The 223,175-nt window shown below is 64.6% G+C and carries 223 protein-coding genes and 3 tRNA genes (2 of these 226 cut by a window edge); 108 read left to right on the top strand and 118 right to left on the bottom strand.

The annotated features are described in order from the left end of the window. Positions 1-920, bottom strand: partial view of an OmpA family protein gene (locus NX862_RS09570; protein WP_264493681.1) — the start only. It extends 1,012 nt beyond the left edge of the window; 920 of the gene's 1,932 nt are visible here — the first part of the coding sequence; it begins with the start codon at positions 918-920; its stop codon lies off the left edge, out of view. Between the two features lie 35 nt (positions 921-955). Then, complete coding sequence (ubiA, locus tag NX862_RS09575; protein ID WP_264493682.1) at positions 956-1,936, bottom strand: 4-hydroxybenzoate octaprenyltransferase; 981 nt, start codon at positions 1,934-1,936, stop codon at positions 956-958. Positions 1,937-1,957: 21 nt separating this feature from the next. On the opposite strand from ubiA, the gene NX862_RS09580 reads away from it, so the two are divergent. The 4 genes from NX862_RS09580 (at position 1,958) to NX862_RS09595 (ending at position 5,204) form a co-directional block, all read left to right on the top strand. Then, a complete protein-coding gene (locus NX862_RS09580) occupies positions 1,958-2,677 on the top strand; it encodes a 16S rRNA (uracil(1498)-N(3))-methyltransferase (protein WP_264493683.1) in 720 nt (239 codons plus the stop codon). Further along, positions 2,674-3,180 (top strand): hypothetical protein, encoded by a 507-nt coding sequence (locus NX862_RS09585; RefSeq protein ID WP_264493684.1) that lies wholly within the window; start codon positions 2,674-2,676, stop codon positions 3,178-3,180. The genes NX862_RS09580 and NX862_RS09585 overlap by 4 nt, the downstream gene beginning before the upstream one ends. Positions 3,181-3,269: 89 nt before the next feature. Beyond that, entirely contained in the window at positions 3,270-4,616 is a 1,347-nt protein-coding gene (locus NX862_RS09590; RefSeq protein ID WP_264493685.1) for a glutamate--cysteine ligase, read from the top strand. Positions 4,617-4,703: 87 nt separating this feature from the next. After that, positions 4,704-5,204, top strand: coding sequence for a DUF6985 domain-containing protein (locus NX862_RS09595; protein ID WP_264493686.1), 501 nt, complete (start codon positions 4,704-4,706; stop codon positions 5,202-5,204). Between the two features lie 74 nt (positions 5,205-5,278). Here the strand turns inward: NX862_RS09595 and NX862_RS09600 are convergent, their stop codons facing one another. Beyond that, the gene (locus tag NX862_RS09600; RefSeq protein ID WP_264493687.1) at positions 5,279-6,208 is read right to left on the bottom strand and encodes a LysR substrate-binding domain-containing protein; all 930 of its coding nucleotides are present in this window, start codon (positions 6,206-6,208) and stop codon (positions 5,279-5,281) included. A gap of 90 nt (positions 6,209-6,298) precedes the next feature. Here NX862_RS09600 and NX862_RS09605 point away from each other — a divergent pair, with 90 nt between their 5' ends. Further along, positions 6,299-7,855 carry a trimethylamine methyltransferase family protein gene (locus NX862_RS09605; protein ID WP_264493688.1) on the top strand — a complete coding sequence of 519 codons (1,557 nt, stop codon included), beginning with the start codon at positions 6,299-6,301 and terminating at the stop codon, positions 7,853-7,855. Here the strand turns inward: NX862_RS09605 and NX862_RS09610 are convergent. The 7 genes from NX862_RS09610 to NX862_RS09640 form a co-directional block, all read right to left on the bottom strand. Continuing rightward, the gene (locus tag NX862_RS09610; RefSeq protein ID WP_264493689.1) at positions 7,852-8,700 is read right to left on the bottom strand and encodes a PfkB family carbohydrate kinase; all 849 of its coding nucleotides are present in this window, start codon (positions 8,698-8,700) and stop codon (positions 7,852-7,854) included. The genes NX862_RS09605 and NX862_RS09610 overlap by 4 nt on opposite strands. Then, positions 8,700-9,551: a MurR/RpiR family transcriptional regulator gene (locus NX862_RS09615; RefSeq protein ID WP_264493690.1), complete on the bottom strand. Its 852-nt coding sequence runs from the start codon at positions 9,549-9,551 to the stop codon at positions 8,700-8,702. The genes NX862_RS09610 and NX862_RS09615 overlap by 1 nt, the downstream gene beginning before the upstream one ends. Positions 9,552-9,554: 3 nt before the next feature. Further along, entirely contained in the window at positions 9,555-10,490 is a 936-nt protein-coding gene (locus NX862_RS09620; RefSeq protein WP_264493691.1) for an ABC transporter permease, read from the bottom strand. Positions 10,491-10,497: 7 nt separating this feature from the next. Further along, positions 10,498-11,964 carry a sugar ABC transporter ATP-binding protein gene (locus NX862_RS09625; RefSeq protein WP_264493692.1) on the bottom strand — a complete coding sequence of 489 codons (1,467 nt, stop codon included), beginning with the start codon at positions 11,962-11,964 and terminating at the stop codon, positions 10,498-10,500. Positions 11,965-12,016: 52 nt separating this feature from the next. Beyond that, the gene (locus NX862_RS09630) at positions 12,017-13,063 is read right to left on the bottom strand and encodes a sugar ABC transporter substrate-binding protein (protein WP_264493693.1); all 1,047 of its coding nucleotides are present in this window, start codon (positions 13,061-13,063) and stop codon (positions 12,017-12,019) included. A gap of 34 nt (positions 13,064-13,097) precedes the next feature. Beyond that, positions 13,098-14,051 carry a sugar phosphate isomerase/epimerase family protein gene (locus NX862_RS09635; RefSeq protein ID WP_264493694.1) on the bottom strand — a complete coding sequence of 318 codons (954 nt, stop codon included), beginning with the start codon at positions 14,049-14,051 and terminating at the stop codon, positions 13,098-13,100. Positions 14,052-14,139: 88 nt separating this feature from the next. After that, on the bottom strand, positions 14,140-14,892 hold the full coding sequence (locus NX862_RS09640; RefSeq protein ID WP_264493695.1) for a DeoR/GlpR family DNA-binding transcription regulator: 753 nt from the start codon (positions 14,890-14,892) through the stop codon (positions 14,140-14,142). A 127-nt stretch (positions 14,893-15,019) separates the two neighbouring features. Between NX862_RS09640 and glpD the strand changes: the two genes are divergently transcribed. Further along, on the top strand, positions 15,020-16,534 hold the full coding sequence (glpD, locus tag NX862_RS09645) for a glycerol-3-phosphate dehydrogenase (RefSeq protein ID WP_264493696.1): 1,515 nt from the start codon (positions 15,020-15,022) through the stop codon (positions 16,532-16,534). On the opposite strand, the gene NX862_RS09650 is transcribed toward glpD, so the two are convergent. The 6 genes from NX862_RS09650 to NX862_RS09675 all read right to left on the bottom strand — a co-directional run bounded on the left by NX862_RS09650 (position 16,521) and on the right by NX862_RS09675 (position 23,319). Next, entirely contained in the window at positions 16,521-19,025 is a 2,505-nt protein-coding gene (locus NX862_RS09650; RefSeq protein ID WP_264493697.1) for a PAS domain-containing hybrid sensor histidine kinase/response regulator, read from the bottom strand. The two genes, glpD and NX862_RS09650, sit on opposite strands and share 14 nt — an antisense overlap. Positions 19,026-19,066: 41 nt before the next feature. Further along, positions 19,067-19,579, bottom strand: coding sequence for a putative pterin-binding protein (locus NX862_RS09655; RefSeq protein WP_264493698.1), 513 nt, complete (start codon positions 19,577-19,579; stop codon positions 19,067-19,069). 89 nt (positions 19,580-19,668) lie between these two features. Further along, a complete protein-coding gene (locus NX862_RS09660) occupies positions 19,669-20,310 on the bottom strand; it encodes a LuxR C-terminal-related transcriptional regulator (protein WP_264493699.1) in 642 nt (213 codons plus the stop codon). A 42-nt stretch (positions 20,311-20,352) separates the two neighbouring features. Next, entirely contained in the window at positions 20,353-20,964 is a 612-nt protein-coding gene (gene plsY, locus NX862_RS09665; protein WP_264493700.1) for a glycerol-3-phosphate 1-O-acyltransferase PlsY, read from the bottom strand. Position 20,965: 1 nt separating this feature from the next. Continuing rightward, a complete protein-coding gene (pyrC, locus tag NX862_RS09670) occupies positions 20,966-22,228 on the bottom strand; it encodes a dihydroorotase (protein WP_264493701.1) in 1,263 nt (420 codons plus the stop codon). A 128-nt stretch (positions 22,229-22,356) separates the two neighbouring features. Next, entirely contained in the window at positions 22,357-23,319 is a 963-nt protein-coding gene (locus tag NX862_RS09675; RefSeq protein WP_264493702.1) for an aspartate carbamoyltransferase catalytic subunit, read from the bottom strand. A gap of 112 nt (positions 23,320-23,431) precedes the next feature. Here NX862_RS09675 and NX862_RS09680 point away from each other — a divergent pair, with 112 nt between their 5' ends. From NX862_RS09680 to NX862_RS09695, 4 genes are all read left to right on the top strand, one after another. Further along, complete coding sequence (locus NX862_RS09680; RefSeq protein ID WP_264493703.1) at positions 23,432-23,710, top strand: hypothetical protein; 279 nt, start codon at positions 23,432-23,434, stop codon at positions 23,708-23,710. Between the two features lie 58 nt (positions 23,711-23,768). Next, positions 23,769-24,554, top strand: a complete 786-nt coding sequence (locus NX862_RS09685; protein ID WP_264493704.1) for a uracil-DNA glycosylase — start codon at positions 23,769-23,771, stop codon at positions 24,552-24,554. Beyond that, entirely contained in the window at positions 24,551-25,093 is a 543-nt protein-coding gene (moaB, locus tag NX862_RS09690; protein ID WP_264493705.1) for a molybdenum cofactor biosynthesis protein B, read from the top strand. The genes NX862_RS09685 and moaB overlap by 4 nt, the downstream gene beginning before the upstream one ends. A 75-nt stretch (positions 25,094-25,168) precedes the next feature. Then, positions 25,169-25,510: a DUF1127 domain-containing protein gene (locus NX862_RS09695; protein ID WP_264493706.1), complete on the top strand. Its 342-nt coding sequence runs from the start codon at positions 25,169-25,171 to the stop codon at positions 25,508-25,510. A 40-nt stretch (positions 25,511-25,550) separates the two neighbouring features. Here the strand turns inward: NX862_RS09695 and NX862_RS09700 are convergent, their stop codons facing one another. Then, on the bottom strand, positions 25,551-27,947 hold the full coding sequence (locus NX862_RS09700; protein WP_264493707.1) for a beta-glucosidase: 2,397 nt from the start codon (positions 27,945-27,947) through the stop codon (positions 25,551-25,553). 118 nt (positions 27,948-28,065) lie between these two features. Here NX862_RS09700 and deoD point away from each other — a divergent pair, with 118 nt between their 5' ends. Next, positions 28,066-28,767 (top strand): purine-nucleoside phosphorylase, encoded by a 702-nt coding sequence (gene deoD / locus NX862_RS09705; protein WP_264493708.1) that lies wholly within the window; start codon positions 28,066-28,068, stop codon positions 28,765-28,767. Here the strand turns inward: deoD and NX862_RS09710 are convergent. From NX862_RS09710 to ade, 12 genes are all read right to left on the bottom strand, one after another. Continuing rightward, positions 28,760-29,230: a HutD/Ves family protein gene (locus tag NX862_RS09710; RefSeq protein ID WP_264493709.1), complete on the bottom strand. Its 471-nt coding sequence runs from the start codon at positions 29,228-29,230 to the stop codon at positions 28,760-28,762. The genes deoD and NX862_RS09710 overlap by 8 nt on opposite strands. Then, positions 29,227-30,333, bottom strand: coding sequence for a DNA recombination protein RmuC (locus tag NX862_RS09715; RefSeq protein ID WP_264493710.1), 1,107 nt, complete (start codon positions 30,331-30,333; stop codon positions 29,227-29,229). Before NX862_RS09715 ends, NX862_RS09710 begins: the two co-directional genes overlap by 4 nt. Then, positions 30,330-32,135 (bottom strand): DNA mismatch repair endonuclease MutL, encoded by a 1,806-nt coding sequence (mutL, locus tag NX862_RS09720; RefSeq protein WP_264493711.1) that lies wholly within the window; start codon positions 32,133-32,135, stop codon positions 30,330-30,332. Before mutL ends, NX862_RS09715 begins: the two co-directional genes overlap by 4 nt. Before the next feature lie 42 nt (positions 32,136-32,177). After that, complete coding sequence (locus NX862_RS09725; RefSeq protein ID WP_264493712.1) at positions 32,178-33,464, bottom strand: M16 family metallopeptidase; 1,287 nt, start codon at positions 33,462-33,464, stop codon at positions 32,178-32,180. After that, positions 33,461-34,795, bottom strand: a complete 1,335-nt coding sequence (locus NX862_RS09730; protein ID WP_264493713.1) for a M16 family metallopeptidase — start codon at positions 34,793-34,795, stop codon at positions 33,461-33,463. Before NX862_RS09730 ends, NX862_RS09725 begins: the two co-directional genes overlap by 4 nt. 83 nt (positions 34,796-34,878) lie before the next feature. Next, a complete protein-coding gene (locus NX862_RS09735) occupies positions 34,879-35,448 on the bottom strand; it encodes a DUF3035 domain-containing protein (protein WP_264493714.1) in 570 nt (189 codons plus the stop codon). A gap of 27 nt (positions 35,449-35,475) precedes the next feature. Continuing rightward, positions 35,476-35,958, bottom strand: a complete 483-nt coding sequence (lspA, locus tag NX862_RS09740; RefSeq protein WP_264493715.1) for a signal peptidase II — start codon at positions 35,956-35,958, stop codon at positions 35,476-35,478. Position 35,959: 1 nt separating this feature from the next. Then, positions 35,960-37,540 (bottom strand): bifunctional phosphoribosylaminoimidazolecarboxamide formyltransferase/IMP cyclohydrolase, encoded by a 1,581-nt coding sequence (gene purH / locus NX862_RS09745; protein WP_264493716.1) that lies wholly within the window; start codon positions 37,538-37,540, stop codon positions 35,960-35,962. Between the two features lie 20 nt (positions 37,541-37,560). Continuing rightward, positions 37,561-39,225, bottom strand: a complete 1,665-nt coding sequence (locus tag NX862_RS09750; RefSeq protein WP_264493717.1) for a heparinase II/III family protein — start codon at positions 39,223-39,225, stop codon at positions 37,561-37,563. A gap of 46 nt (positions 39,226-39,271) precedes the next feature. After that, on the bottom strand, positions 39,272-40,414 hold the full coding sequence (locus NX862_RS09755; protein ID WP_264493718.1) for a saccharopine dehydrogenase family protein: 1,143 nt from the start codon (positions 40,412-40,414) through the stop codon (positions 39,272-39,274). Between the two features lie 10 nt (positions 40,415-40,424). Then, the gene (locus NX862_RS09760) at positions 40,425-41,471 is read right to left on the bottom strand and encodes a saccharopine dehydrogenase (RefSeq protein WP_264493719.1); all 1,047 of its coding nucleotides are present in this window, start codon (positions 41,469-41,471) and stop codon (positions 40,425-40,427) included. Between the two features lie 262 nt (positions 41,472-41,733). Beyond that, complete coding sequence (gene ade, locus NX862_RS09765) at positions 41,734-43,443, bottom strand: adenine deaminase (protein ID WP_264493720.1); 1,710 nt, start codon at positions 43,441-43,443, stop codon at positions 41,734-41,736. Positions 43,444-43,631: 188 nt separating this feature from the next. Here ade and NX862_RS09770 point away from each other — a divergent pair, with 188 nt between their 5' ends. The 3 genes from NX862_RS09770 to NX862_RS09780 all read left to right on the top strand — a co-directional run bounded on the left by NX862_RS09770 (position 43,632) and on the right by NX862_RS09780 (position 47,207). Then, positions 43,632-44,561 (top strand): DMT family transporter, encoded by a 930-nt coding sequence (locus tag NX862_RS09770; protein ID WP_264493721.1) that lies wholly within the window; start codon positions 43,632-43,634, stop codon positions 44,559-44,561. 58 nt (positions 44,562-44,619) lie between these two features. Beyond that, entirely contained in the window at positions 44,620-46,275 is a 1,656-nt protein-coding gene (gene ettA / locus NX862_RS09775; RefSeq protein WP_264493722.1) for an energy-dependent translational throttle protein EttA, read from the top strand. A 173-nt stretch (positions 46,276-46,448) separates the two neighbouring features. Then, on the top strand, positions 46,449-47,207 hold the full coding sequence (locus tag NX862_RS09780) for a hypothetical protein (RefSeq protein WP_264493723.1): 759 nt from the start codon (positions 46,449-46,451) through the stop codon (positions 47,205-47,207). Positions 47,208-47,219: 12 nt separating this feature from the next. On the opposite strand, the gene NX862_RS09785 is transcribed toward NX862_RS09780, so the two are convergent. Together NX862_RS09785 and NX862_RS09790 are read right to left on the bottom strand one after the other, a co-directional pair. Next, complete coding sequence (locus NX862_RS09785; RefSeq protein ID WP_264493724.1) at positions 47,220-47,966, bottom strand: class II aldolase and adducin N-terminal domain-containing protein; 747 nt, start codon at positions 47,964-47,966, stop codon at positions 47,220-47,222. A 1-nt stretch (position 47,967) separates the two neighbouring features. Further along, positions 47,968-48,849 (bottom strand): alpha/beta hydrolase, encoded by an 882-nt coding sequence (locus NX862_RS09790; RefSeq protein ID WP_264493725.1) that lies wholly within the window; start codon positions 48,847-48,849, stop codon positions 47,968-47,970. Between the two features lie 99 nt (positions 48,850-48,948). Here NX862_RS09790 and NX862_RS09795 point away from each other — a divergent pair, with 99 nt between their 5' ends. Further along, positions 48,949-49,374, top strand: a complete 426-nt coding sequence (locus NX862_RS09795; protein ID WP_264493726.1) for a hypothetical protein — start codon at positions 48,949-48,951, stop codon at positions 49,372-49,374. A 102-nt stretch (positions 49,375-49,476) separates the two neighbouring features. Here NX862_RS09795 and NX862_RS09800 read toward each other — a convergent pair whose 3' ends face one another. Together NX862_RS09800 and NX862_RS09805 are read right to left on the bottom strand one after the other, a co-directional pair. Continuing rightward, positions 49,477-49,683, bottom strand: coding sequence for a cold-shock protein (locus NX862_RS09800; protein WP_168773977.1), 207 nt, complete (start codon positions 49,681-49,683; stop codon positions 49,477-49,479). Positions 49,684-49,839: 156 nt separating this feature from the next. Continuing rightward, entirely contained in the window at positions 49,840-50,073 is a 234-nt protein-coding gene (locus NX862_RS09805; RefSeq protein WP_264493727.1) for an HP1242/YdcH family protein, read from the bottom strand. 95 nt (positions 50,074-50,168) lie between these two features. Here NX862_RS09805 and NX862_RS09810 point away from each other — a divergent pair, with 95 nt between their 5' ends. Continuing rightward, the gene (locus tag NX862_RS09810) at positions 50,169-51,965 is read left to right on the top strand and encodes an ABC transporter ATP-binding protein (RefSeq protein ID WP_264493728.1); all 1,797 of its coding nucleotides are present in this window, start codon (positions 50,169-50,171) and stop codon (positions 51,963-51,965) included. 44 nt (positions 51,966-52,009) lie between these two features. On the opposite strand, the gene NX862_RS09815 is transcribed toward NX862_RS09810, so the two are convergent. Continuing rightward, entirely contained in the window at positions 52,010-53,320 is a 1,311-nt protein-coding gene (locus tag NX862_RS09815; RefSeq protein ID WP_264493729.1) for a class II D-tagatose-bisphosphate aldolase, non-catalytic subunit, read from the bottom strand. A gap of 75 nt (positions 53,321-53,395) precedes the next feature. On the opposite strand from NX862_RS09815, the gene NX862_RS09820 reads away from it, so the two are divergent. Both NX862_RS09820 and NX862_RS09825 read left to right on the top strand, forming a co-directional pair. Then, entirely contained in the window at positions 53,396-54,160 is a 765-nt protein-coding gene (locus NX862_RS09820) for a DeoR/GlpR family DNA-binding transcription regulator (RefSeq protein WP_264493730.1), read from the top strand. Positions 54,161-54,173: 13 nt separating this feature from the next. Beyond that, positions 54,174-55,115, top strand: a complete 942-nt coding sequence (locus NX862_RS09825; RefSeq protein ID WP_264493731.1) for an SIS domain-containing protein — start codon at positions 54,174-54,176, stop codon at positions 55,113-55,115. Between the two features lie 33 nt (positions 55,116-55,148). Here the strand turns inward: NX862_RS09825 and NX862_RS09830 are convergent, their stop codons facing one another. The 5 genes from NX862_RS09830 to NX862_RS09850 all read right to left on the bottom strand — a co-directional run bounded on the left by NX862_RS09830 (position 55,149) and on the right by NX862_RS09850 (position 59,782). Then, complete coding sequence (locus NX862_RS09830) at positions 55,149-55,949, bottom strand: SDR family NAD(P)-dependent oxidoreductase (RefSeq protein ID WP_264493732.1); 801 nt, start codon at positions 55,947-55,949, stop codon at positions 55,149-55,151. Beyond that, on the bottom strand, positions 55,949-56,671 hold the full coding sequence (locus NX862_RS09835) for an SDR family oxidoreductase (RefSeq protein ID WP_264493733.1): 723 nt from the start codon (positions 56,669-56,671) through the stop codon (positions 55,949-55,951). The genes NX862_RS09830 and NX862_RS09835 overlap by 1 nt, the downstream gene beginning before the upstream one ends. Continuing rightward, complete coding sequence (locus NX862_RS09840) at positions 56,668-57,624, bottom strand: tagatose kinase (protein ID WP_264493734.1); 957 nt, start codon at positions 57,622-57,624, stop codon at positions 56,668-56,670. Before NX862_RS09840 ends, NX862_RS09835 begins: the two co-directional genes overlap by 4 nt. 100 nt (positions 57,625-57,724) lie before the next feature. Beyond that, on the bottom strand, positions 57,725-58,834 hold the full coding sequence (locus NX862_RS09845; protein WP_264493735.1) for an ROK family transcriptional regulator: 1,110 nt from the start codon (positions 58,832-58,834) through the stop codon (positions 57,725-57,727). A gap of 63 nt (positions 58,835-58,897) precedes the next feature. Beyond that, the gene (locus NX862_RS09850; RefSeq protein ID WP_264493736.1) at positions 58,898-59,782 is read right to left on the bottom strand and encodes a sugar phosphate isomerase/epimerase family protein; all 885 of its coding nucleotides are present in this window, start codon (positions 59,780-59,782) and stop codon (positions 58,898-58,900) included. Positions 59,783-59,949: 167 nt separating this feature from the next. Between NX862_RS09850 and NX862_RS09855 the strand changes: the two genes are divergently transcribed. The 9 genes from NX862_RS09855 to NX862_RS09895 all read left to right on the top strand — a co-directional run bounded on the left by NX862_RS09855 (position 59,950) and on the right by NX862_RS09895 (position 68,079). Then, the gene (locus NX862_RS09855) at positions 59,950-60,894 is read left to right on the top strand and encodes a helix-turn-helix domain-containing protein (protein WP_264493737.1); all 945 of its coding nucleotides are present in this window, start codon (positions 59,950-59,952) and stop codon (positions 60,892-60,894) included. A 199-nt stretch (positions 60,895-61,093) separates the two neighbouring features. Continuing rightward, a complete protein-coding gene (locus NX862_RS09860) occupies positions 61,094-62,521 on the top strand; it encodes an extracellular solute-binding protein (protein ID WP_264493738.1) in 1,428 nt (475 codons plus the stop codon). Between the two features lie 49 nt (positions 62,522-62,570). Continuing rightward, on the top strand, positions 62,571-63,452 hold the full coding sequence (locus tag NX862_RS09865) for a carbohydrate ABC transporter permease (protein ID WP_264493739.1): 882 nt from the start codon (positions 62,571-62,573) through the stop codon (positions 63,450-63,452). After that, a complete protein-coding gene (locus NX862_RS09870; RefSeq protein WP_264493740.1) occupies positions 63,452-64,282 on the top strand; it encodes a carbohydrate ABC transporter permease in 831 nt (276 codons plus the stop codon). Before NX862_RS09865 ends, NX862_RS09870 begins: the two co-directional genes overlap by 1 nt. A gap of 2 nt (positions 64,283-64,284) precedes the next feature. Next, the gene (locus NX862_RS09875) at positions 64,285-64,464 is read left to right on the top strand and encodes a DUF2160 family membrane protein (protein ID WP_264493741.1); all 180 of its coding nucleotides are present in this window, start codon (positions 64,285-64,287) and stop codon (positions 64,462-64,464) included. Positions 64,465-64,487: 23 nt separating this feature from the next. Next, the gene (locus tag NX862_RS09880) at positions 64,488-65,525 is read left to right on the top strand and encodes an NAD(P)-dependent alcohol dehydrogenase (protein ID WP_264493742.1); all 1,038 of its coding nucleotides are present in this window, start codon (positions 64,488-64,490) and stop codon (positions 65,523-65,525) included. Between the two features lie 9 nt (positions 65,526-65,534). Next, a complete protein-coding gene (locus NX862_RS09885; RefSeq protein WP_264493743.1) occupies positions 65,535-66,590 on the top strand; it encodes an ABC transporter ATP-binding protein in 1,056 nt (351 codons plus the stop codon). 90 nt (positions 66,591-66,680) lie between these two features. Next, positions 66,681-67,403, top strand: coding sequence for an SDR family oxidoreductase (locus NX862_RS09890; RefSeq protein WP_264493744.1), 723 nt, complete (start codon positions 66,681-66,683; stop codon positions 67,401-67,403). 28 nt (positions 67,404-67,431) lie between these two features. Continuing rightward, on the top strand, positions 67,432-68,079 hold the full coding sequence (locus NX862_RS09895) for an HAD-IA family hydrolase (RefSeq protein ID WP_264493745.1): 648 nt from the start codon (positions 67,432-67,434) through the stop codon (positions 68,077-68,079). A gap of 95 nt (positions 68,080-68,174) precedes the next feature. On the opposite strand, the gene betC is transcribed toward NX862_RS09895, so the two are convergent. Then, entirely contained in the window at positions 68,175-69,683 is a 1,509-nt protein-coding gene (gene betC / locus NX862_RS09900) for a choline-sulfatase (protein ID WP_264493746.1), read from the bottom strand. Between the two features lie 165 nt (positions 69,684-69,848). Between betC and NX862_RS09905 the strand changes: the two genes are divergently transcribed. From NX862_RS09905 to NX862_RS09930, 6 genes are all read left to right on the top strand, one after another. Further along, positions 69,849-71,852: a CocE/NonD family hydrolase gene (locus NX862_RS09905; protein ID WP_264493747.1), complete on the top strand. Its 2,004-nt coding sequence runs from the start codon at positions 69,849-69,851 to the stop codon at positions 71,850-71,852. A gap of 100 nt (positions 71,853-71,952) precedes the next feature. Further along, positions 71,953-73,539, top strand: a complete 1,587-nt coding sequence (locus tag NX862_RS09910) for an ABC transporter substrate-binding protein (protein ID WP_264493748.1) — start codon at positions 71,953-71,955, stop codon at positions 73,537-73,539. A 4-nt stretch (positions 73,540-73,543) separates the two neighbouring features. Beyond that, complete coding sequence (locus NX862_RS09915) at positions 73,544-74,500, top strand: ABC transporter permease (RefSeq protein ID WP_264493749.1); 957 nt, start codon at positions 73,544-73,546, stop codon at positions 74,498-74,500. Beyond that, positions 74,497-75,312 carry an ABC transporter permease gene (locus tag NX862_RS09920; protein ID WP_264493750.1) on the top strand — a complete coding sequence of 272 codons (816 nt, stop codon included), beginning with the start codon at positions 74,497-74,499 and terminating at the stop codon, positions 75,310-75,312. The genes NX862_RS09915 and NX862_RS09920 overlap by 4 nt, the downstream gene beginning before the upstream one ends. Positions 75,313-75,319: 7 nt before the next feature. After that, positions 75,320-76,951 carry an ABC transporter ATP-binding protein gene (locus NX862_RS09925; RefSeq protein WP_264493955.1) on the top strand — a complete coding sequence of 544 codons (1,632 nt, stop codon included), beginning with the start codon at positions 75,320-75,322 and terminating at the stop codon, positions 76,949-76,951. 71 nt (positions 76,952-77,022) lie between these two features. Beyond that, a complete protein-coding gene (locus NX862_RS09930; protein ID WP_264493751.1) occupies positions 77,023-77,859 on the top strand; it encodes an alkaline phosphatase family protein in 837 nt (278 codons plus the stop codon). Positions 77,860-77,963: 104 nt separating this feature from the next. Here the strand turns inward: NX862_RS09930 and NX862_RS09935 are convergent, their stop codons facing one another. Next, positions 77,964-79,175, bottom strand: coding sequence for an ROK family transcriptional regulator (locus NX862_RS09935; protein WP_264493752.1), 1,212 nt, complete (start codon positions 79,173-79,175; stop codon positions 77,964-77,966). A gap of 7 nt (positions 79,176-79,182) precedes the next feature. Further along, positions 79,183-79,626: an RbsD/FucU family protein gene (locus tag NX862_RS09940; protein WP_264493753.1), complete on the bottom strand. Its 444-nt coding sequence runs from the start codon at positions 79,624-79,626 to the stop codon at positions 79,183-79,185. Positions 79,627-79,846: 220 nt separating this feature from the next. Here NX862_RS09940 and NX862_RS09945 point away from each other — a divergent pair, with 220 nt between their 5' ends. The 6 genes from NX862_RS09945 (at position 79,847) to dacB (ending at position 85,492) form a co-directional block, all read left to right on the top strand. Further along, positions 79,847-80,857, top strand: coding sequence for a substrate-binding domain-containing protein (locus NX862_RS09945; protein ID WP_264493754.1), 1,011 nt, complete (start codon positions 79,847-79,849; stop codon positions 80,855-80,857). Between the two features lie 92 nt (positions 80,858-80,949). After that, on the top strand, positions 80,950-82,065 hold the full coding sequence (locus tag NX862_RS09950) for an ABC transporter permease (protein ID WP_264493755.1): 1,116 nt from the start codon (positions 80,950-80,952) through the stop codon (positions 82,063-82,065). Between the two features lie 29 nt (positions 82,066-82,094). Continuing rightward, the gene (locus NX862_RS09955; RefSeq protein ID WP_264493956.1) at positions 82,095-82,841 is read left to right on the top strand and encodes an ATP-binding cassette domain-containing protein; all 747 of its coding nucleotides are present in this window, start codon (positions 82,095-82,097) and stop codon (positions 82,839-82,841) included. Next, on the top strand, positions 82,838-83,449 hold the full coding sequence (locus NX862_RS09960; protein ID WP_264493756.1) for a nucleoside triphosphate hydrolase: 612 nt from the start codon (positions 82,838-82,840) through the stop codon (positions 83,447-83,449). Before NX862_RS09955 ends, NX862_RS09960 begins: the two co-directional genes overlap by 4 nt. Positions 83,450-83,510: 61 nt before the next feature. After that, positions 83,511-84,110, top strand: a complete 600-nt coding sequence (locus NX862_RS09965) for a nicotinate-nucleotide adenylyltransferase (protein WP_264493757.1) — start codon at positions 83,511-83,513, stop codon at positions 84,108-84,110. Further along, a complete protein-coding gene (dacB, locus tag NX862_RS09970) occupies positions 84,107-85,492 on the top strand; it encodes a D-alanyl-D-alanine carboxypeptidase/D-alanyl-D-alanine endopeptidase (protein WP_264493758.1) in 1,386 nt (461 codons plus the stop codon). The genes NX862_RS09965 and dacB overlap by 4 nt, the downstream gene beginning before the upstream one ends. A 58-nt stretch (positions 85,493-85,550) precedes the next feature. Here the strand turns inward: dacB and NX862_RS09975 are convergent, their stop codons facing one another. Beyond that, complete coding sequence (locus tag NX862_RS09975) at positions 85,551-85,976, bottom strand: tellurite resistance TerB family protein (protein ID WP_264493759.1); 426 nt, start codon at positions 85,974-85,976, stop codon at positions 85,551-85,553. A gap of 98 nt (positions 85,977-86,074) precedes the next feature. Between NX862_RS09975 and NX862_RS09980 the strand changes: the two genes are divergently transcribed. The 3 genes from NX862_RS09980 (at position 86,075) to smc (ending at position 91,750) form a co-directional block, all read left to right on the top strand. After that, positions 86,075-87,655 (top strand): lysine--tRNA ligase, encoded by a 1,581-nt coding sequence (locus NX862_RS09980; protein ID WP_264493760.1) that lies wholly within the window; start codon positions 86,075-86,077, stop codon positions 87,653-87,655. Positions 87,656-87,742: 87 nt separating this feature from the next. Further along, positions 87,743-88,135 (top strand): DUF4864 domain-containing protein, encoded by a 393-nt coding sequence (locus NX862_RS09985; protein ID WP_264493761.1) that lies wholly within the window; start codon positions 87,743-87,745, stop codon positions 88,133-88,135. Between the two features lie 165 nt (positions 88,136-88,300). After that, positions 88,301-91,750, top strand: a complete 3,450-nt coding sequence (gene smc, locus NX862_RS09990; protein WP_264493762.1) for a chromosome segregation protein SMC — start codon at positions 88,301-88,303, stop codon at positions 91,748-91,750. A 30-nt stretch (positions 91,751-91,780) separates the two neighbouring features. Here smc and NX862_RS09995 read toward each other — a convergent pair whose 3' ends face one another. From NX862_RS09995 to NX862_RS10025, 7 genes are all read right to left on the bottom strand, one after another. After that, a complete protein-coding gene (locus NX862_RS09995; protein ID WP_264493763.1) occupies positions 91,781-92,662 on the bottom strand; it encodes a lysophospholipid acyltransferase family protein in 882 nt (293 codons plus the stop codon). Between the two features lie 15 nt (positions 92,663-92,677). After that, positions 92,678-92,944, bottom strand: coding sequence for an HPr family phosphocarrier protein (locus NX862_RS10000; protein WP_264493764.1), 267 nt, complete (start codon positions 92,942-92,944; stop codon positions 92,678-92,680). Next, complete coding sequence (locus tag NX862_RS10005; protein ID WP_264493765.1) at positions 92,941-93,339, bottom strand: PTS sugar transporter subunit IIA; 399 nt, start codon at positions 93,337-93,339, stop codon at positions 92,941-92,943. The genes NX862_RS10000 and NX862_RS10005 overlap by 4 nt, the downstream gene beginning before the upstream one ends. Then, positions 93,336-94,244 (bottom strand): RNase adapter RapZ, encoded by a 909-nt coding sequence (rapZ, locus tag NX862_RS10010; RefSeq protein WP_264493766.1) that lies wholly within the window; start codon positions 94,242-94,244, stop codon positions 93,336-93,338. Before rapZ ends, NX862_RS10005 begins: the two co-directional genes overlap by 4 nt. Before the next feature lie 7 nt (positions 94,245-94,251). Further along, complete coding sequence (locus NX862_RS10015; RefSeq protein WP_264493767.1) at positions 94,252-94,668, bottom strand: HPr kinase/phosphorylase; 417 nt, start codon at positions 94,666-94,668, stop codon at positions 94,252-94,254. Between the two features lie 100 nt (positions 94,669-94,768). Then, on the bottom strand, positions 94,769-96,466 hold the full coding sequence (locus tag NX862_RS10020; RefSeq protein ID WP_413694550.1) for a sensor N-terminal transmembrane domain-containing protein: 1,698 nt from the start codon (positions 96,464-96,466) through the stop codon (positions 94,769-94,771). 1 nt (position 96,467) lies between these two features. After that, on the bottom strand, positions 96,468-97,169 hold the full coding sequence (locus NX862_RS10025; RefSeq protein ID WP_264493768.1) for a response regulator transcription factor: 702 nt from the start codon (positions 97,167-97,169) through the stop codon (positions 96,468-96,470). A 318-nt stretch (positions 97,170-97,487) separates the two neighbouring features. On the opposite strand from NX862_RS10025, the gene NX862_RS10030 reads away from it, so the two are divergent. Next, on the top strand, positions 97,488-99,080 hold the full coding sequence (locus NX862_RS10030; protein WP_264493769.1) for a phosphoenolpyruvate carboxykinase: 1,593 nt from the start codon (positions 97,488-97,490) through the stop codon (positions 99,078-99,080). Between the two features lie 2 nt (positions 99,081-99,082). On the opposite strand, the gene NX862_RS10035 is transcribed toward NX862_RS10030, so the two are convergent. Beyond that, positions 99,083-100,243, bottom strand: a complete 1,161-nt coding sequence (locus NX862_RS10035; protein WP_264493770.1) for a lytic murein transglycosylase — start codon at positions 100,241-100,243, stop codon at positions 99,083-99,085. Positions 100,244-100,418: 175 nt separating this feature from the next. Here NX862_RS10035 and NX862_RS10040 point away from each other — a divergent pair, with 175 nt between their 5' ends. Next, positions 100,419-100,766: a hypothetical protein gene (locus NX862_RS10040; RefSeq protein ID WP_264493771.1), complete on the top strand. Its 348-nt coding sequence runs from the start codon at positions 100,419-100,421 to the stop codon at positions 100,764-100,766. Here NX862_RS10040 and NX862_RS10045 read toward each other — a convergent pair whose 3' ends face one another. Beyond that, on the bottom strand, positions 100,767-101,915 hold the full coding sequence (locus NX862_RS10045) for a MalY/PatB family protein (protein WP_264493772.1): 1,149 nt from the start codon (positions 101,913-101,915) through the stop codon (positions 100,767-100,769). 186 nt (positions 101,916-102,101) lie between these two features. Between NX862_RS10045 and def (NX862_RS10050) the strand changes: the two genes are divergently transcribed. From def (NX862_RS10050) to fmt, 4 genes are read left to right on the top strand one after another with little or no spacing between them, the layout of a single operon-like run. Further along, positions 102,102-102,617: a peptide deformylase gene (gene def / locus NX862_RS10050; protein ID WP_264493773.1), complete on the top strand. Its 516-nt coding sequence runs from the start codon at positions 102,102-102,104 to the stop codon at positions 102,615-102,617. Next, on the top strand, positions 102,614-103,066 hold the full coding sequence (def, locus tag NX862_RS10055) for a peptide deformylase (RefSeq protein ID WP_319800869.1): 453 nt from the start codon (positions 102,614-102,616) through the stop codon (positions 103,064-103,066). Before def (NX862_RS10050) ends, def (NX862_RS10055) begins: the two co-directional genes overlap by 4 nt. Next, positions 103,063-103,563, top strand: coding sequence for a peptide deformylase (def, locus tag NX862_RS10060; RefSeq protein WP_264493774.1), 501 nt, complete (start codon positions 103,063-103,065; stop codon positions 103,561-103,563). The genes def (NX862_RS10055) and def (NX862_RS10060) overlap by 4 nt, the downstream gene beginning before the upstream one ends. Further along, positions 103,560-104,447: a methionyl-tRNA formyltransferase gene (fmt, locus tag NX862_RS10065; RefSeq protein WP_264493775.1), complete on the top strand. Its 888-nt coding sequence runs from the start codon at positions 103,560-103,562 to the stop codon at positions 104,445-104,447. Before def (NX862_RS10060) ends, fmt begins: the two co-directional genes overlap by 4 nt. On the opposite strand, the gene NX862_RS10070 is transcribed toward fmt, so the two are convergent. After that, positions 104,448-106,394, bottom strand: a complete 1,947-nt coding sequence (locus tag NX862_RS10070) for a methylmalonyl-CoA mutase family protein (RefSeq protein ID WP_264493776.1) — start codon at positions 106,392-106,394, stop codon at positions 104,448-104,450. 129 nt (positions 106,395-106,523) lie between these two features. Here NX862_RS10070 and NX862_RS10075 point away from each other — a divergent pair, with 129 nt between their 5' ends. The 5 genes from NX862_RS10075 (at position 106,524) to NX862_RS10095 (ending at position 111,925) form a co-directional block, all read left to right on the top strand. After that, positions 106,524-107,879, top strand: a complete 1,356-nt coding sequence (locus NX862_RS10075) for a 1-acyl-sn-glycerol-3-phosphate acyltransferase (RefSeq protein WP_264493777.1) — start codon at positions 106,524-106,526, stop codon at positions 107,877-107,879. A gap of 67 nt (positions 107,880-107,946) precedes the next feature. Continuing rightward, a complete protein-coding gene (locus NX862_RS10080) occupies positions 107,947-108,288 on the top strand; it encodes a hypothetical protein (RefSeq protein ID WP_264493778.1) in 342 nt (113 codons plus the stop codon). A gap of 129 nt (positions 108,289-108,417) precedes the next feature. After that, positions 108,418-109,707 carry a crotonyl-CoA carboxylase/reductase gene (gene ccrA / locus NX862_RS10085; protein WP_264493779.1) on the top strand — a complete coding sequence of 430 codons (1,290 nt, stop codon included), beginning with the start codon at positions 108,418-108,420 and terminating at the stop codon, positions 109,705-109,707. A gap of 377 nt (positions 109,708-110,084) precedes the next feature. Next, positions 110,085-111,605: an ATP-dependent DNA helicase gene (locus NX862_RS10090; protein WP_264493780.1), complete on the top strand. Its 1,521-nt coding sequence runs from the start codon at positions 110,085-110,087 to the stop codon at positions 111,603-111,605. An 83-nt stretch (positions 111,606-111,688) separates the two neighbouring features. Beyond that, the gene (locus NX862_RS10095; RefSeq protein ID WP_264493781.1) at positions 111,689-111,925 is read left to right on the top strand and encodes an Lrp/AsnC ligand binding domain-containing protein; all 237 of its coding nucleotides are present in this window, start codon (positions 111,689-111,691) and stop codon (positions 111,923-111,925) included. 80 nt (positions 111,926-112,005) lie between these two features. Here the strand turns inward: NX862_RS10095 and NX862_RS10100 are convergent, their stop codons facing one another. Beyond that, entirely contained in the window at positions 112,006-112,872 is an 867-nt protein-coding gene (locus NX862_RS10100) for a universal stress protein (RefSeq protein WP_264493782.1), read from the bottom strand. Positions 112,873-113,095: 223 nt separating this feature from the next. Here NX862_RS10100 and ccoN point away from each other — a divergent pair, with 223 nt between their 5' ends. The 8 genes from ccoN to ccoS all read left to right on the top strand — a co-directional run bounded on the left by ccoN (position 113,096) and on the right by ccoS (position 121,293). Continuing rightward, positions 113,096-114,703, top strand: a complete 1,608-nt coding sequence (ccoN, locus tag NX862_RS10105; RefSeq protein ID WP_264493783.1) for a cytochrome-c oxidase, cbb3-type subunit I — start codon at positions 113,096-113,098, stop codon at positions 114,701-114,703. A gap of 12 nt (positions 114,704-114,715) precedes the next feature. Beyond that, complete coding sequence (gene ccoO, locus NX862_RS10110; protein WP_264493784.1) at positions 114,716-115,441, top strand: cytochrome-c oxidase, cbb3-type subunit II; 726 nt, start codon at positions 114,716-114,718, stop codon at positions 115,439-115,441. 10 nt (positions 115,442-115,451) lie between these two features. Beyond that, positions 115,452-115,640 carry a cbb3-type cytochrome c oxidase subunit 3 gene (locus NX862_RS10115; protein ID WP_264493785.1) on the top strand — a complete coding sequence of 63 codons (189 nt, stop codon included), beginning with the start codon at positions 115,452-115,454 and terminating at the stop codon, positions 115,638-115,640. A gap of 3 nt (positions 115,641-115,643) precedes the next feature. Further along, complete coding sequence (gene ccoP, locus NX862_RS10120) at positions 115,644-116,582, top strand: cytochrome-c oxidase, cbb3-type subunit III (RefSeq protein ID WP_264493786.1); 939 nt, start codon at positions 115,644-115,646, stop codon at positions 116,580-116,582. 444 nt (positions 116,583-117,026) lie between these two features. Continuing rightward, positions 117,027-118,472, top strand: coding sequence for a cytochrome c oxidase accessory protein CcoG (gene ccoG / locus NX862_RS10125; RefSeq protein ID WP_413694551.1), 1,446 nt, complete (start codon positions 117,027-117,029; stop codon positions 118,470-118,472). Between the two features lies 1 nt (position 118,473). Continuing rightward, positions 118,474-118,947 carry a FixH family protein gene (locus NX862_RS10130; RefSeq protein WP_264493788.1) on the top strand — a complete coding sequence of 158 codons (474 nt, stop codon included), beginning with the start codon at positions 118,474-118,476 and terminating at the stop codon, positions 118,945-118,947. 1 nt (position 118,948) lies between these two features. After that, entirely contained in the window at positions 118,949-121,135 is a 2,187-nt protein-coding gene (locus tag NX862_RS10135) for a heavy metal translocating P-type ATPase (RefSeq protein WP_264493789.1), read from the top strand. Then, positions 121,123-121,293 (top strand): cbb3-type cytochrome oxidase assembly protein CcoS, encoded by a 171-nt coding sequence (gene ccoS, locus NX862_RS10140; protein ID WP_264493790.1) that lies wholly within the window; start codon positions 121,123-121,125, stop codon positions 121,291-121,293. The genes NX862_RS10135 and ccoS overlap by 13 nt, the downstream gene beginning before the upstream one ends. On the opposite strand, the gene NX862_RS10145 is transcribed toward ccoS, so the two are convergent. The 3 genes from NX862_RS10145 to NX862_RS10155 all read right to left on the bottom strand — a co-directional run bounded on the left by NX862_RS10145 (position 121,277) and on the right by NX862_RS10155 (position 124,205). Next, entirely contained in the window at positions 121,277-121,936 is a 660-nt protein-coding gene (locus NX862_RS10145; RefSeq protein ID WP_264493791.1) for a fumarylacetoacetate hydrolase family protein, read from the bottom strand. The genes ccoS and NX862_RS10145 overlap by 17 nt on opposite strands. Then, entirely contained in the window at positions 121,915-123,258 is a 1,344-nt protein-coding gene (locus tag NX862_RS10150) for a D-alanyl-D-alanine carboxypeptidase family protein (protein WP_264493959.1), read from the bottom strand. Before NX862_RS10150 ends, NX862_RS10145 begins: the two co-directional genes overlap by 22 nt. A gap of 251 nt (positions 123,259-123,509) precedes the next feature. Next, positions 123,510-124,205: an HAD family hydrolase gene (locus NX862_RS10155; RefSeq protein ID WP_264493792.1), complete on the bottom strand. Its 696-nt coding sequence runs from the start codon at positions 124,203-124,205 to the stop codon at positions 123,510-123,512. 113 nt (positions 124,206-124,318) lie between these two features. Here NX862_RS10155 and clpS point away from each other — a divergent pair, with 113 nt between their 5' ends. Together clpS and NX862_RS10165 are read left to right on the top strand one after the other, a co-directional pair. After that, positions 124,319-124,642, top strand: a complete 324-nt coding sequence (clpS, locus tag NX862_RS10160) for an ATP-dependent Clp protease adapter ClpS (protein WP_413694553.1) — start codon at positions 124,319-124,321, stop codon at positions 124,640-124,642. After that, entirely contained in the window at positions 124,643-125,608 is a 966-nt protein-coding gene (locus NX862_RS10165; protein ID WP_264493793.1) for a class I SAM-dependent methyltransferase, read from the top strand. It begins immediately after the preceding gene. 2 nt (positions 125,609-125,610) lie between these two features. On the opposite strand, the gene NX862_RS10170 is transcribed toward NX862_RS10165, so the two are convergent. Further along, positions 125,611-125,994 carry a hypothetical protein gene (locus NX862_RS10170; protein WP_264493794.1) on the bottom strand — a complete coding sequence of 128 codons (384 nt, stop codon included), beginning with the start codon at positions 125,992-125,994 and terminating at the stop codon, positions 125,611-125,613. Between the two features lie 121 nt (positions 125,995-126,115). Here NX862_RS10170 and hemF point away from each other — a divergent pair, with 121 nt between their 5' ends. Both hemF and cobS read left to right on the top strand, forming a co-directional pair. Then, a complete protein-coding gene (hemF, locus tag NX862_RS10175) occupies positions 126,116-126,952 on the top strand; it encodes an oxygen-dependent coproporphyrinogen oxidase (protein WP_264493795.1) in 837 nt (278 codons plus the stop codon). Further along, positions 126,943-127,671 (top strand): adenosylcobinamide-GDP ribazoletransferase, encoded by a 729-nt coding sequence (gene cobS, locus NX862_RS10180; protein ID WP_264493796.1) that lies wholly within the window; start codon positions 126,943-126,945, stop codon positions 127,669-127,671. The genes hemF and cobS overlap by 10 nt, the downstream gene beginning before the upstream one ends. Here cobS and NX862_RS10185 read toward each other — a convergent pair. The 3 genes from NX862_RS10185 to NX862_RS10195 are packed head-to-tail and all read right to left on the bottom strand — an operon-like array spanning position 127,660 to position 129,856. Beyond that, complete coding sequence (locus NX862_RS10185) at positions 127,660-128,532, bottom strand: DMT family transporter (RefSeq protein WP_264493797.1); 873 nt, start codon at positions 128,530-128,532, stop codon at positions 127,660-127,662. The two genes, cobS and NX862_RS10185, sit on opposite strands and share 12 nt — an antisense overlap. Further along, entirely contained in the window at positions 128,529-129,557 is a 1,029-nt protein-coding gene (gene hemE / locus NX862_RS10190; protein ID WP_264493798.1) for a uroporphyrinogen decarboxylase, read from the bottom strand. The genes NX862_RS10185 and hemE overlap by 4 nt, the downstream gene beginning before the upstream one ends. A gap of 2 nt (positions 129,558-129,559) precedes the next feature. Beyond that, a complete protein-coding gene (locus NX862_RS10195; RefSeq protein WP_264493799.1) occupies positions 129,560-129,856 on the bottom strand; it encodes a hypothetical protein in 297 nt (98 codons plus the stop codon). Positions 129,857-129,937: 81 nt separating this feature from the next. Here NX862_RS10195 and hemC point away from each other — a divergent pair, with 81 nt between their 5' ends. Next, entirely contained in the window at positions 129,938-130,873 is a 936-nt protein-coding gene (hemC, locus tag NX862_RS10200; RefSeq protein WP_264493800.1) for a hydroxymethylbilane synthase, read from the top strand. Between the two features lie 114 nt (positions 130,874-130,987). Here the strand turns inward: hemC and NX862_RS10205 are convergent, their stop codons facing one another. Next, the gene (locus NX862_RS10205) at positions 130,988-132,154 is read right to left on the bottom strand and encodes an MFS transporter (RefSeq protein WP_264493801.1); all 1,167 of its coding nucleotides are present in this window, start codon (positions 132,152-132,154) and stop codon (positions 130,988-130,990) included. After that, positions 132,147-133,370, bottom strand: a complete 1,224-nt coding sequence (locus NX862_RS10210) for an MFS transporter (RefSeq protein ID WP_264493802.1) — start codon at positions 133,368-133,370, stop codon at positions 132,147-132,149. Before NX862_RS10210 ends, NX862_RS10205 begins: the two co-directional genes overlap by 8 nt. A gap of 155 nt (positions 133,371-133,525) precedes the next feature. Between NX862_RS10210 and NX862_RS10215 the strand changes: the two genes are divergently transcribed. Then, positions 133,526-135,118, top strand: coding sequence for a GMC family oxidoreductase (locus NX862_RS10215; protein WP_264493803.1), 1,593 nt, complete (start codon positions 133,526-133,528; stop codon positions 135,116-135,118). Here NX862_RS10215 and NX862_RS10220 read toward each other — a convergent pair. Then, positions 135,102-136,697, bottom strand: a complete 1,596-nt coding sequence (locus tag NX862_RS10220; protein ID WP_264493804.1) for an alpha-amylase family glycosyl hydrolase — start codon at positions 136,695-136,697, stop codon at positions 135,102-135,104. The two genes, NX862_RS10215 and NX862_RS10220, sit on opposite strands and share 17 nt — an antisense overlap. Positions 136,698-136,869: 172 nt before the next feature. On the opposite strand from NX862_RS10220, the gene NX862_RS10225 reads away from it, so the two are divergent. The 3 genes from NX862_RS10225 to NX862_RS10235 all read left to right on the top strand — a co-directional run bounded on the left by NX862_RS10225 (position 136,870) and on the right by NX862_RS10235 (position 138,386). Continuing rightward, the gene (locus tag NX862_RS10225; protein WP_413694554.1) at positions 136,870-137,625 is read left to right on the top strand and encodes a glycoside hydrolase family 25 protein; all 756 of its coding nucleotides are present in this window, start codon (positions 136,870-136,872) and stop codon (positions 137,623-137,625) included. 105 nt (positions 137,626-137,730) lie between these two features. Continuing rightward, positions 137,731-137,973, top strand: a complete 243-nt coding sequence (locus tag NX862_RS10230; RefSeq protein WP_264493806.1) for a hypothetical protein — start codon at positions 137,731-137,733, stop codon at positions 137,971-137,973. Then, positions 137,973-138,386, top strand: a complete 414-nt coding sequence (locus tag NX862_RS10235; RefSeq protein WP_264493807.1) for a hypothetical protein — start codon at positions 137,973-137,975, stop codon at positions 138,384-138,386. Before NX862_RS10230 ends, NX862_RS10235 begins: the two co-directional genes overlap by 1 nt. Before the next feature lie 240 nt (positions 138,387-138,626). Here the strand turns inward: NX862_RS10235 and NX862_RS10240 are convergent, their stop codons facing one another. The 4 genes from NX862_RS10240 to NX862_RS10255 all read right to left on the bottom strand — a co-directional run bounded on the left by NX862_RS10240 (position 138,627) and on the right by NX862_RS10255 (position 143,431). After that, entirely contained in the window at positions 138,627-141,125 is a 2,499-nt protein-coding gene (locus NX862_RS10240) for a GcvT family protein (protein WP_264493808.1), read from the bottom strand. A gap of 177 nt (positions 141,126-141,302) precedes the next feature. Beyond that, positions 141,303-142,088 (bottom strand): metal ABC transporter permease, encoded by a 786-nt coding sequence (locus NX862_RS10245; protein WP_264493809.1) that lies wholly within the window; start codon positions 142,086-142,088, stop codon positions 141,303-141,305. Then, complete coding sequence (locus NX862_RS10250; RefSeq protein ID WP_264493810.1) at positions 142,078-142,935, bottom strand: metal ABC transporter ATP-binding protein; 858 nt, start codon at positions 142,933-142,935, stop codon at positions 142,078-142,080. The genes NX862_RS10245 and NX862_RS10250 overlap by 11 nt, the downstream gene beginning before the upstream one ends. Beyond that, positions 142,925-143,431, bottom strand: a complete 507-nt coding sequence (locus NX862_RS10255) for a Fur family transcriptional regulator (protein ID WP_264493811.1) — start codon at positions 143,429-143,431, stop codon at positions 142,925-142,927. Before NX862_RS10255 ends, NX862_RS10250 begins: the two co-directional genes overlap by 11 nt. A gap of 75 nt (positions 143,432-143,506) precedes the next feature. On the opposite strand from NX862_RS10255, the gene NX862_RS10260 reads away from it, so the two are divergent. Together NX862_RS10260 and NX862_RS10265 are read left to right on the top strand one after the other, a co-directional pair. Then, positions 143,507-144,340: a zinc ABC transporter substrate-binding protein gene (locus tag NX862_RS10260; RefSeq protein ID WP_264493812.1), complete on the top strand. Its 834-nt coding sequence runs from the start codon at positions 143,507-143,509 to the stop codon at positions 144,338-144,340. Between the two features lie 51 nt (positions 144,341-144,391). Then, the gene (locus tag NX862_RS10265; protein WP_264493813.1) at positions 144,392-145,360 is read left to right on the top strand and encodes an aldose epimerase family protein; all 969 of its coding nucleotides are present in this window, start codon (positions 144,392-144,394) and stop codon (positions 145,358-145,360) included. Positions 145,361-145,621: 261 nt separating this feature from the next. Here the strand turns inward: NX862_RS10265 and NX862_RS10270 are convergent, their stop codons facing one another. From NX862_RS10270 to NX862_RS10290, 5 genes are all read right to left on the bottom strand, one after another. Next, a complete protein-coding gene (locus NX862_RS10270; protein WP_264493814.1) occupies positions 145,622-146,362 on the bottom strand; it encodes a YebC/PmpR family DNA-binding transcriptional regulator in 741 nt (246 codons plus the stop codon). Positions 146,363-146,429: 67 nt separating this feature from the next. After that, positions 146,430-147,146 carry an NYN domain-containing protein gene (locus tag NX862_RS10275; RefSeq protein WP_264493815.1) on the bottom strand — a complete coding sequence of 239 codons (717 nt, stop codon included), beginning with the start codon at positions 147,144-147,146 and terminating at the stop codon, positions 146,430-146,432. 53 nt (positions 147,147-147,199) lie between these two features. After that, on the bottom strand, positions 147,200-148,996 hold the full coding sequence (locus NX862_RS10280; protein WP_264493816.1) for an SLC13 family permease: 1,797 nt from the start codon (positions 148,994-148,996) through the stop codon (positions 147,200-147,202). Positions 148,997-149,074: 78 nt separating this feature from the next. Continuing rightward, positions 149,075-149,962 carry a DMT family transporter gene (locus NX862_RS10285; RefSeq protein WP_264493817.1) on the bottom strand — a complete coding sequence of 296 codons (888 nt, stop codon included), beginning with the start codon at positions 149,960-149,962 and terminating at the stop codon, positions 149,075-149,077. Continuing rightward, entirely contained in the window at positions 149,959-150,768 is an 810-nt protein-coding gene (locus NX862_RS10290; protein WP_264493818.1) for a TIGR00282 family metallophosphoesterase, read from the bottom strand. The genes NX862_RS10285 and NX862_RS10290 overlap by 4 nt, the downstream gene beginning before the upstream one ends. Before the next feature lie 227 nt (positions 150,769-150,995). Here NX862_RS10290 and NX862_RS10295 point away from each other — a divergent pair, with 227 nt between their 5' ends. From NX862_RS10295 to pdeM, 3 genes are all read left to right on the top strand, one after another. Continuing rightward, on the top strand, positions 150,996-153,365 hold the full coding sequence (locus tag NX862_RS10295; protein WP_264493819.1) for a ligase-associated DNA damage response DEXH box helicase: 2,370 nt from the start codon (positions 150,996-150,998) through the stop codon (positions 153,363-153,365). A 102-nt stretch (positions 153,366-153,467) separates the two neighbouring features. Next, positions 153,468-153,758, top strand: coding sequence for a hypothetical protein (locus NX862_RS10300; protein WP_264493820.1), 291 nt, complete (start codon positions 153,468-153,470; stop codon positions 153,756-153,758). Positions 153,759-153,799: 41 nt separating this feature from the next. Further along, a complete protein-coding gene (gene pdeM, locus NX862_RS10305) occupies positions 153,800-154,444 on the top strand; it encodes a ligase-associated DNA damage response endonuclease PdeM (RefSeq protein WP_264493821.1) in 645 nt (214 codons plus the stop codon). Positions 154,445-154,608: 164 nt separating this feature from the next. On the opposite strand, the gene folD is transcribed toward pdeM, so the two are convergent. The 20 genes from folD to fliF form a co-directional block, all read right to left on the bottom strand. Beyond that, positions 154,609-155,493 (bottom strand): bifunctional methylenetetrahydrofolate dehydrogenase/methenyltetrahydrofolate cyclohydrolase FolD, encoded by an 885-nt coding sequence (gene folD, locus NX862_RS10310; protein WP_264493822.1) that lies wholly within the window; start codon positions 155,491-155,493, stop codon positions 154,609-154,611. Between the two features lie 40 nt (positions 155,494-155,533). Then, the gene (locus NX862_RS10315) at positions 155,534-156,409 is read right to left on the bottom strand and encodes a bifunctional 5,10-methylenetetrahydrofolate dehydrogenase/5,10-methenyltetrahydrofolate cyclohydrolase (RefSeq protein WP_264493823.1); all 876 of its coding nucleotides are present in this window, start codon (positions 156,407-156,409) and stop codon (positions 155,534-155,536) included. After that, positions 156,406-156,696, bottom strand: coding sequence for a chorismate mutase (locus NX862_RS10320; RefSeq protein ID WP_264493824.1), 291 nt, complete (start codon positions 156,694-156,696; stop codon positions 156,406-156,408). Before NX862_RS10320 ends, NX862_RS10315 begins: the two co-directional genes overlap by 4 nt. Before the next feature lie 126 nt (positions 156,697-156,822). Continuing rightward, the gene (locus tag NX862_RS10325; RefSeq protein WP_264493825.1) at positions 156,823-158,499 is read right to left on the bottom strand and encodes a formate--tetrahydrofolate ligase; all 1,677 of its coding nucleotides are present in this window, start codon (positions 158,497-158,499) and stop codon (positions 156,823-156,825) included. A gap of 241 nt (positions 158,500-158,740) precedes the next feature. Next, positions 158,741-159,328, bottom strand: coding sequence for an MOSC domain-containing protein (locus NX862_RS10330; RefSeq protein WP_264493826.1), 588 nt, complete (start codon positions 159,326-159,328; stop codon positions 158,741-158,743). A 105-nt stretch (positions 159,329-159,433) separates the two neighbouring features. Then, entirely contained in the window at positions 159,434-160,180 is a 747-nt protein-coding gene (locus tag NX862_RS10335) for a hypothetical protein (RefSeq protein ID WP_264493827.1), read from the bottom strand. A gap of 181 nt (positions 160,181-160,361) precedes the next feature. Further along, entirely contained in the window at positions 160,362-162,251 is a 1,890-nt protein-coding gene (gene ftsH, locus NX862_RS10340) for an ATP-dependent zinc metalloprotease FtsH (RefSeq protein WP_264493828.1), read from the bottom strand. Between the two features lie 78 nt (positions 162,252-162,329). Next, the gene (gene tilS / locus NX862_RS10345) at positions 162,330-163,544 is read right to left on the bottom strand and encodes a tRNA lysidine(34) synthetase TilS (protein ID WP_264493829.1); all 1,215 of its coding nucleotides are present in this window, start codon (positions 163,542-163,544) and stop codon (positions 162,330-162,332) included. Beyond that, a complete protein-coding gene (ybgF, locus tag NX862_RS10350; RefSeq protein ID WP_264493830.1) occupies positions 163,545-164,384 on the bottom strand; it encodes a tol-pal system protein YbgF in 840 nt (279 codons plus the stop codon). Then, positions 164,385-164,939: a peptidoglycan-associated lipoprotein Pal gene (gene pal / locus NX862_RS10355; RefSeq protein WP_264493831.1), complete on the bottom strand. Its 555-nt coding sequence runs from the start codon at positions 164,937-164,939 to the stop codon at positions 164,385-164,387. It lies immediately after the preceding gene. A gap of 78 nt (positions 164,940-165,017) precedes the next feature. Continuing rightward, positions 165,018-166,319: a Tol-Pal system beta propeller repeat protein TolB gene (gene tolB / locus NX862_RS10360; RefSeq protein ID WP_264493832.1), complete on the bottom strand. Its 1,302-nt coding sequence runs from the start codon at positions 166,317-166,319 to the stop codon at positions 165,018-165,020. Between the two features lie 19 nt (positions 166,320-166,338). Beyond that, the gene (gene tolA, locus NX862_RS10365; RefSeq protein WP_264493833.1) at positions 166,339-166,827 is read right to left on the bottom strand and encodes a cell envelope integrity protein TolA; all 489 of its coding nucleotides are present in this window, start codon (positions 166,825-166,827) and stop codon (positions 166,339-166,341) included. Further along, the gene (gene tolA / locus NX862_RS10370) at positions 166,824-168,053 is read right to left on the bottom strand and encodes a cell envelope integrity protein TolA (RefSeq protein WP_264493834.1); all 1,230 of its coding nucleotides are present in this window, start codon (positions 168,051-168,053) and stop codon (positions 166,824-166,826) included. The genes tolA (NX862_RS10365) and tolA (NX862_RS10370) overlap by 4 nt, the downstream gene beginning before the upstream one ends. Positions 168,054-168,058: 5 nt before the next feature. Then, a complete protein-coding gene (gene tolR / locus NX862_RS10375) occupies positions 168,059-168,538 on the bottom strand; it encodes a protein TolR (RefSeq protein ID WP_264493835.1) in 480 nt (159 codons plus the stop codon). 2 nt (positions 168,539-168,540) lie between these two features. Beyond that, complete coding sequence (gene tolQ / locus NX862_RS10380; RefSeq protein WP_264493836.1) at positions 168,541-169,284, bottom strand: protein TolQ; 744 nt, start codon at positions 169,282-169,284, stop codon at positions 168,541-168,543. A gap of 550 nt (positions 169,285-169,834) precedes the next feature. Beyond that, positions 169,835-170,260 carry a tol-pal system-associated acyl-CoA thioesterase gene (ybgC, locus tag NX862_RS10385; protein ID WP_264493837.1) on the bottom strand — a complete coding sequence of 142 codons (426 nt, stop codon included), beginning with the start codon at positions 170,258-170,260 and terminating at the stop codon, positions 169,835-169,837. A 41-nt stretch (positions 170,261-170,301) separates the two neighbouring features. After that, positions 170,302-171,024 carry a flagellar type III secretion system pore protein FliP gene (gene fliP, locus NX862_RS10390; RefSeq protein WP_264493961.1) on the bottom strand — a complete coding sequence of 241 codons (723 nt, stop codon included), beginning with the start codon at positions 171,022-171,024 and terminating at the stop codon, positions 170,302-170,304. 11 nt (positions 171,025-171,035) lie between these two features. Continuing rightward, a complete protein-coding gene (locus NX862_RS10395; RefSeq protein WP_168774118.1) occupies positions 171,036-171,302 on the bottom strand; it encodes a FliM/FliN family flagellar motor switch protein in 267 nt (88 codons plus the stop codon). Continuing rightward, entirely contained in the window at positions 171,295-171,891 is a 597-nt protein-coding gene (locus tag NX862_RS10400) for a flagellar biosynthesis protein (RefSeq protein ID WP_264493838.1), read from the bottom strand. The genes NX862_RS10395 and NX862_RS10400 overlap by 8 nt, the downstream gene beginning before the upstream one ends. Then, positions 171,891-173,498, bottom strand: a complete 1,608-nt coding sequence (gene fliF / locus NX862_RS10405; protein ID WP_264493839.1) for a flagellar basal-body MS-ring/collar protein FliF — start codon at positions 173,496-173,498, stop codon at positions 171,891-171,893. The genes NX862_RS10400 and fliF overlap by 1 nt, the downstream gene beginning before the upstream one ends. 110 nt (positions 173,499-173,608) lie before the next feature. Between fliF and NX862_RS10410 the strand changes: the two genes are divergently transcribed. The 10 genes from NX862_RS10410 to NX862_RS10455 all read left to right on the top strand — a co-directional run bounded on the left by NX862_RS10410 (position 173,609) and on the right by NX862_RS10455 (position 183,439). Next, the gene (locus tag NX862_RS10410; protein WP_264493840.1) at positions 173,609-174,100 is read left to right on the top strand and encodes a flagellar basal body-associated FliL family protein; all 492 of its coding nucleotides are present in this window, start codon (positions 173,609-173,611) and stop codon (positions 174,098-174,100) included. Positions 174,101-174,109: 9 nt separating this feature from the next. After that, a complete protein-coding gene (locus NX862_RS10415) occupies positions 174,110-174,514 on the top strand; it encodes a hypothetical protein (protein WP_264493841.1) in 405 nt (134 codons plus the stop codon). Next, positions 174,511-175,122: a MotE family protein gene (locus NX862_RS10420; RefSeq protein WP_264493842.1), complete on the top strand. Its 612-nt coding sequence runs from the start codon at positions 174,511-174,513 to the stop codon at positions 175,120-175,122. The genes NX862_RS10415 and NX862_RS10420 overlap by 4 nt, the downstream gene beginning before the upstream one ends. An 81-nt stretch (positions 175,123-175,203) precedes the next feature. After that, entirely contained in the window at positions 175,204-176,076 is an 873-nt protein-coding gene (gene motA / locus NX862_RS10425; RefSeq protein WP_264493843.1) for a flagellar motor stator protein MotA, read from the top strand. Continuing rightward, complete coding sequence (locus tag NX862_RS10430; RefSeq protein WP_264493844.1) at positions 176,073-178,442, top strand: hypothetical protein; 2,370 nt, start codon at positions 176,073-176,075, stop codon at positions 178,440-178,442. Before motA ends, NX862_RS10430 begins: the two co-directional genes overlap by 4 nt. A gap of 133 nt (positions 178,443-178,575) precedes the next feature. Then, positions 178,576-179,202 (top strand): lytic transglycosylase domain-containing protein, encoded by a 627-nt coding sequence (locus NX862_RS10435; protein WP_264493845.1) that lies wholly within the window; start codon positions 178,576-178,578, stop codon positions 179,200-179,202. Positions 179,203-179,263: 61 nt separating this feature from the next. Continuing rightward, complete coding sequence (locus tag NX862_RS10440; protein WP_413694555.1) at positions 179,264-181,261, top strand: flagellar biosynthesis protein FlhA; 1,998 nt, start codon at positions 179,264-179,266, stop codon at positions 181,259-181,261. Next, positions 181,258-182,034 (top strand): flagellar biosynthetic protein FliR, encoded by a 777-nt coding sequence (locus NX862_RS10445; protein WP_264493847.1) that lies wholly within the window; start codon positions 181,258-181,260, stop codon positions 182,032-182,034. The genes NX862_RS10440 and NX862_RS10445 overlap by 4 nt, the downstream gene beginning before the upstream one ends. Then, on the top strand, positions 182,031-183,110 hold the full coding sequence (locus tag NX862_RS10450) for an EscU/YscU/HrcU family type III secretion system export apparatus switch protein (protein ID WP_264493848.1): 1,080 nt from the start codon (positions 182,031-182,033) through the stop codon (positions 183,108-183,110). The genes NX862_RS10445 and NX862_RS10450 overlap by 4 nt, the downstream gene beginning before the upstream one ends. Then, the gene (locus NX862_RS10455; RefSeq protein ID WP_264493849.1) at positions 183,107-183,439 is read left to right on the top strand and encodes a hypothetical protein; all 333 of its coding nucleotides are present in this window, start codon (positions 183,107-183,109) and stop codon (positions 183,437-183,439) included. The genes NX862_RS10450 and NX862_RS10455 overlap by 4 nt, the downstream gene beginning before the upstream one ends. On the opposite strand, the gene NX862_RS10460 is transcribed toward NX862_RS10455, so the two are convergent. From NX862_RS10460 to NX862_RS10500, 9 genes are read right to left on the bottom strand one after another with little or no spacing between them, the layout of a single operon-like run. Continuing rightward, entirely contained in the window at positions 183,427-183,915 is a 489-nt protein-coding gene (locus NX862_RS10460; protein ID WP_264493850.1) for a flagellar basal body-associated FliL family protein, read from the bottom strand. The genes NX862_RS10455 and NX862_RS10460 overlap by 13 nt on opposite strands. 2 nt (positions 183,916-183,917) lie before the next feature. Then, on the bottom strand, positions 183,918-184,637 hold the full coding sequence (flgH, locus tag NX862_RS10465; protein ID WP_264493851.1) for a flagellar basal body L-ring protein FlgH: 720 nt from the start codon (positions 184,635-184,637) through the stop codon (positions 183,918-183,920). Further along, positions 184,634-185,065, bottom strand: a complete 432-nt coding sequence (flgA, locus tag NX862_RS10470) for a flagellar basal body P-ring formation chaperone FlgA (RefSeq protein WP_264493852.1) — start codon at positions 185,063-185,065, stop codon at positions 184,634-184,636. Before flgA ends, flgH begins: the two co-directional genes overlap by 4 nt. Beyond that, positions 185,065-185,850 (bottom strand): flagellar basal-body rod protein FlgG, encoded by a 786-nt coding sequence (gene flgG / locus NX862_RS10475; RefSeq protein WP_264493853.1) that lies wholly within the window; start codon positions 185,848-185,850, stop codon positions 185,065-185,067. Before flgG ends, flgA begins: the two co-directional genes overlap by 1 nt. A gap of 9 nt (positions 185,851-185,859) precedes the next feature. After that, complete coding sequence (locus NX862_RS10480) at positions 185,860-186,573, bottom strand: flagellar hook-basal body complex protein (protein WP_264493854.1); 714 nt, start codon at positions 186,571-186,573, stop codon at positions 185,860-185,862. A 1-nt stretch (position 186,574) separates the two neighbouring features. Further along, positions 186,575-186,841 (bottom strand): flagellar biosynthetic protein FliQ, encoded by a 267-nt coding sequence (locus tag NX862_RS10485; RefSeq protein WP_264493855.1) that lies wholly within the window; start codon positions 186,839-186,841, stop codon positions 186,575-186,577. Then, a complete protein-coding gene (gene fliE / locus NX862_RS10490; RefSeq protein ID WP_264493856.1) occupies positions 186,838-187,128 on the bottom strand; it encodes a flagellar hook-basal body complex protein FliE in 291 nt (96 codons plus the stop codon). The genes NX862_RS10485 and fliE overlap by 4 nt, the downstream gene beginning before the upstream one ends. A 6-nt stretch (positions 187,129-187,134) precedes the next feature. Next, on the bottom strand, positions 187,135-187,515 hold the full coding sequence (gene flgC / locus NX862_RS10495; protein ID WP_264493857.1) for a flagellar basal body rod protein FlgC: 381 nt from the start codon (positions 187,513-187,515) through the stop codon (positions 187,135-187,137). Between the two features lie 3 nt (positions 187,516-187,518). After that, on the bottom strand, positions 187,519-187,902 hold the full coding sequence (locus tag NX862_RS10500) for a FlgB family protein (RefSeq protein WP_264493858.1): 384 nt from the start codon (positions 187,900-187,902) through the stop codon (positions 187,519-187,521). A gap of 85 nt (positions 187,903-187,987) precedes the next feature. Between NX862_RS10500 and NX862_RS10505 the strand changes: the two genes are divergently transcribed. Further along, complete coding sequence (locus tag NX862_RS10505; RefSeq protein ID WP_264493859.1) at positions 187,988-189,301, top strand: FliI/YscN family ATPase; 1,314 nt, start codon at positions 187,988-187,990, stop codon at positions 189,299-189,301. Here NX862_RS10505 and NX862_RS10510 read toward each other — a convergent pair. From NX862_RS10510 to NX862_RS10535, 6 genes are all read right to left on the bottom strand, one after another. Then, a complete protein-coding gene (locus NX862_RS10510) occupies positions 189,293-190,090 on the bottom strand; it encodes a DUF1217 domain-containing protein (RefSeq protein WP_264493860.1) in 798 nt (265 codons plus the stop codon). The two genes, NX862_RS10505 and NX862_RS10510, sit on opposite strands and share 9 nt — an antisense overlap. Beyond that, the gene (gene flbT / locus NX862_RS10515) at positions 190,087-190,509 is read right to left on the bottom strand and encodes a flagellar biosynthesis repressor FlbT (RefSeq protein WP_264493861.1); all 423 of its coding nucleotides are present in this window, start codon (positions 190,507-190,509) and stop codon (positions 190,087-190,089) included. Before flbT ends, NX862_RS10510 begins: the two co-directional genes overlap by 4 nt. Next, complete coding sequence (gene flaF, locus NX862_RS10520) at positions 190,506-190,886, bottom strand: flagellar biosynthesis regulator FlaF (RefSeq protein WP_264493862.1); 381 nt, start codon at positions 190,884-190,886, stop codon at positions 190,506-190,508. The genes flbT and flaF overlap by 4 nt, the downstream gene beginning before the upstream one ends. Before the next feature lie 74 nt (positions 190,887-190,960). Beyond that, positions 190,961-192,196, bottom strand: coding sequence for a flagellin N-terminal helical domain-containing protein (locus NX862_RS10525; protein ID WP_264493863.1), 1,236 nt, complete (start codon positions 192,194-192,196; stop codon positions 190,961-190,963). A gap of 211 nt (positions 192,197-192,407) precedes the next feature. After that, positions 192,408-192,740: a hypothetical protein gene (locus NX862_RS10530; protein WP_264493864.1), complete on the bottom strand. Its 333-nt coding sequence runs from the start codon at positions 192,738-192,740 to the stop codon at positions 192,408-192,410. Beyond that, positions 192,724-193,005 (bottom strand): rod-binding protein, encoded by a 282-nt coding sequence (locus tag NX862_RS10535; RefSeq protein ID WP_264493865.1) that lies wholly within the window; start codon positions 193,003-193,005, stop codon positions 192,724-192,726. The genes NX862_RS10530 and NX862_RS10535 overlap by 17 nt, the downstream gene beginning before the upstream one ends. Before the next feature lie 138 nt (positions 193,006-193,143). Here NX862_RS10535 and NX862_RS10540 point away from each other — a divergent pair, with 138 nt between their 5' ends. The 9 genes from NX862_RS10540 (at position 193,144) to NX862_RS10580 (ending at position 201,544) form a co-directional block, all read left to right on the top strand. After that, the gene (locus tag NX862_RS10540) at positions 193,144-196,146 is read left to right on the top strand and encodes a flagellar hook-length control protein FliK (protein ID WP_264493866.1); all 3,003 of its coding nucleotides are present in this window, start codon (positions 193,144-193,146) and stop codon (positions 196,144-196,146) included. A 12-nt stretch (positions 196,147-196,158) separates the two neighbouring features. Beyond that, complete coding sequence (locus NX862_RS10545; RefSeq protein ID WP_264493867.1) at positions 196,159-196,833, top strand: flagellar hook capping FlgD N-terminal domain-containing protein; 675 nt, start codon at positions 196,159-196,161, stop codon at positions 196,831-196,833. 69 nt (positions 196,834-196,902) lie between these two features. Then, positions 196,903-197,517: a ribonuclease D gene (locus NX862_RS10550; RefSeq protein WP_264493868.1), complete on the top strand. Its 615-nt coding sequence runs from the start codon at positions 196,903-196,905 to the stop codon at positions 197,515-197,517. Next, positions 197,498-198,451 (top strand): KpsF/GutQ family sugar-phosphate isomerase, encoded by a 954-nt coding sequence (locus NX862_RS10555; RefSeq protein WP_264493869.1) that lies wholly within the window; start codon positions 197,498-197,500, stop codon positions 198,449-198,451. The genes NX862_RS10550 and NX862_RS10555 overlap by 20 nt, the downstream gene beginning before the upstream one ends. A gap of 40 nt (positions 198,452-198,491) precedes the next feature. Beyond that, complete coding sequence (locus NX862_RS10560) at positions 198,492-199,070, top strand: hypothetical protein (protein ID WP_264493962.1); 579 nt, start codon at positions 198,492-198,494, stop codon at positions 199,068-199,070. A gap of 1 nt (position 199,071) precedes the next feature. Then, on the top strand, positions 199,072-199,554 hold the full coding sequence (locus NX862_RS10565) for an LptA/OstA family protein (protein ID WP_264493870.1): 483 nt from the start codon (positions 199,072-199,074) through the stop codon (positions 199,552-199,554). Beyond that, positions 199,554-200,285 (top strand): LPS export ABC transporter ATP-binding protein, encoded by a 732-nt coding sequence (gene lptB / locus NX862_RS10570; RefSeq protein ID WP_264493871.1) that lies wholly within the window; start codon positions 199,554-199,556, stop codon positions 200,283-200,285. Before NX862_RS10565 ends, lptB begins: the two co-directional genes overlap by 1 nt. Positions 200,286-200,476: 191 nt before the next feature. Next, positions 200,477-201,052: a ribosome hibernation-promoting factor, HPF/YfiA family gene (gene hpf / locus NX862_RS10575; protein ID WP_264493872.1), complete on the top strand. Its 576-nt coding sequence runs from the start codon at positions 200,477-200,479 to the stop codon at positions 201,050-201,052. Between the two features lie 27 nt (positions 201,053-201,079). Continuing rightward, complete coding sequence (locus tag NX862_RS10580) at positions 201,080-201,544, top strand: PTS sugar transporter subunit IIA (RefSeq protein ID WP_264493873.1); 465 nt, start codon at positions 201,080-201,082, stop codon at positions 201,542-201,544. Between the two features lie 16 nt (positions 201,545-201,560). On the opposite strand, the gene ubiB is transcribed toward NX862_RS10580, so the two are convergent. Continuing rightward, entirely contained in the window at positions 201,561-203,075 is a 1,515-nt protein-coding gene (gene ubiB / locus NX862_RS10585; protein WP_264493874.1) for a 2-polyprenylphenol 6-hydroxylase, read from the bottom strand. Beyond that, positions 203,075-203,824, bottom strand: coding sequence for a bifunctional demethylmenaquinone methyltransferase/2-methoxy-6-polyprenyl-1,4-benzoquinol methylase UbiE (gene ubiE, locus NX862_RS10590; RefSeq protein WP_264493875.1), 750 nt, complete (start codon positions 203,822-203,824; stop codon positions 203,075-203,077). Before ubiE ends, ubiB begins: the two co-directional genes overlap by 1 nt. A 70-nt stretch (positions 203,825-203,894) precedes the next feature. Here ubiE and mutM point away from each other — a divergent pair, with 70 nt between their 5' ends. The 9 genes from mutM to NX862_RS10635 all read left to right on the top strand — a co-directional run bounded on the left by mutM (position 203,895) and on the right by NX862_RS10635 (position 211,629). Next, complete coding sequence (gene mutM, locus NX862_RS10595) at positions 203,895-204,764, top strand: bifunctional DNA-formamidopyrimidine glycosylase/DNA-(apurinic or apyrimidinic site) lyase (RefSeq protein WP_264493876.1); 870 nt, start codon at positions 203,895-203,897, stop codon at positions 204,762-204,764. A 2-nt stretch (positions 204,765-204,766) separates the two neighbouring features. Continuing rightward, positions 204,767-205,537 carry an enoyl-CoA hydratase-related protein gene (locus NX862_RS10600; RefSeq protein WP_264493877.1) on the top strand — a complete coding sequence of 257 codons (771 nt, stop codon included), beginning with the start codon at positions 204,767-204,769 and terminating at the stop codon, positions 205,535-205,537. Positions 205,538-205,621: 84 nt separating this feature from the next. Then, complete coding sequence (gene rpsT / locus NX862_RS10605; protein WP_264493878.1) at positions 205,622-205,900, top strand: 30S ribosomal protein S20; 279 nt, start codon at positions 205,622-205,624, stop codon at positions 205,898-205,900. Between the two features lie 513 nt (positions 205,901-206,413). Further along, positions 206,414-207,754 (top strand): chromosomal replication initiator protein DnaA, encoded by a 1,341-nt coding sequence (gene dnaA, locus NX862_RS10610; RefSeq protein ID WP_264493879.1) that lies wholly within the window; start codon positions 206,414-206,416, stop codon positions 207,752-207,754. Between the two features lie 66 nt (positions 207,755-207,820). Next, positions 207,821-208,939, top strand: coding sequence for a DNA polymerase III subunit beta (gene dnaN / locus NX862_RS10615; protein ID WP_264493880.1), 1,119 nt, complete (start codon positions 207,821-207,823; stop codon positions 208,937-208,939). A gap of 64 nt (positions 208,940-209,003) precedes the next feature. Then, positions 209,004-210,071 (top strand): DNA replication/repair protein RecF, encoded by a 1,068-nt coding sequence (gene recF, locus NX862_RS10620; RefSeq protein WP_264493881.1) that lies wholly within the window; start codon positions 209,004-209,006, stop codon positions 210,069-210,071. Beyond that, positions 210,068-210,487 (top strand): VOC family protein, encoded by a 420-nt coding sequence (locus NX862_RS10625; RefSeq protein WP_264493882.1) that lies wholly within the window; start codon positions 210,068-210,070, stop codon positions 210,485-210,487. The genes recF and NX862_RS10625 overlap by 4 nt, the downstream gene beginning before the upstream one ends. Then, positions 210,488-211,006 (top strand): GNAT family N-acetyltransferase, encoded by a 519-nt coding sequence (locus tag NX862_RS10630; RefSeq protein WP_264493883.1) that lies wholly within the window; start codon positions 210,488-210,490, stop codon positions 211,004-211,006. It abuts the gene before it with no gap. Continuing rightward, positions 211,006-211,629, top strand: a complete 624-nt coding sequence (locus NX862_RS10635) for a LysE family translocator (RefSeq protein WP_264493884.1) — start codon at positions 211,006-211,008, stop codon at positions 211,627-211,629. Before NX862_RS10630 ends, NX862_RS10635 begins: the two co-directional genes overlap by 1 nt. Here the strand turns inward: NX862_RS10635 and NX862_RS10640 are convergent. Continuing rightward, positions 211,626-212,255 carry a VPLPA-CTERM sorting domain-containing protein gene (locus NX862_RS10640; RefSeq protein ID WP_264493885.1) on the bottom strand — a complete coding sequence of 210 codons (630 nt, stop codon included), beginning with the start codon at positions 212,253-212,255 and terminating at the stop codon, positions 211,626-211,628. The genes NX862_RS10635 and NX862_RS10640 overlap by 4 nt on opposite strands. Before the next feature lie 160 nt (positions 212,256-212,415). Between NX862_RS10640 and gyrB the strand changes: the two genes are divergently transcribed. Continuing rightward, on the top strand, positions 212,416-214,857 hold the full coding sequence (gene gyrB, locus NX862_RS10645; RefSeq protein ID WP_264493886.1) for a DNA topoisomerase (ATP-hydrolyzing) subunit B: 2,442 nt from the start codon (positions 212,416-212,418) through the stop codon (positions 214,855-214,857). Between the two features lie 71 nt (positions 214,858-214,928). Here the strand turns inward: gyrB and NX862_RS10650 are convergent, their stop codons facing one another. Both NX862_RS10650 and NX862_RS10655 read right to left on the bottom strand, forming a co-directional pair. Next, entirely contained in the window at positions 214,929-215,486 is a 558-nt protein-coding gene (locus NX862_RS10650; RefSeq protein WP_264493887.1) for a dimethylsulfonioproprionate lyase family protein, read from the bottom strand. Further along, positions 215,486-215,561, bottom strand: a tRNA-Arg gene (locus NX862_RS10655). The genes NX862_RS10650 and NX862_RS10655 overlap by 1 nt, the downstream gene beginning before the upstream one ends. Positions 215,562-215,815: 254 nt before the next feature. On the opposite strand from NX862_RS10655, the gene NX862_RS10660 reads away from it, so the two are divergent. Next, positions 215,816-216,841, top strand: coding sequence for a LacI family DNA-binding transcriptional regulator (locus tag NX862_RS10660; protein WP_264493888.1), 1,026 nt, complete (start codon positions 215,816-215,818; stop codon positions 216,839-216,841). A 69-nt stretch (positions 216,842-216,910) separates the two neighbouring features. On the opposite strand, the gene mtaB is transcribed toward NX862_RS10660, so the two are convergent. Both mtaB and dapF read right to left on the bottom strand, forming a co-directional pair. Continuing rightward, positions 216,911-218,161 (bottom strand): tRNA (N(6)-L-threonylcarbamoyladenosine(37)-C(2))-methylthiotransferase MtaB, encoded by a 1,251-nt coding sequence (gene mtaB, locus NX862_RS10665; RefSeq protein ID WP_264493889.1) that lies wholly within the window; start codon positions 218,159-218,161, stop codon positions 216,911-216,913. Beyond that, positions 218,158-218,988, bottom strand: a complete 831-nt coding sequence (dapF, locus tag NX862_RS10670) for a diaminopimelate epimerase (protein WP_264493890.1) — start codon at positions 218,986-218,988, stop codon at positions 218,158-218,160. Before dapF ends, mtaB begins: the two co-directional genes overlap by 4 nt. 109 nt (positions 218,989-219,097) lie before the next feature. Between dapF and NX862_RS10675 the strand changes: the two genes are divergently transcribed. Then, positions 219,098-219,173 (top strand) — tRNA-Lys (locus NX862_RS10675). 147 nt (positions 219,174-219,320) lie between these two features. After that, positions 219,321-219,396, top strand: a tRNA-Lys gene (locus NX862_RS10680). Positions 219,397-219,719: 323 nt separating this feature from the next. Here the strand turns inward: NX862_RS10680 and NX862_RS10685 are convergent. The 3 genes in view from NX862_RS10685 to NX862_RS10695 are tightly spaced (at most 12 nt apart) and all read right to left on the bottom strand, a layout consistent with a single transcriptional unit that may run on beyond the window. Continuing rightward, positions 219,720-220,979: a hypothetical protein gene (locus NX862_RS10685; RefSeq protein ID WP_264493891.1), complete on the bottom strand. Its 1,260-nt coding sequence runs from the start codon at positions 220,977-220,979 to the stop codon at positions 219,720-219,722. Between the two features lie 12 nt (positions 220,980-220,991). Continuing rightward, positions 220,992-222,155 carry a DNA/RNA helicase domain-containing protein gene (locus NX862_RS10690; RefSeq protein ID WP_264493892.1) on the bottom strand — a complete coding sequence of 388 codons (1,164 nt, stop codon included), beginning with the start codon at positions 222,153-222,155 and terminating at the stop codon, positions 220,992-220,994. A gap of 2 nt (positions 222,156-222,157) precedes the next feature. Then, positions 222,158-223,175, bottom strand: the final stretch of a protein-coding gene (locus tag NX862_RS10695) for an Hsp70 family protein (protein ID WP_264493893.1). 1,304 nt of this gene lie beyond the right edge of the window; 1,018 of the gene's 2,322 nt are visible here — the last part of the coding sequence; the start codon falls outside the window, past its right edge — the gene reads right to left on this strand; its stop codon occupies positions 222,158-222,160.

Below are 223,175 nucleotides of genomic sequence, written 5' to 3' on the forward strand. Positions count from 1 at the left end.
TCGGCATCCGAGAAGGTGACTGTTCCGCCGCCCATCGCCTTGACCGCGGTGATCGCCGCCGCCGTCGCCTCGGCCCAGGACGGCGAGGGCACGCCCATGCCGACGGTGCAGGCGGTTTCCAGCCCGGCCGCGGTCAGGATGCGGGCCTTTGCGGCCTCGGTATCGGCGGAACAGGCGTCAAAGCGCGCGCCCCGTGCGTCCAGCACAAAGCGCAGGGTAAAGGGCGTCAGCACCGGGCGCGGCGCCGAAATATCGGTCGTCACCTTTAGCCCCGGGGGGGCGGCGCGCAACAGGGCCGCCTCGAACTGGCGCTTTTCGACTTCGGATTCCGCGATGGCGATGACCGACACACCCTCGGCCGAGACGGAGATTTTCGACCGCGGCAACAGGGTCAGCGCCTGGGTGCCAAAGGCAAAGGCCGCGTCCCAGCCCTCTGGGGCGGCATAGGCGGCGGTTTCCAGCATATCCATCGGCTGACCGGGCAGGGCGCGGGCGGCTTCGGTCAGGGTGTCCTTGTCGGTGCCTTCTGGCAGAAGGCCGATCAGTTGCACCCCCGTATCGCCGCGCAAGATCTCGACCGAAAAGCGCGGGGCCTGGATGACTTCGGGCGGTGTGACCGCGATCTGGCTGTCGATGCGGCTGGGGTCGACGATCTGGCCCACCAGGTTGACGACGGCAAAACGCTGCGCCTCGGTTTGGGCGGTGCCCATCAGGGTCACGGTCAGGCCATCGGTGGCCACCGAGGCCCAGTCATGGCCCGCCGCCACCAGTTTCAGCCGCACGGCGCGTTCCGATGCGGCCTCGATTGCCTGGGACAGGCCCCAGCCCGAGGCCAGCGACACAACGGCGGCAAGGCCGAATCCCGCGACCCCCAGCCAAAGCGGAGAGAGACGGGGAGAGGTGTTCAGAATCTCGGTCATTCCCGCTGCTTAGCCTTGGGGGGGCATGGGATCAATCAAAGCGCGGCGGCGGCGGCAAGAAACAGCGCAACGATCAGCCCGCCATCCCGGCTGGATCGAAAGGCGCGCAGGCAAGAGGCGGGGTCGTCAAGGTTCAGCCGCTGCATCGTCCAGGTCATATGCCAGCCAAAGGCCCAGATGCCCCCCAGCGCCAGCACCAGCTTGATCATGTCGGTCTGCCCCAGCAAAGCCACCAGCACCGCCATCCCCAAAAGCCCCATGGTCAGCCCCATGAAGCCGCGCAGCCAGGTGCGGGTCTTGTCACCAAACAGGCGCGCGGTGGATTTCACCCCGATCAGCGCGTCATCCTCGCGGTCCTGATGGGCATAGATCGTGTCATACCACAGCGTCCAGGTGATCCCCGCCGCATAGAGCAGCACCGGCGCCACCGACAGCGCCCCGCCATGCGCGGCCCAGGCCAAAAGCGCGCCCCAGTTGAAGGCGAGGCCCAGGAAGGCTTGCGGCCACCAGGTAAAGCGTTTGGCAAAGGGATAGATCGCGACCAAGGCCAGCGACGCCACACCCAGCCCAATCGAGGCCCAGTTGTAGCTGAACAGGATCACCGCGCCCAAGGCCGCCTGCACCGCCATCCAGACCAGCGCCCCCCTGACCGTCACCGCGCCCGAGGGCAGCGGGCGGCTGCGCGTCCGCGCCACCTGCGCGTCGATATGGCGGTCGGTGATGTCGTTCCAGGTGCAGCCCGCGCCGCGCATCACAAAGGCGCCTATCCCGCAGGACAGCGCCAGCCACAGGTCCCACAGACGGAACCCATCCACCATCGCGGCCAAAGCGATCCCCCACAGGCAGGGGATGAACAAAAGCCAGGTCCCGATGGGCCGATCCGCCCGCGACAGCCGCAACCAGGGCTTGACCGCCACAGGCGCATACAGGTCGACCCAGTTGTCTTTTGGCGCATCCGAAACTGGGGTTTCTGGAACGGGGGTTTCTGGAACGGGGGCCTCTGGCATTTTCGACATTCCGGACATAGGTTCCCTGACATGACAGAGGCAAAGATCAGGCTGTATCTAGACCAGCCCCTTGCTCCGGGGCAAGCTTTGCCCTTGGGCGAGGCTCAGGCGAATTACCTGTTCAACGTCATGCGGCTTGGGAAAGACGCCTTGGTCAAGGTGTTCAACGGCCGTGACGGTGAATGGCTGGCCCGCGTCGAACATGCGGCCAAAAGGAATGGCATCCTGCGGGCCGAGGTCCAGACCGCGCCCCTGATACCGCCCCCGGACCTGTGGCTGATCTTCGCACCGATCCGCAAGGCGCGCTGCGATTTCATCGTGGAAAAGGCAGTCGAACTGGGTGTGGCGCGGTTGGTGCCGGTGCAGACCCGCTTTACCAACGAACGCTTCCGCGAGGACAAGGCCGAGGCCCATGCCATCGAGGCGGCCGAACAATGCGAGGCGACCTTTGTGCCGCCGGTCGACCGGCTGCAGCCATTCGAGCGCCTTTTGGCCGCCTGGGACCCCGCCCGCCGCATCCTGTGGGCGGATGAGGGGCTGCAGGGCCAGGCCGCGATGCTGGCGGCGGCTCCGGGGCCTTGGGCCGTGCTGATCGGCCCCGAGGGCGGCTTTGCCCCCGAAGAGCGCGACCGCCTGCGCGCCTGTGATTTCGTCACGCCGATTTCTTTGGGCCCGCGTATCCTGCGTGCCGATACGGCGGCGGTGGCGGCCCTGACGCTGTGGCAATCCACCCTGGGAGACTGGCGATGACCCCCGCCCTGAAGCGCCACCGCGAGACCATCGGCGCCATGGCCATCGCCCTTCTGGGGCTTTGGGTCGCGGCCCAGGGCGGGCTGATCCTGATCCCGCTGGGCCTGTTGATCGCGGCCTTGGGCGCGGCTCTGGCCGTCACCGCATGGCGCCGGGCGCGGTTCACCCAAGGCGTCCATGCGCCGGGCATGGTAGAGCTTGACGAGGGCCAGGTGGGCTATCTCTCGCCCGAGATGGGGGGGTATCTGTCGCTGAACGACCTGACGGAAATCCGCCTGATGACGGTGCGCGGCACGCGGATGTGGCGGTTGAAACAGGCCGATGGTCAGGCGCTGCTGATCCCGGTCGATGCGGCGGGGGCGGATCGGCTGTTTGACGCCTTTGCCAACCTGCCGGGGCTGGATACGGCGGCCCTGGTGGCCGCGCTGGACAGCCCGCCGCCCGAAAACCTGGCCGAAGCGCGGGTGATCTGGCGCCGTCAGGCCACGCTTGGCCCGCGATGACCTTTCGTGATGGCAAATTCTCTGGCCTTGACTTGATCGTCTGGTCAATACACCTCTAGCGCCTCAGTTTTGGAAGAAGGTTCTGCCAGATGTCGATTCCTCAATCCGGTGGTGGCACCATCGAAAGCTTCGACCAACTGGCCGAGCTTGTGGCCTCGGGCTGCAAACCGAAATCCGATTGGCGCATCGGCACCGAGCATGAGAAGTTCGGGTTTCTGACCGACACCCATGCGCCGCTGCCCTATGCCGGCGACCGGTCGATCTCGGCCCTGTTTGCCGGGCTTGAGGCGCAGTATGGCTGGCAACCGATGCGCGAGGCGGGCAATATCATCGGCCTGGCGCGGGAAGGGGCGACGATCTCGCTGGAACCCGGCGGCCAGTTCGAGCTTTCGGGCGCGGCGGTTGAAAACCTGAACCAGACCGATGCAGAGTTGCTGAACCACCTTTCGGAGGTGCGCTCGCTGGCCGAGCCTTTGGGCATCGGTTTCATGGGGATCGGCGCCGCACCGGAGTGGAGCGAGGCCACGATGCCGGTCATGCCCAAGGGCCGGTATCGGCTGATGACCGACTATATGGGGCGTGTGGGCACCCATGGCACCCAGATGATGTATCGGACCTGCACGACCCAGGTCAATCTGGACTACAGTTCCGAGGCCGATATGGTCAAAAAGCTGCGGGTGGCGATTGCGCTGCAGCCGGTGGCGACGGCTTTGTTCGCCTCCAGTCCGTTTTTCGACGGGGCGAAGAACGGCCACCAATCCTGGCGTTCGCGCATCTGGCGGGGCTTGGACAATTCGCGCACGGGGATGCTGCCCTTTGCCTTCCAGTCGGGGATGGGCTTTCAGGCCTATGTCGATTGGGTCCTGGATGTGCCGATGTATTTCGTCTACCGCGACGGGAAATATATCAACGCCCTGGGTCAGTCGTTCCGCGATTTCCTTGCGGGCAAGCTGCCCGCGCTTCCGGGCGAAAAGCCCACCCTGTCGGATTGGGCCGACCACATGACCACCGTCTTCCCCGAGGCCCGGGTGAAGAAATACATCGAGATGCGCGGCGCCGATTGCGGAGACGCCGCCCATATCACCGCGCTGCCGGCCTATTGGGTCGGTCTGATGTATGACGATGCGGCGCTGGATGCCGCCTGGGACCTGGTCAAGGCGCTGGACGCCGACCAACGCGAGGCCCTGCGCGTCGCAGCCTCCGTCTCGGGCCTGAAGGCCCAGGTGGACGACGTCAAGCTGATCGACCTGGCCCGCGCCACGGTCGCGCTGTCCCATGCCGGGCTGGCGGCACGGGGCCTGGACGAACAACGCTTCCTCGCGCCGCTGGTGAAGACCCTTGCCAAGGAAGAGACCCAGGCCGACCGCTGGCTGAAGCTTTATGACGGCGAATGGGGCGGGAGCCTGGCGCCGATCTATGAGGCGGCGAGTCTCTAGACGGCTTTGCAGAGGCGGTCAGCCAAACTTTTGCCGGATTGGACATGTTACCTGCCGGAGTTGACCTCTGGCAGAAAGCATTGATCCATGAAGAAACATGATGCCTTGAACCTTCTTGCTTCGGCCAAGAAAGGCGTCCCAAGCAAAACGGTTGATGGAATTGCTGTCCCGTTCCTGGGGGACATCCGTCTGCCGATTACCTTTTTCGCGGAAGACATCGAGCTTGATCTTGCGGCAGATGCGATCGTCGCATTCTGCGCAACCTCTCCTGCAATGCGTGCAACCATCCAGGAGCATTTGTTCAAGGCAGCGCAGAAATCCTTCGAGGACAACGCCTTCGATTTCAAAACCCCACAGGACCAAATCGACGAGTCCTCCGAAAGCTCGGGTCGGTTCACGGGAGCCAAGGTGCCGACCGCCTCTGAGCAAATCTGGCTGCTTGTGGACTTGACCAGCATCCATATCGAACCCAGCTGGAAACATAACAATCAGCATGTCCTGAGGGTCAACGGGGAATGCGCCTGGGATTGCGAACACGGCGTCGAGGTGACGTTTGCCGCGAATGGCAGCCTCGTCGGAGCCAAATAAGGCCCGCTGACGTTCGGTCTGAACGACCGCATTGTCCCGCCCCCCCTTTCATCTGTTCAAAAACATCCCGGAGGTCAGGGGGCAGCGCCCCCTGGGCTTTCCACCGGAGCCTGCGCCAAAAGCCAATCGCGCACTTCCAAAGCCGCCCCGCTCATCACCCGGTCTTTCGGCCAGATGACGTGAAAGCTCTTCCCCGTCACCAAGGCATGATCGGTCAGCCGCACCAGCACCCCCTTGGCCACCAAGCCCTCGACCAGGTGGCGCCATCCCAGCGCCACGCCTTGCCCCTCGATCACCGCTTGGATCACCAGCACATAATCGTTGATCGACAGGCCCTGCGGCACCAGGCGCCGCGCTACGCCGAGCGATCCGAACCAATCCCCCCAAGTCGCGGCCTGGCGGAAGGGCTCTTCCAGGTGGATCAACTGGTGGGCCAAAAGCCCCTCCACCGAGGGCGCCTGATGCCGGGCCGCATAACCCGCGCCGCAGACCGGAAAGATCTCTTCTGGCGCCAAGGGGGCCGCCTGATACTGCGGCCAATCGCGCGCCATGCCCCCGCGCACCCCCAGGGGAATCCCCTCGCCCAAAAGGTCCAGGTCGCGGTCGGCGGTCTGGATGCGCAGATCGACCGCAGGAAGCGCCGCCCGAAAGGCCTCCATCCGCGGCACCATCCAATAGGCGGCAAAGGCAGTCGAACAGGACAGGGTCACATGGCTGCCGCTGGCAGAGGCGCGCAGGCTTTGGGCCGACCGCTGGATATGGCTTAGCCCGATGGTCACATCGGCATGAAAGCGGGCGCCTGCCTCGGAGAGCCGCACCCTCCGGTATTCGCGCAGGAACAGCGCGTGGCCCAACTGCGCCTCCAGCCGCGCCACGGCATAGGACACCGCCGCCTGGGTCATCCCCAGCTCCCGCCCCGCAGCCGAAAAGCTTTGCAGCCGACCCGCGGCCTCGAACACGGTCAGACTGCCCAAAGAGGGCACAAGGCGGCGCAGGGGTTCCATGAACTCAGCTTATCAAGTCGAAAAGAATTTTCCAGCGTTACGGGCCTGCGCCGCGCCCCTATCCTGCGGGGAACTTATCAGGAGGATGCCATGGCGGATATCGTGGAGCCAAAGAGGGCACGTGGCGGCAGGACCCAGCGGCGCGAGGCGCGTGCGGGCTCTCAAGCGGTGCATCGGCCCTATATCGTGCGGGGGATCCCGACCTATGACATCCTGTCCGACGAAAGCCTGACCCGGATCGAGGCCACCGCCGACCGCATCCTGGCCGAAATCGGCATCGAGTTGCGCGACGATCACCCCACGATGGAGCTGTATCGGGCCGCCGGCGCCGAGGTCACGGCCGAATCCGACCGTGTCTGGCGGGTGAAGTTCCCGCCGGGGATGCTGCGCGAGATCCTTGCGTCCGCGCCGCCGGTCTTTACCCAGCATGCCCGGAACCCCGCCGCCAATGTGCTGATTGGCGGGCCGAACGTGGTCTTTGCGCCGTCCTATGGCTCGCCCTTCGTGATGGATATGGACCGCGGGCGGCGTTACGGCACGATTGAGGATTTCCAGAATTTCGTGAAACTGTCGCAAGCCTCTCCCTGGCTGCATCATTCGGGGGGCACGGTCTGCGAGCCGACCGATGTGCCGGTCAACAAGCGACATCTGGACATGGTTTACGCCCATCTGCGCTATTCCGACCGCGGCTTCCTGGGGTCGATCACGGCGCCGGAACGGGCGGCGGACAGCATCGACATGGCGCGCGTGGTCTTTGGTGAGGCCTTCGTGGACCAGAACTGCGTCGTGATGGGGAATTTCAACACAACCTCGCCTTTGGTGATCGACGGCGTGACGGCGGCGGGCATCCGCACCTATGCGGCGGCCAATCAGGGGTCGATCCACTTGCCGTTTCTGTTGGGCGGCGCGGTTGCCCCCCTGACCATCGCGGGCATGGTGGCGCAGGGTCTGGCCGAGTCGATGGCCAGTTGTGCCATCGCCCAACTGACCCGCAAGGGGGCGCCGACGATCTTGGCCTCGTTCTTTTCGTCGATGTCGCTGCGGACCGGCTCACCGACCTTTGGCACGCCAGAGCCCGCGATTGGGTCGCTGGCGATGGGGCAGCTTGCCCGAAGGCTGAACATGCCCCTGCGCTGTGCGGGGAATTTCGCGACCTCGAAACTGCCGGACGGGCAGGCGATGCAGCAGTCGATGATGTCGATGATGTCGGCCATTCAGGGCGGCGCGAATTACGTTTTGCATTCGGCCGGGTTCCTGGATGGGCTTCTGTCGATGTCCTATGAAAAGCATGTGCTGGACACCGATATGTGCGGCGCGCTTCATGCCTATATGGATGGGATGGCCGTGGATGACGACGCCTTGGCGTTTGAGGCCCTGGCGGAACTGGGCCCCGGCAAGCACCTGTTTTCCACCCAACATACCCTGCGCCACTATGAAACCGCCTATTGGGAAAGCGAGATCAACGACGACCGGCCGTTTGAAACCTGGTCGGAACAGGGGGGACTGGACTCGGCCCAACGCGCCAATGCGCGGTGGAAAAAGACCCTGGCCGAGTTTCAGGCGCCGCCGATGGATGTAGCGCTGGACGACGCGCTGAAGGACTTCATCGCGCGCAAGAAATCGACGATGCAGGATATGTGGTATTAGCCGCCGCTGACGTGTTTTGCCGCGGCTTTCGAGGCGGCGCGGCAGGCCGCTTCGAACTCGGCGCCGCGGATCACTTCGGCGGCCAGCGCGCCGATGAACGCATCCCCCGCGCCATGGGTCGAAACGACTTTGACCTTTTCGGCCGCAAAGGCAAAGCTGTGGTCCTGCGCGGTCCAGGCGGCAAGGCCCTGGCCCCCTGCCGTCACCACCACGGTTTCAAAGTCTTTGGCCAGCGCCTCGGCGGCTTCGGCGGCCGAGGACAGGCAGCAGACATGCGGGCCGCCCATCATCTCGGCCTCGACCGCATTGACCACCAGGATATCGACGAGGGCGGCGAAATCGGGCGACAAGGTGCGGGCCGGGGCGGCGTTCAGCAGCACCGGGATGCCACGGGCGCGGGCGGCCTGGGCCACGGCGCGGTTGGCGGGCTCTGGCATCTCGTTTTGCAGGACGACGAGGGCGATATCGTCCCAAAGCGCCGGGTCCTGCGGGACCTGAACCATCAGATTGGCGCCCGACACGATGGTGGCGGCGTAATCGCCCGCGCCGTCCATGATCGCCACCGACATGCCCGACCCCGTGGACACCGTCGCCACAAAGCGGTCATCGACGCCCGCCGTCGTCAGTCCCGCGCGCAGGAACGGCCCGAAATCATCCGCCCCCACCGCCCCCAGCATCCGCGAGGGCACACCGGCCTTCGCCACCGCCACCGCCTGATTGCCGCCCTTGCCGCCGAACTTCGGATACCAGCGCGACCCCACCGCCGTCTCATCGCGGCGTGGCAGATGGTCGGCCTCGACCATGATGTCGTAATGCAGGCTTCCGGCGATCAAGACAGCAGGCATCAGGGTTTCCTTTTCGATTGCACGGCGCGCATGGTGCGGGAAAGCGCCGCCTCGGCGGCCTGACGGTCGCGGGCGGCCACGGTGACGAACAAAGCGTCCAACAGGTTCAACTGGGCGATCCGCGCCGTGGCGTTTTCCCCCAAAAGCGGCGAGTTCTGCGCCGTCGAACACAGCACCACATCGACGGCGCGGGCGATGGCGCTGTCGGGGTAATTGGTCACGGCGATGGTGCGCGCGCCGTTCTTGCGCGCCAGCTCTATCGCCTCCAGCACGGCGGTCGTGGAGCCAGAGTGCGAATAGGCCACCGCCACATCCTCGGGGCCCAAAAGCGCCGCCGACATCAGCATCATATGGGCATCGTCGAAAACCTGGGTCCGGATGCCGATGCGCAGGAATTTATGGCTGACATCGCGGGCGATCTGGGCCGAGCCGCCAAGCCCATAGAAATCCCTTTGCCGGGCGCGAAACAGGTAGTCGGCGGCGCGTTCAAAGGCCTGAAGGTCCAGGATGGCAAAGGTCTCTTCCAGCGCCTGCATCGCGGTGCGAAAGACCTTTTGCACGATCTCTTGTGCGCTGTCGCCCAAGGAGATCTCGGCATGCAGCGCGGCCGTGTCTTGGGCGTTGTAATCCACAAGCCCCTGACGGAACTCACGAAAGCCCGCGAAACCCAGCTTTTTCGCGACCTTGACCACCATCGCCTCCGAGACGCCGGAGCCCTCGGCCACTTGGCGCAAAGGCGTGTCCATCGTCACCGCAGCCCCAAGGATATCGGCGGCCACCTTGCCCTCCAAGGGCGTCAGGCTTGGCAACCGCATCCGGATTTGTGCGCCGACGGCCCTTGGATCGTTCATGTCCTACCCCTGTTTGCCTGTGGTCAGCCGGTCGACCAGCATCGCGACGATGATGATGATACCGGTGGCAAGCAGTTGGTAGAAGGCCTGCACGTTCAAAAGCGTCAGCCCGTTGCGCAATGTGCCCAGGATGATGCAGCCGATCAGCGTGCCCAGGATCGAGCCGCGCCCGCCCATCAGCGACGCGCCCCCGATGGCGGCTGCGGCGATGGCGTCCAATTCCCACAGCGTGCCCATCGTGGGTTCGGCAGCACCGAGGCGGCCGACCAGCACGACCGAAGCGACCGAGGCACAGGCGCCCGAGATCATATAGGCCGCGAATTTGGTGGCGCGGACCGGGACACCGGCGATGCGCGCGGCCTCGGGGTTGCCGCCGACGGCCAAGAAATACTCGCCCAGCGGGGTCTTGTTCAGGACGACATGGGCGAGGATGGCCAGCACCGCCACCAGGATCACCGGGTTCGGGACGCCCGCAAGCGTGCCGTTGGTCAGGGCGCGAAAGCCCTCGGGCAGGCCAAAGATCGGCTGGCCCCCGGTGAAGATCAGCGCCAGCGCGCGATACAGCGACAGGCCGCCGAGGGTGACGATGAAGGGTTGCAAGCCTCCGAACGCCACAAGCGCGGCGTTGAAGGCCCCGCAGGCGAGGCCGGTGCCGATCATGGCGGCGATGGCCAGCGGCACAGGCACGCCCGCGACCATCAGCGCAGCACCCAGGACGGCGGACAAAGCGGCCACCGGGCCGACCGACAGGTCGATGCCGCCGCTGATGATGACCAGCGTCATCCCCAGGGCCACACAGGCGTTGATCGAGGATTGTTGCAGCACGTTCAACAGGTTGGGCGCGGTCAGAAAGGTCGGCGCCAGCGTCGCAAAGACCGTGCCGATGATCAGCAACCCCAACACGGTGCCTGCGTCGCGAAAGCGGAGAAGTGAAAGCATGGGGACCTCAGGCAGGAATGGCATTATGGGCGATATTCGCCTCGGTGATATCGGGGCCTGACAAGGTGGCGCTGATCCGCCCCTCGCGCATGACCATGACGCGGTCGGACAGCCGGATGACCTCGGGCATTTCGGAGGAGACGACGATGACGGAACGGCCCTCGGCGGCCAGACGTTCGATCAGGGCGTAGATTTCCGCCTTGGCGCCGACGTCGATGCCGCGGGTGGGCTCGTCGAACAGAAAGACCTGGGTGTCGGCGGCCAGCCAGCGTCCGATGATCGCCTTTTGCTGGTTGCCGCCCGAGAATTGCCCGATGGGCTTGGTGACATCCAGCGGGCGCAGGCCGACGTCCTTCATCAGCGCCTCGGTCCTTGCGTGCAACCGACGCTTGGCGATCAACCCTCCGGTGGTAAAGGCCTTCATCGAGGCCAGGCCGACATTCGTCGTCACCGGGCGGTGCCGGATGATGCCGTCGCGCTTGCGTTCCTCGGGCAAGAGGCCCAGCCCGGCGGCGATCCGCGCCCTTGGCCCCTGGCCCGGGGCCTGGCCGTTCAGCGTCAGGCTGCCGGTCGAAGAATCGACCCCGGCGATGATGCGCAGAAGCTCCGTCCGGCCAGAACCGACGAGGCCGGCAATCCCAAGAACCTCACCCTGATGCAGGGTGAAAGAGACATCGCGAACCGGACCGCCGGTCAGGCCCTGCGCCTGCAGGATGACTTTGGGCTTGGCATAAGAGACATGGGTGGCATGGACCAGTTCCCGCCCGACCATCTTGGCGATGACCTGCGCCACGGGGGTTTCCGGCAGCTTGACCCGTTCAATGAAGCGGCCATCGCGCAGGATCGTGGCGGAGTGGCAAAGGCGAAAGACCTCATCCATCTTGTGCGACACATAGATCACCGAGACGCCCTCGGCGGTCAGTTTCTGCACGACCTGGGCCAGCTTTTCGAACTCGGCGGGGGTCAGGGAGGAGGTCGGCTCGTCCATCGCGATGATCTTCGCCCGGGCGCGCAGGGCCTTGGCGATTTCCACCAGCTGACGGGCGGCGACGCGCAGGGATTTGACCGGGGCGGTCACGTCGATGGTCGGGTCAAGCGGCGCCAGCAGACGGCGCGCCTCGGCCTCTTGCGCCGCGCGGGCGGTAAAGGGGCCGCGCCGCAGGTTGGCGCCGAGGAAAATGTTCTGCGCCACCGTCAGCTCGGGAACCTGTTGCAATTCCTGATGGATCATCGCGATCCCAGCCTCGGAGGCCGCACGCGGCGAGGTGATCGTGACAGGCCGCCCGTCGATCTGCACCGTCCCGCGGTCGGGCGACAGCACCCCGCAGAGGATGTTCAAAAGCGTCGATTTCCCCGCGCCATTCTCGCCCAACAGGCCATGGACCTCGCCGGGTTCCACGGTCATGGACACGCCATGCAGGACTTTCAGCGCGCCGAAAGATTTCTCGACACCGGATATCGACAGACGGGACATTTGATTTCCTTGGGGAGTTGGCCCGCCCGGGAGCGGGGCGGGCCTTCGCGCCTTACTTCAACAACGCAGCGCGCAGGGCGGCTTGATCCGTGGTCGAGAAGGTGTCGATGTTGTCCTTGGTGATCAGCGCCTGAGGCGTCGCCACCACGCGGGGCAGGTCCTGGCCCGCCATCAGACGCAGCGCCACTTCCATCGCGACTTCACCGGTCAGGATCGGAAAGCTGTCGACGGTGCCGGTCAGATCGCCCGACTTGATCGCCGCATAGGCGTCCGAAATGCCATCGGTGCCAAAGACGGCGACGGTTTCGGCCTTGCCTGCAGCCTTGACGGCCTCGACCACACCCAGCGCCATGCCGTCGTTGTTGGCATAGAACCCGGTCAGGTCGGGGTATTGCTGCAGGATGGTGCTGGCGGCGTTGAAGGCCTCTTCACGGCTCCAGTTGGCGGGGACCGAGGCGACCACTTCGAACTTGCCGCTTGCGTTGATCGTTTCGGTGAAGCCGGCGGTGCGCTGGCCTGCGGCATAGACGCCCGGCTGGCCCTCGATCACGGCGACTTTGCCGCCATCGGGACGGTTGTCGATGAACCACTGCGCGACGCGGACACCGTTGTCCTTTTGCACATTGCCGACATAGTGTTCGGCGGTCGGGATCACGGCGTCATTGACGTTCAGCACCGGGATGCCCGCGGCTTTGGCCTTTTCGACGGCCGGAACCAAGTTCGCGTCGGTCTGCGGCGAGAACAGCAGCGCGGCAAAACCCTGGGCGATCAGGTCCTCGGCGATGGACAGCTGACCCAGCTGGTCGCCCTCGTTCTGCGCGGCCTGATAGACAAAGGTCAGGCCCAGCTTGTCGGCGACATTCTGATAGCCCTGACCCAAGGACCGCCAGTATTCGTTGGTCAGCGTCTTGGACACGCCGCCCACCTTGGTGCCAGCGGCGGGCGCGGGCAGGGGGCCGAACTTGGCTTCAAGCTCGGACCAATCCATGCGATCGGGTTCGGAGTCGGAGTTCAAGGGGGCGAGGTCCTGCGCCTGAGCCATGCCCAGGGACAGGGTCAAAGCGCTGATGGCCAGCGCGCCTTTCAGAAAGTGTTGCATGTGGTTTCCTCCCAGTTTCAACACGAAGTTATGGTTAAGGCGTAAAGTGCAGCGCGGCATGGGCCGCGACAGGGTCTTGCGCCGCCTGCGCCGTGGCCAAGGCGTTCGAGCCCTCCAGCGCGTCGATCTTGGCCAAGAGGCGGCGGACGGTGGCGATGTTGGCGGCACATTCGGCGACGGGGTCCAGGCCCGAGGCATCGGGGAAGGTGTCGAAATAGATCGCGCCGTCAAAGCGGTGCTTGACCGCGCGCAAGAGTTCCAGCGTCGCCAGCTCATGCACCGAGGCGACCATCATCCCGTCATCGCGCTTGCCGTAGCCGTCGTTCAGATGCAGGCCCAGCAGCCGCGAGCGGCGCAGGATATGGGCGGCGGCCAGCGCGGGCGTCTCGTTGGCGTAAAGCGCATGGGCGAAGTCGATGGTGACGCCAAGGTTCGGTGCGCCCACCTCGTCGATGGCCAAAAGCGTCGTGGCGGCATCGGGGAGGAGGGAGTTGGCGCGGGGCTCGTTCGGCTTATATTCAATAGAAACAAGGCAGTCCGGGTCGTGGGCGGCGACTTCGGCCAGGCCCGCGATCTCATCCGCCCACAGGCGGTCGTAGTCGCATTGCAGGTTGTAGTCGAACCCGTCTTGGCCCAGCCACAGCGTCATCATCGGGGCGCCCATCTCACGTGCGGCGTCGATGCCGCGCTTGGTCAGGTCGATGGCCTCACGCCGGACGGTGGCATCCGGGTTGGTGAAAGCGCCGCGCTTGAAGGCCGGGTTGGAGTAATAGCGCATCGCCAGACCCGAAAGCTGCAAGCCGCAATCGGTGATCATCGCCGCGGTTTCGCGGGGGGCGGGGACGTGGTCGGGGAAGTTCAGGTCCAGTTCGGTCAGGCCATCGACCTTTGCGGCGCGTTCGACCATCTGGCGCAAAGTGGGTTTGCCGGGCTGATCCCAGGCCGAGGCGAATGAGTTGATGCGGGTGGCAAAGCGATGGCCGAACATGTGATTCTCCGTGTTGCTTCACGGATAGTTATAAAACTGTAAAGTAGCAAGACAATTGTGCCAAGACTTTCGGCGGTCTGCGAAAGCTTCAGCAGAGGCAGATTTGCGTCTTCCACCGAACGCAGGCCTGGGTCAAAGGCTCGGCAAGGGGGCGGTCGGTGAAGAACCGGTCGATCTGCGACAAGGACCCGATCAGACCCGGGGCAGAGCGATCAAATTTCGACGCATCGGCCACAAGAAAGGCTTGGCGGCTGCGCTGCAGGATCGCGCGCGAGACGCGAACTTCGGCCATGTCGAAATCCAGCATGTCGCCATCCGCATCCAGAGCCGAGCAGCCGATGACCGCGAAATCGACCTTGAACTGGGTCAGGAAGCCTTGCGTCAGATCGCCCACCAAGCCTCCATCACTGCGCCGCAGCGTGCCGCCGGCCAACATGACCTCGCAGCCCGGGTTGGCCAGCAAGATATTGGCCACGTTCATATTATTCGTAATCACCGTGATGTTGCGATGCGCCAGAAGCTCGCGCGCGACGGCTTCGGTTGTCGTGCCGATGTTCAGGATCAGACTGCAATTGTCCGGGATCGCTGCGGCACAGGCGCGGGCGATGGCGGCCTTCGCGGCCTCGTTCATGCGGCGGCGCTGGTCATAGCCGATGTTCACGACACCCTTGCGCGCCACGGCGCCGCCATGAACGCGGTCCAGAAGCCCGGCCTCGGCCAGGTCGGAAAGGTCACGGCGAATGGTCTGCAGCGTGACGCCGAAGCGCTGCGCGAGGTCTTCGACCGCGACACGGCCTTCGGCGCGGGCAAGGTCAAGGATGGCGGTTTGACGGTCGGACATGGGGCTTTGTGCCATGCCGCAACCTGCGACGCCAGATGTTCGTTTCGACAAAAAGCGAACATGAAACGAAGATTTCAATTGACCCAACGCGGGGATTTCGCGCATCTGAACCCAACAGGAGGCGCGCATGTTTGACCTTTTCATCATCGGCGGCGGGATCAACGGCACAGCCATCGCGCGGGACGCGGTGGGGCGGGGCCTGTCGGTCGCACTTGCCGAACAGGGGGACCTGGCGCAAGCGACCTCTTCGGCGTCGACCAAGCTGTTTCATGGTGGGCTGCGCTACCTGGAGTTTTTCGAATTTCGCCTTGTGCGTGAGGCACTTGAAGAGCGCGAGACGCTTTTGGTCGCCATGCCGCATATCTCTTGGCCGATGCGTTTCGTCCTGCCCCTGTCGCCCGAGATGCGGTTCGAGGGTCAGACCCCAGCGGGCAAACTTTTGGCGCGGGTGATGCCCTGGATGAAGGGGCGGCGGCCGGATTGGATGATCCGGCTGGGCCTGTTCCTTTATGACCACTTGGGCGGACGCAAGATCCTCCCGGGGACCAAGTCCTTGAACTTGCGCAAAGATCCGGCTGGCGCCGCGCTGCATCCGCGCTTTGCCAAGGCCTATGAATATTCCGATTGCTGGGTCGAGGATTCGCGCCTGGTCGCCCTGACCGCCCGCGACGCCAAGTTGCGCGGCGCCGAGGTCATGGTGGGCACTCGCGTGACCTCGGCCACGCGCGAAGGCGACCATTGGCGGATCGAGACGACGGCCGGCACTTATACCGCCCGCGCCTTGGTCAATGCCGCCGGGCCCTGGGTGGAGGATGTGATTCGCAACGTCACCCGCATCAACTCATCCGAAGGGGTGCGGCTGGTTCGCGGCAGCCATATCGTGACCAAGCGGCTGTTCGACCACGACAAATGCTATTTCTTTCAAGGCGCTGACGGGCGGATTACCTTTGCGATCCCCTATGAGCAGGACTTCACCCTGATCGGCACGACCGATCAGGACCACAAGGCGGGTGAGGTTCCGACCTGCACCGACGCAGAGCGCGACTATCTTTTGGCCTTCGTCAGCCAGTATTTCGCCCGTCCGGTGACGGCGGCGGATGTGGTCTGGTCCTATTCCGGCGTCCGGCCGCTGTATAACGACGGGGCGAGTTCGGCGACGGCGGCGACGCGGGAATATGTCCTGTCGCTGGACCAAGCGGGCGCGCCCCTGCTGAACGTGTTTGGCGGCAAGATCACCACGCATCGCCGTCTGGCCGAGGCCGCAATGGCGAAACTGGCGCCGTTTTTCCCGGGCGCAAAGGGCGCTTGGACGGCGCGGGTCGCGCTGCCAGGGGGCGATTTTCCGCATGATGGGGTGGCCGACCTGGTGGCGCGGTTGCGCGACGGGCGGGATTGGCTGGACGAGGACTGGGCGCGGCGGCTGGTGCGCGCCTATGGGACGGATGCCGCGCGGATCGTCGGTGCAACCCGCGCGGACATGGGCCGCGACTTTGGCGCGACCCTGACCGAAGCAGAGCTGCGTTGGCTGATGACGCATGAATTTGCCCGCACGGCGCAGGATGTCATCTGGCGGCGCAGCAAGCTGGGTCTGCGGCTGACTCCTGCACAAGTCGCTGATATCGAAGCCTTTATGGCAGCATAGCCTTGACTGATGTCGCGGTCTCTTGCCAGACCACCCCAAGTTCGCGGCGCAGGATTTCGCGCGCATCACCCGCGCGCCCGCTGCGGCACAACTCTTCGGCCCGGGCGCAAAGGCTGCGCAGCTTGGCCGCGCCCAGGACCGAAGCCAGCCCCGCCGCCTCGTGACAAATGGCGCCAAGCGTTTCGGCAGGAGCCTCCAGCGCCTCGTCCGACAGAAGCCGCGCAATCAACTGGCTGCCGTCGCCCAGGAATTTTCCTGCCAGCCGCGCCAGTCCATCGGCGCCGATCGCCATTTTCAGTTCGGCAATGCGGTCGTCGTCGATCAGCCCGTCGACCGGCTTGGCGTTGATCAGCGCCGTCCCTGACAGCACGCGAATCAGGTTGCCGCTGGAGATCGGCTTCATCAGCATGTCATCCATCCCGGCCTTGCGGATGCGCACCAGATCCTCGGGCATGGAATGGGCGGTGACGGCGACGATCCGGCTGTTCTTGGACGCGCCGCTTTGCCGGATCAAGCCGGTGGCGGTCAGGCCATCCATCACCGGCATCGACACATCCATCAGAATGACGTCATAGCGATGCGCGGTCGCCGCCGCCGCACCCTTTTCGCCATCAAAAGCGAAGGTGACGCGCTGACCCAGGCGGCGCAGCAATTCGCCCAGAACGGCGCGGTTGGTCGCGTTGTCTTCGACCACCAGCACATCCATGGCGGGCATCGGCGCGCGATCCTCTGTCCCGGCGACGACGACGGGCTTGCGTCCGAGGGCAAAGGGGATGCGGAGCCAAAAGCAGCTGCCCTCGCCGGGCGTGCTTTCGACGCCGATTTCTCCGCCCATGGCCTGCGCAAGGCGGCGGCAGATCGCAAGACCAAGGCCCGCCCCCTCTCCGGTGCGCCCGAAAGAGGGGTCGAGCATCACGAAATCCTCGAAGATGCGCGCTTGGTCGGCCTCGGGGATGCCGGGGCCGGTGTCGGTGACGCGGATTTCGATGACGCGGGTCTGACTGCGCGATTCGCTCACCTCCGCCTCGATGGTGACGCCGCCCTGCCGGGTAAACTTGATCGCGTTGGACAGGAAATTCCGCACGATCTGACCCAGGCGGAACGGATCGCCTTGCAGGATCGGACGCTCTCCGGTCATGGTGTAGCGCAGGTCGATGCGTTTTTCGTCACACATCGGACGGAAGGTTTCGACCAGGCCCCCGACATGGGCGTTGATGTCGAAATCCTCGACCGTCAGTTGCAAGCCGTTGCTTTCCAAGCGGGAAATGTCCAGCACGTCATTGGCATGGCGCAACAAAAGCTGTGCAGAGTCCTGCGCCAGACCAATGAATCGCCGCAGCTCCGGTTCAGTCGCCATGCCGGAGGCGATCTCTAGCGAGGCGATGACGCCGTTCAGGGGCGTTCGCATCTCGTGGCTCATGACGGCGACGAACTCGGTCTTGGCGCGACCGGCCGCCACGGCCTTGTCGCGGGTCGAGGTCAACTCGGCCTCGGCGGCAAGACGGTCGGAAATGTCGCGCAGGAAAGAGATGAAGATCCGTCCCTGGTCGCCATCGGCCGAGGAAATCGCAAGTTCGACCGGGAATTCGCGGCCCGAACGGTGCAGCGCGGTGATCTGGATGCGCCCGGCGTTCACCACCTTGAACTGGCCGCTTTGCCGCATCCGCGTCATGCCGGCCGTATGGGCCGCGCGCAGGCCGGGCGGCACGATCAGCGTGCCTAGGTCGCGCCCCATCGCATCGGCCTTGGAATAGCCAAAAGTCTTTTCCGCCGAGGGGTTATACTGGATGATCCGCCCTTCGTGGTCGGCGACGATGATGGCATCCAGCGCGGTGTCGATGGTGGCCGCCAGCCGTTCCGACACCCGCGCCGTCAGCGCCTGTTCGCGCGCGGCCACCCGGTTTAGCCACAGGACCACCCCCAAAAGCGCGCCAAGCAGCAGGATCGTCCCGCCCGTCGCCAGCGCCATTTGCCGCACCAGGTTCGAAAACGCATCGCGCTTTTCGTCGCCCTGCTTGGCCAAGGCGTCGATCATCGCGATCGAGGTCTTGCGCAGCTTGTCCCGCAGCTCGGCCAGGCGGTCGGCCATGGCGGGCAGGTTTTCGCGCAAGGTGGCGTCCGACCCGTCGATCAGCGGCGTTTCCCGCGCGATATAGGCGTTCAGCAGCGCGGCAAATTGCTGCGGCAGGTCGTTCAGCCCCGGCGCGGAATAGCCCTTGCCGCCAATCGCATTCTGCGCCCGGCTGTAGAACAGGTCATAACGCTTTCGCAGCTCTTTCAACGAGGCATCGGGCTGAAGGGCATCGACGCGCATTTCCTCGCCCAGGCGGACGAGGTCGACCTCCAGCTGAGAGAGGTTCCAGTGCAGGTTGTCATTCGCCTCTCCGCGCAGTTCGGACAGGCTGTCGTGGATGCGCAGACCCAGAAGGATCAGCAGCGTCAGGAACAGGCAAAGCACAACGACCAGAACCGCCCTCGCGGCCCTGGCCATGCCCGTGACTGCCTGCCATTGCCCTGCCATCCGGCCCCTGCCTATTCGGCGAAAGATATTTCCGTCAATTGCCAGATCGACCTGGAAAAGACCTCTTCCGTGCGGAATTTGTCATCCTTGTCATAGGGATAGACCATCCAGATCGGCCCCTTGTCGCGCAGGGACATGGTTTGACCATCAACCAGAAACGCCAAAAGCGGTGCATCCTCGCCCAGATCGGCCAGGGGCATGCTGATCGCATAGTCGTTGACGGCCCGCAGGGTGATCGTTCCGCCCGTCGCGCCGATGGCCGCGGCCAGGTCTTTCAGCAGAACGCCTTTGAAGGTCGTGATCCCGCTGGTCCAGGTGGTCGAGGTCGAGAATTCGGTTTGTGGCAGGCTTTCCAGAAGCGCCTGATCCAGTTGCAAAGTGCCATCGACATTGGTCGCGACGATGGCCCCGCTGACCGTCAAAAGGACATCCCCGGTCGGCGCGTCGAATTCGGCCGCAGCCGCCCAACCCGCCATCAGCACCGCAATCATCGCGCCCAAGGCGCCGCGCAGGAAATACAGCATGCGTCCCTCCATTGAACTGCACCCTACTACCATGCCGTTCAAGAACCTCTTAACGCGCCGAGGGATAGCGGCCTATCCAAAAGGATAGGTTATTGCAGCCCGGCTTCGCGGGCCAGCATGGCGGCATGGGTGCGGTTCTTGGCGCCGATCTTGCGATACAGCGTCTTGACATGCAGCTTGACCGTCACTTCCTGAAGCCCCAGCTCACGGGCGATTTCCTTGTTCGCCAGGCCCTGGATGATCCGTGTCAGCACATCCATCTCGCGGCTGGTCAACTGGCTGGACCCCATCTCCTGCAAGGCGCTGTCCTTTTGTGCGGCCAGCGTCAGGGGAAGATAGGTCTCGCCGGCGGCCATGAAGCGCAGGGCGGCCATCAGGGACCGCGTCGACATGGTCTTGGGCAGAAATCCCGCAGCCCCCGCGGCCACAGCCTGCTCGGCCACGACATGGGGCGCGGCACCCGACAGGATCGCCACCGGAACGCCGGGAACGGCCTGTTTCATCGCGGCCAGACCGCCCAGGCGGTTCATCCCCGGCATCATGTAATCCAGAAGGATCAGGTCGAAACCGCCCGCCCCGGTTTCGCCCTCCGTCCCGGGTTTCTCCCTTGCAAGGGTCAGGGCCGCATGAAGATCGCTGGCGGTTTCGACCGTGAAATCGGGCTCCTGGCGCAGGAAAACCGCGATCGTATCCCGCACAAGCTCTTGGTCATCGGCAAGCAAAATATGCATCAATTCAACCCGTTGGCCCAAAGGCGGAGCCTTGCCCTGGCCTTAGGCCTTCTTGCGGCCGATCTTGGGCTCTGTGCCCGCCTTGATCCGCTCCAGGTTGGGCCAGTGCTTCCAATAGATCAGCGCGGTCAGGACCACGGTCAGCAGGATCATGGTCCCATGGTTGAACAGCACAAGCCAAAGGCTGGACGTCGCCGCCGCCACCAGGGCCGAAAGCGAGGAAATCCGGGTCAGCGCCGCCACCAAAGCCCAGGTCGCGCAGCAGGCGAGGCCCACGCGCCAATCCAGCACCAACAGCGTGCCCAGAAAGGTCGCCACGCCCTTGCCGCCTTTGAACCCCAGCCAGACCGGGAAAAGATGGCCCAGGAAAGAGGCCAGGGCGGCCAGCTGCGCCGCATCCTCATGCGCGATCTGGCGGGCGATCAGCACCGCGATCCCGCCCTTGCCCGCGTCCAGCAGCAGCGTGGCCAGCGCCGCGCCCTTGTTGCCCGTCCGCAGCACATTGGTCGCGCCGATGTTGCCTGACCCGATCTTGCGCAGGTCGCCAAGCCCCAGCGCCCGCGTGATCACGATGCCAAACGGCACCGAGCCCAGAAGATAGGCCAGCACCGCCACGGCGATCAGCATCGGCTGAGAGGTCTCGAAAATCGGCATGTCAGCTCCCGTAAACCTTTTGTCCGCCCACCCAGGTGGCCAGAACCTTACCCTCCATCCGCGTCCCGTCAAAGGGCGTGTTCTTGGATTTGCTCTCCAGTTTGAATCGGTCCAGCAAGAAGGGCGCATTGGGGTCGAACAGAACAAGGTCAGCCGGCGCGCCCACCGCCATGCGCCCCTGCGGCAAGCCAAGCCGGCGCGCGGGGTTGAACGACAGGGCGCGGAACAGCTGGGACAGCGTCAGGTGGCCGCCATGGACCAGCCGCAAGGCGGCGGGAAGCAGGGTCTGCAGGCCGACGGCACCGCTGGCGGCTTCCTCGAACGGCAGGCGTTTGGATTCCTCATCCGCCGGGGTGTGAAAGCTGGCGATGACGTCGATCACCCCATCCGCCACGGCCTGAACCATGGCCAGTCGGTCATCTTCGGACCGCAAGGGCGGCGTCATCTTGAAGAAGGTCCGGTAGTCGCCGACGTCATATTCGTTCAGCGTCAGGTGGTGGATCGACACCCCCGCCGTGACATCCAGCGTGGCCTTGGCGCGTTCCAGCGCGGGCAGCGAGGCCGCCACGGTGATCTGATCGACGTGATAGCGCGCGCCCGTCATTTCGACCAAGCCAAGGTCACGGTCCAGGCCGATTTTCTCGGCCATCGGGGACACCGAGGGCAGGCCGTAAAGCGAGGCGAATTTGCCATGGGTCGCGGCGGCGCCCGCCGAAAGCCCCGGTTCCTGCGCATGGCCGACGATCAGCGCGCCCAGGGACCGCGCATAGGTCATGGCCCGCGCCAAAGCCTTGGTATTGGTCGAGACGTTGTAAACATCGGTAAAGGCCACGGCCCCGGCATCCAGAAGGAAGCCGATCTCTGTCATCTCTTGGCCGTCACGATGCTTGGTCAGCGCGGCCATATGGCGGATGCGCACGACGGATTCCGCGGCGCGTCTTGTCACGAACTCCAACGTTTCGGGCGTGTCGATGGCGGGTTTGGTGTCGGGGCGCGCGATGATCGTGGTGACGCCCCCCGCCGCCGCCGCAAGCCCCGCCGAGCGGAACGACTCCCGGTGGCGCTCTCCGGGTTCGCCGATTTTGACGCCCCAGTCGACGATGCCGGGGGCAAGGCAATGGCCGCCCGCATCAACGACCGTGGCCCCCGCGGGCGTGTCGCCACCAAGCGCGGTGATCACGTCGCCCTGAATGGTCAGCGAGGACAGATGCTCGCCGCCTTCGGGGTCGATCAGCAGGGCATTGGTGAAATGCAGCATCGTCATGTTCCTATCCCCAGATCACATAGGCGGTCAGCGCAAAGATCACCACCAGCGCCACGGTCGCCACCATCCCGCCGATCCGCGCGTCCGACATCGGTTTCTTCATCGTGACACCCTACCCAAATGCCCCGTCACGCCATCGCCCCAAGCGCCGCCCGGCCCCGTTCCGCCCGCAGGTTGCGCGCCAGAAGGTCCATGCAGGCCATGCGCACCGCCACCCCCATCTCGACCTGCTCCTGGATCACCGACCGGTTGATGTCATCGGCCAGCTCTCCGTCGATCTCGACGCCGCGGTTCATCGGGCCCGGATGCATCACGATGGCATCGGGCGCCGCATGCGACAGCTTTTCGGCGTCCAGGCCGAAGCGGTGGTAATATTCGCGCTCACTGGGGATGAACCCGCCGTCCATCCGTTCCTTTTGCAGGCGCAGCATCATGACGACATCGGCGCCCTTCAGCCCCTCGGCCATATTGTCATAAAGCTCGCAGCCAAAGTCTTTGACCCCCGGCGGCATCAGCGTCGGCGGCGCGATCAGGCGCAAGCGGTTCTCCATCTTGCCCAGAAGGATCAGGTTGCTGCGCGCCACCCGGCTGTGCGCGATATCGCCGCAAATCGCGATGGTCAGGCGTTGCAACCGGCCCTTGGCCCGGCGGATCGTCAGGGCGTCCAACAGCGCCTGCGTCGGGTGTTCATGCTGCCCGTCGCCCGCGTTCAAAACCGCGCAATTCACCTTTGATGCCAGAAGGTTGACCGCCCCCGACGACCCATGCCGCACCACCAAAAGATCCGGCCGCATCGCGTTCAGCGTCAGCGCCGTGTCGATCAGCGTCTCGCCTTTTTTCACGCTGGATTGGGCGACCGACATGTTCATCACATCCGCGCCCAGCCTTTTGCCCGCCAATTCAAAGCTGGCCTGCGTCCGGGTGGAGTTTTCAAAGAACATGTTGATCTGCGTCATCCCCGCCAGGACATCGGCCGATTTCACCGTCCGGCGGTTCAGGTCGACATAGCGGTCGGCAAGGTCCAGAACCGTGGTGATCTCGGCCGGGGCCAGGTGGTCGATGCCAAGCAGGTGACGGGCGCGGAAGGTCATGGGGCTCTCCTTCGTTTCCGGGCTTATGCAACAGGCTGAACCTCTTGTGAAGGGCACAGGAGGGTAACGAAAGCTTAACCATCCTGCGGGAAGCTGCCGTCAGGAGGTGATCATGGACCTTGTTGACGAATTTGCCCAAGTCCGGGCCGAAATCCGGGTGCTGGAGGACCGTGCTGCCCGGCTGCGGGATGAATTGCTGAAACCCGGGGTCCGGCTTCGGTCGAACCAGCATGAGGTGATCTTGCGCAAATCGACCCGCCGCAGCTTTCAAAAAGAGCTTTTGCCGCCGGAATTCCTGAACGCTCCGCGGTTTTGGAGGCAGTCCGAACAGGTGACGGTGTTTGTCCGGCCGATCGAGGATGACGACCTGCAACTGACAGAGCCTTTCTGACCCCCGGTGAATCTGGCCCCAGGTGGACAGGGTCACCGGCTTGGCCTAGGGTCCGGCCATGGGAATCGAGACCGACATCCTGGCCCCCGATCACTGGGAGGCCGCCTTGGCCGCGCTGGACTGGCAGGTTGAACTTGGCGTGGCCGATTGGGTCGTCGATGATCCGGTGGACCGTTATGGCCTGCCCGAACGGCTGACACCTGCGCCCGCCAAGGCCGCCGTCGAGCCGCCCGTTGCGACGGCCCAGGCCGATCCGGTGGCCGAAGCGCAGGCCATGGCGGCGGCCGCCCCGACGCTGGAGGCGCTGCGCGAGGCGATCACCGCTTTCCCGCATTGCGAGATCAAAAAGGGCGCGCGCAACACGGTCTTTGCCGATGGCAACCCCGCGGCCCGCGTTCTGGTCCTGGGCGAGGCGCCGGGCCGCGAAGAAGACCTGGAGGGCCGCCCCTTCGTCGGCCGCGCCGGTCAGCTGTTGGACCGGATGTTCGCCGCCATCGGCCTGTCGCGGACCGCGCCCGACCCCGAAATGGCGCTGTATATCACCAATGTCCTGCCCTGGCGTCCGCCTGGCAACCGCGACCCGGAGCCCGAAGAGATCGCCATGATGCGCCCCTTTCTCCAGCGCCATGTGGCCCTGGTCGATCCGGATTTCATCGTCCTGGTGGGCAACACGCCCTGCAAGGCGGTGCTGAACCAGACCGGCATCCTGCGCCTGCGCGGCCAATGGGCCGAGGCCTGGGGCAAGCCGGTCCTGCCCATGACGCATCCGGCCTATCTTCTTCGCCAGCCCGCCGCGAAACGCGAGGCCTGGGCCGACCTCCTCTCTTTGAAAGCCCGCCTATGAGCCGCATCGACGACACCCGCCCGTTCTTGCCCGTTCGCATTGCCGTCCTGACCGTGTCGGATACGCGCACGGCGGCGGATGATCGGTCCGGCGATACGCTGGTCGAAAGGTTGACCTCGTCGGGGCATCTGCTGGCGGCGCGGGGGATCGTGCAGGACGACCGGGCGCTGATTGCCGACCGCTTGCGCGCTTGGGTTGCCGATCCGGAGGTGGATGTGATCCTGACCACCGGCGGCACGGGGTTGACGGGCCGCGATGTGACGGTCGAGGCCCACCGCGATGTCTATGAAAAAGAGATCGAGGCCTTTGGCACGGTCTTTACCATGGTCTCGATGCAGAAGATCGGCACCTCGGCGGTGCAGTCGCGTGCGACGGGGGGTGTGGCGGGCGGGACCTATCTGTTCGCTCTGCCCGGAAGTCCCGGAGGGTGCCGCGACGCCTGGGACGAGATCCTGAAATGGCAGCTGGATTACCGCCACCGGCCCTGCAACTTTGTCGAAATCATGCCACGCCTGGACGAACATCTGCGCCGCAAGTAACGGAATTTGCGCTGGATCAAGGTTTTGCCGGCCAAGGCGCGCCATCAGGGGGGCAACCCTTCATGGAGTGGCAAGATGTTTGAACGAATCAAGGCGATCATGGAACGCTGGGGCGAGCTGAAAGAGGTCGACCGGCTGTCGGAACACGAGCTTGACGACCTTGGCATGACGCGCGAACAGCTGCGGGCCTTCGTGCAGATGCCGCATGATGTCGGCGACCGGGTCCGCCACATGGGCGCGATCTTTGGTCTGTCCGCCGAAGATCTGCAGGCCAATCACGAACAATGGCTTGATATCCTCTCTACCTGCGCCCAGTGCAAGCATCGCGGCGAATGTTCGCATGCCTTGGCCAAGCGCGGAACGCAGCCCGACGAAGTGGGCTTTTGCCTGAACGCCGGGACTTTCGCAGCCGCCTGAGGGGGCTCCGGGTCACGCCCGGAGCCTGTGCGCTGTGGGTTTACACCGGCAGGCGGCTGGCGCCCATCGTGATCGTCGCCGTGTGACGCAGATCGGCGGCGGAAAAGCCGGTCTGCACGGTGAACTCTCCGGCCTCGACGACCCAGCCGTCCTGCCAGAAGGCAAAGGCGCGCGGGGCGAGGTCCAGCGTGATCCTGCGGCTTTCACCCGGGTCCAGCCAGAGTTTCGCGAATGATTTCAGCTCTTTGGCGGGACGCGGGACCGAGGCTTGCGGATCGCCGACATAGACCTGAACCACCGTGGCCCCCCGCCGCGCGCCGGTATTGGTGACGGTCGTCGTCACCGAGGCGCGCCCATTGCCCGCCGCGACCACCGTGTCGCTTAGGTCAAAGCTGGTGTAGGACAGCCCATGGCCAAAGGGGAAAAGCGGGTCGATCCCCTGTTTGTCATAGTGCCGATAGCCGATGAAAACGCCTTCTTCGTAACGCACATGACCGTTCAGGCCGGGATAGATCTCTTGGTCCTGAGAGTGCGTCGGGTTATGCGACCAAAGCTTCGGGAATGTCTGGGCAAGCCGCCCCGAAGGCTCGGCGCCATACAGCACATCGGCGATGGCGTTGCCCGCCTCTTGCCCCGGATACCAGGCCTGCAACACGGCGCGGGCTTGCGGCAGCCAAGGCATCTCGACCGGGCCGCCGGTCTGCAAGACGATAACCGTATTGGCGTTCGCTTTCAGCACAGCGGCGACCAATTCGTCCTGCCGTCCGGGCAAGCGGATGGTCTGCAGGTCAGAGCCCTCGGTGTCCCATTCGCCGCTGCGACCGACGAAAACGACCGCACATTCGGCATCGGCGGCGATGCGCGCGGCCTCGGCGATTTCGGCATCCCCCATCGGACGACCAAGCCCCACGGACATGGCCGCAAAGGCCAGGTTATCCGAGGGTTTCGACACGAACTCCACCAGAATCTCATGGGCACCAGCGGTCAAATTGACCTCGCCGACGACCTCGTCGCAGCCCTCTTCAAAGAAGGTGCGGCCCTTGGTCCACTTGCCCTCCGAAGCGTCGGCGATCAGATTTCCGTCGAGGAAAACCTTGGCGAATCCAGCGGCATAGACGCCAAGCCGGTGAAGTCCGGCCTCGGTCGTCACGGTGCCGCGGATGCGGGCCGAGAAGTTGACCGGGTCGACGCCACCCGGCATCGGCGGGAACCAGAAGGCCATGAGGCTGTCCATCGGCACCGTCGCGGCAAGGTTGCCGAAGGATCGGTCGGAATACATCTCCGCCGTGAAAACGCCCTGCAAAAGCGGCTCGAACCGGTGGTTGGTGCAGCCCGCCGCATGGGTCACATCCAGGCCGCGGGCGCGCAGACCCTCCAGCGGCGACACGGCATAATGCGGGTTCAACTGCGCCGAGCCGCCACCCATGATCTGTGCCACGGCGCCATTCGGCCCGATGACCGCGATGCGCTGCTCGGACAGGGGAAGGAGCCCGTCGTTCTTCAGCAGAACCGCGCCCTCGGCCCCCGCGCGACGGATCAGCGCGCGGTGTTCGGGCCGGTCGTCGGCCACTTCGACATGCGCCCGGTGATCCGTTAGAGAGCCCACCCGCGCCATCAGCCGCAGCATGTTGGCCGCCCGTTCCCGCACGGTTTCGCGGCTGACCAGACCATCCTTGACCGCCTGAACCAGCTTGGCCCCGCGGTCGCGCGTCGGCCCCGGCATCTCCAGATCCAGCCCCGCATTCACCGTCGGCGCCGTCGTCCGGGAGCCAAACCAATCGGACATGACAATGCCGTCATAGCCCCAATCCTCGCGCAGAACCTTGGTCAAAAGCCACTCGGATTCCGCGGTATAGGTGCCGTTCAGCCGGTTGTAGGACGACATGATCCCCCAGGTCCCGGCCTCTTTCACTGCCGCCTCGAAGGGGATCAGATAGACTTCGCGCAGGCTGCGTTCGTCGATATCGGACGACATCGTGGTGCGTTCGATCTCGGATTCATTGCCGGCGAAGTGTTTGATCGTGGCCGAAATTCCCTCGCCCTGCAGGCCTTTCACATAGCCCACGGCAAGGGCCGCGGTCAGGATCGGGTCCTCGGAATAACACTCGAAATTCCGGCCATTCGTGACAGAGCGCTGGATGTTCACCGTCGGCGCCAGCGACACATGGGCGCCCTTGGACTTGACCTCTTGCGCAATCGCCTGGCCGATCTTTTGTGCCAGTTCCGGGTTCCAGGTGGCACCAATCGCGATGCCAACCGGGAAGGCCGCCGACTTGACGCCGCCCACCAAAGACCCGCCGCCGCGCGCGCCGTTCGGCCCGTCGGTCACGCGCAACGTGCCCAGTCCGGCGCCCTCGACCGACCAAAAGGACGCGCCGGAAAGGATGTGAACCTGGTCCTCAAGGGACATGGCATCAAGCATGGTTTCGATGGTCATAGGGTCCTCCGTTTGCTTTTGGATGCGTGAATTGGGCGCAAAAGGCAAGCTATAACGTTATAGATTGGGCCTTGTCAGGCGCGTGGGCGGCGTTAGGCTGGGGCAAAAGGAGAGAGCCATGACCTTTCACATCGGGGCCAAGCCCGGAGAAATTGCCGAAACCGTTCTGCTGCCGGGCGACCCCTACCGGGCGCGTTGGGCGGCGCAAAAGTTCCTGAAGGACGCGGTCCTGGTGAATGAGGTGCGCGGGATGCTGGGCTATACCGGCACCTGGAAAGGTGAGCGGGTGACGATCCAGGGCTCTGGCATGGGGATGCCCTCGTTGTCGATTTACGTCAACGAATTGATCCGGGATTACGGTGCCCAAACGCTTATTCGGATTGGTTCGGCGGGGGCGATGCAAGAGAGGGTGAAGCTGCGCGACGTGGTCTTGGCGCAGACGGCGTCAAGCGTCGGTTCGCCGTCGCGGACGATCTTTCGCGAGATGAATTTCGCACCTGCCGCGGATTTTGGACTGCTTTCGGCGGCTTGGACGGCGGCTCAGGGGCGGGTGGCGTGTCATGTCGGCGGGATCTACTCCAGCGACACGTTTTACGACGAACGCGAGGACCTGGGTGCGCAGTTGATGCGCCACGGTGTGCTGTGTGTCGAGATGGAGGCGGCGGAGCTGTATACTCTGGCGGCCCGGTATGGGCGGCGTGCGCTGGCCGTTTTGACCATTTCCGACCATTTGGTCACTCACGAGGCTTTGCCCGCCAGTGAACGCGAACAATCGTTCGGTGACATGGTCGAGATCGCCTTGGAAGCGGCCTTCAGCTGACCTCGATGACCGGGACAGGAAGGGTGATTTCCGTCTCGGTCAGGATCAGGTCATAAAGCGCAAAGCCGGGGGCGGCAGCCAGGACAAGAAGCGCGCCTTTCGCCGGGCCTTGGGTGACGCGGACGCGCGGCGCCGGCAGGTGGGCCGCGCGCATGACGTTGAAATCCTCGGATGGGCCCGTGACGTTGATGGCGCGAAGGACAAGGTCGCCGGGGAAGGCAATCGGCTGCAGCGGGCGGGCTTGAAAGGTCGTGGTCCCCACAAGGTCAAAGCCGGGACCGGTCAGCACCGTCAGGTTGCGCTGGATGCCGGGAAAGAGGGAAAAAGGCCCATCCTCAACCACTTGCGCCCGGGAGAGGCGAAGTTGCAGGTGGTCGGTCTCTTGCCGATACAGCTCGATCGTGGTGCCTTTGCCATTGGCCCAGGGCATCGGCCGGAAGTCGTGGGCGGTCAGATGGATCACGTTTGCGGCTCCTCGAAGTCGAAATTATCCAGCCTGCGGGCGCGTTTTCCGGCCTTTTCAGCCGAGGTCCGGATCTCCTCGACATCGCGCACGGCTTGGGAGAAATGGCGGTCCAGGTTGCCGACGCGGTCGCCCAAACGGTCCAGATCGCGCGCAAGTTCGGCCATTTCGCGCCGGATCGCGCCGGTCTGTTCCTTCATCCGGACGTCCTTCAGCACGGCGCGGATCGTGTTCAGCGTGGCCATGCAGGTCGTGGGTGAAACAATCCAAACGCGTATTCCGAAACCCTCGCGGACCAGCTCGGGGAAGTTGGCGTGAAGCTCGGCATAGACGGCTTCGGACGGCAGGAACATCAGCGCGCCGTCGGCGGTTTCGCCGTCCAGCACATAGCGTTCGGCGATGGCGCGCAGGTGTATGCGAACGGATGTGCGGAAAGCGCCAGAGGCCTCTTGCACCGCGCGCGGATTGTCGGCGCGGCGCAGCGCTTCATAGGCCTCCAACGGGAATTTGGCGTCAATCACGATGGGGCCGGGGGGCTTGGGCAGGTGGATCAGGCAATCGGCGCGGCGACCGTTGGGCAAGGTCGCCTGCATCGTATAGGCATCGGGCGGCAGAGCCTTGGACACGATGTCATGCAGCTGGATTTCCCCGAAAGCGCCGCGGGTTTGCTTGTTCGACAGGATGTCTTGCAACGACAGAACATTGCCCGACAGCTTCTCGATATTGGCCTGGGCCTTGTCGATGGTTTCCAGCCTTTGATGCAGGTCGCCCAAGCTGCGCGCCGTGCGGATCGAGGTGCCTTGCAGCGTCTCGATCATGCCTTTTTGCACCTCGGCCAGGCGGGTCTCCATCAGTTTCAGCATTGATGTTTGAGAATGGATTTGCGATTCCGAAACATGCGTCAGGCCACCGGCAAGACGCTCTTGCCCCTCGGCCAGACCCTGCACGCGTTGGCTTAGCCAGGCCATCTCTTGCAGCATCAAGGGGCTTGGGCGTGAGGCGCGAAGGGTTAAGAAAATCCCTAAAACTAGAAGGAAAAGGACCCCGCACAGGATCAGAACCTCGGGCGAGGTCCAGTGATAGTTTTGGCCGAACAGCGTCATGTCCGGCCGAACAGGCGTTCGATATCGGAGAGTTTCAGCTCCACATAGGTCGGCCGCCCGTGGTTGCACTGACCCGAAAGCGGCGTCGCCTCCATCTCGCGAAGAAGCGAATTCATCTCTTCGGCGCGCATCTGACGGCCAGAGCGGATCGAGCCGTGGCAGGCCATCCGCGACAGGATCGCATCCATCCGCGCCAAAAGCGAAGGCGCGTCACCCTGCTCTGTCAGTTCGTCCAGCACATCAGCCAGCAGCGCCTTGGCCGAGGCCTGACCCAGGATCGCGGGCACTTCGCGGACCGCAACCGCCATGCCACCGAAGGGTTCAATCACCAGACCCAGGGCGGCAAGGTCGTCTGCGGCCTCCATCAATCGCCCATGATCGGCCGAAGAAAGCTCAAGGATTTCAGGGATCAACAGGGCCTGCGTGGTGATCCCCGTCGCATCACGCTGCGCCTTTAGTCGTTCATAGACCAGGCGTTCGTGGGCGGCGTGCTGGTCGACGATCACGATGCCCGTCGCAGTTTGGGCGATGATGTAATTCTCGTGGACCTGCGCGCGCGCCGCGCCCAATGGAGCCGCGGTGGGCTCGGATACCGGCTCGACCCGGGCCGAGGGCGCTTCGGCAAAGCCGGGGGCCTGCGCCTCATAAGCGCGCGCCAGCGTGGTAAACGACGGCCGCGCCCCAAGGTCCATCTGATAGATCCGCGGCGCTTCGGGGCGCAGCGCCTGCACCGTTGCCCCAGCCACGGTCGAGGACGCCCTTGTCCCGCCTGCCAGCAAAACCGACTTCAACCCGGTGATGATCAGGCTGCGCGCGGCTTCGGGTTCGCGGAACCGGACCTCGGATTTTGCCGGATGAACGTTAACGTCCACTCGTTCGGGATCGCAGCTCAGGTTCAGCACGGCGGCCGGGTGGCGGTCGCGCGACAGCACGTCGAAATAGGCCACCCGCAGCGCGCCATACAGCAAGCGGTCCTGCACCGGGCGACCATTCACGAACAGGAATTGCTGAACCGAGGTGCCACGAGAATAGGTCGGCAGGGCAGCATAGCCCGACAGGTGCAGGCCGTCCCGTTCGACATCGACGCGCAGGGCATTGGCGGTAAAATCGGCGCCCAGAACCCGGGTCAGCCGCCGCTGCAGCGCGTCAAAGAAGTCGCCGTTTTCGGGGTCAAGGCGCAGGATGACGCGTGGCGGCTCCCCCTCTGACACCTCGGACAGGGTGAAACCGACCAAAGGTTCGGCCATCGCCAGACGCCGCAGGACCTCGGCAATCGCGCCGGCCTCGGATCGGTCCGTCCGCAGGAATTTCAGCCGCGCAGGCGTCGCGTAAAACAGGTCGCGCAGTTCGATCACCGTGCCGGGCGCGGCAGAGCAGGGGACGACCGGCGCCATCCGCCCGCCCTCGACCACCAGCCGATGCCCCTCTTCGCCGCGCGGCCGCGACGTGATCGACAGCCGACCCACGGAACCCAAGGACGCCAGCGCCTCGCCGCGAAAGCCAAAGCTGCGGATGTTCAGCAGATCGGTCCCGTCAATCTTGGAGGTCGCGTGCCGCGCCACGGCCATCGGCAGGTCCGAAGCCCCCATGCCGCAGCCGTCATCCGTCACCCGGATCAGCAGCTTGCCGCCCGCCGCATAATCCACCGCGATGCGCCGCGCGCCGGCGTCCAGCGCGTTTTCCACCAGCTCTTTCACCGCCGAGGCCGGGCGTTCGACGACCTCACCCGCCGCGATGCGGTTGATGGCGGCCTCGTCCAAGAGGCGGATCACGGGGCGTATATTGGGGGCGGGGCTGTTCATTCCACCAATTATAGCGGGAACCGCCCGCCCCCGCCACCGATTCTAGGGCTTGCCGTCGCCCACGACCACAAAGCTCAGCGCTTCGGGTGTCAGCAGCCGGGCGGCGACGCGGTTCACGTCTTCCAGCGTCACGGCCTCGACCTTGGCATTGCGCGTGGCCGGGTAATCCACCGGCAGACCCAGCATCTGCATCCCCACCAGGATGCCCGCAATCCGCCCGTTGCCGTCGAATTTCAACGGATAGGACCCGGTCATATAGGTCTTGGTGTCGTCCAGCTCTTGCTGCGAGACGCCCTTGGCCAGGCCTGCCCAGACCTCGCGGATCACCGCAATCGTCTCGGCCACCTTGTCATTTGCGACCGCAACCGACCCCTGCAGCGACTCCGCATGGTCGTAAATCGCAAGCCCCGTGCCGATGCCATAGGTCAACCCGCGCTTTTCGCGGACCTCGTCCATCAGCCGAGATGAAAACCCGCCGCCGCCAAGGATTTCGTTCACGATCGTGGCGGCGAAATAGTCCGGGTCCTGAAAGCGCAGCCCCTTTTGCCAGAACAGGATCGTGGTCTGCGGCCCCGGGAAGGCCTGGGTCTGCACGCCGCCCGGCACCTGCAACGCGACATCGGCAGGCAGGGGCGCGCCCTTGGCAGGCAATCCGCCCAGCAGTTGATCCAGCGCCGCGCCCAGTTCCGCAGGCGTGATATCGCCCGCCGCCGCCACATAGACCCGGTCGCGCGCCATGGTGCCCTTCCAAGCCGCCAAAAGGTCGTCGCGGGTCAGCGCCGTGACGCTTTCCACCGTGCCATTTGGGTTCGACCCATAGGGATGGTCGCCAAAGGCCGCCGTGTTCAGCAGATCGCCCGCAATCGCCTCGGGGTCCTTGGTGTCCGAGGCGATGATCTGCAGCACCTGGCCCCGAACGCGTTCCACCGCCGGGGCGTCAAAGCGCGGCGCCGTCAGCGCGCCGGTCAACAGCGCCAGCGCCTGATCACGGTTTTCGGTCAGGAACCGGGCCGAGACATCGACCCCATCCACATCCGACGAAAACCGGAAATCGGCGGCCAGACCGTCGCGGGCGGCGGCAAAGCCCTGCGCGTCCAGCGCGCCCGAACCTTCCTCCAGCAGCGCCGTCATCAGGTTGACCGCACCCCTTTTCCCGGGTGCATCCAGCGAGGACCCGCCCTGAAACCGGATGTCCAGCGCGGTAAAGGCGATGTCGTGGTTTTCCACCAGCCAGGCCTTGATGCCGCCCTTGGACGTCACCTCTTGGATCTTGATCTCGGCAAAGGCGGGCGAAACCATCAGGGCCAGAAAGACAAGAACGCGGATCATTGGGCCTTCTCCTCTTGCAGCCAGCCGGTGACAGAGTGGCGCGCATCCAACAGCGCCGCCGCCGCCATCACATCCGCAGGCGTCACCGAGGTCAGAACCCCCGGCCAGTCCTGCACATCCTGCACCGTCAGCCCCGAGGCCAGCGCCATGCCATAGCGGTGCGCCGCGCCTTGGGTGTTGTCCTCGTCATAGACCTGCTTGGCGCGCAACTGCGCCTGGATGCGGTCGAATTCGGCCTGATCGACGCCCTTTTTCAGGAACTCGGCCAGGGTCGCATCCATCGCCTTTTCGGCATCCTCCAGGCCGACGCCCGCGGCCGGCACCACCACCAGGCCGAAGGTCGTGGGGTCCAGCGACACGCCGTCATAATTGGCCGACACATATGTCGCCACGGGTTTGTCGAACATCAAGGCCCGCGCCAGGACCGAGGTCGAGGGATTGCCGCCCAGAAGCTCTGCCAAAATCGTCAGCGCCGCGGCCTGTTTCTGGTCGCCCGGGTTGCGTTCTGGGACAAGGTAGGTGCGCACAACATAGGGTTGGGCGACGCGGGCGTCCTCCATCACCAGACGGCGGGGGGCAAGCTGAGGCGGTTCGGCGGCGCGGATACGAGGGGTGATGGCGTCAGAGGGCTTGATCGGCCCGTAGTTTTTCTGCGCCAAGGCCAGGACATCGGCGGGCGTCACATCGCCCGCCACGACCAGGATGGCGTTGTTGGGCGCGTAATTGGCGCGGTAAAAGGCAAGGGCATCCTCCCGCGTCAGGCCCGCGATTTCCGACCGCCAGCCGATGACCGGCGTGCCATAGGGATGGTTCAGATACTGAGCCGCGCCCATCTGTTCCTGCAGAAGGGACCCCGGGTCGCTGTCGGTGCGCTGGTTGCGCTCGTCAAGGATCACTTCGCGTTCGGTCTCGACGTCCTTTACGGTCAGGTTCAGGTTGACCATGCGGTCGGCCTCCAGCCCCATGACCAGATCCAGCCGGTCGGCGGCAACCCTTTGGAAATAGGCGGTATAATCCTGCGTGGTAAAGGCATTGTCCGACCCGCCCTGGGCGGCCACGATCTTGGACAGCGCGCCGGGGGCCACGGATTTCGTGCCTTGGAACATCAGGTGTTCAAAGAAATGCGCGATGCCGGAATGGCCGCGCGGCTCGTCGGCGGACCCGATACGATACCAGACCATATGCACGACGACCGGGGCGCGGTGGTCTTCGATCACCACGACCTCCAGCCCGTTGTCCAGCTTGTAGGTGGTCACGGGGCGGGCAAAGGCGGGCAGCATGAAGGCAGGCAGGGCCAGCAGGGTCAGAGCAACAGTCAGGAACTTGCGCATGGGCTCTCCATCGGGACACAGCGTGTAACCTAGCCTGCCATGCGCCCCGCGCATAGCCGCCCCCACGCGGAAGTGAGGCCCCGTTATTGCAGGAACTTGTCTTCTGAGTTGGTGCCGCCGAGGTTCGACCGCGGCGCCTCGACCGAACTGGCCGGCGGAGGGGCCGAGGGCGTCGCCACCCCGGCCTGACGCCACCGCGCCAGCTCGCGGTATTGGTCCAGCCAGCTGTCGCGATAGGCGGCGAAATAGGTGGTCAGGTTCAGGACACGTTCCAAAAGGCGGCCCGGGTGCTTTTTGCGGAAGGCCAGGTCCTCGGCGGCCAGGGTCGTGCGGATGGCCGGATCGGTGCCATGGCGCGCGGCATAACTCACCAGGGCGTTGTCGTTCGCACCGGCGCCGGGCGACCCGCCCAAAGCCAGGATCGCATCGGCCTGCGGGTTCTGATCGGTCAGGTTGCCACCGCCGGGCGTAGGCTCGGGCAGGGCGGCCATATCTTCGGGCAGTTCCAGGCCCTTGGCGGGCAGGATCGAGAATTCGTCCGGCCCATTGGTGCCGGACCGCAGGTTCATCAGTTGCGGCACCTTGTCGCGCGAACCGCAGGACGCCAGCGCCACCAAGAGGACACCCGCCAAAACCAGCCCTGCCTTCCGCATCGCTTACTCCCTGACCCTCGGCCCGTCTTAGCGCAAGCTGGCGCGCCCGTCACGCGGGTTCTTTCCGGTGAACAGGATCAGGCCGACGGCGCCGAAGAAAATCGCCACATCGGCGACGTTGAAGCTGAAGGGGTTGTCGATCCCGCAGCAGGACATGTTCAGGAAATCGGCCACCGCGCCATAGATCACCCGGTCGACGACATTGCCCAAGGCGCCGCCCAGAAGCAGCCCGGCCGACAGGTGGACCCATTTGCCGCCCTCGCGCCGCGCCCAGATCACCACCCAGGCCGAGATGGCCAAGGCCACCGCGATCAGGACCCAGCGCATCATGTCGCCCCCGGCCAGAAGGCCGAAGTTCACGCCGTAATTCCAGGCCATCCGAAAGACAAGGTAAGGCGGGGCGACGTCGAATTCGCCCAAGTTGCGCAGGTCCAGCGCGATGACGACCAGGTATTTCGTAACCTGGTCCAGGGCAAAGATCGCCAACGCAGTCAGGAACATCCGCCGCATGTCAGTGCCGGAAATGCCGCTGGCCGGTAAAGACCATGGCAAGCCCCGCCTCGTCGGCCGCAGCGATCACCTTGTCGTCGTTCATGCTGCCGCCGGGCTGGATGACCGCCACCGCGCCCGCCTCTGCCGCTGTTAGCAGCCCGTCCGGAAAGGGGAAAAACGCATCCGAGGCCACGACAGAGCCGATGGTGGGGGAGGCCGCAAGCCCCAGGGCCTCGGCCATGTCCTGCGCCTTGCGCGCGGCGATGCGGGTGCTGTCCACGCGGCTCATCTGGCCCGCGCCGACGCCCACGGTCGCGCCGTCCTTGACATAGACGATGGCGTTCGACTTCACATGCTTGGCGACCTTCCAGGCGAAAAGAAGGTCCTCCATCTGCGCGGCCGTCGGGGCCTTTTTCGTCACGACCTTCAGGTCCGGCAGGCCCGCGAAGTCACGGTCTTGGACCAAGAAGCCGCCCGCCACCTGCTTGAAGGCCCAGCCCGGAGATTTGGCATCCGGCAAGCCGCCGGTGGTCAGCAGGCGCAGGTTCTTCTTGGCCGCAAAGATCTCACGCGCGGCTTCGCTTGCGCCGGGGGCGATCACGACCTCGGTAAAGATCTTGACGATCTCTTCCGCCGTCTCGGCGTCCAGCGGCTGATTCAGCGCGACGATCCCGCCAAAGGCGCTGGTCTGGTCGCAGGCATAGGCGCGCAAATAGGCCTCACGCAGCGAGGCGCCTTGACCGACCCCACAGGGATTCGCGTGTTTGATGATGGCGCAGGCCGGGGCGCCGCCCGCGAATTCCGCCACCAGTTCAAACGCCGCATCGGTGTCGTTGATGTTGTTGTAGGACAGCTCTTTGCCCTGCCATTGGCGGGCCGTGGCCACGCCCTCACGGCGGCTTCCGTCTGTGTAAAAGGCCGCGCGCTGGTGGGGATTCTCGCCGTAGCGCATCCCTTGGCGGAAGGTGCCGGCAAAGCTGCGATTGCGCGGGAAGGGCTCTTTGATCTGACCCGCAAGCCAGGTCGAAACGGCGGTGTCATAGGCCGCCGTCTTGGCATAGGCGGTCAGCGCCAGTTTCTGCCGGAAGCCCAGCGAGGTCGCCCCATCATGCGCCTTCAGCTGGTCGATCAGCGTGCCATAGTCGGACGGATCGGTCACAACGGTCACAAAGCGGTGGTTCTTGGAGGCCGCGCGGATCATCGCAGGCCCGCCGATGTCGATGTTCTCGATACAGGTGGCGTGGTCGGCGCCTTTGGCCACGGTCTCTTCAAAGGGGTAAAGGTTGACGATCAACAGGTCGATGGGCTCGATCCCATGGGCGGCCATGGCCAACAGATGCTCGTCGTCGTCCCGCAGCGCCAAAAGCGCGCCATGGATGTTCGGATGCAGCGTCTTGACCCGCCCATCCATCATCTCGGGAAAGCCCGTCACCTCGGCCACGTCCCGCACCTTCAGCCCCGCGGCGCGCAGCATGTTCGACGTGCCCCCGGTCGAGATCAGCTCGACCCCGTAACCCGCCAAAGCGCGCGACAGTTCGATCAAACCGGATTTGTCGGACACCGAAATCAGCGCGCGGCCGATCGGAACGAGATTGGTCATGGCAAAGGCCCCCTCGTGAGTCAGATCTGGCCTGCGGGGTCGTCCCGCTCCAGATCCCTGATGGCAAGCGGAGTATCCTGCGCCTTCGCCAAGGTCCAGCCCGCTTGCGTGTCGAAGTCGTTTGCCAGGCCGGAAAGCACGATTTGCAGGCTTTCACGCGGGCGCAGGCGGGACTTCTCCAGATAGATCGAGGGGTCCAGCGTCATCCGGGTCGCCCCGTCATGGCGAAAGACCCAGATTTCGCCGGATCGCAACGTCAGGCTGATGGCCGCGCCGCCAAGGTCCACCCGCGCCTCGACATCGGGGTGCAGGTGAAAGCGGATGGCGAATTTGACGCCCTGAAAGCGGCGGCCCTGGGCCAGACGCTCGAACCGGCGTTTGTCGGTGGTCGTCACCGCGGCCAGCCGGTCGATCCCGGTCAGATGGCGCCCGTCGCTGGTCAACATCAGGTCGCGCACATGCGACAGGCCATGGGTCGCGGCCCAACCGTTGTGCACCAGATGCACCCCGCCGCCATTCTCGCCCGGCAGAACGCGCAGCGTCGTGACCTCGGCCCGTTCCGTGAAATCCCCTTGTCCCGAGGCCCCCAGCCGCGAGGAGGAATAGCCCTCCACCGCCAGCGTCGCGTGGCTGGCCGTCGCGCGCCCCGCCTGCCGCCACTCGGCGCCAAAGGCCGTGCCCGCGCCGACATTCACCACCAAAGGCCTGCGCCCCGAGGTCAGTTCAAACCCATTGGTCGAGGCATGGCCCTGCACCCCCGGCGGCGGCGGGGCGGCATCGACGATCACCGTGGTCCGCCCGCCATGCAGCCGCACGTAACCCATCGCCATACCCGCATTGCCCATCGGCCGGACGCCCGCATTGGCCAAGGCAGAGTCCAACCGCCCCTCGGCCCCGCGCCCCCCGTCATGGAACCGCGCCAGCCCGCCATCGGCATGGCGCAGCGCCCGCAGGGTGGGGGCGATCCGCTCCATCGCCGCGGCAAGCTCTGGCGGCAGGGCGCGTTCCGCCTCGCCCAAGGACAGGCTGACCCAGGTCAGGAGGGTAAAGATTTCAAGGAGTTCTTCGGGGTTGCGGCTGGCGATGCCGCCGCCCATGTCGATCTCGGTGTCACACAGGGCAGCCAGAACCTTCAACGCGGCGGGGTGTTCGATCCCCAGGGCGAGCCCGGCGATGATCAGCCCCGACAGCGCCTCGAACCCCTGCGCCCGGCCCGCAAGGTAGTGGATCTGCAGCGACAGGCTGGCCAGCAGCGGCAGGGGGTCGCGCCCCTCGGTCAGCATCCCCGCCTGCATCACCCAGCGCGTGATGCGCCGCCCGATCAGGTCCGGCGCCCAACCCGGCCCCTGACCGCGGCCAAAGCGGGCGATCCAGGCCTCGGTCCAGGCCTGCGCCCGCTCCTGCGCGCGGATGTCGCCAAAGGCCGCCAGGTCATCCAGCCAGGTGAAGCCATGCACCTCGACCCGGGCGTGCGGATCGGCAAAGGGCACATCCCAGATCGGCCGCCCCGGCGCCTCGACGCTGGCCACGCCTGCGATGAAGTTGCCCGCGACCATCTGCTTGCCGCGGGCATAAAGCCCGATGGACCGCGGTTCGGGCCTGCGGGAAAAGCCCGTGGCGGGGGCGATGCGCGCCGCCCGCCACAGGGCAAGCCTGTTCCGCCAGCCTGAAAGCCCCTCGCCCAATGCCTGCTCTCCCCGTTTTCAGGGCAGCATAGCCCCTTGGGGCGCATCAACCAAGGTGGTCGATACGCTCCATATATTGTGCCAGACCGCGGACCTGACCCAACCACTTGGTGTAAAGCTTGGGGTCATGCGGGGCGGCATGGACGCCCGCCGGAATTTCCCGCGCCATCAGCGATTCCACGGCGAAACTGACGGGCGAGGACACCAGCCGCGCCATCGCGCTGCCGCGCTCATCGCCCCAGGCATCCATGGCCCAGGTCTCGTGGTGGACGATCCGCCCCTCCCGCTCGGCTTTCAGCGAGACAAACAGCACCACACGGTCGGGCTCGCCCGGCGCATAGGTGTTTTCCTTCAGCAGCTCAGCGGCCAATTCGTTGATGCGGGCGTCGCCTTCGGGGCCCTGAAGCGTCTCGATCTCGCGGAAGATCGGGGTCCAGGCCTCGGCCCAGCCGTTCAGGCGGATGGTGCCACGGACGAAATCGCGGACCTTCCAGGCGGGGTCAAAGTGGTAATCCGCCATGAACGGATAGGAATCGCGGTTCGGATAGACCTCGAACGACTCCGGCTGCGGCAAGGGCGCATCATAGGCGGTGATCGCATCCCAAGGGCGCTGCACGCGCAATTCGCTGAAGTTCCGCAAGCTGCGCGAGGGCGAACGCAGCGCCTTCAGCACGCCCGCCGGCGCCCAAGAGAACTTATACCGGAACGCGTTGGGGATCTTCGGCACGCCGCCGCAATAGCTGACAAAGGACAGGGTATTGCCCGCGTCATAGCCCTTCGACGCCCGATAGCGCGCCACCAAGTCATGCGCCATCAGGTGGTCGATCCCGGGGTCCAGGCCACATTCGTTGATGGAAACCAGGCCCTTGTCACGGAACACCGGGTCCAGCGCCTTCATCTCGGGCGAGATATAGGAGGACGACACGAAATGCGCTCCCTTATCCAGGCAGGCCTGTGCGATGCCCACATGGTGATCCACCGTCAGCATGGAAATCGCCACATCGCCCGGCGCCAAGGCCGCCGTCAGGTCGTCCAGGCTATAGGCGCGGATATCTTGGGTCAGGTCGCCCACGGCTTCGCGGGCCTTTTCGACCGTGCGGTTCCAGACCACGACCTTTTCGCCGGACTGGATCAGCCGCCGAAGCCCAGGACCCGAGGACAAGCCCGTGCCACACCAATGGATCGTCATGTTGGTCTCCTTAAAGATTGGCAGAATGGCGGTCGTAATCCGCCTTGGCCCGGCCCCAGACGCCCGTATCCAGATCGGTCAGCGTCAAAAGCGAGGGCAACAATTGCGCCGCATAATCCACCGAGGATTCCACCGGCATCAAGGACGGCAGGTTGTCGATGGCGGTCACATCCAGCGGCGGTTCCGCCACCCGCAGGGCGGGCGCATCCCAATCGGTCGCCTGATTGTAAACCTTGATCGGCGAGAAATCCGAGGTCGGGTCACAGGCGATATCGCCGATGACCGAAAGCGCCCGGGGTTCCGTGGCAGCCGAGGCAGGCACGAAAACCGGGCACCCCGGCCGGGCCAGGATGCAGTTCAGGAAGATGTCATGGGCCAGAACCTGCGGAAAAGGCCCACCGCTGGCGGTCTCGGCCATGTCCCACTTGGTCGGCGTGACGCCCATGGCCTGCAGGCAATCCGCAGCCCCGGTGCCAACCCGCCCCAAGGCGCCGATGATCAAAGCCGAGGGCCGGCGCAGGCCGTGCAACTCACGCTCCAATTCTGCCACCAGGGCCGCGCGGCCCGGATAGACCGACACCGGCCCGCAGATGCCGCCACGCTGCTGCGCCGCCCAGCATTTCAAGCCCAAGGCCGCTCCGGCAAAGCCCGCCCAATAGCCAAAGGCCGCGACGCGGCGGCCATCCTCGCCCACCAGATATTCCAGGTCATACAGCGTGCCACCGCCCGCCTTGAAGCGCCGCAACAGCACCTGCCCCGCCGGCTGCCCCTTGAAGGCATGGCCGAACATGATGTGGCGATGGGTCAGGGGCGTGCCATCCTCGGGCAGCTCTTTCAGCCCGAAGATGATCGCATCCCGGGGCGCTTGCGGCCACAGGTTCTCCCCCACGATCTCGCAGCCGGCCGCAGCATAGCCCTCGATGCCAATCGCCCGCACAGAGGACTGCTCGACCGACACGCGAACACCCGCGCGCACCAGCGCCGCCGCGCCCTCGGGCGTCAGACCCACGCGTTCTTCGTGCGGGCGCTGCTCGGCCCGAACCCACAGATGTACCATGGCGAAACTCCTCTTTGCGCCCGACCTAGCAGAAGCGCGCCAAAGCGTCCAACCCGCTTTGCGTCACGCCCTGCCGCAAAGCGACCTTGCGTCTTTCATACTGACTTAAATATTCCACGGGGGTCCGGGGGTGTGAAACCCCCGGTTTTTGCAACGGGTCCGGGGGTGTGAAACCCCCGGTTTTTGCAACGGGTCCGGGGGTGTGAAACCCCCGGCTTTTCAACGGGTCCGGGGGCTGAAACCCTCGACGCGGTCCACCCGCCTAAGGCATGACCTCGAACCGGTCGACATCCACCATCCCGTGATCGGTGATCTTCAGATGCGGAATGACCGGCAGACACAAAAACGCCAGCTGCAGAAAGGGTTCCTCCAGCACGACACCCAAGGACCGCGCCGCAGCCCGCAAGGCCACCAGCTTTTCGCGGACGGTTTCAAAGGGGTCAAGGCTCATCAACCCCGCCACCGGAAGCGCCAATTCCGCCAGCACCCGCCCGCCTTCGACCACGACAAAGCCGCCCTCGATCTGCCCCAACCGGTTGCAGGCCAGGGCCATATCCGCGTAATCCGCGCCGACCACGGCGATGTTGTGGTGGTCATGACAAACGGTCGAGGCGATGGCGCCGCGTTCCAGCCCGAACCCCTGCACGAAGCCGGTGGCGAGGTTGCCGTTCTTGCCGTGCCGCTCCAGCACGGCGATTTTCACCAGATCGCGAGAGATATCCGGCCGCTTGTCGCCATCCACCGGGGCAATCTGAAACGTCAGATGTTCGGTGATGATCTTGCCGGGGATCACCCCGATGACCGGGGTTTCCACCCGGTTGCCTCCGGTGCGAAAATCCCCCGCGCTGACCTGACGCGCCTTGACCGAATGGCGCGCGACCGGTTCGACCGGAGGGCGCCCGGCAAAGGCCGCGGCATCGACCCAGACCCCGCCTGCAATCACGTCCTGCACATCGCAGGCCTCCAGACTGCCCAGAACCGCGATATCCGCCCGCCGCCCCGGCGCGATCAGCCCGCGGTCCTTCAGGCCAAAGGCCTCCGCCGCCGAGAGGCTGGCCGCGCGGTAAGCCGCCAGCACCGGCGCGCCCCAGGCAATCGCCGTCCGGATGATCCAGTCCAGATGACCATGCTCGCCGATGTCCAAAGGGTTCCTGTCATCGGTGCAGAAACACAAATACGGCGCGTGACGTTCGGTCAACAGCCCGACCAGCGCCCGCAAATCCTTGGACACCGACCCCTCGCGGATCAAGACGCGCATCCCCTTGCGCAGCTTTTCCAGCGCCTCGTCATACCCCGTCGCCTCGTGCTCGGTCCGGATGCCCGCCGCCAGATAGCCGTTCAGGTCATTGCCCCGCAGCAGGGGCGCATGGCCGTCGATATGGGCGCCCTGCCACAGGGCCAGCTTTTCCATGCAGCCCGCATCCTGCATCAGCACGCCGGGATAATTCATGAACTCTGCCAGGCCGATGCCCTGCGGATGGTCCTTGAAGGGCGCCAGATCCGCCGCTCCCAGCACCGCCCCCGTCGTCTCCATATGGGTCGAGGGCACGCAAGAGCTGACCTGAACCCGCAGGTCCATCAAGAGCTTGCCGGCGCAGTCAAAGAAATACTGCAGGCCCGTTGTGCCGCAGACATTGGCGATTTCATGCGGGTCGCAAATCGCCGTTGTCACGCCATGTGGCGTCACGCAGCGGTCGAACTCTTGCGGCGTCACAAGGCTGCTTTCGATGTGCAAATGGGTGTCGATAAAGCCCGGGACCAGGATTTTTCCGGTCAGGTCGATTTCGCGCCGCCCGCTGTAGGTGCCAAAGACGCCCACGATCGTGTCGCCGCAAATCGCCACATCGGTGTCCACCAGATCCCCGGTGATCAGGTCAAAAACCCGGCCGCCCTTCAGCACCAGGTCGGCGGGAACCGCGCCGCGGCCTTGGGCGATGCGGGCGGATAGGGGGGCTTTGGGCGCGATATCCATGGGACGACTCCTTTCGGGCAATCAAAGCCGCAAACCCGCCTGCCGTCCAGCGCCCCGCTTTCCACCGTCCAAATCCCCGCCCGCGTCCAGCCGTTGATGCGCCCCCGCTGGTTCCTTTGGCGCAAAGCCCCTCCCGCAGGGCCGCGCCCCTCTTGCCCCCGCGCCCCCGCCCTGCCACTTTCGCCGCCATGGAACAGCCGCCCTTTTCGAATCCCCTGCGGGGGATCTTGCTGAAACTGGCTTCGGTGCTGGTCTTCATCGTCATGTCGTCCTTGATCAAGGAAACCTCCTCCCATGTCCCGGCGGGCGAGGCGGTGTTTTTCCGGTCGTTCTTCGCCATTCCGGTGATCTTTGCCTGGCTGGCTCTGCAAGGAGAGGTCGCGGGCGTCATCCGCACCACCAACATCGCGGGCCATTTCTTTCGCGGCTTCATGGGGACCTGCGCCATGGGGATGGGCTTTGCGGCGCTGGCCTATCTGCCGCTGCCCGAGGTCACGGCCATCGGCTATGCCTCGCCGCTGTTGGTCGTGATCCTTGCCGCGATGTTCCTGGGCGAACAGGTGCGGCTGTTTCGCATGTCGATGGTCGCGCTGGGCCTGACGGGCGTGCTGATCGTCCTTGCCCCCCGCCTGTCCGTGACCGAGGCCGCGGGCACGAAAGAGGCCTTCGGTGCCATGGTCGTGCTGATCTCGGCCATCTGCGCAGCGCTGGCGCAAGTCTTTGTCCGCAAACTGGTGCTGACGGAAAAGACCGCGGCCATCGTCTTCTGGTTCTCGACCTCGTCCACGCTTCTGTCGCTGTTGACCATCCCCTTCGGCTGGGTCTGGCCCACCCCGTTCGAGACCGCGCTTCTGGTCACATGCGGCATCCTGGGCGGGGTGGGGCAGATCTTCTTGACCTCGTCCTACCGCTATGGCGACGCCTCGTTGATCGCGCCCTTTGACTATGCCTCGATGATCTTTTCGCTGGGCATCGGCTGGTTCTTTTTCGCCGAGGTGCCGACCCTGACCATGCTGGCGGGCGCCACTCTGGTCGTGCTGGCGGGCATCCTGATCATCTGGCGCGAACGCCAGTTGGGGCTGAAACGCGAACAGACCGCCGTGACGCCGCAGGGCTAAGGTTGCTTATGCGCCCCCATGCCGCTAAATGGCTGCAACCCGGAATCAGGAGAGCGTCATGGCAGCCTATCAATACGTCTATCACATGCAGAACGTCTCCAAGACCTATCCGGGCGGCAAGAAGTGCTTCGAGAACATCAACCTGAACTTCCTGCCGGGGGTCAAGATCGGTGTGGTCGGCGTGAACGGCGCCGGTAAGTCGACGCTGCTGCGCATCCTGGCCGGCACCGACAAGGATTTCACCGGCGAGGCCTGGGCCGCCAAGGGCGCCAAAGTGGGCTACCTCGCGCAGGAACCGCAGCTGGACGCCTCGCTGGACGTGCGGGGCAACGTCAAGCTGGGCTGCGCCGAAAAGGTCGCCAAGCTGGACCGCTATAACGAACTGGCGATGAACTACTCGGACGACACCGCCGACGAGATGAGCCGCTTGCAGGACGAGATCGACGCCGAAAACCTGTGGGACTTGGACAGCCAGATCGACGTGGCGATGGAGGCCCTGCGCTGCCCGCCCGACGATTGGGCGGTCGAAAACCTCTCGGGCGGGGAACGTCGCCGGGTGGCCTTGTGCCAACTGCTGCTGGCGGCGCCTGACATGCTGCTTCTGGACGAACCTACCAACCACTTGGACGCCGAGTCGATCGCCTGGCTGCAACAGCACCTGATGGCCTATAAGGGCACGATCCTGGTCGTGACCCACGACCGCTACTTCCTGGACGACATCACCGGCTGGATCCTGGAATTGGACCGCGGCCGTGGCATTCCTTACGAGGGCAACTACTCCGCCTGGCTGGAGCAAAAGGCCAAGCGCGCCGCACAAGAGGCCCGCGAAGACCGGTCGAAGCAGAAGGCGATGGAAAAGGAACTGGAGTGGATCCGCGCCGGTGCCCGTGCCCGTCAGGCCAAGCAGAAGGCCCGTATCACCAAGTATAACGAGATGGCGACGCAGACCGTCCGCGAACGCGCGACTTCGGCGCAGATCATCATCCCGAACGGCGAGCGTCTGGGCGGCAAGGTGATCGAGGTCGAGGGTCTGACCAAGCATATGGGCGACAAGCTTCTGGTCGAGAACCTGAGCTTTGTGGTGCCCCCGGGTGCGATTGTGGGGGTTATCGGCCCGAACGGCGCCGGGAAATCGACTTTGTTCCGCATGATCACCGGGCAGGAGCAGCCCGACGCCGGGACGATCACGCTGGGGACGACGGTGCAGCTGTCTTATGTGGACCAGTCGCGCGATGCCCTGGAGCCGGGCAAGACGGTTTGGGAAGAGATCTCGGGCGGGGCGGAAGTCATCCACTTGGGCGATTACGACGTGAACTCGCGCGCCTATTGCGGTGCCTTCAACTTCAAGGGCACCGATCAACAGAAGAAGGTCGGCACGCTGTCGGGCGGTGAGCGCAACCGCGTCCACATGGCCAAGCTGTTGAAATCGGGCGGCAATGTGCTGCTGCTTGACGAACCGACCAACGACCTGGACGTGGAAACGCTTCAGGCGCTTGAAGCCGCCATCGAAGACTTCGCCGGCTGCGCCGTGATCATCAGCCACGACCGCTTCTTCCTGGACCGGCTTTGCACCCATATCCTGGCGTTTGAGGGTGATGCTCATGTCGAATGGTTCGAAGGCAACTTCGAGGCCTATGAGGAAGACAAAGTGCGTAGGTTGGGGCCGGACAGCATCGAGCCGACACGGGTGAAGCACAAGAAGTTCACGAGGTGAGTTGAAGGGGCGGGGGAAACCCCGCCCTTTAAACTTAGGGACTAAAGCTCCACTTGCAGTTAGCTGGCTGCGCTGAGTTTTCAGCGGTTTAGCTTTGCGGAGCCCTTTTGTTGAATTATTGATTTTTGTCCGAGTGCGTGTTATGATTGCTCTTGAATTGATAGGGTGCGGTCATGAAACAATTCGTTGGGGCGCTGGTTTGCGCGATAGGAATTTGCGGCTTTGATCTGCAGGCAAAGGCAGACGTAGTCGTTACAGACCTTGGTTTTTTCTCGGACTGTTATCAGGCAGTGGCATATCGAGATGGAACGCTGTTTGAGATGCTAAGTGCCAATATCGACTCATATGATCCCGAGTTCGAAGCGAGGATCGACGCCACTATTACCGAGTTTGCCACCTATCGAGATCAGTCACAGTCGATCTATGATGCTGCAACTGATGAAATGAAGAAGAGAATGGCAGCCGCTGCGGCGAAATTCATCTTTTTTGACCTGCTGGCAGATCGTGGTTTGGAAGCGATTCCCCAGACGTTCAAGGACGCCTATTCCGTGCAGGATTGGGAGGCCTTTGAGGCAGTCGTGAAAGAGGCCAATGCTCTCAAGGCTCGTGTGATGGAAGAGGCGATTACAGGCAAGCCGTTTTCCGATGATTATGCGATTGGGCGTGCTCAGGACATCCTGAAGGATTTTCTGCAGAGTAAAGCCAGCAAGCTTGCTGGACCCCATGGTGCTCTTTTCCTGAAGGTTGGTTTCCTTGGCATGGACGGGTTGGAGATCTATCTTGACACGCTTCCGCGTCGGAAAGAGGGCGAAGCAGAGTTTGGAATTTATGCGGATGCAATTGCCAAGCTGCATGAGCAGTCCAAGCAAGCGCCAATTTCATTCCTAAACAAGGTCAAGAATCAGATCGACAGTGCCTGTAGCCCCGGTTGAGGTTTGGACCCCTCACCCCGCATACCCCGCCCCCTCTTCATCCAACAGCGCCTTGATCTCGCGGAAGTGGAAGTTTGCGAAATCCGGGTAGGATTCCCATTCGCGGGCGGTTTTCTCGGCGACTTCGTCGCTTAGCACCCGCAAGGGCCGACCGGTTTGCAGGGCCTTGATATAGGTCTCGGCGGCGCGTTCGAAATAATACAACCGGTTGAAGGTCTCGGCCACGGTCCGCCCGATGATCAGCACCCCGTGGTTGCCCATCACCATGGCGATCACCTTGGGATCGGCCAGCATCGCCGCACAGCGGGCGCCCTCTTCGTCAAAGGCCATGCCGCCGTAATGCGCGTCCACCACCTGGCGGCCAAAGAACATCGCGGAGTTCTGGTCGATCGGCGGCAGGACCGAATCCGCCAACGAGGCCAAAACCGTCGCATGGATCGAATGGACATGCATCACGCAGCGCGCATGGGGCAGCGCCCGGTGGATCGACCCATGCAGGCCCCAGGCGGTCGGATCGGGGGCGTCGGGACGCTCCATCGTGCGGGGATCATTGGCGTCGATTTCCACCAGCGACGAGGCCGTTATCCGCCCGAAATGCCGCCCGTTCGGGTTTATCAGGAACCGCGAGCCGCTGTCGTTCACCGCCAGACTGAAATGGTTCGCCACCGCCTCATGCAGGTTCATCCGCACGGTCCAGCGGAAGGCCGCGGCCAGGTCGACCCTATCGGCCCAATGGGTGATATTCGCCCGTTCGTTCATGTTACCCTCCATAAGGCCAATCGCCCTTGGCCAAGGCGGAGACCGCCGCCACGATTCGTCCGAAACTGTCGCGCGCCCGCCCGACCGAATGGCGCGCGCGCAGATAGCCATGCACCAGGCCCGCTTCGGTAAAGCTGACCGCGCGCCCCCCCGCAGCCCGAGCCCGCGCGGCATAGGCCTCAGCATCATCGCAAAGCGGGTCACATTCTGCGCCAAAAGCGACCGTGGGCGGTAGGCCGGTGAAATCCCCCAGCAGCGGAGAAACCGTCGGGTCCGGCGCCGGCACCTCGCCGCCATGACGGATGCCGGCATAGAACAGCACATCCGCCCGGGTCAGCATCGGCGCATGGGCATGGGTCAGGTAGCTGCCGCGATCCACGTCTCCGCCAAGGCCGGGATAGATCAGCACCTGGCCGCGCACCGGAACTTGGGCTGCCACCGCAGCGCAAAGGTTGCCACCGGCGCTGTCGCCCACCAGAACCACATCCCCTAGCGCCCGCACGACGGCAAGGCAGTCCTCCAGGGCGGCGGGGTGGCGGTGTTCGGGCGACAGGCGGTAGTCGACCAGCACGACCCGCAGGCCTGTGGCGGCCGCGATCTCGGCGCAGACATCGTCATGGCTGTTCAGGCCGCCGACCACAAAGCCTCCGCCATGCAGATAGACCACGGCCGGAGCATCCCCGGCGAAATCGCGCACCGGAACGCCCGCGATCTGGTGATCGACCGGGCGCGTCGCATAGGGCCGGTGAAACACCCGGCACATGGCGTCATAGACCCGCCTTTGCCCGGCGCTATCCAGGTCCACCGCATCCGCCGGATAGGCCGCATCGGTGGCGCGGATGAAGGCCCAGGTCTCTTCGTCGATCAGCTTTGAATAATCCATGCCACCACTCTGCCCCGACCTGCCGCCATGAGGCCAGCCCCGCGCCCCATTTCCGCCCGCATTCTTGGTGATTTTGATTGAAATGTTAAGGAGCACGTCATGCAACTGATCCACGCCTTTCCTCATCCCGGTCTTCTGGTCGGATCGGGCGTTCGGGTGCTTTTGCTGTCCGGTCAGCCCGAGCCCATCGCCCGCCGGCTGGAGGCCCTGGGCGCCCGGGTCGAAACCCGCGACGAGCTTTACACCGCGCTGTCCGACATCCTGGAAGACCCGCAGGGCCTGGGGCTTTTCGTGGTCGATTGCGACACGATCGGGATGGAGGGCGCACAGACGGTGCGCCGGGCGCTGCATGTCATCTCCGAGACGCGGCGGGCGATCCCGATGATCCTGATTTCCCGCGACTTCCCGCGGCAAAGCTTTCCCGAGGACCGCTTCGACCCGGTGCAACTGCGTGCGCCCCTGTCGGCAGTGTCGCTGAAGGTGGGCTATGAACATGCCCTGCGCGACCGCGTCGACTTGCAGTGAGGCCACCAGGGAATCGGGGTCGCAGAACTGGGGCGCAAGAGCCGCGGCAATGAAAAAAGGCGCGAGGGCCCCTCGCGCCTTTTCCCGAATGGGTGTCGCGGCTTATGCCAGCGAGATATTGATCGCCGATTCGCGGCCGTCGCGGCCCGATTCGATATCGAAGACGACCGGTTGGCCGTCCTTCAGCGAGGTCAGGCCAGCGCGTTGCAGAGCGGTGATGTGGACGAACACGTCCTTCTTGCCGCCTTCGGGGGCGATGAAGCCGTAGCCTTTGGTTTCATTGAACCATTTCACGGTGCCCTTGGCCATCGTGATCACTCCTGTCAAAACCCGCCCGCGGAATGCGGCGGCTCGGCTCAGTCAGCTTTTCGAAAGTCGGGCCGATTGGGCGGACAGGTCGAAGACAACGTAGCAGGCTTTGTATGCAAGAATGCGGGGGCCAAATCAAGGCCCCCGCTGGGGGTGTCAAGCCAAAGCCTTGGCGATCTGATCTTTTAGTGACAGTCGCTGCTTTCGCAGGCGGGTTTCCTCTTCTTCGGAAATCGTGTCGACCCGGGTTTCGGCCCGGTGCAGGGCGCGGTTCACCTCGTGATAGCTGTCGGCCAGCTTGCGGAAATGGTCATCCGAAGCGCGCAGGGCGTGGATCGCCTCGGCCTTGGCGGGGAATTCCTCGTGCAGTTCATGGGGGGTGTTGGACATCTTGGTCTCCTTTCCCTGCAAGCCTGCGGCAGAGAGCCGCCGTCTGCCTTGACCTGCGTCAAGCGTGGTTTGCGCAGGCCACGCTTTCGCGTTAGGTGCTGGGCAAAGATCTGGAACCCGACGTGTCCCTGCGCAGCAAGATTGTCTCCCGTTATTTCAGCGGCCCCCTGGGGCGCGTGATCCTTCTGTCCGTTCCGGCCCAGAAATGGACCTATATCGGCGCGGGCCTGTCGATGATGGGGGTGGCCGCGGCCACCGCCGCCTCGGCTTGGATCATGCAAAGCTTTTTCGACGCCGTGGCCAAGCCCGAGGACCGCGGTCAGATCTGGATGGTGGCCGGCGCCATTACGGTGATCTTCCTGGCGCGGGGACTCTTTACCTTCCTGCAGGCGGTGCTTCTGGCCAAGGCGGGCAACCGGGTGGTGGCCGATATCCAGACCCGGATCTTCGCCAAGCTGATGCGGCAGGACTATGCTTTTTTCTCGGCCACCGAAAGTTCCGACATCCTGATGCGCCTGACCCAGGGCGCGACGGCGGCGCGGGCGATGATCGACCAGCTGGCCGTGGGTCTGGTGCGCGACCTTTTGACCTTTGTGGGCCTTGTGTCGGTCATGCTGTGGCAGCATGCGATCTTGTCTCTGATGTTTCTGGTGATCGGCCCCCTGGCGGCCATCGGCCTGCGTCTGGTGCTGCAGGCCGTGCGGCGGATCGCGGGGCGAGAGCTTGCCTCGATCGCCGATGTCTACCGCGTGCTGCAGGAATCCGCCGCCGGCATCCGCATCATCAAGGCCTTTGCCCTGGAGGATCTGATGAACGCCCGCATGGTCAAGGCCGTGCGAGAGACCGAAGCCCGCGCCAATGCCATGACCCGGGTCGGGGCGATCACCGTGCCGATGCTGGATATCCTGGCGGGCATGGCGATTGCGGCGATCCTTCTGGTGTCGACGACCTCGCTTTTGGGGGGCACGGTGACATCGCCCGGGCAGCTGATGTCCTTTGTGGCGGCGCTGCTCATGGCCTATGACCCGGCGCGGCGTCTGTCGCAAACCCGGGTGCAGATCGAGGGCAACATGGCCGGCGTGGCCATGATCTTTGACCTGATGGACCGGCCCGAACCTCTGACCGAGGCGCCCGACGCCAAGCCCCTGCCGCCTGCGCCTTTGGAGATCACCTTTGACGCCATGGGCTTTGCCTATGGGGACAAGGTCGCGATCCATCCCCTGACGCTGACTTGTGCGGCGGGCAAGACGACGGCGTTCGTCGGGCCTTCGGGGTCGGGGAAATCGACGCTGTTGAACCTGATCCTGCGCTTGCAGGACCCGACGACCGGGGTGCTGCGGATCGGCGGCCTGGACCTGCGTCAGGCGCAACTGGACAGCCTGCGCGGGGCGATTTCCTATGTCGGCCAAGAAACCTTCCTGTTTTCGACCAGCCTGATGGAGAACATCCGTCTGGGTCGCCGCGATGCCACGGATGCCGAGGTGATAGCGGCCGCCAAGGTCGCCCAGGCGCATGAGTTCATCGACTTGCTGCCCGCCGGCTATCAGACCCCGGTGGGCGAGAATGGCGCCTTCCTGTCGGGCGGGCAAAAGCAGCGCATCGCGATTGCGCGGGCGGTGCTGAAGAACGCGCCGATCCTGGTTTTGGACGAAGCGACAAGCGCCTTGGACAATATCTCGGAACGTGGGGTGCGCGATGGGCTTGCGGCCCTGTCCGAGGGGCGAACGACCATCGTGGTCGCTCACCGCCTGTCGACGATCCAACACGCCGACCGGATCTGCTTTCTTGAAGGCGGGCGGGTGGTCGAGGACGGGACCTTTGACGACCTGCTGGCCAAGGGTGGCAAGTTCCGCGCCCTGCATGACGGCGCGGCGCAAGACCAAAGCGCGTAGGACCCACTGGCGCAGGACTCCGGCGCGGCGGGATGAATCCCGCCCTACACCATGGGGCCCGGGCGGGATCTTGGCCATACGGAAGGGGTTTTGCGTAGGGCGGGGTTCACCCCGCCGCCCCCTTTGCCGCCCCCCCTTGCCGCCCCGTCATAGATCGCCAGAACCCGCCCCACCGCCGCATCCAGCAGCCCCTCGGCCTTGGCGGCCGACAGCCCCTCGGACCAGACCGCGCCAAGGTGCTGGCTGACCAGGGTTTCCGGAATGTCGCGATCCCCCAGCCGGTCCAGCACCGCCCGCGCCGCCTGTTGCGCAGGGGCCTGGCCCCAGTAATACCGGATGCGGTCGGAATAAGAGTAATGCCGCATCAGCCGCTGTTCCGCGGGCGTGCCGGGATAGTATTTCGCCCAATGCTTCGGGTCCTGGATCATCAGCGCCTCCATCGCGGGTTGGATGGCGGGCGGTTTCCCGTCCAGCTCTGCCGCGATCAGGTCCAGCCCATACAGCGCCTCACGCAGGGCAAAGGTCAGCCAGGGGCCGACCTTGAGGATGGCGAACCCGCCCGTCACAAGGGCGCGCAAGGCCGCCTCGGACTGGTAGTCGGTCGAATGAGCCTCGTAGATCATGCCAGGCAGGGTGTTCAGCCGCGCCGACAAAGCCTCGGCCTTGGCGGGCGCAAAGGGGACGACGTTCTGGTTGCCGAACTCGACTCCCGGCTGGACGACCAGGCCCAGCACGCGGTCGAACCCCAGCCCCGCCTTGGCAAAGGCCTCCCGGTGGATATCGACTGTCCGGGCCGCGGCATCCGGAGAGGTCACTTCCAGGCTGTCCACATGATGCAAGGCGCCGCCGGGGATCGGGACCTCGGTGCCGATGACATAGGCGGGGGCGCCATGTTTTTCGGCCACGGCGGCCAGACGGGCGGCCCTTTGGGCGGTGATCTCGTCGGGCAGGGCCTCGGGTTCGCCCGCGCAGCCCATACTGCAATCCAGGTGGATCTTGGTGAAGCCCGCCGTGACGTAATCGGCCACCATCACCGCCGCGCGATCCAGCGCCTGATCCGCCGGCAGGTGCTTCCACGGGTTCGGTCCCAGGTGGTCGCCGCCCAGGATCAGATCGGCGGGGTCAAAGCCCTCGACCGCGGCGATGTCCAGCACAAAGCGGCGGAAGTCCGCAGGCGTCATGCCGGTATAACCGCCGTCCTGGTTGACCTGGTTGCAGGTCGCCTCGATCAGCACGGGGCGACCCCTGCCTTGCCGCAGCGCCATGGCGATCACGCGGGGATGGGCCGAACAGACCGAGGTGATCCCCAGCGCGCCACGGTTCTGGGGAAGGGACATCAGAAAGGGATGAGTCATGGGAACCTCCTGTAACGATCAGTAACGATCAGAAATACGATTGACAAGGATCATCTTGCCCCTATCCTTGACGCCATGAAACCCACCCGCGCCGCCCTGATCCGCCGCTACCTGCATGAAAACGGCCCCTCCTCGCTTGCGGCTCTGTCCGAGGCGACGGGCGCGTCGCTGCCGACGCTGCGCCGCGACCTGACCGAGATGGCGCAACAGGGCATCGTGACCCGCGACCATGGCGGGGCGGCGCTGGCGGAAACCCACCTGCGCGAGGCGGCGTTCGAAGCGCGCGAGAACCAGGCCCTGGCCGAGAAACGTGCCATTGCCGCCGCCGCCCATGCCCTGCTGACCCCCGGCGCCACGGTCTTTCTGGACGCGGGGACGACGGTCCTGCAACTGGCCCGCCGCATCCGCGCCGAACCTCTGGCCCTGTCGGTTTTCACCAACTGCCTGCCCATCGCACAGACCTTGGCCGAGGCGCCGGGCGTCAAGGTCACTCTGCTGGGGGGCGCCTATCGGCCCGAAAATGCCTCGATCACCGGACCGCTGGCCGAAGCCATGCTGGAGAGCCTTTGGGTCCAGCACCTGTTCCTCGGCTGTGGCGCGATTTCGGATGACCTGACCCTGTCGTCGGCCGATGAATCCGAGGCGCGGTTGAACGCTCGCATGATCGCCCGGGCCGCGCAGGCGACGCTTTTGGCCGACCCGTCCAAGTTCGGGCCGCGCCTGACCTATGGGTTTGCCGGGGCGGGCGCCCTGACACGCATCATCTCGACCGACCTGCCCCCCGAGACTGCCGCCGCGATCCGCGCCGCCGGTCCCCAATTGATCCTGACCCTATCCTGACCCGGAGCCTGCCATGAACGTCACCGAAAAAGTCATCCGCGAACAGTTCCCCTTTTGGGCGGGGGCTGCAAGCCAACCCCTGCCCGAGATCACGCAAAGAACCGTGGTCGTGGTGGGCTGCGGCACGTCCTATTACCTGGCGCAGACCATCGCGGCGGGGTTCAACGAACAGGGCCGCCGTGCCATCGCCGTGCCCGGCGCGGAATGGGCGCGGCGGATGGGAAGCTATCTTGCCGACCGCGCCGATACGCTGGTGATCGGCCTGTCGCGGTCGGGCACCACGACGGAAACGGTGCAGGCGATCCAGGCCTCTCGGGCTGCGGGCCTGCCGACGCTGGCCGTGTCTTGCGAGGCGGGGTCGACGATCCTGCAGGCCGCCGACCGGGCGATCTATCTGCCGACCCATGCGGACGAAGGCATCGTCATGTCGGTTTCGGCCAGCCTGATGTTGATTGCCGGGCTGCGGCTGGCGGGCATCACCCCGGCGCGGGCGGCGGAAGCTGCGACCGCCCTAGCCGCGGTCGAGCGCGCCGATGACCTGCTGCGCGGGCGGACGCATTTTGTCTATCTCGGCGCCGGGGCGATGTATGGCGCGGCACAAGAAGGCGGGCTGAAGCTGATGGAGATGTCGATCAGCTTTTCCCAGGCCTTTCACCCGCTGGAATACCGCCACGGGCCGATCTCGCTGATCGACGAAGGGTCTTTGGTCGTGATGCTGTATTCCGCCGAAACGGCAGAGGAAGAGGCCAAGGTCATCGCCGACGTCCGCGCCAAGGGGGCACGGGTGATCGGCTTTGGCGGGCCGGGCGATCTGTCGGTGGCCTTGGCCTCCAAAGGCCCGGCGCGGGCGGTCGAGGTTCTGCCCGCGCTGCAGCTGTTGGGCGAGAAGGTGGCGCTGCTGAAAGGCTTGGACACGTCGCAGCCCCGCCACCTGACCAAGGTCGTGACGCTGTAACGGCCAGATCGGCGGCCCCCGTCAAGCCGGGGTTCACCAGACCGTCAGCCCGCCATCCACCGCCAGCACCGCCCCGGTGATCAGGCTGGCCGCCGGAGAGGCCAGGAACAGCACCGCCGCCGCCACCTCGTCCGGCCGCCCCATCCGCCCCATCGGCGTATCGGCCAGCCAGACCGGGATGCGCGCCTGGTTCTCGGCCACGGCCAGAACCATGGGCGTCTCGATATAGGTCGGCGCCACGGCATTGACCCGCAACCCATGCGGCGCCCATTCCGCCGCAAGGTTGCGCGTCAGGTGATGGACCGCCGCCTTCGAGGTGTTGTAGGCCGTCTGCGCCTGGGGCCGGTTGACGATGGTCCCGGACATGCTGCCGATGTTGACGATGACCCCGCGCTTGGCGGCGATCATCGCCCGGCCAAAAGCGCGGGCGCACCAGAAGACGCCGTTGACATTGACCTCCATCATCAGGCGCCATTCCGCGTCGGAAAGGTCCTGGGCCGAGGTCCCGTTGCGCCCCACACCGGCGTTGTTGATCAGGATGCTGGGCACCCAGTTTTCAGAAGGGGCGCCGGTTTCAGAAGTAACCCCGGCAAGTTCCGCCGCGCAGGCCTCCATCCGCGCGGGGTCGGTCACATCGCCCTGAATGGCGCGGGCCTGCATCCCCTTGGCGCGCAACGACTCTGCCGCGGCCTCGGCGTCCTCGAGCCGGGGCTCCAGGATCACCAGCCGCGCGCCGGCCTCACCCAGGGCTTCGGCACAGGCAAGGCCGATGCCGCGGCCTCCACCGGTGACGAGGGCGGTTTCTCCCTCCAACCGAAAGCGTTCCAGATACATCAGATGTCAAAGGCTGCGGGCAGGATGATGATGTCGCGGATCGTGACGGTCCGCGGGCGCGACAGGATAAAGACGGCGGCCGCGCCGATCTCTTCGGCGCCCAACAGCGCGCCATCGGCCTTGGCCTTGGCCAGACGTTCCGGCAGCCAGTCCTTCAACAGCGCGGTTTCCACCGGCCCCGGCGACAGCTCGCCCACCCGGATGCCATGCTTCAACACCTGCCGCCGCACGGCGTTCACAAAGGCCGTGACGGCGTGTTTCGAGGCGGTGTAGATCGGCTCCCAGACCACCGGTGTATGACCCGCAACCGAGGATGTCGCAAGGATATCGCCGGTCCCGCGCTCGATCATGTGGGGCAAGATGCGGTGGATACAGCGGAAGACCGCGTTGATGTTCAGATACAGCATCCGGTCCCAGGCATCGGCATCGCCGGTCCAGACCTCACCGGCGATATAGGCGCCGGCATTGGCGTGAAAGACGTCAAGATGGGGAACCTGCGCCAGGATCTTGGGCAAGATCTGGTCGATCGAGGCCGGGTCCAGCAGGTCGGCGACCAGCGGCAGGGCTTTCGGCCCCAGGTCAGCGCAGACTTGTGCCAGTGCCGCTTCGTCGCGGTCGATCAGGACGACGGTCGCGCCTTCGGCCAGATAGGCCTTGACGCAGGCAAGCCCGATGCCCGAGGCGGCTCCGGTGATGGCGATGTTCTTGGCGGTCAGGGTCATGTGGGGTCCTTTTCAGCGATAAAGCGGGTGAGGTCGGCCAGGGTGCCCGCGCCCTCCATCGGGCCAAGGCAGGTGACATTGCGGGCGCCCGCGGCGGCGGCCAGTTGCAGCGGGTTGGCCAGGCCCAGGCGGCGGGCGGTCAGATAGGCCGCGCCAAAGCAGTCGCCCGCGCCGGTCGGGTCGACCTCGGTGACGGCAAAGGCGGGTTGGTCGATGCGCGTGTCGGCGGTGAACAGCGTGGCCCCCTGATCGCCGCGTTTCAGCACGATTTCCGGGACCACGGCCAGCAGGGCCGCGACCGCCTCGGCCTCTGATGCCTCTGGCAGGCCCGCGGCCAGTTGCAGTTCGGACCCCGAGGGGAGCAGAAGATCGGCCTGCGCCACGACCTGCGCAAGGCGGGCGGCGGTGTCAGGCGTCATCAGTTCCTTGCGCAGGTTGGGGTCCAGCGACAGGCTGCCGCCGCGGGCCTTGACCACGGGAATGGCCTCTTGCAGCAGCGCCCACAGATGCGGGATGGCAAAGGCCGACCCCATGACATGCAGATGCCCCGCGCGTGCCACCAGCGCCCGGGCCGCGTCCGTCATGGCGATCTGACCGGCGGCGGAATGGGCGATGTTGAAGACGAAATCCCGGCCTTTGTCGGGGCGATAGCGGACAAAGGCCGTCCCGGTGGGCAAGGTCGGATGGATGCTGACGGCCGAGACATCGGCGCCATCCGCGCGCAGGCGGTCGGTGTTCAGCCGGCCAAAGTCGTCATCACCGACGCAGGCGACGATCCCCGCCTGACCGCCCAACCGCGCACATTGCGATATGAAGATGGCAGGCGCCCCGCTGGCAAAGGGGCCGCGCAGGTCAAGGGCCTGGCCAAAGCCGTGGCCGGGGGTGGTTGCCATGATCTCGACGAGGATTTCGCCGAAGGTGATGGTGGGGCCGAGGGTGTCGGAAGAGAGCATGGGGCCGGGTCCAAAAAGCGCCTTGCGGCGGGTGGGGTCCGGCAACCCTATGATTCGCCGTCACGGTAGCCGGATTTGTCATGACGTGCAACATATCCCGTCACGATGGGGTGGCTTCCCCGGTCAGGGCGCGCTGATGCATCATCGCAGCCGCACCAAAGGCCGCGCCATAGGGGCTGTCCGGGGCCAGGTCGATGGGCGGCAGGGCAAAGCTGTGCGACTGCGCCGCCACCCGATGCGCCTGAACCCGCGCCGCCACCAAGGGATAAAGCGCCGCCACCGACCCGCCCAGGATCACGCGGTCGGCGTCAATGATCCGACAGGTCTGGGTCAGCGCAAAAGCCAGGGTCTGCGCCCAATCCTCGGCGATCAGCACCGCGCGGGGCTCTCGGTCGGCCACGGCGGTCAGAAAGGCGGGCAGGCCGCCGCCATAGTCGGCCATCAACCGGCCCAGGCCCAGACGGCTTTCGACGCCGGGACCATTCGGCCCCAGTTGCATATGGCCGATCTCGCCGGCCAGGCCACCGCCGCCGCGAAACAGCCGCCCGTCGATCAGGATGCCGCCGCCCACCCCGGTCTCCATGTTGACCAGCAAAGTGACCCCCGGCGCGGCCATCCGGCGGCCCCATGTCACCCCCAGCGCAAAGGCGTTGGCGTCGTTTTCCACCTGCAGCGGCAGGGCATCCGGCAGCCGCCCCACCTGCCGCGCCAGCGCCGCAAGGTCCAGGTCACGCCAGCCCAGAAGCGGCGCCAGCCGCAGCCCTCCGGTCCGGTCCATCTGCGCCGGAACCGCGATGCCGATCCCCGCAAGCCGCGGCGGCCGCCCCGCCAAGTCCAGCGCCCGGGCCAGGCCGGTTTCGGGCGAGGCGCCGTCGAAATCCAGGGTCTCGGCCCGCAGAACCCGGGCGGAAAAGTCCAGTTCGACCACCGAAATATGCTCGACCCCGATTTCCAGACCCAGAAACCGCATCGCCTCGGGGATCAGGTCCAACAGGATGCCGGGCCGCCCCGGACCGGGTGTCGGCGCGGGCTCTGAGGTTTCGCGCACCAATCCGCGGTCCAGGAGCCCCGCGATGATATGCCCCGCAGAAGACCGGTTCAGCCCCAAAACCCGCGCCAAATCGGCGCGCGACAGCCGCCCGGCCTCATAAATCGCACGAAGCGCGGCCTTTTCGCTGGGCAGATCGGGCAGGCGGGGGGCGTTGTGCATCACGGCAGAATTGGCCCGCGGGGGGCTTTGGTCAAGGCGGCTTCGGTCCAGGCCGGGCATTGGTCAGGGCCGGGCATTGGTGACGCGACGGCGCGCGGCCTCGGCCTGCTTCAGGTCGATGAAGGATTTCGCATGGGCGGCCAGCGGCACAGAATCGGTCCAGGTGTCGCGCCAGATCGCGCAGGCCAGCGACAGGCCCTCATCCACCACCGCGCCCGAAAAGCTTTCAAAGGTGATGTCGCGGGCATAGCCGATGTCCAAAAGGGCGTCGAATTGCAGGTCGAAATTGATCACCCCATCGCCCAGATAGCCCCGGTTCGACTCGCCGATATGGAAATAGCCCAGGCGGTCGCCGGCCAGGCGGATGGCGGCGGCGGGATTGGCCTCTTCGATGTTCATGTGGAACGTGTCCAGATGCAGCCGCACATCATCGCGCCCGACCATCTGCAGGTATTCCAGCCCCTGCGCCGTGGTGTTCAGAAGGTTGGTCTCGAAGCGGTTCACCACCTCCAGCACGATTTCCACGCCCGCGGCCTTGGCCTTTTCCGCCGTCCGCGCGATGACTTCGGCGGAATTCCTGCGCCCCTCAGCCGAGGGCAGAGCGTTGTATTTCGTATGGGCCGAGTAAAGAATTCCCCCCAGCCGGACGCCGCCAATGTCGCGCACCGCCGCCACCGCATTGGCCAAAAGCGCCTCTCCGGCGGCCACCTTGTCGCGGTCGGTCGAAGAAACATCCGCCGAAACCGGCAGGCCCATCGTCACCGTTATCCCCAGGTCCAAGGCCTGCGCACGCCGCGCCAGGGCATCCAGGTCAAACTTCTCGGGCCGCAGATAGGCCAGTTCGATGGCCTGAAACCCCGCCGCGGCAGAGCGGTCCATCGCCATCTCCAGCCCCTCTTGCGTTGTGCCACCGGTCCAGACGAAAGAGTGAATCCCAAGCCGTGCCATCAAGGCCCCCTATATGTTGCACGTCCAAACAAAATCCCGAATCCACCGTCTGTCAAGGGGGCAGCGCGGATCGGCGCCCCGCAGCAATGCAGCCGCAGCGAGAATAACCGGTTGACACGACTCGCCGTCAGGGTGATTTGTTGTATAAAGCAACATAAGGGGCGAGGATGAAAACGCAGCTGCGCCTTGTGCCGCATTACGAAGTGATCGTCTGCCCGCCAGAGGAAAGCTTTCGCTGGTATAGCCACGATTACCCCTGGCATCTGGCCAAGTTCAACTACCACCCGGAATATGAACTGCACCTGAACCGGATATCTTCGGGGACGATGATGGTGGGCGACTATCTGGGCGATTTCGGCCCCGGAAATCTGGTGCTGACCGGGCCCAACGTGCCGCACAACTGGGTGTCCAACATTGCCCCCGGAGAGGTGATCACCACCCGCGACATGCTGATCCAGTTCACCCCGGACTGGGCGGAAAAGCTGGCGGGCCTTTGCCCTGAACTGGGCCGCTTGCGCGCCTTGTTCGACGATGCCGCCTGGGGGGTCGAGTTCACTGGCTCCACCGCGCGGGACGGCGCGCGGATGCTGGAAGAGCTGCAAACCGCCACCGGCCCCGACCGGTTTTTCCTGTTCCTGCGCCTGCTGGAGACGCTGTCGCGCGACCCTGCCGACCGGCGCCGCCTGTCGCGCCAGGCGCCCTTGGAGGCCGCGGCCCTGCCCGGGCAGGTCGACCGCGCCATGCGGTTCCTGAACGAAAACCTGTCCGAAGAGATCGACCTTTCCACCGCCGCCGCCAAGGCTGGGCTGACGCCTCAGACCTTTTCGCGCGCCTTCAAACGCCAGACCGGACACACCTTCGCCAGTTACCTGGTGATGACCCGCGTCTATGCCGCCTGCACGGCGCTGACCCAAAGCCATGCGCCGATCACCGAGATCTGCTTTGATGTGGGCTTCAACTCGATTGCCAACTTCAACCGGCAGTTTTTGAAGATCACCGGCCGCACGCCTTCGGATTACCGGCGCGCGGCGCATAGAATCGCCGCCGAGGGACGCGAGCCCACAGAACAGTTTTCGCCCCCGCAGAAACGATTTTCAGGCCGAAAAGGTTAGGTCTGGCGCGGTCTGCACGTAGCGCAACCCCGCCAAGCCCCCTAACGTAAAGTTACGCCACACCTGCCCGGGCTCCGGCAAGCCTATGGGAAGTCAGGCGAATTATGTCCGAAACCGCGAGAGGAGGCGCGATTTCCGGGCCCTGAAACCTGCGCCCTGCGCGTGGGAAAGACGAAAACAATCCAGCAAGGAGGAATGGATGTTTATGAAGTCCAAGATCACGGCCATCGCGGCCGTTTTGATGACCACCGCTTTCCCGGCTTTCGCCGACTTCTGGTCGGATGCGGGCGCGAAATACAAGGGCGTCGTGCTGCACGGCGTCACCGAAAGCTCTCCGCCTTCGGTCTATATCAAGGACGTGTTGGCGCCGCAGTTCGAGGCCGCCACCGGCATCAAGGTCGAGATCGAGACGACCTCGTGGGACCAGATGTATGACAAGGCGATCAAGGACATGGAGGCCGGCACCGGCCTGTATGACATGGTCTATATCGAACAGGACATCATCTACGCCTATCTGTCGCGCAACTTCCTGGTCGACATGACCCAGACGCTGACCGACAAGCCCGAGCTGAAGGCGCCGACCTATGACGACGCCAATTTCACGACCTTTGCGAACTACTTCAAGAACGCGGACGGTCATCTGTTCGGCGTGCCGATGGAAGCTTTCATCAAGCTTTACCTTTATCGCAAGGACCTGTTCGAGAACCCGGACATCATGGCCGCCTACAAGGCCAAGACCGGCAAGGACCTGATGCCTGCCACGACCCATGAAGACTATACCGCCATTGCCGAATTCTTCACCGAATACGGCAAGGAAAAGGGGATGGAGCTGTGGGGCACCACCGCGCAGGCCCATACCGGCCATGCGGCGTCCTGGTATGAATACTACGAGTCGATTGCGCCGACCTTTGGCGTCTATAACTGGGGCATCGACCCGGCCAACAACTATGCGGCCTCGGTCGCGAATGGCGGCCGGATGAACTCGGATGAAGCCAAGGCCGCCATGAAATACTGGCTGCACCTGCGCGACATCGCTCCGCCGGAATCGGCGCAGTCGACCTGGACCGAAACCGCGACGACCTTTGCGGCGGGCCGTGCGGCGCAGGGCCTGATCTACGGCGAAAACGCCGCCTGGATCGCGTCCGATGCCACCAAGTCGAAAGTCGTGGGCCAGGTTGGTTTCGCGCTTCCCCCGCTCGCTGATGGCGTGATGGCGGCGGCAGAGGCCGGCACGGGCTATATCGGCTATTACGACGGCGGCGCCTTTGGTCTGCCGGTGACGTCCAAGAACCAGGAAGCGGCGCTGCTGTTCCTGCAATTCATCGGCCAGAACGAGGTTCAGCCGGATTGGGCGGTCGCCGCGCCGCGCATCACCAACACCGCCACCTATGACGACCCCAAGGTCGTGGCGATGGATGCGACGCTGGGCGGCTATTACACGATGCTGAAAGATCAGGGCAAACTGTTTGCGGGGGCTCCGGCCTATCCGTTCCACGCCCAGGTCCGCGAGGCCACCGCGCCGATCTTCTATCAGATCCTGACCGGCGAAATCGGTCCGGACGAGGGCCTGGACGCCATGGCGGCCAAGGCAGAAGAAGAGCTGACCAACCTCGGGTATCGTCAATAATATCAAGACCCCGGCCGGAAACGGCCGGGGCTCCCTGGGGGAGGGGACAATGCGATCCAACAAGACAGGCTGGCTGATGCTGGCGCCGACTTTGGCCATCCTGGGCACGTTCGGGATTCTGCCGTTTATCTATGTCGTCTACGTGGCCTTTCACCGCTGGAACCCGTTCGGGGCCAATCCGGACATGGTCTATAACGGCGCCAAGAACTTCCGCCGCCTTGTGTTTGACAACGAGTTCCTGACTGCGGTCCTTTACACGCTGGAATTCGCGGTCTTTGCCGTCGGCTCCGAGGTGATCTTGGGCTATTTCCTGGCCCAGCTGCTGATGCGGAACTTCCCGGGCAAGGCCTTCTTTCGCACCATCCACACCCTGCCCTTGATCGTGGCGCCCATCGTCGTGGGCTCGGTCTGGCGTTTGATGACCACGCCGTCGATCGGGATCATCCCCTTCTATCTGAACAACATCTTCGGCTATGACATGAACATGGGCCGCGATCCGGGCACGGCCTTTCTGATGACCGTCATCATGGACATCTGGCACTGGACGCCGCTTGTCACGCTGACCCTGCTGGCCGCGCTTTTGGCCCTGCCGCGTGACCCATTTGAACAGGCCGAAATCGACGGCGCCAACCGCCGCCAGATCTTCTGGCACATCACCTTGCCGATGATCAAACCGGCGATCCTGGCCACCGTCTTTATCCGCATGATGGACGCCTTGCGCACGGTGGACGAGGTCTGGATGCTGACCGGAGGCGGCCCGGGCGATGCCACCCGCTATGTCGGCCTGCACATCTGGAAGGTGGTCTTTCCCAAGACCGACTACGGCTATGGCTCGGCCATCTCGATCATTGTTTTGTATCTGACGCTGATGATGTGCTGGGTGCTTTACGTGGCGCTGGTCGCCCCCCGTCCCAAGAAAGAGGCCCTCTGATGCGCGGTCCCCTGTCCCAACTGGCGCTTTGGCTGGCCCTGTCCTTCCTGACGCTGTTCCCGATCTATTGGCTGTTCGTCATCTCGGTCACGCCCGCGGTGGATCTGTTTTCCACGCCCTCGATCCTGATCGAAAACCCGATCTGGACCAACTACGCCGAGATCTTCCACGACGAGACTTTGCGGCGCTATATGCTGAACTCTGTCATCATCTCGACCGGAAATGCGGTTCTGGTCACGGTCCTGGCGTTTTTTGCCTGCTATGCCCTGTCGCGGTTCGACATCGGCGGCAAAGAGAACATCTTTTTCTGGACCATCACCAACCGGATGGCGCCTGCTGCGGTGTTTCTGCTGCCCCTGTTCCTTTTGTTCACCAAGGTCTTCGCCATTGGGGACTGGAAGCTTTACGACACCCATCTGGGCATGATCCTGCTGTATTGCACCTTTAACCTGCCCTTCGCGATCTGGACCCTGCGGCCCACCATCGACGGCATCCCGAAAGAGCTGGACGAGGCCGCGACCGTCGACGGCGCCTCGACCTGGACCGTGATCCGCCATGTGGTTCTGCCGCTGGCTGCCCCGGGCTTGGCCGTGACGCTGATCCTGACCTGGGTCTTCGCCTGGAACGAGTTCCTTCTGGCCGCGACGCTGACCAGTTTCAACGCCCGCACCATCACCACGGGGCTGTCGGAATATGTGACCACCACCGGCACCGAATGGGGCAAGATGGCCTCCATCGCCATCATCACCCTGATCCCGGCGCTTGTCATCTTTTCGGTCGTGCAGCGGCATATCGTGGCCGGTCTCACCTTTGGCGCCGTGAAGGAATGAACATGAAGAAACGCGGTTTCCTGCCCATCGTCACCAACTGGTTCGACCGACTTTTCATCGGCATCTACCTTTGGGTTGCCATAGAGTTGTTCTGGCTGCGCTTCCTGGAGGCCTTCGTGCCCTTGACTTTCGCCCATCTGCTTTCGTTGGCTGTGGCTCTGTTGATCCTCACCCGCGGCTGATGCGGCCCCAAATGGAGATAGCGATGAAGTCGCTCGTTCTGGAAGAAAAACTGAAACTGTCCTTGCGGGATTTCCCGATTGACGAACCCCTGGGCCCGCGCGATGTGCGCATCGGCATCCATACGGTCGGGATCTGCGGGTCGGATGTGCATTACTACACCCATGGCGGGATCGGCCAGTTCATCGTCAAGGCGCCGATGATCCTGGGGCATGAGGCCTCGGGGACCGTGACCGAAGTCGGCGCCGATGTCACCAACCTGAAAGTCGGCGACCGTGTTTGCATGGAGCCGGGGATACCCGATCCTAACAGCCGGGCATCCAGGCTGGGCATGTATAACATCGACCCCGCCGTGCGGTTCTGGGCCACGCCGCCGGTGCATGGCTGTTTGCGGCCCTCGGTCGTTCATCCGGCGGATTACACCTTCAAACTACCCGACAATGTCTCCTTTGCCGAGGCCGCGATGGTCGAGCCCCTGGCCGTCGGCGTCCATGCCGCGACCAAGGCCAAGGTCAAGCCGGGGGACGTCGCCTTGGTGCAGGGTGCTGGCCCCATCGGCCTTGTCACCGCGCTGTCGGCCTTGGCTGCGGGCTGCGCCCATGTGTTCCTGACCGATGTGGATGACACGAAACTGGAGATCGGCGCCGCCCTGTCGCGTGCCATCACCACGATCAACATCACCCGCCAGGACGCCACCGCCGAAATCCTGAAGGCCACCGAGGGCTGGGGCGTCGAATGTGTCTTTGAATGTTCGGGCCATCCGCGCGCCGCCGGTCAGGTCTTTGACGCGCTGTGCCCCGGTGGCGTCGTGGTCTTTGTCGGCATCCCGGTCGAGCCGTTTCACTATGACCTTGGCAAGGCCATGGTCCGCGAAGCCCGCGTCGAACAGATCTTCCGCTATGCCCATGTCTTTCCGCGCTGCGTCGGCCTGATCGCAAGCGGCGCCATCGACGTCAAACCGCTTATCACCCGCACATTCGCCTTCCAGGACTCCGTCCACGCCTTTGAGGTCGCCGCCACCGCGCCCAAAGGTCAGGTGAAAATGCAAATCGAACTCCCGTAAGGAACCACAATGGCCGAAGTCAGTATCAGGCAAGTCGTCAAGGGCTATGGCGACGTCAAGGTCATCCATGGCGTTTCCGTGGACATCAAGGACGGCGAATTCGTCGTGTTGGTCGGGCCTTCGGGCTGCGGGAAATCCACCCTGCTGCGCATGATCGCGGGGCTGGAGACGATCACCGGCGGCGAAATGGCCATCGGCGGCCGCGTCGTCAACGACGTGCCGCCCAAGGACCGCGACATCGCGATGGTCTTCCAGTCCTATGCTTTGTATCCCCACAAGACCGTGGCCGAAAACATGGGATTCTCCTTGATGATCAAGGGCGCGCCAAAGTCGGAAATCGACGCCAAAGTCGGTCGCGCGGCGGAAATCCTTGACCTGACCAAGCTGTTGAATCGCTTTCCCAAACAGCTTTCGGGCGGGCAACGGCAGCGCGTCGCGATGGGTCGCGCGATTGTCCGCGACCCTCAGGTGTTTTTGTTCGACGAGCCGCTGTCGAACCTGGATGCCAAGCTGCGCGTCCAGATGCGGGTGGAGATCAAAGAGCTTCACCGCCGGCTCAAGACCACGATCATCTATGTGACCCATGACCAGATCGAGGCCATGACCATGGCTGACAAGATCGTCGTGATGAAGGATGGCCGCGTCGAACAGGTGGGCAAGCCGCTGGATCTTTATGACCGGCCGGGGAACCTGTTTGTCGCGGGCTTCATCGGGTCGCCGGCGATGAACTTCCTGAAGGGGGTGACGGCCACGCGTGATGGGGTTTCGGTCGTCATGACCGAAGACGGTATCGCCCTTCCTGCGCCCGATACGCCCGCAGGCCGTCAGGTCGTCTATGGCATCCGCCCCGAACATATTGGCGTGGGTCCGGGTGGCAATCGGGTCAAGGTCGGCATCCTGGAGCCGACGGGGTCGGAAACCCTGATCTTTGCGCATCTGGGCGCGCAAAGGATCGACGCCGTGATCCGCGACCGGATCGAGGCCGAGCCGGGGCAGGACCTGTCCTTTGTGCTGGACCCTGCGCGGGTGCATCTGTTTGACGCGGCCACGGGCCTGCGTCTTTAGGCGTCCTCCCAACGGAGGGGCGGTCACCCCTCCGGGACAGCGGGTCGCGCCTTGGCAGGAGGCGCGACCCGTATCAACATGGAGATAAAGATGGATTTCACGGGCAAACGGGTTCTGTTGACGGGGGCGGGCAAGGGGATCGGCCGGGTGCTGGCCGAGATGCTTTTGGCGCGGGGGGCTGTGGTCGTGGCCTTGACGCGGTCCGCCGCCGATGTGGCCGAACTGCGGGCAATGGGCGCCGAGGCGCATCAGGTCGACCTTGCGGATGCGGTGGCGACAAGGGCTGCGGCGCGGGCGGCTTGCCCCTGCGATTATCTGATTTCGAACGCGGGGACGACGGAGCTGCAAAGCTTTCTTGAGACGACGACCGAGGCCTTTGATCACCTGATGGCGGTCAACACCCGGGCGCCGATGATCGTGGCGCAGGAATATGCGCGGGACGTGATCGCGCGCGGGGCCAAGGGGGCGATTGTGAACGTCTCGTCTGTGGCAAGCTTCGTGGGCATCCCCGACCATGCCGCCTATTGCGCCAGCAAGGCCGGGGTGGATGGGCTGATGCGGGTCATGGCCAAGGAACTGGGGCCGCAGGGCATCCGGGTCAACAACGTCAACCCGACGGTGACGCTGACCCCCATGGCGGTCAAGGCTTGGTCCGATCCGGCCAAATCCGCGGGCATGTTGAACCGCATCCCCCTGGGCCGTTTCGCCGAAAGCGCAGAGGTGGGCGAGGTCGTGCTTTTCCTGCTGTCCGATGCGGCCTCGATGATGAACGGTGTTTCGCTTCCCGTGGATGGCGGCTACATGATCGCCTGAAAGATATTGGGATTTCGGGAAGGCGCGCATGGAATTCACCGGTAGATTGGGGCCGTTTCAGGCCTTTTTGTTCGACATGGACGGCACGATCCTGACCTCGATTGCCGCGGTGGACCGGGCCTGGCGGGCCTGGGCCGCGCGGGTGGGCACCGACCCCGAGACGGTCATGGCCTATATGCACGGGCGCCGCGCGCGCGACACGATCACCCATTTCATGCCCGGCGCCAGCGCCCAGGCCATCGACGCCGAGGCCCTGTGGCTGGACGACTACGAGGCCGGGGATATCGGCGGCATCGCCCCCATCGCGGGGATCGAAGCCGTGCTGGAGGCCGCGCGGGGGCGTTGGGCCCTGGTGACGTCGGCCACGCCGCGGGTTGCGGCCTCGCGGGTCAGGGCGGCCGGGCTGCCCTTGCCAGAGGTCTTCATCACCTCGGCCGATGTGACGCGGGGCAAGCCTGACCCGATGGGATATCTGCTGGCGGCCAGCCGGATGGGCGTCGATCCGGCGGCCTGCATGGTGTTCGAGGATGCCCATGCCGGGATCGCGGCGGGGCGGGCTTCGGGGGCTGTGGTGATGCAGATCCTGGGCACCGAGGCGCAGGTGGCCGACCATGCGATCCGCGATTACGCCGGGGTGTCGGTGACGGTTGACGGCGGGTTGTGGTTCGGCAAGTAACCCGGGGCATACCCCGGGCTACGCTGTTGATGCAGAGCGACTGACGGGCGCGGGTAGGGCGGGATTGATCCCGCCGCTCGGTTGGTTCCCGCCGCTCACTCCCCCCGCGGGAAGCGCTTGTTGTCCTCCAGCACGTTCAAATCCATGTGGTTGCGCATATAGCGTTCCGACGCGAGCTTCAGCGGCTGGTAATCCCAGGGGTAGTAATTGCCGTTGCGCAAAGCCTCATAGACGACCCAGCGGCGGGCTTGGGATTGGCGGACCTCGGCGTCATAGGCGTCAAGGTCCCAGCGGTCCTCGGCCATGACCTGGAAATGGGCCAGCACTTCGGCGGCGCGAGGGTCGGAGGCCAAGTTGACCTCTTCGTCGGGGTCGGAGGCCATGTCGAACAGCATGTCCGGATCGGCCTTGCAGCGGATGTATTTCCAGGCGCCCTGACGCAGGCAGACCATCGGCGTGATCGTGCCCTCGGCGGCATATTCCAGCGCAACCGGCGTCGTGCGCGGGGTGCCCTGCGCCAGAGGGACCAGGCTTTCGCCATCGGTCCAGGGCATGACCTCTTCCATGGAAATCCCCGCCAAGTCGCACAAAGTCGGCGTCAGGTCGATGGTGGAGACGGGCGTTTCCACCAGCCCCGGGGTCAGCCCCTCGGCCGAAATCATCAGGGGCACGCGCGCCGCGCCGTCAAAGAAATTCATCTTGAACCACAGGCCCTTGCGGCCCAGCATCTCGCCATGGTCACTGACAAAGACCACCACGGCCTCTTGGCGCGAGGCTTCCATCGCGGCAAAAATCTCACCGATCTTGGCATCGACATAAGAGATATTGGCGAAATAGCCCTGACGGGCGCGGCGGATATGGTCGGCCGTGACCTCCAACCCGCGCCAGTCGCAGGCATCCATCAGGCGCTGGGAATGGGGGTCCATATCCTCGTAGGCCAGCGACGAAGGCGGCTCCAGCTCCGGGATGCCTTCATACAGGTCCCAGAACTTTTTGCGCGCCACGAAAGGGTCATGGGGATGGGTAAAGCTGGCGGTCAGGCACCAGGGGCGGGGGTCAAGGCCGCGCGACAGGTCATAGATCTTCTGCACCGCCTGATGGCAGACGTCATCGTCATATTCCAGCTGGTTGGTGATTTCCGCCACGCCGGCGCCGGTGACGGAGCCGAGGTTGTGATACCACCAGTCGATCCGCTCACCGGGTTTTCGGTAGTCGGGCGTCCAGCCGAAGTCGGCGGGGTAGATGTCGGTGGTCAGGCGCTCTTCGAACCCATGCATCTGGTCGGGGCCGACGAAATGCATCTTGCCCGACAGAGCGGTCTGATAGCCCGCCCGGCGCAGGTGATGGGCATAGGTGGGAATGTCCGAGGCGAATTCGGCGGCATTGTCATAGACCCGCGTGCGGCGCGGCAAAGCCCCCGACATGAAGGCCGCGCGGGCAGGCGCGCACAAAGGCGAGGGCGTGTAGGCATTGGCAAAGCGCACGGAATTTTCGGCCAGCGCCCGCAGGTTGGGCACATGCAGGAAGTCGGCCGGACCATCGGGAAACAGCGTCCCGGTCAGCTGATCGACCATGACAATAAGGATATTCGGGCGCTTGGTCATCTTGGTCTCCTGTGGCCTGCGAAATGGCTAAGGCGCGTGGGGCAGGGCTGGCAAGGGGGGATTTGGCGGCGGAATGGGGCTTTGTCGGTTTTGGGTGGCAAAGCGGCGGAACTGGGCGGGGTTTGCCGCGCTTCCCGTTGCCCAATGGTCAAAACGGAGACCCCAATGACCAGTCGCACCGAATTCCCTTTCAAGGTCGTCGAAACCGAGGACATGGGGATCGTGATGAGCGACGGGGTGCGGCTGTCGGCCCGGGTCTGGATGCCCGAGGATGCGGCGGCGCACCCGGTTCCGGCGGTGCTGGAATATATCCCCTATCGCAAGCGGGATGGCACCTTGCCTCGGGACGAGATGATGCATCCCTATTTCGCGGGTCATGGCTATGCGGCGGTGCGCGTCGACATGCGCGGCAATGGCGACAGCGAAGGGTTGATGACGGATGAGTATACGATTCAAGAGCTGGCCGATGCCTGCGAGGTGATCGAATGGCTGGCCGCGCAGCCCTGGTGCAGCGGCGCGGTGGGGATGATGGGCAAGTCCTGGGGCGGGTTCAACTGCCTGCAGACGGCGTTTCTGCAGCCTCCGGCGTTGAAGGCGGTGGTGTCGGTCTGTTCGACCTCTGACCGGTTTGCCGATGATATCCATTACAAGGGCGGCTGTTTGCTGGGCGAGAATTTCGGCTGGGGGGCGGTGATGCTGTCCTATTCCAGTCGCCCGCCGGACCCGCTGTTGCGCCCGGACTGGCACGAGATGTGGATGGCCCGGCTGGAGGCAGAGCCCTGGCTTGCGCCACGCTGGGCGGAGTTCCAGGAGAAGTCGGACTATTGGAAGCACGGCTCTATCGGCGAGGATTGGGCGCAGAACGTGGTTCCGATCCAGGTCTGGGGCGGTTGGGCCGACAATTACATGAACACGGTCGCCAAGATCGTGGGGAATGTGCCGGGGGCCAAGGGGATCGTCGGGCCTTGGGTGCATCAGTATCCGCACACGGCGGTGCCGGGGCCTGCGGTTGGGTTTTTGGACGAGGCTTTGCGCTGGTGGGATCGCTGGTTGAAGGGGGTTCCGAATGGCGCCGATGCGGACCCGGTGTATCGGGTCTGGATGATGGACTCCGAGGCTCCGGATGCCTCTGCGAAGGCCCGGGCGGGGCGTTGGGTGGCGGGCGGGCTGACCGAGGGCGTGTCGCGGCAGGTTTGGCCGCTGGCCCCGGGGGGCTTCGCGCCCCCCGGACCCCCCGCGGGATATTTGGGAAAAGATGAAAGGCTGGGGGTGATCGCTTCGCCCATGCATCTGGGGATGGATGCGGGCGAGTTCTTTCCGATGGGGCTGAATGGCGAGATGCCGGGGGATCAGGCGGCGGATGATGCCTTGTCGCTGTGTTTTGATGGGGCGGTGCTGGATAGCCCGCTGGCCTTGATGGGGGCGGCGCGGGTGTCATTGCGACTGTCGTCGGACAAGGCTTTGGGCTTTGTCGTGGCGCGATTGTGTGATGTGGCGCCCGATGGGTCTTCGGCGCGGATCGCGCATGGGATGCTGAACCTGTGCCACCGAGACAGCGCCGAGGCGCCGCAGGTCCTGGTGCCGGGTCAGGTCTATGATCTGGCCTTTGATCTGGACCAGATGGCCTATCGCGTGGCAGCGGGCCATCACCTGCGGTTGGCGCTGTCCAATGCCTATTGGCCTTTTGTCTGGCCCTCACCCGAGGCTGGGCGCCTGACCGTGGTTTCGGGGTCCTTGGACCTGCCGGTGCATGAGGGCGGGGCGACCTGGGAGCCCCCGGCGGTGGCCCATGCCGCGCCATGGAAGCATCGGGTGATCCGCCCGGGCAAGACCACGCGCAAGGTCGAACGGGACATGATCACGGGCACGCGGGCCATGGTCGTCGTGGATGACCTCGGCGATGTGGAGAACCTGACCCATGGGCTTTGCACGGGCGAGACGATGACGGAACGCTGGGAGATCGGCGCGGGTCCGTTATCAGCTGTGGCGACCCATACCTGGGAGCAGCGGCTGTCCCGTGGCGATTGGCGGGTGCGGACCGAGGCCTGGGCCGAGATGACCGGCACCGCCACTCATCTGCGGATGAAAGCGCGGCTGGTGGCCTATGAGGGCGACACCGAGGTTTTCCGCCGCGAGTGGGATGACAGCGTCGCGCGGCGCTTTGTCTAGGGGGCCGCGTCGTTTGAAATAATGCTTTGTCTTGGCGCGGTTTCGCGCTTTGATACCACCAATGACAACCCGCATCAGACGGGACAACAGGGAGAAGACAATGTCGGACCAAATGAAAGACCTCGTGCGGCTGGCGGCCAGCGGCAAGATCAACCGCCGCGCTTTTGTCGGGCGCATGGGGGCCCTGGGGCTTTCGGCCTCGGTCGCCGGTTCCATGTTCGGGATGGTGGCCCAGGCGCAAGCCAAGAAGGGCGGCGTGCTGCGGGCGGGCGTTCAGGGTGGGCAGTCGACCGACTCGCTGGACCCGGCGCTGGCGGCGTCCGATGTGCCCTTCATGATCAACATGACCTGGGGTGAGACCCTGGTGGAGCTGGAGCCGGGTGGCGTCCTGTCGATGCGCGTGGCCGAGGAAGTGACCTCGAACGCCGATGCGACCGAGTGGAAGTTCAAGATCCGCGCGGGGATGACCTTCCACAATGGCGCGCCGGTCACGGCCGAGGACGTCGTGGCGACGCTGAAGCGGCACACCGATGACAAGGCGCAGTCGGGCGCGCAAGGCCTGGTCAAGGGCATCGCCGAGATGACCGCCGAGGGCGACACCGTCACGCTGAAGCTGGCTGCGGCCAATGCCGACCTGCCCTTCCTGATGGCCGATTATCACCTGATCATCCAGCCCGGCGGCGGCGTGGACAATCCGGCTGCGGGCATCGGCTGCGGCGCTTATATCGTCAAGGAATTCGAGCCCGGCGTGCGCTGCGTGATGGAGAAGAACCCGACCTATTGGGACACCTCGCGCGGGTTTGCCGACACGGTCGAGGTCTTGTCGATCAACGACAACACCGCCCGGACCGCGGCCATCACCGCGGGCCAGATCCACATGATGACCCGGGTCGATCCCAAGATTGCGGAAATGCTGGCCGGTGCCGAAGGCGTCGTGATCGAGCGTGCGGCCGGTCCGGGGCATTACGTGTTCATCATGCAATGCACCCAGGCGCCCTTTGACAACAACGACTTGCGCATGGCCTTGAAGCTGGCCATCAAGCGTGACGAGATGGTGGAAAAGATCCTGGGCGGCATGGGCTCTGTCGGCAACGACTTCCCGATCAACGCGGCCTATCCGCTGTTTGATGATGCGATCCCGCAGCGGGCCTTTGATGCGGCCAAAGCGGCCGAACATTACAAGGCCTCGGGCCATGACGGCTCTCCGATCGTGTTGCAGGTGGCGCCCGCGGCCTTCCCGGGGGCTGTGGATGCGGCGAACCTGTTTGTCGCCTCGGCCAATGAGGCGGGGATTCCGCTGACCATCAAGCTGGAGCCCGATGACGGCTATTGGTCGAATGTCTGGAACGTCGCGCCCTTCTGTGCGTCCTATTGGGGCGGGCGTCCGGTGCAGGATCAGATGTATTCGACGGCTTACCTGTCGACCGCCGACTGGAACGACACCAAATTCGTCGATGCGCATTTCGACGAGCTGATGTTGGCCGCCCGTGGCGAGCTGGACCCGGTCAAGCGCAAGGCGCAGTATTCGGAGATGGCCAATATCCTGCGCGACACCGGCGGGTTGATCTGCCCGATGTTCAACGATTGGGTCGAAGGCCGTCGCGCCGAAGTCGGCGGTTGGGTCGCCAATCCGGCGGGGACGCTGATGGATGGCAAGGCGCTGGTGAAGTGCTGGCTCGAAGCCTGAGCTGATGCATCCGCTGATAATCCTGGTGGTCCAGCGCATTGCGCTGGGCCTGATATTGCTTCTGGCGGTCTCGGTGCTGATCTTTTTGGGCGTCGAGGCCCTGCCGGGTGACACCGCGCAGCAAATCCTGGGCCAGGGCGCCACGCCCGAGACCCTGGCCAACATGCGCGAGAGTCTGGGGCTGAACGAGCCCGCCTTGACGCGGTATTTCTCCTGGCTGGGTCATGCGCTGACCGGGGATTTCGGCAAGGCGCTGACCAACAAGATGGACATCGCCCAGGCCATCGGGCAGCGGCTGGGCAATACGCTGTTCCTGGCCGCCTGTGCGGGCGTCATTGCGGTGCCCTTTGCCATCGGCCTTGGCCTTTTGGCCGCGCGCCACAACGGGCGTTGGCCGGACAAGCTGATTTCCGGCGTGACCTTGGCGACCATTTCCCTGCCAGAATTCGTCGCGGCCTATTTCGTCATTTACCTGCTGACCCAGGTCATCCCGATCCTGCAACCGGTTTCCATGGTCTTTCCGGGTATGACCTTTCTGGAACGCCTGCACGCCGTGGCTTTGCCGGTCATCGTGCTGGTCATGGTGGTGCTGGCCCATATGATGCGCATGACGCGGGCGGCGATCCTGAACGTCATGCAGTCGCCTTATATCGAAACCGCCGAGCTGAAGGGCCTGTCGCCGATGCAGGTCATCTGGCGCCATGCCTTGCCCAATGCGGTCGCGCCCATCGTGTCCGTCGTGGTGATCAACCTGGCCTATCTGGTCGTGGGCGTCGTCGTGGTCGAGGTGGTGTTCTCCTATAACGCCCTTGGTCAATACCTGGTGGACCATGTGTCGAAGCGAGACCTGCCGGTCGTGCAGGCCGTCGGTCTGATCTTTGCCGCTGTCTATATCGGCCTGAACATATTCGCCGATGTCGTGGGCATCGTGGCCAATCCGCGCTTGAGGCATCCGAAATGAGAATTCCCTTTTCGGCCATGCTGGGCCTTGGCCTGACCGCGCTGATGGTGCTGGCCGCCATATTCTCCCCCCTGATCGCGCCCTATGGGCTGAACGAGACGGTGGGCAAGGTGTGGGAGAACCCCTCGGCCCAGTTCTGGCTGGGGACCGATACGATCGGGCGGGATATCTTCTCGCGGCTGGTTTATGGGGGCGCTGTCACGATCTTTGTCGCGCTGGCGTCGTCGGCCTTGGCCTTTTCGATGGGGGCGTTTTTCGGGTTCCTCGCGGCGGTGCGCGGCGGTTGGATCGACACCGGGCTTTCAAGGCTGGTTGATGTGATGATGGCGGTGCCCTCGCTGATCGTGGCCCTTGTGGTGCTGTCGGTCCTGCCCCTGACGCTGACCACGCTGGTTCTGGTCATGGGCGTTTTGGACAGCACCCGCGTCTTCCGCCTAAGCCGTGCGGTCGCTGCCGATATCGCGGTCATGGACTATGTCGAGGCCGCAAAGCTGCGCGGCGAAGGTCAGGTCTGGATCATCTTCCGCGAGATCCTGCCCAACGCCATGTCGCCCTTGGTCGCCGAATTCGGGATGCGGTTCATCTTTGCGGTGCTGTTCATCTCGACGCTGTCTTTCCTTGGCCTTGGCATCCAGCCGCCGCTTGCGGATTGGGGCGGCATGGTGCGGGAGAACAAGGACGGGCTGATCTATGGCAAATCGGCGGCCATGGTGCCGGCTATTGCCATCGCGGTTCTGGCGATTGCGGTGAACCTGGTGGCGGATTGGGTCCTGTCGCGGACGACCTCGCTCAAAGGAGGCCGGAATGGCTAAAAACTCCATGGCTGACCTGCTGGAAATCAAGGGCCTGAAGATCGAGGCGACCTCTTATCCCCCCGGCGAGAAACCGCGTGAGGTGGTGCTGGTCGATGGCGTCTCGGTCAGCCTGGAGAAGGGCCGCGTTCTGGGCCTGATCGGCGAATCCGGGGCGGGGAAATCGACGATTGGCCTGGCCGCCATGGCCTATGGACGCGGCGGTGTGCGGCTGACCGGGGGCGAGGTCCTGCTGAACGGGCGCAACATAAGGGGCGCGGGGCCGGTGACGTTGCGCGCGCTGCGGGGGCGCGAGGTGACATATGTCGCCCAATCCGCCGCTGCCGCCTTCAACCCGGCGAAAAAGCTGATGGAGCAGGTGATCGAGACCTGCCTTCTGCACAAGGTGATGACCCGCCCGGCCGCTCAGGCCCGCGCGGTCGACCTGTTCCGCAAGCTGGGCCTGCCCAACCCGGAGAGTTTCGGCAACCGCTATCCGCATCAGGTCTCGGGCGGGCAGTTGCAGCGCGCCATGACGGCGATGGCTTTGTGCCCGAAGCCCGACCTGGTGATCTTTGACGAGCCCACCACGGCTTTGGATGTGACCACCCAGATCGAGGTTCTGGCCGCGATCAAGGAGGCGATCCGCGATCAGGGGGTGGCCGCGATCTATATCACCCATGACCTTGCCGTCGTGGCGCAGGTGGCCGACGACATCATGGTGCTGCGGCATGGCAAGACGGTCGAATACGGCTCGACCGATCAGATCATCAACCGCCCGGGGCAGGCCTATACGCAGGCGCTGGTCTCGGTCCGCGAGATTGCCCATGTCGAAAAGCCCCCCGCGGCGCCGATCCTGACGGTCGATGCGGTGACGGCGCGGTATCGCGGCACAAATTTCGACGTGCTGAAGCGGGTGTCGGTCGATGTGGCACCGGGGCAGACCCTGGCGGTGGTGGGCGAGTCTGGGTCCGGCAAGTCGACGCTGGCCCGGGCGATCACCGGGCTTTTGCCGCCGCATCAGGGGGCTGTGACCTTTGCCGGGCGTCGCTTGTCGCCCGATCTTGCTGGGCGGTCGCGCGACGATCTGCGCGAGTTGCAGATGATCTATCAGATGGCCGATACCGCGATGAACCCGCGCCAGACCGTCGGCACGATCATCGGCCGACCGTTGGAGTTCTATTTCGGCCTGAAGGGTGCTGAAAAGGCCCGCCGTGTGGCGGAGTTGCTGGATCAGATCGAGATGGGCAAGGGGTTCGCCGAACGCTATCCGGCGGAATTGTCAGGCGGCCAAAAGCAGCGCGTCTGCATCGCGCGGGCCTTGGCGGCCAAGCCCAAGTTGATCATCTGCGACGAGGTCACTTCGGCGCTGGACCCGCTGGTGGCCGATGGCATCCTGAAGCTGCTGCTGGCCTTGCAGGCGCAAGAGGGCGTGGCTTATCTGTTTATCACCCATGACCTTGCGACGGTGCGCGCCATCGCCGACAAGATCGCGGTGATGTACCGCGGCGAGGTGGTGCGTTACGGCGCGAAGTCCGAGGTCCTGGCCCCGCCCTTCGATGCCTATACTGACCTCTTGTTGTCCTCGGTGCCCGAGATGCGGCTTGGCTGGCTGGAAGAGGTTTTGGGCAGCCGCAGGATGGAAAGCGCGGGGAACTGACCCCACCCTGGGGGACTTCACGTCCCCCAGACCCCCTGTGGGATATTTTTGAAAAGATGAATGGGGGCGGTATGGCGAAGGTTCTGTTGATCCTGTTGGATGGCGTGCCGTGGCGGAATTGGCGGCGGCTGTTTGGGAATCTGGAGGGCTGGGTGGCCCATGGCGAGGCGCGAGTTTGGCGGATGCGGTCGGTTTTGCCCTCGACCAGTGGGACCTGCTATGCGTCGATTCACACCGGGCTTGCGCCGCAGGTTCATGGCATCTGGGGCAATGCGACGCGGCGGCGGTTGGCGTTTCCGGATGTGTTCTCCGAGGCGGTCAAAGCCGGGCTGACGACCGGGGCGGTGACACATTCCTTCTGGTCCGAGTTCTTTAACCGCGCGCCGTTCGATATGGTCGGCGACATCGAATATGACGAACCCGGCGGGCCGATCACCCATGGGCGGTTTCACACGATGACGGGGGATTCGTCGTATAACCAGATGACGCCCGCCGATCTGGACCTGTTCGCCACGCTGACCCTGCTATGTGAGCGCAAAGGGATCGACTACGGCATCCTGCATACCTGCACGCTGGATTCCCTGGGGCATCGGTTCTTTCACGACTGCGCCGAGATGGATGACGGCTGTTACCGGATGGACGAGGCCTTGGCGGGCTTTATCCCGCGCTGGCGGGCGGCGGGATACGAGGTCATCGTGACGGCCGACCATGGTCAGGACGCGCGGGGCCATCATGGCGGGGCAAGTGACGACCAAAGGGATTTCGCGCTGTATTACTTTGGTGACGGGCAGGGGCCGGCCAAGGATGTGCTGCTGGATCAGCTGGCTTTGGCGCCGACGATCCTGGCTCGGCTGGGGGTGCCTGTGCCCGCAACGATGCAGGTCGCGCCCTTTTTGACGGGCGGGTGATCGGGGGGCGACCTGGTTGTTTTCGCGGCGGCGTCCCGGGCTTGACCCGGGGCCTCGGTCTGAAAGGGGCGGCTTTGGGAGCCAGGCTCCGGGGCACGGGGGCCTCAGGCCTCGCGGGCGGCGGCGTTCTGGTCGATCAGATAGCGTTGGGACAGGGGGATGGCCGCGGCCCCCAGCGACCGCGCTTGGGCACCAAGTGACCCTTCGCGCAGCAGGGGGGGGGCGATGCCCGACAGGTCCTGGCGAAGGAAGGCCTCTTGCGTGGCCGCAACCATCCGGGCGCGCACCCAGGTCGGCATCCAGCCGTCGATCAGCACCGATTCCAGCTCCAGCAGCGTCGCGGCCGACAGGATCGCGCCCGCCAGACCCTCGGCCGCCAAGGCGATCCAGCGGTCCAGCACCGCGTCCGACACGCGCCAGACCTCGGGCTGTTCCCAGATGTGGTCAGAGCTTTCGCCCGCCGCCTCCATCATCTCGGCCAGAACGGACAGCGAGGCGCTGTCGAAAAGCCTGCGCATCCGTCCATCGGGGCCCTGCACCGGCATGGGGCCGACGCCCGCCGCATTGCCCGTGCGCCCCAGATGCAGCTGGCCGTTCAGCACAAGCCCCCCGCCGATGAACGTGCCGAAGTAGAAATACAGGAAGTCCTTCGGCCGCTCTTTGGTGCCAAAGACCAGTTCGGCGCCACAGGCCGAGGTGGCGTCGTTTTGCACATAGACGGCCATGCCGGTCACGTCGGCCAATTCGGCGCGCATGTCATGGTCGCGCCAACTGTCCATCTCGTCCTGGGGGGCGCCTAGCGCCTCGACCCAGGACCAAAGCTGAAAGGGCATCGCCACGCCCAGGCCCGCCACCCGGCTGCGCAAGTCAACTGGCAGGGTGGACAAAAGCCCGGGCAGGGCGCCCGCGACAAAGCCCACCACGGCTTGCGGCGTCGGATAGCGGTAGATGCGGCGGTGGGTCCCGCGCACCGTCCCCAGGAAATCGACCAGCACCAGATCGGCCGACCGCCGCCCGACCTTCAGCCCCAGAAAGAAGGCCCCATCGGCATCCAGCGACATCGGCACCGAGGGCTGGCCGATGCGACCGCGCACCGGTTCGCCCCGCATCAGAAGCCCGTCCTGTTCCAGCGCGCGCATGATCACGCTGACGGTCTGGGCCGAAAGCCCGGTCATGCGGGCAATGTCGGATTTCGCAAGCGCGCCGTGCTGGCGGACCAAAGACAGCACCAGACGTTCGTTATAGGCGCGCATCCCGGATTGGTTCGTGCCGCGCGGCGCCTCTTGTCGGTCGGTGGGCTCGGGTGTGTTCTGCATGGCCGCCTCAGGCCGGTCTTCCATTCGCGTCGATCACGCCTTTGCGCAGGATCACATTGGCGAACAAGGCGGATTCCGTCGTGGCGACGATGGTATGGGCCGCGCGGATGCGGGGGTAAAGATCGGCCCCCTTCAACGGCAGGACCGCAAAGCCCGGCGCCAGCGTGGCAATCGCCGCATCAAAGCCCTGGTGGAAATCGCCCGCCTGCGCCGGATCGTTGTTCAGCGCCGCCCGCATCACCGCATGGGGAACCGAACGGTCCAGCGGCATCACCGCCAGAATCGCCCGCACCAGATCCAGCGCCCCATGACCATCGGCCCGCACCAGACGGCGGGCATGTTCCTGCGCCGGGTAATTCGCATCGACCAGGGCGATTTCGTCGCCATGGCCCATGGACCGCAGCGTGAACAAAAGGTCAGGCCCCAAGATGGGCGGAATACCGATCAGCATCGAGGTCCCCAAGCTGTGAATCTCCTGCCGCCTCCTCCTCGAGCCAGCAAGATGGCGGCAGACTGCGGCGCCACCGCGCGACTGTCAATAATAAATCACACTGATTTATTTATCTTGACGAGGCTTTGGGAATCAGGTTTTCTGCCGCCATCGCCGGGGAGAGGGAGATCGCCCCGGGATGAACCGGACGACAAGTCCACATTCCTTGGGAGGAATATCCATGACGTTCAAAGCCGCTCTTCTGGGCGCTGCTGCGCTTGCTCTGGTTGCAGGCTCTGCCTCGGCTGCCGACCTGGCCTGCCTGATCACCAAGAACAACACCAACCCCTTCTTCGTGAAGATGAAGGAAGGCGCCGAGAAGGCCGCCGCCGACGCCGGTCTGGACTTCCAGGCCTATGCCGGTGAAGTGGACGGCGACGCCGCCCCGCAGATCACCGCCGTCGAAAACTGCGTCACCGCTGGCGCCAAGGGCATCCTGATCACCCCATCGAACGACTCGGTCGGGCCGGCCCTGAAGGCCGCTCGTGAGGCTGGCATCCTGGTCATCGCTCTGGACACGCCCCTGGCGGACAAGGACGCACAGGACATCACCTTTGCGACCGACAACTTCGAAGCAGGTCTGTTGATCGGCAAGTGGGCTGCTGCCCAGCTGGGCGACAAGGCGGCCACCGCCAAGATCGCGATGCTGGACATCAACAAGGACAACATCTCGGTCGACGTCGCCCGTGACACCGGGTTCCTGGTCGGCTTCGGCATCGAAGTTCCGGATCTGACCGTCATGGGTTCGGAAACCGATCCCCGCGTGATCGGCCACGAATCCTCGGGCGCCAACCCCGAAGGCGGCCAAAAGGGCATGGAAACCCTGCTGGCAAAAGACCCCGACATCAACGTGGTCTACACGATCAACGAGCCCGCAGCCGAAGGCGCCTATCAGGCCTTGAAGGCCGCTGGCAAAGAAGGCCAAGCGCTGATCGTTTCGGTTGACGGCGGCTGCCCGGGCGTGGCCTCGGTCAAGTCGGGCGTCATCGGCGCGACCTCGCAGCAATACCCGCTGCTGATGGCGTCCAAGGGCATCGAGGCCATCGTGGCCTTCGCCAAAGACGGCACCAAGCCGGCCACGTCGGAAGGCCTGTCCTTCTTCAACACCGGTGTGAACCTTGTCACCGACAAGCCCGCCGAAGGCGTGCCGTCGATCGACTCGGCCAAGGGCACCGAGCTCTGCTGGGGCTAAGCCTGGTTTCAGCCAAGTCAGGCTCTCTGACTTGATTAATGGAAGGGCGAGGTTACTCTCGCCCTTCTTCATACCGGGGGGGGAACCGTGCGATGAGCAGTCCAGAGACACCGACCAAAACGATTTCCGATTTCGAGGCCAAGTTGGCCGAGGCCGACAAGACCGTCGCTCAGTTTCAGGCGGATGACCGGTCGACCTTCAACATCCTCAAAGGCGTGCTGCGGCGCAATCCGACGCTGATCCCGGCGGCGGTGCTGATCATCTCTTATCTGGCCTTTGGTCTGGCGGCTTTCGCCATGGATCATGGCAACTTTTTCCGCGGCACGGTCCTGTCGACGATCCTGCAGCAAATGACCGTCGTGGGCTTTATCGCCCTGGCGCAAACCCTGGTCATCCTGACCGCGGGCATCGAACTCTCGGTGGGCGAGATCCTGATCATGTCCGCCCTGATCATGGCAAACCTGGGCGTGAACCCGGAAAACCCCGAGGTTCCGGGTCTTGCCGCGCCCCTGGCCATCGCGGCGGGGGTTGGGATCGGCGCCTTGATGGGGCTGTTCAACGGTATTCTGATCACCAAGATCAAGCTGCCGCCCTTCATCGTGACGCTGGGGACGCTGTCGATCTTCCGCGCGCTGAAGCTGGCCTATTCCCATTCGGAATCGGTGCGCAATGTCGATATCGAGGCCAAGGCGCCGTCGCTGCTGTTCTTTGGCCAGGGCTTCAAGTTCGGCACGTTCAACGTGACTTATGGCATGATCGGCCTGGTTCTTTTGGCCGCCGTGGTCTGGTTCGCGCTGAACCGCACCGCCTGGGGCCGCCATGTTCATGCGATTGGCGATGATCCGGATGCGGCGATGCTGTCGGGGATCAAGGTCGACCGCGTGTTGATCACGGTCTATACCGCCGCCGGTGCGATCTGTGGCCTGACCGCCTGGGTGGCGATTGGCCGTGTGGGCTCGGTCTCGCCGATTGCCTTCGGGGACATCAACCTGGCCTCGATCACGGCTGTGGTGATCGGCGGGACGTCCTTGTTCGGCGGGCGCGGATCTGTCGTCGGCGCGGTTCTGGGCGCCATCATCGTGCAGCTGTTCACCACGGGCCTGTCGGTCGCGGTGCGGGTGGACGACTATTGGCAAACCTTTGCGGCGGGCTGTCTGGTCATCGTCGCCGTGGCTTTGGATCAATATATGCGGAGGGCTTCGAAGTGACCCAACCCATCATCAAAGCGCGTGGCCTGATGAAGCGTTATGGCACGGTTGTCGCCATGAACGGCTGCGATTTCGACCTTTACCCCGGCGAGATCCTGGGCGTGATCGGCGACAACGGGGCGGGCAAGTCGACCCTGATCAAGGCGCTTTCGGGCGCCGTCACCCCCGACCATGGCACGATCGAGCTGGAGGGGAAGGCCGTCCACTTCCGCGGTCCCGAAGAGGCACGCGGCGCGGGCATCGAGACGGTCTATCAGACGCTTGCCATGTCGCCGGCCTTGTCGATTGCGGACAACATGTTCCTGGGGCGTGAGTGGCGCAAGCCCGGTATCCTGGGCTCGGTCTTCCGCATGACGGACCGGGCGCGGATGAACGCCTTTGCCCGCGAAAAGCTGTCGGAACTGGGGCTGATGACGATCCAGAACATCAACCAGGCGGTGGAGACCCTCTCGGGTGGCCAACGTCAGGGGGTTGCCGTGGCGCGGGCTGCGGCCTTTGGGTCCAAGGTCGTGATCCTGGATGAACCGACGGCTGCCCTTGGCGTCAAGGAAAGCCGTCGCGTGCTGGAGCTGATCCAGGATGTCCGCAAGCGCGGCATCCCGATCATCCTGATCAGCCACAACATGCCGCATGTCTTCGAGGTCTGCGACCGCGTCCATGTGCATCGCCTTGGCCGCCGGCTCTGTGTGATCGACCCGAAGCAGCACTCGATGTCGGATGCGGTGGCCTATATGACCGGGGCGAAAGTTCCCGATGGCGTGACCGAGGCCGCATGACACCGCAAGCGCTGGCAGAACTGATCCTGGACCAGGCCAGCGCGAAAGAGGGCCGCTTCATTGCGGCCCTCGCAGGGCCTCCGGGGGCGGGGAAATCGACCCTGGCCCAGGCGCTGGTGGGTCTGCTTGGCCCCTCGGCGCGGGTGGTGCCGATGGACGGCTTCCACTTCGACGACGCGATCCTGAACGCCCGGGGGATGCGCGCCCGCAAAGGCGCGCCCGAAACCTTTGACGTGGCGGGGTATCGCCATCTGCTGACCCGTCTGACCCAAGAGGACGAGGTGGCCATCCCGGTGTTTGACCGGTCTTTGGAACTGTCGCGCGGGTCGGCCGATCTGGTGACACAGGATCACCGCATCCTTGTGACCGAGGGAAATTACCTGCTGCTGGACGAAGCGCCCTGGACCGACTTGGCCGCCTTTTTTGACCTGACCGTGATGATCGACGTCCCCGAAGAGGAACTGGACCGCCGCCTTCTGGCGCGCTGGGATTTTTACGGCAAGACGCCGGTCCAGGCGCGGGCCTGGATCGACGGCAACGACATGCCCAACATCCGCCGTGTCACCCGCGGCTCACGCGACCCGGATGTCACGATCCGCTGGGGCTAAGGCCTCGTGGGGTTGACTTCGGCCCCATCGCGCCCCGACACAGGGGAAAACGGGGTTTCAGGTGCATCAAGGCTTTCCACCCGCCTATCGCGGCATGGTCGTGGGACTATTGGGCGGGTCGTTTGACCCGGCCCACGACGGCCATGTGCAGCTGACCCGCGAGGCGATGCGGCGGATCGGGCTGGACCGCGTCTGGTGGTTGGTGTCACCCGGCAATCCGTTGAAATCGCGGGCGCCTGCGCCGATGGCGGACCGCATCGCCCGCGCCCGCGCCCTGATGGACGACCCCCGCGTCACCGTCACCGACCTGGAGGCGCGCTTGGGCACGCGGGCGACCGTGGACACGATCACACGGCTTCAGGCGATTTATCCCGGTGTCACCTTTGTCTGGATCATGGGCGCCGACAACCTGGTGCAATTCCACCGCTGGTCGCGCTGGCGCCAGATCATGGGCCGCGTGCCGGTGGCCGTCATGGCGCGGCCCGGCGCGGGGCTTGCGGCGCGGCTGTCGGTGGCGGCGCGGGCCTATGCCCATGCCCGCGTGGCCCGTCCCGAAGCGTTGTTGCGCCCGGCCCCGGCCTGGTGTTTCATCAACATGCCGCTGAATGCGGCCTCATCGACCGCGATCCGGGCGCGGGGAGACTGGCGGGGGACCAAATGACCCATCTGACACGACGCCTGGTTCTGGCCGGCATGGGAGCGGCCCTGGCGGCTCCGGCCTTGGCGCAGGGCGGGATCAAGGACCTGGTGGCCGCGGCGAAACTGTCGGGCACCACGGGGTTTGTCGTGGCCGATGTGCGCACGGGCCAGGTGGTCGAAAGCCTGAACGCGGGGGCCGAGGTGCCGCCCGCCTCGGTGGCCAAGGCCATCACGACGCTTTTCGCGCTGGACCATCTGGGCGACCACCGCTTTCGCACCCAGGTGCTTGCGACGGGGCCGGTGGTCAAGGGGCGGCTGAAGGGCGACCTGATCCTTTTGGGTGGGGCCGATCCGACGCTGGACACCGACGGGCTGGGCGACCTTGTGGCGCAGCTGGCGGGTCAGGTGAAAAAGGTCGAGGGGCGGTTCCTGGTCTGCGCCTCGGTTCTGCCGGAATTGGCCCGGATCACGGATGAGCAGCCCGAACAGGTGGGCTATAACCCCGGCATCTCGGCTTTGGGGTTGAATTACAACCGGGTCAGCTTTGAATGGGGCAAGGGCGGGGCCAATCCGCAGATGCTGGCACGGGGCGAACGCTATGTGCCCGAAGTCGCCGGGATCAAGGTCAAGCTGGCCGCGCGCGAGACCCCGGTTTTCAGCTATTCGGACAAGGGGGCCGAGACCTGGACCGTGGCGCAATCGGCGCTGGCCAAGGCGGGCAGCCGCTGGCTTCCGGTGCGCCATGTCGCCGATCACGCGGCCGAGGTCTTTGCCCGCCTGGCCTTGGCCCATGGCATCGACTTGGCCCCGCCACAACGGATCGTGACCCTGCCCCAGGCCACGGTCCTGGCCGAACGCAAAAGCGATGCCTTGCCGGACATCCTGCGCGACATGCTGAAGTTTTCCACCAACATCACCGCCGAGACGGTCGGTCTGGCCGCATCGGGGGCCGCGGATTTGCGCGGCTCGGCGGGGGCGATGACGGAATGGGCCAAGGGGACGCTGGGGATGCGGGGGCGGTTTGTCGACCACTCGGGCCTGGGCGCGGCCAGCCGCGTGACGCCCGAGGGCATGGTTCAGGCGCTGCTGGCCGGCGAGAGGCGCCAGCCGGGGCTGCGCGGGCTGTTAAAGGAACAGGGCGTGCTGGGCGCGGATGGCAAAAAGGCCAAGGGCGGCGCGGTGCGCTGTGTGGCCAAGTCGGGGACGCTGAACTTCGTGTCGGGCCTTGCGGGCTTCATCGAAAGACCGCAAGGCGACCTGTGCTTTGCGGTGTTCTCCGCCGATGTGGCGCGGCGCGAGGCCGTCCCCCTGGCCGAGCGTGAGGGCCCGCCTGGGGTCAAGACCTATCTTGGCCGCGCGCGCAACCTTCAGGCCGAGCTGATCGCCCGGTGGGCGGCGGTGTAAAGGTGCGTGAGATCACGCACCCTACGCGATGCGGTAGGGTGTGTGCTTGCACGCACCGTTACGGCCGCAGATGCCGCACCCTGGCGCCCCATTCGATCGCGGCGGCGTGCAGGCGGTCGATGGACAGTTCTTCGCGGACCTCCTCCAGCATGTGCAATTCCGCCTCGCGCACCGACCCATCGGCCGAGGCCACATCACAGGCCAGCGCATAGGCGGTCTCATACAGTTTCTCGGGCAGGCCATCGCGGATCAGGCCGAACAGGGCGGCCAACCCGTCCTCTTCCTCGAACAGGTCAAAGACGGTCTGGGCAATCACCCGGATTCGGTCGCCGTCATAATCGGAGAACACCGGCAGGTGGCCCACGATCTTCTGGATCGCCACCAGTTCAGAGGTCCGCATCTGTTCATCCGAGGCGGAAACCGCGATCATCACGGCGATCAGGGCATCCTGCGGAGAGAGCGAGGCAAGCATGGGTTCGGACATCGGGATTCCTTTGCATTTCCCTTAGAATATTGACGCCACCCCCCCTGTTCAATAGACGATGCCGCAGGGCGGCATGGGGCCGCCCATAGGAGATTGCGATGACCGCCTTGCGCGATGCTGCGATGAAGTCGAAAGCCTGGCCCTTTGAAGAGGCACGGGCACTTCTGAAACGGGCAGAGGCCGGGGCGGCAAAGAAGGGCTATGTCCTGTTCGAGACCGGTTACGGCCCGTCAGGCCTGCCCCATATCGGCACCTTTGGCGAGGTCGCGCGGACGACGATGATCCGCCGGGCGTTTGAGGTGATCAGCGATATCCCGACGCGGTTGATCTGCTTTTCCGACGACCTGGACGGGATGCGCAAGGTGCCGGAGAACGTGCCGCAGCAAGAGTTGCTGAAGGCGAATATCCAAAAGCCGCTGACCTCGGTTCCCGATCCCTTCGGCCAATACGACAGCTTTGGCGGGCACAACAACGCCATGCTGCGGCGGTTCCTGGACACGTTCGGCTTTGAATACGAGTTCTATTCGGCCACCGAGTTCTATAAATCCGGCGCCTTTGACGACACCTTGCGGCTGGCGGCAGAGCGGTATGACGGGATCATGGCGATCATGCTGGCAAGTCTGCGCGAGGAACGCCAGCAGACCTATTCCTGCTTCCTGCCGATCCATCCCGAGACCGGCCGCGTCCTGTATGTGCCCATGAAAGAGGTCAACGCCAAGGACGGCACGATCACTTTCGACGACGAGGATGGCCGCGAATGGACGCTTCCCGTCACCGGTGGCAATGTCAAACTGCAATGGAAGCCGGATTTCGGCGCGCGTTGGGCCGCTTTGGGCGTCGACTTCGAGATGTATGGCAAGGACCATTCCACCAACACGCCGATCTATGACGGCATCTGCGAGGTTCTGGGGGGCCGCAAGCCGAACCATTTCAGCTATGAGCTGTTTTTGGACTTCGAAGGTCAGAAGATCTCGAAGTCCAAGGGCAACGGGCTGACGATCGACGAATGGCTGACCTATGCGGCCAGCGAAAGCCTGTCCTATTTCATGTATCAAAAGCCCAAGACGGCCAAAAGGCTGTGGTGGGATGTGATCCCCAAGGCGGTGGACGAATATCACCAACAGCTGCGGGCCTATCCGTCGCAAGACATCGACGCGCAGGTCAACAACCCGGTCTGGCACATCCATTCGGGCAATGTGCCCGAAAGCAAGATGGTGGTCAGCTTTGGGATGCTGTTGAACCTGGCCTCGGTGGCGGGGGCCAAGGATGCGGCGGGGCTTTGGGGCTTCATCAAGAAATATGCCCCCGATGCGTCGCCCGAGGCGAACCCCGATCTGGACGCTGCGGCGGGTCATGCGCTGGCCTATTTCAATGACAAGATCGCGCCCTCGCGCGTGTATCGCCTGCCGTCGGACAAGGAACGCGCCGCAATCCTGGACCTGCGGGGCCGGCTGGTGGCCTATGAAGGCGCGGCCGACGACGAGGCCTTGCAGAACATCTGCTATGCCGTTGGCAAGGAACATGAATTCGAGCCGCTGCGGGATTGGTTCAAGGCCCTGTATGAGGTGCTGATGGGGGCGTCCGAAGGCCCGCGCTTTGGCGGGTTCATCGCCCTTTATGGCGTGGCCGAGACCGTGGCGCTTATCGACCGTGCCTTGGCCGGAGAGCTTTGCGCCTGAGGCCGGGCCGCGCCGTGGAAAAATTCAAGGCCGCGTGAAACCACGCGGCCTTTTTCTGCGTATCATCCTCATCAGATGGAGGTGACGATGCGCTACGCCGTATTTGCCTTGGCCGTGATGGCCGCTCCTGCCTTTGCGCAAGAAGTCGAGATTGCCGAAACGATCAATGGTCAGATGGAGGCCTTCCGCGGTCAGGATGTGGTGGGCGCCTTTGCCTATGCCTCGCCGCTGATCCAGGGGATTTTCGGCACGCCCGAAAACTTTGGCAAGATGGTCGAACAGGGCTATCCGATGGTCTGGAACCCCGGGCCGGTGCAGATGATGGAGCTGCGGACCGTGGCGGGCGCGCTGTGGCAGCGGGTGCGGGTCGCCGATGCCATGGGGCGCGGTTGGTATCTGGATTACCGCATGATCGAAGGCCCCAAGGGCTGGCTGATCGACGCGGTCCAGCTTTTGCCGATGCAGGATCTGGGGGCTTGAGGCTAGGGCGGGGGGGGCACACCCCTACGCCCAAGACGAAGAAGCGGGGGTTTCACACCCCCGCACCCCCGTGGGATATTTATGAAAAGATGAAAGCCATGGGGTGCTTCTGGGGATAACTCCGGGGCAGGTTGACTAAGCGCGCCCGGGCGGCAAGATGGCGGGATGCGCATGAACCGCCTTCGCCTCAATGGTTTCAAGTCCTTTGTCGATCCCACCGATCTGATGATCCTGGAGGGGCTGACCGGTGTTGTCGGCCCCAATGGCTGCGGCAAGTCGAACCTGCTGGAGGCTTTGCGCTGGGTGATGGGGGAAACCCGGCCCAGTGCGATGCGCGGCTCGGGGATGGAGGATGTGATCTTCAACGGCTCTGGCAGCCGTTCGGCGCGGCATTTTGCCGAGGTCTCGTTGATCCTGGACAATTCCGATCGGCTGGCGCCTGCGGGCTTCAACGACGCCGACCAGATCGAGGTCATAAGGCGGATCACCCGCGATGCGGGCTCGGCCTACAAGGCCAATGGCAAGGATGTCCGGGCGCGCGATGTGCAGATGCTGTTTGCCGATGCCTCGACCGGGTCGCACTCGCCCGCTTTGGTGCGGCAGGGGCAGATTGCGGAACTGATCAACGCCAAGCCCCGCGCGCGGCGGGTGATCCTGGAAGAGGCCGCGGGGATCTCGGGGCTTTATGCGCGGCGGCATGAGGCGGAGTTGCGTTTGACCGCGGCCGAGGGCAACCTTACCCGCGTTGATGACGTGTTGGAGGGCTTGGCGCAGCAGCTGTCCACCCTGACGCGGCAGGCGAAACAGGCGGCGCGCTACCGCGAGATCGGCACGGAATTGCGCCGGGCCGAGGGGATGCTTTTGTATCGCCGCTGGCGCGAGGCCGAGATCGCCCGGGCCGAGGCCGAGGGTGCCTTGCGTCAAAGGCTGGTTCTGGCGGGTCAGGCCGAGGTGGCGGCGCGGGCGGCGGGCAAGGCGCGCGAGGCGGCCGAAGATGCCCTTCCGCCGCGGCGCGAAGAAGAGGCGGTGGCTGCCGCGATCCTGCAACGCCTGACGTTGCAGCGCGACGCTTTGGGCAATGAGGAGAGCCGCGCCCTGGCTGCCATCGAGGCGCTGAAGGCCCGCATCCTGCAGATGGGCCGCGACGCCGAGCGTGAACAGGGGCTGAACCGCGACGCGGTCGAGATGATCGAACGGCTGGACTGGGAGGTCGACCAGCTTCTGCGCGCCAGTGAAGGCCAGGACGAGCGTCTGGCCGAAGCGGGGGAGCTTGCCCGCGCCTCGGCCGCGGAGCTGGCCGCGCGCGAGGCCGAGCAAACCGCGGCCACCGAGGATGCGGCCCGTCTGGGCGCGCGGCATCAATCGGCTGAACGCCTGATCGCCGACAGCCGCCGTGTCGTCGAACGGGCCGAGGGTGAGGCGCTTCGGGCGCGGGATGCGGTGGCTGCGGCCACTTCCGTGCTGGCTGCGGCCGGGGAAACCGCGGAGGCGCTGGCCGAGGCCGTCTCCGAGGCGGTGGACCTGGCCGAGGCCGCCGAAGAGGCGCTGGACATGGCCGAAGAGGCGCGGGGCAACGCCCAGGCGCGCGAGGCCGAAGCGCGGGCGGTGCGGTCGGGGGCCGAGGGGGAGGCCGCGGCTTTGCGGGCCGAGGTTGGCGCGCTGGCGCGGTTGGTGGCGCGGGAAACCAGTGACGGCGGCGCGATCCTGGACCGGATCGAGGTCGAGCCGGGCTATGAGGCGGCCTTGGGCGCGGCCTTGGGCGATGATCTGCGCGCGCCCGAAGTGGCGGCTGACGCGCGCTCGGGTTGGGCTTTGCTGGACGAGTTGGAGCAGGGCTTGCCCGCGGGTCTGATGCCCTTGGCCGGTCATGTCGTCGTCCCCGAGGTCCTGGCGCGCGCCGTGTCGCAGATTGCGATTTGTGAGGCAGAACAGGGGTCTGCCCTGCAGGCGCGGCTACTGCCGGGGCAAAGGCTGGTGTCGTTGGAAGGCGATCTGTGGCGTTGGGACGGGTTCCGCGCGGGGTCGGAGGATGCGCCCTCGGCTGCGGCGGCGCGGCTGCGGCAGTTGAACCGGCTGGTGCAGCTGAAGCGCGACCTGGAAGAGGCCGCGGCCAAGGCCGAGGGGGCCACGCAGGCGCATGAGGCCCTGGCCTCGCGCCTGGCCGACCTGACGCGGGCGGATCAGATGGCGCGCGACGCCCGGCGCGCGGCCGATGCGCGTGTGACCGAAACGAACCGGGCGGCCAGCCGTGCCGACAGTGAGCGGTCCATGGCCGAGGGGCGGTTGGAGACCGCGCGGCTGGCGGTGGGCCGGCACGAGGAAGAGGCTTTGCAAGCCGGGTTGCGGCTGACCGAGGCGGAGTCGGCGCAGCGGGACTTGGGCGACCTTGGCGCGGCGCGCGCGCTGGTCGAAGATATGAAGCTGGCCGTCGAGGGCGCGCGGATCGCCATGATGACCCGCCGCGCCGCCCTGGACGAGCTGCGCCGCGAGGGCGAAGCGCGGGTCAAGCGCCGGCAGGAGGCGATGAAAGAGCTGTCCGGTTGGAAGCACCGGCTGGAGACGGCGGGGCGGCGGATGGCCGAACTGACCGAACGCCGGGCCGAGGCCGAGGAAGAGCTTGCCGAGGCCATGGAGGTCCCCGAGGAAATCGCCGCCAAGCGTGAGGAACTGGCCGATGCCATGGCCGAGGCCGAGGCGCGCCGCGCGCGGGCCATGGATGCGCTGTCGGTTGCCGAGGCGGCCTTGCGGGCTGCGTTTGAGGCCGAGCGCGACGCCGAACGCACGGCCGGTGAGGCGCGCGAGGCCCGCGCCCGTGCCGAAGCGCGGGTCGAGGCCAGCAAGGCGGCCTCTGGTCTTGCGGCTGAACGCATCACGGAAGAGACCGAGGGCACGCCGGAGCAGCTTTTGGACACTCTGCGCTTTGACCCCGACCGGATGCCGACGGTCGAGGCCCTGGAGGTCGACGTGGCCCGGCTGCGGCGCGGGCGCGAGGCTTTGGGCGCGGTCAACCTGCGCGCCGAAGAGGATGCCAAGGCGGTTTCCACGGAATACGACACCTTGGTCGCCGAAAAGGTCGACCTGGAAGAGGCGATCAAAAAGCTGCGCGCCGGAATTGCGGGCCTGAACCGCGAAGGGCGCGAGCGGCTTTTGACCGCCTTTGAACAGGTGAACGCGAACTTCGGGACGCTGTTCACGCATCTGTTCAGCGGCGGCGAGGCGCGGTTGGTGCTGGTGGAAAGCGATGATCCGCTGGAGGCGGGGTTGGAAATCATGTGCCAGCCGCCGGGCAAACGGCTGTCCACTTTGTCGTTGCTGTCGGGGGGCGAACAGACCCTGACCGCCATGGCCTTGATTTTCGGTGTCTTTCTGGCCAATCCCGCGCCGATCTGTGTGCTGGACGAGGTTGACGCGCCATTGGACGATGCCAACGTCACGCGGTTTTGCAACCTGATGGACGAGATGCGGCAGCGGACCGAGACGCGCTTCCTGGTCATCACGCATCACGCGGTCACGATGGCGCGGATGGACCGGCTGTTCGGCGTGACGATGGCGGAACAGGGCGTCAGCCAGCTGGTCAGCGTCGATCTGAAACGGGCCGAGGCGCTGGTGGCGTGAACCCCGGGGCATGCCCCGGGCTACGCGGCTTTAGCGAAGCTTTCCAAGGTCCAACGTGTGCTGGCGGAGCCAGGACAGGAACCCACGCGGGTTGCCCTTCCACTTCGACAGCTCTTCGGCGGACAGGGGCGCGCCGATGATCGGGCGTTGCGGCTTGAACAGGCTGCGGCGGATTTCATAGAGCAAAAGCCCCTGGCGGAAGGTCGCGGATACCAGGTTTGCGATCTGATACAGCCGCGAATTCTGCCCTGGAAAGAAGATCGGCAGGATCGTCGCGCCCGATTTCGAGATCATCTTATGGGTGAAAACGTTCCATTCGGCCTCGATCGCGGGTCCGAAGTAGGTCTCGGAACAGGCGACGCGGCCGGCGGGAAACAGGATGATGACCCCACCCGCGGCCAGATGGGCCATGGTCTCGTCGCGCATTTGCAGGCCAAGTTCGCGGGCGTTGTCCTCATGCGGGAAGGGGACCGGGATCATGAACTCTTCGATTTCAGGGATGCCGGTCAAAAGCGAGCGGGTCAGGATCTTGAAATCGCCCCGCACGCGGCTGACCATTTCGGCCATGACCATGCCATCGACCAAGCCGGAGGGGTGGTTGGCCACGACGACGACCGGGCCCGTGGCGGGGATGCGGGCGATTTCCTCGGCCGGGGTGTCGATGCGGATGCCCATGTGGCGCACGGCCTTGGCCCAAAAGGCCACGCCCACCGGGGCGCCGGACTTTTCAAACGACCGGATCAGTTGCAAGAGCGTGACCTTGGCCGTCACCCATTCCAGCGCGCGGATGGTCCAGACCTTGACCGGGTTCTTGAAGGTGCCGGCATAGGACAGGCGGCGCATGTCATATTTGCGCCCGACCCCGCGGGTCGGATCGCCTGCCACAATCCGCGTGCTGTCAGTCTCGGTCACGTCCAACCCTGGGCTTTAGCGGTCCTCGCCGAAACGGTCGGCCACCAGAGCGGCAAGCGCCGCCCCAAGGTCCGCCGCTTGGGCGCCGCTGGTTTCGACCTCAATAGTCGTTCCCCGGCTGGCTGCCAACATCAAAAGCCCCATGATGCTGTCGCCCGACACCGTCATCCCCTCGCGGGTGACTTGGGCGCTGGCGTCGAACTCTTCGACGACCTCGACGAACTTGGCCGAGGCGCGGGCGTGAAGCCCTTTTTCATTGACGATCTTCAAGGTCTGGATCATGCGCCGCCGCCCAAATCGAGGCTATTGATATATTTGCGACCCGCATCCAGCGAGGCCGCCACGGCATCATTGATCGACAAGGCGCGCGATTTGGCAAGCTTGATCAGCATGGGCAGGTTTGCGCCATAGATGATCCGGCGTTCGGACCCCGCGGTGCAGGCCAGAAGCGACAGGTTCGAGGGAGAGCCGCCAAACATATCCGTCACGACGACCACGCCCGCGCCCTTGTCCACCGCGTCGGCGGCGGCGCAGATCTCGGCCTGTTTCTGGCCGCGGTCACAGTCATCCTCAATCGAGATGGCCTGCATGTCCTCTTGATGACCCACCACATGCTCGACCGCCGAGAGATACTCTCGCGCCAATCCGCCATGGGCTACGATGACTACGCCGATCACGCGCGAATGACCCCATCTGGCTGGGCACTTGCCCGCCGTTCCAGTTCCCGATGTCGTTTTGACACCTGCCAGCCGGATTCCGCAAGCAGTTTGGACATTTTTTCTGCAACTGCAACAGACCTGTGTTGCCCCCCGGTGCAGCCGAAACCCAGGGTCAGGTGGGCCTTGCCCTCGGCCATTTGGGCCGGAAGCAGAAACAGGATAAGGTCTTGCAACTTCAGGATGAAATCGGCGTAATTTGTATCGGTTGCGATATGGGCGGCGACGGCGGGATCGCGGCCATCCTTGTCCCGCAGGGCGGGCACCCAATAGGGATTCGCCAAGAATCGGCAGTCGAAAACCATATCCATGCCCCGGGGCAGACCACGCTTGTAGCTGAAGCTTTGCACCGAAATCATAAGACTTTGTGTAGCGCCCTTGCCGAACCACTGGCCGATTTCGGCCTTGAGGTCATGGGGCGTCAGGTCACTCGTGTCGATCAGGTGGTCGGCGCGGACGCGGATCGGGGCCAGAAGGTCGATCTCACGCTCCACCCCCTCGGTGGGGGTATTGGCCTCGGGCATCGGGTGGCGGCGCTTGGTCTGGTTATAGCGGCTGACCAAAGTCGAGGGCGCGCAGTCCAGATACAGGACCTGCAATTCGACAGCCGGATTGCGGGTCAGCGTATCCACCAGCTCGATCGCGGCTGTGGCGGAAAAGTCACGGTTGCGGACATCCAGACCCAGGGCAATCGGCCGATCCAGCGGCGGTCCGTCCAGCAGGCGGGGAATCAGCCGCAGCGGCAGGTTGTCAATGACCTCGTAACCCAGATCCTCCAGCGCGTGAAAGGCGGTCGAACGGCCCGCGCCGGAAGGCCCGGTGACAAGGACCAGGCGATGGGTGGGCGCGGCGTCGGACGTCTGCATGAAAACCTCAGGCGAAGCGGGAACCCTTGAGATAGCACAGGATCGCAAAAGGGAAATGAGGATGCGGCGGGGTCAGCACAAGGGGCAGGTCGATGCCCTGCACGGTGATGTGACGATGGGGGGGCAGGCGGTCGGGTTCGATCTGGCCCAGGTCGATGGCGAGGGTGAGGGGGGCTTGCGGACGGTGGGGCGCGCGCAGAAGGCCGATGCCGCGGGCCTCGATCAGGCCTTGCAGCGGGTCGGGGGCAGAGGCGATGAGAAGGCCGTTCTCCGCGCGGATCAGGGTGCGGTCGTCGGCCACCAACTCGGCGCCATGGGCCATCAGCGTCAGCGCAAGGGCCGATTTGCCCGCGCCAGAGGGGCCGAGGATCAGCAGGCCCCTGTCCCCCAGGGAGATGCAGGAGGCGTGCAGGGTCTCGGTCATCCTGGGGCCTTGGGTCGCGGTTTGGGGCAGGCCCAATATGCAAGCGGCCCGGTCCCCGCTTGGGTCCCGGGCTGTTTTGCAGTGCCAAAGTCCTGTCGCATCAGACCGGCAGGCCGACCACGAAACGCGCGCCCAGGGGTTCGGAGGTGATGTCGGCCTGGGTCGGGCGGATATTCTCGGCCCAGATCACGCCGCCATGGGCCTCGATGATTTGCTTCGAGATCGCAAGGCCAAGGCCGGAATGGTTGCCGAAGTCGTTCTTGGGGCGTTCGGAGTAGAAGCGTTTGAAGATCTTGGTCAGGGCCTGTTCGGGGATGCCGGGGCCGGTATCCTCGACCACGATCAGGACGCGGTTGTCGCGCTTGCGGGCCCAGACGCGGACCGCGTCGCCATCCTCGCAAAACGAGATCGCATTGGTGATCAGGTTGACGAAAACCTGAGCCAAGCGCGCCTCAAGCCCGGTCACGCGGATCGGGTCCTGCGGAAAGTCGGTGATGAATTCGACGCCCTTTTCGCCCGCCTGCTGGCCCAGATACTCGGTCAGGTTGGTCAGGGTTTTCAGAAGGTTGAACTCTTCTTCCTCTTCTTTCACCAGTTCGGAATCCAGCCGGGAGGCGTTGGAAATGTCGCTCACCAACCGGTCTAGCCGCCGCACGTCATGTTCGATCACGTCCAGAAGCTTTTCCTTGTGCTCTTCCTTCTTTACCATCCGAAGCGACCCTACGGCCGAGCGCAAAGACGCGAGCGGGTTCTTGATCTCGTGGCTGACATCGGCGGCAAATTGTTCGTTCGCGTCGATCCGATCATACAAGGCCGAAACCATGCCGCGCATAGCGATGGACAGGCGCCCGATCTCGTCTGGGCGGGCCGAAAGGTCGGGGATGCGGACCCGTCCCGGTGCCATGGCGCGGCTGTCACGGTCGCGCCCGATTTCAGCGGCGGCGGCAAGGTCGGACAGCGGGTTGGCGATGGTCGAAGCCAAGACCAGCGACAGGCCGATCGACACCAGGATCGCCACGACGAACATTTGCAGGATCTGTTCCCGCTCGTCCCGCACCAGACGGTCGATTTCGCCTTCCGCCGAGGTCACGCCGACCAGACCCACAACAGAGCCATTCACCAGGATCGGCGTCGCCACGGCAAATTGCGTGCCGCCTTCGGGCCCTTGGGCGGAGATTTTCGCGATCCCATCGGCCTGGGCGGTGCCCAAAAGGCCGCGGACCAGTTCTTCGCCCGATTTGGCGCCGGGCTGGGCCTGACCGCCGGAAAGCAGCGAGGAAATCCCGTCCCAGACCATGTTCAGGAAGTCGGTGATCACGGTGGAATGGGGACCGGTCCTCGGCTCGGTTCGCGGGGCGCCGATGGCCCGGGCCAAAAGCTTGCCTGAGGAATCAAACAGATAGGCGGCAGATCCCTGCGCGATGGAGGCATCTTCCAGCCGTTGCGCCAGGTCCTCTCCGCTGGGCGAAAGCCCGGCCGAGATCACGTCGGCGATCAGTCGTGCCTCGTTCACCAGTCCGTCTTCACGCTGATTGACCAGGCTGTCGCGCGAGGGGTTCATGAACAGAACCCCCGCCACCAGAACCACCAGCCCCATCAGGTTGAAGACGATGATCTTGCGCGCCAAGGGCGAATGGTTCAGCGAGATCAGCCCGCGCTTCTTGCGCCCGTCGCGCAACGAAGGCTCGACGGCTCCTTCGGGCGCCTCCCAGTCTTCGCCCAAAAGCAAGTCCCCGGGCGTGTCTTCGCCCTTGGGGTCACTTTTCTGCGACATGCGGAGTTGCGGGATCGCCGTCATTTCACTCTTCGTTATAGCGGTAGCCGATGCCGTAAAGCGTTTCGATCGCCGAGAAATCGGTGTCGACCGCCTTCATCTTTTTGCGCAAGCGCTTGATATGGCTGTCAATTGTGCGGTCGTCGACATAGACCTGATCGTCATAGGCCACATCCATCAGCTGATCGCGCGACTTCACGAAGCCGGGCCGCTGCGCCAGGGCCTGCAGCAGCATGAATTCCGTCACGGTCAAGGAAACATCCTTGCCCTTCCACAGCACCGAATGGCGCAGTGGGTCCATGCGCAGGTTCCCCCGCTCCATGATCTTGGTCTCTTCGGTGACGGCCACTTCGCCGGTCACGATGGCATCCTGACGGCGCAGCAGCGCCCGGATGCGTTCGACCAGAAGCCGTTGAGAAAACGGCTTTTTCACATAATCGTCCGCGCCCATCCGCAGGCCCAGAACCTCGTCGATTTCGTCGTCTTTCGACGTCAGAAAGATCACTGGCATCTGGGTTTTGGTGCGCAAACGCTGCAGCAAATCCATGCCGTCCATCCGCGGCATCTTGATGTCCAGCACCGCCATGTCGGGCAAGCGTCGGTTGAAGGCATCAAGGGCGGATTGTCCGTCGTTGAAAGTCTCGACCTCGAAGCCTTCGGCTTCCAAAGTCATAGATACGGACGTCAGGATATTCCTGTCGTCGTCCACAAGGGCGATCCTGGCCATACTGGCGTGTCCTTACTGCTCGGTCTTATTTTTTCCACATCATCACGGTTTGACCCCGCAGAATCAATACTCAAGTGCGAATCACCGACATTCGCCCCCCCAGTGGGCCCAAAAAACCTGAAGAAATGGCTAATATGCCTCACCTTTGGCCTTGGCCGTCATTTGGTTGCGCTAACCTGGCAATGGTTGCGCTAACAGGGGAAATCAGTGCTTTTCGCCTTTGAAATCTTGATGTTATAGCAAAAAGACCACTCCAAAAGTGGTGGCAGCCTCTGGCCCGGCCGCCCATCTCCCATGACCCGCAAGGAGCTTGCAAGAATGACCATGGCACGCGTGAACCCGTCGATGACATTGACCCATCAAGGCATCGAGGTCGCCCGCGGCTATTATAATCTGCTGGAGCCCGCCTTGGTCGAGGCCGCCATCCGCAAGGGCGAGGGCCGCTTGGGCCTTGGCGGCGCCTTTCTGTGCGAGACCGGGGCCTTTACGGGCCGCTCTCCCAAGGACAAGTTCGTCGTCCGCACGCCTTCGGTCGAACACAAGATCTGGTGGGAGAACAACGCGCCGATGGACCCGGAGGATTTCGATCTCCTGCAGGCCGACATGTTGAACCATCTGAAATCCCAAGAGGTTTTCGTTCAGGACCTTTATGCCGGCGCCGATCCAATCCACCGCGTCGATGTGCGCATGGTGACAGAGCTGGCTTGGCACGGGCTCTTCATCCGCCATCTTTTGCGCCGTCCCGAACCGGCCGAGCTGGCCTCTTTCACCCCCGATTGGACGGTGATCAACTGCCCCTCGTTCAAGGCCGACCCCAAGCGGCATGGCTGTCGGACCGAGACGGTTATCACCTTGAATTTCGACAAGAAAATCATCCTGATCGCCAATACCGCCTATGCTGGCGAGAACAAGAAGGCGGTCTTCACCCTTCTGAACTTCCTTTTGCCGGAAAAGGGCGTGATGGCGATGCATTGCTCGGCCAACCACGCCATCGGCAATCCCGTTGATACGGCTGTGTTTTTCGGGCTTTCGGGCACGGGAAAAACCACGCTTTCGGCTGATCCCTCGCGCATCCTGATCGGGGATGACGAACATGGCTGGAGCGACCGTGGCACCTTCAACTTCGAAGGCGGTTGCTATGCCAAGACGATCAACCTGAGCGCCGAGGCCGAGCCCGAAATCCACGCCACGACCCATCGCTTCGCCACTGTGGTCGAGAACATGGTTTACGACCCGGAAACGCTGGAAATCGACTTCACCGATGACAGCCTGACCGCCAACACCCGCTGCGCCTATCCGCTTGAGGCGATTTCCAATGCCTCGGCGACCGGTTTGGGCGGCCATCCGCGCCATGTGGTCATGCTGACCTGCGATGCCTTTGGCGTCCTGCCGCCGATTGCGCGGCTGACCCCGGCGCAGGCGATGTATCACTTCCTGTCCGGTTTTACGTCCAAGGTGGCCGGGACCGAACGTGGCGTGACCGAGCCGCAGCCGACGTTTTCCACCTGCTTCGGCGCCCCCTTCATGCCGCGACGGCCCGAGGTCTATGGCCAACTTCTGGCCGACAAGATCGCGCGGCATGGGGCGTCGTGCTGGCTGGTGAACACCGGCTGGACCGGGGGCGCCTATGGAACGGGGCGGCGGATGCCAATCCGGGCCACGCGGGCGCTGCTGGCCGCCGCGCTGGATGGCTCGCTGGCGGGCGGGGCCTTCCGCCGCGATCCGAACTTCGGTTTTGACGTGCCGGTTGCGGTGCCGGGGGTGGACGAGGCGCTTTTGGACCCGCGCCGCACTTGGGCCGACCCCTTGGCCTATGACGCGCAGGCCGCGAAACTGATGGCGATGTTCGCGGCCAACTTCGCGCAATATCTGCCCTTCATCGACGCCGAGGTCCGCGCCGCCGCGATCTGAGGTTACAGCTTGCCAAGCAGACCCGGCGTCGGCCAGCCATCGGCGGGCAGGCCCAACCGGGTCTGCTCCTTTTGCACCGCGGCCCGTGTCATGGCGCCCAGAACCCCGTCGATCTTGCCGACATCATGGCCGCGCGCCTGCAGGGTCTGTTGCAGCGCCTTCATCTGATCGGCCGATAGCCCCGCCTCTGGCTTGCCCGCATCATAGGGTGCGGCCCCCTCGATCCTTGTGGCGAAATAGGCCGCGGTCGTCACATAGACAAAGCTTTTGTTCCATTCGAACAAGACCTTGTAGTTCGGATAGGCCAGGAAGGCCGGCCCCTTGCGCCCCATCGGCAGCAGCAAGGACGCGGGCAGGTTGGCAAGCCTTCCTTCCCGCGCCGTGACGCCCATCGCGGCCCATTGGCTGGCCGAAAGTTCTTTGTCGATCCCCGATTGCGCCCAGTCCATCTGGTCGGGCACCACAACTTCTTGAAGCCAGGGCTCGTTCGGACGCCAGCCGTGGTATTGCAACATATGCGCCGCCGACAGAATCGCATCCGGCGCCGAGGTCTTCAGCGTGATCAGCCCGTCGCCGTCGCCATCCTCGCCGCGCTCCAGGATATCGCGGGGCAGCATCTGGACCTGGCCGATCTCTCCGGCCCAGGCGCCCTGCGTCACGCCGGGGTCGAAATCGCCCTTTGCGGTCAAGGCGATAGCAGCCAAGACCTGAGGCTGGAACAGCTCTGGCCGCCGGCAGTCATGGGCCAGGGTCAACAGCGCATTGCGGGTGTCAAAATCGCCCTGCACCGCGCCAAAGTCGGTCTCAAACGCCCAAAACGCCAGGATAATCCCGCGCGACACGCCAAAGCGCCGCGCCGCCTCGTCGAAACTGGCGTCATGCTTTTTCGAATAGACACCAGCGTTCTGCAGCCGGCTTTTCGAGATCAGAGCCTGCGAAAATTCGATGAAATTCTTGCGGAAAAATCCTTGGCCGCGGTCGGCTTTCAGGACAGCCTTGTCGATCTGGCCGCCCTTCATGAAGGCCTGGATCGCCGCATCCGACAGGCCCATGGCCCGCGCCTCGCCGGACATGGCGGCCTTGAACTCATTGAAATCGCCACCACAAGGCGCGGAAACGGCGGGCAAAGCCGACGCCAAAAGAAATGCCAGAACCAGACGCATGAAACCCTCCACATTCGCGGCGAAAGCATAGCGCGGGCTGTGCGAAAGGGGAACCTTCATGACTGTGGCGGACCTGCCACGCGGGCTTCGCATCTCTGCCACATGTCGGTGTTAAGTCGGGTGCTAACTTGTCTTTAACGCGTGATCGGCCAGACTGTCCCGAATGGAGGCGCTGATGCTGGAATTCCTTTCGAAAGAAGTCCTTGCCGGGCTGGAGTCTGCCCGGAAGACGCGGGAACGCAAACAATCCCGTCTGCGGATTCAGGTGGGCGAAGCGGTCTATCCGGTGTTGCGTTTCTGGCACGATGGCTGCGTGCTGGATGGCAAGCTCTCGCCGAAACTGCGCGGATTGGTCGATCTTTACGACGGCTCGCGGCATGTCTTTCAATGCCTGATCGTCGCCACCACGGGGGAGGGCGACGAAATCACCTGTGAATTCAAACGCCTGACCCCTGTGACCGACCGCGCCGCGCTGGATTTTTGGCGCGACGAGACCGGCCCCGTGGCCTATCTGCCGAAGTGACTACTGCAGATCGGCAAAGGCCGCCTGCAGCCGTGTCACAGCCTCGACGATCTGGGCATGGGGCATGGCCAGGTTGAAGCGCAAGTAGCTCTCTCCGCCGGTCCCGAAGCTGCCACCATGGTTCGCGGCGATTCGCGCGCCCTTTTCGATCCGCGTCACGAACTCGGCCTGAGTCATCCCGGTGCCCGAGAAATCGACCCAAGCCAGATACGTCGCCTCCAGCCGGACCGAGCGCACCCCCGGAATCGCGTTGACGCCCGCGTCGAACACTCTGGCGTTGTGATCCAGGTAGGCCACCAAAGCGTCGACCCAGGCCGCGCCTTCGGGCGAATAGGCGGCGGTCGCCATATGCATGCCGAAAGAGTTGGGCGAAATCCCCATCTTGTTCATCACCCCGGCGAATTTCGCCTTTAATTCCGGGTCCTTGATGATCACATTGCCGATATGGCTGCCCGCGATGTTGAAGGTCTTGGTCGTGGCCGTCATCATCACGACGCGGTCGGTCAGGGTCGCCATCGGGATATGGCGATGCCCCGGCATCACCAGGTCATGGTGGATTTCGTCGCTGACCAAAATCAGCCCGTGCCGGTCCGCAAACGCCATCACGCCCTGCAACTCTGCCTGCGACCAGACCCGCCCGCCGGGGTTGTGGGGCGAACACAGGATCAGCATCTTCGCCGTCCCATCCATCTGCGCATCCCAGGCGTCAAAGTCTAAGCCGTTGTCTTTCAACGGACATTCCACTACGCGCCGCCCCGCGGCCTTGATCACGCGGGCAAAGGCGTGATAGACCGGAGTCATCAGAACCACCCCATCCCCCGGCGCGGTAAAGGCCTCGACACACAGCGCCGTGCCGTTCACAAGGCCATGGGTGGTGAAGATATCGCCCGTGTCCAGCGCCCAGCCGTGACGGGTCTGCATCCACCAGCGGATCGCCTCCAGATAGGCGGCATCGTCGCCGAAATAGCCATAGACCCCATGCGCCGCCATCGCCTCGACCGCCTTTTGCACGCAGGCCGGCGGGCGGAAGTCCATGTCGGCCACCCACATCGCCAGGCCATCTTGCGGCGAGACGCCATAGGCCGCCTCCATCCCGTCCCACTTGACGGAATGTGTGCCGATGCGGTTGATGGGTTCGTCGAAATTCATGGGTGCGCCTTTCTGATGGGCTATCCGTGGTCTTTTGTTCCAAGTATCGCAATTTAAACGGGAAGTCATTCTGAATTTAACGGCAAAATCAGAACTTTGTGCCAATACGGCCCGATAAAACAGAACTCCATCCCGCCCCGCCATCGCCCTTGCGCGACCCCGGTCCAGATACTAAACCCTTGGCGCATGATCCGCTCCATTCTGATCCACCCCGACCCGCGCCTCAAGAAGGTTTCCGACCCGGTGACGCAAGTCACCGAGGAAATGTCGCGCCTCGCCCGCGACATGCTGGAGACGATGTATGAGGCCCCGGGCATCGGCCTGGCCGCGCCGCAAATCGCGGTCAGCAAACGGCTGATCGTGATGGATTGCATGAAGGCGCCCGAGGTCCCGCGCTCTGTCATCATGTTCAATCCGCAGGTCATTTGGTCCTCTTCCGAGGTTTCGACCTATGAGGAAGGCTGCCTGTCGATCCCCGACCAATATGCCGATGTCAGCCGCCCGGCCTCGGTCACGGTGGCTTGGATGGACGAAACAGGCGCCGCGCGGGAAGAGACCTTCGAGGGCCTTTGGGCGACTTGCGTCCAGCATGAGATCGACCACTTGAACGGCAAATTGTTCATAGATTACTTGGGGATGATGAAGCGCCAGCTGATCACCCGCAAGATGGAAAAGCTGAAACGAGAACGGGCGCGCTCGTGATCCTTCCCCTGCGCCTTTGGCCCGATCCGGTGTTGTCGCAGGTCTGCGGCGCGGTGCCGGTGGATGCCGCCGCCCTCAGCCTGGCCGAGGATATGCTTCAGACCATGTATGCCGCCTATGGCCGCGGTCTGGCCGCGCCTCAGGTGGGGGTCCTCGCCCGGGTTTTCGTCATGGATTCCAGTTGGAAGACCGGTGAGAAAACGCCGGAAATCTTCCTGAACCCGGAAGTGCTTTGGTCCTCGCCCGAGACGCAGCCGTCCACCGAAGGCTGTCTGTCGATCCCCGGTCAGGACGTCACCGTGACGCGGTCGCAGGCCATCATCCTGCGCTGGACCATGCCGGATGGCGCGATTGCGGCGCAAAAGCTGACCGGGTTCCGCGCCATCTGCGCCCAGCACGAGATTGACCACCTGAACGGCATCGTCACCTTGAACCGGGCCCCCACATGATCCGCACTTGCCTGCCCTTTCCCCATCCGGTGTTGAAAGCCGTGGCCGCCCCGGTGCCCGCGATCACCGACGAAATCCGCGCGATCTGGCGCGACATGGTCGATACGATGGAGGCGATGCCCGGCTATGGCCTGGCCGCGCCGCAGATCGGCCATTCGCTGCGGCTGGCCGTGGTGGATTGCAGCACGGAACGCGGTCAGGCCGTGCTGATGGCCAACCCAGAGGTTCTTCACGCCTCGGGCCAGATGCGCGACCACGAAGAGGCCAGCCCGAACCTGCCCGGCGTGTCGGCGCGGATCAGCCGGCCCCGTGCGGTGACGGTGCGGTTTCTGAACGCCGAAGGGGCAACCGAAGAGCGGGATTTCGTCCTGCTTTGGGCGACCTCGGTGCAGCATCAGATCGACCACCTGAACGGCAAGCTGTTCTTTGACCACCTCTCCCCGTTGAAGCGCAACATGCTGATCACCAAGGCGCAAAAGCTGGCGAAACGCGGATGAAGGTCGTCTTCATGGGCACGCCGGACTTTTCGGTCCCCGTCTTGCGGGCCTTGACCGCGCGTCATGAGGTTGTCGCCGTCTATTCCCAGCCCCCCCGGCCCGCGGGGCGCGGCAAGGCGGACCGGCCAAGTCCGGTGCAGCAGGCGGCAGAGGCCTTGGGCCTTCCCGTCCGCCACCCGGTCAACTTCAAGACGCCCGAGGCGGTGGCCGCGTTTCAGGCCCTTGGCGCCGATATCGCCGTCGTCGTGGCCTATGGGCTGATCCTGCCGCAGGTGATCCTGGATGCGCCGCGCTTGGGCTGTCTGAACATCCACGCCAGCCTTCTGCCGCGCTGGCGGGGGGCGGCGCCCATTCACCGCGCGATCATGGCGGGCGATGCGGAAACCGGCATTTGCATCATGCAGATGGAGGCGGGGTTGGACACGGGCCCCGTCCGCCTGCGCCGTGCCATCCCCATCGGGGCCGAGGAAACCACCGCCGACCTGCACGACCGCCTGTCCGATTTGGGCGCGCAGATGATCCTTGAGGCGCTGGACACCATGCCCCCCGCCACCCCCCAGGCCCAAGGCGAGACCTATGCCGCCAAGATCGACAAATCCGAGGCGCGGATCGACTGGACCCGCCCGGCAGAGCAGGTTGACCGCCTGATCCGCGGCCTCTCGCCCTTTCCGGGCGCCTGGTGCCTGGCGGGGGACGAGCGGGTCAAGCTTTTGCGCGCGCGGCTTGCACAGGGGCAGGGGGCGCCCGGCGCGCATCTGGGGGGCGGGGTCATCGCCTGTGGGACGGGCGCGGTGCAGATCGTCCAGGCGCAGCGCGAGGGCAAAAAGCCCGCCTCGGTGCTGGACCTGCTGCGCGGGTTCTCCTTGCCCGAGACCCTGGGCTGATCACTCCGCCGCCATGGCCCCGGGCGTCAGGTCCAGGATGTCGCCCATGATCCGGTTCAGGTCGAAATCCTTGGGCGTGTAGACGCCCGCCACGCCCATCTGACGCAGGGCCGCCGCGTCGTCCTGTGGGATGATGCCGCCGACCACGACGGGCACCGACAGGCCGCGCTCTGCCAAAAGCGTCATGACATCGGCCACCAGGGCCAGATGTGACCCCGACAGGATCGACAGCCCCAGCACATCCGGCGCCTGCGCGATCACGCCTGCCACGATCTCGGCGGGGGTCTGGCGGATGCCGTCGTAATGGATCGCCATGCCGCAATCGCGGGCGCGGGCGGTGATCTGCTCGGCGCCGTTGGAATGGCCGTCCAGCCCCGGCTTGCCCAGCATCAGCTTGAACCGCCGCCCCAGCCGGGCCGAGACTGCATCGACCCGGGCGCGGATCGGCTCCAACCCCTCGGTCCGGTTCGAGGGCGCCAGCGACACACCCGTCGGCCCGCGATATTCGCCAAAGGCCGCGCGGATCGCCGCGCCCCATTCCCCGGTCGTCACCCCGGCCTTGGCGGCCGCAATCGAGGGCGGCATGATGTTTTCGCCGCTGATCGCCGCCTGACGCAGGGCCATCAGCGCCCGGTTCACCGCCACGCCATCGCGGGTCGCGCGCCAGTCATGCAGCCTTGCGATTTGATCGGCCTCGGCCTTGGGGTCGGCCTCCAGCACCGCGGCGCCGGTGGTCAGGGGCGAGGGTTCCCCCTCGGCCCAGCGGTTCACCCCCACGACGATCTGTTCACCGCTTTCGATCCGCGCCAGGCGCAGGGCGTTGGATTCCACCAGCCGCGCCTTCATATGCGGAATGGCCGCGACCGCGCCGCCCATGGCCTCGATCTGCGCCAGTTCGGCGCGGGCCTGCGCCATCAACTCGGCCACCTTGGCCTCCATCACCGGATTGCCGTCAAACAGGTCGCCATAGTCCAACAGGTCGCTTTCATGGGCCAAGATCTGCTGCATCCGCAGCGACCATTGCTGATCCCAGGGGCGCGGCAGACCCAAAGCCTCGTTCCAGGCCGGAAGCTGCACGGCGCGGGCACGGGCGCCCTTGGACAGCGTCACGGCCAGCATCTCGATCAAAATCCGGGCGACGTTGTTTTCCGGCTGCTGCTCGGTCAGGCCCAAAGAGTTCACCTGAACCCCATAGCGGAACCGGCGGTGGCGTTCCTCGGTGATGCCATAGCGGTCAAGGCAAAGCTGGTCCCAAAGGGCCACGAAGGCCCGCATCTTGGCGATTTCGGTGACAAAGCGGATGCCGGCGTTCACAAAGAAGGAAATCCGCCCAACCATGGCCGGGAAATCCTCTGCCGGCACCTTGGCGCGCAGGTCGTCCAGCACGGCGATGGCGGTGGCCAGGGCATAGGCCAGTTCCTGTTCCGGCGTCGCCCCGGCCTCTTGCAGGTGATAGGAACAGACGTTCATCGGGTTCCATTTCGGCATCGCCCGGGCTGTCCAGGCGGCGATGTCGGTCGTCATCCGCAAGCTGGCCTTGGGCGGCGAAATATAGGTCCCGCGCGACAGGTATTCCTTGATCAGGTCGTTTTGCACCGTGCCCTGAAGGCTGCTGACATCGGCCCCCTGCTCTTCGGCCACCGCCACATACAGCGCCAACAGCCAGGGCGCCGTGGCGTTGATCGTCATCGAGGTGTTCATCTGCCCCAAGGGAATCCCGTCGAACAGCGCCCGCATGTCGCCCAGATGGCTGATCGGCACGCCAACCTTGCCGACCTCGCCCCGCGCCAGCACATGATCGGCGTCATAGCCGGTCTGCGTGGGCAGGTCGAAGGCCACCGAAAGCCCGGTCTGCCCGCGCGACAGGTTGCCGCGATACAGCAGATTGGACGCCGCGGCGGTCGAGTGGCCGGCATAGGTGCGGATCAGCCAGGGTTGGTCTTTCATCACGGCCTCGATTCTGCTGCGCAATTTTGTTGCGCTGCGTAGTTCTTGCCAGAAATATTCCACCCCTGTCAATCGCCGCATTGCAGCATCAGAATTTGCGCCCTTCCGCCGCCCGTGCCATCAGGGGGCATGACCCAGCCGATTACGCTGCCCCTTTGGCTTTTGCTGTTGATCCTCGCCTTTGCGGCGACCTCTTTTGCGTCGAACTTCCTGTTCCCCTCGGTCCGCTGGTTCTTTCGCCGCAGGATCGAGGCCGGGATCGCCCGGCTGAACCAAAGGCTTGCCCGGCCGATCGACGTGCTGAAACTGGCCAAGCGGCAGGACCGGATTGCACGGCTGGCCTATGACCCGGTCGTCCTGCAGGCCGTCACCGAACAGGCGGCCGAAACCGGGACCCCGCCGCAGGTCGTCTTTCAAGAGGCCCGCGCCTATGCGCGTGAGATCGTGCCGGGCTTTTCGGCGACGCTGTATTTCGGCGTTTCGATCCGGGTGGCGCGCTGGCTGACGAAAAAGCTGTATCGGGTGCGGTTTGGCCGGGTCGAAGAGGTGCTGGCCCGCATCGACCCTCAGGCCACGGTGGTTTTCGTCATGAACCACCGGTCGAACATGGATTACGTTCTGCTGACCTGGCTGGTGTCAGGTCAGGCCTCGATTTCCTATGCGGTGGGGGAATGGGCGCGGGTCTGGCCGTTTTCACGGTTTATCCGCGCCATGGGGGCCTATTTCATCCGGCGCGGGAACTCTCGGGCTTTGTATCGCAAGGTCCTAGCGCGTTACGTCCAGATGGCCACCGAAGAGGGCAACACCCAGGCGATTTTCCCCGAGGGTGGGTTGTCGCTGGATGGCAGGCTGGCGCGGCCTCGTCTGGGCCTTGTGACCTGGCTGATGCAGGCCGAGACCCCGCGCGACGTGGTTTTCGTCCCCGTCGGCCTGTCCTATGACCGCGTGCTGGAGGACCAGATCCTGACCGAGGCCGCGACCTCTGGCAGTCGCCGTTTCCGTGTTGGGCCGCTGCGGGCGCTGTCCTATATGCTGATCGGGGTGCGGCGGCTGATCTTTCCGGGGGTCTGGAGCCTGGGCACCGCCGCCGCGGCCTTTGGCCGGCCCGTGTCGCTGCGGGCCTTTCGTCAGGGCGTCGACCCCTCGCCCCAGGCGCTTGGCGCCCGGCTGATGGCCGAGATCGCCCAGGCCATCCCCGTCCTGCCCGTGCCTTTGGTCGCCGCCTGCCTGCCTGCGCCGGACCGCGCGGCGCTGGTGGCGGCCTGCCGCGCCCGGCTAGCGACGCTAGAGGCCCAGGGCCGCGAAATCCGCCTTGCGCCGCAGGGGATGGAGGCCACCGTGACCGAGGCCCTGGCCATCCTGCAAAGCCGCGGCCTGATCCGTGGCCTGACCCCGGTTCCCGAAAAATCCGCGGTCCTGGCGTATTACGCCGCTTCCCTGCAACAGGATCACGAAACTGTCATCCTTGGCGAAAAGGCAGATTGATCCCGGGCCCCGCGCTGCCTAGCCTGCCCGCACCGGGTTAACCGGACATTTCAATGAGGGATAAGCCATGACCATCAAAGCCATCCTTTTCGCGGGTATCGCGGCCCTGTCGCTGACCGCCTGCGTCGAGGAAACCTCCTCCTCTTCCAGCTATAACAAACATGTCCTCGTCGTGAACAATTCCGGCAAGACGATCCGCGAGTTCTATGGGTCGAATGCCGGAACCTCGTCCTGGCAGGAAGACATCCTGGGCTCCGACGTCCTGGCCTCGGGCTCTTCGGTCGACATCAACTTTGAGGACGGGTCGGGCTATTGCTCCTTCGACTTCCTTGCGGTCTTCACCGACGGGTCCTCGGTGGTCGAAAGCGGCATCGACGTTTGCGCGGTCTCGACGGTCGAGGTCAACTGATCGCTGCGGCGCGGCAGAAATAAAATTACAAAGTTGCGCGGCTTTTGGTTGCAATCGTGCGCGCAACTTTATATCCCAGACGTCAACGCCCCGCGATTCTGCGGCGCGGCATGATCTGGGAGGCAGCCTATGGCACTCGATGCGCAAATCCCGCGGGCCTATGATGCGCCGGTGAAAGACCTTTATGCCCTGGGCGAGATGCCGCCGCTGGGTCATGTGCCCGCACAGATGTATGCTTGGGCCATCCGGCGTGAACGGCACGGCAATCCCGATACGGCGATGCAGGTCGAGGTGGTCGAAACGCCGCGGATCGACAGCAACGAAGTCCTCGTCATGGTCATGGCGGCGGGGGTCAACTACAACGGCGTCTGGGCGGCCCTGGGCACGCCGATTTCGCCCTTTGACGGCCATGGTGCGCCCTATCACATCGCGGGCAGCGACGCCGCGGGCATCGTCTGGGCGGTGGGAGACAAGGTCAAACGCTGGAAGGTCGGCGACGAGGTCGTCATCCATTGCAACCAGGACGATGGCGACGACGAAGAGTGCAACGGCGGCGATCCGATGTTTTCGCCCTCGCAGCGGATCTGGGGCTATGAGACGCCGGACGGCAGTTTTGCGCAGTTCACCCGGGTTCAGGCGCAACAGCTGATGCGCCGCCCGCGTCACCTGAGCTGGGAGGAGAGCGCCTGCTATACCCTGACGCTCGCCACCGCCTACCGGATGCTGTTCGGCCATAAACCGCATGAGTTGCGGCCGGGTCAGAATGTGCTGGTCTGGGGCGCTTCGGGGGGGCTTGGGTCCTATGCGGTGCAGCTGATCAACACCGCGGGCGGCAATGCGATCGGCGTGATTTCCGACGAGGACAAGCGCGATTTCGTCATGTCGCTGGGTGCGAAAGGCGTGATCAACCGGCGGGACTTCAACTGCTGGGGTCAGATGCCCACCGTGAACACGCCCGAGTATAAAGAGTGGTTCAACGAGGTCCGCAAATTCGGCAAGGCGATCTGGGACATCACCGGCAAGGGCAACAATGTCGACATGATCTTCGAACATCCGGGCGAGCAGACCTTTCCGGTCTCGGTTTTCCTGGTGAAGCGCGGCGGGATGGTGGTGATCTGCGCTGGGACCACGGGCTATAACCTGACGATGGACGCCCGCTATCTGTGGATGCACCAAAAGCGCGTGCAGGGCAGCCATTTCGCCAATCTGAAACAGGCCAGCGCCGCCAATCAGCTGATGATCGAACGTCGTCTTGACCCCTGCCTGTCCGAGGTCTTTGCCTGGGCCGATATCCCTGCCGCGCATATGAAGATGCTGAAAAACGTCCACAAACCCGGCAACATGGCCGTTCTGGTGCAATCCCCGCGCTCTGGTCTGCGCACCTTTGAAGACACGGTCGAGGCCAGCCAGTCGCGTTGAATTTTCGGAAAAAATCCGCCCGCCCCTGGATTTCAGGGGCGGGTTTTGCATTTTCCCGACGGAAAATTAACCAAATCCATGTTGAACTGGCGTTGCAAGCTGACAGGATCAAGTGGATTGTTGCGACATGGGAAACAATAAGCCCGGGGAGCATATGGGTTTGGAATGGATATTCGACGTCTTGCGAGACTTGAAATCATTTGCGGCCGCGAATGACATGCCCGCCTTGGCACATAAGGCCGAAGAGGCGCTGGCCACTGCCAAGGCCGAGATCGAGGCCCGCGACGACAAGCCCGCCGACAGGCGACCCGGGCCCGAGCAATTGCATTAGGGGCGGGCTGGCCTCTGACGTGACAAAGCATTAGGGTCGCGGCCTGATGAATCTGCCCGCGATCACCTTCTCTGACGACCAGGCCGAGGCGCATGACCGCGTCGCGGCCGAACTCATGGCCTCTGGCATCGACCTGGACCATGGCGGCCTTGGCGAGATGCCAGAGGGGCGGACCTCTGTCCTGGCGGTGATGGGCAAGGCGGGGTCGGGCAAGACCATGCTTTTGGCCAGCCTTTACAAGGACCTGCGCGAAGCGGGCGTCGAAATCGTCTCGGGCGACTATGAAAGCCGCAAGAAAAAGGACCGCCGGTCGCTGGCGGTTCTGGCGCCGACGAACAAGGCGGCCTCGGTGCTGCGCTTGCGCGGGGTGCCTGCGACCACGATCCACCGCATCCTGTATACGCCGCTCTATGACCCGCAATACGAGGCGATTGCCGAATGGCTGGCGGGCAACCTGCCGCGCCCCAAGGCCGAAGAGCTGACCGATCTGGCGCTCGACCGCGCCCATGCCTTTTACCAGACCATGCCGTCGATCCCGGGCGCCCTTGCCGCGGCGGGCCTGCGGGGCAGCGATTTCATCAAGGGCTGGAAGCGGCGCGAAGAGCCGCTGGACGTCGGTTTCATCGACGAATCCTCGATGCTGGACGAACGCCAGTTCGACGATCTGCGCGAGATTTTCCCGACCTTGGTCCTGTTCGGCGACCCGGCGCAGCTGGCCCCGGTGCAATCGAACGGCATGGTTTTCGACAAGCTGGGCGACACGCGCAAGCTGACCCTGTCGCGCATCCATCGGCAAACGCAGGACAATCCGATCCTGGACCTGGCCCATGCCCTCGCCGATGACCGCCTGACCTTTGACGCCTTCGAGGACATGATCCGCGACGCCGCCCGCCGCGATGACCGCGTGCAATGGGCCGAGCGTGTGTCCAGTGACCTTATGGCGCGGTCCCCCGTTCTGGTCTGGCGCAATGTCACGCGAATCAAGCTGATCCAAGCCTTTCGCGCCGCCCATGGTGCGCCCGAAGATGAACTTTTGCCCGGCGAGCCGCTGATCTGCGACGGCATCGAACTGCCGCTGAAACACCGGAAAAAACGCATCGACCTGGAGGCCCGCGGCCTGATCAAAGGCGCGCAGGTCATCTACCTTGCCCCGGGCAACAAGCCGGGGTTCGCCAAACTTCACGTCGTCGGCGCCGAGGAACCCCAGGTCTCGGCCGCAAGCATCATCAAGATCGAAAAACCGGACGAGGAAGAGCCCTTCATCCCCTCGGCCGCCACGATGGGCGCGGCCTTTCTGCACGGCGCGGCGGTGACGATCCACAAGGCGCAAGGCAGCCAGTGGAGCGACGTGCAGGTCTTTGCCCCCGACCTTTTCGCCGCAGCCCAGGCCGGACGAACCGAGGCCGGCATCCCCCTGTGGAAGCGCCTAGCTTATGTCGCCATCACCCGCGCGGAAAGCCGCCTCCATTGGGTGGTCCGCAACCGCCTGGCCCTGCCGAAATCCCCGCTGGGCATCGCCGACCTCATCGCTCGCCCCGCGCCGCTGAGCCTCGAAAGCGAAGAGTAACCCCTTTCGCTTTCATACTGGCTCAAATATCTCTCGGGGGTCTGGGGGTGGAAAACCCCCAGCGGCGTCAACAGGAGCCCGTCATGACCTGCGTATTCGTCCAGTTCCGCTGCACCCCCGGCCAGACCTATGCGGTGGCCGATGCGATCTATGACCGCGAGGTGGTCTCCGAGCTTTACTCGACCTCTGGCGAATATGACCTGATCGCCAAGGTCTATATCCCCGATGATGCCGATGTCGGCCATTATCTGGCGCAACGCCTGTTCGACATCCCCGGCATCGTGCGCACCCTGACCACGATGACCTTCAAGGCGTTCTAAGGGGGCAAGGCCCTCTGGGGCCAATGAAAAAAGGTGCGGAGGGGCTTTTCTCCCCGCCGCACCCTCAGGGTCCAAGGCGATCAATGCGCCATCAGGACCGGGATTTCCGCGCTTTCCAGCACGGCCCGCGTGGCGCCGCCCAGCACCGCTTCGCGCAGGCGGGAATGGCCATAGGCGCCCATCACCATCATGTCGCAGCCCTCGTCGCGGGCATGGCGCGCCAGGACCTCTGACACTTTGGGCAGGGTCTTGGCCAGGACCGAGACCTGGGCCTTGATCCCGTGCCGCACCAGATATTGACACAGCAGGCCGCCCGGGTCCGACCGCTCTGGTCCGCGCGCGGGTGGGTCAACCACTGTCACATCGACCAACTCGGCCAGTTTCAGCAGGGGCAGGGCGGCCTTGGCGGCGGCCAGCGCCTCGGAGGACTGATTCCACGCCAGCAACACCCGCTTTGGCGCCGCAAGGCTGGCCAGCATCGCGGCATTGCCCGCAATCCCCACAGGCACGATCAGCACCGGAGAGCGCCCCTCGAACAAAGCCGCCTCGACCGCGGCTTCGGCCCGGTAGCTTTGGCCCGAGCCATAGGGCCGCGCCTGCACCACGACATCCACGAAACTCGCCGCATTGCCGATGACGGCGGTCAGCCCGCCCATCTCGGCCACGGCGGTGTCCAGACCCCAGCGCAGGGCGGGGTCCATCTCGCCAAGCGCTGCCTCGGCCGCCCGCGCGGCCGCCCGTGCCTCGGTCTCGGCCTCTTCCAGCGCATATTCCGACAGGACGGCTCCGGCGCCGATATAGCTGTAACCCAACTGCGCCTGATCGACCCCCAAAGCCAGCACATCCAGATGCGCGTCACAGCCAAGGGCCAACCGCGCCGCCGCCGTCACCGAAGCTTCTGCCGTCGCGGGGTCAGTCACAACGGTCAGGATGGATTTAAAGCCCATGCGAACCTCCATTTTTCCTCCCACAGGCGGGAGACGATGTGCAACTATCGCGTGTGGGGTCGGCCGCCGCCTTGATGCGGATCATGAAGGCCCGCACCCCCGGTTGACATGGATCAAGGTAAAATCGCGCTGCGACTGCGAAGTCTGGCGGGTCAGAAACCCGTCCCCCGGGGGGCACGCTGCCGCCGCAGGGAATCGGGTCAAGGGACGAAGGGACAAGAAAATGTGGGATTACGCCAAATTGATCGTGCTGGCGGCGGTGGGGTTCCTCGCCGCTCTGGCCGCCAATTACGCACATGATCTTCCCTATATGGTCAATGCCATCGAAGTGATGCTCGCCGCGGCGATCACCTTCATCGTGGTGTTGCGCGGTATGGGAGAGGTCAAAGCCAAGACGAATATGAACGAATACAACGACGGCGTGGTTCGCGCCGGCGTTATCGCCACCGCCTTCTGGGGCGTGGTGGGCTTCCTTGTGGGCGTGATCATCGCCTTTCAGCTGGCATTTCCCAGCCTGAACCTGGGCGCCATCACCGAAGGCATCCTGAACTTTGGCCGGCTGCGGCCCTTGCACACCTCGGCGGTGATCTTTGCCTTTGGTGGCAATGCGCTGATCATGTCGGCGTTTTACGTGGTGCAGCGCACCTCGGCCGCGCGGCTTTGGGGCGGCAACCTGGCTTGGTTCGTCTTCTGGGGCTGGCAGTTGATGGTGGTCCTGGCCGCCTCCAGCTATATCCTTGGCGGCACGCAGGGCAAGGAATACGCCGAGACCGTCTGGTATATCGACATCTGGATCGCCGTGGTCTGGGTGGCATTCCTGGCCGTCTTTGTCGGCACCCTGGTGATGCGGCGCGAGCCCCATATCTATGTGGCCAACTGGTTCTACCTGTCGATGATCGTCACGGTGGCCATGCTGCATATCGTCAACAACGCGGCCATCCCGGTGTCGATCCTGTCGTCGATCTCGGTTCCGGTCTATTCCGGCGTCCAGGATGCCATGGTGCAATGGTGGTATGGCCACAACGCCGTGGGCTTCTTTTTGACCGCGGGCTTCCTGGGCATGATGTATTACTTCGTGCCGAAGCAAGTCGAACGCCCGGTCTTTTCGTATAAGCTGTCGATCATCCACTTCTGGGCGCTGATCTTCCTGTATATCTGGGCCGGCCCCCACCACCTGCACTATACCGCGCTGCCCGAATGGGCCTCGACCCTTGGCATGGTGTTTTCGGTCATCCTGTGGATGCCGTCCTGGGGTGGCATGATCAACGGGCTGATGACGCTGTCGGGTGCCTGGGACAAGCTGCGCACCGATCCGGTCGTCCGGATGATGGTCATCGCCATCGGCTTTTACGGCATGTCGACCTTTGAAGGCCCGGTCATGTCGATCAAGGCCGTCAACTCGCTCAGCCACTATACCGACTGGACCATCGGCCATGTCCATTCTGGCGCCTTGGGCTGGAACGGGATGATCACCTTCTCGGTCCTGTATTTCCTGACGCCGCGGCTGTGGAACCGCCAGGGGCTGTATAGCCTGAAGCTGGTCTCGTGGCACTTCTGGTTGGCCACCATCGGGATCGTGCTTTACGCCGCCTCGATGTGGGTGTCCGGGATCATGGAGGGCCTGATGTGGCGTGAAGTCGACGCCAACGGCTATCTGGTCAACGCCTTTGCCGACACGGTTTCCGCCAAGTTCGCGATGAATGTGGTGCGGGGCCTGGGCGGAGCGATGTTCCTGACCGGCGCGCTGATCATGGTCTATAACCTGTGGATGACGGTGCGGGCGCAGCCTGCCAAGGCGCCGAGCCTTGTCGCCGCCATCCCGGCCGAATGAAAGGGCCAGGACATGGGAATTCTTGACAAACACGGGCTGATCGAACGCAACGCAACGCTGCTTTTGGTGCTGTCCTTCCTGGTCGTCACCATCGGCGGCCTGGTGGAAATCGTTCCGCTCTTTTACCTGCAGAACACCATCGAAGAGGTCGAGGGCGTGCGGCCCTATACCCCGCTGGAGCTTGCTGGCCGGCAGATCTATGTCCGCGAGGGCTGCTATGTCTGCCACAGCCAGATGATCCGCCCGATGCGCGACGAGGTCGAACGTTACGGCCATTACTCGCTGGCGGCAGAGTCGAAATATGACCACCCGTTCCAATGGGGATCGAAGCGCACCGGGCCCGACCTGGCCCGGGTGGGGGGCAAATATTCCGACACCTGGCACGTGGATCACCTGAGCAATCCGCAAGCTGTCGTGCCGGAATCCATCATGCCGAAGTATTCCTATCTGGCGACCAGCCCGATCACGGCGGAATACATCACGGACTCCATGTGGGCCAATCAGCTGGTGGGCGTGCCCTATACCGAAGAGGACATGGCCGCAGCCAAGGAAGACTTCGCGGCTCAGGCCAATCCGGATGCCGACACCACCGGCCTGCTGGAGCGTTACGGCAAGGTCACGGTCGCCAATTTCGACGGCGCGCCCGAGCTGACCGAGATGGATGCTCTGGTGGCCTATCTGCAAGTCCTGGGCACGATGGTCGACTTCTCGACCTTCACGCCCGTGGCAAGCCGGTAAGGGGGGAATGATGACCTACGATCTTCTCGCCGAATTCGCGCGCAGCTGGGCCGTGGTCGGGTTGATGGCCTTCTTTGTGGCGATGGTCCTGTGGATCTTTCGCCCCGGCAGCGGAAAGCTGCACCAAGAGGCCGCAACCATGATCTTCCGGCATGACAAGAACCCCGGGCCAGTGCCCGGCCAGTCCAAGGAGGTTTAGGCAATGGCCAAACCAATCAAGGAAGGCCCCAAGTCCGACAAGGTCGGCACGACGGGTCACGAATGGGACGGCATCCAAGAGCTGAACAACCCGCTGCCGCGTTGGTGGGTCTGGGTGTTTTACCTGACGATCATCTGGGGCGTAGGCTATGTCGTGGCCTATCCGGCCTGGCCCTTGATCACCGGGGCGACGCCGGGGCTTTTGGGTGCCTCGATGCGGGCCGATGTCGCGGCAGAAATCCAGCGCTTTGACGACCTGAACGGGCCGATCAAGGCCAAGCTGGTGGCGGCCGACCTGCCTTCGATCCCGGGCAACGAAGAGCTGGTGGCCTATGCCAAGCAGTCCGGCAAGGCGATCTTCATGAACAACTGCGCCCAGTGCCACGGCTCGGGTGCGGCGGGGGTTGCGGGCAAGGGCTATCCGAACCTGTTGGACAACGACTGGCTGTTCGGGGGCGACGTCGAGGCGATCCACACGACGATCACCCATGGCGTGCGCAACACGGTCGATCCGGATGCGCGCAACGTCGGTCTGGTCATGCCGGCCTGGTCTGAAAAGGCCGTGGGCGCGCTGGCCGATGCGGCTTCGGCCAAGTTCACCGAAGAGCAGGTGGGCCAGGTCGTCAACCATGTGCTGAAGCTGTCGGGTCAAACCGCGGACGAGGCCAAGGCGACCGCCGGGGCGCCGCTGTTTGCCGAAAACTGCGCCGCCTGCCATGGCGAGGACGGCAAGGGCAACCGCGACATGGGTGCGCCCAACCTGACCGATGCCGTTTGGCTTTATGGCGGCGACGAGGCGACCTTGACCGCCACGCTGAACAACGGCCGCCAGGGTGTCATGCCGGCCTGGGGCTATGCGGCCGAAGGTCTGGCCCCGCGCCTGACCGAGGATCAGATCCGCTCGGTTGCCGTTTATGTCCATTCGCTTGGCGGCGGCGAGTAAGCCCTTTCACATCGACCAAAGGGGGCCTTCGGGCCCCCTTTTGCTTTGCGCCCCCCCCGACTTGACCCAGATCAAGCGGAAAAACTTTCGTTGTTTGACACAGGTCAAGGAAACCCGCCCCCGAATCGGCGAATATGACTGTGCCGGGGAGCTTTCCGGCAGGCACCGATACCCTCCTGTTCGCGCGGTTCCTGGGGTATCGGTGCCGTCTTTCCCCTCCCCTCTGCCTGACCCCCGGCCTTTTCCCTGCTCTCCCCTCTCAAGCGGTCCTTCCCCGGGCCGCTTGATCCGTTTGCGCCAGGGCTGGACAGGCCGCCCTTTGGCGCCCACTCTGAACCCAGGCAGATGACTGGCAAAGGGCCGCGAATTCGCCGCCGCTTGACTTAGGTCAAGGCCCCGACCCTTGCCGCAGTGCAGAAGATCAAGGCGAACAGGATGGGTCATATGCAAGAATCCGAATCTCCCAAGCTTTATGCCGCGCGTGAGCCGATCTTCCCCCGCCGCGTGAAGGGCAACTTCCGCACGCTGAAATGGTGGATCATGGCGGTGACGCTGGGCGTCTATTACCTGACGCCCTGGATACGCTGGGACCGCGGCCCTGCGATGCCGGATCAGGCGGTCCTGGTCGACATGGCCAACCGGCGCTTCTTCTTTTTCTCGATCGAGATCTGGCCGCACGAGTTCTATTTCGTCGCGGGCCTTTTGATCATGGCGGGGCTGGGGCTGTTCCTGTTCACCTCGGCGGCGGGGCGGGTCTGGTGCGGCTACGCCTGCCCGCAGACCGTCTGGACCGACCTGTTCATCCTGGTCGAACGCTGGGTCGAGGGCGACCGCAACGCCCGCATCCGCCTGCACCGCCAGAAATGGGACGCCGAAAAGATCCGCAAATCCGCCGTCAAATGGACGCTGTGGCTGTTGATCGGTCTGGCCACTGGGGGGGCTTGGGTGTTCTATTTCACCGATGCGCCGACCTTGGCCATGGGTCTTGCCTCGGGCAGCGCCCATCCGGTTGCCTGGACGACCATCGCCGTCCTGACCGCGACGACCTTTTTCTTTGGCGGCTTTGCGCGGGAACAGATTTGCATCTATGCCTGCCCCTGGCCGCGCATCCAGGCCGCGATGATGGACGAGGAAACCATCACCATCGGCTATCGGTCCTGGCGCGGAGAGCCGCGTGGCAAGCAGACCACCGAGGGCAACGGCGATTGCATCGACTGCATGGCCTGCGTCAACGTCTGCCCCATGGGCATCGACATCCGCGACGGTCAGCAGCTGGCCTGCATCACCTGCGGCCTGTGCATCGACGCCTGTGACGCGATGATGGACAAGATCGGCAAGCCGCGGGGCCTGATCGGCTACCTTGCGCTGACCGACGAGCCGCTAGAGCGTCAGGGCCTGAAGGACAAGCCGATCTGGCAACATATCCTGCGGCCGCGGACCATCGTTTACACCGTCCTTTGGTCTGCCATCGGGATCGGCCTGGTCGTGGCGCTGTTCCTGCGGGCCAACCTGGATGTCTCGGTCAGTCCCGTGCGCAATCCGATGTATGTGACGCTGTCGGACGGGTCGATCCGCAACACCTATGACCTGCGGTTGCGCAACAAGCATGGCGAGGACCGCTGGTTTTCCTTCAGCGCCTTTGCCCCCGCCGATGTGACCCTGGCGCTAGAGGGGGCCGACGACTTCCGCGTCCTGGTCAAGGCGAACGAGACCCGCGACCAACGGCTTTACATCACCGCGAAATCGGGCACGCTTGCGGCCAAGACCGACAGTCTGCCGTTGCGGCTGTGGATCACCGATGCCGAGGGTCCGACCCTGCCTGCTGCCACCGAAATCCCCAAGGCCGAACGCGTCTACAAGGACACGGTCTTCCATGGAAAGGCTGACTGACATGACCACAACCGCGCGCCCCTGGACCGGCTGGCACATGCTGGGCTTTGCTTCCACCTTCTTTGCCGTGATCATCGGGGTCAATGGCTATATGGCCTACCGCGCCATTTCGGGCTTTCCCGGGCCGGTCGTGGCCTCGTCCTATGCCGAAAGCCAAAGCTTTGACCGGCTGCGGCTGGCACAAGAGGCGCTGGGCTGGACCGTCGTTCCCGGCTTTGACGCCGCCGCGCGCCAGCTGCGCATCCGGATCACCGACCGGACCGGGGCGCCGGTGGTGCTGGCCGATCTGGAGGTCCTTGTGGGGCTTGCGACGACCCAGGCCCATGACGTGACCCCGACCTTCGCAGCCGCGCCAGACGGGACCTATGTCGCGGGTCAGGATCTGGCGCTTGGCAAATGGATGATGCAGATCACCGCCCATGCGCAGGACGGCACGCTGTATCAGGGTCGCAGCACCTTTTACGTGAGGGACTGACATGGCCCTGATCGAGGAACACGCCAGCTTTGCCGCTTGTCCGGCCTGTGTCGTGGTCTCTCCGTCGGACAGGGTTGCGGCGATCCGGTCCCAGGCGGCGCGCATCATGTTGTCGCTGCCCGGAGCCGAGGGGGTCGCGGCGATCTCGACCGTCGAGGGCGTCTTGCGCGCCTTTCCGGGGGTGCGGACGGCGCGGGTCAACCTGACCCAGCGCCGCGTGGTGATCGAGGCCGATCCGCATCTGGTCGCCGCCGACCTGATCCCCGTGCTGGCAGGCGTGGGCTATGAGGCGCATGAGCTGGACCCCGGGATGCTGTCGATGACAGAGACCGACCGCCAAGGGCGTGAGCTGCTGATGCGGGTGGGCGTCGCGTTTTTCTCGATGATGAACATCATGCTTTTGTCGGTCGCGGTCTGGTCCGGGGCCGAGGCCGCGACGCGCGACCTGTTCCACTTCATCTCGGGCGCCATCGCCCTGCCGACCGTGATCTTTTGTGGCCAGCCGTTCTTTCGTTCGGCCTGGGCCTCGTTGCGGCGGGGCAAGCTGGGGATGGATGTGCCGATTTCGCTGGCGCTGATCCTCGCCTCCAGCATTTCCGTCTATGAAACACTTCATTCCGGCGAAAAGGCCTATTTCGACGCCGCTGTCATGCTGTCGTTCTTTCTGCTGATCGGGCGGTATCTGGATCACCGGTCCCGTGCGCTGGCGCGGTCGGCGGCCGAGGAACTGGCCGCGCTGGAGGTTCCCCGCGCCATCGTGCTGGACAATGGTCGCGAGGTCGTCCTTCCCATCGCCCAAGTCGCGGTGGGGGATCTGGTGTTGGTCCGCCCCGGTGGCCGGATGCCGGTCGATGGCCTTGTGGTCGCTGGCACCTCCGAGACCGACCGCGGGCTGTTGACCGGAGAAAGCCTGCCGGTCTTTGCCGGCCCCGGTTCCGTCGTCAGCGCCGGAGAGGTCAATTTGACCGGCCCCCTGACGGTGCAAGTGACGGCTGCGGGGCGGGATTCGTCGCTGCACCGCATGGCCGATCTGGTTGCCGTCGCGGAATCCGCGCGCACGCGGTATACGACTTTGGCCGACCGCGCCTCGGCGCTGTATTCGCCGCTGGTGCATATCCTGTCGTTCAGCGCCTTTGGCTTCTGGCTGTGGCAGACCGGCGGGGATATCCGGTTCGCGGTCAATATCTCGGCTGCCGTGCTGATCATCACCTGTCCCTGTGCGCTGGGGCTGGCGGTGCCTGCCGTGGTGACGGCGGCATCGGGCAAGCTGTTCCGCAAGGGGGTGCTGATCAAGAACGGCACCGCGCTGGAACGTCTGGCCCAGGTCGATACCGTGGTTTTCGACAAGACCGGCACCCTGACCATGGGCACGCCAGAGCCGCTTGGGCTGGACGCCCTGCCGCCCGAGGCGCTGTCGGTTCTGGCGGCGCTGGCCCGGACCTCGTCCCATCCCCTTGCCATGGCCTTGGCCGCGCGGACCGACACCCCGGCCAAGGTCACGGACCTGCACGAGGTGCCGGGCTACGGCGTTCAGGGGCTCTATCACGGCCGCCCGGTGCGTCTGGGTCGTGCCGAATGGGTGGGCGCCGCGCCCTTGGCCCTGACGGCGACCTATCTGGCGCTGGATGGTCAAACCCATGCCATCGGGTTCGCTGACCAAATCCGCCCGGGCGCCGAGGCCGCGATTGCGGGCCTAAGGGCGCAGGGCATGACGGTGCGTCTGGTGTCGGGCGATACCGAAGCCGCCGTGCGTGCCTTTGCCGACAGGGTTGGCATCCCGGATTGGGTCGCGGGCGCCTTGCCTGCGGAAAAGGCCGCCTTGGTGCAGGACCTGACCGGGCAGGGGCGGCGCGTGTTGATGGTGGGCGACGGGCTGAACGACACGGGGGCGCTGGCTGCGGCCCATGTCTCGATCTCTCCGGCGCAGGCTTTGGATGCGGCGCGGGTGGCGTCCGATATCGTGCTGTTGGGCCGCGACCTGTCGGCGATTGCCGATGCGGTCCATATCGCGCGTCAGGCCAGCCGCCGGATGGTGGAAAACTTCGGGATATCTGCCGCCTATAACGTCGTGGCCGTGCCTTTGGCGCTGATGGGGGCCGCGACACCCCTGGCTGCGGCGCTGGCCATGTCGCTGTCGTCGATCACCGTATCGCTGAACGCATTAAGGTTGCGCCAATGGAAATCCTGACGATCCTGATTCCGGTGTCGCTGATCCTGGGCGCCTTGGGGCTATTGGCCTTCATCTGGGCCATGCGCACCCGCCAGTTCGAGGATATGCAGGGCGACGCCAGCCGCATCCTGTTGACGGATTACGACGACAAGCCGGCGGTCACGGAAGAACCGTGACCGTCGCCGGGGAAAGCCCCGCCACCGTCACCGTGCAGGTCTGACCGCGCAGCAGGGGCCCAACCCCCGCAGGCGTCCCGGTATAGATCAGGTCGCCCGCCTCCAGCCGCACCAGCCGCGACAGGTGACAGATCACCTCGGGCACCGACCAGATCATCATCGACAAAAGCGACGACTGCCGCTCCTCCCCGTCCACCGTCAGCGCCAGCCGCGCATCGCCCAAGGGCCCCGGTCGGATTGCGCCAATCACGGCAGAGTTGTCAAAGCCCTTGGCCATGTCCCAAGGCCGCCGCAGCGCCTTTGCCTCGGCTTGCAGGTCGCGGCGGGTCAGGTCGTTGCCCGCGGCGTAACCAAAGACATGGGGGGCGGCATCGGTGATATCAGCGCCGCCAAGGCCGATGGCCACGACCAATTCGGCCTCGTGGTGCAGGTTCTGGGTCGCAGTCGGATAGGGGATCGCTTCGCCCGATGAGACCAGGGCATCCGCGGGTTTGGTGAAAAAGAACGGCGGGTCGCGCTGGTCGCCCCCCATCTCGGCCACATGGTCGGCATAGTTGCGACCGACACAAAAGATCCGGCGGACGGCAAATCGCCCGCCGCCCTCGACGGCAACCGAAGGGCTTACTCGCCAACCGTAAAGCATTGCACCGCCCGCGCCTGCAGCTTGCGACAGGCCAGGTCCGCGCTGTCCCGGGTCAGGCCCAAAACCACCGCGTCAAAGCCGTTCGACCGCGACACGACCTTGGAGGTCCCGCCATCCAGCGCCGCGCTTTCCAGCAACCGCACCTGGATCAGCGCCTTTTCGGCCACCATCGAATTCGGATAGCGCCCGATGTTGATCCCCCAGCCGCCCGCCCCGCCCGAGGTCGAAACCCGCGTCACCACTTCGGGCGCCGCCGAAACCGAGGCGAGTTTCGCGTTCTGATCGGTGTAAACCGGCGCATTGCGGGCCTTGGGACGTTCGGCCCCGGCCGCCAGCGTCTGCGGCTCTTCGGCGGCCTTGGCGGTCACGACCAGCTCTCCGGTCTCGGCTGCGGCCAGGGCCACGGCGTCCTCGATCCCCGTCAGGTCCAGGCCCGCGTCAGGCTTGCGCTTGGGCCGCGGCGAGGTCGTCAGCGCCGCCACCATCTCGCCCTCTTCTTCTGCCGGTATGTTTTCGTCCGCGCTCATCATCTCCTGATCCGCGGCCAGAGGCTGTTCCACCGCCGCGCCCGGTTTGGCCTTGGCAAATCCCATGTCCAGCAGCTCTGACACCTTGCGGTTGCGCGCATCGGTCGAGGTTTCGCCAAAGACGGTCACGATCAGCCGCACCCCGCCACGTTCGGCACTGGCGGTCAGGTTGAAGCCGGCCTCGCGGGTGTAGCCAGTCTTGATCCCGTCGGCGCCCTTGTAGGCGTCCAGGAACTTGCGGTTCGTATTGGCGACCTTGGCCATGCCCGCATCGGTCGACCGCCGCGAGAAGATGTTGTAATACTGCGGGAAATCATAGAACAGCCGCCGCCCCAGCGTCGACATGTCGCGCGCGGTCGACACATGGCCCTTGGCAGGCAGGCCGTTGCCGTTCTTGAAGGTCGAGTGCTTCATCCCCAGCGCCTTGGCGGTCTGGGTCATGCGCTTGCCCCATTTCTGCGGGCTGCCCGAGAAGTAGTCCCCGATGGCCGCCGCCGCATCATTGGCCGATTTCACCGCCGCCGCGCGGATCAGATAGCGCAGGGCGATCTTTTGCCCGGCCCGCAGACCCAGCCGCGACGGGTCCTGATTGGCCGCGTTTTGCGAAACAGTGATCATCGTGTCCAGGCTGACGCGCCCGGCCTCGATCTCCTGAAAGGCGATGTAAAGCGTCATCATCTTGGTCAAGGAGGCCGGCGGCAAGGGCTTGTCGGCGTTCTTTTCGAACAGGGTTTCCCCAGTGCGGGCATCCATCATATGCGCGGCAAAGGTCGCCGCCTGCGCCTGCGCCGCCATCAGGACGGCCAGCAAAGCCGCCGCCAAAACCCCACGCAAATGCCCCAAGGACAAGCCCGCCAAAGGATGTGCCAATTTCTGCCTCGACTTGGTCGCGCCCCCTTTGCGAGGGTCACTGTTCATTCTTATGAAACAGAGTAACACGGCGGTGTGAAGAGGAAAACCCAAAGATTTCCGGGGGTTCACGGCAATTCTTCACCGTGGCACTTTTGCCTTTTCGGCATATATGGTGGTTAATTTCGGGTAAATGTCTACCTATTGTGGGTAAACAGCCCGTTAACCAACGCTGGCAATTCCGCCAGCCTGTCTATCGCGCGGAAACGCGCCGAGGTGGTCGGCGGATCGGCGCGCTCATAGGCCCAGGTGTGTTCATGCGGAATATGGACGCCCCAGGCGCCGGCCTCCAGCGCGGGGATGACATCGGACTTCAGGCTGTTGCCCACCATCATCGCCGCATCGGCCCCGGCGCCATGGCGGGCAAAGGCCGTGGCATAGGTCTTTGCAGTCTTGTCGGAAACAATCTCGACCCCGTGGAACAGGTCGCCCAGGCCCGACTGCGCCAGCTTGCGCTCTTGGTCCAACAGGTCGCCCTTGGTGATGACGATGATCCGGTGATCCTTGGCCAGCCCGGTGATGACCTCTTGCACATCGGGCAGCAGGTGGATCGGGTGGCGCAGCATCTCGCGGCCCATGTCCAGGATTTGCGCGATCACCGGGGCGCCCACGCGGCCCTCGGTCACTTCGATGGCGGTTTCGATCATCGACAGGGTGAACCCCTTCACCCCGAATCCATAATGCCCCAGGTTGCGCTTTTCCGCCTCGTGCAGCCGTTCGGTCAGCCCCGGATCACCGCCCAACAGGTCGATGAACCGCGCTTCGGTCAGGCGAAAAAAGCTCTCGTTCTGCCACAGCGTGTCGTCGGCATCAAAGCCAATGCAGGTGATCATCGTCTTCCTTTACCAGCCTGTCGCGCGAGGCCTTTTAACGGTTCGAAAATGCTTTATATTGCACAAACACCCAAAGCTGAACCCGGAGCCCGGCCTTGACCGCATTTCCTGACATGATGTCCGATGGGGATAAAGTCCCCGGTCAGGATACGACGCTCCTGACCAAGCCCAAAGCCAAGTCCGAACGCCCGCCTTTGTATAAGGTGATGCTCCTGAACGACGACTACACGCCGATGGAATTCGTCGTCCATGTGCTAGAGCGATTCTTTGGCCTGAACCATGCCCAAGCCTTTGAAATCATGCTGACTGTGCATAAAAAGGGCCTGGCGGTGGTGGGGGTCTTCTCGTTCGAAGTGGCCGAGACCAAGGTGGCGCAGGTGATGGATTTCGCCCGCCGTCACCAACACCCGCTGCAATGCACGATGGAAAAAGAGTAAGTGCGCTCGTCACGGCTGGACCTTGCCCGGGTCGAAGGGCTCTTTGCGCCTGAGTCGGTGGTGGTCATGCGGCCGCGGGTGGGGGATGACCTGTCTTCGCTGGGCCGCGTGCAGGTGCTGACGGGCTTTCGCCCCGATCATGACCATTTCGCCGCCCATGTGTCCCCGATCCAGGCCCCCCAGGCCGTGCTGATCTGCCTGCCCCGCGCCAAGGACCTCGCCCTGGCCATGGTCGCGCAGGCTGTGACGCTGGCCCCCTTGGTCGCCATCGACGGGCAAAAGACCGATGGGTTCGACGGCATCGCGCGTGAGCTGCGGGCCGCCGGGTTCCAGCTGTCCGAGACGCTGTCCAAGGCGCATGGCAAGCTGGCGACCTTCCCGTCCCGCCCCGCGCCTGCGGAATGGGCGGCGCAACCCCGTGACATTGGTGGTTTCTTTACCCAGGCCGGGGTGTTTTCGGCGGATGGCCCGGACGAGGGCTCGCGGCTGTTGGTTCAGGCTTTGCCCAAGGATTTGCCCGCCAAGGTGGGCGATCTGGGCGCGGGTTGGGGCTATCTGTCCCGCGCGATCCTTGAACGTCCCGGCGTCAAGTCGCTGGACCTGGTCGAGGCCGAATCGCTGGCCTTGGACTGCGCGCGGCTGAACATCGACGACCCCCGCGCGGTCTTTCACTGGGCTGATGCGACCAGCTTCCGGGCTCCCCGGCTGTGGGGCGCCGTTGTGATGAACCCGCCCTTCCACGCCGGACGCACGCCCGATATCGCGCTGGGTCAGGCCTTTATACGCACGGCCCATCAGGGGCTGGCCCCCGATGGAACGCTGTATATGGTGGCCAACCGCCATCTGCCCTACGAGCCGTTGTTGACCACCCTCTTTCACAAGGTCGAAGAGATCGGCGGGTCAGGCGGCTTCCGCGTCAGCAAAGCCGCCTATCCGAACAAAAAGGGCCTGACCAAGGCGCGCTAGGCCTATTCGGGATAGCGCTGCTGGCAGGCCGCGACCGCGGGCGCCATGGCGCTGGCGATCTGCGCGCGACGGTCGCGCATCGAGGCCAGCTTGGCGGTTTCCTCGGTCAGGTTCAGCGCAACCGGGCGGCGGACCTCTTCGGCGACATCCTCCATGCACATCTGTGACTTGGGCTCGGGATCGGCCGCGGTCGGGCGCGGCGTGCAATCCAGCCAGCGCGGCATCGTCACCACGCGGGTCTCATAGCCGAAGCCGCGGGCGATATTGCCCTCGGTCTCGGCAATCAGCCGGTCCAGCGTGGACAGATCGCCCGTCACCCCGCGGATACATTGCTCTTGCGGCGTGCCACAGGCGGCCAGCGCAAGCAGGATCAGAACACGTTTCATCGGCACCTCCATCGCCGCAGCATAGGCAAGCGGCCCTTGATAGGCCATATCAGCCCGCCCGGATTGCCTGCGTTGAGCGTGGCGCGCCTTCCTGCTAGCACTAGGCCAAAGGGAGAAAGCCATGGCCGATTTCGACGACAACAAGGCGCGCGCGAGCGCCTGGTTCAAAAGCCTCCGCGACCAGATCGTGGCTGCGTTCGAGGACCTGGACGGCACGCGATTCGAAGTGACCCCCACGAGTCGCCCCGATGGCGGCGGCGGGATTATGTCGGTCCTGCGCGGTGGGCGCGTCTTCGAAAAGGTCGGCGTCAACTGGAGCCAGGTTCACGGAGAGCTTGCCCCCCGCGCCCAGGCCGCGATGGCCGCGCGGGGTGTGCCGGGGATGAAGGAAGACCCGCGCTTTTGGGCTTCGGGTATTTCTCTGGTGGCGCATATGCAAAACCCCCATGCGCCGGCGGTGCATATGAACACCCGGATGTTCTGGACCCCGGGCGCCTGGTGGTTTGGCGGTGGAAGCGACCTGAACCCCTGCATCGAATACGCCGAAGACACCGCGGCGTTTCATGGCGTCTTGCAGGCCGCTTGCGATCCGCATGGCGCCGAGATTTACCCCAAGCTGAAAGCCTGGGCGGATGAATATTTCTTTATCCCGCATCGCAAGCGCGCCCGCGGTGTTGGCGGGATCTTTTATGACGACCTGAACACCGGCGACTTCGAGCGGGATTTCGCCTTTACCCAGGACGTCGGCCGCGCCTTCCTGCCCGCCTTTTTGCCGATCACCCGGGCGCGGATGGACACGCCCTTTACCGATGCCGACCGCGAGACCCAGGCGATCCACCGCGGGCTTTATGCCGAATACAACCTGGTTTACGACCGCGGCACCAAGTTCGGACTGGAAACCGGGCATGACGCCAATGCCGTGCTGATGAGCCTGCCGCCGATGGCGAAATGGCACTGAACGCCTTTCTGCTGGCGGTGCAGTTCCTGACGCGGCTGCCGGTCAGGCCAGAGTATTCCGAGGCCGCGATGGAGGCCTCGCCGCGGTTCTATCCGGCGGCGGGGGTCGTCGTGGGGGGCATCGGCGCTTGCGTCTGGATGCTGGCGCCCTGGCCGCCCCTGGTCAGCGCCTTTGTCACCCTGGCGGTGATGGTGGCTCTGACCGGTGGCCTGCATGAGGACGGGCTGGCCGATACATTCGACGGCCTGGGCGGCGTGCGGCCCAAGGACCGCGCGCTAGAGATCATGCGCGACAGTCGCATCGGGACCTATGGCGTCGTGGCCTTGGTGTTTTCGTTGGCCCTGCGGGGTCTGGGCTATGCCGAGGTTCAGGCCCTGCCATGGGTTTTGATCGCGGGGGCTGCGGCCTCGCGCGGGGCGATGGTCTGGGCCATGGCCACCAGCACCTATGCCCGTCCAAGCGGGGCGGGCAGCGCCGTGGCTGGCGGCATCGACGCGGCCACGGTCCGGGTGGCGGCGGGGACGGTGGCGCTGGCTTGGGTGCCCATGGTCTTTGTCCTGCCGCTGGCGCAGGTTGCGCTTGCCGCCTTGGGCCTGTGCCTGGGCGCCTGGGTCATCCGGTCGTGGTATATGCGGCGGCTGGGCGGTTATACCGGCGACTGCATGGGCGCGGTGCAACAGGCGGCCGAGATCGGGTTCATCCTTGGCCTATTGGCGTAAGAGGCCCGCGACCCCGCCAAGGATCAACGCCATCCCCAGCATCTGCCGCTTGGTGGTCTTTTGCCCCATCCGCATCGCAAGCGCCTGGGCAAAGATCACCTCGACCAGGGCCAAGGTCCGCACATTCGCCGCCGAGGTCAGCGAGAACCCCAGAAACCAGAACTGCGAGGCAAAGGCGCCCAGGAAGCCCGCGGTCAGCGATTGCCTCCAGACGCTGAAGGACGCCATCAGCGCCTGACGGTTGAACATCCCCAGCCAGATCAGCAGCATCCCCGTTTGCATCGCAAGCGAGACCACCAGAACCGAGGAGGCGCGGATCAGATAGCCGCCCTCCAGCCCCAGGATCGCGCCGCGAAAGGCCACGGCGGACAGGCCGAACAGCCCCGCTGCCACCAGGCCGGTTCCGGCCGCCCGCATGTCGCCCAACCTTGTGCCGGGCTTGACGGTCATCACCAGCACGCCTGCCACGGCCACCGCAATCGCGGCCATGGCCAGAGGGCCAGGCACCTCGGCCAGCAAAGCCGCCGAGACCAGCGCCACCAACACCGGTTCAGTTTTCAGCCATGCGGTCGTGACGGCGAAATTCGCCCGCTTCATCGTGACCAGCATCAGGGCCGTGGCGCCGATCTGCGCCGCGGCGCCCATCAGGGTAAAGCCAAGCACGCCAAAGTCTGGATGCGGCAGCGCCTCACCCGTGGCAAGCACCACCCCCACAAGGAACAGACAGGCAAAGGGCAGGCCGAACAGGAACCGCACCTGCGTCGCCCCCAGCGTGCCGATCGCCCGTGTCAGCCCCTGTTGCGCCGCGTTGCGCCCGGTTTGGGCGGCGGCGGCGATCAGCGTCACAAGCGCCCAGATCAACCCCGGATCGCTTCCATCAACTGCGTCACATGGTCCGGATTGGCCTCTGGCGTGATGCCATGGCCCAGGTTGAAGATATGCGCGCCACCCTTGAAGGCCTGAACGATCCGCTTCGCCTCGGAGGTCAGGCGCGGCCCGCCCTCGACCATCAGCTTGGGGTCCAGATTGCCCTGGACGCAGCCGTCCTTTTGCACATGCGTCGCGGCCCAATCGGCGCTGACCGAGTTGTCCAGCGCGACGCAATCGGCCCCGGTGGCGCGGGCGAACCCCTCATAGCGCGCACCGGCCTCACGCGGGAAGGCGATGATCGGCAGACCGGGATGGCGTTCCTTCAGCGCGGCGATGATCTTGCGGGTCGGCGCCACGGCGAAATCGTCGAAATCGGCGCCTTGCAGCGTGCCGGCCCAGCTGTCGAACAGCTTGATGACCTCGGCGCCTGCCACGACCTGCGCAGACAGATATTCGACCGTCGCTTCGGTGATCAGGTCGATCAGGGCGGCAAAGGTCGCCCGGTCCTGCGCCTTCAAGGCATGGGCCGGTTCCTGCCCCGGCGTGCCGCGGCCCGCCACGACATAGGAGGCCACGGTCCAGGGCGCGCCTGCGAACCCGATCAGCGTGGTGTCCTTCGGCAGCTCACGTTTCAGGATCTTGACCGTCTCATAGATCGGCGCCAGCGTCTCATGGACATCGGCGGGGGCGCGCAACTGCGCCAGACCCTCGGGCGTGGTGACGGGGGTCAGGCGCGGACCTTCGCCGGTTTCGAACCACAGGGGGACACCCAAAGCCTGCGGCAACAAGAGGATATCGGCGAACAGAATGGCCGCGTCGAACCCAAAACGGCGGATCGGTTGCAGCGTGACTTCGGCGGCCAGTTCCGGGTTGTAGCACAGTTTCAGGAAGTCGCCCGCCTGCGCCCGGGTGGCGCGATATTCGGGCAAATAGCGCCCGGCCTGGCGCATCAGCCAGACGGGCGGCGTATCAAGGCGTTCACCGCGAAGGGCGCGCAGGATGGTCTTGTCGGTCACGTTCAGGCCCTTTTTCCAGAGTCGATCAGGCGTTGCAGGGCCCAAGTCGAGAGTTTGAAGACAGTGATATGCCAAATCACCGCGAAAGCCAGCACCCCAAGCGCCAGGCCAAAGCTGCCAAAGATCCAGGCGATCAGGGCGACCAGAACCGATCCCCCGGCCGACAGATAAAAGGCCATGAACAGCACAAAGCCATTGGCGCCAGAGACCTGTTCCCGGATGGCCTGGGCCTCCATCGCATGGGCGATCAGAAGGACAGCGGCGGAGAGCGCAAGCGCTATGGAAAGAAAGATCGTCATGGCCCCATGCCTTGCCGTCCGATGCGCATCTGTCAAGAGCAGGTGATTGCAGCAAGCGATTTCACCCGTTAACACTGTCACATGACCCTGACATGGCCCACCCCCGCAGAACCCCTCAAGATCGGCACCCGAGGCTCGCCCCTGGCCCTCGCCCAGGCGCATGAGACGCGCGCCAGGCTGGCCGCAAGCTTTGGCCTGCCGCCCGAGGCCTTCGAAATCGTCGTGATCAAGGTCATGGGCGATGCGATCCAGGACCGCGCGCTGAAAGACATCGGCGGCAAGGGCCTGTTCACCCGCGAGATCGAAGAGGCGCTTTTGGAAGGCGCCATCGACATCGCGGTCCATTCGATGAAAGACATGCCGGTGGATCAGCCGGCGGGGCTGACGCTGGATTGCTATTTGCCGCGAGAGGATGTGCGGGACGCCTTCGTGTCGCTGACGGCGCGCGGCTTGACCGATCTGCCGCAAGGCGCGGTGCTGGGGTCATCCTCGCTGCGGCGGCGGGCGCAAGTGGCCCTGCGGCGGCCCGACCTGCAGCTGGTCGAGTTCCGCGGCAATGTGCAGACCCGGATGAAAAAGCTGGGGGACGGCGTCGCCCATGCGACCTTTTTGGCCATGGCGGGGCTGAACCGGTTGGGCATGGCCGATGTGCCGCGCACCGCGATTGCGCCCGAAGAGATGCTTCCGGCCCTGGCCCAAGGCGCCATCGGCATCGAGCGCCGCTTGGACGATCCCCGCACCGAAGCCCTGCTGGCCGCGATCCACGACCGCGACACCGGCCTTCGCCTGGCCGCAGAGCGTGCCTTCCTGAAAACGCTGGACGGGTCGTGCCAAACCCCCATCGCCGGGCTTGCCCTGCTGGGGGACGGCCTTTGGCTGCGCGGCGAGATTCTGCGCCCCGACGGCTCTGCCGCCATCGCCGGAGAGCGGCGCGGCCCTGCCACAGATGGCGCGGCCATGGGGGACGACCTTGCCCGCGAACTTCTGGCCAAGGCGGGTCCCGGCTTCTTTGGTTGAGGGGGCGCCGCCCCCGCCTTCGGCCCCCCGGAGATATTTGGGTCAGTATGAAAGCAAAGCAGGTCTTTCGATTTCATACTGACCCAAATATTCCCGCCGGAGGCTAGGACCGCATCACCCGCGCCGCGGTTTCAGGATCAGCGCGGCGCCCGCCAGGCTCAGGGCGGCGCCGAGGATTGCCGCCGTGGCATAGCCCTGCACTGCGGTGCCGATGGCAAAGCAGGCGGCGGCCATCGCGTCACCGCTGACTTTCATCAGCGCCATCAAGGCCGAGGCGGTTCCAGGCCTTGTGGCCAGCGCGTCTTGCAGCATCGCGATGGGCAGTGTCAGGGTCAGCGCGCCTCCCATCGCGGCGGGCAGGGGCAAGAGCCAAAGCCATGGCGTGCCGGCCAACAGCGGGATGCCAACCAGATGCACGGCGTAGAGGGTCGTTCCGATCCCGATCAGCCAGGGGCGCGGCAGGCGCAGCACCAGGGGCAGGGCCAGCATGAAGGGCACCTCCAGCCCCGCGACCAGGCCGCCATAAAGCGCGGCATCGGCGCCATGGCCCGCCTGGGTCAGCGACAGGCCAAGGACGGCCCAATAGACGGCTCCGGGCGCAGTGACGGCGCCCAGTGCCAGGATCAGGCGCGGCAGGCCGGGGGTGGCGAGTTCGCCGAGGGCCGCGCGCAGCGACAGGCCGGAGGGGCGGTCTTCGGCCATGCTGGAGGGCCAGGCCGCCCAGGTGATCGCCAGCATGGTCAGCCCCAGGCCCAAGGCCACGGGATAGATGGATTGGGCGGGAAGCCCGGCCTCTGTCGCCCAGGCCCACAGAGGCAGGACCACAAGGAAGGGCAGGGCGAACAGCGCGCGGATCGTCGCCTGGATGGCCTCACGCTGGGTCGCATAGGGCAGGGCGGCCAGGCGGCCCTGGGCAAAAAGCTGACCGAACAGCGTGTTGGCCGGAAAGAACAGCGCCTGTGCCAGCAGAAACCCGGTCAGCGAGGGCGCCAGAGTCATCACCGCCCCGCCCGCGACGATCAGCCCGCAGGCCCCCAGCGCGATGCCCCGCCGGTTCGCCGTCTGATCCGCCCGGATGCCCGCCGCCAGCGCCGCCGCCACCGACACCAGGGTCGAGACCACCATCAGGCCCGCGTAACCTCCGTCCCCCAGCCCATAGTCGCGCACCGCCATGACCGGCACATAGGGCCCGAAGGAACAGGCCAGCGCGCCCAAGAGCAGCATCAGCCCCGCCACCATCCGCAAGACCGGATCGCGCCAGATCAGCGCGGCGCTAGACATGGGCCGTCTCGGAGGCGGGTTGGGGCCACCGGAGCCAGGCCCGCCGGTCGACCAGCCACAGCGCCAGCGCGCCCGTCAGGCTGACCGAGGCGCCGATCAGCGCCGCGCCCTCGAACCCGGCGACCCCGGTGCCGATTGCAAAGACCAGCGCCGTCACGACATCGGACGCCAGCTTTTGCACCGCCAGCATCGCCGCCGCTGTTCCCGGCCGCCCCGCCATCAGGTCCTGATAATAGGCAATCGGCGTTGTGATGATGATCGCGCCCCCGACGCCGGCGAAAAACGTCCCGACCCAAAGCCAGGGCGTATCGGCCCACAGCGGCAGCGCCACCAGATGCACCGCGTAAAGCCCCGCCCCAATCCCGGCCATCCCCAACCGCGAGATCCTCCCGGCAAAGCGCGGCAGGATCAGCATGGCCGGCACCTCCCATCCCGCGACGATGCCAACATACAGCGCCACATCGGCCGCATCACGCAGCGGCGCCGCATCAAAGACCAGCGACACCAGCACCATGTAAAGATTGCCGGCCGAAGACATCATCCCCATCAGCACGACCCGGAAAAAGACATGCGGCTTGATGATCTCGACCAGGGCCTGATGCAGCCGCAGGCCCGAGCGTTGATCGGCAAGCCCGCCATCCTTGGGCCAGCGCGCCCAGATCATCACGGTCAGTCCAAGGCTTGCGATGCCCGCCGTGACATAGACCGACAGTTCCGACAGGCCAAAGCCGAAGGCAAAGGTCCAGAAGATCAGCATGCCCAAAAAGGCAAAGGACAGGTTCGACCGCAGCGTGCCCAGGACGGCGTCGCGGTCCTCACCCTCGCGGCTGGCCAGGCGGGCAAGCGCGATGAACTGGCCGTAAAGGCTGGAGGCGACGGGCAAAAGCACGCCATTGAAGGCCAGAAGCGACCATTTGCCCGGAAAGGCCAGCATCAGCCCGATCCCCAGCGTCGAGGCCAGCGCCGCGGTCAGCGCAATCGCCCGCCGCCGCCCGTATTGGTCGCCCAGGACGCCGAACAGCACCGATGTGACCACCGCCACCACCGAAGCCAGCGTCAACAGCCAGGAAAACTCAGTCGGCGTCAGGCCGATCCGCTTGATCGCGATGACCGATTGATAGGGGTAAAGCGAGGCATTTTGCGCGCCGAACAAAAGCAGCGCCAAAGAGATGAACCGCAGCGTCGGGTGACGCAGCACATAGCGTATCGAGGTCATGGCCGTCCGGGGAGCTGTAAGGCGGAAAACGTTTTCCTGTGTGACAGGGTAATGACAGGCCGGGGTGAAGTCCAGACTGTGCCCGACATATCCTGTCGCCAATTGCACAACGATCCGTGAAGAGGCTGCTAGATTGCGCGAAAAAGGGGACGCGCATGGACGTCGATTACATCATCGTGGGCTCGGGTTCGTCGGGGTCGGTTCTGGCCAATCGCCTGTCCGAGACCGCGCGGGTCGTGGTGCTGGAGGCGGGAGGCAGCGACCTTCTGCCTTATGTTCAGCTGCCTTTGGGCTATGGCAAGCTGTTCTATGACCCCGCCGTGAACTGGATGTATCAGACCGAGCCTGATCCGGGGCTGGCTGGCAACCGCGACCACTGGCCGCGCGGCAAGGTGCTGGGCGGGTCCTCGTCCATCAACGCCATGGTCTATATCCGCGGGCATCGGGCGGACTACGACGAATGGGGGCAGGCGGCGCCCGGTTGGGGCTGGGACGACATGCTGTCGGCCTATCGCGCGCTGGAGGACAACGAGGCGGGGGCGGATGATTTCCGCGGCAAAGGTGGGCCGCTGTTCATCTCGCGCAACCGGCGCGGCCTCCATTGGCTGGTCGAGGATTACATCAAGGCCTGTGGCGAGGCGGGATTGCCCTATAACCCCGACTTCAACGGCGCGGAACAAGAGGGCGCCGGGACCTATCAGATGACGATCAAGGGCGGGCGGCGCAATTCGGCCGCGCGGGCGTTTTTGCGGCCGGCGATGAAGCGCGATACGTTGCAGGTTCTGACCAAGGCCCATGTCACACGCGTGCTGTTTGACGGCAAACGGGCGGTGGGGGTCGAGTATGTCCAGGGCGGTCAGACCCGGACGCTGAAGGCACGCGAAGTCATTCTGTCCGGCGGGGCGATCAACTCGCCGCAGCTGTTGCAGCTGTCGGGGATCGGACCCGGAGAGGTTCTGTCCAAGGCGGGCGTTCCGGTCTTGGTGGACAACCCCCATGTCGGGCGGAACCTGAACGACCACCAAGGCATCAACTACACCTGGGAAATGAAGGTCGCGACCTATAACGGCATCCTGCGGCCCTGGTGGGGCAAGGCGCTTGTCGGCCTGCAATATCTGCTGACCCGGGGCGGGCCGCTGGCCAAGTCGATCAACCATGGTGGCGGGTTCTTCCGCACCTCGGCCGATGAGCCTCGGCCCAACATGCAGCTGTATTTCCAGGCGTTTTCCACCCTGATCCCGCGGAATGGCGAGCGGCCTTTGCTGACGCCCGACCCGTTCCAGGGCCTGTCGATCGGGCTGTCGAACTGCCGCCCCACCTCGCGCGGGCATATCCATATTCGCAGCGCGGACCCCTTTGCTCATCCGCAGATCGTGGCGAACGCCTTCTCCACCGACAAGGACGTCGCCGAGATGCTGCTTGCGGTGCGTTACCTGCGCACCATCGCGGCGCAGCCCTCGTTTGCGCGCTGGGTGAAACAGGAATTGCGGCCGGGGCCTTCCGTGACCTCGGATACCGATATGATCCAGGACTTCCGCGAAAGGTCGGGGACGGTCTATCACCCGTCTTGCACCGCCCGCATGGCGCCCGAGGGCGAGGGCGTGTTGGACAACCACCTGCGCGTGCGCGGGGTCGAGGGGCTAAGGGTCTGTGACGCCTCGGCCTTTCCGAACCTGATCGCGGGCAATACCAATGCCCCCGCCATGGCCTTGGGCTGGCGGGGGGCCGATCTTATCCGAGGGAAATAGCCCCCGTCACGGGCAGGAAAACCGCCGCATTGGGGGCCAGGTCCAGCTTGGCCCCCGCCAGCACGCCGCCCATCGACGGGCCGGTCGGCGCGCCCACGCCCTCGACCCCCAGGCTGCGGCCTTCCGGCGACAGGTTGAACACGCACAGAAGGTCGCCGCGGGTAAAGGCCAGGATCGGTTCCGGGGTCGCAAGGAACGTGGTCTTGCCATGGGCCAAAGCCGAGCCCTTACGGAAGGCCATCATCGCCCGGTAATGTTCCAGCACAGAGCCCTGTGCGCCCTGCTGCGAGGCCACATTCCGCGCCAGCTGCGGCGGTTTCACCGGCAGCCAGGGCTTGCCCGTGGTGAACCCGCCCGCCGCACTGTCATCCCAGACCATCGGCGTCCGCGTGCCATCGCGGCCAATCGGCTCCGGCCAGAAGTTGATGCCTTGCGGGTCGGTCAGTTCTTCGAAGGCCAGCTCGGTATCGGTCTGGCCGATCTCTTCGCCCTGCCACAGACAGATGGAGCCCTCGAACGACAACAGCAGCGCCCCGGCCTGCTTGGCAATCGCGTCTTGGGAAACCCCATGTTTCGCCCACCGTGAGGCATGGCGCACGACGTCATGGTTGGAAAAGGCCCACATCGGCCAGCCATTTGGCGCATCGGTAAAAAAGTCGCTGATGCGGGTGCGGAAGAACTCGGCCGTGTAATCATAGCCCATCATTTCAAAGCTGTAGCACTGATGCAGCCGCCCCGGCGCGGTATATTGGCCCATCATGGCGATGGCGTGGTGGCTTTCCCCCATTTCCCCCACCGAGGCGCGGTCGGGGTAGTCATCCAGCACCCGCCGGATACGCTCCATCCACAACAGGTTTTCCGGCTGGTTCTTGGAAAACAGGTGGTATTGCATCCCGTAAGGATTGCCCTCGGGCTCTTTTTTCACCCGGTAATCGGCGGCATCGTCGCGCAACAGCGCGTCTTTGTAGAAGTAATTCACCGTGTCAAAGCGGAACCCATCCACCCCCCGGTCCAGCCAAAAGCGCAAGACGCCCTCCATGTAATCGACCACATCGGGGTTGCGGAAGTTCAGCTCGGGCTGTTCGGGCAGGAAAGAGTGCATGAAGTATTGCTTGCGCCGGGCGTCCCATTGCCAGGCCGGGCCTCCGAACACCGAAAGCCAATTGTTCGGCGGCGTGCCATCGGGGCGCGGGTCCTGCCAGATGAACCAATCCGCCTTGGGATTGGTGCGGTCGCGGCGGGATTCGGTGAAAAACGGATGCTGGTCAGAGCAATGGTTCAGCACCTGGTCGATGATGACCTTCAGCCCCAGCGCGTGCGCCCGCGCCACCAAAGCGTCAAAATCCTGCAGCGTGCCAAAGACCGGATCGACGTTTTTATAGTCGCTGACGTCGTAACCCATGTCCTTCATCGGGCTGGTAAAGATCGGGGACAGCCAGACGCAGTCGCAGCCCAAGGACGCGATATGGTCCAGCCGCCGCGTGATCCCCTGCAGGTCGCCCACCCCATCGCCATTGTCGTCCTGAAAGCTTCGGGGATAGACCTGATAGGTCACCGAGCCACGCCACCATTCCGCCATGCCATCCTCCACGATTCGCAGCCAGCATAGCCAAGCCGCGCGGGGCTTCAAACCGTTTTGAACGCAGCCAAGGCCCGGGGTGCAGGGTTTGGGTGCAGGGTTTGGGTGCGGCCTCGGCAAAGACCCCGCGCCAAGGGGTGACGCCGCCCCCATGATGCGCGACACTGACCCGATGAAACGCGCCCTGTTGATTCTGCTGATCGTCCTGACCGCCTGCGCCCCCCGCGCCGGTGGACCCAATCCCTCTGTCACCGCCCCGGCCTTTGGCGACCGCGACCCGGTGGACTGGCCCCGCGGTCAGGCGCCGCGAACGCATCCGGTCCATGGCATCGACGTTTCGACCTGGCAGGGCCAGATCGACTGGCGCGCGGCCCGCGCCGCCGGGGTGAACTTCGCCTTCCTGAAGGCGACCGAGGGCGGCGACCGCGTCGACCCCGCCTTCCGCCAGAACTGGGCGGCGGCACGTGCGGCGGGCGTGCCGCGTGGCGCTTACCACTTCTTTTACCACTGCCGCCCGGCGATCGAACAGGCGCGCTGGTTCCTGTCGCATGTCCCGCGCGACAGCCTTGCGCTGCCTCCGGTCCTGGATATGGAGTGGAACGCCCATTCCCCCACCTGCCCGGGTCGCCGCCCCGCAGCCGAGGTCCGCGCCGAGGCCCGGATTTTCCTTGACGCCATCGCCCAGGGCCGCCGCCCGATCCTGTATACGACGGTCGATTTCTATGCCGACAACCAGCTGTGGCAGCTGCAAGGCGTCGATTTCTGGCTGCGGTCGACGGCGAAACACCCGTCCGACAGCTTTCCGGGCCAGCATTGGCTGATCTGGCAATACAGCGCGACCGGACAGGTGCCGGGCATCGCGGGGGATGTGGACCTGAACGCCTTTCAGGGCTCGCCCCGGGCCTTTGCCGCCTGGGTCGCGCGCTGATTTCACAGGGCTTGACGCTTCTTTCACTTCGGTTTCACAGGGCCGGGGCGCAGTCTGACACCGTGGCCCGATCCCCCGGGACCACGGTTTCAGAGGAGGATTTCCATGACCCGTTTCGTGATTGACCTGGGCGATGTTCCGCTCTCGAAAGAGGCCACGATGGCCTTGAACGCCGATCTGCAAAAGGTGGCCCTGTCGCATATCGCCGGGCTGCAACTGGACAAGCCCTGGGTTCTGCGCTTTCCGCGCGACTGGTGGGGCTTTATCCTGCGCAAGGACTTCGAGGGCATCCTTGACGGTCAAAAGGCGCTGGAGAAGGGCCTTCTGCAGACCGCGGGCCGGATGTGATGTCCCGGGGCGGAGAGAGTGCCGCCCCGGATCTCGCCTGCCCTTCGGCCCCCGCCAGCCCTGGCGCCGGGCTTTTGGGCCTGGCGGGACCGGATGGCCGCATCGCCTTTTTGCGCACGCTGATGCAGGTCGATGCAGAGTTTCTGGCCACCGCCCGCGCGGCCGGCCGCCCCGAAGCGCGGATGCGCTTCACCCACAGATGTGAGACCTCTGCCTGTCGGCAGTGGACCGGAACTTCCTGCGGGGTCATCACCCGTGTGTTGCAAGCCATGGCGCCGGAGACCGTCTCCCCCGATACGCTCCACCCCTGCACGATCCGCGGCACCTGCCGTTGGTTTGCGCAGGAAGGCGCCCCGGCTTGCAGCGCCTGCGCCAGTGTCCTGACGGACACCCGCGCAGATGAGCCCGCATGAGGCGGCAGCCCAAGGCGTCCCCTCCGACGGTTGCCGAACGGCGAAAGGCGGCCCCGCTCCCGGGCCGCCTTTTGTCATGTCAGGGCACAAGACGTCCCCGTGTCATCTGTTCGCAACCGTCCCACGGGGTTCTCAGGGGCTGTGAAAGCCCCTGAGGCAGGGGGTTCGGGGGACGGCAGTCCCCCGATTGGGCGCCGCGGGGTCAAGGGCGCAAGCCCGCAGCCCCCGCGGCGCAATCCCTCAGTCGTTCTTGCGGATGCGCTCGTTCTTCGGATCGAACGGGCTGTCCTCGACGACGACCGCATCCCATTCCTGCCGCAGCATCTTGACCTTCAGCTTGGTGCCGACCACCGCCAGATCGGGCCGCACATAGCCCATGCCGATCTGCTTGCCAAAGGCCACCGAATACCCGCCCGAGGTCAGGCGACCGACCTTGACCCCATCGACCAACAGCGCCTCTTTGCCCCAAGGGTCCGCATCCGACGGCCCGTCGATCAGCACGGTCACGCATTGCGAGCGCACCCCGGTTTCCAGCATCTTCGCCTTGCCGCGGAACTCCTTGGACAGGTCCACGAAGCGGTCCAAAGCGGCCTCCAAGGGCGTCGCATCGCGGCCCAACTCGTTACCGAAGGCGCGATACGACTTCTCCTGGCGCAGCCAGTTCTGCGCCCGCGCGCCGACCGCCTTCAGCCCGTGCTTTTCGCCGACCGACCACAAGAGGTCCCACAGATAACGGCCAAACTCGATCGGGTAATGCAGCTCCCAACCCAGTTCGCCGGTATAGGCCACACGGATCGCGCGGACCGGGCACATGCCCAGTTCGATGTCGCGATAGCTCAGCCAGGGGAAGCGCTTGTTGCCCAGGACGGTATCGGGTTCGGCATCCTTGACCAGGTCGCGCAACAGGGCGCGGGCGTTCGGGCCGGCCAAGGCATAGACGCCCCACTGGGTCGTCACGTCATGGATGTCGATATAGCCGCCACCCGCCGCCATCCAGTCCTCGGCCGCCTTCTGCATGAAGTCGGCATCATAGGCCGTCCAGGCCCCGGCCGAGATCAGGTAATACTCATGCTCTTTCAACCGGACGATGGTGTATTCCGTCCGCGTCGTGCCATGGTCGGTCAGCGCATAGGTCAGGTTGATCCGGCCCACGTTCGGCAGCTTGTTGCAGGTGAAATGGTCCAGGAACGCCGTCGCCCCCGGGCCACGCACCAGATGCTTGGTAAAGGCGGCCGCGTCGATCAGGCCCACCGTTTCCCGCACCGCCTTGGCCTCTTCGACCGCATATTGCCACCAGCCGCCGCGCCGGAACGACCGCGCATCATGGTCGAACGACGCAGGCGCATCCTTCGGGCCATAGTAGTTCGGACGCTCCCAGCCATTCACCTGGCCGAATTGCGCGCCCATTTCCTTCTGGCGGTCATAGGCCGGGGCGGTGCGCAGCGGGCGGCAGGCCTCGCGCTCTTCGTCCGGGTGGTGCAGGATGAAGACGTGGTTATAGCACTCTTCGTTCTTGCGGGCCGCGTATTCGGTGGTCATCCAGGACCCGTAGCGCTTGGGGTCCAGCGACGCCATGTCGATCTCGGCCTCACCTTGCGTCATCAACTGCGCAAGGTAATGGCCCGTGCCACCCGCAGCAGTGATCCCGAACGAGAAGCCTTCCGCGATCCACATGTTGCGCAGACCCGGGACCGGACCCACAAGCGGGTTGCCGTCCGGCGTATAGCAGATCGGACCGTTGTAATCGTCCTTCAGGCCCACGGTTTCCGAGGACGGCAGACGGTGGATCATCGACATGTATTCCGCCTCGATCCGCTCCAGATCCAGCGGGAACAGGTCGGCGCGGAACGACTCCGGCACGGCATATTCAAACCGCGCCGGGGCGCCGTATTCATAGGGGCCCAAGATCCAGCCGCCGCGTTCCTCACGGACATACCACTTGGCATCGGCATCGCGCAGAACCGGGTGTTCCGGGTTGGTCTTGCGGTATTCGACCAGCATCGGATCGGGCTCGGTCACGATATACTGATGCTCGACCGGGATGGCGGGGATCTTGATGCCCAACAGCTTGGCCGTCCGCTGAGCATGGTTGCCCGTCGCGGTCACGACATGTTCGGCGGTGATTTCGAACTTTTCGTCCGAGGCGACCAGACGCCCCCCGGTTTCCACCATGCGCGAGCAGGACACGATCCATTCCGACCCGGTCCAGCGATAGCCGTCGACCTGGATCTTGCGTTCAATGGTCGCACCCAGTTGCCGCGCGCCCTTGGCCATGGCCTGCGTCACGTCGGCCGGATTGATGTAACCGTCCTGCGGGTGATAGAGCGCGCCCTTCAAATCATCGGTGCGCAGCAAGGGCCAGCGGTCCTTCATCTCCTTGGGCGTCAGGAATTCGTGATAGACCCCGGCGGTTTCCGCGACCGAGGAATACAGCATGTATTCATCCATCCGCTCTTGGCGCTGCGCCATGCGAAGGTTGCCGACCACATAGAACCCCGGGTTCAGGCCGGTTTCGGCCTCCAGCCCCTTGTAGAAATCCACCGAGTATTTGTGGATATGGGTGGTGGCATAAGACATGTTGAACAGCGGCAGCAGGCCCGCCGCATGCCAGGTCGAACCAGAGGTCAGCTCGTCGCGTTCCACCAGCATCGTATCCCAGCCCGCCTTGGCCAGGTGATAGGCGATGCCATTGCCGACGGCACCACCGCCGACGACCAGAGCTTTGACATGGGTTTTCATCAGGGGGACTCCGCGAAAGGTTTGGTCCATATGTGCCTGATGCGGCGGGCCTTGGGCAAGTCAGCGCGACGGGACCCGGCGAAAAACGACATGGGGCGTAAAAACCGACCTGTGAGAGGGGCATGGGGAGCTCCCGCCCACCCACCCCGCTCCCCATGCCCCTCTCAGCCCCCCGTTTCAGCCTTTGTGGCGGAAGAGGGCGGCCAGGGCAAAGGTCGCTGCCGCCAGCGCCGCAATCGACGGCCCGGCGGGGGTGTCTTGGGACAGCGACAGCGCAAGCCCCGCCACCACCGCCAAGGCCCCCAGCGCCGAGGCCAGCGCCGCCATCTGCTCTGGCCCACGCGACAGCGCGCGGGCGCTGGCGGCGGGGATCACCAGCATGGCCGCGATCAGCAGCGCCCCCACCAGCTTGATCGCCACGGCGATCACCACGGCCAGCGCAAGGGTCAGCCACAGACGCTCGCGGTCGGGGTCGATGCCAGAGGCCCGGGCCAGGTCCGGGTCCAGCGTAGAGGTCAAAAGCCCCTGCCAGCGCCAGACCAACAGCGCCAGCACCGCGACAGAGCCCGCCCAGACCGCAGCGACATCGCCCCAGGTCACAGCCAGGATATCGCCGAACAGATAGCTTTCCAGACTGACATTCACGCCCTTGACGAAGGAAATCGCCACAAGCCCCACGGCCAGCGCGCCATGGGCCAGCACCCCCAGCGTCGTGTCCACCGCCCAGCCCCGCGCCGACAGAGTGGCCACGGTCAGCGCCATGGCCACCGCAACCGTCAGCGTTCCCAGCCCCACCGGCAGGCCAAAGGCCAGGGCCAAGGCCACCCCCAGGATCGAGGCATGGGCCGTGGCATCGCCGAAATAGGCCATGCGGCGCCACAGGACAAAGGACCCCAAAGGCCCGGTCGCCAATGTCAGGCCAAGCCCCGCAAGGCCCGCCCGGATCAGGAAATCAGGAAGCATCGCGCGCCCCTTTTGCCGCATCGGAATGGCCTGTGGCCCCAAGCTCTGCGCCGCCCCGGGCTTGACCCGGGGCCTCGACCGGATGGTCGTGCCCCCCGTGCCCATGATCGCCGTGGTCATGTCCATGATGGTCGTGCCCAGGGTGGTCGTGGCTGTGGTCATGCCGGTGCTGATACAGGGCCAGCGCGCCTTGGGTCCCAAGCCCGAACAGCGCCCGGTATTCCGGCGCGGCAGAGACCACGCGCGGCGTCCCCTCGCAGCAGATGTGGTGGTTCAGGCAGATCACCCGGTCGCTGGCCGCCATCACCACATGCAGGTCATGGCTGACCATCAGCACCGCAGTCCCGGTCTGCGCCCGAACCTCGGCGATCAGGCGGTAAAACGCCGCTTCTCCGGGTTGGTCCAGCCCCGAGGTCGGCTCGTCCAGCACCAAAAGCTGCGGATCGCCCAACAAAGCCCGCGCCAGCATCACGCGTTGCAACTGCCCGCCGGACAGGCCGGACAGGGGCCGCGCGCCCATGCCCTCCATGCCGACGCGGGTCAGCGCGGCCTGGGCCTCGGTGTCCGCCACCCGCACCGGCAGCGACAGAAACCGCCGCACCGTCATCGGCAAGGACGCATCCAGCGCCAGCTTCTGCGGCACATAGCCCACCCGCAGCCCCGGCTTGCGCGTCACCCGGCCCTCGGCCGCAATCATCCCCAACAGCGCCCGCATCAGCGTGCTTTTGCCCGACCCATTCGGCCCCAGGACCGTGACGATCTCGCCCTCCTGGATCGTGAAATCCACCCCGGTCAGGACCTTGGTCCCGCCAAGTGTCACCGCCAATCCCCGCGCCTCAAGCAGCATCGGCGCCCCCCTGACACGCGGGGCACAGGCCAAGCGCCTCGACCGTGGCGCGTTCGACCGCAAAGCTGCCCGCCGCCTGGGTCAGGGCACCAAAGACCGCGCCGCCATCGGCCTCGGCCACGGAATGACAGACGCTGCAGATCAGGAAGACCGGGGCATGGGTTTCAGCCGGATGCATACAGGCGGTGAAGGCGTTCAGGCGGCGGATGCGATGGGCTAGGCCATGTTCCTCCAGGAACTCCAGCGCGCGGTAGGCCACGGGCGGCTGGCGGCCATAGCCCTCGGCGGCAAGGCGTTCCAGCACGTCATAGGCCCCCAGAGCGCGATGGGTCTCCAGCAGGATTTCCAGCGTGCGGCGGCGGACCGGGGTCAGGCGCTGACCCGCGGCCTTCAGATGGGTTTCGGCCAAGGCCATGACATCGCCCGCACAGCGCGCGTGGTCATGGGGGGCAAAGGCCAGGCCGGGGGTCTGGCAACCGGGGCAAGTGTCGTGCATCAGGGCCTTGACATGTTATAGTATCACATTCTATCAACGTTACAGTATAACATTCCTGATCCGGTGAAAACCCCCATGAAGCGCCTTCTCCCCTTTCTGCTCTGCACCTCCCCCGCCTTTGCCTCCCCCGCTTTTGCCGAAGTCCCCTCGGTCGTCACCGATATCCCGCCGGTGGGGTCGCTTGTGGCGCAGGTCATGGGCGACCTTGGGGCGCCGATGGTCCTTTTGGACAAGGGCGGCGACGAACACGAGCTGGCCTTGAAGCCCAGCCAGATGGGCGCCATCTCGGGCGCGGGGCTGGTGGTCTGGGTGGGCGAGGACCTGACCCATGAGCTTGGTCATGCGCTGGAGGCGGTCGATGTCCCCAAGCTGGGCCTGTTGGCCGAAACCCAGACGCAGGATTATGCGGACGGCGGCGTGAACCCCCATGCCTGGCTGTCGCCCGCTGTGGCAAAGGCCTGGCTTGGCCTGATCGCCGCCCGCCTGTCCGAAATCGACCCCGCACATGCCGCGACCTATGCCGCCAATGCCGCACAGGCCCAGACGCAGGTCGATGCGCTGGATGCGCGGCTGAAGGCGCAGCTGGTCGGGCTGAAGCCCTTTGTCACCTGGCACGACGCCTATGGCTATTTCGCCACCAGTTACGCGCTGCCCTATCAGGGCGGTCTGGCCTCGGGCGAGGCGCATGACCCCGGCGCGGCCTCGGTTGCGGCGCTTCAGGACCGGGTGGCCAAGGGTGAGGTCGCCTGCCTTTTCCCCGAGGCGCAGCATGACCCGGCGCTGTTGGCGGCGACCGGGGCGCAGATGGGTCCGGCGCTGGACCCGGTGGGGTCCGACCTTGACCCGGTGCCCGGCGCTTGGGCCACTCTGATGACACGGCTGGCCGATGGCATCGCCACTTGCCGCTAAGGCTTGACCGGAAGGCGGGCGCGGGGGACTAAGGGGCAAAGGAGAGCCCCGATGATCACCCAGACGCCTTTCGGAACCACCGCCGCCGGAGTGGCCGTGGACAAGATCACCCTGCAGGCCCATGGGCTGACGGCGGCCTTCCTGACCAAGGGCGTGACGCTGCAGTCCGTGCGGCTGGAGGGTGTGGGCCATGACCTGACCCTGGGGTCCGAAAGCCTGACGGACTATGAGGGCAAGATGCGCCACCACGGGTCCCTTGTGGTGCCGGTCGTCAATCGCCTGTCGGGCGCGCGGGCCCGGATCGCCGGGGTCGAACATGCGTTCGAGCCGAACCAGGCGGGCAAGCACACGCTGCATGGCGGGGCGGCGGGGGGCCAGCACAAGGTCTGGACGGTGGAGCAGCTGACCGAGACCCATGTGACCCTGGGCCTGCGTCTGCCCGATGGAGAGGGCGGCTTTCCCGGCAACCGGCATATCCGCGCGCGGCTGTCGATCGGGCCGGGGCCCGCGCTGCGGATGGAGGTCACGGCCTCCACCGACAAGGCGACGCTGTTCAACGCGGCCAACCATTCGTATTGGAACCTGGACGGGTCGGAAACCTGGGCCGGCCACAGCCTGCGCATCGCGGCCAACCACTATTTGCCGACGACCGAGGACTTCACCCCCACCGGCGAAATCGCTCCGGTCGCGGGCGCCATGGACTTCCGCCGCGGTCGCGTGGTGACGCCTGCCGATACCGTGCTGGACACGAACTTTTGCTTGTCGGGCGGGCGCCAGCCGCTGCGCGACGTGCTGTGGCTGAGGGGCGCTTCGGGCCTGACCCTGACCGTGGCCACGACCGAATCCGGCATCCAGGTCTATGATGCCCGCAATGCGGCGCGTCCGGGGCGGGGTTTCCACGAGGGTCTGGCCATCGAGGCTCAGGCCTGGCCCGATGCCCCCAACCACGCGGGCTTCCCCTCCATCGACCTTGGCCCGGGCGAGGACGTCACCCAAGTCACCGAATGGCGCTTTGGCTAGGATCGAAACGCCGATCCGGTCCGGGATCGCTTGGTCGGACACAGCCGCGCTTTTTGACCCAGCAGGCCTTGACCCAGCAGGCTCTGGGTCAAGCCCGGAGCGCCGCGGCGCACGTGAAGACCTTGTCCCGAATTTTCAGTCGGCGGGGCGACCTTTGCCAGCCTGACACGCGCTGTCCGTCGGCAGGGCCCCCCGCGCATGGAAAGGCCCGGACCTGTGGTCTGTTCCACAAGTCCGGGCCTTTCCATGCGCCCCCGGATCTTACAGCTGGGCTGCGACCTCGTCGGGGACGTCGAAGTTGTGGGTGACGCTTTGCACGTCGTCATCCTCTTCCAACAGATCCACCAGACGCATCAGCTTTTGCGCGGTTTCCAGGTCCACCGTGGTCAGGACCTGCGGCTTCCAGATGAACTTGGCCTCCAGCGACTCGCCCAGGGCCTTTTCCAAGGCCTCCGAGACGGCGTTCAGCTCTTCGACCTTGCAATAGATCCAATGGCCTTCTTCGTCGCTTTCGACGTCATCGGCGCCAGCATCCAGGGCCGCCATCATCACATCATCCGCCGAGCCCGCCGCCGCCGGATAGGAAATCTCGCCCATCCGGTCGAAGCCATGGCTGACCGACCCGGTCTGACCCATGTTCCCGCCGCATTTGCTGAAATAGCTGCGCACATTGCTGGCGGTGCGGTTCAGGTTGTCGGTCAGGGCCTCGACGATGATGGCGATGCCGTTCACGCCATAGCCTTCATAGCGGATTTCCGCGTAATCCGCCGCATCGCCCATCTGGGATTTCTTGATCGCGCGGTCGATCACGTCCTTGGGCATCGAGACCGCCTTGGCCGCCTTGACCGCCAGCCGCAGCCGCGGGTTCATGTCCGGATCGGGCATCCCCATCTTGGCCGAGACGGTGATTTCCTTGCTAAGCTTGGAAAACGTCTTGGAGCGCGCCGCGTCAGTTCTGCCCTTTTTGTGCTTGATGGTCGACCATTTGGAATGTCCCGACATGACACCGATCCTCTTTCAGAAGTTGAAGCCCCTTACACCAGACGCCATGGGGGCCGCAAGTCTGGGGTCAGGAAAGACGACGCACACAGGCCTCGGGGCCCTTCGGGTCGAGCGCAAACAGCTTGGGATGCGCCGTGAGATAGGCGCGCCAGTTTTTCTCGGGGCGGGTCGAGATCGTCACTCCCGTCCGCCGAAGAATCTCGGCCTGGATCTGGTTCAAGGGCAAACGGCCGCCCTTTTCCGCGATCAGCTGGCAAACCTCGCGCTCAAGATCGACTTGGCTGCAATTTCGTGGCGGTGGGGGCGCCTTGGTCGGCTCGACGATGGGAGCGGGCGGCTTGGCAGGCTTCTCCATCTTTGGCGGAACCTGCGCAACCACCGGCTTTACCGCCGCCAGCTCGTGAAACCCCGTGCAAGCCTCGCGAAAGCGGGCGGGAGCGCGGGTCTCTCCTATGCCATGGACCTCCAGCCCATATTCCCGCAACCGCAGCGCCAGATGGCTGAAATCCCCATCCGAACTTGCCAATACAAAGTGTTCCACCTTGCCATGCAGGGCCAGTTCCATCGCCTCGACCGTCATCAACAGGTCGGCGGCATTCTTGGCCGATCCGGCATGGGCGAGGCGCAGGCCGGGGACCTGGCTCCACTCGGCGCAGCGCGTGGCATCCAGAAAGGCGCGACGGATGACGACCTCGCCACGCGCCTTGGCCTGGGCCAGGATTTCAGGGTAGCGCGCGGCCGGCACATTGTCGGCGTCGATCAGAAGGGCAACAGGGTTGGTCATCGGGCAATCCGGGGCAGTTAATCGCGCCAGATTGCCCGACGATTCCGGCGAAATCAGGGCGCCAGCACGGGATACAGCGGCCAGATCAGCGGGATCAGGGCCGAGGCCACCAGCCAGGTGATGATGTTCAACGGAACTCCGATCCGGGTGAAGTCCAGGAACTTATACCCGCCCGGGCCATAGACCATCATGTTGGTCTGGTAGCCAATCGGCGTCGCAAAGGCCAAGGTGGCCGAGAACATCACCGCCACGACGAAGGGCCTTGGGTCGACGCCCAACTGGTTCGCCAGCTCTATCGCGATGGGCGTATAAATCACCGCCACCGCATTGTTCGACAGGAACTCGGTCAGGATCAGGCCCATCAGGTAAATCGCCAGGATCAGCATGAAGGGCGACAGCCCCTCCATCCAGGGTTTGACCGCCGTCACGATCATCTCGACCCCGCCCGAGGCATCCAGACCCGCCCCCACCGCCAGCATGGCAAAGATCATCGCCATCAACCGGCCATCGACAAAGCCCAAAGCCTCGTCGCTGTCGATGCAGCGGGTGACAAGGATGATCCCCACCGCCAGAAAGGCGAGGATCTGGATCGGCGCCATGTCAAAGGACGAAAGCAGGATCACAAAGGCCAGCGCCCCAATCGCAATCGGCGCCTTGGTGCGGCGATAGGCCCGGGCCGAGGGGCGAGAGATATCGACCATCTCCATATCCACCGCCAACCGCTTGATGTCCTCGGACGTGCCCTCCAGAAGCAGCGTATCGCCCACCTTGACCTCGACATCGTCCATCTGGCGGCCGATGTTCTTGTCCTTGCGGTGCAGCGCCAGCGGATAGACGCCATAGCGCCGCCGCAACCGCAGCGCGCCAAGCGTCCGGCCCACCATGTGACAGCCGGGGGTGATCAGAACCTCGACCGTGTCGGTTTCGACCGAGGACAGCTTGTCGGCGATGCGCATGTCGGTGCGATTCTGCATCTCCAGCAGTTCGGACATCTCGGTGCGCAGAACGACGCGGTCGCCTTGTTCCAGCACGACGGGGGCCAGGTTGCGCCGCAGGCTGGCATCGCCGCGCAACACGTCGATCACCCGCACGCCGTTGCGCTTGAACTGCTGGACATCCAGCACGCGCTTGCCGATCAGCACCGAATCCTCGGGGATCGCCACTTCGGTGAAATATTTGCGCTTTTTGCGGTCGCCCATCAGGGCGGTCATCGACTGACGGTCGGGCAACAGGCGCGGCGCCGCGATCAGCATATAGATGCCGCCGATCAGGGTGATGGCCAGGCCCAGGGGCGCGAGTTCGAACAGGGTAAAGGGCGCCATGCCCTCTTTGGTGGCCACGCCATCGACCAGGATATTGGTCGAGGTGCCGATCAGCGTGATCATCCCCCCCATCACCGTCATATGTGACAAGGGGATCAGGAATTTCGACGGCGCCTTGCCGAGTTTCGCCGCGATCTGGATGACCACCGGGATCATCACCGCGACCAAAGGCGTGTTGTTCATGAAGGCCGATGCCACGGCGATAAACGAGAACAGCACAAGGACGGTCAGCCTGGGGCTTTGTTCGACCCGGGATTCGGCCAGGCCGATCACCATCTCGACCGCGCCGGTGCGCACAAGGCCGCCCATGACCATGAACATCAGCGCAATCGTCCAGGGGGCCGAGTTCGACAGGACCGCCCCGGCCTCTGACACCGGCAGAAGTCCGGTGATCAGCATGGTGGCCGCGCCGCCGATGGCCACGACCTCCATCGGAAAGGTCTCGCGGATGAACAGGGCGAACATCACCGCCATGATGGCCAAGGCCACCCAAGGATGCCATGCAGATGCGATTTCCAGACCGAACATGGCCACCTCCGACTTATCACGATAGGGATAGCCGTGATTCTAGGTCAGCGACAAGAATATTCTACAAAACCGGTCGTCTTAAGCGGAAACCGTCTGTTTCCGCGGTTTCACCAGGGTCATCCCGGCCAAAAGCACCACCATGGCGGCCCAGATCCAGGACGAGGGGCGTTCATCCAGCAGGATCATGGCAAAGGTGACGCCGGACACTGTGGTGACATAAGACGACTGGCTGGCAAAGACGGCTCCGGTCCTTGCCGCCAGCCAGACGAAGGTCGCGTAAAGCAGGCCATGCAGGGCAGAGGAGATGGCAAGCGCCGCATCGGGCCAGGTGGCGCCGGGGATATAGGCCTGATCCGTGGCCAGCATCAGCGCGCCCACCATGACCGAGGCCACCAGGGACACCCCCAGCATGGCCGAAATCGCATCCAGGCCGCCAAGGCCGTAACGGGCGACATAGGTGTTTTCCAGCGCATAGCACAAAGGCCCGATCATCGCGATGGGCAAAAAGGCCAGCATGGCGCGGTCGGGCAAGGAGCTTTGCGGCAGGGCGATCATCAGCACGCCGGTCAGGCCAAGCGCCAGGCCAAGGGCGCGCTTGGTGTCGAAATGGTCCATCCGCAGCGCCAGGTTGATCGGAAAGGCGATCAGCGGGATGGTCGAGATGATGATCGACATGATCCCCGAAGGCAGCTGGGCCGCCGAGGTATAGAAGGTGAAGTTCGGGATCACCGTGCCCAAAAGCGCCACGACGACGAAAAACGGCAAATGCGCGCGGGTCCAGCCGGTGCCGCGACCTCGGGCCAGGGTGATGGCGCCCAGCACCAGGATGCAGGTGACAAGTTGCCAGAAGACCAGGCCAAAGGCCGGATGGCCGGTGGATGTGGCGATCTTGCCCAGGGGTTGCGTCAGTCCCCAACCGGCGCCAAGGCCGAGGACGAGGGCCACTTCCTTGACGGAGTGGCTCATAGTGGCCCGGACTGCTTCAGCTTGCCGCCTTGGCGGACCATCTCGATCCGCGTGGCGCGGCCGGTCTTGTCGTCGGTTTCGACATAGACGCCGGAAAGGGTGGCCTCGCCCTCGGCAGGCTCGAACCGGCCCGAGGCCATGCCGGTGATGAACCGCCGCAGGGGTTCCAGCTTTTGCATCCCGATGACGCTGTCGTAATCGCCGCACATGCCGGCATCGGTGAGGTAAGCGGTGCCCTTGTTCAGGATCATGGCATCGGCGGTGGCGACATGGGTATGCGTGCCCACGACAAGGGAGGCCTGGCCGTCGACCCAATGCCCCATCGCCATTTTCTCGGAGGTGGCCTCGGCGTGGATTTCCACGATGGCGGCCTGAACCCCGCCGCCGTGGGTTTTCAAGACCTCGGAGACGGCGGAAAAGGGGTCATCGAAGGGGCGCTTCATGAAGACCTGACCCAAGGCCTGCGTGACCAGCACGCGGCGGCCCTGTGTGGCCTCAAAGACCTTGGCGCCCCGGCCGGGGGCGATTTTCGAGAAGTTCAGGGGCCGGATGATGCGCGGTTCGGTTTCGATGAACTGCATCATGTCCTTTTGGTCGAAGGCATGGTCGCCCAAGGTGACGCAATCGGCCCCGGCGGCCAGGATGCCCTTGGCATGTTCCGCCGTAAGACCGGCGCCATTGGACGCGTTCTCGCCGTTGACCACGACGAAATCGAGGCCCCAATCAGTGCGGAGCTTGGGAAGGCGGTCGGTGATGCCCACCCGCCCGGTTTTGCCGACGACATCGCCGAGGAAAAGAATACGCATGAGCTGGCGTTATCCTTTGGGGCGGGGCTCTGCAATCCTGAACGCGACATCTGGTGACGCCGCTGGAGGGGCTGCCGGCCCCTCCAGACCTCCCCCGGGAATATTTGGGTCAGTATGAAAGGGGCAGACGGGCGTATTTGGGCCCGTATGAAAGCCGGGGATCATTTACCGAAGGGATGACCGTGGCGGGCCATGGACTTGGCCGCGGGGGGGCTTATCTTGGGGCGATGGAATTGCCTGTGCAGCTTTCAAAGTGGTTCGCGGCCCAGGGGTGGGCTTTGCATCCGCATCAGCGCGAGATGCTGGCGCGGGCGGGCGCGCGGTCCACGCTGTTGATCGCACCGACCGGCGGGGGCAAGACGCTCGCGGGGTTTCTGCCGACGCTGGCGGAACTGGGGGTCAGCCCGGGCAAGGGGTTGCACACGCTGTATATCTCGCCGCTGAAGGCCCTGACTTCGGACATCCGGCGCAATCTGGGGCGACCGGTGGAGGGGGCGGAGCTTGCGATCCGGGTCGAGGATCGGACCGGGGACACCGGCTATACCGCGCGGCGGCGGCAAAGGGCGGACCCGCCGCATATCCTGTTGACCACGCCAGAGAGCCTGGCGCTGCTCTTGACCTATGAGGATGCGCCGCGGATTTTTGCCGGCCTGCAACGGGTGATCGTCGACGAGATCCACGCCCTTGCCGAAAGCAAGCGCGGCGATCAGCTGATGTTGCAACTGGCGCGGCTGGAGGCCCTGTGTCCGGGTCTGCGGCGGGTCGGGCTTTCGGCCACGGTCGAGGACCCTGCCGCGCTGGCCGATTGGCTGGGGGCGGGGACCGGGGTTCTGCTGGCCGATCCGGGGCCCGATCCGGACATCGCCATGCTGGAGGCGGGCGCCCCCCCTTGGGCGGGCGGCGGCGGGCGCTATGCCATTCCGGCGATCCTGGAACAGGTCAAGCGCCACCGGACGACGCTGATCTTTCACAACACACGGGCGCAGGCGGAGATCTTTTTCCGCAACCTGTGGATGGCCAATGACACCGACCTGCCGATCGGCATCCACCACGGGTCCCTGTCGCGTGAGCAGCGCGAAAGGGTCGAGGCCGCGATGGCGGCTGGCGCCTTGCGGGCGGTGGTTTGCACCGGGTCGCTGGACCTTGGCATCGACTGGGGCGATGTCGATCTGGTGATCCAGGTCGGCGCGCCCAAGAACGTCAAGCGGCTGGTGCAGCGGATCGGGCGGGCGAACCACCGCTATAACGCGCCGTCCAAGGCGCTTTTGGTGCCCGCCAACCGGATGGAGGTCGTCGAGTGCAAGGCCGCGCTGGATGCGGTCAAGGCGCGCGATCTGGACGGCGAGCCGCGGGGCCGGGGGCCGCGCGATGTGCTGTGCCAGCATATCCTGGCCACGGCCTGCGCGGCGGGCTTTGCGGCGGATGCGCTTTACGCCGAGGTCGCCTCGGTCGGGGCCTATCACGATCTGACGCGGGCCGAGTTTGATGCTTGCCTCGATTTCGTGGCCACCGGGGGCTATGCCTTGCGGGCCTATGACCGCTGGCAAAGGCTGATGCTGCGCGGCGGGCTTTGGACCCTGCGCGATCCGCGGACGGCCTCGGTGATCCGGCAGAACCTGGGCACGATCATCGAGGTCGAGACCCTGAAGGTCTCGCTGCGCGGTCGTGGTGCGCCTTTGGGCGAGATCGAAGAGGCCTTTGCCGCCACCCTGACGCCCGGGGATACCTTCTTGATTGGCGGCGAGGTCGTGCGGTTTCACGGGTTGCGCGAGATGACGGTGGAAGTGACACGCGACCCCGGGCGGCCGCCCAAGGTGGCGGTCTTCAACGGGACCAAGTTCGCGACCTCGACCCAGTTGTCGGAGCGTATCTTGCGGATGTTTCAGGAGGGTTGGGACCTGCCGCATCACACCGCCGACTGGCTGAACCTGCAGCGCGAGGTCAGCCGCCTGCCCGAACCGGGGCGGCTTTTGATGGAAAGCTTTCCCCATGACGGGCGCGAACACCTGTGTGTCTATGGCTTTGCCGGGCGCAATGCACAGCAGACGCTGGGGCTGTTGCTGACCAAAGAGATGGAAGAGCGCGGCCTTGCGCCTCTGGGCTTTGTGGCCACCGATTATGCCACGCTGATCTGGGGGCTGGAGAAGGTGACGGCGCTGGAGTTGGACCGCGACAGGCTGCGCGCCGGGCTGGAGACCTGGCTTGCCGGCAATGCGGTGATGAAGCGGACCTTCCGGTCGACGGCGATCATCGCGGGGCTGATCGAGCGCAGCCACCAGGGGCGGCGCAAATCGGGGCGGCAGGCGACGTTTTCCAGCGATATCCTTTACGACACGCTGCGGCGGTTTGACCCGGGGCACCTGCTGCTGGAGATCACCCGCGAAGAGGCGATGCGGGGGCTGGTCGACTTTGGCCGGATCGAGGCGCTGTTGGACCGCGTCGGCGACCGGGTGGACTTGGTGCGGTTGGACAGGGTCTCACCTTTGGCCGCGCCGCTGATGCTGGAGCCGGGCCGGGTGCCGATCCAGGGCGCCGGGCGCGAGAGGCTGGCCGAGGATGCGGCGAACCAGATGCTTCGGGCGGCGGGGCTGCGGTGAGCGCCGGGGGGCTCGCCCCCCGGACCCCCGAGAGATATTTGGGTCAGTATGAAAGAGGGAGAGAGGATGGGTCAGGCTGAGAGGTTTGCCTTCATAGGATGGATGGCGCATCGCCTTCCCCAGGCGATGGCGCGGCTGAAGGATCACCTGGAGTTCTGGTCGGGGGAAGCCATGCCTTGGCTTTGGATGTCGGAATTGGCCGAGAGACTTGAGACGGACGCGCTGTCGCCAGAGCTTTTGCAAGACCTGGACCAGGCGTGCGCGAAGGAGCGCGATGCGGTCGCGGGCTTGGTGCGGGCTGGTTTCGTCGAGACCCTGGGGCCTGAGGGACGGCGCAGGATCGCGGCCTTTCCCGGCCTTGCGCAGGCGGTCCGCACCCATTTCGGCCCGTGAAGGGCTTGCCATCTGGCGCTTGGTCTTCCAAGCCTGTGGACATGGACTATCGCTTTTCCCTGCAAGGCGCCGCCCTTGTGGCCCTTCCCTCCGGTGCGCTCTGGGCGCCCGAGGCGGCGCTTCTGGTGGTGTCAGACCTGCATTTCGGCAAGTCCGAGCGCCTGGCCCGCCGAGGTGGAGTGCTGTTGCCGCCCTATGAGACACGGGCGACCTTGGCGCGGCTGGATGCCGATCTGGAGGCCACGGGCGCGCGCCGGGTCATCTGCCTGGGGGATTCCTTTGACGACCTGGCCTCCGAGGCCGAGATGGACGAGGCGGATCGGCTTTGGCTTTTGCGGCTGATGGCGGGCCGGGAGTGGACCTGGGTCGAGGGCAACCATGACCCGGGGCCGCTGATGCTTCCGGGCGCGCATCGGGCAGAGGTGGCCTTGGGCGGGCTGGTGTTTCGGCACATCTGCACCGGTGCGGTCGCAGAGGTCTCGGGCCATTACCACCCCAAGGCGCGGCTTCCGGGGCGGGTGGCGCCCTGCTTCCTGATCGACACGGACAGGGTGATCTTGCCGGCCTTTGGCACCTATACCGGCGGGTTGTGGAGCGATGCGCCCGAGCTTCGCGCGCTCATGGCGCCGGACGCGCTTGCCGTGCTGACGGGCAAAACGTGCTTGGCCCGCCCGATGAAGGGCTAAAGCCCCTTCACATTTGCCCAAATACTCACGGGGATTTTCAAGGGGTTTGCCACTGGTTCAAGAAACCAGTGGCATGGGGCCCTTTGAAGCGGGGGGCGGCAGCCCCGCCTCGGGCGCCGCAGGGCCAAGGGCTTCGCCCGCCAGGCGCCGCCAAGCGCAATCCCTCAGGCCGTCAGCCCTTTCGGCTCGGCCAGCCCATTGGACCGGCAACAGGCGGTCAGGGTATTGGCCAGCAGGCAAGCGATGGTCATAGGCCCAACCCCACCCGGCACCGGAGTGATCGCCCCCGCCACGGCGGCAGCACTTTCGTAATGGACATCGCCCACGATCTTGCCCTTGCCGTCGCGCTCGATCCGGTTGATGCCGACGTCGATCACCGTGGCGCCCGGCTTCACGAAAGCCCCGGTGATCATCTCGGGACGTCCCACCGCCGCCACCAGGATATCGGCACCCCGGCAGACCGCCTCCAGGTCCTTGGTCCGCGAATGGGCAATCGTCACCGTGCAGCTGTCGCCCAACAAGAGCTGCGCCATCGGCTTGCCCACGATGTTCGACCGCCCGACCACGACCGCATTAAGCCCCGCCAGCGACCCATGATGATCGCGCAGCATCATCAGGCAGCCAAGGGGCGTGCAGGGCACCATCGACTTCTGCCCGGTCCCCAAAAGCCCCACGTTCGAGATATGGAACCCATCCACATCCTTGGCCGGATCAATCCGGTTGATCACCAATTCGCTGTTCAGATGCCCGGGCAAGGGCAGCTGCACCAGGATGCCATGCACCGCAGCATCGCCATTCAGCCGGTCGATCAGCGCCAGCAAATCGGCCTCTGACGTGCCCGCATCCAACCGATGCTCATAGGAATTCATGCCCACTTCCACGGTCGAGGCATGCTTGTTCTTCACATAGACCTTGGAGGCCGGGTCCTCGCCCACCAGCACGACCGCCAGCCCCGGGACGATGCCCTTCTCTTTCAGGGCGGCCACATGGGTTGCCACCTCTGCGCGCACTTTGGCGGCAAAGGCCTTGCCGTCGATCACCTTGGTCATGTCTTCCTCCGTCAGGACCCGCGAGGGCTCTTGTTCTGGTTCAGGCGACCGCAAAGGCCGCCGCGTAATGGTTTTTTTGCATGCTTGTCGCCAGGACGGCGTTCTTCATCAGGATGGCCACCGTCACCGGCCCCACGCCGCCCGGAACCGGGGTGATCCAGCCCGCCACTTCGGCGCAGCTGGCGAAATCGGCGTCCCCCACGGTCCGCCCTTCGACCCGGTTGATCCCGATGTCGATCAGCGCCGCACCGGGCTTCAGCATCGCGCCCGTCACCAGCCCCGGCTTGCCCACCGCCACGAACACCGCATCCGCCCCGCGCGAGTGAACCGCCACCTGCCGCGTCATGTGGTGACAGACCGTGACCGTCGCCCCAAGCCCCATCATCAAAAAGGCAATCGGCTTGCCCACAATCTCGGAATGGCCGATCACGCAGACATTCAACCCCTCGATCTGCAGGGGAAGGGTCTTCAGGATCTCGACCGCAGCGACCGCCGTGCAGGGACCCAGCGCCAGATCGTTGTAAACGATGTTCCCGATCGAGGAGGGATGCATCCCCTCGACATCCTTCAAGGGATGCACCGCCTTTTGCAGCGTTTTCACCGGGATATGCGCTGGCAAGGGCCGCTGGATGATGATCCCGTTGACCCGGGGATCGGCGTTCAGCCCCTGCAGAACGCCCACCAACTGCTCCAGCGAAATTTCCGATGGGTAATTGCGCGCCTCAAAGGCGACGCCCGCGGCCTCGGCCTGGCGTTGCTGATTGCGCACATAAAGTTCGGCCGCCGCCACATCGCCAACCGACACCGACACCAACCGAGGCTGCCAGCCCGCAGCCACCAAAGCCTCGGCCGCGGCCCGCGTTTCGGCCATCATCCGTGCAGCAATGGCCTTCCCGTCGATCAGCGTAGCGGTCATTTGCCCAAAACTTTCTCTTCCCGCGCGATGGACCATTCGACCACCTGGCGCCAGATCGCCTGATACAGGTCCGGGTCCAGCCCCGCTGCCCGGGCATGATCGCCGACATTGGTAACGACTTCCTCAACGCGGGCCTCGATCCGCGCCGGCAATTGCGCCCCGACCTTGATCTGCGCCGCCCGGTCGATATAGCCCGCCCGCTCGGCAAACAGCGCCACCAGCGCCGCATCCAGCCGGTCGATCTCGGCCCGGATCTCGGCCATCGTCACGCAATCCGCCGCCTTCATCGCAGCCCCCTTTTCCGTTCAGGCCTCACATAGGCCAAGCACATGCCCCGGAAAAGGTCTTTCATACTGACAAAAATATTCCACGGGTGGGTCCGGGAGGGTGTGAAACCCTCCCGGGTTGTCCGCTTAGAACAGGCCTTCGACGAAGCCCTGATCGTTCAGCCGGATCACTTCGGCCGAGGGCACCTTGGGCAGGCCCGGCATGGTCATGATCTCGCCGCAGATCGCGACGATGAATCCCGCGCCGGCCGAAAGCCGCACTTCGCGCACCGGAACCGTGTGGCCCGTCGGCGCGCCACGCATGTTCGGATCGGTGGTGAAGGAATACTGCGTCTTGGCCATGCAGACCGGCAGATTGCCGTAACCGGCGGCCTCCCAGGCCTTCAGCTGATCGCGGATAGACTTGTCGGCGATGACTTCCGACGCGTGATAGATCCGCTTGGCAATCGTCTCGATCTTTTGGAACAGCGGCATGTCATCGGGATACAGCGGCGCAAAGTTCGAGGCGCCCGACTCGGCCAGGCTCACCACCTTCTTCGCCAGCTCTTCGATGCCTTCCGAGCCCTTGGCCCAGTGCTGGCACAGGATCGCTTCGGCGCCTTGTTCAGCCACATAGGCCTTCACGGCGTCAATCTCGGCCTGGGTGTCGGAATAGAAGTGGTTGATCGCCACGACGACCGGCACGCCAAAGCCCTTCACGTTGGCAATGTGGCGGCCCAGATTCGGGCAGCCCTTTTGCACCGCCGGCACGTTCTCGGTGCCCAGATCGGCTTTCGCCACGCCGCCGTTCATCTTCATCGCGCGGACCGTGGCCACGATCACCGCAGCGGCAGGCTTCAGCCCCGCCTTGCGGCACTTGATGTCAAAGAACTTCTCGGCACCCAGGTCGGCACCGAAACCAGCCTCGGTCACGACATATTCGCCCAGTTTCAGCGCGGTCTTGGTCGCGATGACCGAGTTGCAGCCATGCGCGATGTTCGCAAACGGGCCGCCATGGACAAAGGCCGGGTTGTTCTCCAGCGTCTGCACCAGGTTCGGCTGCATCGCGTCCTTCAGCAGAACGGTCATCGCGCCATCGGCCTTGATGTCGCGGCAATAGACCGGGGTCTTGTCGCGGCGATAACCGATCACGATGGAGCCCAGACGGTTCTGCAGGTCGTTCAGATCATTGGACAGGCAGAGGATCGCCATGACTTCCGAGGCGACCGTGATGTCAAACCCGGTCTGACGCGGGAAGCCGTTCGAGACGCCGCCCAGATTCACCACGATGTCGCGCAGCGCGCGGTCGTTCATGTCCATCACGCGGCGCCACACGATGCGGCGCGCGTCGATGTCCAGCGCATTGCCCCAGTAGATGTGGTTGTCGATCATCGCCGAAAGCAGGTTGTGGGCCGAGGTGATCGCATGGAAGTCGCCGGTGAAGTGAAGGTTCATCTCCTCCATCGGCACGACCTGCGAATAACCGCCGCCAGCCGCGCCACCCTTCATCCCGAAGTTCGGGCCGAGGGAGGCTTCGCGGATGCAGACTACGGCCTTCTTGCCGATGCGGTTCAGACCGTCGCCCAGACCCACGGTGGTCGTGGTCTTGCCTTCACCCGCCGGGGTCGGGTTGATCGCGGTCACAAGGATCAGCTTGCCATCGGGACGGCCCGCCAGGCTTTCGATGAACTCTTGGCTGACCTTGGCCTTGTCATGGCCATAGGGCAGCAGGCTTTCGGACGGGATGCCAAGCTTGGCGCCGATCTCAAGGATCGGTTTCTTCGTCGCTTCACGCGCGATTTCGATGTCGGTCTTGAAGGCCATGATACTCTCCCGAGGGGCAAAGGGGCTTTGACCTAAGGTGTATCGCCGGATGCGACCAGCGGAAGTCGCTTTTGCGACCAGCCTGCCACCAAATTCGCCAGCCGCTGTTTCCGATCGGAAATAATGGAACGTGGTCGGGGAAAATTCCAGAAATGGAACATGTGGTTCGCAGATTGGGTGGCGCGCTTGGGCCGAATCACTCCTGCCAGCGTGGGGGGGCCGCAAAACTTGAAGGCCGGGGTCACAGAAGACGCGGCGGCATCCATGGGCGCTGATCGGGGATGAAAAGCGCGATCTCCTCGCCCAAGGTCAGTGCGCCGGGCCGTTCCACCCAGGCGACAAGACCGCGCCGCCCTTCGGCTGCGGGTTTGAACAGCTTGCCCTTGCCGGGGTGGGCCGCCTCGATGGCCTTGGACGGGATCGTGCAGGGGCGGTTGTTCAGGTTTACGACAAGCGTGGTTTGGCGCCCCTGCAGACGGGAGCCGGGGGGGATGTAAGAAAGGTCGGGCAGGCCCTCGATCACCATTGTGGCGCCGAGGAGGGAGGGGGAGAGGGTTTCAAGGTCCATCTGTGCGGCGATCTGGGCCAGCTCATCGGCGCAAAGGATCGAGACCTGCCGCGTGTTGGCGATCTGGGTGCCGCGCGGGTAAAGCGGCATCATCCGAGAGCAAGAGGGGACCGTGGCGCCCGCATGGGTCTCGCCCTCGATCCCGTCGAATGTGGCGGTAAGGGTGTCGGCAGGTTCCGCATGGATCGGGTCATGGGAGTTCGCCATGCGACCGAGGAAGGTGATGCGGCCGGTGTATTGGGTGCGTTTGAGGATGGGCATGGGGGGGCTCCGTTTTTGCTTAGGTGGCGGAGCGAGCGGCGCTTGGCAAGAGCGTGTCGCGCATGGGCAAGCGATGCGCGCGACCCGTCACGATGCAGCGGCGCATCATCTGCGGCGCAACAATCCCCCCAGGCGGGCAAGGAGCCCCCTTGGTTCATCCTGCTGCCTTGCCGCTTTGGCCAGATCCTCCCAATCCTCCGTATCTCCGGGGAGCAATTTGGCACCTGCCAATCGGTGGCCCCGATCATCATGGAAGGCCATGCGGCGGGGAATCTCTTCGGCCAGAAAGATCGCCAAGGATGCCCACCTGGCACCAACCCGGTCGAGCGCTGCGTTATAGAGCTCGACCTCTCCGGTAGAGGCCAGGTAGAGATGGCCTTGCGAATATGAGGGACCGTTAATCGCCCCGATCCCCAAGGAGCCCGCAGGGATATAGGCCGGGCGTTCCACGACGTTTGAATAGCGCAGGCTGATCGGCTGACCGATCCCTTGGACCGAGCGATGGAGAAGCCCCCCGGTTGCACCAAGAAGCGAGATACCAAGAATTCTGGCGCCGTTCATATGGGAAAGCAGGGCGCGGTATGGCTCTGGCACATAGCCACCGGCTTCCTCTTCTGCGGCTAGGAGGCCTTGATCGTCCAGACCTGGATATCGGGTGCAGAGATAGGCGAGGGGCGAAACATGAGGGAGGTTGCCGGTCTGAAAGGCGTCATCTGGGCCTTCGACAAAGCCCAAGTGATCATAGGCCTCTCTCAGGAGGAGGTCGGTCCGGCGCAAGGTTTCGGAAATAGAATTCGGCATCGCAAGGACTTTCGGAACAGGGTCAGAGCATTTTTGTGCATCTTGTCGCATTGTCAAGTTGGCGGTCCCCGCCGGGCACCCATGGCCAAGGTGCGGGGCATATGGGTCGAGGTCCCGGGTCAAGCTCGGGGCTCTGGTCGGGCTGCGTAGCCCTGGGGGGCACCCCGGACCCGGAAATGGAAACGCCGGAGGCATCGGGCCTCCGGCGTTTCCTTTGGCGCTGGTTGCGCCGTTACACTTGCGGTTCGGGCGTGGCGTCGGGGGTGACACGCGTCCGCGTCTTGGGCATCGAGAGGACCGAGGTCGTGCCACCCGAGGGGGGCTCGTCGCCGCCAAGCGCCTCGCCTTTCATGACCTTCTTGATCTCGTCGCCGGTCAGGGTCTCGTATTCCAACAACCCCTGGGCCAGACGTTCGAACTCTTCGGGGTTTTCCACCAGAATCCGGCGCGCCGTCTGGTAGCCCTCGTCAATCAAGGCCTTGACCTCGTTTTCGATCATGATCTTGGTGTCGGCGGACACCGAGAAACCACCGGCGTTGCCCTGATAGCCCTCATGCGCCTCGGCGTAGTCGATGTTGCCGACCTTGTCGGACATGCCCCAGCGCAGGACCATCGCGCGGGCCAGAGCCGAGGCCTGCTGGATGTCGCCCGAAGGACCGTTCGAGACCGCCTCTTCGCCCCATTTGATGATCTCGGCGGCTTTGCCGGCCATGGTCATGGCGATCTTCTGCTTGCACTCGTCCTTGTGCCAGTTCAGGCGGTCGATTTCCGGCAAGCTCATCACCATGCCCAAAGCGCCACCCCGGGGGATGATCGTCGCCTTGTAAACCGGATCGCATTTCGGCAGGTGGATGCCGACGATGGCATGGCCGGCCTCGTGATAGGCGGTCATTTCCTTTTGCTCATCGGTCAGGACCATCGAGCGACGCTCGGCGCCCATCATGACCTTGTCCTTCGACTTTTCGAAATCCTCCATCGCGACGAAGCGACGGCCGGCGCGGGCGGCCATCAAGGCGGCCTCGTTCACCAGGTTCATCAGGTCGGCGCCGGAAAACCCGGGCGTGCCGCGCGCGATCAGGCGCAGGTCGACATCCGGACCCACGGGGACCTTGCGGGCATGGACGTTCAGGATCTTTTCGCGGCCCTTGATGTCGGGATTGGGCACATAGATCTGACGGTCGAAGCGGCCCGGACGCAGAAGCGCGGGGTCCAGCACGTCTTTGCGGTTGGTCGCGGCGACGATGATGACGCCTTCGTTGGCCTCGAACCCGTCCATCTCGACCAGAAGCTGGTTGAGCGTCTGTTCGCGTTCATCGTTGCCGCCGCCCATGCCGACGCCACGCGCCCGGCCGACCGCGTCGATTTCGTCGATGAAGACGATGCAGGGGGCGTTCTTTTTCGCCTGTTCGAACATGTCGCGGACACGGCTTGCACCGACGCCGACGAACATTTCGACGAAGTCAGAGCCCGAGATGGTGAAGAACGGCACGCCAGCCTCGCCGGCAATGGCACGGGCCAAAAGCGTTTTACCTGTCCCGGGCGGGCCGACCAGCAAAGCGCCCTTGGGGATCTTGCCGCCCAGACGGGAGAACTTCTGCGGGTTGCGCAGGAATTCCACGATTTCCTCAAGCTCTTCTTTCGCCTCGTCGATGCCCGCCACATCGTCAAAGGTCACGCGGCCACTTTTCTCGGACAGAAGCTTGGCCTTGGATTTGCCAAACCCCATCGCCCCGCCTTTGCCGCCGCCCTGCATGCGGTTCATGAAATAGATCCAGACCCCGATCATCAACAGCAGCGGCGCCCAAGAGATCAGGATCGTCATGAAGGACGATTGTTCCTGCGGCTTGGCGTTGATGTCGACGCCCTTGCCCAAAAGCCGGTCAGTGACCTGCTCTCCGCTGGGCTTGATGACCGTGTAACTGGCACCATCCGAGGGCTGCACGACGATCTGTTCGCCGTTCAGCGTGACGGACTTGACCTTGCCGTCGTTCACATTCTGGATGAACTCGGAATAGGACACCGACTGGGCCGTGAAATTGGCCTGCGAGTTGAAGACCTGAAAGAGCGCCAGGACCAGCAAAAGCAGGATGACCCAGATGGCGATGTTACGTGCGTTTCCCAAACCGGAACTCCTTGAACTGCGAGGCGCCGGGGGATGCGCCTTGCCTTGCAGTATAAAATAGACAGTTGTTCGGCCGGTTCAATGCGATAACGCGGCTGTGACCGTGATGAGTTCGGCGAAGCATGGTCGGATTGTGGTTTCCGGGTGGTTAACACCGGCAAAAGGGGCGGAAATAATCGCGCCCTCGTGTCGGATTGCGGGGCTGGCGGCCAGGGCGGCGCGGGGAAGGCCGGTGTCGCGCCAGGTGGGCGGGACATCGGGGCCAAGCGCGCCCAGGGTGCAGCCCGGGGGGGCGGTGGCGGTCCAGCGGTCCCAGATTTGGCCTGCGGGAACCTCGGCGGGCAGGCTGCGGGCCTCGCGAAAGGCGCGGCCCTGCGCAAAGCGGACGCCGGCGAGGGTGCCGGGGTGTCCGCTGGCAAGGGCGGTCAGCAGCCGTGTCAGCGCCGCGCCGCGCGGGGGATAGGGCGCCGGGGCAAGCGTCAGGATCGCGCGGGTCAGAAGGCGGCGCTGGGTCTCGGTCGGGGCGTCGAACAGCGCGGGATGCCAAAGCAGCGTGCCACGGTCAGGCGTCAGGGCGCGCGGCGCCCAAGCATCGGCCAGCGCATCCAGCGCGGCGCGGGCCTCGGCCAGGTGGCGGGCAGAGGCGGCAATCGCCGCGCCGGGCAGATCACGCAGGGCGGTGCGGGTGCGGGCGCGCAGATAGCGGGGGTTCTGGTTGGACGGGTCCTCGACCCAAGCCGCGCCGACCTGCGTCAGATAGCCGCGCAGTTCGGCGCGCGCGGTGGTCAGCAGGGGGCGCAGAAAGGTCGCGCCGTGATGCGGGAACAGCGGTGCCATGGCGGCCAGCCCATCGACCCCCGCCCCGCGCATCAACCGCATGAGGAAGGTTTCGGCCACGTCGTCCTGGGTATGGGCCAGCAGAACCAAAGGGTTCCAGGCGGCCAAAAGGTCGCGGCGGCCCCGGCGGGCGGCATCCGAGAGGTTGCCCCGCCCGTCCCAGTGCCAGTCCAGCGTCGTGTGGTCCAGGCCAAGGCGGGCGCAGGTCGCGGCCACCATCGCGGCCTCGGTCGCGGCCTCGGGGCGCAGGTTGTGGTTCACGGTCGCAACCCGGGGACGCAGGGGGGCCAGCAAATGCAGCATCGCCATGCTGTCGCCGCCACCAGAAACCGCAAGGCCCAGCCCGCGGGTGACGGGCAGGGCCTGGGTCAGGCGCAGGAAAAGCCCGTCCCCCGCGGTGGGCTGCCCCGGGTTTGACCCGGGGCCTCCTGGGGGCGAGGGGCGCGCTTCAGTCACCTATTGGCAGCCCTGCGCCTGCATCGCGGCCACCGCGGAGGCCTCGTCGGCCGAGCCGGGAAAGCGCTTGCCGACCTCGGCCAGGGTCACGCAGGCCTCGGGGCCTTGGCCCAGCTTGCCCAAAGCGGTGCCCAGTTTCACCAAGGCCTGACCGGCCAAAGGCCCGTCTTGCTTGGCGGAAAACGCGTCCAGATAGGCGCGGGCGGCATTGGCCGTATCGCCTGCCTGGGTCAGCGCATCGCCACGATACAGGTCGGCCTGGGGAACTAGCGGCCCGCCCGGAAAGGATTGGGCATAGGTCTTAAAGAGGTCAGCGGCGCCCGGAAAGTCACCGGAATCGAGCACCCCCTTGGCCCGGTCGAAGTCTGCCTGTTCGTTCAGGGCCAATTCAGGTTGATCGCCCGAGGTCGTATCAGGGGCCGTCGCCGGGGCTGCGGGTTCCGCCACGGGGGCGGGCGTGCCACCCGCCATGCCGCCCAGATCGGGCGTGGGGGGCAGGGCGCCGGGGTCACAGCCCTCGGTCAGCTCACACAGCCGGAATTCGATGTCGCCGATGCGGTTGGTGCCATCGGACACCACCGCATTGACCTTTTGTTCGACCGCTTCGGTGCGGGCGGTCAGCGACCGCAAGGCGGCCTCGATCGCGTCCATCCGGCTTAGGGGATCGGCCCCGGCCGTGCCATTGGTCGCGGCGCCGGACGCCACGACCTCTTGCTTCAGCGACACCAGCTGTCCCGCCAGCGCCGCCAGCTCCGCCTTCACATCGGCCAGCGTCTGCGCCTTGTCTTGGGCGGGTGCCGGACTGCCGAGCAGAAGACCAACGAGAAGAAGGCGCTTCATTTACGCCCCCGAACCCATCGACAGCACCGTCACGGCGCGGCGGTTCTGCGCATAGCAGCTTTCGTCCGAACACAGCGAGATCGGGCGTTCCTTGCCATATGTCACGGTCTGGATGCGCGACCCGGCCACCCCTTTCGAGATCAGGTAGTTCTTGACCGAATCCGCCCGGCGCCCGCCGAGCGAGAAGTTGTAATCCCGCGTGCCCTGCTCGTCCGCATGGCCTTCGACGATGATCGCGTAATCCGGGTTGGTCGCCAGCCACTGCGCCTGACCATTCAGGATCACCTTGGCATCGTCATTCAGCGTCGATTGGTCGACGGTGAACAGGATGCGGTCGCCGACCGACTGCTGGAAATAGGCAATCGAGGCCGGGTTCGACGGATCGCCCAAAGCGCCCGAGGAAATCCCGTCGGTGCCGATCCCATTCGCGCCATTCGCCCCATTGGCGCCATAGCCATCCGAGCCAAAGCCATCCCCGCCACCGGGGTTGCGGCAGCCCGCCAGGGCCAGCGCGGAAACGATCATCAGAACTTTCAGGGCAACTGCAGTGCGCATGGGATATTTCCGTTTATGGGGCTCGATTGTCGGCCAATATAGCAGATGTGTCACGGGCTGTGAATCGCCCGTGACGGGTCAGGGCAGCAAAGGCGACCAATCGGCATCCGAGGCGCCCGAAGGTGTCGGCACCTGATGCAGGTTGCGGCCCGAGACATCGACCGAGAAGATCGCCGCATTGCCGGCCGCGCCCTCACCCTGACGGGTGAACATGATCACGCGGCCATTCGGCGCCCAGGTCGGGCTTTCATCCAGGAAGGACGAGGTCAAAAGCCGCTCGTCGCTGCCATCGGGGCGGATCACGCCAATATAGAACCGGCCATCGGCGATCTTGGTAAAGGCGATGAAGTCGCCGCGGGGCGACCAGACCGGGGCGGCATAGCGGCCCTTTCCGGACGAAATCCGCGTCGGCTCGCCGCCACCCGCAGGCATCACATAGATCTGCTGGTTGCCCGAACGGTCGGATTCAAAGGTGATCGAACCGCCATCGGGGCTGAAGGAGGGCGCGGTTTCGATGGACGGCGCATTGGTCAGCTGGCTCAGGCTGCCCGAATTGGTATTCAGCGCGTAAAGGTCGGAGTTACCGTCCTTTTCCAGCGTGAAGACCACGGTTTGCCCATCGGGGGCAAAGCGGGGGGCAAAGGTCATTGTGCCGGGCTGTTCTCCCATCGACCGTTTGGACAGGTCGCGGGTGTTCATCAGATAGACGCCCGGGAAACCCGACTCATAGGAAATATAGACGATCTGCGACCCATCGGGCGAGAAGCGCGGTGCCAGCACGATCGAGGAACTGTCGGTCAGATAGTTCACATTGGCGCCGTCGTAATCCATCACCGCCAGACGCTTTTGACGGGCATCCTTGGCGCCTTGTTCGCTGACAAACAGGACACGGCTGTCGAAATAGGGGCCCTCGCCCGTGATGCGGGAATAGACCGCATCGGCGACTTTGTGGGCCATGCGCCGCCAGCTTTTCGCGGAGCCCGCAAACTGCAGACCTTCGCCCATCGCCTGGCCGGTAAAGACGTCATAGAGCTGGAATTTGACCACGATCTTGCCGCCAGAGGACTGGACCTCTCCGGTGATCAGCACTTGGGCATTGATCGCCTGCCAATCGGCATAGTTGATCGGCCCGCCGAACGCGGAAATCCCCGAGATATAGGCCGAGGCCGGGATCTCGCGGAACAGCCCCGTGCCGGTCAGGTCCGAGGAGATGACCTGCGTGATATTGGCCGCCTCTTCGCTGCCACCCAGGAAGGTGGGCAGGGCGAAGGGCATCGGCTCGATCACCGGGTTGTCGAAGCGGATCGTGGGCTCCGCGATTGCGGGCGTGGTCAGGCTGGCAAGCGCCAGCAAGACGGCGGCAAGGATTGGGTGTTTCATGCGGTCCTCTTCGGATGGCTCATCGCACCGTCCCTTGGGAAGGGTCGAAGGTGAGAAGGAAGGATTTCCAGGTGGAATAGTCGGAAGCGGGAAGGGCGAGCCTGCCCAGCCCGCGATAGACCGCGCGCTGGGCGGCCTTGAAAGCAGGTCGGGCGGCTGTGTCAGATCCGCTGTGGTCAACGAAGGTGATCCCATCGACCTGTCCGTCAGGCGTCATGGTCACGGACAGGGTCACAACGATATCCAGCGACGCCGTGGGGAGGACACCCACATTCCAAGCCTGGGTGATGGATTTGCGACTATCGGCAGCCCATGCCGGGCCTTCGGGCAGGGGATCGGCTCGGACTGCAGCCGGGGCCGGGGCGGGTGCCGCCTCACTTAGGGCCCTTGCACGGACATTGTTGGGTGTCGCCGCGTCCATCGCTTTTTCGGGAACAGGCTCGCGTGCCTGCGATGGCACGCCTGCGAAGAGAGCGAGGGCGAAGAGGGAGATTGCAAGGACGTTCACCGCAGCGCCCCTTGTGACGGGTCAAAGACGAAGAGCATCGACTTCCAGGTCTCATATTTCTCGGGCGGCAGGCCGAGCCCGTTCGACGCGCCACGGTAAACCGCGCGCTTGGCGGATTCGAAGGCCTGGTTGGCGTCGGCCTGAGAGCCGCCGGTGAACTCGACCAGTTCGATCGACTGGACCTTTTGATCCTGTGTCAGGCGGACGCGCATGGTGATCGTGACACCGGTGGCCGCCGTCGACAGCGAGCCGATGTTCCAGAACTTTTCGATGGCCTGGTGCAGGTCGTCGATCTCGCCACTGGACAGCGGCGGGCCAGAGGCCTCGGACCCCGTGCCGCCTTCGCCTTGGGTCGAGGCGGAGGCCTCTTCGGCATCGGTCGCATTGGCTTCGGCCAAAGCGGCGGCGATGGCGTCTGTATCGCTGCTTTGATCCGTGGCCGCAGCGGTGTCCTCGGCGCTTTGTTGGGCGCTGTCGGTTTCTGCATTGTCGGACGAGGCGGTGGAGGTCGTCTCGGGCTCTGCCTGGCCCAGGTTGCGCGGACGCGAGGCCGGGCGCGGCGAGGAGGTGGGGGCCAGCGTCGGCGCCTGTTCCTCGACCGGTTGGGCCTCGGGGGTGATGTTGGTGACAGTTTCTTCGGGGGCGGCGGCCTCTTCGGGCGGCGGCTCTGCGGGGGTGGGCTCGGTCGTGTCCTCGGTCGCGGGGGTGGGCGTGTCGGCCTCGGACGGCGCGTCTTCGGCGGGCGTCGGCGTTTCGGCGATGCGCTGGGCGGGACGGGGCTTGGGCCGCTGGGTCGAAAGTGGAACTTCGACGGGCTGAGGGATATCGGCGGGCGGCGCCTCGGTGGGCGGCGTCACGGGTTCGGGCGCCGGGGGGGCCACGTCTTCGGGGACAGGCTCGGGTTCCGGTTCGGGGCGCGGCGGAGGGGCCTGGATGGGCTCCGGAATGGGGGCTGGCTCGGGCGCGGGGGTCGGTTCGGGGGCGGGCTCCGGGGTCGGTTCGGGGGCGGGCTCTGCCGCCTGGGGCTGGGCCGCCGGGGTGGCGGCGGCCGTATCGGCGCTGGGGGCGGCGGCGCTCATCGCGTCGAATTCGGCCGAGGTCATCAGCGACACCGTCGTCACCGGCACTTCGGGCGTTTCCGTCTCCCATTGGAAAAGACCCCCGAGCATGGCCCAGAGGATCAGGCAGCCATGCCCGATGCCCGAATAGAGTGTGCCCTTGTTCATCATGGTCACGGCGCCTGGTCGTTGGCGCCCATGCTTGGCCCGCCGGGGTCGGTCACAAGCCCGATGTCATTGAATCCGCCCGCATTCAGCGCGCCCATCAGCACGGCCACATCGCCATAAGGCACCGCGCCATCGGCCCGGACATAGACCTTCTTCGAGGTCCGTTCGGCCGCCACGGCTTCCAGCTTGGGGATCAGGTCCTCTTGCGCCATCTCGGTCGAATTCAGCAGGATCAGCCCATCGGCGGTCAGCGTGATGGTCAGCGGCTCTTCGTCCTCGGTGGGCAGGGCGTTGGCCGCGGTCTCGGGCAGCTTGATCGGCACGCCGACGGTCATCATGGGGGCTGCCACCATGAAGATGATCAGCAGCACCAGCATGACGTCGACGAAGGGCGTGACGTTGATTTCGGACATGGCGGCCGAGGCGCCGCGCCGCCGTCCGCGCCGCCCGCCTCCGCCCGATTTCTTGGCGACACCGGCTCCCATGGTCAGGCGTCCAATTGGCGCGACAGGATGGTCGCGAATTCGTCGGCAAAGGATTCGTAACCGCCGAGGATGCGTTCGCTGTCCGCGTTCAGCTTGTTATAGGCGACGACGGCCGGGATGGCCGCGATCAGGCCGATGCCGGTGGCCAAAAGCGCCTCGGCGATGCCCGGCGCCACGACGGCGAGCGAGGTGTTCTGGCTGATGGCGATTTCCTCGAAGGAATGCTTGATCCCCCAGATCGTGCCGAAAAGCCCGATGAAGGGCGCGGTCGAGCCGGTGGTGGCGAGGAAAGAGAGGCCCTTGTTCAGGATCTCGGCCTCGCGGGAGATGGCCACATCCATGGCGCGGTCGATGCGGGCCTGGGCGCCGGCGATCAGCCCGCCGTCCTGCCGGTGGCTGCGGCGCCATTCCAGCATGCCGGCGGCGAAGATCTTTTCGCTGGCCCCCTCGGGGGTCGGCCCGATGGTCTCGTAAAGCTCGTCCAGCGGCTCACCGGACCAGAAGGCGCGGTCAAAGATCGCGGCCTCCTTGCGGGCGGCACGCAGAAGGATGGCCTTCTGGATGACGATCGACCAGGACCAGAAGGACATGCCGATCAGCCCGATCATCACAAATTTGACGATGACAGTGGCCCGCATGAAAAGCGCGGTCAGCGAGAAATCAAGAGCCTCGGGGGCTGCGGCGGGGGCGACGGTGGTCGCAACATCGGTCGCATCCTGCGCGAGGGCAAGGAAGGTCTGAAACATGGGGCCTGCTCGTGCGTTATCGGGGTCTTTTGCCCCTGTTGTCGTTAGTCTACACGGATTCAAGCGGAAAAGCCAACAGTCCCCTTACGGGCGGCGCATTGTCGCCGGATTGTGAAGAGGGATGGGCGGGCGGCCTTGTTGCGCGCCGCGCGCTGGGGGTGATTTCAGAGCGCGTGCAAGAGGTCTGGCGCCACGCCAGCCTGTCCGATTGGGCCGTGACCGACGCTGTCCCCGCGCGCCAGACCTGGCCGATTGCGGTCGAGCCGAGGTTTGATCCGTGCAAGCGGGGTGCGCGCGGTGGTTCCACTGTTTTGACTGTGACCCTGCGCCGCCGGATTGCCCGCATGCCTAGGGCTTGCCGTATCCGGGTCAGCGGTGTGTTGCGTCGCGTTTCCCGCAAATATCTTTGCAGTAAGGTCGCAGGACGCGTGCCGATCCTGAAACAAAGTGCCGGTCCCATGACCTGCGACCGGCTGCAAAGGCCGTGTTCGGTTTCATGCGCAGGGTCCGGCTGGGGTTGAGGCGCCCGATCCCACCTTTGCCTCGCCATCTATGGGTCGGTTGAAACGGGCGTTTCGACAATTGGGCCCCGAGGCCGGGTTTCCTGAAACGGCAGACGCGTGGGCGTGCCGTCCTCTTTCAGGCAAACCAGCGTGACCTTGGCTTCGAACAGCGAGACTTGATCGCGCAAGACCGTTTGCAGCAGTGTCAATCGCGCCGGGGTCCGGGCGGTTTCCCGGGTCTGGATCGTCAGAAGGTCATCGAAATGGGCCGGTTTCAGGTAATCTGCCTCGACCCTTCGGACGGCAAAGACCAGGCCGCGGGCCTTCAGCGCCACTTGGTCGATGCCCCGGGCGCGCACCCATTCCGACCGCGCTCTTTCGATGAATTTCAGATAGTTGGCGTAATAGACGATGCCGGCGAGGTCGGTATCCTCGTAGTAGACGCGGCAGGTGAAGGGTGTGTCCGGGGTCATCTGTTTCCTGGCCTTGGGCGGACAGGTTAACCTTTTGCGCCCTACCCGCCAAGGTAACTGCGCACCAGGGCCGAGGAAATCAGCGTCCAACCATTCGCCACGACGAAGAACGCCAGTTTGAAGGGCAGCGAGACGACGGCAGGTGGCACCATCATCATCCCCATGGCCATCAGGATCGCCGCGACGACCAGGTCGATGATCAGGAAGGGCAGATAGATCAGGAAGCCGATCTGGAAGGCGCGGGTGATCTCGGAGAGCATGAAGGAGGGGACGAGGAGCGAGAAGGGGGCATCCTGCAGGCTGGTCGCCTCGCCGGGACGCAGCGCCTGAAGTTCGGCAAAGGTCTTGGGGTCGGTGCGGTTCGCCATAAAGCCGCGGAAGGGTTCGGCCACCAGGGGGATCGCCTCTTCGACCTGGATGCGGCCCTCGGTCAGGGGTTGCACGCCATCGGTCCAGGCCTTTGTCAGGACCGGGTCCATGACGAACCAGGTCAGGAACAAGGCCAGCGACACAATGACCATGTTCGGCGGCGACTGCTGCAGGCCAAGCGCCTGGCGCAGGATCGACAGGACGGTGACGACAAAGGGAAAGCACGTGACCATCACCGCCAGCCCGGGCACGAGGCTGAGCAAGGTGACAAGAAGGATGATCTCGACCGAGCGGTTGGCAAGCGAGCCGGTGTCGCCGAAATTCAGCGACAGGTCTTGCGCCAAGGCGGCATCGGCCGTCAGGGCAAGGACCAGAAAAGGCAGAAGGAATTTCACGAACTGCCCGGTCACAGGCCGCCCCGCAGATTGGCCACTTCGGTCAGGCGGACGCAAAGCTGGCCGGCCTGGTCGCCCTCCATCTCTTGCAGCTCGCCGCGGGCGATCAGGCGGTCGCCCACGTAAAGTTCGACCGGGTCATCGACGCGACGATCCAGCGGCAGGATGGCATCGCGCCCCAACCGCAGCAGGTCTTTCACCAGGGGGCGCGCCTTGCCAACAGAGATCGTGACCTCGATCGGGACTTGGGCGAAGGGGTTGCTTTCGGGATTATCCATTTGGGCGATCCTTTTCGGGGGTGTCGAAGAAGCCGCGGACGGCGGCGGCAATGTCGGCGGTGGCCTGGTCAAGGTCCACATGGGCCTCGACCGAGCCGAAGCGCAGGAAGGCTTGACCCTCGCCCAGGGTGGGTTCCTCCAGCACCTCGATCGGCAAGCCGGTGGCCTGGGTCAGGACGCTTTCGACCGGGGCGCGCGAGGCGGGGTTGATCACCAGCGTTACCGGCGCATCGGCGAGTTTTTCGGCCAGGGGCATCAAGGCCTCCAGCACGGCGGGGGCAAGGCTTTCGCGGGCAATCTCGGGCAGAAGCTGCGTGACGACCTGCAACAACAGGGGCTGCACCGATTTCAGGATGTGGGCGCGGGCCTCGTGATAGGTGAAGGACAGCGTCTGCAGGTTCCGCGCAAGGTCGGCGCGCACCCGCGACTGTTCCTCGTTCATGGCAGAGGTCGCATCGTCCCAGCCGTTCTTGAACCCCTGTTCATAAGAGGCCAGCTTTTCATCCTCCAGCGAAGAGCGGTCCAGCACCACGGTGTCGGTCTTCACCGGTTTGGGCTCGGTATCGAAGATCGGCAGTTTCAGCGCCATCAGGCGGTCTCCTCGTCATGTTCCATCCAGGACCGCAGGATCTCCAGCGATTCGGACTGGCGCTCTTCGATGAGGCGGCGCAGGCGGGCGACGGGGTCGGTCTCGATCCCGGTCATGGCGGCTTCTTGTTCGGCGAAATCGGCCATGGCGGGCATCGGGAACATGCCGTCGTCGATCTCGCCGTTCAGGGCGGAGGCGGTGTTCAGACCGGCCAGGCCCGAGGGCAGGGCCAGTTGGATGGAGTCCGACTCCAAGGCCGGCGCAGCGCGGCCCGACGACAGGATCGGGCGGATCACGAAAAGGCCAAGGATCAGGGCGACGATCGACAAAACCGCCAGCTGGATCAAGGACATGGCGTTGATCGGCCCAAAAGCCGACATCAGAGAGGATTCCGCCACGGTCCCCTCGGACAGGGGCTGCTGGAAGGGCATCGACTTCAGTGTCAGCACGTCGCCCCGCGCCTCGTCATAGCCGACCGCCGAAGCGACCAGATCCTTGAGGTCGGTCATCTCCTGCTCGGTCCGCGGCTGGAAGGTGACGGTGCCGTCATCGGCCACGATCCGCTCCTGGTCGACCAGAACGGCGACCGAAAGCTTGCGGACCGCGCCGGGCATCTTGGTCAGCAGGCTTTTGGTTTCCGAGACGTCGTAATTCACCCGCTCCGAACTGTCGTTGGAGGAGCTTTGGTTGCTGCCACCGCCCGCCTGTCCATTGGGCAGGTTCGAGGCCACGGTGACATTCTGGTCATTGCCCTGCGACGAATCGGATTTGCTGCTGGTTTCGGTGGCAATCGCAATCCGGCCCTGGGGGTCGAGCGTGCGGCTGGTCACTTCCTCGCGGTCGGTGACGACGTCCACGGCCACTTCGACCACGGCATTCCCCGGCCCGACACGGGCGGCGAGCAGGCGTTCGACATTCTTCTTGATTTCAGCCGCGCGGGCGTCGCCCGAGGGATTGATCGCGCCATCGGCCTCTTCGTTCGGGATCAGACCCGCGACCGAATCAATGACGGCGACGTCATCCGCGCTCATCCCGGCGACGGCGCCAGAGACCAAGTGGCGGATCGCCCGCGCCTGATCGCCCGTCAGGGGCGTGCCCTTGGTCGTGATCGTGACACTGGCGGTGGGTTGCGCCTTGGCCTGGAACAATTCGCCTGGCGCCTCGGCGATATGGACGCGGGCGGTGCGGACCTCTGGCATGGCCAGAAGCGTGCGGGCCAACTCGCCCTCCTTGGCGCGCCAATAGGCGGCGTCAAACATCTGGCTGGTCGTGCCGATGCCTGAAAGGTTGTCCAAAAGCTCGTAGCCTGCGCCGCTGGAGGTCGGCAGCCCCTGCGAGGCCAGCGTCATGCGTAGCCCGTCGCGCAGCGCCGAATCGACATAGATTGCCGAGCCCTCGACCGTATAGGCCACACCTTGTTGGTCCAGCGCGGTGATGACCTCACCGGCCGAGGCCTGGTCGAGGCCCGAGAACAAAAGCGCGTTGCTGCCCTGCCCCGATATTCGTGCGACCGACAGAATCGCCATGAACATGGCTATCGTGGCGCCAATGACGATCAATCGCCGGCTGTTGTTGAGACCCGCCCATATCGACAAGAGATTCTGCAAGACTTTCTCCGTTCGGCTTCTGCCGTATCGGTGCAGAATGATCTGTTGGGCTTAACAATCGGTTAGGATGATCGTTCTATCTTTGCCCCATCTCAGGATGGAGATTTGCCTTGGCCGAAGCCGAAGCCCCGCAGGACGCGGAACCCGCAAAGAAGTCGAAACTGCCTTTGATCATTGGCCTTGTGCTGTTTTTGGTCATGGGGGGCGGAGGATTCTTTGCCGTCTATTCCGGGCTGATTCTTGCCCCGGCCGCACCCGAGGGTGGGGCCCACGCCGAACCCGCGCATGAAGAATTGCCCGACGATTTCGCCTTTGTCGCCGTGCCTTCGGTCACGATCTCGTTGGGAAATCCTTCGGACAACAAACACCTGCGCTTTACCGCCCAGCTGGAGGTGGCCAAGGCGCGCTCTGCCAAGGTCGAAGAGCTGATGCCGCGCATCCTGGACGTGCTGAACGGCTATATGCGCGCGCTGGAAGAGACCGATCTTCAGCAACCTGATGCCCTTGTGCGCCTGCGCTCCCAGATGCTGCGACGCATCCAGATGGTGACGGGCGAAGGCTATGTGCGTGACCTTCTGGTCACGGAATTCGTTTTGGATTGAGAGGCGGCGATGAATCTGATCGCAGACATTCTGATGGCGGCGGGGTCCTTCGGGGCGGCGATCTATTGCTATGTGCTGTCGGCGCGGTTGAAGAAATTCACCGCTCTGGAAAACGGCATGGGCAGCGCGATTGCCGTCCTGTCGGTGCAGGTAGACGACATGACCAAGGCCTTGGAAAAGGCGCGGAATTCGGCCTCTGGCTCGGCCACGAGCCTGGATGGCCTGACGACGCGCGCCGAGTCGGTCGCGGCGCGGATCGAACTGCTTTTGGCCTCGATGCATGACCTTCCCGACCCGGGCCCGCGTGTCGCGCCCCCGGTCGCAGCCGCGCCCGAGCCCGAAGATGACCAAGATCGCAAATTGCGGTTCATCCGCCGGCGATCCTCGCGCAATGACCTGGAGGCGGCGGAATGAAAGCGGCCAAACCGGCGGCCACGAAGGCCCCGCCCAAGCCCGTGGCGCGGGGGAAGGCGGCCCCGGTCCGGTCCGGGGGCCGGGTCTTGGTGATTCTTGCGGTGATCCTTGCCGCAGGCGGGGCGTTGCGGCTGGGCGTTGGCGTGGGCTCTGCCATGGCCAACAATGCGCGTGAAGCCGATGTGCCACTGAACTGTCCGGTGCCACCCGCGGCCCTCGCCTCGGCGCTTTCCGCGCGCGAGGCGCAGGTGAAAGCCAAGGAGGACGCCGTGGCGCAGCGGCTTTCGGCGCTGAACCTGGCGGATGAGGCGATCACCAAGCGGCTCGAAGAGCTGAAATTGGCTGAGGAAGAGTTGAAGCAGACCATTGCGATCGCCGATGGTGCCTCGGAAAAGGATCTGACGCAGTTGACCGCGGTCTATGAGGCGATGAAGCCTGCCGATGCGGCGGCGCTGTTCCAGACCATGGCGCCGGAATTTGCTGCTGGCTTTCTGGGGCGCATGCAGGCGCCTGCGGCGGCGGCGATCATGACCGGGATGGACCCGGCAAAGGCCTATGAAGTCTCGGTGCTTCTGGCCGGGCGCAATGCAAATGCTCCGAAGAATTGATCGGGTCGACTTGATCGGATCAGCCTTTCTTAACTTGGCCGTGGCAAAGCTGGGGGTGGAAGTCGCAATGGGGTTGGAACCATGATCGCTATCGTCGGTATCATCGTCATCTTCGTGATGGTCTTTGGCGGCTATGTCTCCGCCGGGGGCAAGATGGACATCATCATGCACTCCCTGCCGCATGAAATGATTATCATCGGTGGCGCGGCGGCCGGGGCTTTCATGCTTGGCCACGACTTTGCCACCGTGAAGATGACGATGAAGGACTTGGGCAAGGTCGTCAAAGGCCCCAAATGGAAGGCAGCTGATTACCGCGACCTTCTGGCCTTGCTGTTCGACCTCGTGCGGATCGCGCGGTCGAATCCGGTCGGCCTGGAAGAGCATGTCGAAAACCCGCACGGATCTTCGATTTTCGGCCGTTATCCCAAGATCCAGCACGACCATGAGGCTGTCGACCTGATCTGCGACACGTTGCGCGCAGCCTCCATGAACTACGACGACCCCCATCAGGTCGAAGAGGTTCTGGACAAGCGGATGGAGGAGGCCCATCACCATGCGCTGCACTCCAGCCACGCCTTGCAGTCCGTTGCCGACGCCATGCCCGCCATCGGGATCGTGGCCGCCGTGCTTGGCGTTATCAAGACCATGGCGTCGATCGACCAGCCGCCTTCGATCCTGGGCGGCATGATCGGCGGTGCTCTGGTCGGGACTTTTCTGGGCGTGTTCATGGCCTATGGGTTCATCGGCCCGATGGCCAGCCGCATCAAGGCCGTGGTCGACGAGGATGCCTATTTCTTCCAGCTGATCCGCGAGGTTCTGGTGGCCAACCTGCACCGCCACCCGCCAAATATCTGCATCGAGGTCGGCCGGCAGAATACTCCCCACCACGTGCGCCCCTCTTTCGCCGAGGTCGAAGAGGTGCTGCGCGGTCTGAAACAGGAAAATGCCGCATGAGGCTGGCCTACGCCCTTTGTCTGCTGCTGGTTTCGGCCATGGCGGCTTGGGCTGCGCCCGTGGTCGTCACCTCGGGCGAGCATCGCGATTTCACGCGCGTGGTTCTGCAATTCGAGGGCCAGCCGTCATGGGAATTTGGCCGAACGCTGGACGGCTATGCGCTGCGCGTGCCGGGACAGTCGCTGGACTATGACCTGAGCCGGGCCTTTGACCTGATTGGCAAGACCCGCCTGGCCGGGCTGAAGCGGGACCCCGTGACGGGCGATCTGGCCTTGGGTATCGCTTGCGCCTGCTATGCCATGCCGTTCGAGTTTCGCCCGGGCATTGTGGTCGTCGACCTTTATGACGGCGTGCCGCCCGCTGGGTCTTCTTTCGAACGGCCCTTGCCGCCGCAAAGCGCGCCCCCCGCTCCCGCTGTCGATCCGCTGGCCAGCGATGCGGTGACGCCCGAAACGATCACTCCGGATGCCGAGACTTTGGTGGGTGGATATGATTGGACCCGCCTGTCGCTGGAACAGATGGGCGTTGACCTTGGAGAGCCGGTGCAGGCCGCCCGGAACCTGCCCGAAACGCCTGTTCCGCAAAGCCTGGACCCTGATCTGGACCAATTGCGCGCCTCTCTTGTGCAAGAGATGGGTGCGGGCGCGACGGCAGGCCTGATCGACCTTGCCCCGCCCCCGAAGTCGGAGGCAGAGCCCCTGGCCACGGAGGACCATGCGGCCCCCGACCATGCCGCACCGGACAAGCCAGCGTCCGACCACGCCTCCGCACCTGAACCCCCTGTCGATCATGCGACCGACCATAGTGCCACGACCGACCACGGCGCCCCGACCGAGACTGAACAGAACACGATGCGCGCCCACTTGGGCGAGACGCCGGAAATTCAGATGCGCGACGTGGGCGAACAGCGCCCCGCCCTGACCGCGGATGGCGAAAAATGCTTCCCCGAAGAGGAGTTGGACCTTGCTGCCTGGGGTGGGGCCGATCGCTCGATCTCGGACCAGTTCGGACCGGTGCGCCAGGGGATGATCGGTGAGTTCGACAAGCCCTCGGCCGAGGCCATCAAGCGTGTGGTCCGTTTTTATCTTTTCATCGGCTTTGGCGCCGAGGCGCGCAGCCTGTTGCGCGCTTATCCCGATCTCTTCGAAGAGGCCCCGATGTGGAGCGCGATGGCCCATCTGCTGGATGGCGAATCGGACCCCGCCGGCGTCTTCACGGGGATGGAGGATTGCGACACGCCTGCCGCGCTTTGGGCCGTGCTGAGCGAACCGAAATCCCTTCCCAAAGACGAGATTGGGCGCGCAGCCGTCGCCCGCAGCTTTTCGGCCCTGCCGGCCGCGCTGCGTCGGCTTCTGGGGCCGCGCCTGGTGGATGCCTATCTCGAGGCGGGCGACATCGCCTCTGCCACGGCCCTGTCCGAAGCGGTTCTGCGCGCGCCGGGCGATCCGGGCCCCGAAGTTGTGATGATGCAGGCCGATATGGCGCGCGCCCAAGGTCACATCGGCGAGGCCGAGGCCAAGCTTGAACCTCTGGCGGCGGCACCCGGACCCTCGTCGACCGATGCCCTGGTCGACCTTGTCGAGCATCGTGCCATGGTTGGCCAAACCGTCAGCCATGAAGAGGTCCTGACCCTGGAGGCCGCCTTGAAGGAGCGGGAGGGCAGCGCGGATGAGGCGCGCTATCGCACGGCACTTGTTCTGGCCAAGGCGGCTTCGGGCCAATATGACGCCGCCTTTGCTGAAACCGACGACCCCGAAACCCTTCGTTCGATCTGGCGGCTTCTGGCTCAGGCCGGGGGCGATACGCCGCTTTTGACCCATGCCACCCTGGCCGAGGGTCAGCCCGCCCCGGAAGAGGCGCGCGATTCGGCCGGCATCATCGCCGACCGCATGTTGACCCTGGGTCTGGCGGATCAGGCCGCACGCTGGTTGCAACTGGCGCCCCGGTCCCCCGCCCTGTTGCAGGCGCGGATTGCCCTTGCCAATGGTCAGGCCCAGGCGGCGATCGACCTGGTCAAGGATGACACATCCGAAAGGGCACTGCATCTGAAGGCCCAGGCCTTGATCTATCTGGGGGATCAAGAGGGTGCTGCGAAAATCTACCAGGAGCTGGGCAAGGCCGATCAGCAGTGGTCGCTTTTGACTTCGGCGCAATCCTGGGACGCCCTCTCGCAAGAGGGGCCGGAGGAGTGGAAGGCTGTCGCCGGCATCGTCACGGGTGCGACGCCACCTGCCGTGCCAGTTGATCCGCTGTTGGACGGTCCGCTGGCGCAAGACCGGCTGCTTCTGGATGAAAGCGCCACGACCCGGGATGCCATCACCAACCTGTTGAATTCCGTGCAGGTTCCCGGTCAACCAAGTCAGTGACGCTCATCTTTGAGTAAGGATTGCCCGCTAACCTGTCAGCAAGCCTGACAGAATGGGGGGCGATAGGGTGAAACCCGGACGAATCATTTTCTGGCTGCGCGGGCTTTTGGCCACGTGGCTTCTAGCGCCCTTGGTGGCGTTTGCTGCGCCCGATCCTTCGGGCCTGTGCGACCGTGCCGCAGCCATGGCGGCCGAGGAATCGGGCGTTCCGATTGATATTTTGCTTGCGATTTCGCGGGTCGAAACCGGCCGGTCTCAGGATGGTGTCCTGTCCCCCTGGCCCTGGACGATCAATGCCGATGGCGCGGGTGCTTTCTATGACAACAAGGAAGAGGCGGTCGCTGCCGCCACGGCCCATCTGACCGATGGCACCGGCACTTTCGACACCGGCTGTTTTCAGATTAACTATTCCTATCACAATCAAGAGTTTACCGATCTTGACGATATGTTCGATCCCCTGTCGAACGCGCGCTATGCGGCGAAATTCCTGAACCAGCTTTATGCCGAGATGGGGAACTGGGCCGATGCGGTCGCGGCCTATCACTCGCGCACGCCTGACAAGGCCGAGGCTTATCTCGATCAGGTCAAATCCGTGATCGAGGGCCCCGAAGTCGCCCAGGCCGCGGCAGAGCCTGTGCCCCGGATCAACGCTTTCCCGCTGTTGCAGGCCGGCGATCCGGGCATGTTTGGCTCGATCGTGCCACAAACCGGGGGATTGCAACCCTTGATGGGGGCCGTCGCCCCCTTGATTGGGGGCTAAGCCTTTGAAGTTCGACAGCGCCACGCTTTACAAACCCACGATCCTCCTCGCGCTTGCGCTGATGGGGATCATTCTCATGATGGTCCTGCCGATCCCGGCCTGGGTGATGGATGTGGGCCTTGCGATTTCCTTCGCGCTGGCCATCCTGATGCTGACCGTGACCTTGTTCATCGAGCGGCCCCTGGAGTTTTCGGCCTTCCCGACGATCCTCTTGGCGTCGCTGATGTTGCGCCTGTCGCTGAACGTGTCTTCGACCAAGCTGATCATTGGACAGGGGCACACCGGGACTGATGCGGCAGGTCACGTGATCGAGGGTTTCGCGACCTTCATCATGGGCGGCAACCTCTTGCTGGGCCTGGTGATTTTCCTCGTCCTGCTGATCGTGAACTTCGTCGTCATCACCAAGGGCGCAGGCCGGATGGCGGAAGTGGGCGCGCGGTTTGCCCTGGACGGGATGCCCGGCAAGCAATTGGCCATCGACGCCGACATGGCCGCCGGCGCCATCACCCATGCCGAGGCGAAATCGCGGCGCGAAAAGGAACTGGCAGAGACGAACTTCTTCGGCTCGCTGGATGGCGCGTCGAAATTCGTCAAGGGCGATGCTGTCGCGGGCCTGTTGATCACGGCGTTGAACCTGATCATGGGCCTGATCATGGGGGTCTTCATTCATGGTCTTCCTTTGGCGCAAGCCTTTGAAACCTATTCAATTCTAACCGTCGGCGACGGTCTGGTCAGCCAAATTCCCGCTGTCATCATCTCGGTCGCCTCGGCGCTGTTGCTGGCGCGGGGCGGGGCCACCGGGGCAGCGGATGTATCCTTCTTTGAACAGCTGGGGCGCTATCCGGGCGCGCTTGGCACGGTTGCGGCGCTTATGGGGTTGATCGCGGTCATCCCGGGCATGCCCTTTCTTCCCTTCATGGGGGGGGCGGCGCTTTTGGCTTGGGCGGCGTGGCGGGCGCGCACCAAACCGCCTGCGCCAGAGGCGGCCCCGGCACCCACCGCGCCGCAAAAGAAAACCATCGCCGACGTCCTGGACTTTGACGAGATCCACATCGAATTCGCCCCCAACCTGGTGAACATGGTGTTGGACCCGGCCACGGGACTGGATGCGCGGATCACCAACATGCGCAACCATGTCGCGGCGCAATATGGCCTGATCCTGCCCGAAATCCGTTTGACGGACGAGCCGAGCTTGAGTGCAGGAACCTATGTCATCAAGCTTCAGGGCGTCGAAAAGGTGCGCGACAAGCTTTTGCCCGAAAGGGTCATGGTGCTTTTGGCGGACGGCGTTTCGGCGCCCGATGGCATCGGCGTGTCTGAGCCGGTCTATGGCGCGCCAGCCCGCTGGATCCTGACCGAACAGCACGAAGAGGCTGCGATCTCGGGTCTCACCGTCGTCTCCGCGCCCGAGGTTCTCGCGACCCATCTGCTGGAAATCATCAAGGCCAATCTCGCCCGGCTTCTGACCCTGCGCGGGATGCGGCGGCTGATGGACGAATTCACCCGCGTTACCGATCCACAGCGCGCCGAGCAGAACAAGCGCCTGTTGGATGAGCTGATTCCCGAAAAGATTCAGGTCGATACGCTGATGTCGATCCTGCGGCTTTTGCTGGAAGAGCGGGTCTCGATCCGCAACCTGCCGCTGATCCTTGAGGCCACGGCAGAGGCGCGCGGTCTGGGGGCGCCCGAGGCGATCTGCGAACATGTGCGCCAGCGCCTTGGCTTCCAGCTGGTGGCAGAGCTCAAGCGCGGTGATGGCACGATCCCGCTGATCCAGCTTGCCCCCGAATGGGAAAAGGCCTTCGCCGCCCACCAGATCGAGGGCAATCGGGATGTGGCTCTGCCGCCTGATCTTTTCTCGCGTCTTGCCAATGGCTTGGCCGAACGGCTGAACAAGGCGGCAGAAAGTGGGACTTTCCCAGCCCTTGTCACCTCGACCCTGCGACGGCGGTTCCTGCATACGGTCATGGGTGCCAAAGGTCTGACCGCGCCGGTGCTGAGCTATGAAGAAATCGGGATGGAGGCGCGGCCGGCGCTGGTAGGGGTCGTGCCGCCATGAACGCCATCATTGACCAGGCCATGGCTTTCCTGACCCCGCTGCAGGATCTGATCTGGGTCGCCGCGCTGATTTTCTTGCGGGTCTCGGCCGCGGTCTATCTGATGCCCGCCTTTGGCGAGCAATCCGTTCCGCAACGGGTCAAGCTGGTCATTGCGCTGTCCTTCACCGCGGTGATTTTTCCCGCGGTTTCGCCCCTGATGGCGGACCTGACCTCCCTGCCGATCGCTGCCGCAGAGGAGGTGATTGCCGGCCTCTGCCTTGGGATAGGTATGCGGTTTTTCATCTTCGCCTTGCAAATCGCAGCGGCAATCGCGGCCCAAAGCACTTCGCTTTCGCAGATGTTCGGCGGCGCCTCGCCCGAACCGCAACCGGCTTTCGGCAATCTGCTGACCTTGGCGGCCCTGGCGCTTGCGGTGACGACGGGGCTGCATGTGCGGGCGGCCAGCCTCTTGATTCTGTCCTATCAGGCTTTCCCGGCCGGCCGATTCCCGCTGATTGCGGATATCACCGATTGGGGCCTTCAAAACGCGGTGCATGCCACCGTGCTGGCCTTTTCGCTGGCCGCGCCCTTCGTCATCGCCTCGGTGATCTATAACCTCGCGCTTGGCGTCATCAACAAGGCGATGCCGCAGATGCCGGTTTCGCTGGTGGGCGCGCCCGCGATGACGGCGGGGGCGCTGATCCTGATGGCTGTGGTTTCGCCGATCATCCTCGGCATCTGGCTTCATGAGTTCCACGGCTTTTTGGCCCAACCGACAAGGTTGGGACCATGAGCGAGGACAATGACGCCGAAAAAAGTCACGAGCCGTCCCAGCGACGGCTGGAAGAGGCCCGAAAACGGGGCGACGTTCCGCGGTCGATGGATCTGTCGGCCGCGGCGGTCTATGGCGGGGCGGTCTTAACCATTCTCGTCTCTGGCGCCTGGATGGTGGAAAGCTTCGGCAGTTCGGCCATGGGGGTGATCGAGCAATCTGATCGCCTCTCGCAGCTTTTGACCCATGGCGGGCGGGCGGCCTCGCGCGAGCTGATCTTGGCCTTCGGCCTGCCCTTCCTGCCGATCTTCATCTTGCCGATGCTGGCTGCTGTCCTGGCAATTGCCGCGCAGCGAGGCTTCATCCTCGCCCCCGACAAGATCGCGATGAAGGGCAACCGCATCGACCCCTTTGCCGCTTTGGGCCAGAAATTCGGTCGCGAGGGTTGGTTCCAGTTCTTCAAAGGCCTGGCCAAGATGATCGTCGTCTGCGTCATCGTGGCCTATATGATCCCGGGTTATGCGCAAAAAGTGCTGGCGACCTCCAGCCAGGACGCGCGGCAAGCCTCGGCGCTGATGATGGAAATCGTGGTGCAATTCCTGATCCTGTCGCTGTTGGCGACCCTGGTCTTCGGGGGGCTGGACTATGGCTGGCAGTGGCTGCAGCACCGCAAGCGCAACATGATGACCCGGCAAGAGGCCGTCGAAGAGCACAAGGATCAGGAAGGCGATCCCCATGTGAAGATGCAGCGCCGGCAAAAAGGCCGCGAAATGGCGATGAGCCAGGTTCTGGCGGCGGTGGCCACGGCCGATGTCATCATCGTTAACCCGACCCATTATGCCGTGGCGCTGAAATGGAAGCGGGGGGACCGCAATGCGCCCGTGCTTCTGGCCAAGGGCGTCGACGAGGTGGCCGCCCGCATCCGCGAAAAGGCCATCGAAAGCGGCGTGCCGATCCACCGCGATCCGCCAACCGCCCGGGCCATTCATGCCACGGTCGAGGTCGGCAATCCGATCCGACCCGAGCAATACAAGGCCGTCGCCGCGGCGATCCGCTTTGCCGAAGCAATGCGCAAACGCGCCAGGAGACGTGGATGAGCGAGAAGGAAAAGCTGGGCCGGTTGACCGAGATCAGCCAGCTGCTGTTCGATCAGAAGATGTTCGTGCTGGAACGTGCGGCGCGGGCGCGGCAATCCAGCCTCGACCGCCTGTCAGAGCTGGATCGACCGATGGATGCGGCCGACCTGCCCCTGATCCAAGCGCAGGAAATCGCCCTGCGGCACGCCCTGTGGGCCGACCACAAACGCAGGGAAATCAATACGATGCTGGCACGCCAGACCGCGGAATGGATCGAGGCGCGGGAGGATGCCTCCCGCGCCTTCGGTCGCAATCAGGTTTTGAACCGGCTAAAGGGTCAGCTGTCCTGACGGACGAGGTCGGTGATCAAGACATCCTTGACCTTCTCGCCCAGGACAGATTTCGCGGCCTCTAGCAGGGCTTCGCGCAGGATCACCAGATTGGCGCCATCAGTATAGACCCCGGCGAAACCGCCGGCATTGGCATGGTCGAACAGAACCTGAAGGAACATGTCGCGCAGCTTGGGTTCGACGGCATAGACCTCGACCGAGGCGCCGGTTTCGACCTCGAGGCTGAAGGACAAGATCACCATGGCCGAGATCTTGCCGCCCTCCATCACCGGGACGACAAACTGGTTTTGCAGTTTGGCGAATTCCGGCAGGACGACGGCTTCGCCCTCGGCAGGGGTTTCTGCGGCATGGGCATCGGCGGCCGCGGCCTCACCTTCGGCGGCGGGTTCGGGGGCGGGACGCAGGAAGAACCCGGCGCCCGCCCCGATCAGAAGGCCGATGATGCCCAGAATGACGGGGATGAGCTTTTTCACCATGATCAGAACGGCATGATCTGGTCGGTGATCTGCTGGCCCCAGCCCGGCGACTGGATGTCCGAAATCATGCCGCGCCCGCCATAGGAGATCTGCGCATTGGCGATCTTGTCATAGGCCACCTCGTTCTGGCGCGAGATGTCGTCGGGCCGGATATAGCCCGAAACCAGAAGGTCGCGCATCTCGTCATTGACCAGGACCTGCTGCATCCCCTCGATCCGAAGGACACCGTTGGGCAGCTCTTCGACGATGGTGGCGGCCAGGCGCAGGGTCACTTTCTCGTTCCGCGAGATATTGCCGGTGCCCGAGAAGGTCGAGCTGGTGTTGGCCGACACCAGACTGGACGAGGTCGCCCCGCCCGGCAGAACGCCGGCATCCAGAATCTGCGGGATGCCCAAAAGCTGCGGAATACCTGCGGTCGAGCTGGCCTTGCGCGTGCGGCCCGAACTGTCCTTCAGCGTGGCCTGATCGTTGATTTCGACCACGACCGTCAGGATGTCGCCGCGATGCCCGGCCCGATGATCGCCCAATAGCGACGAGCGTTGCGCCGTCCACAGCGAAGAGGCGCTGGTGGCCGTCGTCGGATCGCTGCTTTCGGGCAGGGCGGAATACATCGCCGCCCTCTCGTTGCTGCTGTCGATCGGCGAGAATTCCGGCGCGCGGCCGACATGGTCAAGATTGCCGCATCCAGCAAGGAGCAGGCAGGCGGCGAGTGTCTTTTTCATTCGTTCATTCCTTGGCTGCTGCCCACGCGGATCGTGCCGTCGGCGGCGACCAATCCGGTGACGGTCTGGCGTGATGCGAGGTTCATCACGCGGATCGGATCGCCCTCCCCCCCCCGGTCGAGCGCGCGGCCATCGACACGGATGGTCAAACCGGCGGTCTGGAAGAGAAGGGTGACTTTCTGGTTGCGGTCCACGAGGGCCGGGGACCCCAAATCTGCGGCCTTGATCGGGCGTCCGGCATAAAGCGTGACGCGCGCTTCCTTGCCCACCGCCTCTTCGGGCGAGGCGACAGAACCCGGGATCGCAGCCGCGACCAGGGCCACATCCTCGGCCGCGATGACGGTTTTCGCTTTGATCGTGCGGGTTGCGACAAGGCTGTCGGCCAGCGCCGGGGCGGTCAGCACAAGAAGCAGGCCAAGCCAACGCATCATTTCACCTGCGTTGTCGTGGCCATCATCTCGTCGGCGGCGGTGATCACCTTGGCGTTCAATTCATAGCCGCGCTGAGCCTTGATCAACTCGGTGATCTCGGCCACGGCATCGACGGTGCTTTCCTCCAGGTAGCCCTGGCGCAGGTTGCCAAACCCGTCGATGGCGGGCGTGCCGGTGATCGGCGGGCCAGAAGCGGTGGTTTCCAGGAAGAGGTTCGACCCCGTCGCCTCCAGCCCCTTTTCGTTGGTGAACGTCGTCAGGGTGAACTGGCCCAAGAGCGTCGGTTCGATTTCGCCGTCGAAATAGGCATAGACCTCGCCATTGGCGTTCACGGCGATCCGGTTCGCATCGGCGGGGATCGTGATGCCCGGGTTCACCTGATAGCCGTCCGAGGTCACGATCAGCCCATCGACCGAACGTTTCAAGGCCCCGTCGCGGGTATAGGCCGTGCCACCCGAGGGCAATTCAACCTCAAGATAGCCGGTGCCGTCGATGGCGAAGTCCAGGTCGCCTCCGGTTTGCGCGGGCGAGCCCTGTTTCAGCACGACCGAAACCGAGGTCGGGCGCACGCCCATCCCCAGCTGAACCCCGGTCGGCAGCATCGTCCCGGTCTGCGACGAAATCGAGCCGGGTTTTTGCACCTGTTCATACATCAGGTCGGCGAAGTCGGCGCGGCGGGCGTTGTAGCCCGTGGTCGACATGTTCGCCAGGTTGTTCGAGACGACGTCGACCTTCATTTGCTGGGCCGACATGCCGGTCGCGGCGATTTGCAGCGCGTTCATCTATGCCTCCTATCGGCCAAGGGTCTGAATGACGTTGCGCGCGCGGTCATCCTCGCGGTCAAGGAAGCTTTGCCCCATCTGATAGGCCCGCTGGACGGAGATCATCGAGGCGATCTCGTTGATCGGGCTGACGTTGCTTTCCTCCAGATAGCCTTGCATGATCTTGGAGCCCGTCACTGGCTGATAGCCACTGGCGGAAAACAAGGTGCCCTGCTGGTGGGTCATGGTCAGGGGATCGGTCGGCGTGAACAGCCCCATCCGGCCCAGAGGCGCGCCATTGGCCGACAGGGTGCCATCCTGCGCGATGGTCACCTTGCCGGCGTCGGGTGGAATGAAGACGCGGCTGCCCGATTCGTCCAGAACCGGAAAGCCGTCATTGGTTTGCAGCGTGCCATCCGGCCCGGTGACAAAGGCGCCCGCCCGCGTCAGCATCTGTTGCGCGTTCGGCCCCTCGACCATGAAAAACCCGTCGCCCTCGACCGCGAGGTCGAAGGCGCCGCCGGTTTGCGACAGGCCGGCCTGCATGATATCCACCACGCGGGTGTTGCCGTAACCCATTGACAGCGAAGGACTGTCACCGGTCTTGGCGACCCATTCGGAAAAGAGCGTCCCCTCGCGTTTGAACCCCGTCGTGGTCGAGTTCGCGATGTTGTTCGCGATCGCATCCATCTGGTTCAAAAGGCCCGATTGCCGCGACAGCGTGATATAGCCGGTGGAGTCCATCTTATCCTCCCGCGATCAGGGGCAGGATCGACCCGTTGAAAAAGGTCAAGAGGGTCGAAGTCATGAAGCTCATCGAGACCCAGAAAACGAGGATCATCGCCCCTACCTTGGGCGCGAAGGTCAGGGTCTGTTCCTGGATCGAGGTCAGGGCCTGAAACAGGCCGATGACCAAACCGACCACGAGGCCGACACCCAAGAGCGGCATCGACATCTTGACCGAAATCCAAAGCGCCTCGCGCAGCGCGTCAAAGAGAATGGCCTCGTTCATATCGGCATCCTCAGGATTTCCTGGTAGGCCTCCACCACCTTGTCGCGCAGGGTGGTGACGGTTTCGACCGCCAGCTGCGAGTTGGCGAGCGCCTCGACCAGGGCATGAGGATCGGACCCGCCGGTCATCGCCGACTTCGCCGTCTCTTCGCCCCGGGCGAGGGTGTCTGCGAAAGACTGCGCAAACTTCGCCAACCCGCTTTCAGCAGTATTCGGTTGCGGCGTTGCCGCCGCCGCCGTGCGCGCCTTCGCATAAAGCTCGGCTGCGTAGGACGTTCTGACATCCATTCTGGATTACCTCCGCAACAGGTCGAACAGGCCCTGCGTCATCGAGCGGGCCTGGTCGAAGATTTTGAGGTTCGCCTCATAGCTGCGCTGCGCTTCGCGCGCGTCAGCGATTTCGACCACCAGATCGACATTCGATCCATCATAGTGGCCGGTTGCATCGGCCAACGGATTTCCCGGATCATAGACCTTGTCCAGCGGACTTCTGTCCAGCTGCACCCTTCCGGTCTCGACCGTGCCGTTGTCGATGTTTTCGTGGAACGACACCAGCTTGCGGCGATAGCCGGGGGTGTCGGCGTTCGAGATGTTCTCGGAGACATGGCGCAGGCGGTTCGCTTGCGCCTGCATGCCGGAGGCCGAGTAAGACAGCGAGGAGATCAGGTCGGTCATGGTTTATTTCCGCCCCAGGCTGGCGCGCAGGATATCGCGCGCATTGCTGTAGACGGCCAAGGCCATGTCGTGATCCTTGCGGACCATGACCGATTTAACCATCTCTTCCTCGACCGAAACGGTGTTGCCATTGGGCGAGGCGCCAGCGCTGGAGGCCACGGGGACCTCGGTCATCACGCTGCCTGCGGAGGTAAAATGGCCAGGACGGGTGGCACGCATGCTGCCCGCCGCGCTGTCTTGATAGACGGCGGAGAATTCGGGCAGGTCCATCGCCTTGTAACCGGGCGTTGCGGCCTGGGCGACATTCTTGGCAACAAGGCCGAGGCGCTTGGACGAGTGTTCGGCCAAGGCGCCAGCCATGCGGGTGATATTCAGGTTCTCTAACATCTCGGGCTTCTCCCTCGACCTTCATAAACCAAGGCTTAAGGGTGATTCCTTTAGAAAGGGTTCAAGAGAACAGAGGGAGAATCCCGTGGCTGGAATATTTGATGCACTGGTTTCCGAAATTTCTACGGTTTCCCGTAAGTCCCGGTTAGGACGTGTGGCCGAGATCGGCCGCGGCACCGTGGTGGTTACGGGGCTGGAGGATGCGGCGACGCTGGGCGACCGGGTGATGATCGGCGTCAACCTCGGCGGAGAGGTCGTGGCGCTGCGCGCCGATGCAATCACGGTTCTGACCGACCGCATGGCAGAGGGCTTGGGCATCGGCACGACGGTGCGGCTGATGGGGCAGGCGGGGATCTCGCCGGACAATTCCTGGATCGGTCGAGTGATCGACCCTTTCGGCAACCCCTTGGACGGACGCATTATTTTCAAGGGTCCGCGCATGCGACCGCTGCTTGCGGCGGCGCCCTCGGCCTCGACGCGGCGGCGTTTGGGGGAGAGACTCGAGACCTCGGTTGCGGTCTTTGACACGATGTTGCCCCTGGTGCGCGGGCAGCGGATCGGTCTTTTCGCGGGCTCTGGCGTGGGGAAATCGACGCTTTTGGGCAAGTTTGCACGGGGCGTTTCGACCGATGTCGTGGTCATTGCGCTGATCGGCGAACGGGGCCGCGAACTGCGGGAATTCATCGAAACCGTGCTGGGGCCTGAGGGGATGAAACGGGCGGTCGTGGTCACTGCGACCTCGGACCAATCGCCTCTGGTGCGGCGGCGCTGTGCCTGGGCGGCCATGGCCGTGGCCGAACATTTTCGCGATCAGGGGCTGCATGTGCTACTTTTGGCCGACTCGGTGACGCGATTTGCCGAGGCGCATCGCGAAGTGGCCCTGGCGGGGGGAGAGGAGGCCAGCCTGCGCGGCTATCCGCCCTCGGTCGCGCCGGCCATCATGGCCTGGGCCGAACGTGCGGGGCCGGGGGCAGAGGGCTCGGGGGATATCACCGCGATCTTCTCGGTTCTGGTGGCGGGGTCGGATATGGAGGAGACAATTGCCGATATCCTGCGGGGCGTGCTGGACGGGCACGTTGTGATGGACCGAAAAATTGCCGAACGCGGGCGTTATCCGGCGATCGACCTGCTGCGCAGCGTGTCGCGAAGCCTGCCTTGGGCGGCCAGCAAGGAGGAAAACGAGGCGATCAACGAGGCGCGCAAGCTTCTTGGCGCCTATGATCGGGCCGAGCTGATGATCCAGGCGGGGCTTTATACCAAGGGTTCGGACCCGTTGGTCGATATGTCGATCAAGGTCTGGCCAGCCTTGGACGCCTTTATCGGCGAGGATGCCCCGGCCGAGGGATCTGAGGGCAGTTTCCGCCGCCTGCGCGCCGCTTTGGGGCGGAAATCAGCGTAGCCGGCTTTGCAACAGCGTCAGCGCTATGGAACTCGATGAGGTCTGGGCCATGATCTCATCGGCTTGGGCACGGGTCAGGAAGCGTTTGACGAGTTTGTCCATCTGGGCCGGGTCGGAAAATTGGCTGACGCTGCTGCTTCCGAAGATGGCCTGGGCCTTGGCCTGATAGATCGAAAGCTGCTGGTCGACGTCGAGGCTGGCCACCTTGGAGGGAATTCCCAAGGCCTTTTGAACGACCGCAGCCAAGGGCGAATTGCCCATGATCGTGAACCACTTGGTCGATTCGGACGAGGTCTTGCCCGCCAAAGCCGCCACTTCCCGCGTCGCATTCATCGCGAGCCGCAGATTGTCATCCTGTTCGCCTACAGCCTTTTCGAATTGCCGGTCCTTGAAGGCCGTGACGATCTGGGTGCCAAAGGTCGAAATCTGGGTCGACGGCGTGCCAAGGTCAAAGCCGAAAGCCTTTGCCATTTCCAGATATCGTTTGTCGGTCAAACGGTTGGCCAGCGCCTTGTCGGTCAGCGTGCCATCGGTCAGGATCTTTTTGATGAAGGCCTTGTTGTTGATGTCATCGTCAAGCCCGAAGGCCCCCAGCGCGACGCGCAGAAGCCTTCGGTCGTTGACGAGCGCATCCGCCGTCTTCACCTTCGAGATATTCGCCTTGAAATAATCCGTGTCGCGGACGATCTCGGGCGATTTGTTGAAGGCGGCGGTTTGAACCGTTTTGGTGCGGTTCAAAAGGGCCCAGCCTGCATAGCCGGACAGCGGCAGGACTGGGCTGTAGGTCACGGCTCGCCCCCCTCGCGGGAGGCTGCGGCAGCAAAGAGACGCTCTTCGCGGGGCAAAAGCGCGCGCAGAGCCTTCAGCACCTGGTAATGTTGGTCATCCAGCACAGCCTTGGTCGCCATGTTCAGCATGGTCCGACTGTCGTGGTCGGTCAGAACCTGGCTCAACTGTTCGATCCCGCGCAAAAGCTGCTGGCGGGTGTCATCGGCCGTGGCATCGCCGGTCAGGACCAGCTGCGCCACATAGCAGACCCGTTTGACGGGCGTGTTCGCCTCTTGCGGATGGATCGCATCGCGCAGGCGCAGGATATTCGCGTTGGGGGTCATGATGGCCAAGCGGGACCGCTTGTCGCCATTTTCCACCACCGCGCCGTTGATCAGGACCCGTTCGTGGGGCCCCAGTTTCAGGACAAGGCCGCTCATGATGCGCCCCCATCGCCCCGCAGGCCGCGCATCACGGCGGTGTTGATGTCGATCAACACCTCGACGCTGGCCCGGCTGTCCAGGACCGAGCGCGTGTGCCCGGCGGTAAACTCATACAGGTAGAAAAGCTGGGCGCGCAGCGGGGGCGGCAGGCCGTTGCCCTTTTCGGCGACATCGGCGGCCAGGGCCGACCAAAGTTGCAAATTTTCGGTAAGCGCCGTGGCCAGCATCGGGAAGTCTTCCTTCCGGCGCATCCAGGCCATCGACAATTTCTGGGTGCAGCGTGCGAGCAAGTCGTATTCGTGGGCACGAGGCGTGCGCGCGGGGGCCTCGCGGCGGCCATAGGCCGCGCGGGCATTCGAAACAGCAGTGGACACGATTTATCCTTCCGGTCTTGCGTGGGGTTGCGCAGCTGAGCCCGGGGGGCCGGAAAGCCCCCCGGATCAGTCGCTTACCGGAAGAGGGACAGCAGGGCTTGCGGCTGCTGGTTGGCGATCGACAAAGCCTGTGTCGACAGCTGTTGTTGCACCTGAAGGGCCTGGAGGCGGGCCGAGGCCTCCTCCATGTCGGCGTCGATCAGCGAACCGATGCCGGCCTTCATCGAGTCGACCAGCTTGCCCACGAAGCTTTGCTGGGTTTCAATCCGCGTCTGGCTGGAACCGAAGGCCGCCGAAGCGTCGATCGCGGTTTTCAGCAGGCCCTCGATATTGGCCAGCGAGTTCCGCGCATTGGTCAGGTCGGTGCCGGCAACGCTGATTGTCGAAAGTCCGCCCAGACCACCCGACCCCTTGTTGGTGATCTGCACGCCAACGGCAAGGCCCACCGCGCCGCCGTTGGTCAACTCCAGCTTGCCGGTGGCTGTGGCGGAATCGTAGCCCACCGTCAAATCCTCGATACCGAGGGATTCGATAGACTGCTTCAGCGCCACGGCAATGACGTCAGCCGGCGTCACCGTCGTTGAGGCCAGATCTTCGGTGCGGATGGTGTAGCTTGCGGTCTTGCTGCCGATGGTCACAGCGATCTTGTCGCCCGCCGAAAAGTTGGCTGGCGTTGCGATGGTGAAATCGCCAGTGCCGGTCCCCGAGTCGAGGAAGAAGCCCGCCACATCGCCTTCGGCCGACACATTGGTCGCCACCGAAGACGTCAGCACGTCGCGGGCTACATAGGCCCCCGTCTGAAGGTCCGCCTTGGCGACGGTGATCGAGCTGGAGGACACTGTCCCGGTGGCCGTGCGATCAAGCGATGCCAAGATTTCGACCGAGTTTTCGAGGCCGTCGATCTTCACAAGATTCATCCCGTTGAATTGCGCCGCGTTCACAACCGAGTCGATCTGGTTTTTCAACGCGGTGATATCGGTTTCGATCTTGCCACGATCGCTTTCGTTGGCGTTTTGTGCCGCAACGATCTTGTTCTTGATCGAGGTCAGGTGCGTGGTCACGGTCTCCGCGGCTTGGCGGGCCACGGCGACGGTCGACGACCCAAGGGCCAGGCTGTCCGAGATGCCCTTGAAGCTGGACACATCGGATTCCATGACTTTCGAGATGGCCCAAACGGCCGCATTGTCCTTGGCAGAGCCCACGCGCTTGCCGGTCGAGATTTCCGAGGTGGTCTGGCTCAGGTTCATGTTGATGCTCTTCATGGTCTGAAGAGCCACCATCGCGCTGGTATTGGTCAGAATGGACGACATTTCCGTTTCCTTTGCGGTCAGCCGACGCTTTGCGCCCGGCCTGTTGCACCATCATTTAAGATGGCCGTAGGGCTTTCTATCCAATGCGACCGGTCTACCCGGGACGCGCCACCCCACCTGGGATGCAAGGACGATAAAACGCCCGAAGCTCTAAGAGTTTCCTAATCGCCAAGCCCCATTTCCCAGCGATTTGATTGAAGATCGTTTCAGATCAGAAGCGTCCAAGCGGTGCGCCCGGGTCGGGCGTCTCGTGCCGGCCGCTGCGGTCATAGGTGACCATGCCGCGCGCGGCCTGCCGCACCTCTGCCATGCGGCGCAGCGCGGCGCGGATGCCGCGCGTCGTGGCCTGCAGGGTCGCCGCATTGCGATCCGCCCTGGCGCGGATCACCAGGACGGCGCGGGCATCGAGCTTTTGGCTGGGCTGGTCCAACTCCGCTTCCAGCGCCTGCCCGAGAGCGCCCAGGGCGCCATAGTCATGCCGCAGAATCGCGCCGTGGATTTCGTCCAGAAGGACCGCGGCCTTGGGATCAGGAAAGGGTGTCATCGCGTTTCGCCAATGCTTTGAAGATGGTTTCTGCCAACCCGATGCCGCCCGCCTGCACCATGGCCTTGGCCTGTTCCTCGCGCAGGAAGGAAGAGAACTGGTCCTCTCCGCTGCCGCCGGCGAAGTCGGACGTGTCGTTCAGCCCGGTATAAGAGAGCATTTCGGACAAAAATCCTGCCTCAAGCTCCTGTGCCTTTTGGCGCAAGAGTTTCTCCCGCTCTGGTGTGAGGGGGGCGAGTGCGGGCCGGTTCAGCGGCAATTCCATCGGTTTCTCCGATCATGCGGATTTTCTGCACTATCGGGGATGCGGGTAAACAAGTGGTAACTCTTGCCGCGCAATCTTTCCTGAAGTTTCGGCAGAAGTCGGGCGCAGATGACCAGAATAGATATCATAGCCGTTCCCATGGGAACGCAGTCCGCGACCTCGGTGCAGGATGTGCCGCAGGACGACGGTTTCGCGCAACTTCTTGGGGCCATGGAAGGGACTGTCGTCGCGCCGGATGTTCCGATGGCCGATGCTCCCACCTTGCCCCCGGTGGCCCTTGCCTTGCCGGATGTGGTCCAGTCAGGGCCCGCGGCACCCGTTGTTGCGCCGTTGGAAGACGTCGTGGTCCTGCCGGATGTCATGGTGGAAGGGTTTGATATCACAGAGGAAACCTCTGACGATCTGCCTGTCGAGGTGCCGGCCGAACCAGAGGCCGAGATCGACCTTCCCCAAGCGCAGGTGCCCTTGCCCCTGATGGTCGCCCTGCCGCTTCCGGTCACGCCTTTGCCGATGGCCTCACCCGAGGCAGGGGTAAACCTTGCCGTTCAGGCCCCGGATGCGGCCAAGGCGCAACCCGCCGATGCGCCGTCTTTGGCGTCCGCTTTTCCCCCCGCGGATGCGCCAGAGCCGGTGGCATCGCCCGGACGAATCACTCTACCCGTGCAGCCCCAGTCGCAGCTCCAGTCGCCCCAGCCCGCGCCGGTCGAGACGGCCGCTGCGCCAAAGGCTGTCACTGTGCCCAAGGCTGTCACTGTGCCCGAGGGGGCAATTGCCACGGCTCCGCAGTCCTTTCGCAGCGCGTCGGGCTATCACGCGGCGCGTCAGGCCTTCGATTTGATGCCCGCTGTCCGCACCGAGGCGCCCCCCTCCCTTGGCAGTCAGCCCCTCCCGCTCCAGACGCCTGCCGCCGAGGATGTGACCTCGCCGCCGCCCGCCATGGCTGCCGACCTTCCCGACAGGTCCGCCCAACCTGTGCTTGCCCAGCCCGCGACCGCCGAACCTGTGATCAACCAGCCCCCACCCGTGCAGGCCCCACCCGTTCAGGTTACGGCGCCCGTCTCCCAGCCCAAGCTTGGCGCGCCGTCCCTGCCTGCCTCCTTGGGCGAGGCGGTTATTCTTGTGCGCAGCCAAGCCACTTCGCCCGGCCCCCAGATCGCCCCCGAAGCTGCGCGCCCCCCGTCACCCTCTTCCCAGGCCGCGGTTGCGCCTGACCCGATTGCCGCGCCCTTGTCAGAGGCGTCGCCGCCGATCCGCCCCACGATGCCAAGGCCTGCTGACATGGCACCCGCACTGGTCGTGACCGATGCGCCGACCGAGCTTGCGGCGCCCGTCACGGTCACGTTCAGCCTCCCGTCAGAGCCTGCCATGACTGGTGCCATGACCGATGCCCTGGCGTCGATGCCCGCCGAGGCGCTCCGTCAAGCGCCCCCCATGCCGAACGCGGGGCCGACGCAGGATGCCCTGCCACAAGCTGGCACGCCTCAAGACATTCTGGCACATGATGTTCCCTTGGGCTTGGCCGAAGTCGCGCCTGTGGCCGCCCTCCCTCCGGCCGACCTGACGGCAGAGGTTGCCCCCGCACCGATTCCCCCTCCTTCCACGACGCAGCCTGTCCCGGCCCTCGCGCAGGCCGAAAGTGTCGCGCCAAGCGTGGTGGACGTGCCACTTATCGGCCTTTCCTTGCCGCGCGCAGCGCCTGAAGCCGGCGTGCCGTCACCCGGCAGTCCACAGTCCCTGCCGTCCCCCACGGAAGGCCCCGCTCCCGCTCCGGTGCAAGCCATGGGCGCCATTGCCCCGCGCCCACAAGATCCACCGGCGGCCTTGGCCCAGCCCGCCGCCCTGCCGCCGCGCGACTCTCCGATGCAAAGGCTTTTGCAGGCTTTGCGGCCCCTTGCGCCCCAAGCTCTACCGCAGGCAAAGCAAACTGCCACTCACGCGGACGAGAAGCCCCAAAGCCCCGTCGCCCTGCCCACCATCGCAGAGCCCCTGCCCAAGGTGGCCCCGCTTTCCACCTTGCCGTCTGCGGGGGTGGCGCACCCGCGCGCCGTGCAACTTCCACCGCTGGAGCCCGTGGCCCCCCAAGCCCTGTCCGGCCAAGTTGCGCCCGCCACGACCGCGCCTCCTGCGACTGTGGTGGCTCAAGTCGCGCCCGGCGGGATGGCGCCCGAGGTGCTGGCCGACACGGCGCCCGCCCCGGCCCAGCCGGCCCAAGCCCTGGCACCCGATTCGGGACCTTTCACACCCAGTCCTCTCGCCCGGGTTGCGACTTCGGTGGCACCGCAGGTGTTGCCAGCCGATCCGGCAGGTTTGGGGATGATTGGCACTCCGCCGGCAGCGGGTGCTTTGCCAGCGGTGGTTCCGCAAGCAGCGTCCGCGGAACGGCCGATTGGCCCCGATCCGATCCGGCGTGGGCAGGGTCGTCCGGACCGGATGGCGCGTGCTCTGGGCGCCGCGGTGCCCGAACCAGAGGCCCGACGCAATGTCGCGCCGCAACGTGTGACGGGCGAGCTGCCAGCCCCGACGCCGCCGGCCCCGACGCCGCCGGCCGCTGTGAAAGAACCCGCTCTGCCAGATCAGGCCCCCCCGGTCGAACAGCCCCCGCCCCTCGCCGCGGTTCCGACCAATGACCGACCGGCTGACGCCCCGGCGGCCCATGCCACCGCTCCGGTGACGGCCTCGGCTGCGACGGCAGCACCCCTTCAGGCCGCAGCGGCCAGCGGCTTGACCCGCAAAGCCGTCGAAACCGCCCGCGACTTTGCTCCCCGCCTGGTCCGGCGCATCGCCGAAACCGGTCAGAGCAAGTCCGAAATCGTGCTGGAGCCCGCCGAACTGGGCAAACTGCGCTTTGAACTGGTCACCAAGGGCGACAGGGTCGAGGTGAACATGACGGCCGAACGACCCGAGACTCTGGACCTGTTGCGCAACCATGTCGCTGAATTGCGCCAGGAATTCCGTGCGGCCGGGCTGGATACCGGGGCGATGAACTTTGGCCAGTGGGGGCAGGGCCCGCGCGATGACCGCGGGTTTGCCCAGATGACCGAAGATGGCGCCGAACCCGGATTCGAGACGGCCGCCCCCCTCCTCTCCCCCCTGCCGCCCGAACGCCGGGCCGTGGCAGGCGGGCTTGACCTCAGATTGTGAAAGGAACTTCCCATGGCCGTGACCGCGACCACATCAACCCCGACGACGACCACCACCCCCGCAACCACGGCGTCGACCACGGCGGCGGACAACAAGAAGAATTACGAGACCTTCTTGAAGATGATGACGACGCAGATCAAGAATCAGGACCCGCTGAACCCGATGGATTCGGATCAGCTGGCCGTGCAGCTGGCGACCTTCTCGCAGGTCGAACAACAGACCAAGACCAATGACCTTTTGACGCAGATGGTGTCGCAGAACAATTTGGGCGCCATGGGGCAAATGGTGGGCTGGGTCGGCAAAGAGGCCAAGGTTTCCGCCCCTGTTGCCTTCGACGGTGGCACGCCGGTTGACGTCGAACTGGCGCCGCGCACCGGGGCGACCAAGGCGGTTCTGGTTGCCAAGGACGGGGCTGGCAACATCGTCAGCCAGACCGAAGTGGCGGTCAAAGCAGGCACCTACGAATGGCAAGGGCTTGATACCAATGGCAATCCTCTGCCCAAGGGGCAATATGCCCTTAGCCTCGTCAGCTCTTCGGCCACGGGTGAACTGGGCACCGACACGCTGTCGCATTACGAGCGTGTGTCAGAGGTGCGCAGCGGGACCGGCGGGATCAACCTTTTCCTCGCCAATGGGACCGAGGTTGCGGCCTCTGCCGTGACCGCGATCCGCGAGGCGGTGAACTGAGGGAAGGCCGGAATTCCCTTTCGGTGCAAGATCGGCTAAGCCCGGTTGAAACAGCAGCGGGATCAGCCCTTGACCATCTATCTTCACCAGAACGACCTGCCCGATGGGCTTGATCTTGGCGCCGTCGTGGCGATCGACACCGAAACCATGGGTCTGGACCCGCGGCGCGACCGGCTTTGCGTCGTGCAGCTTTCGGCGGGTGATGGTCATGCCCATCTGGTGCAGATCGCCAAGGGCCAGACCACGGCGCCAAACCTGACCCGGCTTTTGACCGATCCGAAGGTGGTCAAGCTTTTCCACTTCGGGCGTTTCGACATTGCCGCGATGCAAAAGGCCTTTGGCGTGCGCACCGCGCCCGTCTGGTGCACCAAGGTTGCGGCCAAGCTGATCCGCACCTTTACCGACCGTCATGGGCTGAAATACCTGTTGAATGAACTGGTTGGCGTCGATGTCTCCAAGGCGCAGCAGACCTCGGATTGGGGTTCTGTCACGCTGACCGAGGCGCAGAAGGAATATGCCGCCTCGGATGTGCTTTATCTGCACAAGTTGAAGGACGCGCTGGAAGCCATTCTGGTCCGCGAAGATCGGCTCGATCTGGCACAGCGCTGTTTTGACTTCCTGCCGACCCGGTCCGAGCTGGACCTTCTGGGGTGGGATGAGCCAAATGACCTCTTCCACCACTGAGGCATTGGCGACCGCGCGCCGCGTCATCGCCACCGAGGCCGAGGCGCTGACCGCGCTGGGCGCGAGCCTGGACGGCAATTTCACCCGCGCGGTCGAAGTAATCCTGGCCACCAAGGGCCGGGTGATCGTCTCGGGCATGGGGAAATCCGGCCATATCGCCCGCAAGATCGCCGCGACCCTGGCCAGCACGGGCACGCCGGCGCATTTCGTGCATCCGGCCGAGGCTTCTCATGGCGACCTGGGCATGGTGACGGCGGCGGATGTGGCCCTGGTCCTGTCAAATTCAGGCGAAACCCCTGAATTGGCTGACCTTTTGGCCCATACGCGGCGGTTTTCCATTCCGCTGATCGGTGTCGCCTCGCGCGCTGACAGCACCTTGATGCGCAACGCCGATGTGGCGATTCTGCTGCCCGCCGCGCCCGAGGCCTGCCAGACCGGGGTTGTGCCCACGACCTCGACCACCATGACGCTGGCTTTGGGCGATGCCCTTGCCGTGGCCTTGATGGAGCATCGGAAATTCACGCCCGAGCATTTCCGCGTCTTTCATCCGGGTGGCAAACTGGGCGCCAAGCTGCTGAAGGTCCGCGACCTGATGCACACTGACCTCCCCTTGATCGCCGCGGATAGCCCGATGAGCGAGGTGCTTTTGACCATCACCCGCTATGGTTTCGGCGTGGTGGGCGTGACCGAGGGCGACACCCTGCGCGGCATTGTCACCGATGGCGACCTGCGGCGCCACATGGACGGGCTGATGTCCCATACCGCCGCGGAGGTGATGACCGCGAACCCCCGCACCATCGGTCCCGAGGCCTTGGCCGAGGCGGCTTTGGCCATCATGAACGACCGCAAGATCACCTGTCTTTTCGTCAAGGACGGCGAAACCCCCTGCGGCATCCTGCATATCCATGACCTTCTGCGGGCGGGTGTTGTCTGACATGGCCTTGGCGCGAAAAGATAATTTTCACTCGCGCCTTGTGTTGTGGCTGAAGATCACGCTGCCGCTGGTGGCTTTGGGGTTGCTGGCGACCCTGTTCCTTTTGGGCCGCACCGTGCGGCCAGAGGATGCGATCCCCTATGCCAGCGTCGATGTCGAAGACCGTTTGCGCACGCCGCGCCTGACCCAGCCGGAATATGCCGGCATGACCGAGGATGGCGCCGCGCTGACCATCAAGGCGGCTGAGGCGCGGCCTGGCGTGGCGGGGTCTGACGATGCCGGCGAGGCGACGGCAATCAGCGGGCTGATCGAGATGCCCTTGGGTGGGACGGCCACGATGATGGCGGGGGCGGGGCGTCTGGACAGTGCCGCGGCGCGGGTGATCCTGACCGAGGGGGTCAGCCTGACCAGCTCCACGGGCTATCGGCTGACGATGCCCGGGGCTGCGGTGGCTTTGAACCAGACCGATGTGACCAGCCAGGGGGCAGTTCTGGCTTCGGGGCCGCTTGGTCGGATCGAGGCGGGGGGGATGCATCTGGGGCAGGATGCTGCCGGGGCCTATATTCTGGATTTCACCTTGGGCGTGCGGTTGATATACCTGCCGCCGAAGGGGAATTGATATGCGATTGGCCGTTTTGATCCTGACATTGCTGCCCCTTGCCGCTTTGGCGCAGGAAACCGGCGTGACTTTGGGCGGGCTGAAGGCCGATCCCGAAGCCGCGGTCGAGGTGACTTCGGACCGGCTGTCGATCAACCAGGCCGATGGGCTGGCGGTTTTCGAAGGCTCGGTCCTGGTCGTTCAGGGCACGATGCGCCTGTCTGCGGCCCGGATCGAGGTGACTTATGCGGCCGATGGCGCCTCGATTGCCCAGATGACGGCCACGGGCGGGGTGCAACTGGCGGCCGGAGAGGACGCAGCCCAGGCAGCGCAGGCGGTTTATCGCCCCTCGGAGTCGGCGCTGACCATGACGGGGGATGTGCTGCTGACCCAAGGTGGCGCCACGATTGCGGGGCAAAGTCTGGTGATGGACCTGACCACGGGGCTTGGCCGGATGGAGGGGCGCGTGACCACGACCTTCGCCCCCAAGGCAAAGGGCGGCTGATGGTCTCGGGGGGGCTCGCGGTCCGTAACCTGCGGAAAAGCTACAAGAAACGGCTGGTGATCCGCGATGTCTCGTTGGACCTGGCCCGCGGAGAGGTCGTGGCCTTGCTGGGCCCGAACGGCTGTGGCAAGACGACGACCTTCTATTCCATCGCGGGCCTGGTGCAGCCCGAGGCAGGCCAAGTCCTGATCGACGGGCGCGATGTGACCGGCCTGCCGATGTATCGCCGCGCGCGGTTGGGAATCGGCTATCTGCCGCAGGAAATGTCGATTTTCCGGGGGCTTAGCGTCGAAGATAACATTCTGGCCGTGCTGGAGATTGTCGAACCCGACCGCACCCGCAGGCGGGAGCGGCTGGAAGAGCTGCTGTCGGAATTCTCGATCGACCATATCCGCCGCGCGCCGGCGCTGGCTTTGTCGGGGGGGGAACGTCGCCGGGCCGAGATCGCCCGCTGCTTGGCCGCCAACCCCTTGTATCTGCTTCTGGACGAGCCCTTTGCCGGCGTCGATCCCATCGCGGTGGCCGAGATCAGGCACCTGGTCCATGACCTGAAATCGCGGGGAATCGGTGTGCTGATCACCGATCACAACGTCCGCGAAACGCTGGAGATCGTCGACCGCGCCTATATCCTGCATGATGGCCAGGTGCTGAAATCCGGCACCGCCGAGGAAATCGTGGCCGACGAGATGGTGCGCCGTGTCTACCTGGGCGAGAATTTTCGGATCATCTGACAGTTTCGTAACCGGTTGTTGACAAGTCACTGGCCTGATCCCCAAATGAGAGGGATGAAGGCAGGAACCGCCAGTTCTTTCGGCCCCATGCGGCCCCAGATGGGGCACCGCGGCTGGACGACGGTTTGCCCAAAACCCCCCAGTTTTTCGACCCGCCCCAAGGACGGGTTTCATCGCAGAGGAGGCGAAACATGCGGTATCAGATCTCTGGCAAGCAAATCGACATTGGCGAGGCGCTCCAGACCCATGTGAAGGCGGAAATCGGCGAGATCATCGAAAAATATGCGCAGCGGCCGACCGATGCGCATGTGGTGTTCTCGAGGGCGGGTCATGAACATGTGTGCGAGGCGACGATCCATCTGTCGACCGGGCTGACCGCCAAGGCCGAGGGCCATTCCTCTGAAATCTATGCGGCTTTTGAATCCTGCCGCGAAAAGATGGACAAGCAGATGCGGCGCTACAAGCGGCGTTTGCGCAATCACCACCACACCCGCACGACGCCTGTTGAGTTCGACATGTCCGCGGCCTATATCCTCGCACCCAGCGAAGAGCCGGATGAGGGCGACCACGCGCCGCTGCAGCCCGTCATCGTGGCCGAGATGGAGAAGAAGATCTCCACCCTTTCGGTCGGCGAGGCGGTGATGCAGATGGAGCTGAGCGGCCTGAAGTTCCTGGTTTTCCGCAACGAGAAAGACGGTGGGGTCAATGTCGTCTACCTCCGCGAGGATGGGAACATCGGCTGGATCGACCCCAACAATGTGAAATAAGCGCCCAAGGGTGCTGAGCAGGTGACGATGGAACTTTCCAAGCTGTTGATGCCCGGGGCTGTCCGGGTTGTCGGTCAATTGACCGGCAAAAAGCGCCTGTTTCAGGAGCTTGGAGAAATGGCGGCGCAGGCTTACGGCCTGAACGCCGCCACCGCCACCGATGGCCTGCAAGAGCGCGAAATCCTGGGGCCGACCGGTGTCGGCCACGGCATCGCGCTGCCCCATACGCGGCTTTACGACATCGACCGGATCGTGGCGGTCTTTCTGCGGATGGAAAAGCCGCTGGACTACGATTCGGTCGATCGCCAGCCGGTCGACCTGGTCTTTGGCCTTTTTGCGCCAAAGGATTCTGGGGTCGAACATCTGAAGGCGCTGGCTTTGGTCAGCCGCACGATGCGCGACGCGGGGATCTGCGCGAAACTGCGCGCGAATACCGACCCGGACAAGCTTCATGCCATCCTGACCGAGGCGCGATCCACCCAGGCCGCCTGAGCGGGGCGCCTTTGGTCTAGATCAGCAGCCCGACGGCCAAGCCAAGGGCCCCAGCCAGCACAGCCAGCGCGACAGGCCAGACCCGGCGTGGCGGCGGTGCTTTGGGCGTTGATTGCGCGATCAAGGCATCCTCGACCAGCTTGGGCAGTTTCGGACCGAACCGCGCCAGGACCTGCAAGGTCGCCCCCAAGTCGCGTGCCAGTGCCAGCGGCCCGACATGGCTGCGGATATAGCCCTCGACCACCGGCTGAGCGACCTGCCAGATGTTGATATTGGCGTCCAAGGACCGCGCCACGCCCTCGACCACGACCATGGTGCGTTGCAAAAGGATCAGCTCGGTCCGCGTCTCCATCCCGAAACGTTCTGTGACTTCAAAGAGATAGGCCAAAAGCTTGGCCATCGAGATCCGGTTCGCCTCCATCCCGAAAATCGGTTCGCCCACGGCCCGCAAGGCCATGGCAAAGGCCTCGACATCGCGGTCGGCGGGCACATAACCGGCCTCGAAATGCACCTCGGCCACGCGGCGATAGTCGCGGCGGATGAAGCCATACAGGATTTCGGCATAGACCCGGCGCGTATAGGCGTCGATGCGGCCCATGATGCCGAAGTCGAAAACAATCAGGTCTCCGTTCGCAGCCGCCTTCAGGTTGCCCTGGTGCATGTCGCCATGAAAGAACCCGTCGCGCAGGGCATGGGACAGGAAAACCTGAAGCACCTTGGCCCCCAGCGCCACCCGGTCGATCCCGGCGCGGTCCAGCGCGGGCAGGTCGGCCAGGTTGATCCCCTCGGCCCAACCCATGGTCAGGACATTGCGACCCGACAGGCGCCACAGAGGCTCGGGCGCCTGAATCCCGTCACCCGCCTTGATATTGCTGACAAATTCCGAGGCCGAGGAGGCCTCTAGCCGCAGGTCCAGTTCCGCCATGACCACGCCTTCGAAATGGGCGATGACATCCAGCGGACGCAGGCGGCGGGTGCCGGGCAAAAAGATCTCGAACAGGCGGGCGGCGAAATAGAAAGCGTCGATGTCCTTGCGGAAGGCGCGTTCGATGCCGGGCCGCAGGACTTTCACCGCGACCAGGCGGCCGTCCTCGGCCAGGCGCGCCTTGTGGACCTGCGCGATCGAGGCAGCGGCCACAGGCTCGGAGAATTCGGCAAACAGCGCCTCGACCGGCTGGCCAAGCTCGGCCGCCACCATGTCGCGCGCGATGTCCGTGGAAAACGGCGGCAGTTGGTCTTGCAGGTATTTCAGCTGCTGGGCCATGTCGTCGCCGACAATGTCGGGCCGTGTCGACAGAATCTGGCCGAATTTGATATAGGCCGGCCCCAGCGCGGTGATCGCCCGCACCACGGGCGGAAGCGCGGGATCGCCCCGCAGCCCCAGCCATTTGAACGGATACCCCAGCGCCCGGACCAGCGCCCGCAGCTGCCAGGGCGCCGAAAGCCCCTCCAGCACAGTGTCCATCGCCCCGGTGCGTTCAAAGGTCGCCCCGGTGCGGATCAGCCGGATCAGGTTGTGGGGGCCGCGCATCAGACCTTCCAGCCAGAGTGCAGCGCCGCGACACCCAGGGTCAGGTTGCGATACTTGACCTGTTGAAAGCCCGCCTGGCGGATCATCGACGCAAAGGTCTCTTGGTCGGGGAATTTGCGGATTGATTCCACCAGATACTGATAGCTGTCGCGGTCGCCCGTCACCATCTTGCCCATCGCCGGGATGACGTTGAAGGAATATAGGTCATAGGCCTTTTGCATCATCTCGTTCGGAATTTGGCTGAACTCCAGCACCATCAGCCGCCCGCCGGGCTTCAGCACGCGAAAGGCCTCGGCCAGCGCATCTTGCACACGGGTCACGTTTCGGATGCCGAAAGAGATCGTATAGACGTCGAAGCTGTTGTCGGCGAAGGGCAGCGCCATGGCATCGCCCACGACCCAGGTCAGCGCCTGATTCTGCGCCTCGGCGCGGCTCTGGCCTGCGATCAGCATGGATTCCGTCATGTCCAGCACAGTGGCCGTGGCGCCGGGCGCGCGGGCCAGAAAGCGGAAGGCCACATCGCCGGTCCCACCCGCCACATCCAGCAGCTTTTGATCCGGCCGCGGCGCCAGCCAATCCATCATCGCGTCTTTCCACAGCCGATGGACGCCGCCCGACATCAGGTCGTTCATGATGTCGTAACGGCTGGCAACGCTGGTGAAAACGCCATGAACCAGCCCCGCTTTTTCGGTCTCCGGCACGGTCTGATAGCCGAAATGGGTGGTCTGATCGGCGCTTCCAGAATTCATGGCTCTTGCCCTTCCTCGTATTCCGCCCACCTTATAGGCGCGTGAGGACACATCCTCAACCGAGGGAATTATGCCGGAACTGCCAGAAGTCGAGACCGTTCGCCGCGGATTGATCCCGGTGATGGAGGGTCAGCGGATCGCCCGGGCAGAGGTGCGGCGGCCGGACCTGCGCTTTCCCTTTCCGCCGCGCATGGCCGAACGGCTGACCGGGGCGACCGTGACCGCGCTGCGACGGCGGTCGAAATACATATTGGCGGACCTGTCGACGGATGAAACCCTGCTCATTCATCTGGGCATGTCGGGGCGGATGCTGATTTCGGGCGCCATGGTGGGGGCGTTTCACCATGGCACGGGATTGCCCGTGCAGGCCCTGGAAGGCGCACATCCCGAGCCGCTGAAGCATGACCATGTCATCCTGGACATGGAGGGCGGCGCGCGCGTGACCTTCAACGACCCGCGCCGCTTTGGCGCGATGGACCTGCTGGCCACGGGGGCGGGGCACAAGCTTTTGGACGGGATCGGACCCGAGCCGCTTTCGAACGACTTCCACGAGATCTGGCTGGCCCATCGGCTGAAGGGGGCGACGCCGATCAAATCCGCGCTGTTGGATCAAAAGAACGTCGCGGGCCTGGGGAATATCTACGTCTGCGAGGTGCTGCATCGGGCCGGCATCGCGCCCATGCGTCTGGCCCGCGATGTCACCCGTGCCGAGGTCGCCCGCCTTGTCCCCCTGATCCGCGAGGTTCTGGCCGAGGCCATCGAGGCCGGGGGCTCTTCGCTTCGCGATTATCGTCAGGCGGATGGCGAGCTGGGTTATTTCCAGCACACCTTCCGCACCTATGACCGCGAGGCGGAGCCCTGCACCACCTGCGCCACCCCCATCGCAAGGATCGTCCAGTCGGGGCGGTCCTCTTTCTTTTGCCCGCAATGCCAGAGGTAAACATGCCCGACACGCTGATCCTGGAACGTCACGACGCGGTCCTTCTGATCCGTCTGAACCGGCCCGAGGCGCTGAACGCGCTGAACCGGCAGCTGATGGGGGAACTGGCGCAGACCCTGGCCGAGGCGGAGGCCGATGCGGGCCTGCGTTGCATCGTCATCACCGGAAGCGACAAGGCCTTTGCCGCCGGCGCGGATGTGCGCGAAATGGCGGAAATGAGTTATGCGGAAGTGGCGGCTTGCGATCTTTACGGCCCCGAGTCCGAGGCGATCGGCCGCATCCGCAAACCGATCATCGCGGCGGTGTCGGGCTATTGTCTGGGCGGCGGCTGCGAACTGGCGATGATGTGCGACTTCATCCTGGCCGCGCCCTCGGCCCGATTCGGCCAACCCGAGATCAACCTTGGCATCAATGCCGGGATGGGGGGCACGCAAAGGCTGACGCGGCTGGTGGGCAAGGCCAAGGCGATGGAAATGAACCTGACCGGCCGCCTGATCGACGCCACCGAGGCCGAGCGCGCGGGCCTTGTCGCGCGCATCGTCGAGGGCGATGTGGTCGCCGAGGCGCTGAAGGTCGCGGGGGGAATCGCCGCGAAATCGGCGCTTGCGGTGCGGGCGGTGAAAGAATCGGTGGGCCGCGCGCTGGAACTTCCGCTGTCCGAAGGCCTGCGCTTTGAACGCCGGATGTTCCATGCAGCCTTCGCGACCGAGGACCAAACCGAAGGAATGAAGGCCTTTTTGGAGAAACGCCCGCCCAGCTTCAAGGATTGCTGATGTTTCCCGGTTGACATGGGGCTGTTACACCATTAGTTCCCCGGCCTCAGAACATATATACATGCGAAACGGACCCTACCCGATATGGCAAATACCGCCCAGTCCAAGAAGCGCGCCCGCCAGGCTGTCGCGCGTCAAGATGTGAACAAGGCGCGCCGTTCGCGGATCCGCACCTTCCTGCGCAAGGTCGAAGAGGCTCTGGCCTCCGGCAACCAGGATGCGGCCGCTGCCGCGCTGAAAGCCGCTCAACCCGAAGTGATGCGTGGCGTCACCAAGGGCGTGCTGCATGCGAACACCGTCGCCCGGAAAATCTCGCGCTTGAACCACCGTGTCAAGTCGCTGGGTCTCGCCGCGACCGCCTGAAACCTGTCAGGTCATTGATTTGAAACGCACCCCCAAAAGGGGTGCGTTTTGCTTTTTCACCCCCCGCCTGGCGCCGAAAATGGCATGCGTTGCTCTTTTGCCAGAGGGGGTGGGATTCGCGGTGACGGACTTCGTGTCAAGCGCATAGATCGGTTGAAACGGGCGCGCGCGGGGCGATAACGTAAGACTGCGATTCACATCGACTTGGGGGACGACAGGGATTCTGGGCTGGAAAATTTGATGACTGCTGCTGCCGCTTTGGTCGTCGGATTATAAAAATAGCTTCCAGAACAGTGCATTGGCAGGTCAACACGGGCAGAAGACCCGAACGACTCAGGCAAAGGCCGGCGAACCGCCCCGGCCTTTGATGCGCCACTGCCCGAGATGCGCCGTAGGGGCCGGAGTTTTCCGGGCCATTGGTGTTTTCGGCCTTCCGGTCCGTTTGTGGATCAGGAAAGACAACATGAAAGGCGGAGCCCCCCGGCTGCACGGGGGCGTTCCCGAACGGATAATATGACGCAAGAGACTTGGGGACAGATTCGGGAAAACCTGGTGGCCAGCCTGGGGCGCCACAACTACACCTCCTGGATCGAACCTCTGAAGCTCTCGGCCCTTGGGGCGGGCGTGGCGCAGTTCGAGGCGCCGTCGTCCTTTATCGGCAACTGGGTCAGCCGCAATTACACCGACCAGATCCTGTCAGAGCTGCGCGCCTCGGGCGCCGATGTCAGCCGGGTGGAATTCACCGTCGTGGGCTTGTCGGCCGAGCTGAAAAAGGCCGCGCCCAAGCCCGCAGCCCCCAAGCCCGCCGAAGCCCTGCCGGGCGCGCCGCTTGATTCGCGGTTCACCTTTGACACCTTTGTTGTGGGCAAGCCCAATGAACTCGCCCATGCCGCCGCCCGCCGCGTGGCCGAGGGCGGCCCTGTGACCTTCAACCCGCTGTTCCTTTATGGCGGCGTCGGTCTGGGCAAGACCCACCTGATGCACGCCATCGCCCATGAGCTGACTGCGCGGTCGCCCGAGCTGCGGGTTCTGTATCTGTCGGCGGAACAGTTCATGTATCGCTTTGTGCAGGCCCTGCGCGAACGTCAGATCATGGATTTCAAAGAGATTTTCCGGTCGGTCGACGTGCTGATGGTCGATGACGTGCAATTCATCGCCGGCAAGGATTCGACGCAGGAAGAGTTCTTTCACACGTTCAACGCCTTGGTTGATCAGAACAAGCAGATCGTGATTTCCGCCGACCGCGCGCCGGGCGAAATCAAGGACCTGGAAGAACGCATCAAGTCGCGCCTGCAATGCGGCCTGGTCGTCGACCTGCATCCGACCGATTACGAATTGCGTCTGGGCATCCTGCAAACCAAGGCCGAGGGCTATCGCAGCCAATACCGCGGCTTGCAGATTGCCCCCGGTGTGCTGGAGTTCCTCGCCCATCGCATCACGACCAACGTCCGCGTGCTGGAAGGCGCGTTGACGCGGTTGTTCGCCTTTGCGAGCCTGGTTGGCCGCGAAATCACCCTGGAACTGGCTCAGGACTGCCTGGCTGATATCCTGCGCGCCTCGGATCGCAAGCTGACGGTCGAGGAAATCCAGCGCAAGGTGGCCGAGCATTACAACATCCGCCTGTCCGATATGATCGGGCCGAAGCGTCTGCGCAACATCGCGCGGCCGCGTCAGGTGGCGATGTATCTGGCCAAGCACCTCACCTCGCGCAGCCTGCCGGAAATCGGGCGGCGCTTTGGCGGGCGCGATCACACCACGATCATGCATGGCGTGCGCAAGATCGAAGAGCTGATCATGACGGACAGCCAATTGAATGACGATCTGCAGCTCTTGAAGCGGCTCTTGCAGGGTTGAGTCTGGGCAGAAACCCGCTAGGGTCGGGTTCCCGGGCTGCGTGTCTATAGAATGTAGGGATGGACGATGAAACTCTCGATCGAACGGGCCGTGTTGCTCAAGGCACTGGCGCAGGCGCAATCGGTGGTCGAACGGCGGAATACCATTCCGATTCTGGCCAACGTCCTGATCGAGGCCGAGGGCGCGACCGTGTCCTTTCGCGCCACCGATCTGGATATCGAGGTCGTGGACCGTGCGCCGGCCATGGTGGAACGCGCCGGGGCGACCACGGTTTCGGCCGTGATGCTGCATGAGATTGTGCGGAAACTGCCCGATGGCGCCTTGGTCGTGCTGACCGCCGATATCGCGGCGGGTCGTCTGGCGATCACGGCGGGGCGGTCAAGCTTTTCGCTGGCGACGCTGCCGCGTGAGGATTTCCCAGTCATGGCCAGTTCCGAATATGCGACGAATTTCGGTGCGCCGGCTCCGGTGCTGCGTCGGTTGTTCGACAAGGCGAAGTTTGCGATCTCGACCGAAGAGACGCGCTATTATCTGAACGGCGTTTATATGCATGTGGCGCGCGGCCCCGAGGGCACGGTTTTGCGCTGCGTGGCGACCGATGGCCACCGTCTGGCGCAGATCGACGCGCCCTTGCCGGAAGGCGCCGCGGCCATGCCGGGCGTGATCGTGCCGCGCAAGACGGTTGGCGAGTTGCGCAAGCTGCTGGAGGATGACGAGGCGCAGATCGCGGTTTCGGTCAGTGAAACCAAGGTGCGCTTTGCGACGCCTCAGGTGACGCTGACGTCCAAGGTGATCGACGGGACCTTCCCGGATTATTCTCGCGTCATTCCGCAGGGCAACACGCGGAAGCTGGAGGTTGATGCGGCGGAATTCGCCAAGGCGGTCGACCGGGTGGCGACGGTGTCGTCGGAACGGTCGCGCGCGGTGAAGCTGACGCTGGAGGACGACCGTCTGATCCTGTCGGTCAATGCGCCGGATTCGGGTGCCGCCGAAGAAGAGCTGGCGGTGGCCTATGACGCCGACCGGTTGGAGATCGGCTTCAACGCCAAGTATCTCTTGGAAATCGCGGGCCAGGTGGACCGCGAGAACGCCGTGTTCCTGTTCAATGGCTCGGGCGATCCGACCTTGATGCGCGAAGGCAATGACATGTCGGCGACCTATGTCGTCATGCCGATGCGTGTGTGACAGCACCCGGGGGCGCTGCCCCCGGACCCCCGGGATATTTATGAATAGATGAATGGGGGGCGGTGTGAGCGGGCTTGCAATCACGCGCCTGACCTTGGGGATGTTTCGCAGCCATAGGGCGGCGGACTTGGCCTTTGACGGGCGACCCGTGGCGATTTCCGGGGCCAATGGGGCGGGCAAGACCAATATCCTTGAAGCCGTGTCGCTTTTGTCTCCGGGGCGGGGGCTGCGGCGGGCTGCGGTGGGCGAGCTGTCGCGGCGGCCCGAGGCTTTGGGCTGGCGGGTGCGCGCCGAGGTGCGGGGTCTGTCGGGCAGCCACCTGGTCGAGACGACGTCGGATGGCACCGGCCCGCGTGAGGTGCGGATCGACGACAAGGCCGTGACGCAAACCGCGCTAGGCGGCGTTCTGCGGGTGCTTTGGCTGGTGCCCGCCATGGATCGGCTGTGGATCGAGGCCGCGGAGGGGCGGCGGCGGTTCCTGGATCGGATCGTCCTGTCCTTTGTCCCCGATCATGGGGACGTTTCGCTGGCCTATGAAAAGGCGATGCGCGACCGCAACCGGCTGTTGAAGGATGGCGTCACCGATCCGCATTGGTATGCCGCGCTGGAAGCGCAGATGACGGATGCCGGGGAGCGGATCGCTCTGAACCGGCGCGCCGCGCTGGCCCGCTTGGCGGCGCAGGGGGAAGGCGCTTTTCCCCGGGCAGAGCTGGCGTTGGACGGCGAGGTCGAGGACCTGGGGCTGGCCTTGGCCCAGGGGCGGCGGGCGGATATGGCGGCGGGACGGACCTTGCACGGGCCGCACCGCGTGGACTTGCGGGCGACCTATGCCGCCAAGGGGATGCCGGCCGATCAATGTTCGACCGGTGAGCAGAAGGCTTTGCTGATCAGCCTGATCCTCGCCAATGCCCGCGCCTTGGCCGAGGATCTGGGGCGGGCGCCGGTGATCTTGCTGGACGAGGTGGCGGCGCATCTGGACCCGGGGCGGCGGGCGGCGCTTTATGACGAGATCTGCGCGCTTGGCGCTCAGGCCATCATGACCGGCACCGAAGAGGGGCTGTTTGACAGTCTGGGCGCGCGGGCGCAAAATTTCATTTTGGCCGAGGCCGGGGGAGCGAGTTTCATCACATGACACCACAGCGCGTCAGTCTGATCACTTTGGGCGTGGCCGATCTGGCGGCCTCCAAGGCCTTTTACGCGGCCCTGGGTTGGGTCGAGCATGGGTCGCAACCCGGCGTGGCCTTTTATCAGATGCAGGGGCAGGTCCTGTCCCTGTTCGGGATCGCGGCCCTGGCCGAGGATCAGGGCCGCAAGGGGGCGGACCTGGGCCGTGGCGCGGTGACTTTGGCGCAGTGCTTTGCCACCGAAGCCGAGGTGGATGCGGCCTTTGCCCTGGCTTTGGCTTCGGGGGCCAAGGCGCTGAAATCGCCCGAGAAGGTCTTTTGGGGCGGCTATTCCGGCTATTATGCCGATCCCGATGGCCATGTCTGGGAAGTGGCCTTCAACCCGTTCTGGACGCTGTCTGATACCGGCGCGGTGACGATGTAAATGGCTGAGATCATTCCCGAATGGGCGCTGACGCCTGCGGATGAGGCCCAGATCGCGGGCCTTTTGGCGCGCAGTTTCGACACCGATTTCGGCGGGCGCAGCTTTTTTCAGACGCGCCAGCATCTGCGGCTTGTGCATCGCGAGGGGCCGATCCTGGCCCATATGGCGGTGCAGTTTCGCGCCATGCGGCTGGGTGACAGGCTGATCACAGTGGCGGGCTTGGGCGATGTCGCGACCGATCCGGCTGCCCGGGGGCGGGGCTTGGCGGGCGCGCTGTTGGCCGAGGCGATTGCCCTGGCCAAGGCCAGCCCGGCCGAGTTCTTCTTGCTGTTCGGCGACCGTCCGCTTTATGCCGCCGCCGGGTTCCGGCCGATGCGCAATACGATCTTGTGGTGCGAGATGCGTGGTGCCGTCACTGGCCAGATCATGCGCGAACCCGCCGAAAGCCTGATGGTCCTGCCGCTGAAGGGCAGCTGGGACGAGACCGCGCAGCTGGACCTTTTGGGGAACCTGTTCTGATGACGTTGACGGGATTGCAGCTGGGGCTTTACGCCCTTGGCATGGCGGGGCTTTGGGCTGTGCCGGGGCCGGTTTGGGTGGCCCTTCTGGCCCGGACGCTGTCGGGCGGGTTCGCCTCGGCCTGGCCCTTGGCGGTTGGCGTCACGCTGGGCGATTGCCTGTGGCCAGCGCTGGCGATCTTTGGCATGGGCTGGGTTCTTGGCCTTTACGGCGATGCGCTGGTGGTTTTGCGCTGGGGCGCGGCCGTGGTCTTTGCTCTGATGGGGGTCATGCTGATCCGCAAATCCGGCGCGCTGATGGGGGCGGACAGCAAGCTGACCAAGCCCGGGCGGCTGGCGGGTTTTCTGGTCGGTGTGGCGGCCGTGATCGGCAACCCCAAGGCCATCTTGTTCTACATGTCGGTCCTGCCGGGGTTCTTTGGCGACCTGTCCAAGCTGCAGGCGCTTGATATCACGGCAATTCTGGCGATTTCCGTCGCGGTGCCGCTGGTGGGCAATCTGGTCCTGGCGCTGTTCCTGGACCGGGTGCGCACCCTGTTGGCCGCGCCCGAGAGGGTCCAGATGCTGAACCGGGCCTCGGGCGCGCTGTTGATCCTGGTGGCCTGCGTGATCCCCTTCGTCTAGGCCTTGCGGCGACGGATCAGCCCGATGGCCCCCAAGGCGCCGACCAAAAGCGGGGCTGAGGCGGGCAGGGGGACGGGCGTGATGCCGAGGGTGAAGCCGTGCCAATCCTCGAATCCATGATCCATCGTGAAGGACATGACCCCCGCCATCTTCAGCACGCCATGCGCCTCGCCGCCAAAGGTCACGACGCCGCCACTGGCCACGGCCGTGCCGGTGCCCCAAAAGCCTGCGCCGTTGGAATCCACGGTCACCGGGGTCGAGAAGGTCACCGGCGGTTGGCCGTTCCAGCTGACATAGGCCATGTAGATATCGTCGACCATCTCGGAGAAGGTAAAGGTCAACCGGCCGCCGTTTGCCATCTGGATCAGGTCTTTGCCCGCCGGCGAATTCGCGACGCTGCCCAGCGTATAGGCCGGGCCGCTCAGATAGGGCGACCCCGTCGCCTCGACCGCCCGGAAGGCCAAAGTGCTGTCGGCCGTCACGGTGACGAAATGGTCGCCGGTCCAGAACGAGGCGATGGCGCTGTCGGCGTCGATCCGCTCCCACTCGGCCCAGGTGACGGTGGTTGCGGCCTGGGCTGGCAGGGCCAGCAAAGCCGCGAAGGGAAGTGCGTAAAGGGACTTCATGTTACTCTCCAAAATGACATTAACCAAACCACGCTACGCCAAACCCGGAAATTTTCAACGATTCGGCCCCGGCTTCCCGTGAGGCCCGGCCCCTGACCCATGAAGCGTGACATTCCTGCGCGCGCGCGGTATGACTCGCGCGCGAGAAAAGGGGACCTAAATGGCCGAAATGACCGAAAGCTATGGCGCCAGTGCAATCAAGGTTTTGAAAGGCCTCGATGCGGTGCGCAAGCGCCCGGGCATGTATATCGGCGATACGGATGACGGGTCGGGCCTGCATCATATGGTCTATGAGGTCGTGGACAACGGCATCGACGAGGCCTTGGCGGGCCATGCGACCGAAGTTGTCGTCAAGATCCATGCCGACAGCTCGGTTTCGGTGCGTGACAACGGGCGCGGCATCCCGGTCGATATCCACGAAGAAGAGGGCGTTTCGGCCGCCGAGGTCATCATGACCCAGCTTCATGCGGGCGGAAAGTTCAACAACACCGACGAAAGTGGCAACGCCTACAAGGTCTCGGGCGGGTTGCATGGCGTTGGCGTTTCGGTGGTGAACGCGCTGTCGGAATGGCTGGAACTGACCGTCTGGCGCAACGACACCGAATACCGCGCCCGGTTCGAACTTGGCGATTGCGTGGTGCATGTCTATCCCGTCGGGCCTGCCCCTGGGATGAAGGGCACGCAGGTGCGCTTTTTGGCCAGCGCCAAGACCAACCGTCCGGATGGCACCTTCTCCAACCTGGAATACCAGTTCAAGACGCTGGAAACCCGGTTGCGCGAGCTGGCTTTCCTCAATTCCGGCGTGCGGATCATCATCGAAGACGAACGCCCCGCCGAGCCCCTGCGCACCGAGCTGTATTATGACGGCGGCGTCCGGGAGTTCGTGAAATACCTTGACCGGTCAAAGACCTCGATCATGGCCGAGCCGATCTATATCACCGGTGATCGCGGCGGGATTGGTGTCGAGGTCGCGATGTGGTGGAACGACAGCTACCATGAAAACGTCCTGCCCTTTACCAACAACATCCCGCAGCGCGATGGCGGCACCCATATGGCGGGCTTTCGTGGCGCCTTGACGCGCACGATCAACGCCTATGCGCAGTCCTCGGGGATTGCGAAAAAGGAAAAGGTCGATTTCACCGGCGATGACGCGCGCGAAGGCCTGACCTGCGTGCTGTCGGTCAAGGTGCCGGACCCGAAGTTCTCGTCCCAGACCAAGGACAAGCTGGTGTCCTCGGAGGTGCGGCCTGCGGTCGAAAACCTGGTGAACGAAAAGCTGGGCGAGTGGTTCGAAGAGAACCCGCAGCAAGCCCGGATCATCGTCGGCAAGATCATCGAGGCGGCTTTGGCCCGTGAGGCCGCGCGCAAGGCCCGCGACCTGACGCGGCGCAAGACGGCGATGGATGTGAACTTCCTGGCCGGCAAGCTGAAGGATTGCACGGAAAAGGACCCGTCGAAGTCCGAGATTTTCCTGGTTGAGGGTGACTCCGCCGGTGGCTCCGCCCAAACTGGGCGCGACCGCAAGAACCAGGCGATCTTGCCGCTGAAGGGGAAAATCCTGAACGTCGAGCGGGCGCGGTTCGACAAGATGCTGGGAAGCCAGGAGATCGGCAATTTGGTCATGGCGCTTGGCACCGGGATCGGCCGCGACGAGTTCGACATCAAGAAGCTGCGCTACCACAAGGTCGTCATCATGACCGACGCCGATGTGGACGGCGCGCATATCCGGACGCTACTGCTGACGTTTTTCTTCCGCCAGATGCCAGCCTTGATCGAAGGTGGTTACCTCTATATCGCCCAGCCGCCGCTTTACAAAGTCGCGCGCGGCAAGTCCGAGGTTTACCTGAAAGACCAGGCCTCCTTGGACGAATACCTGATCGAACAAGGGGTTGAGGGCGCGGTTCTGCGCCTTGCCTCGGGCGAGGAACTGGCCGGCGCCGACCTGTTGCGCGTGATCGAGGGCGCGCGCGCCTTCCGCCGCGTGCTGGACGCTTTCCCCACGCATTACCCGCGCCCGATCCTGGAGCAGGCGGCTTTGGCGGGCGCTTTTGAACCGGGCAGCGCGGATGCCGACCTGACGCGCGTGGCCGCTTTGGTCGCCACCCGTCTGGATCTGGTCGCGCCCGAGTTCGAAAAGGGCTGGCAGGGGCGCATCACCCAGGACCACGGCATCCGCCTTAGCCGTATCCTGCGTGGCGTCGAAGAGCTTCGGACGCTGGACGGCGCGGTCCTGCGTTCTGGTGAGGCGCGGCGCCTGGCCTCGGTCTCGGCCCCCCACAAGGAGGTCTATTCCGGCGTCGCCCGCCTGGTGCGCAAGGAGCGGGAAAACCTGGTCCATGGGCCGCTGGACCTGTTGAAAGCCATCCTGACCGAAGGCGAAAAGGGCCTGACCCTGCAGCGCTACAAGGGTCTGGGCGAGATGAACCCCGAACAGCTGTGGGAAACCACGCTGGACCCCGATGCGCGGATTCTGCTGCAGGTCAAGGTGGACGATATCGCCGAGGCCGACGACATTTTCACCAAGCTGATGGGCGACGTCGTGGAACCCCGCCGCGAGTTCATCCAGGCCAATGCCCTCAGTGTGGAAAACCTTGACGCATAAGGCCGCGGCGGGGTGAACTCTGCCCTGCGCCAAATCAATGGGGGCCCTCAGGCGACTGGGGGCCTCTTGCGTTACAGCGGCAGGAACCACAGCGCGAGGAAAGCCCCCGCGCCCGCCCGCATCGCATGGGTGATCCCGGGCGGGTTGTAGATGAAGCCGTCCAGGCCGGGGTCGGTCCATGGCATGTCCGTGTTCCACCATTCGCCAGCGGTCAGGGGAATATAGACCTCGGCCGGGGCGTGGCTGTGATCCGGGTAAAGCGTCCCCGGCGCCATGACCGTCGCGCCGATCCACAGGTCGTCCCGCGGCTCCAGCCCTTTTGGCCCCAGGATCACTGCATTGGCATGGGAATCGTAATAGGCTTGGTCCGGCGTGGCCGACCCCCGGCGCGCCCAGGTCAGGCGCGGGGCAAGGGCCGCAAAGGCCAGGGCCAGGTCGGTTTGTGGCGGCGGCAGATGGGCGCAGACGGGCAGGGTCGCAGCCGCTTCGGTTGCGGGTGCGGGGCTTTGCCAGCGGGTGATGACGGTCTGTGCCAGATCCTTGGCCGGGCCCGTGCAACGCGCCAAAGCGGCCTCGGCCAGGGTCAGGAATCGGTCAATCGCCAGATCGCGCATGTTCACCCCAAGCATGGTGACCCCGGATGGATTCGAACCATCGACCTGCCGCTTAGGAGGCGGCCGCTCTATCCCCTGAGCTACGGGGCCCTTAGGCCAGCCTGTGGCTTGTCGCGCAATTTCGGTGTTTTGGCAACGGCTTTGGGGAGGTTCTGTGGTGGGAAGAGAAGGGGGAGTGAATTTTGGCCCACCACTCCCCCGTGCTTCCCCTGCGTCCGGGTTGAGAGCTTGCAGGACGCAGAAGAGAGGCCCGGAACCGAAGTTCCGTTAGCGGTAACATAGCGGCAAATCCTCCTTTGGACAAGCGGGAGATTTGCTTGTAAGCAGGGCAAAAAGGGGGACCCATGGGCTCGGACGATCCACGCCGCACCTTGACCTTGCGCGATGTCTCGGAGGCCTCGGGGGTCTCTGAAATGACGGTCAGCCGCGTGCTGCGCCAGCGCGGCGATGTCTCCGAGGCCACCCGTGAACGCGTGCTGAAGGCCGCGCGGGAACTGGGTTACGTGCCCAACAAGATCGCAGGCGCCTTGGCGTCGCAGCGGGTGAACCTGGTGGGGGTGGTGATCCCCTCCCTGTCGAACATGGTCTTCCCCGAGGTGATGACCGGAATTTCCGCCATTCTGGAGAATACCGGCCTGCAACCGGTTGTCGGCGTTACCAATTACCTGCCCGAGCGTGAGGAAAAGGTTGTCTACGAGATGCTGTCCTGGCGGCCCTCGGGGCTGATCCTGGCGGGGCTGGAACATTCGGCGGCCTCGCGTGCCATGCTGCGTCAGGCGGGCGTGCCCCTGGTCGAGATCATGGACATCGACGGTCAGCCGGTGGATTCGGCGGTGGGGATTTCGCATCGCCGGGCGGGGCGGCAGATGGCCGAGGCGATCGTGGCCTCGGGTTATCGCAACATCGCCTTTCTGGGCACACAGATGCCCAACGACTTCCGCGCGAAAAAGCGGCTGGAGGGCTTTGAAGAGGCCCTGCGGCGCGGCGGCCTGTCCTTGGTCGACCGCGAGTTCTATGACGGCGGCTCGGCTTTGCTGAAGGGGCGCGAGATGACGGCGGCGGTGCTGCGGCGGTCGCCTCAGGTGGATTTCCTGTATTATTCCAATGACATGATCGGGGCGGGCGGGCTTTTGTATTGCCTGGATCAGGGCATCGACGTGCCGGGCCGCGTGGGGCTTGCGGGGTTCAACGGGGTGGAACTTCTGGACGGCTTGCCGCGCAGGTTGGCCACGATGGACGCTTGCCGGCTAGAGATCGGGACCCGCGCGGCGCAGATCATCGCGGGCCGCAATGCCGATCCCGATATCGGGCCCGAGGTGGTGGAATTGTTCCCGACCCTGCAACCGGGCGACACAATCCGCCAGCGGTAGCTTTTGCGGCAGGCCGGCAGTCGCCTGCACAGCTCCCACCCACCCACCCCGCTGCGCAGGCGCCTGCCTTCACGCCAAAAGCTGCGTTCCGTTGTGGCCCTGGATGGTGACGTCCAAAAGCGCGCCCTCGGTCTGATCCGTCGCAAAGGCCACTTCGGTGAACTGCGGCGTGCGGCCAAGGCGGGGCGTTTCCACCAGAACCCGGTGGGTCGCGCCCTGTTGCGAGGCCAAGTGGCGCAGCAAAGCGGCCTCCCCGGCAGCGCGAAGCCTTGCGGCGCGCTCTTTGATCAGCGGACCCTTGACCTGCGGCATCCGGGCGGCGGGCGTGCCCTTGCGCGGCGAATAGGGGAAGACATGCAGGAAGGTCAGCCGGCAATCCTGCACCAGCGCCAGTGTATTCGCGAACATCTCTTCGGTTTCGGTCGGAAAACCGGCGATCAGATCGGCGCCAAAGACCATATCCGGGCGCGCCGAAAGCGTGTCCATGCAGAAGCGGATCGAGTCCTCGCGGGAGTGCCGCCGCTTCATCCGCTTTAGCGTCAGGTTGTCGCCCGCCTGCAGGGACAGATGCAGATGCGGCATCAGCCGGGGTTCGGAGGCAATCGCCTCGATCAGCGCGGGGTCGGCCTCGATCGAGTCGATGGACGAAATCCGCAGCCGTTCGATCGTCGTCAGCCGCAGGATCTTTTGCACGAGGTCGCCCAGATGCGGCGTACCCGGCAGATCAGCGCCCCAAGAGGTCAGGTCGACGCCGGTCAAGACGACCTCACGAAAACCCTTGTCGATCAGGCGCTTGATTTGGTCGATCACCACACCCGCGGGGACAGAACGCGAATTTCCCCGACCAAAGGGGATGATGCAAAAGGTGCAGCGGTGGTCGCAGCCGTTCTGGACCTGAACATAGGCGCGCTGGCGGCCAAAGCCGTCGATCAGATGGCCCGCGGTTTCACGCACCGACATGATGTCGTTGACCTGAACCTTTTCGGTCACACCGATCAGGTCGGGCGCCGCAAGGTCAGCCCAGGTCGAAGCCTGCATCTTTTCATGGTTGCCGACGACGCGCGTCACCTCTGGCATTTCGGCGAATGTCTCGGGTTCGGTCTGCGCGGCGCAGCCCGTCACGATCACCGGCGCCCCGGGGTTTTCCCGCGAAAGCCGCCGGATCTCTTGCTTGGCCTTGCGCACGGCCTCGGCTGTAACAGCGCAGGTGTTGACGATCACCGCGCCTTGCAGGCCCGCAGCCTCGGCCAGTTCCCGCATCGCCTCGGATTCGTAGGCGTTCAGCCGACAGCCCAGGGTGGCGAAAATCGGAACACTCATAGCGCGGCCAGAAATGCGGGAGACAGCATCCCGTCAAAGACCCGCGCCACCGGACCGGTCATCCAGACGCCGTCTTGGCGCCAGTCGATCTCTAGCACACCGCCGTCCAGCTGCAGCGTCACCCGCCGCCCGGTCAGCCCGCGCAGATGCGCCGCCACCGCCGTGGCACAGGCGCCCGAACCGCAAGCCAGCGTCACGCCGGCCCCCCGCTCCCAGACCCGCATCCGCAGGTGGTCGGGACCGATGACCGAGGCAAATTCCACATTGGTCTTGTGCGGAAACAGCGGGTCATGTTCGATCTTGGGGCCCAGGTCGCGCAGGGGCACCGCCTCGGCATCGGGGACGAAAAAGACGCAATGCGGGTTGCCCATGCCGACCGCCACCGGATCGCCGGGCAGGGGCAGATGCATGACATCGACGCGGTGGGCCAGCGGCACCTGGTCCCAGTCGCGCTGTGGATGGCCCATGTTGACCGAGACGCGGCCGTCCTCGCGCCGGGCCTGCAGGCGGCCGCGGGCGGTGATCAGCTCGACCTGATCGCGGCCCAGATCCGCCATCACCAAATCACTGACGCAGCGCGTGGCATTGCCGCAGGCGCCCGCCATGGTCCCGTCGTTGTTCCAGAAATCCAAAGCGAAATCAGCGTCCTGGCTGGAGCGGATCTCGGCCAGCTGGTCGAATCCGACGCCGCGGTTGCGGTCGCCCAAAGCGCGGGCCAAGGCAGGCGTCACCACCGCTTCGCGCCCGCGCGAATCGATCACCACGAAATCATTTCCCGCCCCATGCATCTTGATGAAGGGCAGGCCCCTGGTCGCATTTCTGTCCATTGCGCCCCTATAACCCCTTGCAAGGGATTCGGCCAGAGCATGACAGTTTTGTGGGAGTGCCCCCTTGACCCTGCCTGCCGCCCGTCCTAAACGGCCCCCACACCGCATGGGGCCGTTAGCTCAGTTGGTAGAGCAGCTGACTCTTAATCAGCTTGTCGGCGGTTCGAACCCGCCACGGCTCACCATGCGGTGTGAAATCCCCCAAAATCCCCTGCCCGGCAATCCGCGTCCTTTGGGGCGTCTCTGTCAGAGGCTTTGTTAATTTTCCTGTCGAATTCGTTCGGAAATCGGGTTGACCTTGGCCGCAGCCTGTCATAGTCACCGCCTCGTGAGGGCCGGTAGCTCAGTTGGTAGAGCAACTGACTTTTAATCAGTAGGTCTCGGGTTCGGATCCCGACCGGCTCACCATTAAATACAAGGGCCTGGGTGGCAACACCCAGGCCCTTCGTTTTTGCGCGTGAGCCACTGGCGAGCATGGTTTTCAGGGCATATTGGGCGCAGCGCCGCACGCCCGTGACGTTTTATATGCCGCCATGGCCCGCAGACGGGCGCGAATCACAAAGCTCTGCATGTCCAGATCGTGCAGATCTGGCGCCAAAGCTGCGACGGCAAGGGGCCCGGTTTCCGCATCCGGCTTGGGCAGGACGATGGGAGAACCTTTTGCCGTGCCACACGGATTTCACGCATCCGTGCGGGACATGCCGGAGGTTTCCGCGCCAACGCGTGCCGGCCTATGGATCTGACGTCTCTGTCCCTGGGGCAGTGCCCTGTAACATGCTGGGATCACTTGCCGTTACCACGCTCCGCCGCCCTGGCCCTTTGACTTTTGTGCTGCCTTTTCTGGCAGCCGGCACTTCGCTTTCCAGGACCAGCGAGGGCGGCGCCTCGCAAGACAGCCGTCCCATGGCGGTCTCCGTTGCTTCGGCCTCTGCAGGGGCGGCAGGCTGCGGCGTGCCTTTGGGATTGGTGGCGTGCCTTTGTGGCACAGGGGATGCCACGGCCCAACCGGCGGGGACTTTACCCTGTGCAACAAGGGCTGCCACCGCAGATTGGGGCAGCAACTGCCCCAGGGACACAAGGGCCAGGGTCAAGGCCTGTCGGGCTTCGAAGCCTTTGGCTTTCTTCGCCATGGCCTGCAGATTTTGCAGGTCCTCGGTCCAAGCCGCGATGTCTGGCTCTTGACCCGAGCTGACGCGCAGGGCGTGATGGGCACCGGTCGCCACTGCCATCAGCTCGACCATGGCCCCATGGTCCAAGGGCAGTGCGTCCAAGGCTTCGTGGCATAATGGATCCTGCCAGGCAATGAAGTGAGGGGCAGGCCTGCGCGCCGCGCAGCTGGCATTGAAATAGGGCCGCGTTGCCGGCCGCCATGGGGCTGTTTCCCCCTGGGGGAGCAGCCCTTGCTTTTCTGCCATGCGGACCATGGGTATCCAGGCGGCCATCGAGGTGCCGGCAATCTTGACGCGCAAGTCTGCCTCGCTGGAAAGAAGGGCTGTCATCTCTTCCCATAGACCGCTGGCGCGGCCCAGGCTTGCCACCTCGGGGGTGGATTTGCCCGCTGGCCAGTCCGCGCCGAGCGCCCAGCACCATAGCCGCCTTGCTTGCAGATGGGCTGTTTCGACGCGGTGGTTGTCTTTCCAAGCCGACCAAACCGCTTGGACATCGGCTGACGCCAGATGAAAGGGGATATGCATACGCTCCGCGGCAGAGCACAGCAGCCGGAAACTGCGTTCGGACAGGGCTTCAAAACGCGCTCCCTCGAAGGACAGCCACACCTGGCCCGCTTCGGCCACCCTGGGCGGCAAGATCACTTCCGCCAGCAGAAAGCCATCATCTGCCGGTTCAAGGTCCGGGGCAAAGCTCAGAGAGCATCTGACGGCCTCGTGGTCGGGTGCTGCCCAGACCAGACGTCCGGGGGCCACGCGAAGCTCGCCCTTGCCGCACCAGGCAAGCCACTCCAGAAAGGTCAGCACAAAGAGATGTCGCGCCATCGCGGCCCCCGTTCAGAAAAAGATGTCTTCGGCTGCCGCCGTCGGACGCCCGGGCGCGATGGTCGTCACGACCCCCTGAGGCAGCCTGTTGAACGGGGCTTCCATCGGACCTTCCAGGTGACTCAGGAAAAGGTTCTCGAAGGTGCGCGTGACCCCGACGTAACACACCCGGTCCTGGAATGGCTCTAGGTGCGGCACGGCCTTGGTCGGCTCACGGCGCAAGGTCGGCAGGAAGACATTCTTGAAATCCAGGCCTTTCGCGCTGTGCATCGTCATCAGATAGACATGGGCGCCGCGTTCGCCATGCCGCAAGGTCCCGACCCTGTTGCCGTAGTAACTCAGAGGCACACCCGCCGCAGCCATGGAGTCATTCATGCCGATGTAACGCTCGGTCAGGTTTCCGGGATGATCCGTCGGAAGCTCTATCGCCTTGGTTCGGAACAAAGTCTCGTAGAACGCGCGCAGATCGCGATGATGGTGAAAAAGCACCGCCGAGGGCTTTCCCGCCCGCGCTCTTTGCTGCGCCTCGTTTGCGACCCAGGCAACTTCGTCCTCGATCTTGTCAAACACGACGTCGCGGATCTGGGCATCCGTCGTGTTGACCGCCTCGGCCTCGACCACATTGCGGGCCGAGGGGTTGATCGCCAGTGCCACTTCTTTCAGCGATGGGGTCAGGCGGAAAACTTCCCTCAGTTCATGCACGACAGGGGCAAAGCAGTTCTGCATCTCGGTCCGATTGGCGGCTTCACCATAGATCGTCTGTTCATAGTCACCGGCAAGCACCACGCGGCGCGCCCGCCCGCGAATCTTGTCCAGCCAGTCTTGCTGCAAGTCCTGCGCCTCGTCGACAAAGACGATGTCTGCCGAATGGTTCCCATACATGAAACCATGGACCGTCGAGAACTGGATGCAGTTCAGGTGAGCTTCGCGTAGACCGGATCCCGCCAGCGCCTCGCGTGCCATGCCGACCAGCGCATGGGTGTAGCTGAGGAAGGCAAAGCGCGCCGTCTGCCTGTCGGCGATCAGCCGTTCCAGGACATGGGTCAGGACCACAGATTTGCCACTGCCTGCAAAGCCGCAGATGAAGTGGTTGGCCGTGTCGATCTGCCGGGTGACAGCCTCGACCACAGAGAGTTGCGTTTGGCTGAGGTGGCCTTGGGGGATATACCAACCCATCGTCAGGTTCCTTGAAGGGGAGGCCGTGCAAGACCGGCAAGGTTATCTTCGCTATAGGCGGCCGATGTCGATCGAGGCGAGGCCAAGGTTCTTGCACGGGCCTCCGCCTCGCGTGCCAGATCGGTCTGGCCCAAATCGCGCGACACAGTCGTCAGGATACGGCAACCGCTTTCGTCGATCCTGTGACTGTTCAGGCGTTTGCCCAGTTTTTCAGCCAGAGCTTCCAGCATCAGGGTGCCTTCGGGTTTCCCATCTGCCTGCAAAAGGCGGCCTAGCGACAGAAGGGCCGAGGAATAGTCGGGATCGTGGCGCAAGGCTTCCCGCAACAAGGCTTCCTTCTCGGCCCTGTTTGTCACATCCAGAGCGAGGTTATAGGCGGAGGCCGCCGAGGGCTCGCGCTCATAGGCCTTGCGCGCCCAAAGTTCCGAGAGGGCGTCTTTTCCGGCCATGGCGTAGTTATAGGTGATCGCGACGGCAAAGTTCCGCGATGGCTCCATCTGCTCGGCCTTCTGGAACAACTCTGCCGCAAGCCGGTGGTCGCCCGCGCTTTGTGCCGCGTTGGCATAGGCGATCACCGACGAAACCGGCAGCCGACGGCCGTGCTTCAACAGCGCCTGGTTGAACTCTTGCTTGGCCTTCAAGAGTTGCGCTTCGATTTCGCTGAGGGGGCGGTTTGCCATCGGATCCAGCAGCACACTCTTGGCGATCTGGTCGCCAACCCTTGCCTCGATTTGCAACAGCTTGTCGCGTGAGATGCGGGCGGCAATGGAAATGCGGGTGTCGCGCCGGAAGCCAGACGCCTCGGGCGCATCAATGACCAGCACGCCCAGGAGCTTGTCAGGCGACGACACGCAGATCGGGATTTCGATGCGTTTTTGGCCATCCTCAAGGACGATCAGGTCCTCGCTGAAGATCTCGCCGCTGGGCAAGGGGGTCGATGACGGCAGGATGGTTTTGAAATCACCACCGCGCGCCAGCGCCAAGATCGGTTCGGAGGTGATCGGCTGAATGAAGTCAAAG

Source organism: Stagnihabitans lacustris, assembly GCF_025950525.1.
Classification (GTDB): Bacteria; Pseudomonadota; Alphaproteobacteria; order Rhodobacterales; family Rhodobacteraceae; genus Stagnihabitans.

Bases quoted from the DNA above. Each gene is read 5' to 3' on its own strand.
- ubiA (WP_264493682.1), bottom strand. From the start codon at position 1,936: ATGTCGAAAATGCCAGAGGCCCCCGTTCCAGAAACCCCCGTTCCAGAA.
- NX862_RS09580 (WP_264493683.1), top strand. From the start codon at position 1,958: ATGACAGAGGCAAAGATCAGGCTGTATCTAGACCAGCCCCTTGCTCCG.
- NX862_RS09585 (WP_264493684.1), top strand. From the start codon at position 2,674: ATGACCCCCGCCCTGAAGCGCCACCGCGAGACCATCGGCGCCATGGCC.
- NX862_RS09590 (WP_264493685.1), top strand. From the start codon at position 3,270: ATGTCGATTCCTCAATCCGGTGGTGGCACCATCGAAAGCTTCGACCAA.
- NX862_RS09595 (WP_264493686.1), top strand. From the start codon at position 4,704: ATGAAGAAACATGATGCCTTGAACCTTCTTGCTTCGGCCAAGAAAGGC.
- NX862_RS09600 (WP_264493687.1), bottom strand. From the start codon at position 6,208: ATGGAACCCCTGCGCCGCCTTGTGCCCTCTTTGGGCAGTCTGACCGTG.
- NX862_RS09605 (WP_264493688.1), top strand. From the start codon at position 6,299: ATGGCGGATATCGTGGAGCCAAAGAGGGCACGTGGCGGCAGGACCCAG.
- NX862_RS09610 (WP_264493689.1), bottom strand. From the start codon at position 8,700: ATGCCTGCTGTCTTGATCGCCGGAAGCCTGCATTACGACATCATGGTC.
- NX862_RS09615 (WP_264493690.1), bottom strand. From the start codon at position 9,551: ATGAACGATCCAAGGGCCGTCGGCGCACAAATCCGGATGCGGTTGCCA.
- NX862_RS09620 (WP_264493691.1), bottom strand. From the start codon at position 10,490: ATGCTTTCACTTCTCCGCTTTCGCGACGCAGGCACCGTGTTGGGGTTG.
- NX862_RS09625 (WP_264493692.1), bottom strand. From the start codon at position 11,964: ATGTCCCGTCTGTCGATATCCGGTGTCGAGAAATCTTTCGGCGCGCTG.
- NX862_RS09630 (WP_264493693.1), bottom strand. From the start codon at position 13,063: ATGCAACACTTTCTGAAAGGCGCGCTGGCCATCAGCGCTTTGACCCTG.
- NX862_RS09635 (WP_264493694.1), bottom strand. From the start codon at position 14,051: ATGTTCGGCCATCGCTTTGCCACCCGCATCAACTCATTCGCCTCGGCC.
- NX862_RS09640 (WP_264493695.1), bottom strand. From the start codon at position 14,892: ATGTCCGACCGTCAAACCGCCATCCTTGACCTTGCCCGCGCCGAAGGC.
- glpD (WP_264493696.1), top strand. From the start codon at position 15,020: ATGTTTGACCTTTTCATCATCGGCGGCGGGATCAACGGCACAGCCATC.
- NX862_RS09650 (WP_264493697.1), bottom strand. From the start codon at position 19,025: ATGGCCAGGGCCGCGAGGGCGGTTCTGGTCGTTGTGCTTTGCCTGTTC.
- NX862_RS09655 (WP_264493698.1), bottom strand. From the start codon at position 19,579: ATGCTGTATTTCCTGCGCGGCGCCTTGGGCGCGATGATTGCGGTGCTG.
- NX862_RS09660 (WP_264493699.1), bottom strand. From the start codon at position 20,310: ATGCATATTTTGCTTGCCGATGACCAAGAGCTTGTGCGGGATACGATC.
- plsY (WP_264493700.1), bottom strand. From the start codon at position 20,964: ATGCCGATTTTCGAGACCTCTCAGCCGATGCTGATCGCCGTGGCGGTG.
- pyrC (WP_264493701.1), bottom strand. From the start codon at position 22,228: ATGACGATGCTGCATTTCACCAATGCCCTGCTGATCGACCCCGAAGGC.
- NX862_RS09675 (WP_264493702.1), bottom strand. From the start codon at position 23,319: ATGACCTTCCGCGCCCGTCACCTGCTTGGCATCGACCACCTGGCCCCG.
- NX862_RS09680 (WP_264493703.1), top strand. From the start codon at position 23,432: ATGGACCTTGTTGACGAATTTGCCCAAGTCCGGGCCGAAATCCGGGTG.
- NX862_RS09685 (WP_264493704.1), top strand. From the start codon at position 23,769: ATGGGAATCGAGACCGACATCCTGGCCCCCGATCACTGGGAGGCCGCC.
- moaB (WP_264493705.1), top strand. From the start codon at position 24,551: ATGAGCCGCATCGACGACACCCGCCCGTTCTTGCCCGTTCGCATTGCC.
- NX862_RS09695 (WP_264493706.1), top strand. From the start codon at position 25,169: ATGTTTGAACGAATCAAGGCGATCATGGAACGCTGGGGCGAGCTGAAA.
- NX862_RS09700 (WP_264493707.1), bottom strand. From the start codon at position 27,947: ATGACCATCGAAACCATGCTTGATGCCATGTCCCTTGAGGACCAGGTT.
- deoD (WP_264493708.1), top strand. From the start codon at position 28,066: ATGACCTTTCACATCGGGGCCAAGCCCGGAGAAATTGCCGAAACCGTT.
- NX862_RS09715 (WP_264493710.1), bottom strand. From the start codon at position 30,333: ATGACGCTGTTCGGCCAAAACTATCACTGGACCTCGCCCGAGGTTCTG.
- mutL (WP_264493711.1), bottom strand. From the start codon at position 32,135: ATGAACAGCCCCGCCCCCAATATACGCCCCGTGATCCGCCTCTTGGAC.
- NX862_RS09725 (WP_264493712.1), bottom strand. From the start codon at position 33,464: ATGATCCGCGTTCTTGTCTTTCTGGCCCTGATGGTTTCGCCCGCCTTT.
- NX862_RS09730 (WP_264493713.1), bottom strand. From the start codon at position 34,795: ATGCGCAAGTTCCTGACTGTTGCTCTGACCCTGCTGGCCCTGCCTGCC.
- NX862_RS09735 (WP_264493714.1), bottom strand. From the start codon at position 35,448: ATGCGGAAGGCAGGGCTGGTTTTGGCGGGTGTCCTCTTGGTGGCGCTG.
- lspA (WP_264493715.1), bottom strand. From the start codon at position 35,958: ATGCGGCGGATGTTCCTGACTGCGTTGGCGATCTTTGCCCTGGACCAG.
- purH (WP_264493716.1), bottom strand. From the start codon at position 37,540: ATGACCAATCTCGTTCCGATCGGCCGCGCGCTGATTTCGGTGTCCGAC.
- NX862_RS09755 (WP_264493718.1), bottom strand. From the start codon at position 40,414: ATGACGATCCATTGGTGTGGCACGGGCTTGTCCTCGGGTCCTGGGCTT.
- NX862_RS09760 (WP_264493719.1), bottom strand. From the start codon at position 41,471: ATGGTACATCTGTGGGTTCGGGCCGAGCAGCGCCCGCACGAAGAACGC.
- ade (WP_264493720.1), bottom strand. From the start codon at position 43,443: ATGGATATCGCGCCCAAAGCCCCCCTATCCGCCCGCATCGCCCAAGGC.
- NX862_RS09770 (WP_264493721.1), top strand. From the start codon at position 43,632: ATGGAACAGCCGCCCTTTTCGAATCCCCTGCGGGGGATCTTGCTGAAA.
- ettA (WP_264493722.1), top strand. From the start codon at position 44,620: ATGGCAGCCTATCAATACGTCTATCACATGCAGAACGTCTCCAAGACC.
- NX862_RS09780 (WP_264493723.1), top strand. From the start codon at position 46,449: ATGAAACAATTCGTTGGGGCGCTGGTTTGCGCGATAGGAATTTGCGGC.
- NX862_RS09785 (WP_264493724.1), bottom strand. From the start codon at position 47,966: ATGAACGAACGGGCGAATATCACCCATTGGGCCGATAGGGTCGACCTG.
- NX862_RS09790 (WP_264493725.1), bottom strand. From the start codon at position 48,849: ATGGATTATTCAAAGCTGATCGACGAAGAGACCTGGGCCTTCATCCGC.
- NX862_RS09795 (WP_264493726.1), top strand. From the start codon at position 48,949: ATGCAACTGATCCACGCCTTTCCTCATCCCGGTCTTCTGGTCGGATCG.
- NX862_RS09800 (WP_168773977.1), bottom strand. From the start codon at position 49,683: ATGGCCAAGGGCACCGTGAAATGGTTCAATGAAACCAAAGGCTACGGC.
- NX862_RS09805 (WP_264493727.1), bottom strand. From the start codon at position 50,073: ATGTCCAACACCCCCCATGAACTGCACGAGGAATTCCCCGCCAAGGCC.
- NX862_RS09815 (WP_264493729.1), bottom strand. From the start codon at position 53,320: ATGACTCATCCCTTTCTGATGTCCCTTCCCCAGAACCGTGGCGCGCTG.
- NX862_RS09820 (WP_264493730.1), top strand. From the start codon at position 53,396: ATGAAACCCACCCGCGCCGCCCTGATCCGCCGCTACCTGCATGAAAAC.
- NX862_RS09825 (WP_264493731.1), top strand. From the start codon at position 54,174: ATGAACGTCACCGAAAAAGTCATCCGCGAACAGTTCCCCTTTTGGGCG.
- NX862_RS09830 (WP_264493732.1), bottom strand. From the start codon at position 55,949: ATGTATCTGGAACGCTTTCGGTTGGAGGGAGAAACCGCCCTCGTCACC.
- NX862_RS09835 (WP_264493733.1), bottom strand. From the start codon at position 56,671: ATGACCCTGACCGCCAAGAACATCGCCATCACCGGAGCCGCCTCGGGC.
- NX862_RS09840 (WP_264493734.1), bottom strand. From the start codon at position 57,624: ATGCTCTCTTCCGACACCCTCGGCCCCACCATCACCTTCGGCGAAATC.
- NX862_RS09845 (WP_264493735.1), bottom strand. From the start codon at position 58,834: ATGCACAACGCCCCCCGCCTGCCCGATCTGCCCAGCGAAAAGGCCGCG.
- NX862_RS09850 (WP_264493736.1), bottom strand. From the start codon at position 59,782: ATGGCACGGCTTGGGATTCACTCTTTCGTCTGGACCGGTGGCACAACG.
- NX862_RS09855 (WP_264493737.1), top strand. From the start codon at position 59,950: ATGAAAACGCAGCTGCGCCTTGTGCCGCATTACGAAGTGATCGTCTGC.
- NX862_RS09860 (WP_264493738.1), top strand. From the start codon at position 61,094: ATGTTTATGAAGTCCAAGATCACGGCCATCGCGGCCGTTTTGATGACC.
- NX862_RS09865 (WP_264493739.1), top strand. From the start codon at position 62,571: ATGCGATCCAACAAGACAGGCTGGCTGATGCTGGCGCCGACTTTGGCC.
- NX862_RS09870 (WP_264493740.1), top strand. From the start codon at position 63,452: ATGCGCGGTCCCCTGTCCCAACTGGCGCTTTGGCTGGCCCTGTCCTTC.
- NX862_RS09875 (WP_264493741.1), top strand. From the start codon at position 64,285: ATGAAGAAACGCGGTTTCCTGCCCATCGTCACCAACTGGTTCGACCGA.
- NX862_RS09880 (WP_264493742.1), top strand. From the start codon at position 64,488: ATGAAGTCGCTCGTTCTGGAAGAAAAACTGAAACTGTCCTTGCGGGAT.
- NX862_RS09885 (WP_264493743.1), top strand. From the start codon at position 65,535: ATGGCCGAAGTCAGTATCAGGCAAGTCGTCAAGGGCTATGGCGACGTC.
- NX862_RS09890 (WP_264493744.1), top strand. From the start codon at position 66,681: ATGGATTTCACGGGCAAACGGGTTCTGTTGACGGGGGCGGGCAAGGGG.
- NX862_RS09895 (WP_264493745.1), top strand. From the start codon at position 67,432: ATGGAATTCACCGGTAGATTGGGGCCGTTTCAGGCCTTTTTGTTCGAC.
- betC (WP_264493746.1), bottom strand. From the start codon at position 69,683: ATGACCAAGCGCCCGAATATCCTTATTGTCATGGTCGATCAGCTGACC.
- NX862_RS09905 (WP_264493747.1), top strand. From the start codon at position 69,849: ATGACCAGTCGCACCGAATTCCCTTTCAAGGTCGTCGAAACCGAGGAC.
- NX862_RS09910 (WP_264493748.1), top strand. From the start codon at position 71,953: ATGTCGGACCAAATGAAAGACCTCGTGCGGCTGGCGGCCAGCGGCAAG.
- NX862_RS09915 (WP_264493749.1), top strand. From the start codon at position 73,544: ATGCATCCGCTGATAATCCTGGTGGTCCAGCGCATTGCGCTGGGCCTG.
- NX862_RS09920 (WP_264493750.1), top strand. From the start codon at position 74,497: ATGAGAATTCCCTTTTCGGCCATGCTGGGCCTTGGCCTGACCGCGCTG.
- NX862_RS09925 (WP_264493955.1), top strand. From the start codon at position 75,320: ATGGCTGACCTGCTGGAAATCAAGGGCCTGAAGATCGAGGCGACCTCT.
- NX862_RS09930 (WP_264493751.1), top strand. From the start codon at position 77,023: ATGGCGAAGGTTCTGTTGATCCTGTTGGATGGCGTGCCGTGGCGGAAT.
- NX862_RS09935 (WP_264493752.1), bottom strand. From the start codon at position 79,175: ATGCAGAACACACCCGAGCCCACCGACCGACAAGAGGCGCCGCGCGGC.
- NX862_RS09940 (WP_264493753.1), bottom strand. From the start codon at position 79,626: ATGCTGATCGGTATTCCGCCCATCTTGGGGCCTGACCTTTTGTTCACG.
- NX862_RS09945 (WP_264493754.1), top strand. From the start codon at position 79,847: ATGACGTTCAAAGCCGCTCTTCTGGGCGCTGCTGCGCTTGCTCTGGTT.
- NX862_RS09950 (WP_264493755.1), top strand. From the start codon at position 80,950: ATGAGCAGTCCAGAGACACCGACCAAAACGATTTCCGATTTCGAGGCC.
- NX862_RS09955 (WP_264493956.1), top strand. From the start codon at position 82,095: ATGAAGCGTTATGGCACGGTTGTCGCCATGAACGGCTGCGATTTCGAC.
- NX862_RS09960 (WP_264493756.1), top strand. From the start codon at position 82,838: ATGACACCGCAAGCGCTGGCAGAACTGATCCTGGACCAGGCCAGCGCG.
- dacB (WP_264493758.1), top strand. From the start codon at position 84,107: ATGACCCATCTGACACGACGCCTGGTTCTGGCCGGCATGGGAGCGGCC.
- NX862_RS09975 (WP_264493759.1), bottom strand. From the start codon at position 85,976: ATGTCCGAACCCATGCTTGCCTCGCTCTCTCCGCAGGATGCCCTGATC.
- NX862_RS09980 (WP_264493760.1), top strand. From the start codon at position 86,075: ATGACCGCCTTGCGCGATGCTGCGATGAAGTCGAAAGCCTGGCCCTTT.
- NX862_RS09985 (WP_264493761.1), top strand. From the start codon at position 87,743: ATGCGCTACGCCGTATTTGCCTTGGCCGTGATGGCCGCTCCTGCCTTT.
- smc (WP_264493762.1), top strand. From the start codon at position 88,301: ATGCGCATGAACCGCCTTCGCCTCAATGGTTTCAAGTCCTTTGTCGAT.
- NX862_RS10000 (WP_264493764.1), bottom strand. From the start codon at position 92,944: ATGATCCAGACCTTGAAGATCGTCAATGAAAAAGGGCTTCACGCCCGC.
- rapZ (WP_264493766.1), bottom strand. From the start codon at position 94,244: ATGCAGACGTCCGACGCCGCGCCCACCCATCGCCTGGTCCTTGTCACC.
- NX862_RS10015 (WP_264493767.1), bottom strand. From the start codon at position 94,668: ATGACCGAGACCCTGCACGCCTCCTGCATCTCCCTGGGGGACAGGGGC.
- NX862_RS10020 (WP_413694550.1), bottom strand. From the start codon at position 96,466: ATGACGGCGATCCCGCAACTCCGCATGTCGCAGAAAAGTGACCCCAAG.
- NX862_RS10025 (WP_264493768.1), bottom strand. From the start codon at position 97,169: ATGGCCAGGATCGCCCTTGTGGACGACGACAGGAATATCCTGACGTCC.
- NX862_RS10030 (WP_264493769.1), top strand. From the start codon at position 97,488: ATGACCATGGCACGCGTGAACCCGTCGATGACATTGACCCATCAAGGC.
- NX862_RS10035 (WP_264493770.1), bottom strand. From the start codon at position 100,243: ATGCGTCTGGTTCTGGCATTTCTTTTGGCGTCGGCTTTGCCCGCCGTT.
- NX862_RS10040 (WP_264493771.1), top strand. From the start codon at position 100,419: ATGCTGGAATTCCTTTCGAAAGAAGTCCTTGCCGGGCTGGAGTCTGCC.
- NX862_RS10045 (WP_264493772.1), bottom strand. From the start codon at position 101,915: ATGAATTTCGACGAACCCATCAACCGCATCGGCACACATTCCGTCAAG.
- def (WP_264493773.1), top strand. From the start codon at position 102,102: ATGATCCGCTCCATTCTGATCCACCCCGACCCGCGCCTCAAGAAGGTT.
- def (WP_264493774.1), top strand. From the start codon at position 103,063: ATGATCCGCACTTGCCTGCCCTTTCCCCATCCGGTGTTGAAAGCCGTG.
- fmt (WP_264493775.1), top strand. From the start codon at position 103,560: ATGAAGGTCGTCTTCATGGGCACGCCGGACTTTTCGGTCCCCGTCTTG.
- NX862_RS10070 (WP_264493776.1), bottom strand. From the start codon at position 106,394: ATGAAAGACCAACCCTGGCTGATCCGCACCTATGCCGGCCACTCGACC.
- NX862_RS10075 (WP_264493777.1), top strand. From the start codon at position 106,524: ATGACCCAGCCGATTACGCTGCCCCTTTGGCTTTTGCTGTTGATCCTC.
- NX862_RS10080 (WP_264493778.1), top strand. From the start codon at position 107,947: ATGACCATCAAAGCCATCCTTTTCGCGGGTATCGCGGCCCTGTCGCTG.
- ccrA (WP_264493779.1), top strand. From the start codon at position 108,418: ATGGCACTCGATGCGCAAATCCCGCGGGCCTATGATGCGCCGGTGAAA.
- NX862_RS10090 (WP_264493780.1), top strand. From the start codon at position 110,085: ATGAATCTGCCCGCGATCACCTTCTCTGACGACCAGGCCGAGGCGCAT.
- NX862_RS10095 (WP_264493781.1), top strand. From the start codon at position 111,689: ATGACCTGCGTATTCGTCCAGTTCCGCTGCACCCCCGGCCAGACCTAT.
- NX862_RS10100 (WP_264493782.1), bottom strand. From the start codon at position 112,872: ATGGGCTTTAAATCCATCCTGACCGTTGTGACTGACCCCGCGACGGCA.
- ccoN (WP_264493783.1), top strand. From the start codon at position 113,096: ATGTGGGATTACGCCAAATTGATCGTGCTGGCGGCGGTGGGGTTCCTC.
- ccoO (WP_264493784.1), top strand. From the start codon at position 114,716: ATGGGAATTCTTGACAAACACGGGCTGATCGAACGCAACGCAACGCTG.
- NX862_RS10115 (WP_264493785.1), top strand. From the start codon at position 115,452: ATGACCTACGATCTTCTCGCCGAATTCGCGCGCAGCTGGGCCGTGGTC.
- ccoP (WP_264493786.1), top strand. From the start codon at position 115,644: ATGGCCAAACCAATCAAGGAAGGCCCCAAGTCCGACAAGGTCGGCACG.
- ccoG (WP_413694551.1), top strand. From the start codon at position 117,027: ATGCAAGAATCCGAATCTCCCAAGCTTTATGCCGCGCGTGAGCCGATC.
- NX862_RS10130 (WP_264493788.1), top strand. From the start codon at position 118,474: ATGACCACAACCGCGCGCCCCTGGACCGGCTGGCACATGCTGGGCTTT.
- NX862_RS10135 (WP_264493789.1), top strand. From the start codon at position 118,949: ATGGCCCTGATCGAGGAACACGCCAGCTTTGCCGCTTGTCCGGCCTGT.
- ccoS (WP_264493790.1), top strand. From the start codon at position 121,123: ATGGAAATCCTGACGATCCTGATTCCGGTGTCGCTGATCCTGGGCGCC.
- NX862_RS10145 (WP_264493791.1), bottom strand. From the start codon at position 121,936: ATGCTTTACGGTTGGCGAGTAAGCCCTTCGGTTGCCGTCGAGGGCGGC.
- NX862_RS10150 (WP_264493959.1), bottom strand. From the start codon at position 123,258: ATGGCGGCGCAGGCGCAGGCGGCGACCTTTGCCGCGCATATGATGGAT.
- NX862_RS10155 (WP_264493792.1), bottom strand. From the start codon at position 124,205: ATGATCACCTGCATTGGCTTTGATGCCGACGACACGCTGTGGCAGAAC.
- clpS (WP_413694553.1), top strand. From the start codon at position 124,319: ATGATGTCCGATGGGGATAAAGTCCCCGGTCAGGATACGACGCTCCTG.
- NX862_RS10170 (WP_264493794.1), bottom strand. From the start codon at position 125,994: ATGAAACGTGTTCTGATCCTGCTTGCGCTGGCCGCCTGTGGCACGCCG.
- hemF (WP_264493795.1), top strand. From the start codon at position 126,116: ATGGCCGATTTCGACGACAACAAGGCGCGCGCGAGCGCCTGGTTCAAA.
- cobS (WP_264493796.1), top strand. From the start codon at position 126,943: ATGGCACTGAACGCCTTTCTGCTGGCGGTGCAGTTCCTGACGCGGCTG.
- NX862_RS10195 (WP_264493799.1), bottom strand. From the start codon at position 129,856: ATGACGATCTTTCTTTCCATAGCGCTTGCGCTCTCCGCCGCTGTCCTT.
- hemC (WP_264493800.1), top strand. From the start codon at position 129,938: ATGACCCTGACATGGCCCACCCCCGCAGAACCCCTCAAGATCGGCACC.
- NX862_RS10205 (WP_264493801.1), bottom strand. From the start codon at position 132,154: ATGTCTAGCGCCGCGCTGATCTGGCGCGATCCGGTCTTGCGGATGGTG.
- NX862_RS10210 (WP_264493802.1), bottom strand. From the start codon at position 133,370: ATGACCTCGATACGCTATGTGCTGCGTCACCCGACGCTGCGGTTCATC.
- NX862_RS10215 (WP_264493803.1), top strand. From the start codon at position 133,526: ATGGACGTCGATTACATCATCGTGGGCTCGGGTTCGTCGGGGTCGGTT.
- NX862_RS10220 (WP_264493804.1), bottom strand. From the start codon at position 136,697: ATGGCGGAATGGTGGCGTGGCTCGGTGACCTATCAGGTCTATCCCCGA.
- NX862_RS10225 (WP_413694554.1), top strand. From the start codon at position 136,870: ATGAAACGCGCCCTGTTGATTCTGCTGATCGTCCTGACCGCCTGCGCC.
- NX862_RS10230 (WP_264493806.1), top strand. From the start codon at position 137,731: ATGACCCGTTTCGTGATTGACCTGGGCGATGTTCCGCTCTCGAAAGAG.
- NX862_RS10235 (WP_264493807.1), top strand. From the start codon at position 137,973: ATGTCCCGGGGCGGAGAGAGTGCCGCCCCGGATCTCGCCTGCCCTTCG.
- NX862_RS10240 (WP_264493808.1), bottom strand. From the start codon at position 141,125: ATGAAAACCCATGTCAAAGCTCTGGTCGTCGGCGGTGGTGCCGTCGGC.
- NX862_RS10245 (WP_264493809.1), bottom strand. From the start codon at position 142,088: ATGCTTCCTGATTTCCTGATCCGGGCGGGCCTTGCGGGGCTTGGCCTG.
- NX862_RS10250 (WP_264493810.1), bottom strand. From the start codon at position 142,935: ATGCTGCTTGAGGCGCGGGGATTGGCGGTGACACTTGGCGGGACCAAG.
- NX862_RS10255 (WP_264493811.1), bottom strand. From the start codon at position 143,431: ATGCACGACACTTGCCCCGGTTGCCAGACCCCCGGCCTGGCCTTTGCC.
- NX862_RS10260 (WP_264493812.1), top strand. From the start codon at position 143,507: ATGAAGCGCCTTCTCCCCTTTCTGCTCTGCACCTCCCCCGCCTTTGCC.
- NX862_RS10265 (WP_264493813.1), top strand. From the start codon at position 144,392: ATGATCACCCAGACGCCTTTCGGAACCACCGCCGCCGGAGTGGCCGTG.
- NX862_RS10270 (WP_264493814.1), bottom strand. From the start codon at position 146,362: ATGTCGGGACATTCCAAATGGTCGACCATCAAGCACAAAAAGGGCAGA.
- NX862_RS10275 (WP_264493815.1), bottom strand. From the start codon at position 147,146: ATGACCAACCCTGTTGCCCTTCTGATCGACGCCGACAATGTGCCGGCC.
- NX862_RS10280 (WP_264493816.1), bottom strand. From the start codon at position 148,996: ATGTTCGGTCTGGAAATCGCATCTGCATGGCATCCTTGGGTGGCCTTG.
- NX862_RS10285 (WP_264493817.1), bottom strand. From the start codon at position 149,962: ATGAGCCACTCCGTCAAGGAAGTGGCCCTCGTCCTCGGCCTTGGCGCC.
- NX862_RS10290 (WP_264493818.1), bottom strand. From the start codon at position 150,768: ATGCGTATTCTTTTCCTCGGCGATGTCGTCGGCAAAACCGGGCGGGTG.
- NX862_RS10295 (WP_264493819.1), top strand. From the start codon at position 150,996: ATGGAATTGCCTGTGCAGCTTTCAAAGTGGTTCGCGGCCCAGGGGTGG.
- NX862_RS10300 (WP_264493820.1), top strand. From the start codon at position 153,468: ATGGCGCATCGCCTTCCCCAGGCGATGGCGCGGCTGAAGGATCACCTG.
- pdeM (WP_264493821.1), top strand. From the start codon at position 153,800: ATGGACTATCGCTTTTCCCTGCAAGGCGCCGCCCTTGTGGCCCTTCCC.
- folD (WP_264493822.1), bottom strand. From the start codon at position 155,493: ATGACCAAGGTGATCGACGGCAAGGCCTTTGCCGCCAAAGTGCGCGCA.
- NX862_RS10315 (WP_264493823.1), bottom strand. From the start codon at position 156,409: ATGACCGCTACGCTGATCGACGGGAAGGCCATTGCTGCACGGATGATG.
- NX862_RS10320 (WP_264493824.1), bottom strand. From the start codon at position 156,696: ATGAAGGCGGCGGATTGCGTGACGATGGCCGAGATCCGGGCCGAGATC.
- NX862_RS10325 (WP_264493825.1), bottom strand. From the start codon at position 158,499: ATGGCCTTCAAGACCGACATCGAAATCGCGCGTGAAGCGACGAAGAAA.
- NX862_RS10330 (WP_264493826.1), bottom strand. From the start codon at position 159,328: ATGCCCATCCTCAAACGCACCCAATACACCGGCCGCATCACCTTCCTC.
- NX862_RS10335 (WP_264493827.1), bottom strand. From the start codon at position 160,180: ATGCGACAAGATGCACAAAAATGCTCTGACCCTGTTCCGAAAGTCCTT.
- ybgF (WP_264493830.1), bottom strand. From the start codon at position 164,384: ATGAAGCGCCTTCTTCTCGTTGGTCTTCTGCTCGGCAGTCCGGCACCC.
- pal (WP_264493831.1), bottom strand. From the start codon at position 164,939: ATGCGCACTGCAGTTGCCCTGAAAGTTCTGATGATCGTTTCCGCGCTG.
- tolB (WP_264493832.1), bottom strand. From the start codon at position 166,319: ATGAAACACCCAATCCTTGCCGCCGTCTTGCTGGCGCTTGCCAGCCTG.
- tolA (WP_264493834.1), bottom strand. From the start codon at position 168,053: ATGAACAAGGGCACACTCTATTCGGGCATCGGGCATGGCTGCCTGATC.
- tolR (WP_264493835.1), bottom strand. From the start codon at position 168,538: ATGGGAGCCGGTGTCGCCAAGAAATCGGGCGGAGGCGGGCGGCGCGGA.
- tolQ (WP_264493836.1), bottom strand. From the start codon at position 169,284: ATGTTTCAGACCTTCCTTGCCCTCGCGCAGGATGCGACCGATGTTGCG.
- ybgC (WP_264493837.1), bottom strand. From the start codon at position 170,260: ATGACCCCGGACACACCCTTCACCTGCCGCGTCTACTACGAGGATACC.
- NX862_RS10395 (WP_168774118.1), bottom strand. From the start codon at position 171,302: ATGGATAATCCCGAAAGCAACCCCTTCGCCCAAGTCCCGATCGAGGTC.
- NX862_RS10400 (WP_264493838.1), bottom strand. From the start codon at position 171,891: ATGGCGCTGAAACTGCCGATCTTCGATACCGAGCCCAAACCGGTGAAG.
- NX862_RS10415 (WP_264493841.1), top strand. From the start codon at position 174,110: ATGAATCTGATCGCAGACATTCTGATGGCGGCGGGGTCCTTCGGGGCG.
- NX862_RS10420 (WP_264493842.1), top strand. From the start codon at position 174,511: ATGAAAGCGGCCAAACCGGCGGCCACGAAGGCCCCGCCCAAGCCCGTG.
- motA (WP_264493843.1), top strand. From the start codon at position 175,204: ATGATCGCTATCGTCGGTATCATCGTCATCTTCGTGATGGTCTTTGGC.
- NX862_RS10430 (WP_264493844.1), top strand. From the start codon at position 176,073: ATGAGGCTGGCCTACGCCCTTTGTCTGCTGCTGGTTTCGGCCATGGCG.
- NX862_RS10440 (WP_413694555.1), top strand. From the start codon at position 179,264: ATGGGGATCATTCTCATGATGGTCCTGCCGATCCCGGCCTGGGTGATG.
- NX862_RS10445 (WP_264493847.1), top strand. From the start codon at position 181,258: ATGAACGCCATCATTGACCAGGCCATGGCTTTCCTGACCCCGCTGCAG.
- NX862_RS10450 (WP_264493848.1), top strand. From the start codon at position 182,031: ATGAGCGAGGACAATGACGCCGAAAAAAGTCACGAGCCGTCCCAGCGA.
- NX862_RS10455 (WP_264493849.1), top strand. From the start codon at position 183,107: ATGAGCGAGAAGGAAAAGCTGGGCCGGTTGACCGAGATCAGCCAGCTG.
- NX862_RS10460 (WP_264493850.1), bottom strand. From the start codon at position 183,915: ATGGTGAAAAAGCTCATCCCCGTCATTCTGGGCATCATCGGCCTTCTG.
- flgH (WP_264493851.1), bottom strand. From the start codon at position 184,637: ATGAAAAAGACACTCGCCGCCTGCCTGCTCCTTGCTGGATGCGGCAAT.
- flgA (WP_264493852.1), bottom strand. From the start codon at position 185,065: ATGCGTTGGCTTGGCCTGCTTCTTGTGCTGACCGCCCCGGCGCTGGCC.
- flgG (WP_264493853.1), bottom strand. From the start codon at position 185,850: ATGAACGCGCTGCAAATCGCCGCGACCGGCATGTCGGCCCAGCAAATG.
- NX862_RS10480 (WP_264493854.1), bottom strand. From the start codon at position 186,573: ATGGACTCCACCGGCTATATCACGCTGTCGCGGCAATCGGGCCTTTTG.
- NX862_RS10485 (WP_264493855.1), bottom strand. From the start codon at position 186,841: ATGAACGAGGCCATTCTCTTTGACGCGCTGCGCGAGGCGCTTTGGATT.
- fliE (WP_264493856.1), bottom strand. From the start codon at position 187,128: ATGGATGTCAGAACGTCCTACGCAGCCGAGCTTTATGCGAAGGCGCGC.
- flgC (WP_264493857.1), bottom strand. From the start codon at position 187,515: ATGACCGACCTGATCTCCTCGCTGTCTTACTCGGCCTCCGGCATGCAG.
- NX862_RS10500 (WP_264493858.1), bottom strand. From the start codon at position 187,902: ATGTTAGAGAACCTGAATATCACCCGCATGGCTGGCGCCTTGGCCGAA.
- flbT (WP_264493861.1), bottom strand. From the start codon at position 190,509: ATGAGCGGCCTTGTCCTGAAACTGGGGCCCCACGAACGGGTCCTGATC.
- NX862_RS10525 (WP_264493863.1), bottom strand. From the start codon at position 192,196: ATGTCGTCCATTCTGACCAATACCAGCGCGATGGTGGCTCTTCAGACC.
- NX862_RS10530 (WP_264493864.1), bottom strand. From the start codon at position 192,740: ATGACACCCTTTCCTGATCCCAAGGCCGCGGTCCTTCTGGACGAAATC.
- NX862_RS10535 (WP_264493865.1), bottom strand. From the start codon at position 193,005: ATGGAATTGCCGCTGAACCGGCCCGCACTCGCCCCCCTCACACCAGAG.
- NX862_RS10540 (WP_264493866.1), top strand. From the start codon at position 193,144: ATGGGAACGCAGTCCGCGACCTCGGTGCAGGATGTGCCGCAGGACGAC.
- NX862_RS10545 (WP_264493867.1), top strand. From the start codon at position 196,159: ATGGCCGTGACCGCGACCACATCAACCCCGACGACGACCACCACCCCC.
- NX862_RS10555 (WP_264493869.1), top strand. From the start codon at position 197,498: ATGACCTCTTCCACCACTGAGGCATTGGCGACCGCGCGCCGCGTCATC.
- NX862_RS10565 (WP_264493870.1), top strand. From the start codon at position 199,072: ATGCGATTGGCCGTTTTGATCCTGACATTGCTGCCCCTTGCCGCTTTG.
- lptB (WP_264493871.1), top strand. From the start codon at position 199,554: ATGGTCTCGGGGGGGCTCGCGGTCCGTAACCTGCGGAAAAGCTACAAG.
- hpf (WP_264493872.1), top strand. From the start codon at position 200,477: ATGCGGTATCAGATCTCTGGCAAGCAAATCGACATTGGCGAGGCGCTC.
- NX862_RS10580 (WP_264493873.1), top strand. From the start codon at position 201,080: ATGGAACTTTCCAAGCTGTTGATGCCCGGGGCTGTCCGGGTTGTCGGT.
- ubiB (WP_264493874.1), bottom strand. From the start codon at position 203,075: ATGCGCGGCCCCCACAACCTGATCCGGCTGATCCGCACCGGGGCGACC.
- ubiE (WP_264493875.1), bottom strand. From the start codon at position 203,824: ATGAATTCTGGAAGCGCCGATCAGACCACCCATTTCGGCTATCAGACC.
- mutM (WP_264493876.1), top strand. From the start codon at position 203,895: ATGCCGGAACTGCCAGAAGTCGAGACCGTTCGCCGCGGATTGATCCCG.
- NX862_RS10600 (WP_264493877.1), top strand. From the start codon at position 204,767: ATGCCCGACACGCTGATCCTGGAACGTCACGACGCGGTCCTTCTGATC.
- rpsT (WP_264493878.1), top strand. From the start codon at position 205,622: ATGGCAAATACCGCCCAGTCCAAGAAGCGCGCCCGCCAGGCTGTCGCG.
- dnaA (WP_264493879.1), top strand. From the start codon at position 206,414: ATGACGCAAGAGACTTGGGGACAGATTCGGGAAAACCTGGTGGCCAGC.
- dnaN (WP_264493880.1), top strand. From the start codon at position 207,821: ATGAAACTCTCGATCGAACGGGCCGTGTTGCTCAAGGCACTGGCGCAG.
- NX862_RS10625 (WP_264493882.1), top strand. From the start codon at position 210,068: ATGACACCACAGCGCGTCAGTCTGATCACTTTGGGCGTGGCCGATCTG.
- NX862_RS10630 (WP_264493883.1), top strand. From the start codon at position 210,488: ATGGCTGAGATCATTCCCGAATGGGCGCTGACGCCTGCGGATGAGGCC.
- NX862_RS10635 (WP_264493884.1), top strand. From the start codon at position 211,006: ATGACGTTGACGGGATTGCAGCTGGGGCTTTACGCCCTTGGCATGGCG.
- NX862_RS10640 (WP_264493885.1), bottom strand. From the start codon at position 212,255: ATGAAGTCCCTTTACGCACTTCCCTTCGCGGCTTTGCTGGCCCTGCCA.
- gyrB (WP_264493886.1), top strand. From the start codon at position 212,416: ATGGCCGAAATGACCGAAAGCTATGGCGCCAGTGCAATCAAGGTTTTG.
- NX862_RS10650 (WP_264493887.1), bottom strand. From the start codon at position 215,486: ATGCTTGGGGTGAACATGCGCGATCTGGCGATTGACCGATTCCTGACC.
- NX862_RS10660 (WP_264493888.1), top strand. From the start codon at position 215,816: ATGGGCTCGGACGATCCACGCCGCACCTTGACCTTGCGCGATGTCTCG.
- mtaB (WP_264493889.1), bottom strand. From the start codon at position 218,161: ATGAGTGTTCCGATTTTCGCCACCCTGGGCTGTCGGCTGAACGCCTAC.
- dapF (WP_264493890.1), bottom strand. From the start codon at position 218,988: ATGGACAGAAATGCGACCAGGGGCCTGCCCTTCATCAAGATGCATGGG.
- NX862_RS10685 (WP_264493891.1), bottom strand. From the start codon at position 220,979: ATGGCGCGACATCTCTTTGTGCTGACCTTTCTGGAGTGGCTTGCCTGG.
- NX862_RS10690 (WP_264493892.1), bottom strand. From the start codon at position 222,155: ATGGGTTGGTATATCCCCCAAGGCCACCTCAGCCAAACGCAACTCTCT.